Here is a 178815-nt window from a genome sequence, read left to right on the forward strand (position 1 = left end):
ATCTGGGGGCGACCACCACCCCAGCCCCGCACCCTCCGCCGCACGTTCGTCTACCGGCTATGAGGAACGCGGCACTAGCGTTGCCGCGTCCGACTGATTTCTACCCGACTGGAAGGAAAAGCTGATGACGCGACAGCTGGCCGAACGTCCCGAGGACGTACCCGCCGTCTTCGCCGAGCGGTTCAACCGCGGTGACGCGGAGGCCGTGGCGGAGGTCTACGAGAGCGAGGCCGTGTTCGTCCCCGAGCCGGGCACGCCGCTGACCGGGCAGCGGCTCAACGCCGCCAACGGCCGCTTCCTGGACCTGGGACTGCCGATCACCGTCCGGCCACGGTACGTCTACACCACGGGCGACCTCGCCTTGCTGATCGTCGACTGGTCCATCGACGGCACGGACCGCGACGGCCGGCCCGTGCGCATCGAGGGCACCGCCACCGACGTCGCCCGGCGCGGGCAGGACGGGTACTGGAGGTACGCCATCGACAACCCCTTCGGCGTACGGGCGGAAACCGGCGATCAGGAAAATCCCTGATGGTCGCCGTCGCTTGTTCACCCCGCCAAACGCCGTGCGAGATCGACCAGTTCCGGCAGGCGCAGCACCCGCTCGCCGGAGCCCGGGAGGGGGACGTGCAGTAGCCCTTTCCAGCGTGCGGGGATCGCGTCGACTCCGTAGACCGCACCGGCGAGGCCACCGGTGACCGCGGCGACGGTGTCGGTGTCGCCGCCCAGGTCGATCGCGACGCGTATCGCGTCCTCGTAACGGGAAGTCGTACGCAACGCCCAGACTGCCGAGCCGAGGCAGGGCCAGACGGCACCGTTGAACTCCGTGGCGTCGCCGGGATGCCACTGCGGCGCGAGAACCGTGGAGTACCGCTCGCGGTGGTCGGGATCGACGAGGGCGAGACTGCCCGGGAGAGCCGCGACGGGATCGGCACCCTCCAGTGCCACGCGCAGCAGGTCGTGGAAGACGGCCGTTCCCTCCCAGGCCGCGGGGTCTCCGTGGGTGAGCGCGGCGATGCGACGGGCGGCGTCCATGGTGGCGGCCTGTCCATGGCCGGCGAAGTAAACCGCGGAGGTGGTGGCCCGCATCAGTGAACCGTTCCCGGCGGCCCGGTGATTGATCTGGAAGTGAGTGGTGGCCGCTCGGTCCCAGGGCATGCCGTTGGTCAGGACGTCCTCGGTCTGCAGCCCGATGTCCTTGGGATCACAGGACGCCCACCGCTGAAAGCGGGCGAAGATGTCCGGCAGGTCCAGTCCCCCGCGTTCCAGCAGCGACTCCGCCAGATGCACGGCCATCTGCGTGTCATCGGTGGCCTCACCGGCTTCCCAGCCGCCGCCCCCGCACATCTCGTTGTCCTGGGCGGGAACGGGAAACCGGGTGGAGAACACCCCTGCGAGGCCGAACTCGAAAGGGGCACCCAGCGCGTCGCCCACCGCCGAACCCACGACAGCGCCGACGGCCCGCTGAGTACGGTTCATCCCGGCAGCTTACTGACCGCTCTTGACGCTCAAACTGCCACCGGGGCCGCGGCACCACTTTCTCGGATGCGTGCGCTCGGCAGAGCAACCCGATACGGCCCCGGCGAAGGCGTTGCCCTCCCGACGGCGCCACCTCGGAGCAGGGGCCCGCGACCGTCCTGAACCCCACCCTGCCCGTTCTCTTCCAGTCAGCGCCGCCCCATTCGGTTACGCGTTCTCCGACGGACTGTACTGGGAGCGGTTCACCGTGAAGGCTTAAATCGTCCGGTATGCGAAATCACATGAGGTGAGCTATGTGGCGCAAGATCGCATTGGCCGTCGCCATCCTGTTGACGGCGGCCGGCGTCGCGGTCGGAGCCCAATCCGTGAAACCTCCGGCGCGAGAGCCAGCCGACATAACTGACTATTCAGACCAGGAACCCGATAAATCCGCAGGCAGTAAGAAGTGGCCACGATCCGCGCGGACAGAGGTCGCGGTCCGGTTCCTTCCCGGCAACAGGGTGGAAGTACGAGTCGAGCACGTTGCGGCGCTCAAGGCCGCGGATCCGATCTTCATTGATGCTCGAACATTCGACAGCGTGGGAATCAGTCCGGCTGACCTGTTCTCCAGTGTGGCCACCGTGACCGTACATGTGTGGAACAGCACGGTCACGATCGGGACCACCGCCGACTACAAAGCTCCCGAGGTGACCATCCCCGCCGGCGGCACCGAAGGCAGCATCCGCCTGATCGGTTATTTCGAGCTCGAACGCTCGTCGGCACTCCTCGACCAGATCTCGGTGACCCTCGGCCCTGGCCGGCAGCCGGAATGGGAGGAGAGGCCGCTGCTCCAGGAACTGGACTCGCATGCCGTCCGGTTCAGTGTCACCGACGGTGCCGTCCTCGGCTCCTACGAGGAAAGCCTGCCGACCGCTCAGGATCGGCAACATGCCGTCTACGATCCGGCACCCGACGGCGATTTCGCCATCACCATGCTCCGGGACGGAGCGGAGCAGATCAGCGGTTCGGCTCCCCGCCCGCGGCGAGGACTGTATCCGGTCGTCTTCATCGCCACATGGCTGGTCCTGCTGGTGGCCCTGTGGCGAACCATGCGACCCGCGGTCAGAGGGGTCGCCATTGCGGCGATGCTTCTCACGCTGACATCCGGAGTGCTGCTCGACGGACATGACAGCGTAGAGAGAGCGCTGGGAGCGGCTTTCCTCCTCGGGGTTCTGCCGATCGGAGCGGTCGTCGCGGCCCGGTTGTCCCAAGGCGTGCGACCGTGGTCCCCCCGCGATACGGCCTTCTCACTGGCGGGCGCCGTGGCCCTGCTCGGAGTCACACAGATTTGGATGGACGGGCACATCGTCTGGTGGCGGGCCCTCGCGGCCTTGGCCGTCCTGATCACCGTCGCGATCGTCACCTCGCGTCGCTGGGGCATCCTGGCGGCATCGGCCTGCGCGCTCCTGCTGGCAACCGAGATCTACGCCTGGATCTGGAGCTTCGAATACGAATACACCATGCGCCTTGAAAGTGCTGAATTCTTCCAAACGTTCGTCACGCTCGTGATTTTCGGAATTCTCTGGGCCCCGGTCTCCTTCGCCGTCGTGAGGCTCACGGGGACGGCAGCTCCTTATTTCTCCGCCAGAAGGCTTGCACTGCTGAGCGGTGTGGCCTTCCTGTCCCTGGCGAATTTCGTGGAACCCGATTTGAGGGGGAGCGATGGTCCTCTCAGTATCCCGGGGACCAACTACTTCACCGAGGGCTTCGGCTCGCTTTCCCTGGTGCTCCTGCTGTACGGGGCCGCCGCCTTCCTGTGGTCTCGGGGCGGCAGCGGCACGAACCTCACCGAGCGCTCGGTGCAGGCGGCCGGGCTGACCTACTGCGTCATGATCCTCACTCCACTCGTCTACTCCGAGGTCGCCGTAGTCGGTGTGGCGGTCGCGATCCCGGTCTGTGCCTGGCTTCAGTGGCCCGCGCGCACGCGGCGAGCCGCTCGGCTCGCGGTGGTGTCCACGCGGGTGTACGCACGGGTGATGCGGTTGGAATCACAGCGGCGCATGCTCGCCGCCGCCGCCCGGATCCTGAGCCGGGAGGCCCCCGGCAAACTGGCCGCGGGGGAGATCACGCCCGCGGAAGTCGCGGAGCGGATGCGCGGGCTCGAACCACACCGGCCGCGCGGGGGCCCTGCCCACATCTCGGTCGGGTCGGCCGCGGAAGGTTCGTCCGCGGGCTTCACCCCTCGACAGAACGCGGCGTCCGCGCTCGGGCTCGGCCTGCTGATCAATCTGCCGCTGGCGGGTTACTACCTGTATTCGCTCGGGCCAGGCTGGATGAACGAGTTCCCGATCATCCAACTGGTACGCGAAATCCTCTGGGTCCTGCAACCGGCGTTGATGGCCTTCGTGTTCGGCTATTTTTATCCGGCACTGCGCGGTCGCGGGCCGTTCGAGAAAGCGGCGGCCCTGTTCCTCACGACCATTCCCATATATCTGGTGGAACTCTGGGGAAGCCTCATCACCTCGAACATCCCGGGAGCCCTGCCCTGGTTCGCCATCCGGACGGGCAACTTGGCGGTCACCTGCCTGACCCTCGGCCTGTACTGGGAGCACAGAATGCTCCAGGCAGCCGGGCTCACCCGGAGCGAGGCCCGCCAAGATCTGTGGCGCCAGTCCTTGGCCCCCGCGGCGACCGCCATCCTGATCGCGGCGATCACCACTGCGGTCACCGTGACGACCAGTGCGTCACTGGCCATTTGGCTGCCCCGGCCTCGCTAGACCACGTCCTCGCAACGGACGAACATCGATCACCGTGGCCATCACCGGCGGGGACACACAACGGCCCGCTTCGACCGCGTGTTCGGCTCCTCTGCGACAAAGGTCTCGGTTCAGGCGGCGGGAACCCGAGGTGTCAAACGGACCTCGACGTCCGCGTCCAACGCACGTGCCAGGCGCTCCAGAACCGGCAGGGTGGGAACGGTTCCCCCCGCCTCGAACCGCGCCACCGCCGACTGGGTCATACCGGCCACGCGCCCCAGGTCGTTCTGGCTCCATCCGCACCCCTCACGCATGGCCCGGACCGTCTTGCCCAGCTCATAGGCGAGGCGCGTGGCCTCGTAGGCCTCGGCCGCACCGGGCTCGGCCATCCGGCGATCTCTGAGCTCCTGCCAGCTCTCCTGCTCGCTCATATCGCTTCTTCTTCCTCGTCGACGGTGTGCGCCTGTTCGACACAGCGACGCATTGCCCGGCGAGCCCGCTCAACCTCACGATCATCACGTGTCCGCGTCTTGTGGAACACGGTCAAGAGCACGATCCGGCGGTAAGGCGCGATCCAGTAGGTGATGCGCATGGCAAACTCGTCGAGATGAAACCGGAGCTCGCGAAGTTTCCCGTCAAGCTGCTTCGTGTACGGCTCCCCCAGGAGGGGCCCTTCCTCAGCCAATAGCTCGACGTAGAAGGCCACCCTCGCGAACGACGCCGCAGAGAGATCTTCAAGCCACTTCCGAACCTCTGGTTCCAGCTCTACGGTACCCAGCTCATAGCGTTGATGCTATGAGCCACGCGTCTGTCACGCTCTGCTTTCGCTCGAACACGATGATGCGCAAGGGTTTTGATCTCGCAATTCGAACGTCAGCGGCTCGCGTCAGCGGACACACGCTGAAATTTCCGAAGTGTTCCGGGTCCATCGCGAGGAAGCTTTGGCCGCCTTCCTACCCGCTTTCTTGTCCGCCTTTGCGTTCGCGGCGGGGCCGGTTCGGGCCAAGGCGACGGTGTGAAGGATCTGCGGTTCCTTCGCCCCTCATCCGGCGAGGTTCAGCTCGACCGGGCGTGCGCGTACGCGGTCATGGCGTCGCGCATGTACGCGGCCAGGCCCTCGGCGATCCGCCCGTAGTTCGCCCTGAACCCCTCGTCGTCGACCCGCATCTGGCCCAGCTTGTCGACACGCGTCTGGAACAGGTGCGCGACGCGGCCGACGGCGTCGTCCAGGTCACCCGGTTCGACCTGGGCCGTCCAGATGATGACGAGCTCCCCGCCGGGACCGGTCTCGTCCTGTTCGGCCCACCGTGCACGGCTCTGAAATATGACAAAAAGAGGATCAAGGGTATTCAAGGCCACCGCAAGGCACCTGTAAGGCCCTCGGCTTATCACTGAAGGACATCGACGCCGAGGAGCCCCCATGAGCAGCCTCTTACAGCTCTCCAGCGAGCAGCAGCGACTCGTGCCCGACAGCCCCGCGTCACACCGCCGGCAGGCCGCCGCCACCGTGACCGGCGCCCTCCTGTTGAGCCTGACCTGCGCCGTCTCGCTGGCACCGCCGGCAGCCGCCGCGGCCCCACCGTTGAAGGGCGCTGGAACCTGCGCGAACATCGACATCGTCTACCGGCCCCAATCCGCGTTCCCCGACACCAGCCAGGGACGTTTCGCCTTCAGGGCGCAGGCGACCACCATCGAGAAAGCGGTTCTGTGTCTCGTCAACGCCGAGCGGACCAACCTGAAACCACTGAAGAGATACCTCTCGCTGGGCAAGAAGGGAGCCCCCACACTCGGCGCCGCCGCGGCCGGGCACGCCGCGGATGCCGTCAAGCTGCGCTGGTGGGGAAAGGCGGAGCCGGGTAAGAACTGCCGTCCCGTGAAGGGCGACCCCGGCCAGTGCGACCCGCACATCAACCCGCAGACCGGCTCGACCCCGCTCAGCCGCGCCCAGGCGGTGGGCTACGGTCGCCGCTGCGCCTCCTTCTCCATCGGCGAGAACACCTACGCGGGATGGGGAACCTCCTCCGTCACGCCGCGGGCCGCTGTCACGTGGTGGATGAACAGCAAGCCACACCGCGACGCCATCCTCAACCCGGCTTTCAGCGAGATGTACACCACGGCAGCCTGGGGAAGCGCGGACCCGGCCGCCGGATCCATCACCCCGGCCGCGACCTACGTGCAGGTGTTCGGGCACTGCGGCTGACGTCTCCATCATTCCGAGCCACCCGGCGAGGACTTTAAGGGGGCGGAGCACGGCGGAAAGATATCTGGTGTTGTTCGCAAGAGTTGACCGCAGTTGCTCACCAGGTGTGACTGCGGTTATCGACATGGGCATGCCGGGTCGCGCCGCCGGTTCCGTCCACAGCGCCATGCCCGCTCAGCGCCGCACATGACCGGCGGGCCGTCCATGAGCCGCCATGACGGTGACACTACGACGCGGTTCAAGCTATGAGCAGGCGGAGGCCGAGATCTGCCGCGTCGAGGTCGGCGAGGTCGCTGTTTCGCTCGGCCCACCGGCCGGAGTCGAGGTCGTCGCCGAGGCTTCGCACCGCCCGCTGCTCGGCCTCCGGCCCGACCCTCGTCCACACCGACATCGCACGGCGCACGTGATCCTCCAGATACGCCGCCGGTCGGCGCCAGTACGCCTCGAACAGGCCATCGGCACAGTTCCACGGGATGGGCACCGGCTCAGCGCGGGCGCCGATCGCGTCGGCCATCCCAGCAAGCGAGGGAAATCCCGCGAGGACAACGGCGAACTCGGGCAGGTAGTCGCGGGTGAGCCAGAACCGGTCCTGCCATCCGGGCTCGTCGGTGTCGAACGTGAGCACCACCACGCGGTGGGCCACGCGCCGCATCTCGCGCAGCCCCGCTATCGGGTCCCCCCAGTGGTGAACGGTGGAGACGGCCATCGCGACATCGAAGGACCGGTCCTCGAACGGCAGGCTCTCCGCGGTGGCGGCCACGCACGGCGCCGAGCCGGCAGGCCGCTGCCCCCGCATGACCGCCGATGGCTCCACCGCGGTCACGTCGCGATCAGCAGGCTCGTAGGAGCCGGTGCCGGCCCCGACGTTCAGCACCGTCTGCGCGTCCCCGAGCGCGTCCCAGATCTGCGCGGCGATCCGCAGCTCGGTACGCCGTGTCGCGGTGTAAGCGCTGCCGATCGCGTCGTACAGCCGTGCACCGAGCATCTCCAGTTGCTCCTCCGGCGTTACCTTCAGGCCCTTCGCCCGTGCCTCGAGTTCCCTGTCGATGGCCGCCACCATGGCGTCAGCGCGATCACGCCGCTCCAGCAGCAGGCCGCGCAGTCGGCGCAGGTGCGCGACCGCGTCGGTGGACGGGTCTCCGACCAGTTCCGCGACCTCCCGCAGCCCGAAGCCCAACCGCCGATAGGCCAGCACCTCCCGCAGCCGCTCCACGTCGCCCGCCGAATAGGCCCGGTACCCGGCCGCGGTCCGCGCCGACGGCCGAACGAGCCCGATCTCGTCATAGTGATGCAGCGTGCGGACGCTCACGCCGGCCAGCTCGGCCACGTGTCCCACGGTCCAGTGATCCTCCACGGCACCGACTATGCAGTCTGACGCCACGTGAGGGTCAAGAGCCTCACTCACGGCAGCGAGAGCCGAACGCGAAGCAGCGGTCCGAGGCGACTCCTGCAAGCCAGAGCGATGGTCTGGTTCAGAGAAGCTCGCATCCGCTGCCCGATGCTCTGACCCGACCCCGCCCACGACTGGGAAACTCAGACGGGCAGGTCCCAGCTCGGCCCGCCGGGGTCACCCAGCCAGACATGCTGACGCTCCCCGCTCACGGTGAGCCCGTACGCCGGGCCGCGCAGACATCCGGTTCGGGTGAGCCGGTCGGCGAGGTCACGACGGAGCCGTGCGGCCAGGCCGGGCGTGCCATGGGTAGTCACGGTCGTCTCTCCCGAAGCAGGTCGGCGATCGTCAGGCCTGTGCTGTCTTCAATTGATGTGGTCAGCTCGGTCAGGTGGAGCGGTGGTGCACCCATGCTCGCCCTGCCTCAGCGGCTCGCGCACGAAAATCGTGCCCTTCCTCCGGGCCGAACCGGGCCTTGTAGAGACGGAACATCGTCCACAGCGCGGCCAGGGCGGTTACGGCATCCGCGGGTGCGGACCGCCAGGCGGGCACCCGGGCGAGAAGCGCCTCGGTCTGCTCCGGGGTATGGCCCGCCTCGACGAAGCGGGGGGCGAGCATGACAGCGTCTATCCAGGCCGCACCGCGCGCCGCGAACGCCCAGTCGATGACGTACGGCCGACCGTCATCGATCCGGAAGTTGCCGGAGTGCAGGTCGTAGTGGAGAAGAGTGTCGCCGCCCAGCGCATCGGGATCGAACTTGCCGAGCGCCGTTTCATACATGGCCCGGTGCGGCAGTTCCTCAGCGGAAAGAGCGAGCAGCCGCGCAGCCTTGGCCTGGAGCATCGTGACGTTCGCGGCGACGTCCGGAACGTCGTCCTGGCCGGGGCACGGGGTGAGCGCCTCGTTCAGAAAGGTCAGGGTGTCCAGGACGAGCGGCACGTCCGGTGAACCGGGCGACAGATCGGCGTCGCGACCGTCGACGTACTCGTGCAGCAGCGCGATCCACCCCTCGACCTCGCCGCTCCACAGCAGAGGAGGCGCGGGCAGGCCAGGCGGAAGTACGGCGCCCGCCCTCCGCTCCCGCGCGTACAGCGACGCGGCCGGACTGGTGATGGAGATGGCCTTGAGGAAAACACTCCCATGGTCATCGGTGTGCAGGCGCGCGGCGAGCCCCGGCATGAGCCCCTTGGTCACCGGTTCGGCCTTGAGGACCTGGCCGATCTGCTTCTCGACGGTGCCGCGTACGTTGCCGGGAAGGTCGTCCCACTGTGGTTTCACGGTCAGCTCTCCCTCGGGTCGTCGGCGCAGCCCGCGTAGCACTGGCTGCATTCACTGGCGGGTATCCACAGCTTGGGGACAACCGGCAGGCCAGCGGCTCGCATGGCCTCGACGGTAGCCCCGATCGCGGCCACGGGGTCGTGAATCGCGTCCTCTGGGGTGTCGACGGGAGCGTGATGGATGAACCGGCCGGCGACCTTGGCGCAGAACTCCTGGTACTGGCGGGTGTACGCCAGGAAGGCGTGCCATCCGATGTCCACCTGCTTGGAAGGGGACAGACGCGCGTCCGGGTTGAGCGCGCACGCGACCAGGAAGGCCAAGGCCTGCTCCATGACGCACACGGCGTCCTCCGCAGGGATGTCCTCCTCGCGGGCGATGCGGTCGATCAGAAACCCGAACAGTTCCTCGGGGATGAGGGTACGAGGGTTGGCCAATTCGTCGTCGGTGAGCTGAGCCGTTGTAGCAGCAGCCATTGCAGCCTCCGTTACACGGGCGATTCTTGAGGGAATCTCGCGCGATGATGCGGCCCCCACAGGAGATGAGCGATAGACGAGTGAGCTCGACACGTCTGAAGTGAGTGGGAAGGAGCGCATGCCTTGACGCTAAGGAGGGTGCCTACCTGCGGACCAAGGAGTTTGAGTCCCTTTGCGGAACAGCTCGCGCTGTGGGCAATGCCCCTGCCACGCCGTGCAAACTCGCGCAAAGTCCTTGAGGTGCTATCGCGCTACGCCCACGCTCAGTGGCGTGGTCATCCGTTTTCTGGTCGGAGGAGAAGCCCCGTGACGCTGCGTTTCCTCGGTAAGGACACCATCGACGGCGGTTCGCCGACGCTGTTCGACGACGGCGACAGATACGTGCTCCAAGGCTGGATTGTCGCCGATCCGACCGTGCTCAGCTGGTTCGGTCTCGCTGACCACGAAACCGTCGCCGAAGTGCCGAAGGAGCTCATGACGTTCCTGCCGGAAGGCGTGACCGTCCCCACCGGATCGCCCCTGGTGCTCGATCGTGGCGAAACGTACGTGTTCCAGGGCCCGCTCATCACCGACCCGATGGTGCTCGCTCAGCTGGACCTGCCCGACCATGAGACAGTGATCGAGATCCCGAAGACCGTGCTGGAGGTGACCGGTGACCTGGAACCCCGAGGCGCTGACGTTTGACCAGTGGACCGCGATGTTCCGCTCATGCGAGCGTTCAGCGGTCCATCTGGAGATGCGTGACCTGTACGCCGTATCCGCCGAGGACCCCATGTTCTCGGCATGGAAGGCGGGCCACCGCGACGACCCGGCCGATGAGGCATCGTGGTGGCGGCCGTGGCTGAGCTTGATGCGCGAAACGACTAGCAGAGGCGTGGAGGTCAAGCGGGCCCGGATCGTGTCGGAGCCGGTGACCGAGTACATCCGCTTCGAGTACGACGTGTCCTTCACCAACCTCTTAGCAGGTGAGCAGGTGCGGTGGCTTCCCCGGCGCCTGGCATCCGGGATCGCACTGCCCGGCAACGACTTCTGGCTACTGGACGGAGAGCGGGTGCAGTTCAACCACTTCACCGGAGACGGTGACTGGGCCGGAGTGGAATGGCGCGAAGAACCCGACGTGGTGAAATTGTGCGCGGCGGCGTTCGACGCGGTGTGGGCGGCGGGAACCGACCACGGCGACTACACGCTCGCCTGATCACACACCTCTATCCACACGACCGGTGAGCAGCACCATGTCATCGCCGTCACACGCCGTCACTCAGGCCAAGCAGGCTCTGGGCGCCCGCCTGCGGGAGATCCGCATCGCCGCGCGACTCACCGGACGTGACCTTAGCGACCTGGCGGGATGGCACTCCTCGAAAGTGTCGAGGATCGAGCACGGTCGGCAGACGCCATCCGAGAACGACATCGGCGCTTGGTGCCGTCACTGCGGAGCCGATGACCAGGCCGGTGACCTGGTCGCGTCGCTACGTACCATCGACGAGATGTACGTCGAATGGCGTCGAATGCAGCGCACTGGCTTGCAAAGACTCCAGCAGGCCGCGGTCCCGCTATACGAGCGAACCCGCTGCTTCCGCGTCTACGAGCCGTCGCTGATCCCCGGCCTGTTCCAGACGGCTGAGTACGCCCTGGCTCTCATGCGTGCCGTCGTCGCGTTCCGACAGATCCCCGACGACAGTGCCCAAGCAGTCGAGGCCCGCATACAACGGCAGAAGGTCCTCGACTCCGGTGGCCGCCGCTGCGCGGTCATCCTGGAGGAAGCGGCACTGCGAACCCGAATCGGCGACGCCGAAGTGATGGCCGCCCAACTTGGCCACCTGCTCAGCGTGGCCTCACGCCCCAATGTCAGCCTCGGGATCATCCCGATCCGCGACCGCGTCATGTGGCCCCCCAACGGGTTTTGGATCTTCGATGAGGAACGGGTCTTGGTGGAGACCCTGTCCGCTGAACTGACCGTGACCCAACCACGGGAGATCGCACTGTACGCCAAGGCGTTCGCCGAGCTCGCTGAGCTGGCAGTGTACGGCGCGCCAGCCCGGACGTTGATCACCTCGGCCATCACTTTCTTGGACGCATGACAGCCTGCTCCATAGATAGCTGCTCAGTCAGTTGGGCGAAGCTCGCTCAGGGGTCCGGTAGGGAGCGCGATCCATCCTTCAGAGCGCGCCGAATGAGCTTGGTGCGGCGCCGGAGCAGTCGCCAGACCTTGAGATGCAGCGCGAGCGATGAGAGCAGAGATGACGGCATCTGCCGCGTCATCGGACGTCCGACAAGTCTGTTCATGGACCCCCAGATCCAGCCATGGCGCCGCTTCCTGGAGTTCATCAACCAACTGCGCGAGTCCTCCACGATTCGCCGAGCGTTTGTAACCCTTGTGGGGCAGACCCCAGCATTTGAGCGATGCCGCGGGATAAACCTCCACCACAACACCGGTGCCGCTACGGTCAACCGGCTGGCCTTGCCGGGCAAGCTCGGCGAGGAGGGCCGCACAGCGCATGGCGGTGTGGCCGATGTAATCGGCGGAGACACTCAGGGGTCTGCGGGCCAGCTCCCAAGTCACCTGGTCAGTGACGCGGAGGACAAGCTCTCTGCGCCAGTTAATGCCTGCGATACCGCTGGGCACCTCGACGTGCCCAGCACGGTGAGCCGCGATGAAATCGATGAACTTGTCCGGCCAACCGAGCGGACAGTCGATACCGGCCTTGTCCGCGATCTTGATCGCCTCGACGATCAGATCATCATCCGCCTGAATCCTGAGATCGCGGACCCGGGCACCGTTGGCAGACCAATCAAGCCATGCCACCGCTGTCCGGTCTGCTTCCGCCGCGAGGTCGACTCCTATCGTCAGCACCCTCCCACGATAAGAGCCTGGTCAATCGCCAATGCGTCGCCGCTACTCAAGTAGTCGTGAGACTGGCCTGGTGAAAGATGTCTGCGGGAAGGGTGAATGCCAGTTGCCAGAGGATCTGCATTGGCCGGTCACCTTCGGACGACACGTAGGTCATGGGTCCGGCGTAAAAGAACGGCGGAGCGCCGAGGGAGCCGTCCTCCTCTTTGGACTCACGGAGGAAGAGGTGCACGGTCGAACCGCCGTTGACATAGCGCTGACCGGTCGGCGACGAGGTCCGCGTGGTGCTCTGCGACTCCCAGTGGAAGAGCGTCGGACTGATTGCCCGATCGTTGTACATAGTGGTTGGTGAGAAGCCCTCGGTCTTGCGCAAGGTCACGAAGAAGGCATCGGCTCCGGCCTCAGGAATCCACTTCACCCCCTCGCGGACGTTGCCAGGGCGGTCGACACCAAAAGCTGCCAGTGCCTCGTTCTTGGAGTATCGAGCGTGCAAGCGCAGCGGCAGACCAGCGATCTCGCGAGTGACCCGATGCATGCGCCCTTCCAGGATCGACGACACAGCGCGTATTTCCTCGGCGCGATGAGGATGAGCGGCCAGTAGTTTCAGGACGGCGTTCCCTCCATCGAAGGACACGTTTCCACCGAGCAGAGCTACGTGCAGCATTGCGAGCAGACGGGGATCGACAGCGGCATCATCACCGCGGAGCTGAGCCAACCGCAAGGGATCGTCCACATGGAGGAGACGGCCAATGGCCCGGCCGAGCCTACGGTCGGTCTCCTCGTCGGCCACTGGACGGTTCTCGGCGCGGCGCCGCAGTTCAGACCAACCTCCCCTACCGGAACGATAAAGGTCTTCGAGCTCGTGACCTGTCTCTGCCAAGAATTCAGCGAGGGAGATCTCAGGCATCGAGCGGAGCTCAGCGATCAAGTCGTTCCACGAGAGACGGAGCGCGCGGCGTATGTTATCGAGGACCATCTCGGTTACTACGTTGTCGAGCTGGAGGTGACATCCAGCAGGAAGCGTGGGGTTGGCCAACGCTCCGGGAAGCTTACGCCGAGACACTCCCGTAAGGGCAGATAGCCGCAGGTCAAAGCGGAATTCGGCACGCTGATGTCCAACAAAATCCAGGGCAGTGAGACATGTCTTGTCCGGATCACGCCGTAGACCGCGACCGAGCTGCTGCAGAAAGACTGTGGCACTCTCTGTAGGGCGCAGGAAGAGAACGGTGTCCACCTCTGGGATGTCCACACCTTCGTTGAACAGGTCCACGGTGAACAGTACGTTGACCTCACGTTTCCTCAAACACTGCACGGCATGGCGGCGCTCATCGCGTGACGTTTCGCCAGTCACAGCCAAAGAGGGGATGCCGTGCTTGGTGAATTGATTAGCCATGAATTTGGCATGCTGCACGCTCACGCAGAAACCAAGGGCACGCATCTCGCCCGGGTGGGCAATCTTGTCTTGTACCGCTTGCAAAATGAGATGAACTCGGGCGTGGTTCCCGGTGTAGAGCTCATTGAGCGCCTTCTCGTCATAGTGTCCACGGCGCCAAGCCACATCAGCCAGTGATACGTCGTCGTGAATGCCGAAGTAGTGGAACGGGGCAAGAAGCTGCTGCTCAAGCGCCTGCCAGAGGCGCAACTCGTAGGCGATCCGCCCGTCAAAGAACGCTCCAACATTGATGCCGTCGGTTCGCTCAGGAGTAGCAGTCAAACCGAGGAGGTAACGCGGCTGAAGATGCTCTAGCAGCCGTCGATACGTAGGAGCCTCCGCATGGTGGAACTCATCCACAATCACCATGTCAAATCGGGCGGGATCTAGCTCATCGAGGTTGATGTTAGCCAACGACTGAATCGAAGCGAAGACATGCCGCCATTTCTTCGGCTGATTCCCGGCGACGAGCTTCTCTCCGAAATCCCCATCCCGGAGCGTCTGCCGGAAAGTGGCCTGGCTCTGGCTCAGGATGCTTTCGCGGTGAGCAACGAACAGCACACTGTCAACCTTCCCAGCAGCGACCAGTCGTCGATAGTCGAGCGCAGCAACCACGGTCTTGCCAGTGCCGGTCGCCATGACAACCAAGTTGTGCGTACGGCCATGCACCTCACGTTCGGCTTCCAGCTCTTCCAGCGCCTCGGCCTGATACCAGCGCGGGAGCACATCCAGCGTGGCAATCTCCAAAGGCAGTTCAGCTGGGGTTGACCCGCCTTCGCGCTTGAGCGCCTCAGTTAGCCGAGCTCCATCGCGAGCCGGATCGTAGCCTTCGAACGCCGGATCAGCCCAGTACTGCTCGAAGGTGGCGGTGAACGTCGAAAGCAGATGAGCCTGTTCGACCTGAGAGAGCCGCACGTTCCACTCCAGGCCGTCCAACTGCGCGGCCTTCGACAGGTTGGACGAGCCGACATAGGCAGTCGAGAATCCGGTGTTCCGGTGAAACATCCATGCCTTGGCGTGGAGCCTGGTGCTGAGCGTCTCGTAGGAGATTTTGACGGTGGCACCGAGGGCCACCAGGCGATCCAACGCGGTCCTGTCTGTGGCCCCGATGTATGTCGTGGTGATCACTCTGAGCTCACCACCCCTGGCGATGAACTCCTTGATCGGTCCTTCGATGAGACGCAGGCCGTACCACTTGATGAAGGCGCAGATCAGATCCACCCGGTCGGCGGTCGCGAACTCCCGCATGACTTCGGTACCGATACTCGGCTGGCCCCGCCCGTTCACAAGGAGAGCACTGGCAGATAGCGGGGTCTCGGGTCTGATCAACGGCTCTGGCCGCCCAGGAGCTCCCGACGGCTGCCGCACCTCGGTGAGCAGCTGCCCCGGCTGCGATACCCGTTCCCCTTCGTCATCAGTGTCGAGGAACGCTCTGATGATCACCTCGGCGACGTGATTCGCTCGGTCGATCTGCTGCTCGGGGGACTTGGCTGCACGTAATGCATGGCGAGTCAGGCCGGCAATATGCCGGACGAGATAGTCCTCTGCCTCCACGCCATCAACAGGCACAAGCTTCGTCAGCTCACCTGGAACCGCTTGCAACCGTCGGCTAAGAGCTTGGGTGACGAGTTGCTCGTAGACACCAGGCGTGAGATCACTCATAGCCCGGAACCCTAAGCCATAATCGCGATGTTTGTCCCATCGATGCATCTATCGTCCATCTAATGACACATACGCCGCTTTTCCGTTGGCCAATCAAACGGAACGCCTACACATCGCATGAGATCTCCGAACGCGGAAGGCCAACAGCAAAAAGCTAAGGACCGCATAGACAAACCTGCTGGTCAAAGGCGGCAAGCGAGGCCAGTGTCAGCCGCCGTGTCCAGCGTAACGAATCAGGCATACCTCCACTTCGGGACAACTGTGCGGATATCGTATGATCTTAGTGGGATCTGACGCGAGGTGTCTTTTCTTATTCATCATACGCAAGGACTATTTCAACACTTTCTTTATTCAGAAAAGAGGAGATAGCATGACCGCCAATACCATCCGCATAGGAATGAACGGCGAAGAAGCGGGAAAAGAACTGCAGTCTTTTTATAACTGGCTACGGAGTGACGAAGACATTCGGCAGCATGCACGAGTGTCTTTGCAATGGAGACCACCCCAAGAAAGCGAGATGGGCACCGCACTAGAAGCTATCGAACTAGTTCTAAACAATAGCTTCGAGGTAGCCAACCTCACATTAGCTTATCTTGCCTGGCGGTATACGCGCAGAGAAAAGCCCAAGGTGACATTCAAGCGTGGCGACCTTGAAATTACCGTCGAGAGAGACGATGAGGAGACCATGAAGAAAATAATTCAGTCCTTCAAAGAGGACTCCGAGTGAAGCTTCCCGACCCTCGCCTGTCACGCGCAGTCCTCATCGGAACAAGCAAATACAGCCTTGAGAATATGCCAGATTTACCGGCTGTAGCCAACAATCTAGCAGCATTAAAAGAGTCTCTCTGCGACCACAGAACCTGGGGGCTTCCACCGCAAAATTGCAAAGTTATTCCCGAGCCAACTAAGCACTCCGAGATGATCGATCCGATCGTAACAGCGGCAGAGGAAGCGACTGATACATTATTCGTTTATTTCGCAGGGCACGGGTTGGCCGACTCAGAAGCTGGAGAATTATATTTAACGCTCACTGACTCGGATAGCGATTTAAGGCGTGTTGCTTTCACGGCTGTTGCCTATGACCATATCCGGCGAGCAATAGTACATAGTAATGCGAAGCGGCGGGTAGTTATACTGGATTGCTGTTACAGCGGGTATGCCCTTGGCACTATGTCTGGCCATGAGAACAACATATCGGACCAGGCGAATATTGAAGGCACATGCGTAATAACTTCAGCCTCGAAAACAAAAAAATCCCTAGCACCTCCTGGAGAACTGTACACGAGCTTCACAGCCGAGCTTGTCGAGGTTTTCAAAAACGGGATCGAGGGTCACCCAAGGCGCCTATCACTAGACAAGATATTTAACCATATTCACCGAGCCCTGCAATCCAAAGCACGGCCATTACCGCAAATACTCAATCGCAACACAGCCGGACATTTAGAGCTCATCAATAATCGAGCCGTTATCCCTTCAGGATCGAATCCTCCCGGCTACGGGCCTGTCCCCGGCATTGAGATAGGAACAGAATTCCCCGATCGGAAAGCACTGCATGACGCGAAGGTTCACCGCCCTCTGCAAGCCGGGATTTGCGGAACTCAGCGTGCAGGAGGTGCAGAATCAATCTGCATATCAGGTGGCTACAAGGACGATCAAGACCACGGTGACCTCATCATCTACACAGGTCACGGCGGCAGGGACCCTGATACTAAGAAACAGATATCTAGCCAGCAAGCAAACGATCCAGGAAATGCCGCCTTGATCGCCAGCCAAATGAGCCGCTTGCCCGTCCGAGTAATTCGTGGGGCAGACGCAGGAACTGAATATTCTCCATCTAGCGGATACAGCTATGATGGCCTGTTTACCGTCGCCGACCACTGGTCCACGATAGGTTTAGATGGCTTTAGAATTTTACAGTTTCGCCTAGAAGCCCTGAACGACGAATCAGATGCAGAATATCCAAATGCAGAGAATCAACACTCCCAGCCGCACATTTCCCCCGATCGGTGGGAGCTAATTTCTCGCGGCATTTATCAAGATCGACAACTATCTGAGCGAATTAAAAAGATGTATAACAATGAGTGCCAGATCTGCGGTATAGCACTCGAAACGATTGGGGGACTAAGATATGCTGAGACTACCCATATTCGCGGCTTAGGCATCCCTCATAACGGCCCAGACACACTGAACAATATTCTATGCCTATGCCCAAATCACCGCACACTATTTGATCTTGGGGCAGTCACGATCGACGATAACTTCCAAGTCGTTGACGAGATAACCGGGGAGCTCATCGACGACCTCCGAGTAGCTCCGAAGCATCGTGTCGACCTCAATTTCATTAGGTATCATCGGGAATTACACAAAACGACACTCCCCCAGAGTGATCATCGCAAATCTCTCTAGCCGCTACCCAAGTCCCTCGCTTGTCGGCCAATTGACTTCGCGCCGCGAAGAGCTTAAATGTCTTTCGATTAATGACTTAGGTCTTCAAATAGTCCGCTCTTGACGCTGCTAAGAAATTTATGCCAATCATCGTTGGTAAAACTTAGCACCGGCCCATTCGGATCCTTACTGTCTCGTACAGCACAGCCTCCGCCGGGAAGGACCGCCGTCTCTACGCAGTTGTCCTGCTGAGCACTCTGGCTACTCTTGCGCCAGATGAGTCCTGAGGGGATTCGATCCACAGTCGTCGCCTCTATTCCTGCTGTAGCTGATCAGCCAGGGCAGCCACATAACGTACGGACTCCTCGACAGTCAGGGCTGCCGCCACTACGCGGTTAAAAGTGAGCGTATACGCCTGAATCTCCTCCGGTCGCTCCAGGAAGAGATTGTCTGTCGGTGTCTCCAAATAGACGATCGACGGATCCAGATCGCCCATGAAGTCCAAGATGACGAACCCGCTCCCCATCGCCGCATGTGCACCGATTGAGTCAGGCAGCACTTGGACAGCGATGTTCGATCGCATCGCCATGTCAGCAAGATGGCCGAGCTGTTCCGCCATGACCTTGGGACCACCGACCATCTTTCTCAGCGCGGCCTCGTCGATGACGGCCCAGATCTGCGGCGGGTTGTCACGGTTGAGGATTGCTTGCCGGGCCAGACGCGCCTCAACACGCCGCTGGACCGCGGTTTGATCGAGGACCTGTCCGGCCTGGAAGATCGCAGTGGCGTAATCAGCCGTTTGCAGCAGGCCGGGGATGGTCACGAGCTCGATGGTGCGGATCTGGGTCGCCTCTGCCTCGAAGCCGGGGAGGCTGCCACCAAACACGTCCTTGTACTTGGCCCACCAGCCCCTTTCCCGAGACTGTCGGGCAAGATCGAGTATCGCCTCATGCATGGCGGGGTCAACAACGTTGTAGAGGTCGAGCAGAAGCCGAATGTTACCGATATCAGGCAGAACCCACTTATTTTGCTCCATGTGGGTGAGGCGGCCACGCGACCATTCCAAGCGCCTGGCAACCTCATCGTGGGTGAGACCGGCTTGCTCACGTAGCCGGATGAGCTCGGCGCTCAGACGCCGCCGTTTGACGGTCGGACTACCGGTCATCTGCCCTCTTCTCACACGTTAAGTAAGCGAATCACGTAATCTGCCCGCCGAAACTAGACAATACCGGCGATGAAATTTTGGCCTTGAAAATTCTGTGGTCGGCCGCCACTATGTGAAGAGTATCCATCACGCAGAGTGATCTAGGTGTGACTCTCACCTAACGCACCTTTTGAAACTCTGAGAGAGCAGTCCCTCGGAGATGGCAGCCCAATGCGGGCCGGGAGAGCTCGGTTCGTCTGGTGCCATCACCAGGCTGAGGACGCTCCAGAAAACGGTTCTGCCAGACGAATGGCGTCGTCTGGCAGAACCTCGACCGCACACTGGAGGTGCGACCTGTGTCCAACCCTAATAGAACCCCCAAGATCATCCGGGTCCGCTGGCATGCCGAGCAGCCGCCCTCGCCCCTGGGCTGCCGCTGGTGTGGCCATCCCCCGTACGCGCACGACGCCGCCAGCCTGCCGCATCGGCCCGGGCATCTGTGGGAGCAGCCCACTGCAGCCCAGGTTCGCACCCGCATGACGGCCCGGCGTCGCCTCGGGCTCTGTGGTCGGCTGCCTTCGGCCGTGCCCCCAATGCCACCCGCGCACACCGTACCCACCACAGCGAACCCATTCACCACCGTGACCGCGCGCCCGACGAGTCGTCCCTTCGCGGGTTCTCCCGCGAGCAGGGGACGCCACGCGCGACCGGCCGCGATGGCCGCGCCGCCGTACGGACAGTCGCCGTACGGACGGGAGTCGCCGGGTGTACGGCCCTGGCCGGGCAGGCGCGAGTCGCACCGGAAAGGGGTCACGGCATGAGCCCGCCACCCGTCGGAGCGGCCGTCACAACAACGGCCGTCGCAACAACGGAAGACCTCTCCGACGAGCCCGAGAAGGACGACCTCGGCACGCTGGCGCTCCGGTTCGCGGACTGGTGTCTCTGGTACGGCAAGGCCACCGAACGCTGGTGGGCGCTCTCCCCCGCCTGGTGCCGGGAGCGCGTCGGCCTGGTCGAGGCCGACGCGCTCGCCGAACTGGCCGCGCGGATGCGACACATCGAGGACTTCCGTCCCCATCCCGTCCCCGACCAGCACGAATGGCCACGGCGTCCCCTCTCCGGGGCGGAGCGCCCGGCGACGACTCCGGAGCCGCGACCCGAAGGTCTCGGCGGGAGCATCGGGGACGCCGGAAGCGACGAGAGCACCGTGAGCGTCACGGGCAGGGGAGGTGACCGGAATGACCGCACGGCTTCTGTCCATACTCGTCGGCGTGTTCGCTGACCGCTTCCGTACGACGGCCGACGACCCCACGGGATCGGCCGCCACCATGTGGTCGCCGCACCTGGGCAGAATCCCCGGCTGGTCGACCATTCCGAGTCACACGCCCGTGATCTCCCAGCGCTTCCCGGCCACACGCGACCAGGTCAGGAACGCGCGGAACTTCGTCGCCGAGATCCTCGGTGACGACCACCCGCTCCGCGACAACGCCATGCTCCTCACCAGCGAACTCGCCACTAACGCCGTCGAACACTCCGGCAGGTCGATCGCCAAAGAAGCGATCGACGCCGAGCCCACCGACACGAAGCCGGCCGACGCTGAGCTGAGCGACATCGAAGCGGACGACATCGGCACGGCCGACACCGAACCGGACGACATCGAAGCGACCAACGTCGAAGCGAGCGGCGTCGGAGCGGCCGACATCAGAACGGACGACGGTGAGCCGATCGGCACCGAACCGGGTGACCGGCCCGGAGAGTTCGTCGTCACGGTGGCCTTCCTTCCCCATGGCGTGATCATCACTGTCCAGGACTCCGGTTTCACCCGGATCCCCTGCACCGGGAACCCCTCGCCGTACGCCTCCGGTGGCCGGGGACTCCTGCTCGTCAACGACCTCGCCAGCCGATGGGGCTTCCATCGCGACCCCACCGGAACCGTCATCTGGTTCGAGCTCACCTGACAGACCGGCGCGAGCACTCCCGGCCAACGCACTGATCTTGGGCGCAGACTCGGAGTCTGCCCCAAGGTCAGGCCCTTTCGGCAGAAGCGGTCGCCTGGACTTGGACAACGGTCCATGATGCTCACGCGCTGTTCACTCAGAGTGCTGATCCCCTATCGCTGAGGAGCCGACGATGACGCGGCGCGAGCGACGGCCTCGGTTGATGGTCCTGCCGCATCGGTCCCGTTACGGTGAGGCCATGAGTGCCAATGCGTTGGAGATTCGCCTCCGCGAGGGCGGGAGAACGGATTGATCTCGCGCGGTACACCGATACTCTCACCCAGGTCCAGCGTGCGCTGAACGAGATCGATCATGTCTTCGCCCAGCGGAAAACGGTCAGGCCCGCATGGATCGTGCACGATCTCGGCCATGACGACCAGGAGCTCGTCGTACGCCTGAGCGCCAGGGAGACTCCGCGCCGCGACCACGCTTCTCTGCTCGCCTCCATCGACGCGCTGGTCTCCAGGGTATCGATATCGAACACCTGGAGCCTCTCCCCAAAGACCAGGAAAGACTCGCACCGGTTGCGGAGCTGCTGGGGACCGCACCGGACTGGCTGGGCGGTCAAAACGTCGACGACCACATCCGGGGAGGTGAGGGGTGCCTAGCCTCCCCCGCGTGTATCCCGACGCCAACGTGTATCTCGACTTGATCACCCGTAGTGAGGACATCAACAAGGGCACGGGCGAGGAGCGGTGGCGCAGCGCCGCCGCGGTGTTCGAGGGAATCTTCGCCCGAGAGGTCGAGATGGTTGCCTCTCCTCTTGTCGAAGTCGAGGTCCTGTGCAACGGCAACGCACGCCTACGCCGGGAACGCTCCGAGAAGGTCCGCGAGCTGCTTCGAACGCGCCTCCCGACAGGGTAGGAAAAACCAGTGGATCCGGTTACGCCTGAGATGATCGAACACTACACGCGCTTCTTGAAAGATCTTGACGACCTGTCCACGGTGCAAGGCCTGATGAACACCGATTCGATGTTCTGGATGGTCGTACGGGGTCGTGACACGCCGCTGACGGTCACCGAGGTCGCGTGCCGGTTGGGCGCCGACCCCAGCACGATCGTTCCGCGCCTTCCGGTGGATTTGCCGGACACCGGCTATGTGGCGCTGGAGCAAAGCGAGCATGGCGTGATTCTCATAGCCAGCGTCGGCTTTTCGCCCACCACCCCGGAAGCGTGGGCCAGGCTGACCGAAAACGCTCAAGCGTGGGGTTTTTGGTGGTTGATCAACAATGCCAATGAGTTGTGCTACGGCGCCGACGGCGCTCTTGTCACCAGGCTGGACATCCTGCACCCCCAGCTGTCGGGATGCACCGGCCAGAACCCGCAGGGATTGGAGGCCTACCTGGGCGCACTCCGGACACTCGCCAAACGGAAGATGACCGACGACGAAACGGGCGTGCCGTACACCGATCAATATCGCGACTGGGAGACAGCCCTGGCGACCGTGGAAGCGATGAGCGGCGTACGCCTGGACCTCGACCGGCTCGTCCGGGAGCAGCAGTCGGTCTACGCCCCGGCGCTGGACTCATAGCTCAAGGGTGTTCGTCTCCGCCGAGCGGGGCGACGCCTCCGCTCCTTGACCGTCGCCGCCTGGCCGGTGTCACGTGATTTCAGCGTCTTCAGGCTCGTCCGGCGCCGTTGGCAGGCCGCGCCGGCCTCAACAGGTGCTGCCCCCTCGTGGTAAGGCCGGGGTCAGCCGTCGCCCCGGTCCAGCGCGTGGCGCAGGTAGAACTCGGGCTTGGCCAGGTAGCGGCGCCAGTGGTCGACCAGTTGGAGCTTGTCCCACTCGGTGGTGTGGATCCCGTGGTCGTCGAGTTCGAGGATCTGGGCGCCGGGCAGGCTGGCGAGGATCGGCGAGTGGGTGGCACAGATGATCTGACCGCCCTCGCCACGTACCCGGTCCATCAGGCTGAGCAGCCGCAGGCACGAGGTGAACGACAGGGCCGCCTCCGGCTCGTCCATCAGGTACAGGCCGGGGCCGGCCACCATCCGTTCGAGAACCGTGAAGAATCCCTCACCGTGTGACTGCTCGGTGAGATCCTCCGCCCAGTAGCCGTACAGGCCGGACACGTTGCGCCCCAGGTTGAACAGGGTTTCCGCGCGAAGGAAGAACCCGCGCCTCTTGAGCCGGGGACCGTGGATGAGCCGCAGCCCGAGTGAGGTCAGCTCGACGTCCAGGACCTCGCCGAGCGGGGTGGTCGCGGGTCCCCTGCTGGCGTACTTCGTCCCGGCCTTCCCTCCCTCGGAGTTGATCCGGCACACGTCGGCGACAGCCTCGACGATCGTGGACTTTCCCGAGCCGTTCTCTCCCACCAGGAACGTCACCGGGGCGGTCAGCTCGACGCCGTCGACCAGGTGCGCGACCGGGGACAAGATGAACGGCCACTCGCCAGGGTGGGGAGTGGGAATGCGCAGGTTTGTAATCAGCATCGCGGCCATTATCGCCGACCGCGCCGGAGTAGCCGCTTGGTGCGGGCGCGAACGGGATCGGGTACAGGCGCGGACGGAATCGGCGCCGGCCAGGACGAACGGCTCCCCAGGGATCAGCCGGTCGAGGGTGTGCGTGGTTTTGTCGGACGCTTGCGGCAGGCTACCCGCGACCGGCCGGAGTTGGATCTATCGAGGGACGCACATGGCGCGCATGCTCCGCAGCATCGACGACGAGGTCTACGTGGAGTACGGGATGTTCACCCTGGCGGGCACCGACGTCGGGGAGTGGAGCAGCCCGGAGGGCTACCACTTCATGGCGGATGTCCGGATGGAGGCGTGGGACGGTGAGCCGCCGAGTCCCGAAGGTCCCTGGACACCGGTCGACCAGGTGACCTTCGTGGCGGACAGCGGTGTCGTTCACCTGGCCCTGATGATGGACGGTCGTGGCCACGACTTCCTCATCGGGCCGCCGTGTTTCGAGTACGGCATGACGATGCACTTCGAGCCGCTCACCACGGGTGAAGACACGGACGACGAGACGGACGAGGATACGGACGGCCCCGAGGAGCGGTGGCTGCTGCGTTTCTGGCCGATCCGTGACGCGTTCGATCCGCTGGTGCACTCGCCGGCCATGTCGTACATCGTGCCGATGCCGAAAGAGTACGTCCCCTTGCCGCTTCCGCCCGAGATGCTGCCTCCGCCGCTCAGGCCCCGGTCGGTGCCCGTGCCCCTGACGGTCGCCCAGGACTGGGTCTCGATGCGGGTCGATCCTTCCCGGCCGACCTTCGAGGAGTGGCTGAGCCGGACGGAGGAGCGGCTCCGCGGGAAGGGCGTGACGATCCACGAGTGGCTGCGGGCGCGGGGCGTCGAGATCGAGGACGGGGCCGAGGTCACGCCGAAGAGCGTCATCCGTCCCGAGGATCGCCCTGGCCGGTTCGCCGATCCCCTCGTCGACCGTTACTACGCGCGGCAGGAGGCCATGGGATCCCTGCCGCACCGTTTCCCCGACTGGGAGCCGCATGAGCAGGAAGAGCGGCTGCGGGAGATGTCCGACGAGGAGCGCATCGCCGAGGAGTTGAATCCGGGGAACTCCCGGAGTTTCACCATGCCCTACGAAGGCAGGGGATTCCTGTCGCCGGGGACCAGCTGTCGCCTCTGGCGGTGGGAGGACGACATCATCGGCGGACAGCCGTTCGACGGCAGCCTCACCGTCGAGCGGCAGGTGCACGTCCGCTATCCGCACCGTCGCCAGATCTTCGTCTCGGGCATCGTGACCGTGCTCCGCCCTGAGCGCTACAACGGACGCGCCGACCACTACGTGGTCAGGGACGCCGAACCACACGAGGCGGCCCGCGTCCTGTGCTCCGAGGCCACCTGGCAGGACCGGCCGGAAGAAGAGCCCGGCCGGTAGTACGACCTGGCCGCCACCGGTGCCGCCCTGGACGTCGGCGAGTGTCGTACGAGCTCAGAGAGCAGGTTGGCGCTAACAGTCAAGGGGCGAGCGCTCACAGGCAATGACTCGTGCCTTCACCTCCCACAAACTGAGGCCGACACGAGGTAACACCGGCGGACCGCTCAACGGGGCCTCACCACCGATGTGCCCGGTGCCTTCCCGAAGGAGGGGCCGGTCGCATCGTCGGTGACTGCGGGACGGGGGATGCGTCGAACTCTCGCATCGGACTCTCGCATCGGATTCGTATGGCGCGGTCGCGGAGAACCCAGGAAAAGGGAAAATCATGAAAAAGCCGAGCTCTCGAACAGTCCGCTACCTGATGCTCACGGTCGCCCTTGTCGTATCGGTGTTCGCGCCGAATTCCGTGGCCTACGCCGACGACAAGCCGACCACCCCGCCCCTGGTCGCCCCGGTGAACCCCCCGTCCACCGCCTCCGCCGAGTCCGGCGGCGCGGCCGTGGCCGCCGTCGAATGCTGTGGCCTGGTGATCCGGTACAACAGCATCCAGAACCTGATCATCGCCAAGGACATCCGCAACTACAACGCGGGATACGGCGGCAACTGCGACATCTGGAACTGGAACGGCGGCAGCCAGACCTCCTGGGTGACGGCCGACAGCAACTGCCGCACGACAAGCATGAACGGGCACACGTACAGCTACAACGCCGGGTACAGCGACACCGACGCGTTCACCATCCAGTCCGAGCCGTACTGGCTGAGCATGCACGGCACCTGGCACCGGCTCGCCGCCAACGTCTACACCAAGATCAACGGGCTGGAGACGGCCAAGTGCTACCGCGAGTCCGACGGCGTGAACTGCTACGTCGTCTACTAGTGAACCGCTACGTCGTGCACTGACCTTGTGAGACGTTCCAGGTGCCCCCGGCCCGCCATGCGCGCCGGGGGCACCTGGCCGTTGAGGTGACCTCGCCGGAATCGTCATCCGGTTCGAACCCGTCCAACGCGCGACGCCTCAGAGAAGGACTCCCGTGAGCTTCTCGCTGAGCTCCCACAGCCGGGTCGCGGAGCGCGGGTCGATCGAGTAGGGCATGACGCCGAAGGCGAGGGACTTCCGGGTTCGCACCCGTTCCTCGGCCATGGCCACCGGGTCGTCGCCCTCGGGGACGAACGGGGCGATGTCGGAGTTCTCGCAGTAGACGCCGCCGTGCCCGTCGAGCCGCGGGCTGGTCGCGCACCACACGCTCGTCGCGGCGCCCTGCTGGGGGTTCTTCATGTTCCGCGACGGGTCGATGAGCGGCTCGCCATCCTCTCCGATCATGCCCATCCGCCGGAGGACGTCCGTGCCGGTGTGCCGTACGAGCGGGGTGAGGATCCTGCCCGGGTGCAGGGAGAACGCCCGGACGCCGTGGTCGCGTCCGCGTCGGTCGAGCTCCACGGCGAAGAGGTTGTTGGCCGTCTTCGACTGCCCGTACGCGCTCATCGGATCGTAGGGGCGGCGCTCGAAGTGCACGTCGTCCCAGATGATGTCGGACTGGCGGTGTCCCCACGACGAGACCGCGACGACCCTGGCGCCTCCGGCCCGCAGCAGCGCGGGCCAGAGCCGGAGCGTCAGCTGGAAGTGGCCGAGGTGGTTGGTCGCGAAGTGCGACTCGTAGCCCCGCGCGTCGTGCGAGAGCGGGACGGCCATGATCCCAGCACTGTTGATCAGCATGTGCAGCGGCCGGTCACCGTCGAGGAAGCGGTCGGCGAACGCGTCGACCGACGCGGGATCCTGGAGGTCCATCGGTTCGAGCCGGACGCCGTCGATGCCGGCGAGGGTCTCGGCCGCCTTCTCCCGGTTCCGTACGGGAACGACGACCGACGCTCCCGCCGCGCGCAGCGCGCGGACCGTCTCGACGCCGAGGCCGGAGTAGCCGCCCGTGACGATCGCGGTCCTGCCGGTGAGGTCGACGCCGGCGAGGATCTCGCCCGCGGTCGTCGCGGGGCCGTACCCCGTGCCGAGCGGGACCTGGGGTGTGGGTGTGGTCATGCGATCCCCTCCGAGACGTCGAGGTCCGTACGACCGAGCTTGATGTGGCGCATGGGTTCTCCTACGATGACCCAACGAAACGGAGAACTCTCCGCTTTGATGGGATCGACGTTATCGGAGGACCCTCCGCTTAGCAAACGCGCCGTGTCCCCCGGAGGCACCTTGGCCGGTCCGGCTACGTGCTTGAGCCGCACGCGGTCGGCTCAAGCACGGTCCGGCGAGGCGTCGAACACGGCCGCCGTACGGGATTCCGTGAACGAGACCTACGCCCCGATCCGGCCGCGGTCGGCGTGCTGCCGCGGGGGGCGTGAGGGAGCGGACGCCGACGCCGGTCAGGTTTTCGGCCTCAGCAGGTGATAGCGCAGCCGTGCGTAGCCGTATCCGTCGGGGAGAGCGAGCTGCGCCACTTTCGGCGAGACCCAGGAGACCACACCGTCGTCATCGCTCTCCTGGAAATTGATCTTCACCCAGGCGTGGGTGTCGCCCAGCGCGACCACCGTCCCCTCCCCGAAGTGGAGCCGGGCATTGATGGCCCCCATGTCCACCACCCAATGCTCGGTGTCGAGGTCGGCGACGGCGTAGACGGTCTGCTCCGAGATGGCGAGTCCCTTCGGATACTCCTCGAACAGCTCACCATCTCCGGTGGTGGCCTCGGACCACACGACGACGGTGCCGACCTTCAGCCCCGCACCGACCACCGCGGGAGGCCAGGACCCGGCGGACTTCTTCGCCAGGGCGTACTCCTCATAGCTCGCGGCGGTGAAAACCGGAGCGATTTCGCCCTTTTTTGGTGATTTTCGTCCTTCCGGTGGCCAAGAGCCCTCTGATCGACGCGCGTGACGAGCCGTCGCGGAGAAGACTCCGGGTGAGCTCCGCGTCCGCGGATCACCTGGCGGGCGCTCTCCAGGTCCACAACCACGGCCGATTTCCGCCAGCCACACCACATCGGCGGGGCCGAGCATGAATCCATGAGCACTCTCAGCACTCTCCGCACGTTCGCCATCGAGGCCGAGGTCGCCGCCGAGCTGCGCGTCCGCGACGACGCCGGGCGTCCTCCCCGCATGGTCACCGACACCGAGGGGGGCTCCCCGCTGCGGTGCTGCCTGCGCCGCGGCCTCCCGGGAGAGCGACTCGCCCTGCTCTCGTACGCGCCGCTGCGCCGGTGGGGGGCACGGACCGGGGGCGATCCCGGCCCGTACGAGGAACTGGGCCCGGTGTTCGTGCACGCCGACCCCTGCGAGGGGCCCGACGGGACGGGCTTCCCCGTCGACATGTGCGGCGAGCGGCGGGTCTTCCGCGCCTACGACGCCGACGGCAACATCCTCGGCGGACGGCTGGTGGACGAGTACGTCAGCCGCGACGCCACCGCGGCGGAAGCCATCCTGGCGGAGCAGTTCGCGGACCCCGACGTGGCGCTGGTACACGTGCGGGCGGTGGAGTTCGGCTGCTTCCTGTTCGAGGTGCGCCGAGCCTAGGGGGTCCTGGCCGGGCCGATGCCGTTCAGGACGGTGGTGAGCAGGTCGTCGACGAAACCGGGGGGAATCTCCAGCGCGGTCGCCGCGCCACCGCGGAGCAGATGGGGCAGGACCAGCTCGTGGCAGGCACCGATGATCATGGTGGCGGCGGCCTCGGTGCCGGCGTCCGGGGCCAGGCGGCCGAGGTCCCGCTCGGCGCGCAGGTATGTGGCCAGCTCCTCGCGTAGTCCTTGGCCACCCGCCATGGGGTTGGGCAGGTTCGCGAACCGGATGAGGACCTCGGGCTGGGCGAGCAGGCCCGCGAAGGAGGGCAGGATCGCGGCGTGCAACGCCAGCCCCCGGGTGATGTAGACGCGCAGGTTGTCCTCGACCGTACTGCTTCCGGCACGGTTGGGCAGCTCGCCCAGCTCGCGCTCGACGGTCTGGACGTGGGCGTGCAGGGCGAGCGCGAGTAGCTCTTCCTTCCCCGCGAAGTGGTTGTACAGCACGCCGTCGGCGACCTGAGCCTCGCGGGCGATGTCTCGTACGGTGAGCCCGGCGGTGCCGCGCCGGGCCATGAGGCGTTCGGCGGCGGCGATCAGGTGCTCGCGCAGGCTCCGATTGCCCTCGCCGTCACGCAGGGCGGCTGCTTTTCTCGGTGACATCACATCGCATGGTAGTGAACACCGAGGTCCGGTGACCGCCGCCATCGCCGCCATCGCCGCGAGGGTCGCGAGGGTCGCCGGACGGCGGGCGTCCGGACTTCGGAGGCGGATCGGGCCGGCGTCCGGCGTCCGGGGGGACGGGGGGACGGAAGCGGGTGGTGGAGACGGCCAAGTGGGGGGCGAGTGTCAGTGACGGATGTCAGGGGCGGGTGGCGGTGATCAGCCAGGCGGCGCCGCGCAGCCGTACGGCGTCGGGCTCCTCGTAGGGCCGAAGCGCCACCGTGAGCGCGTCAAGGGCTCGGGCCGCTGTGGCCCTGTCGACCTGGTCGAGGATGAAGCGGACGGGACCCCATGCCCCGAGGAAACCGGCCGCGTCGGCGGCGTCCCGGCCCCACACCTGGGGCGCCTCGACCGGCGTGGAGGTCACCTTCTCGAAGCCCGCGCCGGTGAGTACCTCTCGAATGCGAGCCGGGTCGGCCAGCGACTCCGGACCGGGGGCACCGGGCCCGGCCGGGGCGGGGCTCGGCGGGAGGTGCTCAGCCATCGCCGCGAAGACGGCGCCCAGGTCGTTGTCGGCCATTCTCCGCAGGGACAGGACCGCCAGGCGCCCGCCCGGTCGCAGCGCGCGGCCGATGTTGGCGAACGCGGCGACCGGATCGGCGAAGAACATGATCCCGAACCGGCTCACGGCCACGTCGAAGCCCGAGGCGGGGAAGGGGTGGATCTGGGCGTCGCCCTCCTCGAAGGTCACGTTGGCGACCCCCTCGTCGGCCGCACTGGCACGCGCCCGCCGCAGCATCGGCGCCGACAGGTCGATCCCGGTGGCGCCTCCGAGTCGCGCCCGCCGGGCGGCCAGCCGCGTCACCTGCCCGTTGCCGCATCCGACGTCGAGCACGCGCTCCCGGTCACCGATGGAGGCCGCCGCGAGCAGGTGGTCGTTGAACCCGCTGTTCACGGCGTCATACCGGGCTTGGTGATCGGCCCAGTGGCTCCCTTCGTAGCCGTTCCACGCTTCCGCCTGCTCGGTGTTGACGATGGAAAGCATCGAGTTCCTCCCGTGGGTCCCGGAACGCCCCGAACGACTCCACCGGCTCCGCCCTCGGTGCGCCCGCGACATCCCTCTTATGAACACTCGTTCATGAATACTCGTTCATAATGAGGACGTCGGACGGGAGATGTCAACCGTCACTTGAGCGAGCCGGAAGCGGAGAGCAGGGTGACGCACACGGTCACGCGGTCACGCGGCGGACGTCGTTCGCGGGAACCGGCGTCCGCCCCCTCGTTCAGCCGAGCCGGATGTGTCTGGCACCCGTCCACGCGCGCCGCAGGAGTCCTCGTAGCGCGCCGTCCGTGTTCGGGGCGAGCGTCAGCCCGGACGAGGCGGCGATGTGGTCGGCGACCCTCGGGATCGTGAGGCGGTCGGTCCACACGTGCTCGGCGAACTCCGCGTCGCGCAACCGCTCCAGGCACAGGTCGAGTTTGGACACGGCGAAACTCTCCCCGCGCAGCGCGGCGCTCTTACCGGCCACGAACTGCACGGCGTGCCCGAAGCCGCGCTCGCGCAGGCGGCGCAGAACCGTCTCCCGGCCGGCCAGGAGCGCGAAGTGCCTGACGTCGTGGCCGCGCTCTCGCAGCCTGCCGACGGTCTCGCGGAAGTACGCGGGCTCCACGACGGTCATCGGTGCGATCACCGTGCCGTCGTGCTTGGTGAGGGCCAGGTCCAGCACCTCGTACACGCCCTGCCGCCATGCCGGGAGGTCCTGGAAATCCCCGCGCAGCGGCGGCGGCGTCATCCGGTGCAGGCCGAAGCCGACGTGCTCGGGGTCGCAGACGACGCTTCCGGGAAGCCGCCGCCGGAGCTCGTACGCGGTCTGGGTCTTGCCTCCGCCGAAGGGGCCGTTGATCCACAGAAGCATGCGCCGAGCCTACGAGACCAGGGCGACGGCACGGCGGGCGATCCCGCGCCCCGCCGTGTCCCTGGAGGGGTCCTAGCCGCCGCTGCCGTACGGGCGGGTGAGGATCTCCAGGAGGTGGCCGTCGGGGTCCGGGAAGTAGACGCCGCGCCCGCCGTCGCGGCGGTTGATCTCTCCCGGCTGCTCGCGGGCCGGGTCCGCGTAGTAGGTGAGCCCGGCCCGCTGGATCCGCTGGAAGATCGCGTCGAAGTCGTCCTCGGAGACCAGGAACGCGTAGTGCTGGGAGACGATCTCGTCCCGGTCGCTGTCCGCGAAGTCCAGGGTGACCCCGTTGGCGGTGGCGACGGGCAGGAACGGGCCGAAGGGCGCCCCGACGTCCAGGCCGAGGATCCCGGCCGTGAACGCGGCGGAGACCCGCTTGTCGCGGGCCATGACGATGGTGTGGTTCAGTTCGACGGACACGATCGGACTCCCCCGGCCTTCGTGGGCTTCTCATGAGCGAGGTCCTCGCACGCCTCACCCGGGCGGTGACGACGTTCGACACCGGTTCGCGATGATAGGCGCCGCCCGCCGCCGCCGCCACGGCGAACGCGGCGTCGAGCCGGAACCTCGGGACCTTCCCGGGGAGATCGTTGGTCGCGCTTTACCGGATCGGCCGGCGCCCCGAGATCATCCGTGGGCACCCGGACGGCGGCGACGGGGTCACCGCGAGGAGGGGGCGGGCCGCACGGGTGTCCACCAGACGGTCCCCGGCATCAGCACTTCGTTCCCGCCGCGGGCAGTACGCGGTCGGTGAAGTAGCGGTCGATGTGGTCGCGGGCGCAGGCGTTGAAACCGTAGAGCGTGTGGCCGGGCCCCTCGTGCCGGACGGTGACGCTGCCCGGGACCTGCTTGAGCACCCGCTGCACGGCGTCGGACTCGCCCCAGGCGCCCGCGCCGAGCATGGGCGGCAGGCCCTTCGGCAGCGGGGCGGGCGGGTTGGTCACCCCCACCGGCCAGCCGACGCAGCCGAGGGTCCCGGTCGCCAGCGTGTTCGCGGTGCCCGCGTTGGGCGCGATCTCGCGCAGCCGGGCGATCGTCGACTCCAGCTCGGCACGGTTGGCGGGACGGGGCCAGTCGACGCATTCGGTGACGCCGGTCGACTGGTCGGGATAGCGGGCGCCGCGCTCGGGCAGGAAGCCGGAGGCATCACCGTCGACGGCCGCCCGGATGTCCCGCGCCAGCTTCGGCCACGCCTCGACGCCGTCCCTGGCGGAGCTCACTGCGAAGGCCTGCAGGTCGCGTCCGTCGTACGCGATGCCCGCCCGCTTGGCGGGGATCGGCGTGCGGTCGGCCCTGGCGACCAGCTTGCGCCACTTCGCGGGCACGTCGCGGCACTCTCCCGCGGCGCACCAGTCGAAGAAGCGGCCGATGGCCTCCTCGTTGCTTCTTGCCATCTTCTCCAGCTCGCCGGTCCAGTCGGCGGTGCTGTGGTTCCACGTGCCGTCGAGCACCATCGTGCGCACCTGGCCGGGGAAGAGCCTGGCGTACGCCTGCCCGTAGAACCCGGCGTAGGAGGCGCCGTAGAAGTTGAGCTTGGCGCCGCCGAGCGCCTTCCTGATCGCCTCCATGTCCCTGGCGTTGTCGGCCGAGCTCATGTTGGCGAAGAACTCGGGATCCTTGTTACGGCAGGCCTCGGCGTAGCCGCGGTTGGTGTCGGAGAGCCGTCCGAAGTCCGCGTCGTCCTTGGGGAACTCGGGCAGCGGGACGCGTGTCCAGGTGCACGGCAGGCCCGTGCTCAGGCCGCCGAACTGCTCCCCGTAGCCCCGCGTGTCCCACGTGACGATGTCCATGCGCTCGCGGAGCTTGGTCCACCAGTTCGCGGACCGGGTGATGGCGATCCCCGGGCCGCCCGGCCCGCCGTAGGCGATCAGGACGGAGCCCTCGGAGGTGCCGGTGGCCTTCAGGCGGCCCAGTTTCAGCGTGATCTCGCGCCCGCCGGCCTGCTGCCAGTTGACGGGGACCCGCAGGTCGGCGCACTCCATGCCGATCTTGTCACCCGGGCAGGTGCTCCAGTCGAGGGGATCGGCCTGTGGCGCCTGCGCGCCCGAGCCGAGGAGGGTCAGGGCGATGGCGATTGACGTCAGCATGACGGCCACGATCTCCGAACGACCACCCCGGGCACATCGGATCCCGGTCTGATTCCCGGGACGGCGAATCAGACCGGGGGATGTCATCCTCCGACGATCACGCCCGCCGTGCGAGCGGCCGAGGTCATCGGGACCTCCAAGGTCAGGGACCTGTCCGTCGAGCCGTGAGGCGGAGGCGGGCAGGCTCCTTCGAAGCCGGTTCCCGTCGCACTCTCACCTCCGGTGTGGGCCTCCCGTATCGACAATTTAGCGAAGAAGGTATTAAAGTACTGCTTCATTATGAAGGACGTACATAAATTGCCGGTCGAGTTCGCCCGTGATCCCGGTGGCTCCCTCTTCGATCCCGGGGCAAGGGCGGCCATGGCCCGGTTCACCGCCGGCGACGACACACTCGCCCTCGAAGCCGCGACCGCCGTCCGCACCGCCTTCCACTCCGTCGAGCGCATCCGCGCTCACGGCGCTCAGGGGCGCGGGCTGAGCTCGGGGGCGCTTGACATCCTGATGCGCCTGAGCGCCTCGACCGACGACGGGGTCAGCATCGGCGACCTGGCCCAGTCGGCCGGAGTGAGCTCCCGCAACGTCACCGGGCTGGTCGACACCCTCGAACGCGACGGGCTGGTGCGGCGGGTCCCCGATCGTCATGACCGGCGCTCCGTCCTGGCCCAGATCACCCCCGCGGGACAGACGTGGATCGAATCCTTCCGCCGGCCGACCCAGGCCGCCATGGCGGCGATCTTCCACGACTTCACGCCCGACGAGCTGACCCAGTTGCGGCACCTGTGCCTTCGCCTCGCGGAAAACCAGCACCGGCTCTCCCGGCACCTGGACCAGGCCGACGGCACGGACAACGCCCGGCAGTGAGCCGAACACGCCGTCCGGCAGGCCACCGAGTGTCAGATCCGGCGAACTCCGGAGGATGCCCGCCTGCCGGCAGCGTGTCGCACGTACCCATGGGTGAGCATCCTCCGAGGCCGGAGCCCGAGTGGTGTCCGCGCGGAGGGAATACGCCGACCGGGAATCACCCAGACAGGAGATCGGGAAATGGCTTCCATCCGCACAGAAGTTGTGATCAATTCCAGCCAGGAGAAGGTCTGGGCGGCGATACGCGACGTGGGCGCGGTGCACCGGCGCCTCCTGCCGGACCGCGTCGCCGACACCCACATCGAGGGTGACGTCAGGACTCTCGTCTTTCCCAATGGCAAGGTCATCCGCGAGCTGATCGTCGATGTCGACGACACGACGCGCAGGCTCGCCTACGCGGTGGTCGAAGGCGCGCAACCGGCCCTCACGCACCACCACGCCTCGTTCCAGGTCCTGCCCGAAGAGTCCGGTCGCACTCGGCTCGTCTGGATAACCGACGTGCTGCCGGACGCGCACGCGGCGGAGATCCGCGTGCGCGTCGAGCGGGGGGCAGCGGACATGAAGCGGACGCTGGAAGAGGCGGAGGAAGCGGAGGAGGCGGTCGCGGATTAGGTCACGCCGAACGCACGCCGAACGCACGTCGAGGTCGAGGTCGAGGGATCTTCCCCCACAGCCGGAGGCCGGGCGTCTCGGGGGACGGCCACGGGATCTTCCGTGGCGATCATGACAGGCGGACGGTTTTTCGATGAGAGGCCGTGACCGGAATCGAACCGGCGTACACCGCTTTGCAGGCGGTTCCCTGAGCCACTCGGGCACACGGCCGTGCGGGTGAAGAAAGGGGTCAGACTCCGGCACGCCGGCCCAGGCGCGCCTCCAGCTCTCCCAGACCGGGCAGGAACCAGACGTGATCACCCTGGTTCGTCTCGTGCACGAAGTCCCGTAGAGCAGAACTTGCCGCGACATGCCGGGATATGTCGCCCACGATCACCAGAAGCAGCCGGTACGTCACGAACTTCTGCACGATTTCACCGGCGACGCGCGTGCGGAGCCGGAAGAAGTCGTCGCCGAGCCGTTCCGCGGGAATGACGACCGCCTCCGCGTCCCGCCCGAGAGCCTCGCCTATCAAATCGAGGGCGGCGCTCTCATTCTGAATTGTCTCCCATTCTGCGGGGAATACGAGAACACGAAATCCGGGCATGGGTAAAAGCGTTTCAGGCATAATTGTTCATCCCTTTTCTGGGTACGAGGGAGAAAAAGGCTCGCGCCACGCCGTCCGATGACGTCGTCAGGGCTTTGAGCTGGGGAAAGTGCGCGTCAGGCGCGACAACAGGACGAGGTGCCCAGAGCATGGGTGGAGCGGATCATCGTGACCGCCGCCTTCCTGCTCATCATCTGGCTCCTGCCGTCTCGTCCTCGGGCGGGCCGTCAACGTCAAGCTCCGCCGTCCTTTGTGAAAGCGATACTAATGGCGAATATCCGCGACGTCAATCGCCGAAGGAAATCCATGGATTTTCGCTCGGGGCTCGTGACGGGATCAATCGCGGGACGGATGGAAAAGGCTCGGGGCAACATATCGACCGATCCGGCCGGGCGCCCACCGGAGCGGGGCTCGGTGGACGCCCGGGTAGGCGCATGGATGGACACGTAGGTGGACGCCCGGGCGGGCGCATGGATGGACCTGTGGAGGACGCACGACTGGAGGCACGGAGGACGCACGGACGGAAGCGCGAAGGAGGCGCGGAGGACGCGCGGGTTGACGCAACCAGTTGATTGCCATAAGTTGAGTGGCAACCAAGCAGTTGCAATAAGGAGACGGACATGGCATTCCCCGACCAGATCGAGCGCACGATCCAGCTGGCCCACCCCCCGGAGCGGGTCTGGGCGGCGCTGACCACCGCCGAGGGCCTGGGTACCTGGTTCGGGAACCGCGCCGAGATCGACCCGCGCGTCGGTGGCCAGGCCAAACTCGTCTGGAACAGTGGCGACACCGCCACCCTCACCATCGAGCGCTTCGAGCCGCCGCGCGTCTTCGCATACACCTGGCCGATCTACGGCCTTCCCGACACCGATCCGCGACGCACCTATGTGGAGTTCACGCTGGAGCCCACCGGCACCGGCACCACCCTGACCATGGTCGAAAGCGGGTTCGCGCAAATGCCCGATGCCGAAGACCACAAGGTGGCCTACGCGGGCAACAGCAAGGGCTGGACGAACGAGCTGGACGAGCTGGTTGCGTACCTCGATGGACAGGCCTGATCCGGAGGCGGTGGCGCAGGAGGTCTTCGCCGCTCTGGCCGATCCGAGCCGGCGAGGGATCCTCGCCACGCTCGCGGCCGGGGGGCCGGCCACCGCGACGGATCTGGCCGCCCAGCTACCGATCACCCGGCAGGCCATCGCCAAGCATCTCGCCCTGCTGGCCGAGGCGGGGCTGGTGGTGGCCGAGCCGGGAGAGCGGCGCCGGGTCCGCTACCGGTTGAACTCCGCGCCCATGAAGGTGGCACAGCAGTTTCTCGGCGCGCTCGCCCGCGACTGGGACGGTCCGCTGGCCGCCCTGCGGGACCGCTTGAAGTGAGGACCACCCCCAACCGTTGGGAGAGATCAAGATGACGACGACGGGAAACCTGCCCGAAGTGGTGTCGCGCGAGGAGTGGCTCGCCGCCCGCAAGGAGCTGCTGGCCAAGGAGAAGGAGCTCACCCGGGCCCGTGACCGGGTCAACGCCGACCGCCGCCGGTTGCCGATGGCCCGCATGGACAAGCCGTACACGTTCGACGGCCCGGACGGGGCGGTGGGCCTGCTCGATCTGTTCGAGGGCCGGTCGCAGCTGGTAATGCACCACTTCATGTTCGACCCGGAATGGGACCAGGCCTGCTCAAGCTGCTCCTCCGCCGCCGACGGGATCAGCGGGCTGCGGCAGCTGCACGTGCGCGACACCACGCTCGTCGCGGTGTCGCGAGCGCCGTACGAGAAGATCGCCGCGTTCCGCGAGCGGATGGGCTGGACGTTCCCGTGGTACTCCTCGTACGGCGGCGACTTCAACTACGACTTCCACACCGCCCTCGACGACCGGGTCGTGCCGGTGCTGCTCCACTTCCGCACCGAAGCCGAACTCGCCGAGGACGGAACACCGTGGACGGGTGGACCGTGGACGGAGAGCATGCGCGGCACGGAACTGCCGGGCATCAGCGCGTTCCTGCGGGTCGGCGAGGAGGTCTTCCACACCTACTCCACGTACGGGCGCGGCATCGAGGAGTTTCACAACGGCTACCGGTATCTCGACCTCACCGCCCTCGGCCGTCAGGAGGCGTGGGAGGAACCGAAGGGACGCGCGGTCCCGCTCGGCCTGCAGGCCGGCGGCCCCAACATGCGCCTGCCCGACGAGTACGGCACCTGACATGTCGCCGTCCGGAAAGCCGTGGCCGCACCGCTCTGGGCTCGGCCGGAAAGCCGGGGCCGCACCCTCCGGGCTCAGCCGGCAGGCCGGGGGCGCCACTCCCGCGTGGTTCAGGGCGGGGCGAGCATGGTCGCGGGTCTACGTCGCCGGGTCGGCCAGGGTGAGACCACGCTCGGCGAGTGCCTCGCGCAGGAGGCGAACGCCCTTGGGCCCCATGCCGTGCAGCCGCAGGAGCTCCCGCTCGGTCGCGGTGGCCACCTGAGCGAGCGTCGTGTAACCGGCAGCGGCCAGGGCCCCGCGCGCGGGGCGGCCGATGTTGGTGGGAATGTCGCCGGGAGCATCGGCCGGGACGTCGCCCTGGTCGCGGGTCGTCATGGTGCCTCCTTGCGGAACGGGGAGCCGGTCGCCCGTCGTCACGGGGAACCTCGCGTCACGGGAACACCGCGCCGCGGGGACCCGGGGTCGCGGGGACGGCGCGACGCGGTGGTGCGAGTCTCGCATTCCCCTACGACAAAACCGGCTGCCCCTGGATATCGGATGACCTCGGGAGAGCCGATCCTCGCCGGAGCCGGGTGTGTCAGATCTCCTTGAGGAGCCCGGCGTCGACGGCGAAGTCCGCGCCGGTGGTGCTCGCCGAGCGCGGCGAGACGAGCAGGGCGATCACATCCGCGACCTCCTGCGGCTCGGCGAGGCGGCCGGTGGTCAGCCTCATCATCTCCGCCGCGACACCGTCCAGCACACTGTCACGGTCGGTTCCCGCCTGCGCGGCGATGATGTCGGCCGCACCGCCCTCCTCGGTCCACCACGGCGTCCGCACCGGTCCCGGTGACACGGTGTTCACCCGGATGCCCTGCGGGGCGAACTCCTCCGACAGCGCCTTGGTCAGGTTGTTCAGACCCGCCTTGGCGGCGCTGTAGTCGACGTTCACCGGGCCAGGCAGCCGGGCACTGGTCGAGGACACGTTGACGATCGAGCCCCCGCCCCGCTGGAGCATCACCGGAACGGCGGCACGGACGGCCCGTACGACCGAGAACAGGTTGAACTCGAACATCGCCCGCCAGTCGTCGTCGGTGGGGGCCAGGAACGAGAAGCGCGGCAGGGCCACACCGGGCGGCGGGCCACCGGCGTTGTTCACCAGGATGTCCAGCCCGCCGAACACCTCCACGGCCCGCGCCACGACCTGGCCGGGCGCCTCGGGGTCGGTCAGGTCTGCCGGTACGTGGAGCAGGTCGGCGCCACCGAGCGCCTCCAGCTCCGGGGTGCTCTTGCGTGAGGCGGCCACGACGCGGGCCCCCTCGTCGAGGAGGGTACGGGTGACGGCCAGGCCGATCCCCTTGGAGGCGCCGGTGACGACCGCGACACGGCCGGAAAGCTGCAGGTCCATGGATTGCCCTTTCGTCGTCGGGCCCCGCACGGCGGGAGGGGCCCTTCACGTGAGCAAAGCTATGGCGGGTGCGCGGCCCCGGGCTGGCGAGATTCAGACCGGCAATTCCGGCCGGATTCGGACCTCTCATCCGGCGCGAACGCCCCGGCGGCCGGGCGGGAACTCACGCCCGGCTGACACGGCGTCGCCCGACGGATACCACATCGCCTGACAGACACCGCATCAACCGACGGACAGGACACCACATCGCTTGACGAACACCGCATCGCCCGATGGGCGCCACTTGTCTGACGGACACGGCGCCGCGGCGGGGATTCCCGCCGCGGCGCGTGCCGGTTCGGCTGGACGGACGTCCTGAACAAACGCCCTAAGCAGACATTCTGAACAGACGCCCTAAGCAGGCGCCCTGGGCAGACGCCCTGGGCAGACGCTCTGAACAGACGTTCTGGACCGGCTGGGAGAGGCGTCAGCTGGAATAGGCCTCCAGTTCGAAGATGCGGGCCGCGGTATCGCTGTCGCTGGTCGGGGCCAGCACGTTGAGCCGGACGTACCGGGCGGTGACGGGTGTGATGGTGTGGGTGGTGACGTTGGCGGTGTTGCCCCGGGCGCTCACGACGTTCGTCCAGGTGGTGCCGTTGGTACTGACCTGGAGGTCGAAGTCGCGGGTGTTCCAGCTCGTCTTCTCACCGCCCGCGCCGGAGTGGCGCACCACGAAGCGCCCCACCTGCGTGTTCGACTGCAGGTCGACCTGGAGCCACTTGTTGGCGCCCAGCGCGCACCACTTGTCGGAGTTGCCGCCCGTCCAGCTGCCGTTGACGGCCTTGGCGGGGGCCTCGCTGGCCGCGCACTGGTTGCTGGCGGTGGCCGGCTTGTTCAGCGCGAGGTTGGTGACCGGCTGCGTCGTCTCGGGGACGTAGAGGCGGATGTCCGTCAGGCTCGCGCTGCCCTCGTAGACGTTGGTGTAGAGGTCGCCGATCACGAAGTAGTCGGGATACTGGGAGCCGGCCGGCCACTGGTTCGGCCAGGACGCGCTGCCGTTCACGTCGTTCTGGACGAGGGTGGCGTTGTAGCGGCCGTCGTACTCGCCGGGTTTGACGTTGTAGTGCCAGATCGGCGCGTTGTTGACGATGAAGGGGCGGTGGAAGCGGATCGTCTTCTGCCCGACACGGGCGAAGTTGCCGCTGGCCTCAAGGACGTAGCCGGTGGCGTCGCGCTCGATGGCGAAGGTGTAGGACTGGTTGGGCATCAGCTCGGGCTGGAGCTCGGCCGCCGACGACAGCTGCTGCTCGGCCACGCCGCCGGAGCAGCTCGTCATGAACCACTGGGAGTTGCCCGCGAGGCCGCCGGGTCCCGGCGTCCAGTTGGGCAGGCCGCTGATCCACATGTTGACCGTGTTGAAGTTGCCGTCGCGGTAGTTGTAGTACTGGTTGGTGTTGGAGTCGCAGACCCGGCCGCCGGTGCCGCTGCCGACCCGGTCGGGGTGCTGGGAGAAGGAGTCCATCAGCACCTTGCGGCGGTAGTGCCAGAAGTGGTTGTTCCTCGGGGCGGGGTTGGCGAAGTCCACGATCGACATGAAGTGGAAGCCGTTGTAGCCGTACGGGCCGGACCGCACGTCCTGCCACTCGCAGTAGGGCGCGGCGGCGTTACCGCTCCAGCCGGGGCTCCGGGAGCCCTCGCCCCAGGGGTGCTGCGTCTTGCATCCCTGGGTGCTGTAGCCGTTGACCTTGCCGTTGTACTCGATCGAGCCGTTCCGCTTGCCGCCGAAGTCGATGGTCTTGAGCTTGTACTCGACGCGATACTCGTCGGGCAGCTTGCCGGTGGGCCGGAAGATCGCTCCGCCGGTGTGGTCGGGCACGTTCAGCATCGCCGCGGGCCCGCCGCCCACCGACGCGTTGGTGATCGACGGCGGCGACTCGATGACGCCGTCCTTGTTCCAGTCTCGGGCGGAGAGCGAAGCCGTCAGCCAGCCGCCCTGGCCGACCGGAAACTCCTTGCGGTAGGTGGCGAAGGAGTTGAACGCGGTGGTCCAGGCCGGCCCGTAGTCGTTGCGGTACCACTGGCCCGCGTCGTCCATGATCGTGTCGAACGGGGTGGTGTAGTTCTCCCTGACCCACGGCGCGTTACCCGGGTTGAGGGGGGCCGAGAAGTTCTCGGAGTGCAGCAGGGTCCAGGCGGCGGCGCTCGCCTTGGCCTTCGCGCCCGCCTTGCCGTCTTCGGCCTGCGCGCTCGGCGTACTCGGTGTGCCCGACGTGCCCGGCTTACCAGGCGTACTCGGGCTGCTCGAACTGCTCGGGCTGGGGGTACGGGCGCCGGCCGGCGTGGCGCTGTCACCTGTCGCGGGGGTGCTGACCCCGAACGAGGTGAGTGCCACGACGGTCGTGGTGACCGTGGCGAGGGCCGCCTTGCGCGCGGCCCCTCTGACGTTTCTTCGCATGCTTGAGTGCCCTTCACTCGACGAGTAAGGCGTTGCTCGTGCCTGAACGCGACCCGCGTCCTCGCGGGTGTGCACCTCCGTTCCGATGCCGGGCGATCACGGGTGGCGTCGCCGACCGCCACCCGTCCGCCGTTCAAAACCGGCCGTGCTCCACGGGCCGTTCCCCCGAACGGTCGCGCAGCCGTTCCCCCGAACGGCCGCGGATCAGAAAGGGTCAGAAGCCGCCGTTGGGGTCGAAGTACTCGGCCGCGTTCTCCTTGGTGACCCTCGGGGAGGGCACCACGGTGTCCTTCTCGACCTTGGCACCGCCCAGGATCTCGACCGCCCGGTCCAGGCCCATGGCGCCGATGATGTCCGCGTCGTTCAGGCCGGTCACCAGGTAGTTGGTGCCGTCGAGGATCGCCTTGAGCGCCTCGGCCTGGCCGTCGACGCCCGCGATGACGATCTGCTTGGACTTGCCCGCGTCCGCGATGGCGCGCTGCGCGCCCAGGCACATCGCGTCGTTCTCGCAGAACACCGCGACGAGGTCGGGGTTGGTCGCCAGCAGGCTCTCCATCACGGTCAGGCCGCCGTCGGACCCCCAGTTGCCGAAGTCGGGGGCCTCGACGAGCGTGATGCCCGCGGTGCTGCCGAGCACCGACTTCACGCCCTCGGTACGGGCCAGGCCGATGCTGTTGTCGGCGGGGCCGCCCTTGATGATCGCCACCTTGCCGCCCTTGGGCAGCTTCTCGGCGAGGAACTGGCCGTTCTGCACGCCGATCGCCTTGTTGTCCGGGCCGATCCAGCTGGTGTACTCGCCGCTCTGGAACTTGCGGTCCACCAGGACCACGGGCTTGTTCGCCGTCTTGGCCGCGTTGAGCGCCGCGGGCGCCGACTCCAGCGGGCCGCCGGAGATGATGATGGCGTCGACGTTCTTGCTCAGCAGGTCCTCGACGTTGGAGGCGAGCTTGGCCGCGTCGCCGTTGGCGTCGGTGCTGATGACCTCGATCTTGCCCTTCTTCTTGGCCTGGGCGGCGATCGCCTTGTCCATGCCGCTGAAGTAGGGGCCGCTCAGCATGAAGTTGGCGACGCCGATCGTGTAGGAGCCGTCACCGGAGGCGGCGGCGGTGGAGGGCTGGCCCTCACTGGAGGAGCATGAGGCCAGGCTGAGAGCGAGAAGGCCGGTGACCAGCAGGCTGCTGAATTTTTTCGCGTTCATTTCGGTATACCTCGGGGGGTGTTGTGGAGCCGGTACGTCAGGTGCGCACCTGGTTGGCGCGCTGGACGAGGATGACGGCGATGATGATCAGTCCCTTGAGCACCTGCTGCCAGAAGCTCTGCACGCCGTACAGGTTGAGGAGGTTGTTGATCAGTACGAGGACCAGGACGCCGCCGAAGGTGGCCTTCGCGGACCCGCGCCCGCCCGCCAGGCTCGCCCCGCCGATCACGCACGCGGCGATCGCGTCGAGCTCGAAGGCAACCCCGACGCTCGGCTGGGCGATGCCCACCCGGCTGGCCAGGATGACGCCGGCCAGCCCGGCGCACGCGCCGCTGATGGTGTAGGCGAGGATCACGTGCCTGCGCACGTTGATGCCCGCGAGCCGTACGGCCTCGGCGTTGCCGCCGATCGCGACGATGGAGCGACCGGCGGGGAAACGGGTCAGGAACAGGCCGCCCGCGAGGAAGACGGCCAGCATGATCACGGTGCTCAGCGGGACGGGGCCGAGCATCGCCGAGCCGAGCGTGAGGAACGCCGGGTCCTCGGGGGTGATCGGCACCTCGGAGTAGACGAACGCCAGGCCCCTGATGGTGGTCAGCGCCGCCAGGGTCACCACGAAGGGCGCCAGCCCGAACCGGGCGACCAGCATGCCGTTGACCAGCCCGAACCCGATCCCGCAGGCGATGCCCACGACCGTCGCCATCGGGATGGGAAGGCTGGAGACGAGACCGGCGGTGATGATGCCGGAGAAGGCCACCACCGACCCGACCGACAGGTCGATGCCTCCGGTGAGGATCACCACGAGCATGCCGTACGCCAGCAGGCCGGTGGTGACCATCTGCTTGAGCAGGTTGGTGAGGTTGGTCGGGGTCAGGAACGTGTCGGAGGTGAGCGCCGCCACCGCGACGAGCGCCACGATGAGCGTGACGAACGCGGCCTGCGCGGTGACGTCCCGGCCGGCCAGGACCAGCCGGGGGAACCTCCCGGGGATCGAGGCCGCCGGACCTGCGGGCACCCGGGCGGGAGAGGAGCCTTTGGGGCCCTGGGCGGCGGGGGCCGGATCGGTGGAGGCCCGCGCGGACCCCGCCGGTTGCCCGGTCACGCGACGTCCCCGGACTCGGCGGGCCGCCGGGTCGTCCGGGCTCTCGGGGCCGGCCGGGTCGTCCCTTCTCTCCGGGCCGGCCAGGTCATACGGTCACTCCGGGCCGGCCGGGTCGTCCCATCTTTCCGGGCCCGCCAGGTCATACGGTCACTCCGGGCTGGCCGGGTCATTCTGTCCCTCCGGGCTGGGCGGGTCATGCGGTCCGCCCGATCGAGTGGGCGAGGATCTCGTCCTCCGTGGTCTGGTCCGAGCGCAGATCGCCGGTGATGCGCCCCTGGTTCATCACGAGCACCCGGTCGGTGGCGCCGAGCACCTCCGTCAGGTCCGAGGAGATGAGCAGGACGGCGAGGCCCTGCCGGGCGAGGTCGTCGATCATGCGGTAGATGTCGACCCTGGCCGCCATGTCCACACCGCGGGTCGGCTCGTCGAGGATGAGCACGCGCGGCTCGGCCAGCAGCCACTTGGCGAGTACGGCCTTCTGCTGGTTGCCGCCGCTGAGGTTGACCACCGGCATCGAGGCGCAGCCCGAGGGCTGGATGCCCAGCCGGTCGATCATCTCGGCGACGTTCCCGCGCCTGCGGCCCATGTCGATCAGCGGGCCCCGGGTGGCCGAGTACAGGGTCGTGAGCGTGATGTTGTCGAGCACGCTCATGCCGAGCACCAGGCCGGTGCGCTTGCGGTCCTCGGTGACGAGGGCGAGCCCGGCCGCGATGGCCTCGGCCGGCGTACGGAAGCCGACGGCCCCGGACCGGCCGCGTGCCCGGCCCGCAGGCTCGGCGCCCGTCCCCGAACCCGAACCCGCGCCCGACCCGGCACGCGTCCGGCCCCCGGACGAGGACGAGCGTGAAGATGGGGACGAGGCCGAGGACGGGGACGGAGACAGGGACAGGGACGGGGATTCGGCGCCGGGTCCGACGCGCACCTGGCCCGCGGACGCGGGCTCGGCGCCGAAGACGCACCGGGCCAGCTCGCTGCGGCCGGAGCCGACCAGGCCGAACAGTCCGACGATCTCCCCCGAGCGCACGGAGAACGAGACGTCCTCGAACTCACCCCCGCGAGTGAGCCCGGAGACGCTGAGCCGCACCTCGCCGTGCCCCGCGCGGCGGTCGGGGTAGATCTGTTCGAGGCGGCGGCCCGCCATGAGGCGGATCAGCTCGTTCTCGTCCGTACGGGCGGGTTCGGTCGTCTCGACGATCCTGCCGTCCTTGATCACCACGATCGAGGTGGCCAGTTCCAGGACCTCCGCGAGCCGGTGGGAGACGTAGACGACCAGCACACCGCGTTCCTGCAACCGTCTGATCAGCGCGAACAGCGACTCAAGGTCGCTTCCGGCCAGCACCGCCGAGGGCTCGTCGAGCACCAGCACGCGCGGCTCGTCCACCAGCGCCTTGGCGATCTCCACCATCTGCTGCCTGGCCACCGTCAGGCGGCCCGCGACGGTGCGCGGGTCGATCGCGCCGAAGCCGATGCTCTCCAGCAGCTCCCCGGCGCGCGCGTGCGCCGCCGCCCAGTCGATGAGCCCGCCGCGCCTTTTGGGGAAGTGCCCCATCAGCAGGTTCTCGGTGACCGACAGCTGGGGTACCAGGGTCAGCTCCTGGTAGACGGTACGGATGCCCCGGGCGTGCGCGTCGTGCGGCGAGCGCAGCTCGACCCGCTCGCCGTCCATCCACATCTCGCCCGCGCTCATGGGCTGGGCTCCGGCGAGAATCCTGATCAGGGTCGACTTGCCGGCTCCGTTCGCGCCGACCACGGCGAGGACCTCGCCGGGGTGGCCCACGAGGTCCACCCCGTGCAGCACCTCGACGCCGCCGTAGTCCTTGCGGACGCCCCGGAGCTCCAGGCTCATCCGAACGCCTCCATGACGACGACCGTCTTCTGCCGGGTGAAGTCGAGGACCGTCTCGTGCAGGCCCTCGCGGTAGCCCCCGGTGTCCTTGGTACCGCCGAACGGCAGGTTCTCGGCGCGCAGCGCGGTCGAGCCGTTGATGACGACCCCGCCGACGTCGAGGCGCCGCGCGATGGCGAACGCCCGCGAGACGTCCCGGGTGAAGACCGCGGCGTGCAGGCCGTACGGGGACTCGTTGGCCATCCGCACCGCGTCGAGGGGGTCGGAGAAGCGGGCGACGGGCGCCACCGGGCCGAAGATCTCCTCGGCGAGGGTGGGACTGGTGGCGGGCACGTCGACCAGCACGACCGGGTCGACGAACGCGCCGCGCCTGCCGCCCCCGGCTGCGAGCCTGGCGCCGTCCCCGACGAGCCTGCCGACGGCGGCCTCGACCCGCTCGGCGGCCTCCTCGGCGATGAGGGGGCCGACGTCGGTCTCCTCAAGCAGCTGGTCGCCGACGGACAGCTTGGCCGTCTGGCCGAGCAGCGACTCGACGAAGGCGTCGTGGATGCCGTCCTGGACGTAGACGCGCTTGACCGCGCAGCAGATCTGCCCGTTTCCCCTGGCCAGGCGGCCGAGTACGACGGCGCGGGCGGCCTCCTCTGCGTCGGCGTCGTCGCAGACGATGAGCGCGTCGTTCCCGCCGAGTTCCAGGAAGACCTTCTTCAGGGTCGCGGCCCCGAGGCGGGCGATCTCGCGGCCCGCCGCGGTGCTGCCGGTGAGGGTCACCGCCGCGATCCCGGGGAGCTGCGCCAGTGCCTGGGACACCTGGACGCCTCCGGCGACCAGCTGGTGGGCGTGGGCGGGCGCGCCGGCCCGCTCGACGAGCTCGGCCACCCTGACCAGGGCCAGCGGGCAGCGGGCGGGCGGCTGGACGACGACGGCGTTGCCCGCGGCGAGGGCCGCGGCGGCCTTGTGCGCGTACAGCTCGACCGGGTAGTTGAACGGGACCAGCGCAGCGACGACGCCGAGGGGCTCGCGCATCGTCACCGCGAGGTGCCGCTCCAGGCCGGGCACGGCGTCGAGCGGGATCTGGCGGCCGAAGAGCCTGGTGGCCTCGCCCGCGTACCCGCGGAAGATCCGGATCGCGGCGTCGACCTCGCCCCGGGTCTGCTGCACGGGCTTGCCGTTCTCGGCGGCGAGCAGCGTGGCGAGGCTGTCGCGCTCGGCCTCGATCAGGTCGGCCACCCGGCGCAGGAGGTCCGCGCGCTCGTGGGCGGGCATGGCGGCCATCGCCCGCTGGCCCTCCAGCGCGGCCTCGACCACCGCGGCCACCCGCTCCGCGCTCGCCGCCTCCACCTCCCCGAGCCGCTCGCCGGTGCCGGGGTTTCTGACGGTGATGACGGAGGCGTCCGGCGAGGTGAGAGCGGACATTCGTTGCACTTCCTTCCATGCAAGCCTTGCGTTACGAGCTTCACGACCCTTTGGAAAGGGGAAGATCAGGCGGGTTTGCGGGTTCTGGGGGCGGCGTAGCCGATGCGGCGGCCGATGTCCGCGGCCATCCCGAGCGCGACCGGCGCCAGGCGGTGGCAGTCGCCGAGGCTGAACCGTCCGGCCGGCGCGGACACGCTGAACGCCCCCACCGGGCGGGCCGAGGCGTTCATGATCGGCAGGCCGATGCAGCGCACCCCCTCCTCGTTCTCCTCGTCGTCGATCGCGAAGCCCTGGTCGCGTACGGTGTCGAGCTCGGCGAGCAGCGCGTCGCCGCTGAGGCTTCTGGGGGTGCGGGGCTCCGTCTGCGCGGCCAGGATCTCGGCGCGGCGCGGCTCGTCCAGGAAGGCGAGGACCGCCTTGCCCATCGCGGTGCAGTGCAGCGGCACGCGGCTGCCGATCCGCGAGACCAGGCGCACCGACTTGGCGCTCTCCACCTTGTCGACGTAGACGATGTGGTGGCCCACCGGGACCCCGAGGTGAACGGTCTCACCGCTGATCTCGACCAGTTCGGCCAGGTACGGCTGGGCCGCGGCGCGGAGCCCGTCCTCCTCCAGATAGCGCCCGGCCAGGGTGATGAGGGTGACGCCGAGCCGGAAGGCACCGGTGGCGTCCCGCTCCAGGACACCCAGTTCCAGCAGCGAGATGGCATAGCGATGGGCGGTGCTGAGGGCGACGCCGGTGTGCGCCGCGAGTTCGCCCAGGGTCATTCCGGACTGACCGCTCCCGGAAACGGCACTGATCAACTCAAATGCCTTGTCGACGCTTGATGATTTCCTACCGCTCTTCATTCGAGTTACTCGAATCTATTTTCAGATATTTGTAAGATTTTTGCGATAGTTACATCGGCGATAACGGCTGTCAACCCTCACGCACAAATACCCCCGGTGCGGAGTGAGGCAGGTGTGGTCGGACTTGTAGGTATGAACGACCACAAAGCACTACGATCAGGCACATGTCCCACCAGAGCCTGTGCAACTGTTTGCTGTGCGTCGAGCAGGAGGTGGAACTCGACGAGGCCGGCCTCCGGACGATGCGGAGCGTCCGGGACCGCGGGTGGGCGGTCGTCATGGTCCCGGGGGACGAGTACGGGCCGGGCTGGGCGTTCACCGTCGGGCTGTGGCACACGCTCCGCTCCCCCGAGGTGGCCATGTTCGGTCTTCACGTGGACGTGATGGGCAACTGCCTCGACACCCTGGCCGACGAGATCGCCGCCGGGCGTCACCTGGTTGAGGACCGGGAGCGGGACGACGTGATCAGGAACTATCCGGTCGTCGTGAAAACGGTGGACACGAGCTGGTACCGGTCGCTGTTCGGCACGGCGCTGCACTTCTACCAGCGGCCCCCGCTGCCCTTCATGGAGGTCGTCTGGCCGGACGCCGCGAGCCGCTTCCCCTGGAACGACGGCTGCGCCCCGCGGCTCCGCGAGCTTCAGCCCGCGCTGTGGATCCCGAAGGACGACCACGCCCCGGGCCCCTGGACCAAACTCCCCTGACCCCGCCCCTCACCCCGGCCCCGCTCCCGCCCCACCCCGCCCTGGCCGCACCTCGCCCGTTCCCGTTCCCGCCCCGTCCCAGCCGCGCCCCGCCCCCGCCCCGTCCTGACCGCACCCCGCCCGTTCCCGGCCCGTGAAGCGGCGCCAGGGCGACCATCCGACCGGCCCCGGGGGCCCGACGACACCTCGGGACGGGCCGCGGCCGAACGCCCCCTCACCCGCTCCGGACCCACCGGCCCGGGAGCCGGCGAAAAGGACCGAGCACCCTCTCCCCGGCGCCGGAATCTCCGAAAAAGGACCGGACTCACTCCCGCCGGTGTCGGTGCCGGATTTCACCAAAAGAAATGGCCGCCACCGACGCTGACCAGGATGACGACTTTTGGTCAAACATGTCCGGAAATAACCGTTTTTTCGTGATTGTCCGCCCGCCGGTCACGCGGGCCGCCCGGCCGACCGCCCCCGCGATGACCTGTAATTTTTGTACAATCGTCGACTGTGCTTTACCGACGGGGGAGGAATTCTATGCCAGGGGCGACGTTCCGAGAACGCCTGCGTTACTGGTTCGACAACACCATGTCCCGGGGGACGACCGCGCTGATCGGGTGGCTCGCCCTCATATCCCTCGGCCTGATCTTGCTGGTCACGGCGCTCGGCCTGTGGCTGACTCCCGACGAGGCCGCGAAGCACAACGGTGCGCCCGGCATGCTGTGGATGACGCTGATGCGCGCGCTGAGCCCGGGGAAGGTGGCCAGCGACACCGGCAGCGCGCCGTTCATCGCCCTGATGTTCGCCGCGTCACTGGGCGGGATCTTCATCGTCAGCGCCCTGGTCGGCGTCCTCTCCAACGATCTCAAGAGCAGGTTCGAGGAGCTGCGCAAGGGCAGGTCCCGGATCATCGAGACCGGCCACATCGTGGTCCTGGGCTGGTCGGAGCAGGTCTTCACGATCGTCAGCGAGCTGGTCCAGGCGCACGCGAGCGGCCGCAGGTCGGTCATCGCGATCCTCGCCGACAAGGACAAGCTCGCCATGGAGGACGAGATCCGGCAGTTCGCGGGCGACACCGGCAGGACCAGGCTGGTCTGCCGGACCGGACGGCCCGCGGAGCCGACCGACCTCGACCTGATGAACCTGGCCGGGGCCCGCTCGGTGGTCGTCCTCTCCCCGCAGGGTGAGGACCCCGACGCGCACGTCATCAAGACGCTGCTCGCCCTGGCCAAACGGCCCGGCGGTCACCCGCCGGTGGTGGCCGCCATCGCCGAGAGCTCCAACATGGCCGCCGCGCGTCTCGCGGGCGGTCCCGACGTCCACCTCGTCGACTCCGACGACACCGCCTCCCGGCTCATCGTGCAGTCGTCGCGGCAGTCGGGCATGTCCGTGGTCTGCATGGACCTGCTCAACTTCAGCGACGGGGAGATCTATCTGCGCTCCGACCCCGACTTCACCGGCATGACGTACGGCGAGGTGCTCCCGGCGTACCAGACCGCCACGGTGATCGGGCTGCGCCGGGCCGACGCAGTCATGCTGAACCCGCCCATGAGCACCGTGATCTCCGCCTCGGACGAGATCATCGTGATCGCCCACGACGACTCGATGATCCACCTGTCCGCCGGCATGCCCTCGGCCCGTGAGGAGTCGATCGTCTCGGTCGAGCACACCAGGCCGGGTCCCGAGCGCACCCTGGTCCTCAACTGGAACGGCCGGGGCCGCCAGATCATCCGCTATCTCAACGCCTACGTCGCGCCGGGCTCGGTCCTGGACATCGCCTCCGACCACCCCGACGCGACGGCCGACTTCGAGCGGCTGTCCAACCTCACGGTCAATGTCAAGGAGTGCGACACCTCCGACCGCTACGCGCTGGAGTCGCTCGGCCTGGGCGTCTACCAGCACGTGATCGTGCTCTCCGACGACCGCTACAGCCCCGGCCACGCCGACACGCGCACCCTCATGATCCTGCTCCAGCTGCGCGACATGCAGTCCTCACTCGGCGAGCGATACTCCATCGTCAGCGAGATGCACGACGAGAACAACCGGAGCCTGGCCGAGGTCACCAAGGCCGACGACATCGTGATCAGCGACACGGTGATCGGCCTGCTGCTGGCCCAGATCGCCGAGAACCGGCACCTGGCCGAGCTGTTCGGCCAGCTCTTCGACTCGCGGGGGTCGGAGATCTACCCTCGCCCCGCGGAGCGGTACGTCCGCCCGGGGGCGCCGGTCGACTTCGCCTCGGTGATCGAGTCGGCCCGGCGCCGCGGCGAGACCGCGATCGGCTACCGCCTGGCGGACCGCGTGAACGAGGCGCCTCACTTCGGCGTCGTCCTCAATCCGGACAAGTCGCGACCGCTGCGCCTCGGCCCCGGCGACTCGGTGATCGTCCTGGCCGAGCGCTGATCCAGGTCAGGCAGTGATCATGAAAGCGAGCCCGAGCAGCACGGCGACGGGGATGATCCAGACCACGGCCTCGATCGCGAACTCCTTGTACACGGTGAGCTTCTCCCTCTGGATGGGCACTGCCTGACACATGAAAACGACGATGCGCAGCATATGCGTATCGGAAGGCGTTCTCCTACCCGGGGCCGGGGTCTTTCTCCGGCCCCGGGCCCGCCGGTTCCTATCGGCTCAGATAGTGGAAGCTCGGTTTCGGGTGCATCAGGAAGTCGTGGTGGGAGATGTTCCAGGCGTAGGCGCCCGCCATCGTGAACTCCACCAGGTCGCCGGGCTTGAGAGCGATGGGGACCCGGCGGGCCAGGACGTCCTTGGGGGTGCAGAGCTGGCCGACGATCGTGATCGGCTCACCGGCCTCCGTCATGATCAGGGGCTGGTCGTGCCCCTTGGTGGCGGGGGTGCGGATGTGGTGGGTCCCGCCCGCCACCACCGCGAACAGCTCGCCGTGGACGCGTTTGACGTCGATGACGCGCGTCACGTACCTCCCGCAGTAGACGGTCAGCGAGCGTCCCGGTTCGACGCGGAGCGTCTCGCCGGGACGGCGTAGCCCGGCCAGGCCCCTGCCGTAGGCCGTCCAGTCGAACCGGTCGCCGGGATCGGCGTAGGAGACGGCCATGCCGCCGCCGAGGTTGATCTCGCTCATCCCCAGCGTCCGCGCGTAGTCCAGGACGGCCGCCGCCAGCTCCAGCATCCGGGGCGCGTCGAGCCCGCTGGCCAGGTGGGCGTGGATCCCGTGCAGCCGTACGGCACTCTGGGGCTCCAGCAGGGCGACGCATTCGGCGATCCCCGCCGGGTCCATCCCGAACGGCGTGGCTCCGCCGCCCATCGCCAGCGAGGCCCCCTCGATCGGGATGTCCAGGTTGACCCGCAGCAACACGTCCGCCGGGTGGCCGGACGCGAGCAGGCGGCGCAGCTCGCCGGGGCTCTCGACGTGCAGGCGGGTCACGTCGCCGAACAGCTCGGCGTCCGTCTTGCCCGGCCCGCCCAGCGCGACCGGCGTCCCCGGGAAGTGCTCCCGCACGTGCGCGAGCTCGCCTCCCGAGGAGACCTCGAAGCCGTCCACGTACGGGGCGATCGTCCGCATCAGCTCCGGGTCGGGGTTGGCCTTCACGGCGTAGTACAGCTCGACGTCCCCCAGCGCGGCGCGGACGTCCCTGACGTGGGCGCCGAGTTCGACCAGGTCGTAGACGTACGCGGGCAGCGGCCCGGCCAGGAACGACTCCGAGGTCTGCGGCTGCGCCGCGACTGTGGCTGTCACTGCGTTCTCTCCGATCTTGGCGGTGCTGGACGTCAGACGAGCGAGAACCAGGTCTCGACGATCGGCCGGTACGCGGGCGTGACCTCGGCCACCTCCTCGTCCGCGAACTGATCGCTGTGATGAACATCCAACACGCTTCGTCCTGGCGGTTCACCGATACGGGACCATGTCGAGGGAAAGTCGACGGCGCGGCGGGCCGGGAATGCCGGAGAGGGCTCAGAGTCCGGAGCCGCCGGTGGCGTCGAGGGTGGTTCCGGTGACCCAGCGGGCGTCGTCGGAGACCACGAAGGCGACGACGTCGGCGACGTCCTCCGGGGCACCGACCCTGGCGAGGGCGGACTGCCCGGCCGCGTACGCCCGGGCCTCCGGGTCGCCGCGCAGCCAGCCCGCGTTCATGTCGGTGTCGGTGACGCCCGGCGAGACCGAGTTCACCGTGATCCCGCGCGGACCGAGTTCCTTGGCCAGCGTCCGGTTCAGCACCTCCATCGCCCCCTTGGTCGCGGCGTAGGCGGGACTCTGGGGGAAGGCGATCCTGGTCACGCCGGAGCCGATGGTGACGACGCGCCCGCCGTCGCGCAGGAGCGGCAGCGCCCGCTGGATGATGAAGAACGGCGCCCTGACGTTGACGGCGAACATCCTGTCGTAGGCCTCCGGCGTGACCTCCGAGATGCCGCCGGGGACGATGATCCCCGCGTTGTTGACGAGGATGTCGAGCCCGTCCACCTCCTTCTCCAGGGCGGTGAAGAGCGTCTCCACGTCCCCCTCCACACCGAGTTCCGCCCGGACGGGGAACGCCTCTCCCCCGGCCTCGGTGATCGCCGTGACGACCTCCCCGGCCGCCGCCTCGTCCCTGGCGTAGTGGACGGCCACCCGGACCTCCTCGCGCCCGAGCCGCAGGGCGATCGCCCTGCCGATCCCTCTGCTCGCACCCGTCACCAGCGCGGTTCTCACATCGCCTCCAATATTTTATAGCGATCACTACAAAATCGAACCGTAGCAGGATTTTTTAGCGATCGCTATACAATGGTCCGGTGAGCAGGAAGCGAGCCTTCGACCGCGACACCGTGCTGGAGATAGCGCTGCTGGAGTTCTGGCGGCACGGCTACGAGGCCACCTCCATCGCCTCCCTCACCGCCGCCATGGGCATCCGCCCGCCCAGCCTGTACGCCGCCTTCGGCGACAAGCGGCACCTGTTCGAGGAGGTCGTCGAGCGCTACAGGAAGCAGGACTTCTCCGCGCGGGCGCTGGCCGAGGAGCCGACCGCGCGGGCGGCGATCGCCAGGATGCTGCGCGAGGCGGCGGTCAACTACACCGACCCCGGGCACCCGCCGGGCTGCCTGATCTTCAGTGCGGCGGTCAACGGCGGCCCGGAGTCGGCCGACGTGCGGGAGGCGATGCGCGGGATCAGGGAGGCCGCCAAGGCCGCGATCGCGGCGCACATCGCCTCGGACGTGGCGGCGGGCCTGCTCCCCGAGGGCACCGACGCCGGAGCCCTCGCCCTGTTCTACGCGGCCACGGTCCAGGGCATGTCCACCCAGGCCCGCGACGGCGCGACCCGGCGGGATCTGGAACGGATCACGGAGTTCGCGATGCTCGCCTGGCCGGGGGAACGGGAGGGCACGCCGGACGGGCACCCCGGACGCGGTCCGGGGTGATCTCCGGGTCGGGTCATCCGCTCTTGGCCGAGGTCTCCTCCGGTGCCGCGTCGGGGACGGAGGCGCGGAGCCAGCGGGTGCCGTACGGCTCCAGCGTGAACTTCACCCGGCCGTCGGAGGGCAGGTCGAGGGTGCCGTCCACCAGCAGGTCGACCAGCGTCTCGCAGCCGCCGAGACCTTCGAGCACGAGATCCACCTTCGCCTCGCGGTCGGCGAAGTTGTGGACGGCGACCATGGTGCCGCCCTCGGCGTCGGCCCGGTGGGCCAGCACGGCCACGTCACCGGCGTCCAGGATCTCGTACGCGCCCCAGGCCAGCTCGGGCGACTCCCGGTAGCGCTCGACCAGGAGCATGATCCACCGGAGCAGCGAGTCGGGGTCGCGGCGCTGGTCCTCGACGTTGACGTTGCGGGGGCCGAACTTGCCGGTGGGTGAGGAGACGTTGGTCTTCGGATTGGGCGAGAAGCCGCCCTTGGCCGACCACTGCATCGGGACCCGGACCGCCATCCGGCCCTCGGCCTTCAGGTTCTCGCCGAGGCCGATCTCCTCGCCGTAGAAGAGCACCGGGGTGCCCGGCATGGAGAACAGCACGCTGTAGGCCAGCTTGAGGCGCCGCATGTCGCCGCCGAGCATCGGGGGAAGGCGGCGGCGCAGGCCCCGGTCGTACACCTGCATGTTCTTGTCGGGGCCGAAGGCGTCGAAGACCTCGTGCTTCTGCGACTCGGTGAGCTTGTCCAGGGTCAGCTCGTCGTGGTTGCGGACGAACATCGCCCACTGGGAGTCGTCGGGCGGCTCCGGACGATCGCGCAGGGCGTCGGCGAGGATCTCCGGGTTCTGGCGGGCCATCGACAGGTGGAACCGCTGCATGGCGATGAAGTCGAAGCACATGGTGACCTCGTCGCCGTTCCCGGCGTCACCGAAGAACTTCATCAGGTCCGGGTAGGGCAGGTTGACCTCGCCCAGCAGGATCGAGGTACCGTCGCGGCGGTTCATGAAGGCGCGCAGGTCGGCGAGGAACTCGTGCGGGTCGCCGCCGATGCCCTCGATCAGGAACGGCACCGCGTCCACCCGGAAGCCGGACAGGCCGAGCTCCATCCAGAAGCCGAGAATGCGCGCGATCTCGTCGCGGACCTGCGGGTTCGCCGTGTTCAGGTCCGGCTGGAACTTGTAGAAGCTGTGGTAGTAGTACTGGCCGGTCTTCTTGTCCAGCTCCCAGAGGCTGTCCTCCTTGTCGGGGAAAACGATCGCCTTGGGGTCGACGGGTCCCGGCTCGTCCTGCCAGACGTACCAGTCACGCTTGGGAGAGTCGCGGCTGGAGCGGGCCTCCTTGAACCAGGGGTGCTCGTCGGAGGTGTGGTTGACCACCAGGTCGGCGATCACCCGCATGCCCCGGTCCCTGGCGGTGCGCATGAACTCCACGAAGTCGCCGAGGGTGCCCAGGCGGGGGTCGACCGAGTAGAAGTCGCTGATGTCGTAGCCGTCGTCGCGGCTGGGGCTGGGAAAGAACGGCATCAGCCAGATGCAGGTCACCCCGAGCCGGTCCAGGTGGTCGATCTGCTGGGTGAGGCCCCGGAAATCACCGATGCCGTCACCGTTCCCGTCCTTGTAGGTCTCCACGTCCAGGCAGTAGACAACGGCGTTCTTCCACCACAGATCAGCTGTATAGGTGAGTCGCATGCGTCCGCACTACCCTCCCTTGGTGTGTTTATGAGATAACGCTGACATTGGGTCGGCGCCCGCGAGATCGCGAAGCCTCCGGCACGTTACGGTGGACGGGACGGCCAGGAGGAGATCATGCGACAGCTGAGGCGCGGTGTGCCCTTCGGCTGGCTGCTCACCCTGCTGCTGCCGCTGCTCGTCTCCGGAGGGTTGAGCGGGGGCGGCGCCGCCGTCCTCCTGCGGCACGCCACCGTCGCCCAGGCCTCCGGTGAGCATCAGCGGCTGGCCCGCCCCGTCTCCGACGGCGGGCACAGGAACGCCTTCGTCACCGGCCTCTCCGCCACCGGCATCGGCCTGGGGGGCGGGGGCGGCCACCCGCTCGCGACCCCGCCGGCGGACCTCCGGCACCTGTCCCTCACCGTCGGCTCGGGCTCGCGCCCGGTCCGCGACGACGACACCCGCCCGCTCGCGGCCCTGCTCGTCAGGCCGGGGCGCGCACCGCCCGCCTCCACGACCGGCTGAACCACCCCGGAGTCACTCCGGGCCTTCGCCGTACCCGGAAAACGCCTTTCCCATGCCTGAAAGACGTCGTGCCCGAAAGCTCGCCGTGCCTGAAAGGTCCTTTTCGGCATATCCGAGGACAATTCCCCAGCCTGTGGAGGCTTCCATGTCGCGTGCCCCGGTGGTACGCGCGGTGGCGGCACTCGCCGTCATCGCCACCTCGCTGTTCATCGCCCTGACCATGTCCCCGCGCCTCGGTCTCGACCTGCGCGGCGGCACCCAGCTCGTACTGGAGACCAGAGACTCACCGACCGTCAAGGCCGACGCCGCGGCCACCGACCGCACCCTTGAGGTCCTCCGCCGCCGGGCCGACGCCCTGGGCGTGGCGGACGCGCCGCTGGCCCGCTCGGGCGAGCGGCGCATCATCGTGGAACTGCCGGGCGTGCAGGATCCGACCAAGGCCGCCGAGGTCATCGGCAAGACCGCGCAGCTCACCTTCCATTCCGTCCTCGGCGTCCCCGACCCGGCGGCCGGGACCAAGCCGGGGAAGGGCGAGCAGATCCTGCCCGACGAGAGCGGCGCCCCGCTGCACATCGGGCCGGCCGCCCTCACCGGTGACGGCGTCAGCGGCGCCGAGGCGGGGATCGACGCCCAGCAGGGCAGCGGCTGGTTCGTCACCGTCGACTTCCGCGACGCGGGACGCGCGGAGTGGGCCAAGCTGACCGGCCAGGCCGCCTGCAACCAGGCGGGCGATCCCAAACGCAGGATCGCCATCGTGCTCGACTCCAAGGTGATCGTCTCACCCCAGGTGAACGAGAGCGTGGCCTGCGGCGTCGGCCTGCCCGGCGGCTCCACCCAGATCACCGGCACCTTCACCTCCGAGGAGGCCGCGGACCTGGCCCTGCTGATCAAGGGCGGCTCGCTGCCGGTGCCCGTCGAGATCATCGAGCAGCGGACCGTCGGCCCGACGCTCGGCGCCGCCGCGATCACGGCCAGCGCCCAGGCTGCGGTCATCGGCATCGCGCTCACCGCGCTGTTCATCATCGTGACCTACCGGCTGGTCGGCCTCATCGCCGCCGTCGCCCTGACCTGCTACGCGTTGATCTCGTACGCGGCGATGGTCGGGCTCGGCGCCACGCTCACCCTGCCGGGACTGGCGGGCTTCGTACTGGCGATCGGCATGGCGGTCGACGCCAACGTGCTGGTCTTCGAACGGGCGCGGGAGGAGTACGCGGCGGAGCCGGGGTTCAGGGGCGCGCTGGAGAAGGGCTTCCGCAACGCGTGGAGCGCGGTGGCCGACTCCAACATCACCACGCTGCTCGCCGCCGGGCTGCTGTTCTTCCTGGCGTCCGGGCCGGTACGCGGTTTCGGCGTCACGCTGAGCATCGGTGTGATCGCCTCGCTGATCACCGCGATGGTCATCACGCGCGTCCTGGCCCAGTGGGCGGTGAGCCTCCAGGCCGTGTCCTCGCGGCCCAGGCTGACCGGCCTGTCCGACATCGGCCGCGTCCGCACCTGGCTGAACGCGCACGGGCCGGACCTGATGGGCCGCCGCGCGGTGTACTTCTGGGTCACCTGCGTACTGGTGGCCGTGTCCGTGGCGGGGGTGGCGGTCCGGGGGCTCAACTTCGGCGTGGAGTTCACCGGGGGCAGGCTCGTGGAGTACTCCACGAGCACCCCGATGACCGCCGACGCCGCCCGCGAACTCGTCAGCGGGGCCGGGTTCCCCAACGCGGTGGTGCAGTCCTCCGGCGAGGACATCTCCGTACGGACCGGTCAGATCAGTCCCGCCGACGTCGTGCGGATCGAGGGCGCGCTGGAGAGCGGGGGCGGGCAGGTCACCAAGGAGCGTGACGAGCTCGTCGGGCCGAGCCTCGGCGACGAGCTGCGCCGCAACGCGCTGATCGCGCTGGGCGTCGCGCTCGCCGCGCAGCTCGCCTATCTCGCCTTCCGGTTCCGCTGGACGTTCGGGGTGGCCGCGGTGCTGGCCCTGGTGGCCGACGCGGCGATCGTGGTCGGCGCGTTCGCGTGGCTGGACAAGCCGGTGGACGGGGTGTTCCTGGCCGCGATGCTCACCGTGATCGGCTACTCGGTCAACGACAAGGTCGTGGTCTTCGACCGGGTCCGCGAACTGTGGGGAGCGCGACCGAAAACCTCGTTCGCCGAGGTGACGAACACCGCGATCCTGCAGACCGTCCCCCGCACGGTCAACACCGGCCTGGGCGCGCTGTTCATCCTGGCCGCGCTGGCGGTGCTCGGCGGCGACTCGCTGACCGACTTCGCGGTGGCGCTGCTGATCGGGATCGTCGTCGGCACGCTCTCCTCCGCGCTGGTCGCGGGGCCGCTGGCGATCGAGCTGGAGAAGCGCAGGCCCGGCGCGCCGCCACGGCCCAAGCGGAAGGGACCGGCTCCGGCCCGCGAGGGTTCGGGCGCGGTGGTCTGACGACGGTGATGGCCTGGAGGTGGTCTGATCGCCGTGGTTTGACCACGGCGATCAGACCACCTCCCCTTTTCCCCACTAATCCTACAAATCATATGGGAATTTATGCATAAAACTATTGCCATTCGCGACTAAAGGCAGAACTCCCCGGTGGGCATCGGCATTCGACAGGGGCACAACACTGTTGCGAGATCTTCGGCCGCTGAAGCGGCGCGGTCACGAAAACGGGGAGAAAGCATGAGCCACGCGGTAAAGATGAGCCCTCAGATGCGGAAGTGCATCGATGCGTGCATGGAAAGCCACAGCCATTGCGAGCAGACCATGACCTACTGCCTTACGCAGGGGGGCCAGCACGCCGACATGGCGATGATGGGCCCGCTCATGGACTGCGCCGACATGACCCGCATGTGCGCGGACATGATGATGCGCCAGTCGCCGATGGCGATGGAGATGGCCGCGATATGTGCGAAGGCCGCGAACAAGTGCGCCGAGGCGTGCCAGACCATGGGCAGCGACACGATGATGAAGGAGTGCGCCACCGCGTGCCGGACGTGCGCCGAGGCGTGCCAGGCCATGGCCGGTGCGCGAGCCTGAACCGTCCGGCCGGTCCTCCGGTCCTCGCCGTGCCGTCCACGTCGGCAGCTGGTTGACGTGACGGAACGCGGGGCGAGGCCAGGGGACACGAGGCCGAAGGGGGCGCCGCCGATCGAATCGGCGGCGCCCCTGCCTTGGCAGGGTCCGTGGCGTGCGGAAACCTGACCGGGGGCGGGGGCGTCCGGCAACCTGACGACCGGAGGCCGGGGGCATCCGGCCACCCGACCGGAGGCCAGGGGCATCCGGCAACCTGACCGGAGGCCGGGACGGCTGAAAATCCGTCGGCATCCAGGACCGATGGAAACCCGGTCGGGTCCGAGACGGCTGGAAACCTCCGCTTTCAGCCGGAGGAAGCGCCCCGAATCCCGCTAGTGTGCTTGGCGTCTGATTTCCCTGCTGCCGAAGGCGGATGCAATCGTGGCGGACGACTACGCGACGACTTTTAAGATCGTTGATGTTGACGGTGACGGCCTCATCTCGATCCCCGAGCTGACGAGGCTCATGGAGGTGCTCGGCGAGCCGATCACCCCGGAGGCGGCCGCAGCGGCCGTCGCCAGGATCGACCAGGACAGTGACGGCCTCATCTCCCTGGAGGAGTTCGCCGGCTATCTCGCCCAGACCCGGGCGGGCTGACCCGCAGGCCCCGATCCGGGCACACCGGCCCCGGAAACGCCCGGACCCGCAGGCCCCGGTCCGGACACACCGGGACCGGGGCCGGTGACGGAGCGGACCCGATCCGGACACCCAAGATCCAGGCCGGTCGACGAACCGGAGCCGATCGAGGCACCCCGCCCCCAAGGCCGGGCGCCCCGACCGGCTCCGGCCCCGCCGCCCCCGGGCCCGGCCGCCCCGGGCCCGGCCGGCCTCCATGGAAAACCTCAGAAAACCTCCGCCGCCCTCACAGGAAACCTCCGCCGGAAACCTGATCCGGAAACCCCGGCCGGAAAATCCGACGGAAAATCCTCGCCGAAAAAGCGGACGTACACCGCCGATCTCCCCCTCGCACGGCCTGATCGCCTCCCCGGCACGCCCCCGCCACCGACCTGGCGGCATGTTGACTCACCATTGACCGAGCAATAACTTTGGGTAGTCATACCAGCGCGCAGCGTAGCGAGGGCTCGGGGTGACGTGTGACCGCCGACGTCCCCGAACGGGCGTCGCACGCCGATCCCCCTCCAGCAGGTGGCCTCGCGTCTCAGGCATGAGGTCGGCCGGTCGCCGCGATCCGCGCTTCCGCTCGCTTCCCGTCACATCCCGCCCACAAGGCGATCCGGCGGCTTTCGCCTGACCGTCTCCGGAGCCGACCTCCTCGGGAAACGCGGGAAGCGTCCCACAGAGGAAGAAGGCAGAAGCAGTTGATGAGGAGCGCATCCAGCGGCCGCGCCGGGAGCGCGCCGCGTGACTCGCGTGGGGCCCGGCATCCGGTGACCGTCATGGCCGAGCAGATAACCGATGTCTTCCTCGACCTCGGCTACCGCGTCGCCGAGGGGCCCGAGGTCGAGGCCGAGTGGTTCGCCTTCGACGCCCTCAACATGGACGACCGCGACCCCGCCCGTGCTCCCGGGCGTGCCTTCTACGTCGAGAACCCCTCGGCCCCCGGCCGGAGGTCGGGTCTCGTGCTGCGCCCGCACACCTCACCGGTGCAGGTGCGGGCGATGCTCGGCACGCCTCCTCCCCTCCGCATGGTCTGTACGGGCCGCGCCTTCCGTCCCGACGCGGCCGACGCCACCCACAGCCCGGTGTTCAACCAGGTCGAGGGCCTCGCCGTCGACCTGGGCCTCACCATGGTCGACCTGAAGAAGACCCTCGACCACCTCGCCGTCTCCATGTTCGGCAGGGGCACGGCGACCCGGCTCCGCGCCCACCGGTTCGCCTACACCGACCCTTCGGCGGAGGTGGACGTGGAGTGCACGGTCTGCCGTGGCGCCTCGGAGGAAGACCTCGCCGCGGTTCCTTGGGAAGGCGCCCCCACGGATCCGTGCGGGACGTGCGGCGGCGAGGGATGGATCGAATGGGGCGGGTGCGGCATGGTCCATCCCCGGGTGCTGGCCGCCTGCGGTGTCGATCCGCACAGATACGGCGCCTTCGCCTTCGGCATGGGCATCGAGCGCACGCTGATGCTCCGGCACGGGCTGAAGGACATGCGCGACGTCATCGACGGCGACATCCGATTCCCCCTTGGAATGGACGAGTTCGCCCCCGGCAGGTCACGGCCCCGGCCTCTTCCCCCGCCCAGGACAACGGCCACGACGCGGGCCGTGCCGGCCGCGCGGGCCGTACCCGACATGGAAACCATCCCGCTGGCGCGCGGCGGCCACGGTGCCCGGAACGCGCGAAGACGGGAGGCCGGTGGAGGGCTGGGCCGGTCACAGAGCCTGCGGCGGCGGATCGGGCACGCGCTGGCGGGGGCGGGATACGTCGAGACGCCGGGTTTCCCCTTCGTCCCGGACACCGCGTGGGACGCCTTCGGCCTGGCACCCGACGACCCGCGCCGCGCCACGCTGACGCTCACGAACCCGACCGGCCCGCGCGAGCTCTCGCTGCGCACCACGCTTCTCCCCGGCCTGCTGGCCGCGCTGGGGCTCAACCTCACCCGGGGAAACCGCGCCCCGGCGCTCTTCGAGCAGGGGGCGGTCTTCACACCCCTCACGGGCTCCGGCCCCCCGGCCCTTCTCCGGGCGGACCACCGCCCCACCGACGACCAGCTCGACGCGCTGAACGCCGCCATCCCCGCCCAGCCCCGCCACCTCGCCGCAGCCCTGACCGGCGAGTCGTCGTGGGCCCGCGCGGTCGACGCCGCGCGTACGGCGGCGCACGTCATGGGGGCCGGGCTGGTCACGCGCCCCACCGAGTACGCCCCCTGGCTGCCCGGACGCTGCCTGGAACTACTGGTCGGCCAGACCGTGCTCGGTCATGCGGGCGAGCTGCGCGCCGGTACGGTTCAGGCGCTGGGCCTGCCCCTGGGAACGAGCGCCATGGAGATCGACCTCACCGCGATGGAGCACCTCACCGACCTCGGGAGCACGTGACTCCCGAGGTGGCCGCGACATGTCAGGCGGTCGTGAGATAGATCTGGCCGAAGACCTCGGAGAGCTTCTTGATGTCGGTGGTCATGTCCGTCTCGGGGTTGGCCGGGTTGTAGACGGCGGCCAGGCGACGCTGGATCGGGAGGAGCTTCTTCAGCTGGTCCCAGGCGGTCAGCCGGTTCACGGCGCCCTGGGCGTCCTGGACGCTGGTCCACACGTTCACCTGCTGGGCGGCGCCGTCCTTGACGGGCACCGACAGCCGGGACGCGACCTTGTTGGCGGTCACCTGGCCGACGAGCCCGGTCTCCTCGGCGGCGACCTGGGTCAGGACGTCCCACGACCGGGCGCGGACCTGGATCCACTGGTTGAGGTGGGCCTGCCCGGCCTTGATCTTCCAGGCGTCGTAGCCGCCGTACAGCAGGCCGGTGTCCAGGGAGAGCTGGTCGACGCGGCCCGCGATCAGGGGAGACTCGATCTTCTCGGGAGCGAGCAGCGGGTACCGCTTGCGCATCTCGGCCTTGCACGTGGTGTTCGCGCCGCAGGCGAGCTCGGGCACCACCGTGTGGATGCCCAGCCTCTTGCCGGGCGCGGCCTGGCGGAGGGCGTCGGAGGCCGCGGTGACGAACGCGGTGATCTCCTCGTCCGTCTTGAACGTGGTGTTGTAGCCCAGCTGGGAGGTGAACCGGATGCCCGCGACCTCCGGGCGCGCGGCCAGTGCGCCGATGCGCTTGACGGCGGCGGTGAAGGTCTCCGTGCCGGCCTTCCAGTCGTCGGCCAGCTCGGTGTCGATCCAGACCCTCAGCTGCACGGCCTTCGCCGCGGTGATCGCCTGACCGGTGGGAGTCTGCGCCGCGGCCGCGATCGCGGGGTCCTGGACACCTGTCGGGGTCGGGGTCGGGGTGGAGGTGCCGGTCTGCTCGGATCCGGCGACCGTGCCGTCGCCGCCCTCACCGTGCCCGTCGACCGAGCACGGCTGGCCCGCCTCGCACTCGGGCGCGCCGCCGTCTCCGGCCCCCTCGGGGAAGGGCGAGTTCTCGTCGCCCTCGGAACCGCCACCGGGTGCCTCCGGGCAGACCGATCCGGCGGCCGAGCAGTCGATGAACTTGCCGTCGACCGGGCTGGCCTCCTTGAGGTTGGCGTTGTCGTCGGCCCCCCAGAACAGCGCGACCCCGAGGGCCTCGTCCGGCTTGGCCAGCCAGTGGCACACGATGAAGGCCGGGGCGTCGGCTCCCATCAGGTCGTCACAGCTGCGGGGATCGTCCTGCGAGTACGCGGCCCCGGGTGTCATGACACCGACGAGCGCGAGCGTGGCGCCCACGGCGAGAGCCCGGCGCAGAGTAAGTCGCATGTCCTGAACTCCCAAAAGCTGGTCAAAAACGATCGATCAGCACTTTACCCAGATCACGATGGGCTCGACAGCCCCAGTCAAGGAATCATCAGCATTCCGATATGTCCCACCAAACCCATATCGGCCATCACGCTGGACACCACAACCTCACCCGGTGGACCGGTCCCGGGCGGCGGATCTTGTTCGGAGGAGAACCACGGGGCATTGCAGCTAGCAGGAATGCCCGGAACCCAGCTGGCATGAAGTGCCATACGGGGGCTGCCAGCGCAGACGGCGGGGGGTGGGAGCGGCATCATGATGCGATGGGCAACTACTTAGGGCGGGAGGGCTCCGCCTGGCCATCGAGCCGCAGGTGAGCGATTCCACCGCCGTCGACGAAAGCGCCCTCATCGACGCATACCGAAACGGACCCTCATGTCGCCGCGTGCCAAGGATCTGAGCCATGGGTTCCACGGTCTCCCAAGGGCAGACGAGATCATGCATCTCGCCCTCGCCACCGGCAATCTGCTGAACCGGATGGAGAGTGCCAGGAGCCGGATCGATCAGTCGCTGACCCAGCAGCGGCGATTCGTGTCCGACGCCTCGCACGAGCTGTTCACCCCGATCGCCGGGCTCAGAACGCTCCTGGAAGAGGCACGGCTACACCCCGACGAGACGGATCTCGACGAGCTTCTGGGAGACGCGCTGGAGAGCGTCGGGCGGCTCCAGACGATCGTCACCGACCTGCTGGTGCTGGCGAAGGTGGGGGCGAACACTCCGGACGCGCTCGTCAACGTGGATCTGGGGGAAATGGTCCGGGCCGCGGTCTCGCGCCACGAAAAAGGCGTCCCCGTACGGCTGCGGCTCGCCTTCGGGGTGAGGGTGGACGTCATCGACTCGGAGATCGCCCGCCTCCTCGCCAATCTCCTGGACAACGCCCAGCGCCACGCCAGGCACGTGGTGCTGGTCGAGGTGTGCCGGAGCGGCCAATACGGCGAGCTGACCGTCACCGACGACGGCGACGGCATCGCCGCGATCGACCGGGAAAGGGTCTTCGAACGGTTCACCCGGCTGGACACGGCCCGCTGCCGCAACCGGGGAGGCACCGGGCTCGGCCTCACGATCGCCCGTGACATCGCCGAAGCCCATCGAGGAACCATCGACGTGGAGGACTCCGCCATGGGCGGCGCGCGGTTCGTCCTCCGCCTCCCGCTCGCCGATCACCAGACGTCCGGACACCCCTGAACGTCGACTGACATCGACTGTCATCGACGCCGATCGGCGGCACCGTCACGGGGACGGTACCGTCACGATCGGTACCGTCACGGAGAGCGACGTCCCCTCCTCCGCGGAGCTCACGACCGTCAGCCTGCCGCCGAGCGTCTCGACGCGGTCCTTGAGCCCGATGAGCCCCGACCCCTTGCCGTAGTCGGCTCCCCCGCCCCCGTCGTCGCGGACCGAGAGCCGGATGACCGCTCCGGCCGCCCTCAGGGTGACGTACACCACGGAGGCGTTCGCGTGTTTCACCACGTTGGTCAGGGCTTCCGCCGCCGTGTAGTAGATGGCCACCTCAACGCGCTCCGGCAGGCGCGGGACGGGGTCCAGGTCGAGTTCGACGGGAACGGCGGAGCGGCGCGCGAGCGTCTTCAGCGCGGGCACGAGGCCGCCCTTCGAGAGAAGCGCCGGGTGGATACCCCGCGAGAGCTCCTGCAGGTCGTTCACGACCCCGGTCAGCCCCTGGACCACGTGGGACAGCTTTCCCCTGAGCTCGGCCATCGGCGGCGGCACGCCGGCCTCCGCGGCGCGCAGTTCGAGCCCGAGCGAGACCAGACGCTGCTGGGCCCCGTCGTGCAGGTCGCGCTCGATGCGCCGGCGGGTCTCGTCGGACGCGGCGACGACCCTGGCTCGGGAGGCGGCGAGCTCGGCACGGGCCTGGGCGTTCGAGATGGCGGTCGCGACCAGCCCGGTGAACTCCATCATGCGCTTCTCCACGCCTTCGAACCTCGGCTCCCGAGCACTGGAGAAGACGAGCATCACGCCCCATAAGCATCCGTCGACGATGATGGGAGAGCCGACGGCCGAGGTGACCCCCATTTTCCTGGCCCACGTCGCGACCTTCCCGACGCTCCCCTCGTAACCCGCCCGTCGCGTCGGACGCCCCGTCTTCAGCACGGTGGCCGAGACGCTCACCTCGCTGAGCGGCCACCGGGAGCCGAGGGGCAGAACCCTCTCGGCGCCGTCCCGCACGCTCCACGAGCCCACCACCGTCACGTGGCCGGGATCGTAGCGGCTGACCCCGACGTGGTCCGCCTTCATGAGGGAGCCCATCTCGAAGGCGACCGCGTTGAACAGCTCCGCCGAGGAGATGCCCCGCGCCACGAGTGTCGCGACGCGCCGCAGCGCCGCCTGCTCCTGGGCGATCCGGCGGATCTCGTCACGGCTCGACGCCAGAACGATCTCGATGTTCTCGCGATCACGGGCGGCCCGCAGCAGCGCCTCCAGGGAGGGCACCATCCGCTCGCGCAGACGCTTCCGCACGGCCATGGGCACCCGGGCGGGCAGGAGCAGCGTGCCGATCCTGGCCTCGTTCTCCATGAGCGGGAGCGCCTCTCCGCGCTCTTCCGCGGGGACCTCCTCAAGCCGGATCTCCAGGTTCGGCGCCCCCAGAGCCCGCGCCAGGAGACGCGACGCCGGTGGCAGCGCCGCCCTCAGGTCCTCCGTACGCAACAGGATGTGGGCCAGTTGCGCGGTGAGATCCGCCTCGCGACGACGTTTGTCCGCCCGGATGCCCAGTGAGCGCGCCAGCACCGCGATCGAGCCGGTCACCAGCCCGACGATGACGAGGATCGGGAGCGAGGTCCAGAGCCGGTGCATCCCGTACGAGAGGCTCCACACGGGCGAAAGGTCGAGGTGGTGGAGGGCGACGGCGCCGGCCGCCAGGGTCACCACTCCCAGCCCCCACTTGATCGAGATCAGCGGAACAGCGAACAGATGGATCCTTTCCAGGAAATCGCCCGACGTCACGCGCTCCGGGAAGAGGGCCGGCAGGATTCCCGCCGCGATACACAGGGCGCCACAGATGACCCCCACCACGAGGGGCGAACGCTTCGTGCGCAGCAATGACAACAAAAGCCGCTCACGCATGGGTACTAAGATACCCGCATGTCAAAGAGGGAATTGGCGCCTCCTCTCCGATCGTGTTCCGGCCGGGAGGCGCGTGTAGGGCCACCCGGAGCAGCCGAGATGCAATTCTTTTAATCTCGCATGACCATTCCTGTACCAAAATCCGACGGTAAATACGTGACGAAGGGGGGGAGCCGTGGACAGGGACCGGATACGAATAGCACTGGCGGACGACGACGTGCTTTTCCGCGAGGGGCTGGCCGGCCTCATGTCACGGTCGGGCTTCGAGGTCGTCGGCCAGGCCGGAGACGCGGCGGGGATCCTCGCCCTCGTCCGGCTGCACCGGCCCGATCTCGTCGTTCTCGACATCCGGATGCCTCCGGCCCACGCCAACGAGGGCCTCGACGCGGCGCGGGTGATCCGCGAGGAGTTCCCGGAGACGGGCATCCTCCTGCTGTCGGCGCACATCGAGGTGGAGGAGGCGATGGAGCTGCTCGCCACGGGGCACCGGGTCGGCTACCTGCTCAAGAGCCGGGTGACCGGTGTGGACGACTTCATGGAGACGCTCGAGCGCATCGTCCACGGCGGCCCGGTCGTCGATCCGAGTCTCGTACGGGAGCTCATCAGGACCCACCGCAGGGACGACCCACTGAAACTCCTCACGGCGCGTGAGCACGAGGTTCTGGCCTTGATGGCCGAGGGACGCTCCAACTCCGGCATAGCGCACAAACTCTGGATCACCGAGGGCACGGTCGAGAAGCACGTGCACAGCATCCTGGCGAGAATGCGGATACCGGGGACGGAAGACGACCATCGCCGCGTTCTCGCCGTGCTGACCTTCCTCGAAGCCCGCTGAGGGGCTCGCTGGAGACTTCTGGAGACTTACGGGAGACCCGCGGGAGGACCCGCCGAGGGCCGGAGAGACCCGCGAGAGACCCCGCCGACGGGGGCTTCCGCCAGGGGCGCGGGCCCCGATGGGACCTGGGTGCCGGTCCGGCGTCACGGAACGCGCACGGGCCCGTCGCGCTCCCCTTCCCTCTCGGCCCCCCGGAGGATCTCCTGGATGGCCGCTCCGGAAAGGGCTGATTTCGAGAGGAAGGCGGTGGCGGGACTGGCCGCGATCATCTCCGAGAAGTCCTTTTCCGCGTACGTCGAGATCAGGATGACGCGCGGAGGACCGAGTCGCACGGCCACGAGCCGCCCGGCCACCTCGAAACCGTTCTCCTCACCGAGGTCGATGTCGACGAGCACGACGTCCGGCCGTACGTCGTCGACCTGCCGGAGGGCGTCGTCACTCGCGGAGGCCGTGCCGACTACGGTGATCCCCTCCCCTTCGAGTAACGCGCGAGCGGCACTGCGGAAGTGATCGTTGTCGTCGAGGATGAGGCAGCGTATGGCCACGTGTCGAGGATTCCAGGAAAACGGCCCCGGGGCATTGCAGCTAGCGGGAAAGACGAGAGGCGCCCGTTCGTACCGAAGCGGCGGCGATCGAAGCGGGCCCCCGGACACCGGGCGATAATCGGAACATGCCTCCAGCCCAGCGGGCGTCCTAGATGCCGGCCGAATCCTCGCAGACCCTGGAGCGCGGTCTGCGGCTGCTGCGCCTGCTCGCCGACGGGCGGCGGGGCCGTACCCCCACGGAGCTGGCGGCGGAGCTGGAGCTGAGCCGCCCGGCGGTGTACCGGCTGCTCACCACCCTCCAGAGCGAGGGCTTCGTCCGCCGGGACGGCGGCGGGCGGGTCCACCTGGGCTTCGGGGTCCTCGTCCTGGCCCGTGCGGTGCAACCGCTGCTGCGGGAGGGCGCCCTTCCCACCCTGCGCAGGCTGGCGGAGGAGGTCGGGGCGACCGCGCACCTGACGGTGGCCGAGGGCGACGACGGCCTGGCCGTGGCGGTGGTCGAGCCCTCCTGGACGAACATGCACGTCGCCTACCGCGAGGGCTCCCGCCACTCGCTGGACCGGGGGGCCGCCGGGCTGGCCATCCTCGCCCTGCGCGAGGGCCGCACCGGCTATCTGGTGTCCGAGGGCCAGCTCCAGGAGGGTGCCAGGGGCGTCGCCGCCCCCGTACCCGGCCTCCCCTGGCTGGAGGCGTCGGTGGGCGTGGTCGCCTTCAGCCCGCTCGACCCGGGCACCGTGGGCCCCCGGGTCGCCGCCGCCGCCGCGGAGCTGTCCGGCTCGCTGACCTGACGGCTCCCTCCTCATCAGAGAAGATCACGCCGTGAAAGGACGCCCCCGTATGGGAGTTCCGGTGACCCCGCCGGTAGGGTGAACGCTGGTGCGCCGGGAAGTCTGGTCGGCAGTGACTGACCCGACCCCCGAAGTGGAGCACTCATGAGCGGCACCCCACCCGGCACGCCTCGCCTGTTCAGCCGGGGTTCGTGGGACGAGGCCCGCCGCGTCGCGGACATCCTGCGCGGGGAGACCGTCGGCGGAGCGCTGCTGCTGGCCGGTGCGGTGGCGGCGATGATCTGGGCGAACTCCCCGTGGTCAGGAGCCTACGAGGCGCTGCGCGCCGTCAAGGTCGGCCCCGCGGCCCTGCACCTGGATCTGAGCCTCGCGACCTGGGCCTCCGACGGGCTGCTGGCGATCTTCTTCTTCGTGGCCGGGCTGGAGCTCAAACGCGAGTTCGTCGCCGGTGACCTGCGCCAGGCGCGGCGGGCCGCGGTGCCGGTCGCGGCCGCGTTCGGCGGCGTGATCGTCCCGGCCGTGCTGTACCTGCTCGTCACCCTGGCCACCGGCGTCGGCGGCGGCGCGACGAGGGGCTGGGCGATCCCGACGGCCACCGACATCGCGTTCGCGCTGGCCGTGCTCGCGGTCATCGGCCGCTACCTGCCCGCGGCGCTGCGCACCTTCCTGCTCACCCTGGCCGTGGTCGACGACCTGCTGGCCATCGTCATCATCGCGGTCTTCTACACCGAGCACCTGTCGATACCGCCGCTGCTGGGCACGCTGGTACCGCTGGCGATCTTCGCCGTACTGGTGCGACGCCGGGTGCGCGCCTGGTGGCTGCTGCTGCCGCTGGCCGCCGCGACCTGGGCGCTGATGCACGCCTCGGGCGTGCACGCCACCGTCGCCGGGGTGCTGCTGGCCTTCACGGTGCCGGTCGTCCGCGGCGAGCGGGCCGGTGGCCCGGACGCCGGGCCCGGCCTGGCCGAGCACTTCGAGCATCGCCTGCGGCCGCTCTCGGCCGGGGTGGCCGTGCCGGTGTTCGCGTTCCTGGCGGCGGGGGTGAGCGTCGGCGGCCTGAGCGGCCTGGCCGCCGCCCTCACCGACCCGATCGCGGTGGGCGTCGTCATCGGGCTCGTGGTCGGCAAGCCCATCGGGATCATGACCGCGACCTGGCTGGTGGCCCGCTTCACCCGCGCCGACCTGGACGAGAACCTGGCCTGGGTGGACGTGGGCGGGCTGTCGGTACTGGCCGGTATCGGGTTCACCGTCTCCCTGCTCGTCGGGGAACTGGCCTTCGGGGCCGGCAGCGAGCGCGACGCCCACGTCAAGGTGGCGGTCCTGACGGGCTCCCTGATCGCGGCACTGGCGGCGGCGCTGATCCTCCGTCTGCGCAACCGTGTCTACCGGCGCATCCACGAGGCCGAAACCGCCGACCGCGACCACGACGGCATCCCCGACGTCTACCAGCGGCGTCCCTGAGCGCGCCGGGGAACGCGGTTCCCGGGACCCGAGACGGGCCGCCGTGGGGATCCTCGCCGCGAAAGCCCCGGACAGCCGGCCTCGCCCGGCCCCGGGCCCGTTCGCCGATGTCGAGGACCGGGAGATGTTTGACATCTCCCCGCCCCTGGCGGATCGTTGTTCGTATAAAGGACGTGTGCGTCCGATAAGCGGACAGAGCTGAGGGGAAACGGATGCCGTACTACCGGGTCGTGGGGGAGATACCCCGCAAGCGGCACGTGCAGTTCCGGCGGCCCGACGGCGGGCTGTACGCCGAGGAGCTGATGGGCGAGGAGGGGTTCTCCAGCGACTCGTCGCTGCTCTACCACCGCCACCTCCCCACCGCGATCATCAAGGCCGAGGCCGTCGAGCCCGACGGGTCGAGAGGGCTCAGCCCCAACGTGCCCCTCTCCCCCCGCCACCTGCGCACCCAGGACCTGCCCGCCGGGGGCGACCTGGTCACCGGGCGCGGGCTGCTCGCCGGAAACGCCGACGTCCGCATGTCGTACGCCGCGAGCGAGGAACCCAGCGGGCTCTACCGCAACTCCATGGGCGACGAGTGCGTCTACATCGCGAGCGGGCGGGTCAGGTTCGAGTCGACGTACGGGGTGATCGAGGCCGGGGAGGGCGACTACGTCGTCGTCCCCACCGGGACGATCCACCGGTGGGTGCCGCGGGGCCGCGTCACGGCGTTCACCATCGAGGCGTCGGGCCACATCCGGCCGCCCAAGCGCTACCTGTCCAAATACGGCCAGTTCCTGGAGCACGCCCCCTACTCCGAGCGCGACCTGCGCACCCCGCAGGAGCCCCTGCTCGCCGAGGGTGAGGAGGTGCCGGTGCTGGTCCGCACGCGTGGCGGGCTGACCCGGCTGGTCTACCGCGACCACCCGTTCGACGTGGTCGGCTGGGACGGCTGCCTCTACCCGTACGCGTTCAACATCAACGACTTCGAGCCGATCGTGAAGCGCACCCACGCCCCGCCGCCGGTGCACCAGACGTTCGAGGGCCCCAACTTCGTGATCTGCTCGTTCTGTCCCCGGCCGCTCGACTTCCACCCGGACGCGATCCCGATCCCCTACAACCACCACAACGTCGACTCCGACGAGCTGATGTTCTACGCGGGCGGCGACTACACCGCGCGCAGGGGCTCGGGCATCGACGTCGGCTCGGTCTCGCTGCACCCGGCGGGGTTCACGCACGGCCCGCAGCCTGGCGCCGTCGAAGCCGTCATCGAGGCGGTACGGCAGGGCCACACGCAGACGAGCGAGCTGGCCGTGATGGTCGACACCTTCCGTCCCCTCGACCTGGGCCCGGCCGGGCTGTCGGTGGAGGATCCCGCGTACGCGTGGACGTGGGCCCGTTGACGGACGCGGACCCGTTGGCGGCGCGAGCACGATCGCGGGCCCGCCACGGGGTAGGGACAGGGCCATGAGCGCACACACGAGCACGGGGACGGGCGCGATTGTGAACGGCGTGGGAATGGGAACGGCGGTGCTCTTCCGGGCGCTCGTCGACGACGCGGGGCTGTTCCCGCCGACCGGGCTGCCGATGGCCGAGTCCCTGGAGCGGCACAGGAACGACCTGGCGGGCAACGACCCGGTGCTCACCCACCGGTTCCTCTGCCCGGCCGGACGCCTGGCGGAGCTCCGCGACCACCTGACCTTTCCGATCCGGCTCGGCCTGATCCTGGACACCCCCGACGTCCCGCCCCTTGAGGACGTCACCGTCGAGCTGGTCGAGGTGCGGCAGGCGCCGGGCGAGACCGCCGGGGCCGTGTCGGAGCGGCTGGCGGGACGGCTGCCCGGCGGTGCCCGGCTTTTCGTCGAGGTGTCTCCCGGCGACCGCGCCTCCCTGCCGCGCGACGGCACGGGCCCCGGCCTGAAGTTCCGCTGCGGCGGGCTGACCGCCGGAGCCTTTCCCAGCGCCGCGGACCTGGGCGCCCTCATCGCGCACTGCGCGGAGCACGGCGTACCGTTCAAGGCGACCGCGGGGCTGCACAACGCGGTCCGCCACTTCGATCCCGCGCTCGGCGTGGACCGGCACGGCTTCCTCAACCTGGTCCTCGCGGTCTGCGCGGCCGTGGAGGGCCGCGATCCGGTGCCGGTGCTGAAGCTGACCGACGTCGGCGAGCTGGTACGGCTGGCGCAGGCCGTGCCCGACGACACCGCGTCGCGCGCCAGGGAACTGCTGGTGTCGTACGGGTCGTGCGACACGCACACCCCGATCGAGGATCTGGTGGCCCTGGGCCTGATCACACGGCGCCCGCCCGCGAGCGCCGACGCGGTGACCCTCGACCCGGCACCTCCCGGCACAGTGCCCCCCGATACGGCGACCCCCGGTACAGCAGAGGAGAACGTGTGATGTCTTGGGGCCTGGAGAACCTGCCCTACGGAGTCTTCTCCCGTCACGAGGGGGAGACCCCTCGCGTCGGCGTCCGGTACGGCGACCACGTGGTCGACCTGGCCGGGGCCCTGCACGACGAGGTGTTCGCCACCGGCTCGCTCAACGCCTTCCTGTCCAGGGGCCCGGCCGCGTGGCGGGACACCCGGACCCTGATCCAGAACAAGCTGAGCACCGACCGGGCGGTGGTGAGGCCGCACCTCGTCCCGCTCGACCGGGTCACGCTGCACCTGCCGGTCGAGGTGGCCGACTACGTCGACTTCTACTGCTCGCTGGAGCACGCCTCCAACCTGGGCCGGATGTTCCGCCCCGACGAGGAGCCGCTCAAGCCGAACTGGCGGCACCTGCCGGTCGGCTACCACGGCAGGGCCGGGACGGTCGTCGCGTCCGGCACCCCGGTCACCCGGCCCCGCGGGCAGCGCGGCGCGGGGGTCTTCGGCCCGTCCGCCAAGCTGGACATCGAGGCGGAGCTGGGATTCGTCGTCGGCACGCCGACGGCCCTCGGGGAGCGGGCCGGGCGGTTCGAGGACCACGTGTTCGGCGTGACCCTGGTCAACGACTGGAGCGCCCGCGACATCCAGGCGTGGGAGTACGTGCCGCTGGGCCCGTTCCTCGGCAAGTCCTTCGCCACCTCGATATCGCCGTGGATCACCCCGCTCGCGGCCCTGTCCGAGGCGCGCGTCGAGGGCAGGCGGCAGGATCCGGAGCCGCTCGGCTACCTGCGGCGCGAGGAGCCGTGGGGGCTCGACCTGCGGCTGGAGGTCTCCGTGAACGGCGAGGTCGTCTCCCGTCCCCCGTACCGGGACATGTACTGGACGCCCGACCAGATGCTCGCCCACATGACCGTCAACGGCGCCGCCCTGCGCACCGGCGACCTCTACGCCAGCGGTACGGTCTCCGGCTCCGAGCCGGGCGAGCGCGGCTCGCTGATCGAGCTGACCTGGAACGGGACCGAGCCGCTGAAGCTGCCCGACGGCTCGGCCAGGACCTTCCTGGAGGACGGGGACACCGTCACGATCACCGCGACCGCTCCGGGGCCCGGTGGAACCACGATCACTCTGGGTGAGGTGTCGGGAAGGATCGAGCCCGCCCGGTAGCCCGGCGATCAATGCGAGAGCAGGGCCTGTCGGCGATCCGGCCAAGGACATACGGTGGAGAAAGGAACCTCCCTGACGTCCGGAGCGTTGTACAGCTAGGAGGGCCGGAGCATGGAGTATTGGGTCATCTGGTTGATCTTGGCGGTAGCGCTGGGAGTCGCCGAGATACTTACCCTGACCACCGCTCTCGGCCTGCTCGGGGGCGCCGCCCTCATCACCTCCATCGCCGCCGGACTCGGGCTGCCGGTCCCGCTCCAGTTCGTGGTGTTCATCGCCTCCCTGGCCGCCGGGGTGGTCGTGGTCCGCCCCATCGCCAAGCGCCAGCTCACCATGCGGCAGCCCCGGAACCAGCGGTTCGGGATCCAGGCGCTCGTGGGCAAGCCCGCCTACGTCCTGCGCGAGGTGACCGGCATGGACGGCCGGGTGCGGATCGGCGGCGAGGAGTGGTCCGCCAGGGCCTACGACGAGACCCTGGTGATACCCGCGGGGGCGGTCGTCGACGTCATCGAGATCGAGGGCGCGACCGCGCTCGTGTATCCACGGGAGTAGGCACCATGGACGCTCTGCTCGTAGCCGGACTGCTCATCGTCCTGTTGGCGGTGTTCACCGTGATCCGTTCGGTGCGCATCGTTCCCCAGGCGCGGGCCCGAAACGTGGAACGGCTCGGCCGCTACCACAGCACGCTGAAGCCCGGCCTGAACTTCGTGATCCCGTACATCGACCGGGTCTATCCGATGATCGACCTGCGCGAGCAGGTCGTCTCCTTCAAGCCCCAGCCGGTGATCACCGAGGACAACCTGGTCGTCGAGATCGACACGGTCCTGTACTTCCAGGTCACCGACCCCCGGGCCGCGGCGTACGAGATCGCCAACTACATCCAGGCCGTGGAGCAGCTCACGGTCACCACGCTGCGTAACGTCGTCGGCTCGCTCGACCTGGAGATGACGCTGACCTCGCGCGACACGATCAACAGCCAGCTGCGCGGGGTGCTCGACGAGGCGACCGGCAAGTGGGGCATCCGGGTCAACCGGGTGGAGATCAAGGCCATCGACCCGCCGAAGAGCATCAAGGAGGCGATGGAGAAGCAGATGCGCGCCGAGCGTGACAAGCGCGCCGCGATCCTCAACGCCGAGGGCCAGCGGCAGTCGCAGATCCTGACCGCCGAGGGCGACAAGCAGAGCGCGATCCTGCGGGCCGAGGGTGACAGGAGCGCCGCGATCCTCAAGGCCGAGGGCCAGTCACAGGCCATCGACGAGGTCTTCCAGGCCGTGCACCGCAACGACCCCGACCCCAAGCTGCTGGCGTACCAGTATCTGCAGGTGCTGCCCGAGCTGGCCAAGGGCCCCAACAACACGTTCTGGGTGATCCCCAGCGAGGTCACCTCCGCGATCCAGGGCGTCTCCAGGGCGTTCACCGAGGCCCTGCCGCAGTCGGCGGCCATCCGCGAGGCCCCCAGGGTCAACGAGGCGGCGGCCGAGGAGCGGAAGATGGCCGAGCAGGCCGCCGCCGAGGCGGTCGCCGAGGCCGCCGAGGCGGACCTGGGCCCCCGCCAGCTCAACGCGCCCCCCGCGCACCTTCCCGGCGACGGCCTCCTCGGCACGGAAACGGCGACGGGAACGCAGGAGGAGCACCGCCGCACCATCCCCTGACCCTCCGCCACCGCCCGCGCGGGCCCGGCGCCGGACGACGGCGCCGGGCCCCGGCCGGTTCCGCCCCCGCGGAGTCGTCGCCCACCTCAGCCGTGACCGGCCTCGATCTTCGACAGCCACTGCCCGCAGTTCTTGCAGGCGCCGCGCGCCTGCCACTTCCCGCTCTTCTCGTTCCAGGTCTCGGCGTGGAAGTAAAGGGTGCCCGGCTCGATCTGGGCCTTGCGCGTGATGGCCCTCGCGATGAGGAACTGGTTCATCGCGTCGACCTCCGCGCACCCGGTCACCGGCCACGACTCCACCATGGCCACTCCGGTCAGCAGCTCCTTCATGACCGGGTGCTGCACCTTCGCGTAGGCGTAGGCACCGCTGGTGCCGACGTAGACCGTGTCCGAGACCGTGTCGGCGAGCCCCGAGATCACCATGCCGACCGCGCTGTTGTTTCCCGAGGAGTATCGGCTGCGCGCCTTGACGGCCTCGCTCCTGGCCTTCCCGATGATCTCCTGGCGCCGGGCCTCCCGTGCCTCCCGCGCCAGCCGCAGATCCTCCGCGGCCTTCACCTGCACGTAGTAGGACCAACCACCCTCGTCCTCGTCCCTGACCCACTCGACGAACGTCGTGCGGGCGACCGTCTCGGCCGTGCCCCCGATGATCGCGCTCTCCAGGCGCGACAGCTTGGTCATGAGGAGTTCGACGTACGGCTTCTCCTTGTTCGCGATCGTCATCTTGTCGTAGAACCCCTTCAGCAGCGTCCGGGCCCCGAAGGCCCAGGTCTTGACACCTGCCGGAGGAACCAGATCGTCCGCCGTGGGCAGGGCGACGTGCGTCTGCTCGCTCATGGTGCGCCTTTCCGTGTGCGTGTGGTTCGCCCAAGCATGCGCACGGACGATGTACGGCCGATTACAGAGCGATATACGCCTTTTGCAACCGCCGCCCGGCTTCGCCGATTTGAGAAGACATGTCTGGGTACCCCCTAGGTCTCGGGGTCCGGGCGTGAAGCAACGCTGTGGGTGGGGTTAAGAAAACCGCGATGGACACCCCCGAAGGCGACCGGGCACAGTGCGTAGGGTCGGAACTGAGGGGGAATCCGCTATGAAGGCGCTGGTCAAGGAGAGGGCCGAACCGGGTCTGTGGCTGGCCGACGTACCGGAACCGTCCGTCGGCCCCGGGGAGGTGCTGATCAGGGTGCTGCGTACCGGGATCTGTGGCACGGACCTGCACATCCGGAGTTTCGACGCGTGGGCCCGGCAGACGCTGCGGACGCCGCTCGTCATCGGCCACGAGTTCTGCGGCGAGGTCGTCGAGGTGGCGCCGGGCGTGGAGGACATCGCCCCCGGCGATCTGGTCAGCGGCGAGGGACACCTGGTCTGCGGCAAGTGCCGCAACTGCATGGCCGGACGGCGGCACCTGTGCCGCAGCACGATCGGGCTGGGGGTCAACCGCGACGGCGCCTTCGCCGAGTACCTGACGCTCCCGGCCTCCAACGTCTGGGTGCACCGGGTCCCGGTCGACCTCGACGTGGCCGCGATCTTCGACCCGTTCGGCAACGCGGTGCACACCGCCCTGACGTTCCCGATGGTCGGCGAGGACGTGCTGATCTCCGGCGCCGGGCCGATCGGGCTGATGGCCGCCGCGGTGGCCACCCACGTGGGCGCCCGCAACGTGGTCGTCACCGACGTCAGCCCCGAGCGGCTGGAGCTGGCCCGCAAGCTCGGGGTCACGCTGGCCCTGAACGTCGCCGAGACGTCCGTCCAGGAGGGCATGGACGGGCTGGGCATGCGCGAGGGCTTCGACGTGGGCCTGGAGATGTCCGGAAACCCGAAGGCGCTCCGCGACATGATCGCCTCCATGTCGCACGGCGGGAAGATCGCCATGCTCGGCCTGCCCGCCGAGGAGTTCGCCGTCGACTTCGCGACGGTCGTGACCTCGATGATCACCATCAAGGGCATCTACGGCCGGGAGATGTACGAGACCTGGTACGCCATGTCCGTGCTCCTGGAGAAGGGGCTCGACCTCTCCCCGGTGATCACCGACCGCTTCTCCTACCGCGACTTCGACGCGGCCTTCGACACCGCCGCCGGGGGCAAGACCGGCAAGATCATCCTGGATTGGACGACCTGATGTTCGACAACCTCCGCGACGACTTCCGTACGACCCTGGGCGAGATCGCCGAGGCCGGGCTGCTCAAGCCCGAACGGGTCATCACCACCCCGCAGCGCGCCGGGATCGCGGTCGCCGGCGGCGGCGAGGTTCTCAACTTCTGCGCCAACAACTACCTCGGCCTGGCCGACCACCCCGAGGTGGTCGCCGCCGCCAAGGAGGCCCTCGACCGCTGGGGCTTCGGCATGGCGTCGGTCCGCTTCATCTGCGGCACCCAGGAGGTCCACAAGGAGCTGGAGGCGCGGCTGTCGGACTTCCTCGGCCAGGAGGACACCGTCCTGTACAGCTCGTGCTTCGACGCCAACGGCGGCGTGTTCGAGACGCTGCTCGACGACCGCGACGCGGTGATCTCCGACGCCCTCAACCACGCGAGCGTCATCGACGGCATCCGCCTGTCCAAGGCGCGGCGCCTGCGCTACGCCAACCGTGACATGGCCGAGCTGGAGGCGCGTCTCAAGGAGTCCGCCGACGCCAGGCGCAGGCTGATAGTCACCGACGGCGTCTTCTCCATGGACGGCTACGTCGCGCCGCTGGAGGAGATCTGCGACTTGGCGGAGCGGTACGGGGCCATGGTGATGGTCGACGACTCGCACGCCGTCGGCTTCGTCGGCGAGCACGGCGGGGGCACCCCCGAGCTGCACGGCGTACGGGACCGGGTCGACATCCTCACCGGCACGCTCGGCAAGGCGCTCGGCGGGGCCAGCGGCGGCTACGTGGCGGCGCGCAAGGAGATCTGCGAGCTGCTCCGCCAGCGCTCGCGCCCCTACCTGTTCTCCAACTCCCTCGCCCCGGTGATCGCCGCCGCGTCGCTGCGCGTCCTCGACCTGATCAGCGGCTCGGACGAGGCCCGGACGCGGCTGCGCGCCAACACCGAGCGGTTCCGCACCGGCATGACCGAGGCCGGGTTCGACATCCTGCCCGGCGACCACCCCATCGTCCCGGTGATGATCGGCGACGCCGCCGAGGCCGCCGCGATGGCCGAACGCCTGCTGGAGCTGGGCGTCTACGTGATCGGCTTCTCCTACCCCGTGGTCCCGCACGGCCAGGCCCGCATCCGGGTCCAGCTGTCGGCGGCCCACTCGGCCGAGGACGTCGACCGCGCGCTGGAGGCCTTCGTCGCCGCCCGCGGCTGAGCACCGGCCGGCCCACGCACGAGCACCGGCGACCGCTCTCCATGGATAGGCGCCCGTAAAGACCAACAAAAGGTCATTTGTCAAAGTTCGCGGGTGACCTCGGCGAGAATACAGAGGTGATAGACACGCGGCGGCTCAGGACCCTGCGTGCGGTGGCCGACCACCGCACGGTCACCGCGGCCGCCGCCGCGCTGCACCTGACTCCCTCGGCGGTCTCCCAGCAGCTCGTCGCCCTGGAACACGAGGTGGGCCACCGGCTGCTCGACCGCGACGGCCGGGGCGTGCGGCTCACCGCCGTCGGGCGCATCCTTCTCGAGCACGCCAACGAGATCCTCGCCCAGCTGGAGCGGGCGGGGGCCGACATCGCCGCCTACACGGCCGGCACCGCGGGCGAGGTGAAGGTGGCCTCCTTCGCCACCGCGATCGGGCTGGTCGTGGCTCCCGCGGTCGGCGCCCTGCGGGACAAGGAGCCCGGCATCCGGGTGCGCGTCCTGGACGCCGAGGGTGACCAGAGCCTCACCATGGTCCTGGACGGCGCGGTGGACGCGGCGGTGGCCGTGGAGTATCGCGGGGCCCCGGCCGAGGACGACCGGCGGCTGTCACGCATCCCGCTCTATTCGGAACCGTTCGACGTCGTGCTCCCCCGGGACCATCACCTCTCCGGGAGCGAGGTGACGATCGCGGACCTGTCGGGCGAGACCTGGATCGGCCCCTACCCGGGCAATCCCTGCCACGACGTGATCGCCCTGGCCTGCGAGCACGCGGGCTTCACTCCCGAGTTCGCCCACTCCTCCGACGACTTCAGCGCGGTGGTCGCGCTGGCCGCCGCCGGAGCCGGGGTGGCGATGGTGCCGCGCCTGGCCCTGCGCGGCACCGACCCGTCCGGCGTGGTGATCCGCCCGGTGCCCGGCCCCGAGCGCCGCGTCTTCACCGCCGTACGCCGGGGCGCGGAACGGCATCCCCTGCTCATCCCGCTGCTGAACGCCCTCCAGGACACCGCGACGACCCTGCGCCGGCCTTCGTCCTCATGACACGTTGACACTCGATGAGACCGGGGACATCTCCGGTCCGTACGTGCCGATCGGCCTCGTACTCAGGACCCGGCCTCGGTCGGGGCTCTCGCCGTCGTCCGTCCAGGGCTTCGGCGAAACAGACCATCGGCGCCGGCGACGGTACCAGTGGCGACCCACGACCGCCGCTATCAGAGCGATCGCGATGCCCATTCCGGTGATCATCGCCTGAAGTACCAGACCCATATCAGCCACCTTGTCCAAAAAGTTACCTATGCGGCTTTTCGTGGACCGAAGGGTTCTCGGATGCGTCATGACCTGCCCATTTTTGGAGAGCACCTTCCAGATCCGCACCCGACGGGCAGGGTGGATCTCTCCAATCGGTTGAGGCGCCCGTCCCTCAGGCCGGATCAGAAACGATCGAGCCGCATCAGGGAAGTGATGCCGGCCGCTCCCACTTGCCACTGCCGGTGCCTGCCGTGACCTGGGGCCGGTCCGTGATCGACGTTCTGCGTGGAGAGGCCCTCCTGACCGACGGCACGCTGAGGTTCAGGCGGCTCGCCGATCAGGAGGGCGGGGCCGTGACCGTCACGGTGAGGGCGTGGGATGACGGTCACGAGGGAGATCAGTCCTTCGGACGCTCGCCGAGCCTGTCGGTGAAGCCCATGTCGGCCAGCGCCACGCGCAGTAGCGGCACGCCCTTCTCCACCACGTCGTACTCGAGCAGTTCGGCCGTCTGCGGGTCGATGATCAGACGGAAGGTGAGCGCGTCGGCCGTCGACGAGGAAAGGGCGACCCCTGTACGCCCCAACACGTCCTTCGCCTCACCCTGCGAGGTGATGCCCGGCTGGTCGGCGAGCACTTTGAACAGGGCGGACCGGGTGCCCGGCGTGATCGGCGCGGTCATCAGGTCCACGCCCGTCTGCCACAGGTAAACGGCCTTGCCGGAGCCCGCGGAGTTGGGGCTGCGCTTCCAGAGGTCGTCCAGGTGGCGCTTGAGCCCGTCCTTGCCGGTGGGCAGCTTGGTGACATTCCGCAGGGTCAGGCTCGGGTTGTCGATCGACAGGATCGGCTCGAAGGCGTCGTCGGCGGTCCGGGGCTTGTCGTCCGCCAGTTCGGGCGACCCCGCCGCCTTCCAGGCAGCCTCGTCCTGTGGGGAGCCGAACGTGACCGCCACGTCCTGGTTGCTCGCCCTCCGGCCGGTCTCGCCCGCCTTCATCGCGCGCCAGGTCTCGCGGGTGTCAGCCAGGTAGGCCGCGTACGGCAACTCGGCAGACTTCGCCTTGATCTCGGCCGTGTGCTCGCTGGGGGCGTTGTACACCTTCTGCATGGTGCGCTCGTTGACGTACCAGTAGCGGCCGGAGTCCGCCGGTTCCCGCCGCGCGGTCGAGGCCGCGGCCAGCAGGAACATGCGCGCGTCCGCTACGCGTTCGGGCGCCCCCTGCGTCGTGGAGGCCACCACGGCGCCACCCGGGTCCGGACCAGGGCCGCCGCCGGTCGTGACGACGACGACGGCCGCGGCCGCGAGCCCGGCGGCCAGTGTGCCGGCCATGAGGAAGTACGGCCGCCGCGAGCGCGGTCGGGCCAGGCGGGCGGGCCGGGCCGGTTCGGTGGGCCGGGCCGGTTCGGCATGTGGGGTGGCGAAGGCGCGGGCCAGGTCGTCCGCCCGGCGGCGCCGGTAGCCGTCTTCGGTCAGCTCGTCCAGCTCACTGGGCCTGAGCCGGGCGAACATGCGATCATCCATGAAAGGGGCCTCCAAAGGGGTGCGGATCAGGATTCGAGACTGCGAACGCGGCGTGGGCCGCCGACGTGCATCGCCTGGGTCAGGCGCTTGCGCGCCCGGTGCAGCCGGACGTTGTACGTGCGGACCGAACAACCCATGACGGTCGCGGCCTGCTCCGGCGGCAGGCCGTACCAGGTGGCGAACACCATCGCCTCCACGTCCTGCTCGGGCAGGGCCGACAGCGCGGCCAGGGCGCTCTCCCTGTCGATGACGTGCTCGGCCACATCCCACGCCACGTGGTCGCGTGAGGTGGTGAGGGCGGCTATCCGGTCGGCCAGGGCCTGGCGGCGGATGCGCGAGTCGCGCTGCTTGGCCAGCAGGTTGCGGGCGACACCGAGCAGCCAGGGCAGCGGCGGCTCGGGCAGTTCCGCGAGCCGTCTCCACGCCACGAGGAACGTCTCACTGCAGACGTCCTCGGCCGCGTCGCGCTCGGCTCGCAGCAGGGCGTAGCCGAGCACGCTGCGGTAGTGCCGGTCATACAGGTCGGTGAATCGTTCTTCGGGATCGTCCACACCCAGTAGTCCCTCTGAACGCGTCCGGATTACCACGTCCCGTCGATTCATTCCTCATGCTCGCCCACACTCCAGGTAGGACGCTGCCCTCATTGTGCCTACCACCAGGCGGGTGAGAGGTCGAGCACGTTCGTCGTGGGCTTCGTGCCGCTCGATGGAAGCAGCCCCACGGCAGCGCGGCACAGCCCCTGCTGTGCGGGTCGGCCCGTCCCGCTTCGCGGTGCCGAAGGACTGGGGCGTCGGGTTTCGTACGTCAGACGGTGAAGTCGCGGAGCAGGCCCGTGTATCTCTTGGGGCCGGGAGGGGCGAACTCGCCCCGGGTGCTCGTCCGCAGGCCGAGGGAGACCAGCGACTCGACGAGCTTGGTCGCCACGGCCACGCCGTCGATCACGGGGACGCCGACGGTACGGGAGATGTCCGCGCAGAACGGGGCCATGCCCGCGCAGCCGAGCACGATCGAGTCGCATCCGTCCCGCTCCACGGTCTCGGCGCAGAGGGCGGTCACCACTTTCCGCGCGTCCGAGGACGGGTCGTCCAGCTCCAGTACGGGGATGTCGCAGGCGCGCACCCCCCGGCACGCGCCCGCGAAGCCGTACCGGGCGGCGAGGTCCCACGCCCGGCCCGTGGTCCTGGCGAGGGTCGTCACGACGCTGAAGCTCCGGCCTACCAGGGTGGCGGCGTGCATGGCCGCCTCGGCGATCCCGACCACCGGTCCCGAGGCCAGCTCGCGGGCGGCGTCGAGGCCGGGGTCGCCGAAGCAGGCGATGACGTACCCGTCCGCCCCCGCCGCCTCGCCCGCCGCGATCTCCGCCAGCAGGCCCGGCACGGCCAGGGCCTCGTCGTAGTGGCTCTCGATCGACTCGGGGCCCATGGCCGGGTTGACGGCCGTGACGACGGTGGACGGCGCCGCGACCGCCCGGGCGCACCGGCCGATGTTCTCGGTCATGGCCCGGGCGGTGTTGGGATTGATCACCCGGATTCCGATGTGGGTCATCAACCGGCCAGGGCCGTGCCGTCCGACACCCGCTCGGCGTCGCGGTCGAGGCCGCCGATCCTCGGCGACATCCGCTCCAGCACGGTGAACGCCACGAACCCGAGCCCGCAGCCGACGAACCAGCTGTAGTCGGCGATCCAGGTCGCGTCGGCCGTGGTGAGCCCCAGGTCCAGCAGCATCTTCGGCACCAGCACCGACGCGATCGCGGGGACCCCGCTGAGCACCGTCGCCCAGACCGCGTTGGGGTTGTAGCCGCCCCGGAAGAAGTAGCGGCCGGTCGGTTCGAGCGTGAACATGTCGTCCACCCACACCCGCTGGCGGCTCACGATGTAGTAGCCGGAGATCAGGATTCCGAACAGCGGCCCGATCAGGGCACCGAGGATGCCGAGCGTGTAGTGGATGGCGTCCGGGTTGCTGTACCAGTTCCACGGCGTGAGCAGCACGGAGCCGACCGCCGCGATCATGCCGCCGGTCCGCCAGCTGATCTTCTGCGGGTTCACGTTGGAGAAGTCGAACGCCGGGGAGATGAAGTTCGCGACGATGTTGATGCCGATGGTCGCGATGACGAAGGTGAGCCCGCCCAGCAGGATCGCGAACGGCGTGTCGATGCGCTCGACCGTGTGGATGGGGTCGGTGATGAGCTCGCCGAACACGGGCACGGTCGCCGACGCGGTGATCACCGTGAGCAGCGAGAAGAACAGGAAGTTGACCGGCAGCCCGAGGAGGTTGCCCTTCTTCACCGACGCGAACGACCTCCCGTACCGGGAGAAGTCACCGAAGTTCAGCATCGGCCCCGAGAAGTACGAGACGACGAGGGCGATCGCGCCGAGCATGACCGGGATGGACGCGCCGAAGTCGAGGTTCTCACCCCCGGAGAGGTCGAGGCTGATGTTCTCCCAGCCCGCCTGGCCGACCAGATAGACGGCGAGCACGACCATGACGACGTACACGGCGGGCCCGGCCCAGTCGATGAACCGCCTGATCGCCTCCATGCCCTTCCAGAACACGGCGGCCTGGGCCACCCAGAGGATGGCGTAGCAGATGTAGCCGAGCGCGGACAGGCCGAGGAAGCCGCCCTCGTTCAGCGACGCCGACGCGGGCCAGAACTTGAGGAAGATGATGATGAGCGACTGGGAGGCGAGGTAGGTCTGCACCCCGTACCAGGCGATCGCGATGAGCCCGCGGATGATGGCGGGGATGTTCGCACCGCGCACCCCGAAGATCGCCCGGTTGATGACCGGGTACGGCACGCCGGTGACCTGGCTCGGCTTGGCGACCAGGTTGCAGAACACGTTCACGATGACGATGCCCACGAGCAGGGCGAACAGGACCTGCCAGCTCGCCAGCCCGAGGGCGAACAGGCTGCCCGCGGTGACGTAGCCGCCGACGCTGTGCACGTCGGACATCCAGAAGGCGAAGATGTTGTACGAGGACCACGTCTGCTCGCGGAGCGGGGCCAGGTCCTCGTTCGCGAGCCGGGGGTCGTAGCCGGGCTTGATGAGACCGGCGCCGACGGGCATGCCTGCCGCCTCGACGACGTCGTGTAGTTTCGGCTGGGACGGTGCGCTGTGTTCGGTCATTGTCAGCTTCCGTGGGGGGTACGGTGCGGGAACCGGTGTGTCCCGCGCGGGTGTGCCGAGGCGGAAGGTGCCAGGAAATCGGCCCGGCGGTCGGCTCAGGGATCGGCTCGAAGAATCGGCTTCGGAGGATCGGCGAGAATGGCGTGTCGGCGGAGCCGCGGCAACCGCTCAGGACTGCGTGACGAGCTGTGGCCAAGGTCGTCACAAGGGCTGTGGCGTGGGCTGTTAAGTGGTCACTTAACAGCTGCCGTCAATGTATGCCTTGACACCCGAGCCCTAATTTCGCCCGCGTAAAGGCCTTGTGACAATTGGTGTGGAGGCCGCGACAGCCATGACCCCGGAACCCGGCACGGAGATCAAGGCGATCACGAACGAGCACCTCGGCCGGAGGCTCCGCGAGCTGCGGCTCCGGTCGGGGATGTCGCTGCGTGCCCTGGCGCGCGAGCTCGGCATCTCGGCCAGCGCGGTCTCCCAGATCGAGCTCGGCACGATGCGGCCGTCCGTCAGCAGGCTCATCGCCTTCGTGTCCGCGATCGGCGTGCCGCTCGCGGCCGTGTTCGACACCGCGGAGGTGGCCGACGCCGACCCGGCGGGGCCGGACACACCCGCCGGCCGGTTCGCCATCCGGCGCTCGTGGGAGGTCGCCCCCATCCAGCTGAGCGGCGGCATCACCTTCCGCAGGCTCTCGCCCACGCCCTCACCCGACGTCGAGTTCTTCGAGTCGACCTATCCGCCGAGCTCGATCTCCAACGCCCACGGCCACTTCCTCAAGCACGAGGGCTACGAGGTCGGGACCGTGACCCGGGGCGAGCTGACCATCGACTTCGAGTCGGAGGTCGTCACCCTCGCCGAGGGCGACTCCATCACCTTCCCGTGCAGCCGCCCCCACATCATCGGCAACCGCTCGGAGACCGTCACCGCCGTCGCGACGTGGCTCATCGTTCACCACTGACCGTCGGAGACTCCTTGCGGCGGTAGGAGAGGATCACGCCCGTCGCGTAGAGGGCCACCCCCAGCAGGACCATGAACACGATCGTGGGCCACTGCAGCCACGACGGCAGATAGAGGGCCAGGAACCACGCGCGCGTCGGGCTCTCCGACACCTTGAGATAGCCGGCCAGCAGTCCCTGTGGGAACAGCGGGATCGCGCCGACCGTGAAGCAGATCCCGATGATGATCTGCTTGTGGCGCGGCAGGGACTCGAAGGGGAGCCGTCCGCCCGCGCCCGGCTTCGCGGCCGGCCGGCGGCCGGTACGCATTATGTCGAGCAGTTCGGGCCCCTTCGCGAGCAGCCGCCGCTCGGCGAGCAGCCCGAACCACCAGTAGCAGAGAACCCCCGTCAGGGCGCCGACGGCCACGCCCGCCCAGCCGAACAGCCCGGTCACGATCGCCGCGGGGGCCGCGGTGAGGGCCGCCAGCGCCAGCACCGCGTACACCATGCCGGTGACCGCGCCGTCCTCCTCCGTGGAGCGCAGCGGGTTGCCGCCGCGCCGGTGCGGGTCGGTGCCGGGGATGAGCCCGTACACCGAGACCAGGGGGACCAGCCCGGCGCCGCCGCCCAGCAGGGCGAGGAGGACGGCGAGCAGCATGGGCCACGGTCCGCCGGTGACCGCGGCGAGGGAGACCGTCACCACGAGGGCGACGGGCGCGACGGTCAGCAGCCACGCGTGCTGCCGCCCGCGGACGTCGCTCGCGCCGGGCGTCATGAGCGTGAGCCACAGTACGGTGCCGTCGGTGCCGTAGAGGTTGGCCGACATGGCCGCGGCCATCACGACGAAGACCGGTCCCGCCCAGGGCAGCATCCCCGTCCAGCCCAGCAGCAGCGGGGCCACGGCGAAGGACACGCCGTAGGCGAGGGCGAAGGTCAGCTGGTGCGTGCGCACCAGGTCACGCGACCAGGTACGCAGTTCCTTGGCGAGTACGGCGCCGGAGGCGGTGGTGGCCCGGATCGGCCGGCGTCCCCTCGTGGCCGCCCTGGACGCCCCGGCCCGCCGGGTGAGCAGTGCCGCCCACGCGGCCAGCAACAGGACGACCAGCAGTGCCATCCCGCCGAGGGCCCCCAGGGCCCGCGGCCAGTCGGCGGACGCGGCGGCCTCGACCGCGACCGTCCCCCAGCCGGAGGGCAGGTAGCGGGTCGCCGTCGTCACCACCGGCGGGACGCCGGCCGTCTGACCGAGCGCCATGAAGACGACCCAGATCTGGCCCAGGAAGGCCAGGATCAGGCCGTTGGTCAGGCCGGCGCCGACCGCGCCCACGCGGGAGCGCAGGGCCAGGCCGAGCAGGGCGACCGCGACCCGGGAGAGCAGGACGAACATCGCGAGCTGGAGCAGCAGCGCGGGGACCGAGACGAGCGCGGCCGCGACACCCTGCCGTACGCCGAAGACCGCGAGCCCGGTCAGGGCGAGCAGGCTGATCACGGGTGCCACCCCGACGAAGGCCGCCACGAGCAGTCCCGAGGCCAGGCGGCGCGGTCGCAGGCCGAGCAGCGTGAAGTACTCCGGGCGGAGCGTCTCGTCGCCGCCACCGGCGAAGACGGGACCGAAGATCCAGCCCAGCATCCAGACGGCGTAGACGGCCGGGAGCAGGTCCGCCCAGGAGAAGGCCACGAAGATCGTGCCGGCCGCGAGGACCAGGCCGACCAGCGCGCCCATGACGACGAAGCCGGCCCGCTGCCCGGTCATCGAATGACGGAGCACGGCCACCTTCATGTTGACCATGGTCAGCGCGACAGCCACGTCAGCTCCTTCACTCCGCCGTCGGAGGTGCCGACCAGGCCGACGAAGGTGTCCTCGAGGGAGCCGTTACCGCGGACCTCGTCCAGGGGCCCCGCGGCGGCCACCCTGCCCTTGTCGATCACCGCGACGTGGTCGCAGAGCTGCTCCACGAGGGCCATGACGTGGCTGGAGAGCACGATGGACCCGCCACCGGCCACGAAACCGCGCAGGATCGTCTTGATCGTCGCCGCGGACACCGGGTCCACGGCCTCGAAGGGCTCGTCGAGCACGAGCAACCTCGGCGCGTGCAGCAGGGCGGTGGCCAGACCGATCTTCTTGCGCATCCCGGTGGAGTACTCGATGACGAGCGTCTTCTCCGCCTCGTCGAGCTCCAGCACCGACAGCAGCTCCTCGGCGCGCTGGTCGACGGTCTCGCGCGGCAGCCCGCGGAGCAGCCCGAGGTAGGTCAGCACCTCCCGGCCGGTGAGCCGTTCGGGCATGGCCATCCCGTCGGGCAGCACGCCGACCAGCGTCTTGGCCGTGGCCGGGTCGGACCAGACGTCGGCGCCGAAGATCCGCGCGTGGCCCTCGTCGGGACGCAGCAGGCCGACGGCCATGGACAGGGTGGTGGTCTTGCCGGCGCCGTTCTGGCCGACGAGCCCGTAGAAGGAGCCCTGGGGGATGTTCAGATCCACGTGGTCGACGGCGACCTTCTCACCGAAGGTCTTGCACAGGCCGTGGATCTCAAGTGCTGCGGGCATGGATTACTCCGGAGTGCGGGATGGAGAAGTGCCGGTTCGCTCGCGATGACCGAGATCAAGAAATATGAGCATCCGAGAACTTACAGCGGCGACAGCGGCGCGTACCAGGCCCGTCTCACGCCCGCCCGGAGGTGGCGGACGCGAGGCGGCCGGGACCGGCCGGGGATCAGGGGATCAGGGCGCGCAGCTCTGCGGCCGCCTGCCCGGCTGGGCGCACCGGAAGAGGGACGGGTTGATCACCGACGGCGGGCGCCACTCCCGCGAGGCCTGCTCATAGGCGTACGCGTAGCCCAGGAGCCTGGCCTCGGTGAAGGCGGTGCCGAGGAACGTCATGCCGAACGGGCGCCCGTTGGCCGGGTCGTACCCGATGGGCACGGCGACCGAGGGATACTGCGCCCGCGCGCCGATACCCGCCGATCCGTTGCCCGCGAACACGAGCGCGTCCAGGCCACCGGCCTGCAGCACCGAGTCAAGACGCCGGCGGGCCGTGGAGATGCCGTTGTCGCGGTCGGCCTCGTAGGCGGCCTTGGTGGCGGGGTCGTCCAGGTCGATGTCGTCCGAGGCCTCCAGCAGGGTCTGGCCGAACTTGATCGCTCCCTCTCCGGTGTGGGCGAGGTTGAAGCGGACGACGTCGTTCAGCGTCTTCATGGGGGCGCGCGCGGGCAGCCGGGCGAGATAGGCGTTCAGGTCACGCTTGAACTCGTAGTTCAGGATGCTCGCCGGAAGCCCGCTCGTGTCCACCGTCACGGTGCTGACCGTGGCGCCCTGGGCGCGCAGCACGTCGACCGCCCGGGTGAAGGCGATCCCCTGGTTCCCGGTCGGGGCACCGACGACGCCGATCCTCACGTTCTTGAGCGCGTCCTTCGACAACGCCGCCGTGTAGTCGGTACCGACGACGTCCCTGCTGGCCGCGGTCGCCGGGTCCTGGGGGTCGATGCCGGTGAGCGCGGTCAGCAGCGCCGCGGCGTCGTAAACGGAGCGTGTCATCGGCCCGGCCGTGTCCTGGCTCGCGGCGATCGGGACGATCCCGGTCCGGCTGATCAGTCCCACGGTCGGCTTCACGCCGACGAGCGAGTTCGCCACCGACGGGCTGAGGATCGAGCCCGAGGTCTCGGTGCCGACGGTCACCGCCGCGAGCGCGGAGGCCGCCGCCGACCCCGACCCCGAGCTCGATCCGCTCGGGGTCTGGCTGACGTCGTACGGGTTGAGGACCTGTCCTGCCAGCCCGCTGTATCCGGACGGCATTCCCGACGTGGTGAAGTTGGCGAACTCGGTCAGGTTGGTCTTGCCGAGGATGATCGCTCCCCCCGCCCGGAGCCGCTTCGTGAGGAAGGCGTCGTCCGAGGGATAGGAGTTGGCCAGGGCCAGCGCGCCCGCCGTCGTCGGCAGCCGGTTGACGTCGATGTTGTCCTTCACCAGGACGGGGATGCCGTGCATCGGGCCACGGACCCTGCCCCTGCTGCGATCCCTGTCAGCCTGCCTGGCCTCGTCCATGGCGCTGCCGTTGAGCACCCGGACGGCGTTCAGTCCCGGCCCGTCGCCGTTGAGCGCGCGAATGCGTTCGATGTAGGCGTTGACGAGCCACTCGGAGGTGATTTTCCTCGCTCCCAAGGCCTGCTGGAGCTGACTCACGGTCACCGTCTCCAGATCGATGGAGAACGGCGGCCTGCCGGTGGACACGGCCTGGGTCGGGGTGGTCAGCGCCACCGTGCCGAGGGCCGCGACGGTGGCGAACGAGATGACGTAAAGGCCGGTACGGGACGCCGTACGGCGCGGTCCGGATCGGAGACCAGAACGGTTCATGGGGAGCAGCACGTCCTTCGGTGAAGGTCTCGCCTCGGTCGAATCATCCGAGGAAGCGGTGATCACCCGCAAAGCGTGCGTTATATGCGTTATCACGAAATTTCGGGTGAGTTACCATTCGCCCCAGGCTCGAAGTGAGGGGCTCCCCCGGTCCACCGGCCGCCGTCAAGCCACACCGGACGACACCGGACGACACCGAACGACACCGCGTGGCGCCGGACGACACCGACCCGTCCTGTACGAGCGGACGCGATCCGGCCGACCTATCCTGGGAGGGGTGGAAGAGAACCGGGCACGACGGATCGTTGACGCGCTGCGCGATCGCGGCATAGACGGCCACCTGGCGAGGGTCGGCGTGTATCAGTTCGGGATACGCGTGTCACTGCCCGACGGGCGCGAGGCGGAATGGGACACCGACGGCACCGCGGGCCTCGAAGCCCAGGTGATGCGCAACGGGATGCTGGTCGGTTTCGTCCCCGTGATCGAGGGGTCCGAGGACTTCGACGAGCAGCAGGTCCTCGACGCCATCGCGCGGACCGACTACGACCGGCCCATCGCCAGGCAGCGCGCGCAGGCGCCGCCACCGGCCGAGCCCCTGCCCCGCATCGGCGGCGTCTTCCGCCGCTTCTTCGACGGCTTCCGCTACCGGTGACGGTGACCCGGGCGGTTTCCGTCCAGGTCCGGCGCTCGTCGACCGTGTGCACGCCCACCGCCCGCCGTCCTTCGGGGGAAGGGCGACGGGCGGTGGGCCGCGACAGCCCAGGCGGATGTCTCCACCGTCTTACGGCCGGGTGACTCAGGCGTAGACGGACGCGAGCCACGCGCCCCAGGTCCGCTCGGCGTCGGCCTGGTCGACGTCGGCGAAGATGTGGTGGCCGGTCATGATGACACCGCCGCCCCCGACGAACCGCAGCAGCGCGTCGTCGGTCCGCACGCCCAGGAATCCGGGGGCGAGCACCGTGTCGACCACGCCGTCGACCGTCTGGCCTGCGACCGTGAAGTGCACCTTGTCGCCCTCGCTGACCTGCTCGGACAGGCCCACGGCACGGGTGAGGCCGGCCCAGACCAGGTCCTGGTCGGGCTGCTGCGGGCCGAACGCGGCGACCGGCACGGCGGTGCGGCCCGGGAAGTGCTCCAGATACCGCGCGAGGGTCTGCAGGTAGAGCGGGTTGCCCTTGCGGAGCGCGTCGTACTCCGCCTCCCAGTCGCCGGTCAGGATGCCGCTGTGCACGAACCGCAGCACGGCGCCGCCGCCGTCACGGCCCTCGACGAGATACTCGAACGCCATGAACGCGCCGTCCTCATCGGGCGTCGAGCGGTAGCCGAACCGGTGCGGCGGCTCCCAGGCGGTGACCGTGGACTCGCCGGTGAAGCCGGGCATCGCCATGGACGCCTTGCCGCCCTCGCGAGGCTCGATCTCGTTCCTACCCATGAACCACGAGTCGATGCCGGGACCGGTCGCGATCGCCTCCCAGACCTGCTCAGGGGTGGCCTGGAGGTCGATGTCGTGCGTAAGGCGGAATTCGTGCGACATTTCAGGACTCCTTGGTGTCGTGCCGCCCGCGTCGATCCGCGGTGCGGTGTCCGAGCGCCCGGGGTGGCCCGGTGGTCGCCGCCAGGCTCGTCACCGAGCGCGGCTCCACCGGCGGCGTGAGCGGCCGTGCCCGGATCGGGGCGAGTCCCGCCCCGGCGGCACCGGCTTCTTCGATCACCCCGACTTCGAACATGCCTCGACGATATCTACCGATGATTTGCTCTGTCAATACAAGAAAAATTGTCGGTGCCGGACGAACGCCAGGGCGTTCCGCTCCATTTCATGCGTGAACCCGGCGTCGGGCCCGGCCCCACGCCGCCCATCCTCACGCACGGCGGTCTCCCCGCCGTCGTGCGCGACGCGCGGACACGCCGAGAGTCCGGTTCCGACTCGCGCCGGTCGGCGCTGATCGGTTCCGGACTCCTCGTCGGTCCTCACGGCTTGTAAGGGTGAGAATCCTCCTCATGTGGCGCGATGGTCGGAGACCCGCGTCGGTCGTACTCGTAGACGGGCCTCTCGGCCCGCGTCACGTGGGGTTCAGGCCCTGCTGCCCTTCTTGCCCCGCATGTTGGAAACAACGCCCACGCAGATGACGGCCATGACGAGCTGCACCACGAGAGTCAGCCACGTCTTGTCCGCGAAGCCCAGCAGATGAGCGATGGCGGTGCCGGCGAGGGCGGCCACGATGCCCGCGAAAATGGTGGCAACCCACCCGATGTCCTGACGGCCCGGAAGCAGCAGCCGGCCGAGGCCGCCGGTGATCGCACCGACGATGATGGCGCTAACAATAAATGTGATCACGATGATCTCCCTGTTCAGCAGGTCTTGACTGTCGACGGTGAACGTAGGGCGCCCCGGTTGACACGATCTTGACATCGCATATACGCCGATGACCTGCCCCACCGCGCCGAGCCGCCACCGACGCCCTCCCGGCTCGGCCGGAGCGCTAGGCGGTCCCGTCACCGGATTCGTCGTGGCGAGGTGGATTCGCGGGGAGCTCGCACCACACGATCCGGCCCGGTCCCCGCCCCCGGGAACGGTGGCCCCAGTTCCCTCCCGACAGCGCGCTGACGATCGCCAGGCCCCGGCCACCCTCCGCCAGGAAGAAGGCCGGGTTCGAGGGGACGTGAGGGTCCCCGGCGGTCAGGCCCGCGTCCGCGACCTCGATGCGCAGCAGGCCCCCGTACGTCACCAGCCGCAGGACCAGCGGGCCGGCGCCCGGCTCCGCGACCCCGTGCCTGGCGTGCCGGACCGCGTTGGTCACGAGCTCCGACACGGCCAGCCGCGCGTTCTCGTAGGCGGGGTGATCCTCCCCCAGCCATTTACGGACCTCGTCACGCGCCCGCGAGGCCGATTCGGGATTGCCGGGCAGATATATCTCGCCAAAGGTCTCCGGGGTCATTGGTCCGCCTCCCCCAGTCGAATTCGACCGGTTCTCCGTCCTGCTCGGTCCATTGGCCGAGGCGCCGCCTTGTATTGACGTTGCCCTCACACGGTCGCAAACAACCGGGAAGCGGAGCGGAGAATCGTGTTCGCGATGTGTTCACAATCACCGGAACCCTCTCGCGTAACCAGGAGAACACCCAGGACAATGGGCCGAGCACGACGAGAGGAGCCCGGAAATGCACGTCCCCCCGGAACCGGATCCATACGTGTCCCCGCGCATTCAGTTCGGTACAGAACTACGCAAATTCCGACTTTTGGCGGGATTCACTCAGCAAAAACTCTGCACCTCGCTTCACATCTCGATCAGCCATCTGAGCATGATCGAGAATGGCCACCGCTCGCCGACCTGGAGCTGGCACGCGGGGCCGACCACCTCCTCGGCGCGGGAACGGCGCTCACAGACCTGCTCGACCGCCTGAACCGCGCCGCCGCCCAGCTCCCCCGCTGGTTCCGCCCCTGGCTGGAGTTCGAACGCGAGACGGAGGCGCTGCGTATATGGGGACCGCTGATAGTTCCCGGTCTACTCCAGACCGAAAACTACGCGCGAGCCATCCTGAGCCGTAATCCCGGCATCACCGCCGAGCAGGTCGAAGAACGCGTCTCGACCAGAATGGATCGGCAGAACATTCTGAAGCGGTCGATGCCCCCCATGCTCTGGGTCGCCCTGGACGAGGGAATCCTTCACCGCCCCATCGCCGAACCAGAGGTGATGAAAGGCCAGTTCGAGCACCTTCTTGGGGTTGGGGAAAATCCCCGCATCTCTCTCCAGATACTTCCTTACAAGGTGTGCAGCGTGGTTGGCCTGCTAGGCGGTTTCGTCATCGCGGAGATGCCGAGAGGCGCGACCCCCGTGGCTTACATCGACTCCCAGAGCACCGGGGATCGAGTAACCGATCGGCCTGAGGAGGTGAAAGGGCTAGCATTCAGATACGACATAATCCGGACAGACGCTCTGTCCCGACACGAGTCGCTCGACATGATCAAGGAGACGATACGGAGATGGACGACCTGACCCAGGAACTTCGCAATGTCTCGTGGCGCAAGTCCACCCTGTCCGGTGACGACGGGAGCGACTGTGTCGAGGTCGCGAACCTGTCCAACGGACGCCGAGGCATCCGCGACAGCAAAGACCGAAACGGCCCCGCCCTCATCCTCACCCCACACCAGTGGACCACCTTCCTCAACAGCGTGAAGAACGGCGACCTCGCCTAGGCTCCACCCGATCGACCTGATGCGAGCCTGAAAACGGCCACGACGGGGACGGCGACGGCGACGACCACACCTCGCGACCGTACCCCTCACGCGAGTTCTCCTCGGCGCGCCCGGCGATGTCGTCCCGCTCGACGGTGACGGATCCGAACCGAGCGGGCGGCCGTTCCCGCTCAGACTCTCCTTGACCAGGCTCAGATTCCCCCTGACCAGAGCGAACGAGCGCGCGCACCTCGTGAAGCCGGTCCGGCGTCGGCCGATCAGCCGATCGATGGAAATGAAAACGATTCTTTACATGGCCTTGGAGGTGACTGTATGTTGTCAATCAATCACTCTACGAACTCAACGAATGTAGGTGAGTCACATGCCGGAGAACGGCACTGAACGACCTCCTGACCCCCGGGTGGCGTTCGCGGGCGCGGCGTCGGCCGACACGGGCGAGACGAACGAGCGACCGGGGGCGGCCGACCGGGCCGCCGTCGTCGCGAAGACCGACGACCACCTGCCTCCCCTGGCCGATGAGCCGATCGACGACAGGCCCCTCGCCACGCGATTCACGGAAGCGGAGGAGTAGAGATGCAGCTGCACTTCCGCAACCGCTACAGCTCCAAGGTGTGGGTCGCGATCATGTTCTACAGCCCCGACGGCTGCCGCGACTACGGCCAGTGGGGCACCCGGGGCTGGTGGCCCATCGACCCGGGTGGTGAGGCGTTCGTCCTCAACACCAACAACCGCTACGCCGCCTTCTACGCCGAAGCGGCCGACGGAGCCGTCTGGACCGGCCCCTACGGCCCGATGTACGTCTACCAGAACGCCTTCGACTCCTGCATCAACATCGGCAGCACCGCCGCCAGGCTCGTCGGCACCCGACTGGTCGATCTGAACGGCTATTCGCGCTACTACGTGAATCTCACCTCCTGACGCGCTCCCCTCACCTGACGCGCCGACCGGCCCCGACCGGCCCCGCGCGGCAGTGAGAGCGGACGCGGATGAGCGCCTCCTGAGAGACGGACGCCATGATCCCTTCTCAGCGTCCGTCTCCCTTCGCCCGGGAGGCGCTCGATCTCAGCCGAACGGCCCGACGAGATACGGGCTCAAGTGTTCAGAATCCCGGCTCCAACGATCTAGCGGCGCGGAGTGAGCAGGAAACGGTCCTTCGCGTTGAGCTCCACGGCGGCGCGGCTGTAGAGCAGCGGGAAATACTCTCCCCGCTGCCAGGGCCCCGCCAGGTCGCGATAGTGCGGGCTCCGCGGGTCGCCCGACTGGCCGGGGGCGTTGATCGCCTGCGACCTGTCCCAGTTGCCGACGTCGAGCACCATCTTGAACGTGGGGCCTGACAGGGGGGCGTAACTGACCGGCAGATAGTTCGACGCCTCCACGGTGTTCCAGGAGCCCCCGCGTGGGAAGGGCCCCACGTCCTCACCGGTCGGGTGCGTGAACGTGAGCCGCTGGATGTCGCCCCACTTCCAGGCGGCGGGATCGGGACCGAGCCGGCCGATCAGCTCGTCGTAGGCCGCGGCGAGCGAGGTCTTGAGGATGCGGTCCCGCACCGCCGTCCCGTCGTCACCGAACCACCGGTCCGGGTTGTCCATGGCGTCGAAGAGCAGAAGCGGGTCATGGATGAAGATCTGCCGCGCCACGTTCTCCGGCAGGACCTCGCGGGCGAACGCCGGTTCCAGGTGGCTGGTGAACCACGTCTCGAACAGAGCGGCCCGCGCCGAGTCCGCGCTCGTGACCCCGTCGTAGGTGCGGAGCAGTTCGAGCGCCCGCGCCGTCGACGGCTCGTCGCTCTCGATTTCGGCGAGCAGCCGTACCAGCTTGCGGGCCGGGATGGAGACCTTGTCGCTCTGCAGCGCCGCCGAGTCCGCGGGCGAGGTGCGCGGCCGGGAGGAGAGCGCCTCGACGATGCGCTCGTGCCGGTAGGGGAAGGCCCACGAGTCGAACCCGACCTTCAGCGGGTGGTTCTCCGGCATGTTGAACTCGTTGGCGGAGGCGACGATTCCCTCGGCCGGGTTGTAGGAGCGGGGCAGCCGGGCGCCGTCGTGGAAGCCGTCCCAGTCGTAGCGGCCGTCCCCGGGGACGGGCAGCAGGCCGTCGTAGCCGATCCTCCTGGGTGCCAGACCTCCCGGAACCCAGCCGACGTTGCCCGCGACGTCGGCGTAGATCTGGTTCTCCGGCGGCCCGCCCCAGGTGCGCATGGCCGCGGTGAACTCGTTCCAGTTACGCGCGCGCATGTACTTCATGCTGCCGAAGTAGGGCGTCGTGCCCGGCTGCAGCCAGGTCGTACGCAGGGCGTAGGCGAGGTTCCGCTCCCGGTCGACCTTGATCACCGGACCGTGGCGGGTGAACGACAGCTCGGTGGGCTGTGCCCCCTGACCTTCGACCGGCACGTTCTCCGTGACGGTCCTGAAGCGCTCCCATCCCTGGCCGTACCGGTAGCGTCCCGGGTCGTCGGGGTCGAGCCGGTAGACGTAGAGATCCTCCTGGTCGACGCCGAAGATGGTCAGCCCGAACGCCACGGTCCCGTTGTGCCCGATGGAGATGCCGGGCAGCGCGGGCTCCCCCGCCCCGATCACGTCGAGGCCGGGTGCCGACAGGTGGGTGATGTAGCGCAGCGCGGGGGCCTTCATCACCCGGTGCGGGTCGCTGGCCAGGATCGGGCGGCCCGTCGTGCTGCGCGCCGGCGCGACGGCCCAGGCGTTGCTGCCCTCCGCGAGGGCGGGGGCCGGCGGTTCGGGCACCGTGCGGACCTTGCCGTTCTGGAAGACGACGCTCTGGGTGGCGAGCTGGTAGGTGCCGAGCACGTCCGGGGGCAGCGCGCACGGGTCGAGCCCGTCGGGCACGACGGTCTTCCACTCGGGCTGGAGTTTACGCATGAGCGGGTCGACGCCGATGCCGCCCGCGCAGACGGCGCGGGCGCGGTCGACCTCGGAGGTCAGGTTCACCGCCAGGCTGTGGCTGCGGATCCGGACGACGTCCTCGGGAGACCAGCGCGCGGGAGCGTATCCCAGCTCGCGAAACTCCTGCGGCATCGCCTCCGGGTCGCGCTTCAGCCGGTCGACGTAGGCGTTGATCCCCTCGGCGAACCGGGTGGCCGCCTTCTTCGCGTCGGGGCCGTAGCTCTCCCACTCCTTCGCCATGTCCCCGCGGTAGAGGAACAGCCTGGCCGCCTGGTCCTGCTTGAGGTAGGCGGGACCGAGCACCTCGGACAGGAGCCCGAGTCCGCGTCGGCGCCACAGGTCGATCTGGAACAGGCGGTCGCGGGCGGCGTTGAACCCCTGCGCGAGATACAGGTCGGCGGTGTTCTCCGCGTAGATGTGCGGCACGCCCCACCGGTCCACCAGCATCCGCACCGGCCGCTCCAGCCCGGCGACCGGGAAGACCGAGCCCGCCGTCCCCACGTCCCCCGCCCTCTCCGCGCCCGCCGCCTGCGGTAGCAGGCCGGTGCCGAGGGCACCGCAGACGGCCAGCAGTGAGGCCGTCCTCCTCCATCGCCGCATGTCGCTCCTCCCGTCGGCCGGCAGCACGCGGCATGCCGGCGATGTGGGGCTCACCGGCCTGCGCACCGGGCGCGGACACGCGTCCTCGCGTCCGATCGACCTCCCGTACAGGATCACGGTGCCGTCAGGCACCGTCACCGCGACCGTGGCGCGGCCCCAGGCCCCGTCACCGCAACTGTGGCGTGGCCCCCAGGGCCCGTCAGCCCTTGTTCACCCCCTAGGAGCCCCCTCCACCGCCGTACGAGACGGGCGGCACCGGAACCGTCCGCCTATCCGCGGGCTCCGTCACCGGCCACCGCGACCGCCTCGGTGAAGTGGTGATACCGGGTCAGCTCCTCCTCCATGGGGTCCAGCACCAGCTCGCGGCCGACGCTGTCGACGCTCGATCGCAGCGCCTTCGCCGCCTTGCGGGCCCGGCGCCGTCCGCCGAGCCAGGCGGCCACCCGGGAGAGCAGCGCGATCAGCAGGCCGAGCAGGACGCCTCCGATCAGCAGCGTGGTGGGCCAGGGCAGCTCTCCCGCGGTCGGCATGTAGAGCTGCGGAAGCCGGAGATAGTCGAGGGCGACCAGGGCGAGCAGCCAGATCCCTCCGGCGACCGTCGTCGCGAGGGCCAGCCACTGCGCCAGCCCGGCCAGCCGCCACCACAGGGGCCGCCTGGAGACCCCGAGCGAGGTGGTGGCCACCGCCCGGTCCAGGCCGTCCTCCAGCTCGTCCCCGCGCAACCTCGCCGCCTGCCGCACGGCGGCGGCCCACGGCGCGGGAAGCCCGGCGGAGGCGGCCCCGGCGGCCTCGCGGATGGCGGTGTCCATCCGGGAACGCTGGACGACGGTCGCGACGGGGATCGACGTCCTTCCGACGACGCTCCCCGGCTCTCCCGGCTTCGCCGGTATCACCGGTTCCCCGGCGGATCGGCTCGTGGCGTCCAGGCGGAGGCGGCGGAGCGGGTCGGGCCGCAGGCGGCGGATCCAGCGGGTGGGCGGCCACCCGGTGGCGGCGACCGAGCGGTGCCGGTGGGACTTGGCCACGGCCTCGACGACGACCGGCACCCCGGCGGCCTGTGACAGCGCGTCTCTCAGCGGCCTCGCCAGGCCGTCCGGCCCGCTCGCGGCCTTGGGAGGGGTCTCGCCGGGGGCGATGCCGGACGCCTGGAGGAGCGCGTCGGCGGCCATGCCCGCGTCGGCGGCGAGGCGGGCCGACCAGGACCGCCGGTCGGCGACCCGGGAGGTGAGCAGCGAGCGCAGCTCGGGGATGCCCGCGCCGGTGCGGGTGGACACCCCGACCACCGGGACACCGGTCAGGCCGTCCTCGTCGAGGAGCCGCCGGAGGTCCTTCAGGCACCGCTCGGCGGCGGCCGGGGAGAGCCGGTCGATCTGGTTGAGGACGACGACCATGACGCCCCGGTGCCGGGCCAGCGGCCTGAGGTAGCGGTCGTGGACGGCCGCGTCGGCGTACTTCTGCGGGTCGAGCACCCACACCAGCAGGTCGACCAGCTCGACGAGCCTGTCGACCTCCAGCCGGTGCGACGGCTCGATCGAGTCGTGGTCGGGCAGGTCCAGCAGGATCAGCCCGGCGGCCTCCCCGTCCATCCCGGACGCCTGCCCAAGGCCACCCGACGGCTGGACGGCGGAGGGCGACGGAGTGCCGGGGGCGAACGGGACTCCCGCCTCGGCGATCTTCCCGCCCCCTCCGGACGCCGTCGCGTCGGCCCTCCCGCTCATCTCGGCCCCGCTCGCTCCGTCCGGTCGCCCGACGCCTCCGTTCCCCTGCCAGGGGCTCTGAACGGCCTGGCCGGAGGCGTCGAGGAGCTCGTGGCGGCGGGGGATCTCCAGCCAGTCGAGCAGCGGCCCCGCCCCTGCGCCCTCCCAGAGGGCGGCCTGGGCGGTCGAGGTGGTCGGCCGGGTGACGCCGACCGTGGCGAGCGAGGTGCCCGACAGCAGGTTGAACAGCGAGGACTTGCCGCTGCCGGTGGCTCCCGCCAGCGCGACCGCGGTGTGGTCGACCGACAGGCTCGCCCGTACCCCGGCGCGGGAGATCACCGAACGCGCCGCGGCGACCGCCTCGGCGTCCAGCCTCCCGTCGGCCAGGTCGGCGGCGCGCGCCAGCGCGGCCAGCCGGTCGTCCAGCGAGACCGTCTTCTCTCGTCGCAGCAGCTTCACGCCTGGCCCGCCTCTCCCGTACCGGTGGCGCGCGGGAGGCCGTCAGCGCGGGGAAGGCCGTCGGGCGGTCTCCTGGACTCTCCCACGGCTATCGGGACGGAACCCGCGGGAAGGGCGGTCCCGCGGTTCGCGACGGGGAGTTCGCGCAGGTGCTCGCGTACGGCGTCGGCGGTGGCGCGGAGGGCGGGGGCGGTGCCCTCGGGGGACCGTACGGCGTCCAGCAGGTCGGTGAAGCGGTCGGCGTCCTCGCCGAGGAGGATCGCCACGCGGGCCCGCAGGTCGGAACGGGCCTTGACGGTGAGGGTGCGGACGGCCTGGTCGCCGAAGACGGCCTCCAGGACCTTCTGGCTGAGCACGCTGGTGCCTCCGGCGATGCCGACCTCGATGCCGGTCAGGCCGCCGGTCGAGGCGAACACCGCGAGCATCAGCAGCAGCCCGGCCCCGTTGAGGCCGAACGAGGTGACGCGGGCCGTGGTCCGCTTGTCCGCCCCCTCCTGGCGGACCAGGTCGAGCACGTACGACTGCCAGCCCCTGACGGCCTCCTCGGCCCTGGCGGGCAGGTCGGCGGAGGCGCGGCCGAGACGTCCGGCGACGGCGACCCCCTCGCGTTCAAGGAGGGCCCGTCCCGAGGGGTGCGACGACCAGGACTCCAGAAGGCGCTCGGCGGCGCCGTCGGCCGAGGCCCTGATCAACGCCTCCACCCCGCTCTCCAGCGCGGTCCGCAGCTCGCTCTCGGGCGCGGGCCGCCCGGTGACGAAGGCCACGACCCGGTCCCTGAACCGGCCGACCCGGCTCTCCAGGGAGCGCATCAGGTCGCCGGTCCCGATGAAGTCCTGCCAGCGGGCCAGGACCTCGCCGCGCAGCAGCGACCCGTCCCGCATGCCCTCGTCGAAGGTGGCGAGGCCCACGGCGTAGGCGGCGTCCGCCATCGAGCGGAGCTCCTCGGCCCCGGCGTGCTGGCGGTCGACCGCGGCCGCGAGCGCGGGTACGCGGGTGGAGAGGCTCTCCAGCGCGCCGGACAGGGTCTGGCGTACCACCTCGGCGCGGGAACGGGAGTCGGCGGCGATGGCGATGAGCCAGTCGGCGATCGGCTGGACCGCCTGGCGCGGCAGGCGGGCATTCTCGTCGGGCAGCACCAGCTCGGGCACCTCGAACAGGTGCGTCCCGCCCAGGCCGTTGGCCTCCAGCAGCCGGTTCAGGTCCTTGCGCACCACGCCCATGGCCTCGGGAGGGACCCTGGACAGGACGACGGCCAGGGCCGTGCTCCGCTCCCTGGCCGAGCGCAGGAAGCTCCAGGGGACCTCGTCCGCGTACCGGGCGGCGGTGGTGGTGAACAGCCACAGGTCGGCGGCGGCGAGCAGCTGGGCGGCCAGCTCGCGGTTGGCGGTGACGATCGAGTCGATGTCGGGGGCGTCGAGCAGGGCCAGGCCCGGCGGAACGGTCGCGGCGGTGACGACCCGGAGCGTGCCGGGCTCACCCCTGCCGCTCCCGGTGACGCGCGGCAGGCCGGGCAGGACGTTCTGGGCGGTGAACCACTCGCGGTCGACGGGGCTGGTGACCAGGGTGGGGACCATCGTCGTGGGCCGCAGCACGCCCGGCTCGGAGACGTCCTCGGCGACCAGGGAGTTCACCAGCGTGGACTTGCCCGCCCCGGTGGAGCCGCCGACGACGGCGAGCAGCGGAGCGTCGATCGCGCTCAGCCGGGGGATCAGGTAGTCGTCGAGCTGGCCGGTCAGCTCGCGCAGCGCCCGGCGGTCGGCCGTCACGTCGCCGATCGCTAGAGGGAACAGCTCGCGGTCGAGGTGCCGCCGCAGCTCCCGCAGCGTCTCCAGAAGACCGTCGTTGTCACCCATACGGTCGATCCTGCCCTGGCAGCGCCCCTCTAGACGCGTTTGGCCCCACCGCTCGACCGGGTTACGGGGGCGAACTCGGTAAAAGCGGTGGGGCCCAGCCCTCGGACCTCATCCGCGGGCCATGCCGAGCTCGTCTCCCCCGCAGCTGGAGGCGAGCCCGAGCCCATCGGATGCTTCCGAGGTGATCGGGGGTCGTGCATTGTCTATTTGAACACATAAAGCTTGGAAACGGGTCAGCTAAAGCTGAATATCAGCTGAAAGTTCAATCACTGTGGGGCGGTCGCAGAACATAGCCCACCCCGCGGAGGGTGTGGATGAGCCGGGGCTCGGCCGTGTCGACCTTCCGGCGCAGGTAGGAGACATAGGACTCGACCACCCCGGCGTCGCCGCCGAAGTCGTAGTTCCAGACGTGGTCGAGGATCTGCGCCTTGGACAGCACCCTGCCGGTGTTGACCATGAAGTAGTGCAGGAGCTTGAACTCGGTCGGCGACAGCCGCACCGGGACGCCGGAGCGCCAGACCTGGTGCGCCTCCTCGTCCAGCTCGAGATCGCCGACCTGCAGGCGTACGGGCAGGTCGAGGTCTCCCCTGGTACGGCGGAGGACGGCCCGGATGCGGGCGAGGACCTCCTCCAGGCTGAACGGCTTGGTCACGTAGTCGTCGGCCAGCCGCAGCCCGGCCACCTTGTCGTCGGTGCCGTCCCGCGCGGTCAGGAAGAGCACGGGCATCTGCCCGCCCATCTCCCGCAGCCGCCCCGCCACGGCGAAACCGTCCATGTCGGGCAACATCACGTCCAGCACGACCAGGTCGGGACGGACGCGCTCGGCGAAGTGCACGGCCTCCCGGCCGTCCACCGCGGTCACCACCTCGAACCCGGACAGGCGCAAGCTGGCCGAGAGTAACTCCCTGATATTCGGTTCGTCGTCCACGACCAGCAATCGGGCTTCCACTCTGTCCAGCACACCCCGAGGCTCGCTCACCTCGCTGGAACGCAGCTCAGCCAGGGCTGAACGTTTCCTGAGAACCGTCTCAGCTCCACTCCTCCCGGAAACCGGCGCGCCGGCCCCCTTCCTGGCCCCGGTTCACCGCCGCTTCCGGGAAACGGGCCGCCGCGCCGATCGTCGTTCCCGGAAACCTGACATCCCCGCCCCTGGCGGCCGGTTCGCCGCCGCTCCCGGGAAACGGGCCGCCGCGCCGGGCGCCACGGCCGGTTCACCGGCGTCCGGCGCCCTCGTTGATGGCGGTCGCGGTCACCGAGCCGTCGTCGGCCGTGGCTCCCCGCACGACCACCGCGCCTCCGGGCTTGAGGTCGGTGACCTTGCCCTCCTTCGCGACGCGTACGGACGTCTCGTCCGTGGTGTTCACGGTCACGACCGAGCCGTCCGCCGTCTGGACGTAGACCTTGCCGCCCTCGACGCGCCGCACGGTGCCGACGGTCATGCCACCCCGGCCGCCACCGCCCTGACCGGCCTCCTGGCCGCCCCGGCCCTCCTGAGGGCCCTGGCCGCCCTGCTGACCACCGCCGAAGCCACCGAAGCCGCCGGGGCCCGCGCCGCCCTGCCGCATCGCCGCCGCGGGGACGCCGGACGGGCCGCCCATCGCCTTCTGCGCCTGGATGCCCACGATCACCCCCGCCACGAGCATCACCCCGGCGCCCAGCACGAGGGTGAGCGTCGACAGGCGGCGCGGCGGCCGGGCCGCCAGCTCGCTGTCCAGGTCCCCCTGAAACGGGGAACTCTCCAGGGGTCTCCCCGCCGGGACCGTCTCGTCGGCGTTGCCGCCCATGTGTCTCTCCTTGCCTAAGCCGCGTAAGCCGTACGGGTCACTCGTGACGCAGGGCCTCGATGGGCCGGAGCCTGGCCGCCCGGTTGGCCGGGTAGCCACCGAAGAACAGCCCGATGCCCACGGAGACGCCGAGGGCCAGCGCGATCGAGGACGGTACGAGCACCGGTGAGATCCCGGCGATCGTGAAGCGGGTGCCGGCGAACGCGATCGCGACGCCCGACAGGCCGCCCACCAGGCTCAGTACCGTCGCCTCCAGCAGGAACTGGCCGAGAATGGCGCTCCTGGGCGCGCCGATGGCCTTCCTGATGCCGATCTCCCTGGTCCGTTCGGTGACGGTGACGAGCATGATGTTGGTGATGCCGATGCCGCCGACCAACAGGGAGATGGCCGCGACCGCGCCGAGCAGGGCGGTGAAGATCCCGATGGTCGAGCTGACGGTCTCCTGCAGGGTGGCCTGGTTCAGGATCCGGTAGTCCGCGACGCCCGCCGGGGTGATGCCGTGCCGCTGGTCGAGTACGGCGGTCACCTCGGCCTGCGCGGAGTCGGTCGTGTCGGCGCCGGTCGCCTGCACGATGATCGAGCCGAGCGCGCCGAACCCGGTCAGGCTCTGCTGCACGGCCGGCAGCGGCACGACGGCCACGTCGTCGGCGTCCTGCATGCCCGAGGAACCCGACTCCTTGAGCACCCCGATCACCGTGAACGGCACCCCGGAAACGCTGATCTGCCCGCCGACCGGGTCGGCCGTGCCGAACAGCTCCTCGGCCACGGTCCGCCCGATGACCATGACCTTCCTGGCGGCGAGCACGTCGTCGTTGACGAAGTAGGTGCCGCTCCCGACGGGCTTGTTCGTCGCCTCGAAGTAACTGGGGTAGGTGCCCACGAGCTGCGCGATCGTGTGGCTGGCGCCCTCGTGGACGGCGGGGGCCGCGTTCGCGGTCACCACGGGCGACACGCTCCGCACCGACGGAACCTGCTCGCGGTCGGTCAGCGCCCTGGCGTCCTCCAGGGTGAGCGGCCTGGCCTGGGTGCGCGGGCCCTCGTTCTGGCCCCCGGCCGCCCGGCCACCGCCGCCCCCTCCGAAACCGCCGCCACCGCCACCGCCTCCGGCGAAGGACGCCGAGACGGTGAGGGTGTTGGCGCCGAGCCGCTGGATGGACTGCTGGATGCTCTGCGAGGCCCCCTCGCCGAAGGCGACCAGCAGGATCACGGCCGCCACCCCGATGAGGATGCCGAGGGTGGTCAGGAAGCTGCGCAGCTTGTTGGCAGCCAGCCCCCGGAGCGCGAACCTCAGGATTTCGAGCCGGCTCACGCGGTGACCTCCGGCATGCGGGGCGGGAGGCCGTCGGCGGGGGCCTGACGGCGGTCCTCGACGATCCGGCCGTCCACCAGGCGGATGACCCTCTTGGCGTGGGCGGCCACGTCGTCCTCGTGGGTGATGATCACGATCGTCCTGCCCGCGACGCTCAGCCGGTCGAGGATGCCCAGCACGTCCCCGGTGGAGGCGGTGTCGAGGTTGCCGGTCGGCTCGTCGGCGAGCAGGAGGGCGGGCGCGGTGACCAGCGCCCTGGCCACGGCCACCCGCTGCTGCTGGCCGCCGGAGAGCTCGTTCGGCTCGTGGCGCACCCGGTCGGACAGGCCGACCTGGTCCAGGGCCGCCAGGGCGCGGGCCCGCCGGTCGGCGGCGCCGACCCCGCCGTACGCCATGGGCAGTTCGACGTTGGCGAGCGCGCTCATCCGGGGGATGAGGTTGAACGACTGGAAGACGAAGCCGATCTTCCGGTTGCGGAGTACGGCGAGCCTGCGCTCGTCCAGCGAGCCGACATCGGTGCCGTCGATGCGGTAGTCGCCGGAGGTGGGCACGTCCAGGCAGCCCAGGATGTTCATGAGCGTGGACTTGCCGGAGCCCGAGGCGCCCATGATGGCGACGTAGTCGCCCTGGTCGACGCTGAGCGACACCCCGCGCAGCGCCCGGACCTCGGCGTCTCCCCGGCCGTACACCTTGGTGATGTCCGTGAGGGACAGGACGGGGACGGTCACTGGCCGTTCCCTCCCCCGACGGGACGGGGGCCGCCGTTGCCGCCGCCGCCGTTGCGCCCGCCGCCTCCGCCGCCGAAGCCGGGGAAGCCGCCCTGCTGGGTGGTCTCCGTGGCCGCCGGGCGGACCACCTGGTCGCCCTCGGCGAGCCCGGACCTGATCTCGGTGAGCGCGTCCCCCTTGATCCCGGCCTCCACCTGTACGGGCGTCTGGCGGCCGTCTCGCAGCACGGTCACCGTGCTCCGCCCGCCCGCCGTGGAGATCACCGTGGAGGAGACGGCGAGCACGTCCTCGGCGCGTTCGACGACGACCCCGACCGTGGCCGTCTGGCCGAGCCTGACCTCCTTCGGCACCTCGGTGAAGGAGATCGTCACCGGGTACTGGACCACGTTGTTGCTGGTGGTGGCGGTCGGCTGGATCTGGGTGACCTTCCCGGAGGCGGTGACGCCGGTGAGCGCGTCGAACCCGATGGAGGCCGTCTGGCCGATCTTGAGCTTGGTGACGTCGGTCTCGGTGAAGGTGCCGACGAGTTGGAGCCTGCGGGTGTCGGCGAGGTCGATGAAACCGCCCGAGGCGTTCGCCGCGCCGCCCGAGTTCGCGGAGGCCCCAGAACCGGCCGAGCTGGTCGCGCCGTTCGCGCCGGTGCCGGTCGCGGCCTTGGAGGTGGCGCCCGAGGATCCTCCGACCGTGCCGTTGACGGCGGTGACCGTACCGGCGAACGGCGCCTTGATGACGGTGCCGTCCGCCGCGCGCTTCGCGGACCGGTAGGTGTTCCTGGCCGTGACGTACTGGGCGTAGGCCGCGGCGGTCGAGGTGTCGTCGTCCGCGGTGTCGAGGGCGGCGGCGGCCGCGTCCAGGCTCTCCTGCGCCGAGTCGTCGTCCAGCCGGGCGAGGATCTGCCCCGCGGTGACCTTGTCCCCGGCCTTGACGTAGATCTTCTCGACGGTGCCGTTCGATCCGAAGGCGAGCGACCGCGAGCGGGCGCTGGCCACGGTCCCCGAGGCGGAGACGGAGGCGGAGACCGTGGCCCGGGTCACCGGCACGGTCCGCACCGCGGCGTTGGCGGATGAGGCCTCGCCGCCGAGGGAGGAGTAGGCGATCACCACTCCGCCCAGCAACAGGACCCCCAGGGTCCCGTTCACGATCAGCGCTCCGCGCTTGGTCGACAGCTTCACAGCGCCTGACCCTGGCGCATCAGGCTTGGGCTCACCCCGGCGAAGGCTGAAGATTTCCTGCAGACGTTGTCGTACCGCTCGTGATGCACAGCAAACCTTCAGGGGCCTGTGAGCATGCTGTGAATCAGGCGGTCCAGGATGTCCGCCATGAGACCGACCCATCTCCCGAAGAAGCTGCGCGCGGGAGGACTCGCCCTGGCCGCCCTCGTCCTGGTGGGCGCGGGGGCGATCGTCGCGCTCGACGGCGGCTCCGACCAGGCCCCCCGGGTGGAACTGGCGTCCGCCAGGCGCGGGACGGTGACCGCCGCGGTGTCGGCCGCGGGCAGCACCGTGGACTACGCCACCCGCGACCTGGCCTTCGGCGGATCGGGGACGGTCACGAAGGTCTACGTCAAGGCCGGGGACAGGGTCGACAGGGGAGACGTACTCGCCAGGATCGGTTCCGCCCCCGCGCGCGAGCGCCACGACGCGGCGAAGGCGCAGCTCGCGGCGGCCGAGGAGGCGCTGGAGACGGCGGGAAGCACGCCGGAGAGTACGGGGACGACCGGGGTCGGGCAGCAGAGCGGGGAGCAGGCCGGCGACCAGACGGGGAGCAGTGGCGAGGACCGGACGACGGACCGGACAGGAGGTCAGACGGGCTCCGACCAAACGGGGGACCAGGCGACCGACCGGACGGGCTCCGACCGGACAGAGGACCAGGCGGGTGATCGGACGGGGTCCGACCAGACGGGGGACCAGGCGGGTGACCGGGCAGGGTCCGATCGGTCGGGCTCCGCCAGGCAGACCGGCTGCGAGCCCGCGGCGACGCGGCCTCCGGGGGCGGGCGCCACCCCCACGCCCGCCCCGACCGGGACGGGTGCCCCCACCCAGGGGCCCGCGCACACGCTCTCGCCACCCCCGGCGCCCGCGCCGACCGGACCGATGCGGACGGTGCGGGCCGTTCCCGCGGGCGGGATCGTCCCCGCCGGGTACCGCTCCGTGGCGGCACCCGCCCTCACCCCTACTCCCACCCCCGTTCCGGTACGGGACTCGGCTCCGGCGTCCGTACCGGCGCGGCCCTCGGCCTCGGCGTCCGCGCTCGCCCGGACCTCGACCGCGACGCCCGCGGCCACACCGACACCGACCGTGACACCGACGGCGACGCGGCCGGGCGGCTCTCCCCGGCCCGCGCCGACGGTCACCGTCACCGTGACGGCCGCTCCGACGGTGACGGTGACGGCCACCGCGACGGTCACCGTGACCGCGAGGCCGGACGGGAGCGGGCCGATCCCGTCCACCCCGCCCTCGGGCCCCTCCACCGGCCCCGGTGAGCATCCCGGGCCGACGGCGAGCCCCACCCGACCCACCGGCACGGCCGTGCCGACCGCGACCCCCAAGCCCACCACCGGCCGATGCCCCACCCCGAAGCCGAGCGCGAGCACGGGAACGGACAGGGGCACCTCCTCGAACAGGAACACCGGGCAGAACACCCAGCAGGGTCCTCAGCAGGGCGGCGGGACCGGGCGGGCGCTCACCGTTGAGCAGGCCGAGGCCCGCGTGAAGCAGGCCCGTGCCGAGCTGACCGACGCCGCGGAGGAACTCGCGGGCGTGCGGATCGTCGCCCCCGCCGACGGCACCGTCATGTCCGTGGCCGGGGCGGTCGGCGACAACGCGGGCACCGGCGCCTTCCTCACCCTCGGGAACCTGGACGGGCTCCAGGTGGAGGCGCTGTTCACCGAGTCGGACATCGGCAGCCTGAAGCTGGGACAGCAGGCGGCGATCACCCTGGCCACGCGACAAGGGGAGAAGTACACGGGCACCGTGACGGGGATCGCGCCCACCGCGACCACCGGCGACCGGCTGGTGAGGTACGGCGTCACGATCGCGTTCGACGAGCCCCCGGCGAACCTCCTGGTGGGCCAGACCGCCTCGGTCACCGTGACCGTCGCCGAGTCCGCGGAGACGCTCTACGTCCCGGCGCAGGCCGTACGGACCAGGGGCGGGGTCTCCAGGGTCACCGTGCAGGGCGGTGCCGAGCGGGTCGTGGAGACGGGGGTCCGCGGCGACCGGTACGTCGAGATCACCTCCGGGCTGTCCGAGAACGACCGGGTGGTACTGCCGGGGGGCGGGGCCGGAGGTGAGTTCCCCGACAGCAGCTGGCCGGAACCCGGTACGGGCGCCCCCTGAACCGGGCGACGACCGGCTCAATTAGCGGGATTTAGTGGGATTCAGTTGGGTTCGGGGGCGAGTTTCAGCCGGAGCCGGCCGGGTTCAATCGGAGCCGGCCGGGTTCGAGAGGCCGGCTTCAGTCGGATTCCGGGGCGAGGGGGAGGATCACCCGGAACGTCGAGCCCTTGCCCGGATCCGACTCCACCGCGACGCGTCCGCCGTGGGCCTCGACCATCGCGGCCACGATGGCCAGGCCGAGACCGCTCCCGCCGTCCTCGGGAGCGCGCCGCCCCCGGGCGGAGTCGGCGCGGTAGAACCGCTCGAAGACACGCTCGCGCTGCTCGGGGGTGAGGCCCGGCCCCTCGTCGGCGACCTCGATGACGGCCATGCCGTCGGCGCCGGAGAGGATCATCCGTACGGGGGTGCGCTCGGGGGTGTGGGTGAGCGCGTTGGTCATGAGGTTGCCCACGACCTGGCGAAGACGCACCTCGTCGCCGGAGACGATGAGCGCGGAGCCGTCCACCGAGAGCGTGACATCGCGGTCCGGGGCCAGGATGCGGGCGTCGTGGACGGCGTCGGCGGCGATGGCCAGCAGGTCGACCGGGCGCATGGCCAGCGGCCGCTGCCGGTCGAGCCGGGCCAGCATCAGCAGGTCGTCGACGAGCAGGCCCATCCTGACCGCCTCGGACTCGACCCGGCGCATCAGCGGCACGGCGTCGATGCCGGGCGCCTGCCGGTAGAACTCGGCGAAGCCCCGGATCGAGGTCAGCGGCGTGCGGAGCTCGTGCGAGGCGTCCGCGACGAACCGGCGCATGCGCTCCTCCGAGCTGCGGGCCGAGGACTCGGACTCCGAACGGGCCCGGAAGGCCGCCTCGATCTGGGCGAGCATGCCGTTCAGCGACCGGCCGAGACGACCCACCTCGGTACGCGGGTCGGCGTCGGGGATTCGGCGGCCGAGATCGCCCGCGGCGATGGCCTCGGCGGTGCGCTCGATCTCCTCCAGCGGGCGCAGGCTCCTGCGGATGATCACCACACCGGCCCCGGCGAGCATCAGCACCAGGCCGCTCCCGCCGAGCAGTTCCACCAGCGCGAGCTGGCCGACGATCTGCCGTACCTCGCCCATGTCCACGGCCACGATGAGGCTTCCACCGGTGTCCAGCGAGGTCACCCGGACCCGCCAGTCACCGCTCTCGAACGAGTGGACGCCCTGGAGCGGGGGGACGTCCGGCCCCGGTTTGCCCTCCACGTCGATACCGCTGAGCAGGACGGCGGTCTTGCCGTTCCTGCCGCGGAGTTCCAGCCTGGCGTCGGACGGCATCGACTTGCCCATCAGCCCGACGGAGCCCCTGTTGTTCATGCGGCGCAGCGCGGAGTCGACGGTCAGGTCGATCTGGTTGTCGACGCGGTCGATCAGGTAACCGCGCATGATCGAGACGCTGCCGATGCCGATGAGGGCGAGCGCGATCGTCAGCAGGACCAGGATGACGCCGATCAGCTTCACCCGCAGGGGAGTCGCGCTGAGCATCACGAGGCCGGCGGTAAGCGCAGCACGTATCCGACGCCGCGCAGGGTGTGGATCAGCCTCGGGTCGACATTGTCGATCTTGCGACGGAGCACGGAGACGTAGGACTCCACGATCCCGACGTCGCCCCTGAAGTCGTAGTCCCACACGTGGTCGAGGATCTGGGCCTTGGACAGCACCCGTCCCGCGTTCGCCATGAAGTAGCGCAGCAGCTTGAACTCCGTCGGCGACAGCGCCACCGCCTTGCCCTTGCGCCACACCTCGTGGCTCTCGTCGTCGAGCTCGACGTCGGCGAAGGTGAGCCGGGGCGGCCGGGGCGCGAGGTCTCCGGAGCCGGTACGGCGCAGCACGGCCCGGATGCGGGCCACGACCTCCTCCAGGCTGAACGGCTTGGTCACGTAGTCGTCACCGCCCACGGTCAGCCCACGGATCTTGTCCTCGGTGGCGTCGCGCGCGGTGAGGAAGACCACGGGCGTGTCACTGCCGCCGCCGCGCAGGCGCCGTACGACGTCGAAGCCGTCCATGTCGGGCAGCATCACGTCGAGCACGATGAGGTCGGGCCGGTGCCGCTGGACGGCGGCGACGGCGTCCGTGCCGTTACCCGCCGTGTTGACACCGAACCCGGCGAACCTCAGGCTCGCGGCCAGAAGCTCGAGGATGTTGGGTTCGTCCTCGACGATCAGCAGGCGGGCCTCGGGTGAGTCGGTCACTGGTCTATTTTCACCGGCCCACATGAGAAAGCAGTTAACTGGTCAAGACAGAGGCTAACCCCACAATATGCCTGGCAATGGCCAAACTTGATGTGGCCGCCGGTGAGGGGGCGTTGCGCACGAGGGCGACACGGCCGTGCACGTCGATCGCGAAGTCGTCCAGCATGCCGCCCCGCCCGTCCACAGCCTGTGCGCGGACGCCTCCGGCGGTCCTGACCAGGTCGGCGCCGGTCAGGGCCGGGACGTAGCGGCGCGCGGCCCTCAGGAACGATCCTTTGCCCAGCGAGCCGGCCACCTCCCTGATCCCGGTCCGCCAGTGCCTGGCGGCCAGCCGCCGGGTGCCTCGCCAGGCCAGGATCCGGCCCAGGTCGGCGAGGTCGACGTCCCGCCAGGAGTAACCCTCCAGCGCCAGCGCCATGACCGCGTTGGGGCCGACCAGCACCTCGCCGTCGATCCTGCGGGTCAGGTGCACGCCGAGGAACGGGTAGCGGGGGTCGGGGACCGGGTAGATGAGCCCGCGGACCAGGTCCTTCGCCTCCCCGGCCAGCGCGTAGTACTCGCCGCGGAAGGGGATGATCCGCACGTCACCGGGGATCCCGGCCATCCGTGCGACGGTGTCGGTGCCGAGCCCGGCACAGACGATCACCCGGTCGAAATCCAGCGTCCGTTCCCCCGCCAGGACGCTCACCCCGCTCGCGGTCTCCCGTACGGCGCGCACCGGGTGGGACAGCAGCACCGAGCCCCCGCTCTCCTCCACGTCCCTGGCCAGGCGCCGGGCGACGGCGGGGAAGTCGGCGATCGCGGTGTGCGGGGAGTGCACGGCGCCCACGCCGACGGCGTGCGGCTCGATCTCGCGCAGGGCCAGCGCGTCGAGCTCGGCGATGTCGGGAACCCCGTTCGCGCGGGCCCGCTCGGCGATCTTGCGCAGCTCGGGCCGCTCGGACCCGGTGGAGGCGACGACGAGCTTGCCGACCTCGTCGTACGGGATGCGGTGCTCGGCGCAGTACTGCCTGAGCATCGCCACGCCCTCCCGGCAGAGCCTGGCCTTGAGCGAGCCCGGACGGTAGTAGATCCCGGCGTGGACGACGCCGCTGTTGTGCCCGGTCTGGTGGGCTCCGACGCGGTCCTCCTTGTCGAGGACGGTCACGGTGGCCCCGCGGGTCAGCGCCGTCTCCCTGGCCACGGCCAGCCCGACGATTCCCGCACCGACGATCCCGACCCTCATCGCCGGCTCCTCCCTGGTCGTTCCCCTGCTTTCCCCGTGGGCTTCCCCATGAGGTGATCACGGGGTGATCACGGGGTGATCGCCTCCGTCAGGGCGGGAAGCGCGTCACCGCGTGACACTACCCGCCAGCCTCCCGACCTTGTCGGTGGCGAGATGTCCTTCCTGGGCCAGCCAGCGCAGCGCGTCGGCGACGGTCTCCTGGACCGGCCGCAGGCTCACGCCGAGTGCCTCCAGGGTCGGGGTGTCGTACGTGCGGACCATCGTGACCATCATCTCGACGGCGTCCCTGGTCAGCGGGTAGTCGATCTCCTTGATCAGCTTCATCACGTCGCCCACGGCCGCCGCGCCGCGCAGCACCGACCGGTGGATCCTGAACCTCCGGCAGCGGTTCCCCGTCACCTCGTCGCAGACGTCGGCGAGCTGCGCCCAGGTGAGGTAGTGCCCGCCCAGCATGAAGCGGCGCGGACCCCGCCCCGGTTCGAGGCAGCGGGCGAGCACGACGGCCAGATCCCGTACGTCGACGATGTTGGCGCCGCCCGCGGTGATCGGCCAGCCCTGTTCCAGCCCGGCGCGCAGCCCTTCCACCATCGCGTCCAGCGAGGGCTGGTACGGCCCGGTGACCCCGGCCGGGTAGACGATCGTGATCGGCATTCCCTGATCCTGGAGCCGCCTGGCATAGCGTTCCGCTGAGATCTTGCTCCTGCCGTACTCGTTCCTCGGTGTGGCGAGCGGGCTCTCGGTCGTGATGACCGGCCCGGCGGGGGGCACGAAGACACTAACGGTGGAAATATGCACGATCGGGTCGAGACCGAGTTCTACGGCCTGCCCCAGGACGTTCTTGGCCCCGGTGACATTCGTACCGTCCGGGTCTCCGGTCCGGCCGATGACCCCGATTTCCGCGGCGGCGTGAATGACCGCGTCACACTGTTCGAGCCCCTCCCGAACGGCCGCCGCGTCGCGGATATCGGCCTTGTGCAGGGCGACCGCTCCCGTCACTCCGACGGTGGCCAGCACCTCGCGCGTTTTCTCTGGATCGCGTATGAGAAGAACCGGCTCATGCCCGTCGGCGAGGAGTGCGACGACCGCATGCGAGCCGACGAAACCCGATGCTCCGGTTATCAAAACGCGCATGCTCGAAAGTTAGCGGCAATCCTCACCGTAAGAGAAGGGATAAGCGGCCTGCTTCTTAACCGTCATTGCCAATGTGGGAAAAAGGTCCAGGCCGGTCAAGGAATACGTGAATATGTCGGGGCAATAAATAGCGATGCGGTCATTCGTTTTTGGTATGGGATCATGCTTCACACCGGCCCCGGGCCGGGCGGGGACCGAAGGGCACTCACAGCCGTTACGCACATGTCTCCCGTCCGTCGCCCACCCCGGTGGCGTGGAGGGGTATACCTTGATCAGGCCGGATGGCGGCCTGAACCGACAGCGTCACCGGGTGGGGATACGAGGCGATGAGCAGAGAGCTCTCCATCGACGTCGATCACCACGGGCGCACGGACTGCACCGTGATCACTGTTGCGGGTGACATCGACCGTAATTCCAGCGAGCTGCTCAGGGAGACCATCGAGCAGCTGATCTCCGACTACCGCCCGCGCATCGTCATCGACGCCGAGGGCATCACCTTCTGCGACTCCACCGGGCTGCGGGTGCTTCTCAGCGGCGCGAAGGCGACCTCGGAGGCAGGCGGCTGGCTGCGCCTCGCCGGAATATCGGACGTCCTCAAACGCCTCCTGCAGATGACCGGTCTCTCCGCCTGGTTCCCCGTCGACCCCGACGTGGCGGCCTCTCTCAGCCACGCCTCCCGCCGCGGCCTGCAGTCCCCCGGCTGAGCCCCGGACGACCTTCGGAACGGGCCCGCGCCTTCTAGCCTCCGGGAGTCCTCGGAAGTCTTCAGGAGCCCTCCGGGAGTTCTTCGGCGGCCCTCCGACGGCCTTCGGTAGCCCTTCAGCAGCCCTTTCGAGAGTTCGGGACGAGCGTCCCCGCGAGTCCAGGACGGGCGCGTGCGGGTGTCTCTCAGCGGGTGTTGCGGGCGATCAGGGTGATGACGCCGATGGCGCCCGCGGCGATGGCCAGCCAGAGGAGTACGGCCGAGACCGGCACCCCCGCGTCCGAGGCGGCCTCACCGTCCCTCGCCGCGGCCACCGGTGTGGGCGCCGGATCGCCCGCGGCGCCGGGCGTCGGAGTGGGGGCCGCCTGGCGCCGGGCGTACGTGGGTTCGGGAGCCGCCGTGCCGAGGGCCTCCTGGGGCAGCGGCACCCGGTAGACCGGGCTGCGGCTCCCCTCGCTGCCGGTCAGCAGGTACTTGCCGTCGCGCGTGTAGGCGATCGACTCGGCCTGCTGCAACTCCGGCATCGTCACCCGGGCGATCTGCTCTCCCGGGGCGCGGTAGACCGTGGCGGAGAAGTAGGTGCGGATCACGAAGCTCGACCCGTCGGGGGCGTAGGCGGCGTCGGTGGCCATGATGGGCGCGGAGCCGACCTTGCGGAGCACGTTGACCCTGTCGGTGCGCAGCCGCTTCGGAGCCTGGTAGACGGAACCGGCGAACTGCTTGGTCACGACGTAGAGGCGCCCGGTGCGCGGGTGGACCATGATGCCCTCGGCGTTGCGCCCGCCGTCCTCGTAGCGGAACCGGTAGCGCACGGCGGGGACGACGGCGTCGCTCATCGTGGCGGGCTCTACCACCCTGTATACGGAAATATCAGGCCATGCCCCCTCCAAGTTATCGCCGATGTCGGCGAACCAGAGGACCCCCTGACCGGTCCGCGGGTCGGTGGAGGCCGCCATGCCCTCCCAGTCACGGGACGCCGCCCCCCTCAGGGTGAAGGTCGCGCGGGTCCGCCCGTCGGGGCCGACCGCGAAGAAGACCGGCCCCGCGGAGCTGTCGTTGTGGGTGTAGTAGACGTCCTTGCGGGTCGGCGAGACAGCCAGCCCGCTCGACTCGGTGATCCGGCCGTCCTTGAAGCGGAAGAGGATCCGCTCCCCGTCGTCCGCCCGCGCGCCCTGTCCCGCGAGGACGGTGACCGCGGTCATGCCGGCCACCGCGAACACGCGAACGAGGACTCCCCCCGGCTTACTCAGCATCCAGCCATCATGCCCCGGCGGTACGCGTGGGCGTCACAGACGCGGCGGGTCCCGCCGACGCGGATTTTCCCGGTGAAGCCGCTCGCCTTGAGTGCACTCCAGGTACCTAGTGTGAGCCTATGGACTATACGCAGCTTGGCCGTACCGGCCTGAAGGTCAGCCGCCTCTGCCTGGGCACGATGAACTTCGGCCCCGTGACCACGGAGGACGACTCCTTCGCGATCATGGACCACGCCCACGAGCTGGGGATCAACTTCTTTGACACAGCCAATGTCTACGGCTGGAAGAAGGGCGAGGGCATCACCGAGCAGATCATCGGCCGCTGGTTCGCCAAGGGAGGCGGGCGCCGCGAGAAGACGGTGATCGCCACGAAGCTCTACGGCTCGATGGGAGACTGGCCCAACGAGGGCCAGTTGTCCGCGCTCAACATCCGCCGCGCCGCCGACGCGTCGCTGAAGCGGATGCAGACCGACCACATCGACCTCTACCAGGCGCACCACGTCGACCGGAACACCCCGTTCGACGAGTTCTGGGAGGCCATGGACATCCTCAAGCAGCAGGGCAAGATCCTGTACGTGGGGTCGTCCAACTTCGCGGGCTGGCACATCGCCAAGGCCCAGGAGAGCGCGCGGCGGCGCAACAGCCTCGGCCTGGTCTCCGAGCAGTCCCACTACAACCTGGTCGTCCGCGCGCCGGAGCTTGAGGTGATCCCGGCGGCCGAGGACTACGGCGTGGGCCTCATCCCGTGGAGCCCGCTCGCGGGCGGCCTGCTCGGCGGCATCCTGCGGAAGATCGACAAGGGACGTTCGGCCTCGGAGCAGATCACCAAGCAGCTGGAGAAGCACCGCGACAAGATCGAGCGCTACGAGGCGTTCTGCGACGAGCTGGGCGAGGACCCGGCGAACGTCGGGCTGGCGTGGCTGCTCCACCAGAAGGTCGTCACCGCGCCGATCATCGGGCCGCGCACGCTCGACCAGCTCGACGGCACCACCAGGGCACTGGAGATCGTTCTGGACGAGAAGGCCCTGGCCCGCCTGGACGAGATCTTCCCCGGTTTCAAGTCCGCGCCCGAGCACTACGCCTGGTAGCCGATGTCGGGACGGCACAGGGGCCGGGACCGCCGCCGCGAGGCGGCCGGGACACGGCCGCCGGGCGGCTAGGACACGAGGGCGCCGATCACCACGAGGAGCACGAGCAGTGCGAGCACCGTGGGCAGCAGCCAGCGACGGGGACGATCCACGCCCTGGAGCCTAGCTCTGCCCACGGGGTGTCCGCGCCGTCAGGGGCCATTCGTCGACCGTCTCGTAGCGGGCCTCGGCCCCGCCGCGGGTCCCGCCCCCGAAGTTGCTGCGTATCAGGTGCATCGTCCCGGCCTCCCACGCGGTGCCGGAGAACGGGCCGAACGCCTCGACCAGGGGGCTCAGGTCCGTGTCCGCGCGGCACCTGGCCAGGCTCAGGTGCGGGATGAACCGCCGGTGATCCGTCTGCCCGGCTCCGGCGGCCAGCGCCTCGGCCCCCACGTGGTCGGCCAGGTCGGCGAGCCCGGGAAGGTCGCCCTCCAGCCCGGTCAGGAAGACCCGCGCCCTGTCGGCCGAGGGAAACGCCCCGGCTCCGGCGAGCGACAGCGTCATCGGCGCGTGGTGCGCGGCGGCGTCGGCGAGCCGCGCCCGCAGCTCGGGGAGTGCCGGGTCGGGCACCTCCCCGAGGAACGACAGCGTCACGTGCCAGTTCGCCGGGTCCAGCCAGCGAAGCCCCGGCCATCGCGGCCGGTGGGCCTCGAGGGCGAGAACGAGTTCATCGCACGCCGGTGGCGGCGGTAGCAACCCCACGAACAGCCGCATGCGACCTCCTGCTGATCATCTTTGTCAGCATTATGGCCACACCGGAGCCGATCAGGGTGAGCGCTCCGCCCACCATGACCCCCGCGCGCGGGCCGCCCAGCTCGGAGATCCAGCCGAGCAGCAGCGCACCGAAGGGCGCTCCCCCGGTGAACACGAGCACGTAGATCCCCATGACCCGGCCGCGCATCTCCGGCGAGGTGGCGAGCTGCACGCTGGCGTTGGCGGCGGTGTTGACCGAGATCAGCGCGATGCCGGCGGGCACGAGAGAGACCAGGTACAGGGGGTACCACGGGGCCAGGCCGCTGACGATCTGGAACAGGCCGAACGCGACCGCGCCACCGACCAGCAGCCTCCGGCTGGGCCGTACCCGCCGAGCCGCCATGAGCGCGCCCGCCAGCGCGCCGACCGCGAACATGCTGGAGGCCAGCCCGAACGAGGCCGCGCCCGCCCCGAAGACCTGGCGCGCCATGAGGGCGATCGACATCGAGAACGACTGCGTGAACAGCGAGACGAAGGCGATCAGCAGTATCGGCATGAGCAGCTCTGGCCGCGCCATCACGTAGCGCAGGCCCTCGCGGAGCTGCCCCTTGGCCCTCGGCACCGGTTCCGGGGTGGTCAGCTCGGAGGTGCGCATGAGCACCAGACCGGCGAGCACGCCCGCGAAGGACAGCGCGTTGATCAGGAAGATCGGGCCGGTGCCGCCGAGCGCGTAGATCAGGACACCCGCGACGGCCGGGCCGACCACGCGGGCCAGGTTGAAGCTCGACGCGTTCAGCGCGATCGCGTTGGACAGGTCCTTGCGGCCGACCATCTCCACGACGAACGACTGCCGGGTCGGCACCTCGACACAGGCGATGAGGCCGAGCATGAACGCCATCACGAACACCTGCCAGACCCGGGCCGAGCCTGTCACGGCGAGCACGCCCATGGTGAGCGCCAGCAGGCCCATGAGCGACTGGGCGACGATCAGCAATTGCCGCTTGGGATAGCGGTCGGCGAGCATGCCGCCCCAGAGGCCGAAGAGCAGCAACGGTAGGAACTGCAGCATGACGGTCACGCCCAGCGCGAAGGCGCTGCCGTTCGTCAGGTCCAGAACCAGCAGGTCCTGCGCGGTGCGCTGCATCCACGAGCCGACGTTGGAGACCACGCCTCCGGCCGCGAACAGCCGGTAGTTGTAGATCCGCAGGGAGCGGAACATCCCGCCCCGCGCCTCGGGCACGGCCTGGGCCGTCCCGCTCTCGATGGCCTGGAACTCGTTCGCGGTGGCGGCGGCCCTAGCGGCCCGCCGCCGCCGTACCCTCGCCCTCAACCCGGTCTTCTTACGGGTCTTCCGGCCCGAGTTGGCCCCCGGTTCCCCGTCCGGCCTCCCCTCGGGCTCCAGGTCCGGTTCCCCGTCCCGGGCCGTACCCGGCTCTCCGTCCGGCGCGGTGGACGCCTCGGCCTCGCGCGAAGCCGCCGGGGCCCCGGGTTCCTCGGGGTCGGCTAGATCCGGCTGAGCTTCTCCAGTATTGGAGCCGCCTGCCGGAGTGTCGCCCTCTCCTCGGGTGTCAGCTCCTTCAGCCGCTGCGTCAGCCACGCCTCCTTGAGGCGGCGCTCCTCCCTCAGCAGCGTTGAGCCCTGCTCGGTCACGCCCACGGTCACCTGGCGCCGATCGGTCGGGTGCGGTGTACGTGACACCAGCTCCCGCTCGGCCAGCACGGCGATCACGCGTGTCATCGAGGGTGGCTGGACCTTCTCCAGCTCGGCCAATTCGCCGGGGGTTATCCCGGAATGCCGTTCTACGGCGGCGAGCGTCGCGAGCTGGGTGGGCGTCAGCGAGTGCACCGCGGCCTGCCTGCGCAGGCGTCTGTTCAGTCGTGCCAGTGACACGCGCAGAGCCGAAGCCAGACCGGCGTCGCTGCGCAGGTTCGCGACGTGGTCCTTCCTGGGGTGATTCATTAGCGTAGGTCATTACCTTTGCTAACTATATACGAATACACGTGATTCCCTCCAACGGGTTTCCTTCTCGATGCGGGCCGTACAGCGTGCCAGACGGAGGGGGGATCGCCAACCCCACCTGGAACACCCGCGCCGGCCGCCGGATTTCCGGGCCCGGCCGCCCCGTACCCGGCCCTGAACAGGGTTTCACGGCGGGGTCCCCCGTGCGGCTCTCCGGCGACGGTGATCCACGACCGGCCGGACGAGGTGTGCCGGATCTCACCGGATTCTCAGCCTGGGATGAGGAGGGTCTCATCTGGTCGCCCGAGCATCTGTCCGGTAAGTGCTCCATATCAGACAGGGAGTTACATGAACCGCACCAAGCGCATGATCATCATCGCCGGCGTCGGCACCGCTCTGGCCGGTGGGCTGGCCGTCCCCGTGGCGGCCTGGGCGACCAGCCCCACCCCCGCGCCGTCGTCCTCGGCGACCCCCGGCACCGCCCCCGACGGCACGGAACGCGGCCCGCACGGTGGCCACGGCGGCCGTGGCGGCCACGGGGAGATCGCCGCCAAGCTCGCCGAGCTCCTCGGGCTCGACGAGGACAAGGTCACCACGGCCCTGGAGGAGGTCCGCGGGGCAGGCGGGCCGGGCCGACCTCCCAGGGGCGCCGGGCAGGCCGCCCCGCGGGACGAGGCCAGGAAGGCCGCCCTCCAGGAACACGCCGAAGCCCTGGCCGCCAAGCTCGGCATCACAGCGGACAAGGTCACCGCCGCGCTGGAGACGCTCCGTCAGCAGCGCGGCGCCGAGGCCGAGGCGGTCCTGGCCGAACGGCTGAAGGCGGCCGTCACCGGCGGCACGCTCACCCAGGCCGAGTCCGATGCCGTCCTCAAGGCATACCGCGCGGGGCTGCTGCCCGGTGGCCCCAGAGGGCGTTGAGCACGACGGCACGGTGAGACACGCGCGGCCGTCACGGGGGTCGTTTCCCAGGACCCCCGTGACGGCCGTGTCCCGCACGCAGAGGCCGAGCAACGCCCCAGGGTGAAGGAGACGACGAACAGCCACCTCAGCGGGTATGCCTCACGCGCCCCGCCCTCGATGACCTTGATCAGCATGAAGGTGACCGGACCCGTACCGGTGGCGATCGATGTCGCCGCCAGATCGGATGGCCGACCGGGCACGTACGAGCCATTGACCCTTCCAGAGGGCAAATGTACGCTAGTCCGGAATTTCGGAATTACCTCTCGATGGCGATCTGAGGGCGAGAATGGACACGATGGAGCAGCGGCTCGCCGCGCTGGAGGAGCGGGTGGAACGGCTGGAGACGGCGCCGGCCACCCCGCAGAAAGAGCGGGCGGCCGAAGGATCGACCGGCAGCGTGCCCCTGCGGTTGCTCGACCGGCTACGCGAGCACATCGGCAGTGCCGACGACGACGAACAGGTCCCCGGGCCGCCGGAGGCGACCGGCGCGATCGCGTACGCGGGAGCCGTCGGCCGCGATGGCCGCGAGTACCTGTGGGCCAAACAGCGACCCGTCCGCGATCTCACCGGCGCGGAGCGATCGGGTACCGCCACCATGCTGGAGTGCCTCGGAAGTCCGGCACGCCTGGCGTTGCTCACCGCGCTGATCGGAACGTCACGCACCCGAGCACAGCTTCAGGAGGCCCTCGGCGAGACGACCTCCACCGGACACCTCTACCACCACCTGCGCGGGCTGCAGGCGGCGGGCCTGCTCATCCAGCCTCGGCGAGGCGAGTACGAACTCGCCGCCCACGCGCTGGTCCCGCTGCTCACCATCATCGCGGCCGCCCTGGATCTGAGCGCCGGAGACGGTCAGGCGGCAGGGGAGGCCGGGGAATGAGCTGGGTCTCCCGCCGGTGGCACACCCGAGGAACGCCCGCCCGCGCCGCGTGGCGGGCCTGGACGCGCGGGGACATCGACGAAGCCGAACGTCTGGCCGCGCATGCCGATCGGCGGCGACAGGCGTACCTCCTGTTCCTGACCGGCTACGTGCGCGGAAACTACGAGCGGGCGCTGACCCACTACGAGGCCGTTCGCCACCTGTATCCGGCCTGCACGGAGCTGGACGAACCCGCCGCGCACGCCCTGCTGCACCTGGACAGGCCGGCCGAGGCCTACGCGCACGTACAGCGGCGCCGGGGGAAACGGCCGGTGCCTCCCGACCTCGTGTCGCGGATGGATCACCCGCTGGGAGTCGAGCTCGACCACGCGGCCGTCCTTCCCTTCGCCGATCACGCGCTGGCGCCCTACCTGCCCGCGGTGGACGCCACGCTCGACGGCCACCCCGTACGCGCCCACATCGACACCGGCGGCACGTTCCTCGTCATGGGAACCAGGCGCGCCGACGCGCTGGGCATCCAGTTGGTCCCCGGCGGAAAGAATCATCACGGTACGACCCGCACCGACCTCCACACCGGGATGGCCAGGGAGCTGACGCTCGGCGACGTCGTCCTGACCAATGTGCCGGTGAAGGCCATGCCGACGCTGCGCGACGACCAGGACCTCGTCATCATCGGCACCAATGTGCTGCAGCGATTCCTCGCCACCATCGACTATCCCCGCGGGCGCCTGCTCCTGTCACGACGCCGCGACCCACGGCAGGCGGCCGACCATCTCGCGCTTCTCGACGGCCGGCCGGAGCTCGCCCGGATCCCCTTCTACCTGTGGGCGGACCACTACATGTTCGCCCGCGGCGGCTTCGGCACCCGGCAGGACCTCAACTTCTTCGTCGACTCCGGACTCGTCTACGTCGGCCAGGAGGACGGCTCGCCACCCCGCCAGGCCTGCCTCTACACGACCACGCGGCGATACCGCTCCTGGGGGGTGCAACGGGCTCGCGCGGCCCGCCCGCACTTCGGCGTCGACGAGCCGATCCATCTCGGGCCGCTTCGTCAGGACGACCAGTTCGTGGCCACGACCCCGACCCGGCGCGCGCCCTGGGCGTCGTTCGGCGGCGTGCGCATCGACGGCCTGCTGTCCCACTCCTTCCTCGACAAGTACGCCTGGACCCTCGACTTCGACCGGCATGAGTACACATTCCGATGACCCGCGTGACCGGCGGCAGGTTCGGAACCATCATCGACCTTGATCCGTCTGACACCAGGTGAAACCTCAGCGTGGCATGAGACGGTTCATACTGGCGGCGGCACTGCTTGCCGGGGCGGGAACCGCCTGCACGTCACACCAACCCCCCGAACCGCTTCCCACAGTGTCGGCGCTCGCCCCCATCAGCGATGTGTGGCCGGAAGCGCTCCTCACGGTGCCCTCCAAGCTCAAGGACGGCCGTACCGTATGGCCTGTCGCGATGTTGAGCGCCGATGAGCTTCTCGTGATGGCCGGGGGTCACGTACGGCGTTCCTGAGCCTCGACGTCCGCACGGGACGCCAGCGCGTCCTGGCCACGACACCGAAGTGGGCATCCTGCGACGGGTGTTTCGATGTCCACCTCTCGCCCATGACCATCAACTCCACGCACGTGATCTTGCTGATCAATCGCTACGAACCAGGCTCGCGATACGCGGAAAAACCTCGCACGGAACTTTGGACCATCCCCCGGTCAGGCGGTCCGATGAAGATGACGACCCGGCTGGCGACCACCGGGCAGGGCCATGTCCGCAACTTCGAGATCACCGACGATCTCGTGGTCTGGCAGGACTCTGACGGCATCTGGAGTGCTCCGCTCACCGGAGACGAACGCGGGCAGATCCTTCCCGACCGGGATCTCGACATCACTTCCTGGCCCTGGGCCTACGGCGGGCGGCGGCAGACCGTCGTCAATCTGGTCACTCGCCAGGAGAGGAGGGCGCGGCATGCGGACGACGTCGAGTTTCTGGCCTGCGGGCCCGTGTGGTGCGTGGGGCAGGTCACTTTTTGGCCCAACGAGCCGAGGAAGGCCGCCATACAGCGAGTGGACGGCTCCGGACGTACGACCGTCTTCGGGCATCCTCTGTCCCTCGTGCCCCCGATCCGAGACAGGCTCGTCCTCCTTCGGCCTCCCGCCCTCCCCAGCGACGGCAGGTGGGAAGGCGGTCACCTCGGGACCTCGGCCCAACTGTACGACCGGTGCAGTCGGCGGGCCGCGCTGCTCGGGTTCCCCGACCGGACCAAGGCTCCGGAGGACTGGAACGAGATCCGTTTCGGCGCGATGGCAACGGACGGGCCGATCGTGTTCTGGAAGAGCGGCGGCGGACGCTACACGGTCGTGGATCTCTCCCGCATCACCGATCCCCCCTGCACGGACTGAGATCACCCGCGAGAACGGCCCGCGCGTGACCTCACGAACCTGATGCGAACCCACCCGTCATGGTCGGTTCCACCATCACGTACCCAGAGGTTGAGCAGGACCCTGATCAGCGCGAAGGTGACGAGACCCGCACCGATACCACTGGCCATCGAATACGTGAAGACGCTCACCGGCAAGGCCGGTCCAGCGAATCCATATGCGATCACTACCTGAACTGTATGCTTGAGAACCTACAATTCAGGAGACGCCGGTGTCCAAACCATCTCGTTTGCTTGCCCGCGACTCGGAGTGGTCCATGCTCACCGAGTTCGTCACGCATCCCGACCCCCATCTACGGCTGGGGGTCCTGTCCGGACGGCGGCGTGTCGGCAAGAGCTATCTCCTCCGCGCGCTGGCCGACGCGATGGACGGCCTTTATGTCTCCGCAGTCGCCGAAGAGGGCACGGTGACCGCGCGGCGTCGATTCGCCGACGACCTCGCGCGATACGCGGGGGTGAGCTCCGGCCTCTTCCGCGACGACGCCGGCTGGGAGTCTCTTCTCGATTCGGCGATCAGCCTGACCGTGCGACGACGCGGCGCCTCCGGACTGCTGGTCATCGACGAGTTGCCCTACTGGATGACGCACTCTCCGGAAATGCCCGGCCTGCTCCAGCTGCTCTACGACCGTTCACAGACCGGTCACGGCCACGAGGGTGGACGAGTGATCGTCTGCGGATCGGCCATGTCCGTGATGAACGATCTCCTGTCCGGTACGAAGGCACTGCGCGGGCGGGCGGCCGTCGACATGCGTCTCCAGCCGTTCGATCTGAGCACCACCGCGCGGCACTGGGGCGTCGACGATCCGGCCACCGCCCTGCGACTGCACGCCACGCTCGGCGGATCTCCCGGATACCGCAGCCTGACCTCGTCACCTTCGCCTCAGACCCCACAGGAGTTCGACACCTGGATCCCGGCGACGGTTCTCAATCCCGGTCAGGCGCTCTTCTCCCGTAGCGAGGCGGAGTATCTGCTGCGGGAGGACCCTCGGTTCACCGGGAGCTCACTCCATTACGCGATCATCAACGCGGTCGCCACCGGCGCCACCAGCCCGACGAAGATCGGCGGACTGGTCGAACGCGATCGCACATCCCTGACCCGCCCGCTTGAGATGCTGACGAGTTCGGGATACCTCGACTACTCGACCGACCCGCTCTGGGAGCGCCGCCCGGTGGTCACCGTCGCGGATCCCATCATCCGCTTCCACAACCTGATCACCATTCCGAAACGGGACCTGATCGAGACGGGCGCCTCCGCCCAGGCATGGCGCGATTCTCGGCCCACCTTCATCTCTCGCATCCTGGGCCCTCATTTCGAGGAGTGCTCACGTGAGTGGCTCCGCCGCCACACCGACCCCTCCCTCCGCGCGGGAACGAGCACGATCGCCTCGACAGTGATCAACGATCAGGGCGGACGGGCCAAACACGAGATCGACGTCATCGCCCTGGACCGCAGGTCCGGCCGCGCCACGGTGGGGCTCATCGGGGAGGCGAAGGCCACCCTCGTAGGGCGAGGCCCCGCGGACCTGGAACGGCTCGACCGGCTGAAGGAGATCCTCCGAGACCAGGGACACGACGTCACCTCCACCCGGCTGGCGGTCTTCTCCCTGGAAGGCTTCCACCCCGACCTCGTGACGATCGCACGCCGCCGTGGCGACGTCCTCCTCGTGGACCTGCCATCCCTCTTCGGAAAAACGGAACCGACCGTCCTGCCGACATGATCTGGAACCGGGAAATCACGGACCTCGGGTAGCAGACGGAATTCCCGGCCCGCCGGCGACCGCGATCCGCCCGTCAAGTCCGCCCTCCGGCACGCCGGACGAGAACGAGGGAGGGCCGTCATGGCGATCGGTTCCACCATCACCATGACGGCCTCGTACTCAAAGGTTGAGCAGAGCCTTGATCGGGCCGAGCGCGAAGTAGATCACGAACAGCCCCGCGACCGGACCTCCCCGGCCTTTCCCTTGACGGCCTGATCAGCGCGAAGGTGACGAAACCCGCACCGATACCGCTGGCGATCGACGTGTCCGGCGGCAAGTTCGGAACCATCATCGACCTTGACCCGTCTGACACCAGGTGAAGACTTGGCGTGGTGCGGGACGGTTCCTCCTGGCTCTGACACTGCTCGCCGGTGCGGGAACCGCCTGCACATCACACCAACCGCCTGACCGGGCCGCCCCGCTTTCCGAGATACCAGCGCTCACGCCAGTCCGTGACGTGTGGCCTGGGGCTCTCCTCGTCGTACCCCGCAGACTCAAGGACGGCCGCCCCGTGATGCCCATCGCGATGCTGGGAAAGGACGCGGTCCTTCTGACGACCCTTGAACGCCGTCCGGCGTTCCTGAGCTTCGATGCCAAGACAGGGCATTCACGGGTCCTGGCCACCGCACCGAGGCGGACGTCATGCGAGAAGTGTTTCGAGGTCAAGCGTGCGGCTCTCAACTCCAAGCAGGTGGCCTGGCTGATCCAGCGCGGCGAAAGACCCGATGCGCGACATGACGAGCGCCACCTGGAACTGTGGACCATGCCCCGGACAGGCGGTTCCTTGAGGATGGTGACCCGCCTGCCGGCCGGTGCCGGCGACTACACCAAGGGCTTCCAGGTCACCGGCGACCTCGCCGTCTGGTGGGGATTCAACGGCGCCTGGTCCGTCCCCCTCGCCGGCGGTGAACCCAGGCGGATCCTCCCCGAAGGCGCCCTCCGCGTGACCTCTTGGCCCTGGGGCTACGACAGGTCGCGGCGGAGTGTCGTCAATCTGCTCACGCGTCAGGAGAACAAGGCTCGGCACCTGGACGACACCGAGGGTCTGTACTGCGGACCCGCGTGGTGTGTCGGACGGGTGACCGGTCGGCCCCATGAGGCTGTGCAGGTCGTCATGCAACACGTGGACGGCTCCGGGCGCACGACCGTCCCTGGATTTCCTCTGGCGCTGATGCCGCCGATCCGGGACCGATTCGCACTCCTGCACCCTCTCGCCGTCTCCCGTGACGGTTCCGGGACCCCTGTCGTAAAAAAGCAGGCTTTTCCAGCTGTATGACCGCTGCGCCGGGCGGATCGCGTTGCTCGGACCCGGCCGTGCTGGAGCCGAAGTTACCTCAGGCACGATCAAGTACGGCGCGGCCACGCCCGACACATCAATGCTGATCTGGGAGGACTCCACCACGCATTACACGATCCTGGACTTCTCCCGTATCTCCGATGCGCCGTGCGCGGGCTGAGGAACCACGAGGACACAGGTCATTCACTTCGTGCGGCCGATCGGCACGAATCCACCGATCGAAGGCCGTCGTGGTGATCGATCTCCCGGCGGCCACCACGACGGCTTCCGGTGCTCAGCCGAGGCCCAGCAGAGCCTTGATCGGGCCGAGCGCGAAGTAGATCACGAACAGACCGGCAACGGTCCACATCAGCGGGTGGACCTCCCCGGCCTTCCCCTTGACGGCCTTGATCAGTACGAAGGTGACGAAGCCCGCACCGATACCGGTGGCGATCGAGTACGTGAACGGCATCAGGACGATCGTGAGGAACGCCGGGATGGAGATCTCGTAGTCGGTGAAGTCGATCTCGCGGATGGCGGTCATCATCAGGAAGCCGACCACGACCAGGGCGGGAGCGGCGGCCTCGTAGGGGACGACGGCGACGAGCGGCGAGACGAAGATGGCCAGCAGGAACAGCACGCCGGTGACGACGCTGGCGAGGCCGGTGCGGGCGCCCTCGCCGACACCCGCGGCCGACTCGATGTAGGTCGTGTTGGAGGAGACGGAACCCGCGCCTCCGGCCGCCGCGCCGATCGAGTCGACGAGGAGGATCTCGCGGGTCCTGGGCAGGGTGCCGTCCTCCTTGATCAGCCCGGCCTGGCCACCGACGCCCACGATCGTGCCCATGGTGTCGAAGAAGTCGGTGATCAGCAGGGTGAAGATGAGCAGCAGGGCCAGGATGACCGAGACGGAGCCGAAGGCGCCGAACGGGTCGAACTCCCTGAACAGCACCAGCGGGTTGTTGAAGCCGAAGATCTGCTCGGGCAACCGGGGAACGACGAGCTGCCAGGCCGCGGGGTTCGGCGGCTGGCCCGGCGTCACCGAGGCGCCCACCTTTGCGACTGCCTCGACGATGACCGCGAGGACGGTGGTGGCGACGATGCCGATCAGGATGGCACCCTTGGTCCGGCGCGCCACCAGCAGCACCATCAGCAGCAGGCCGACCACGAAGACGAGGATCGGCCAGCTGGTCAGCGAGCCCGCGATGCCGAGTTCCAGCGGCGGCCCGGCCGCCACCCGGCGGACGAAGCCCGCGTCCACGAAACCGATCAGGGCGATGAACAGGCCGATGCCGACGCTGATCGCCGTCTTGAGCTGGGGTGGGATGGCGTTGAACACGGCGGTGCGGAACCCGGTCAGCACCAGGAGCGCGATGATCACGCCCTCCAGGAACACCAGGCCCATCGCCGACTCCCAGGACATCTGCGAGGCGATGCCGTAGGTGACGAAGGCGTTCAGGCCGAGGCCCGCCGCCATCGCGAAGGGAACCTTGCCGATGACACCCATCAGGATGCTGAGCAGTCCGGCCACGAAGGCGGTGCCGGCCGCGACGAGCGGGATGTTGGGCGTGCTCCCGTCGCCGATGAACTGACCCTCGGCGTCCTTGACGGTGGCGATGATCAAGGGGTTGAGCACGACGATGTAGGCCATCGTGAAGAAGGTGGCGAACCCGCCGCGCACCTCCCGGCCCACGGACGAGCCGCGGTCAGAGATGACGAAGAAACGGTCAATTCTACTTATTTTGGGAGTTTTAACATCATTCACTGACGCAGAGTGACAGCGAGTTTCCCTCCCCGGAAGACCCGGCTGCCGATGGTGATGCTTTCGAGACGGATTCGCGCCTTGACGTAATCCGTTTTGCGAACAGTGAGACGCCGTCACCTAGTCTGGAGCGCGTGAACCAGCCACGACGTCCGGATCTGCAACCGTTGAAGACCAACGACACGCTCACGATCCTCACGGGTACGGGTCTGTGGGCCATCGCCCTGGTCGTCCTCCTGGTCGCACAGCCGGATCCCGAGTACCGCTGGTGGATCTGGACCTGCGTGTCGGGCATCTGCGGCGGCCTTTTCGGCCTCTGGTACGTACGCCGCCGCAACCGCCGCCCACCGCCCCCGTCCGAGGGGCCGATCGAGCCGACCACGGCGATCCTGTAGCCCCCCGCGCGGGTGATCCCTCAGGTCGAGGCGGTCCAGCTGTCCAGGTCGGCCTCGGCGAGCAGCAGCGGCACCGCCGCCGGATCGCGCAGCAGCGCCGCCACCGCGAGCCGGTCGCCCCACTGGCCGGACGCCCAGGCGAGCCCGCGCGCCAGCCCCTCCACGCCCGAGGCGTGCACCGTGCCCTCGAAGAACCGCCAGGCGGCGGGGACGCCGTCCACCAGCAGCCTCTCGTGCTCCACGTAGGTCAAGGGCGCGGTCGGCAGCAGCGACCGTACGGCGGGCGGGACGTCGCGCGTCCGGCCCGAGGACGTCACCTCACCCGCGGCCTCCTCACCGGCCAGCGGCAGGTCGAGCAGCTCCGACAGCGCCTCGGCCAGGTCGAACGGGGCCAGGACCAGCGGCCGGCCCGCGACGAGCGGCAGCAGGTCCGGCGCCTCGACCACGACCGGCTCGCCCGCGGCCTCACCCTCGAAACCGGCGCCGGTGGACAGCGTGCGGCCGTCCTCGGCGTCGACGGCGACGATCGCGTCACCGAGGACGGCTCGTACGGCGCGCGGGGGCCCGACGCGGGCGGGATCGACACCGGCGAGGGCCACCCACAGGGAGCGGAGCTGGGCGCGGTCGACCTCCGTGGAGGGGTCGCCCAGCAGGTCGAGCAGCTCGTCGGGGCCGCCATGAGAGGCGAGCAGGTCGACCAGCGTGCTCCGGACGCCGATCATCGCCAGCGCGGCCTCGTCGACGACGGCCGGGGCGTCGCCGTACAGGCCGAACAGCAGCGGATCGCCGGCCGGGAGCCTCAGCTCCGTGGGACGCCTGCCGGCGAGCACCGGGTGCGTGGAGAGCCACCAGGCGGTGTAGGACGGCACCTCCACGACCTCCCCGGCCACCAGGATCCGCAGCGGGTGCAGGACCGAGCGGAGCGGCGGGCGCGACAGCAGGGCGAGGGCGGCGGGCCAGTCGGCGACGTACTCCAGGTCGCGTACAGCGGAGAACTCCCGGGCGACCGGCGGCACGTCCATCTCGGGCAGCAGGTCGAGAACGATCTCCAGCCACTCGTCCTCGCGATCCAGGTCATGGTCGCACTCGTCCGGATCGATCATGACGTCGGAGTCGTTGACCACGGCGAAGCCGTCGAGCACCCCCACCGCGGCGAGGACCCGGGGGCCGTACCGCTCCACCAGCTCGGGCGCGGCCGTGCCGAAGTGCGTCTCCCTGTCGAGCAGCCCGGCCAGCGCCCCGTCGGCGAGGAGCAGCTCGCCCGCCGGGTACAGCTCGCCGTCGGCGCCGCGCAGCGCCAGCTCGGACAGCCACGGGGCGTCGCCCGCGGTCAGCCCCGCGGCGTCGACCAGCGCGAGCACCGCCTGGGCCACCGGTTCCGAGTCGGGGCTGTCCAGCGACTCCGAGACGGCGGAGCGGGTCAGCGGGTCCTCCAGGACGGTGCGCGGCGTGGCCTCGCCCGCGCCGAGCCTGAGCAGGAGGGGATGGGCCGCGTCCGGGTGCACCACGCGCAGCCCGAGCGGGGCGAGGACGGCCGGGTCCAGCGCGGAGCCGTTGGTCAGCAACAGCGTGCCGCGCGGCCCCCTGACCAGGCGGCCGTCGGCCAGCGGCACCGGCAGCGCGCCGAGGGCCTCGGGGTCGTCGGCGGGCAGCACCTCGTACAGCGACCGCCACCAGGCCGGGTCCCTGTCCTTGACGGCGTCGCCGGAGAGCATGTCCACGATGTCGGAGAGCTGCACCCGGCTGACACCGAGCGCGTTGATCGCCGGATGCCTGGACGGCCACCCCGCGGGCAGCAGCCCGGGGATCATGGGGGCGACCCTCTCCAGCAGCTCGGCCGGGGCCGCGACCACGGAGGCCTGCCGCCCGGAGACGACCAGCTCCTCACCGTCGGGAAGCGGGGCCGGGGGGGCGCCTCCGCCCGCGGCGAAGCCGTCGGAGGGGTCGGGAAGCAGGAGCGAGGTGCCGGAACCGCCCCTGCCCGACGAGGCCGGGTCGGCGGGCGGGGAGAGCGCGGGGAGCAGCGGGACGTCGGGGAGCCTGCGCAGGATCGCCCGGCGGATGCGGGCGTCCAGCTCGCCCTTGCCCATCATGCCGGGGACGAGGTCGAGGAGCCGGGGAGTGCGGGGCAGCCCGGCGAGTAGTTCCAGATAGGTGTCGGCGGCGCGCTCGACCAGGAAGTCGGCCAGCGGGCCCGGGGCGACGTGCCGCCGGTCGGTGGCCATCGGGAACGAGGCGATCAGCAGCGCGGGCAGGTCCAGCGGCTCGTCGCTCGGCGTGGGCGCGTGCACCACGGGCGGTACCAGCGCGGGCAGCGGCCGGGGCTCCCCGACCGGCGCCGTCTCCCGCGAGTCCGGAGCCCCGCCCGGGGCACCGGACGCGAAACCGGAACCGGACGCGGAAGCAGACGCGGGACCGGTGACGGACCCGGGACCAGTGACGGACCCGGGACCAGTGACGGGCACGGCCCAGCGGACCAGCCAGTGCGGCCGGGAGCGCTCCTCGGTCGGGCGGTCGGCGAAGAGCGCGGCCACCTGCTCGGGGGTGAACCGCCCGGAGGCCGAGACGACCTTCCAGCCCTCGGAGGTGACGGTCCGCGTCTCGCCGTCCACGTCGACCTCGATCGACTCCAGGGCGGGCAGGCCGAGCAGCAGGGCGGGGCTGGTCTCCCTGAGCATCGCCCGTACGGCCTCCTCGGCCGCGTCGTCGCGGAGCGGCAGCCGCACGAGCGTGTCGAACCCGGCGGGGATCTCGACCGGACCCGCGGGGAAGGGCAGGCGCAGCAGCGGGACGTGCCCGCCGCGCTCGGCGAGCTCCTTGGCCAGCTCGGGTTCGGCCGCCACCAGGGCGGCGGTCTGGTCACGGGACCAGCGGACGACCCCGGAGCCGAGCGAGCCGATCACCGGCTCGTCGCAGACCGACACCACGGCCGCGAACCCGACACCGAACCGGCCGGCCGCGTGGGCGTCGTCGCGCTTGGCGGAGACGCGCAGCGTGGACAGGCCCTCGATCCCGGCCCTGTCGACGGGGGCACCGGTGTTGGCGGCCGACAGCACGCCCTCGCGCAGCGAGAGGCGGAGCCGCCCGGGTACCCCGGCGCGGAGCGCGGCGTCGGCGGCGTTCTGGGCGAGCTCGACGATCAGCCGGTCGCGGTAGCCGCCGAGCGCGAAGTCCTCCTCCGCGTTGGAGTCCTCGCGGAAACGGGCGGGCGAGGCCGTCCAGGCCGCCAGGACGGCGGAGCGCAGTCGTTCGGTGCCGAAGATGTCAGTCAAGGCGATGCTTCCAAAGGTCGATGCCCCGCACGGCCAGGCGTCCTGGCCGGGACGGCAGGGACACCACGGGAGCGGCGCCCGGCCTCGACGGCCGGGCGTGCCGCTGGGACGGCGGCGGGGCGGGATGGACCCGGTGCCCCGGGTTGGGAGCGGCCCGGCGGCGCCGGGTCAGGAGTGACCGAGCGGCTCGGAGGCGGTGTCGTCCACCGATCCGGCCAGGTCCGGTTCCGAGGCGTTCTCGGCGGTGTCGTAGGAGAGATCGTCGAGGATCGGCGAGGTCGGCTCGACCTGGTGCGGCAGCACGGCGGCCTCGGAGTGCGCACCGCAGCCGTGGTCGGCGGCGACGACCCGCCCGTCGTCGGGGGCGTACTCGTTCGCGCAGACCCCGAAGCCGGTGCGCAGCGCGCCCGCGAGCGGCCAGTAGAAGCCGCAGGTGGAGCACTGGGCGGGCGCGGCGTGCGCGAGCGGGGTGTGCGGCCCCGACTCACCGGAGTGCCAGCGCCGCACGGCGCGGTCGCGGCCGATCGGGGAGAGCACCCGGGCCCGGCCGAGGCCGTACTCGAAGATCATCTGATGGTCGGAGTCGTCGTCGGTCTCGGTGAAACCGGGCGCGAGCCTGTCGTCGTCGTCGGAGGTGGGCAGCAGATCGCCCACGCCGAGGTCGCCGGGCAGGAGCCGCTCGCTCCACGGCACCCACTGCGGCGGCATCAGGGCCCCCGCGCCGGGCAGGAGCACGACCTCGCTGACCGTCACGTTGCGTGCCCGCGAGGCCCGGGCGACCGTCACGGCCCAGCGCCAGCCCCGGTAGGCGCGGTCGAGACAGGCGAAGTAATGGGTGACGACGCGGTCGCCCTCGCCCTCGACCCCGAGGTGGTCGCCCACCTCTCCCGGCCTGACGTTCTCCTCGACCGCGGCTCTCGCCAGGTCGACGGCCGCGACGCATGCCTGGTCAAGGACCACGGCACGGGATCGAGTCCGGCTCACGAGTCGTCTCCCGTCAGCCTCGCAGCACGACGGCTGCTGTCCTTACTGGCTCGCTCGCTCACTGCGCTCACAGTTCATTCTCGCCCATGAGCGGAGCGAACGGCACCGCGGACATCCGGTGGACATCCAATCGCCCAGGGAGTGACCTGGCGCACCGGACAACTCACCCGCCCTTCGGGTATGACTGGATACGTGGCAGCTGGGTGGGAACGGGCGCGGAAGACGGTGGGCGATGCCTCCCGGCGGGTCGGCGGGGCCGCTGTCGCCGCGGGCCGGGCCGCCGGCCGGGCGGGCCGTGGCACGGGCCGGGCGACGGCGCGGGCGGGCCGGGGCGCGGTCAGCGGCACCCAGCGAGCGGGCAGGGCCGCTCGGCGGCTGACCCACGCCCAGGGCGCGGGCCGCACCGGGCTGGGCCAGCTGATCGAGCTGACCGCCGCGCACAGCGCGGGCGACGCCCTGGTCACCGCGGCCCTGGCCGGGACGCTCTTCAAGCTCCCGGTGAACGAGGCGCGCGGCCAGGTCGCCCTCTACCTGCTGATCACGATGATCCCGTTCGTGGTGGTCGCGCCGTTCGTCGGACCGGTCCTCGACCGGTTCCGCTCCGGCCGGCGTTTCGTGATGGCCGGAACCCTCTTCGGCCGCGGGCTGCTCTGTTTCGCGATGGCGGCCGCCATCGCCCCCGGCGACGTGTTCACGATCTTCCCGGCGGCGCTGGCCGTGCTGGTGCTGTCGAAGGCCTACAACGTCTCCCGCGCGGCGATCATGCCGAACGTGCTGCCCGCCGACATCGCGCTGGTCACGGCCAACGCGCGGGTCGCCCTGTTCGCGCTGATCGCGGCGGGTGTCGCGGTGCCGATCGGCGCGGGCACCAGCGCCTGGCTGGGCGCCGAATGGGTGCTGCGCGGGGCGACGGTGCTCTTCCTGCTCCAGGGCGTGCTGGCCGTACGGCTCCCGCGCCACGTCGACTCCCCCGACCTGGAGGAGCTGGACGACGAGGGCGAGAAACGGCCACCCCGCTGGCGCACGATGCTGAACGTGGGCCCGGTGGTGGCCGAGGCGATGCACGCCAACGTGGCCATCCGCCTCTACTCCGGATTCCTGCTCTTCTACCTGCTCTTCCTCGTCCAGGACAAGAACCTGCCCGGTCTGCCGCCGATGGTCGCCATCGGCGTGCTGGCGGTGGCCGCCGGGGTCGGGGGGCTGGCGGGCACGGCCGTGGCCTCGTGGGTGCGCAACCACTCCCCGCAGGTCATCGTGCTGGGCACGCTCGCCCTGACGACCGCGATCACGATTCTGGCGGCCGTCGTCTTCCAGCTGTGGAGCGCGGTGGCGGTCGCGCTGGTGGCCGCGTTCGCCCAGGGCCTGGGCAAGCTCGCGCTGGACGCGATCGTGCAGCGGGAGATCGGCGAGGAGGTGCGCTCGTCCACGTTCGGGGTGGTGGAGGCCTTCCTGCAGATCGCGTGGGTGCTGGGCGGCCTGATCGGGCTGCTGCTGTCGCTGTTCGCGAGCGGATCGGCGGGGCTGGCCGTGATGGCCGCGGTGCTGGCGGGCTCGCTCGGCTGGTTGCTGGTACGCCGCCGCAGGCGGGTCAGGGAGGTGGACGCCAGGGTCGAGGCCTCCAGGGGCCCGCGTCCCTCCCCGTCCGGGCCGCACCCCACGACGAACGGGGAGCGGCCCTCGCGGGACGAGGCGCCGGAGGAGCGGGCCAGGCCGAGACCCGCCGGGACGACCACCGCGGTCGTACGCCACGAGGATCCTCCGACGGAGAAGCGGACCAGACCGCTCACCAACCCCCACGGCTGAGCCGCAGGGCCCCGGACGTTCGAGGAGAACCCGAACCCGCGGCCGAGCCGCGGGACGGGCTGATCGGCGGGTGTGAGGCCGGATCGACCGGCGGACCGCGGGCATGGGGTTGTGGGCCGACGGCCGGTCGGCGGGGGGTCAGTCGTCCAGGTCGTCGGCGACGGCCCGGAGCACGGCAGCGATCTTCTTCGCGTGCGTGGCCTCGGGCTGCTTGCCCTTCTGGTACGACGTGGAGACCGTGTCGAGGAGCTTGATCAGATCCTCCACGATGACGACCATCTCGTCGGGCTTCTTGCGCTTGCCCTTGGGCTTGGCGGTCTTGGCGAGCGTGGGGGGCTGGTCGATCACTCGGACCGAGAGCGCCTGCTGGCCGCGGCGCCCTTCGGCCACGCCGAATTCGACCTTCTGGCCCGGCTTGAGGGAATCCACGCCGGAGGGTAGCGCGGAAGAATGCACGAAGACCTCACCGCCGTCGTCGCGGGTGAGGAAGCCGAATCCCTTGTCGGCGTCGTACCACTTGACCTTGCCACTCGGCACAGGGGTGACCTCGTTCAGACTGTCGTGAAAAGGAATGGATGTAGGTTATGCCCAGCGGGCGCTGAGAGCGACCGTGTATTGGGGCCCGAATTACACGAGAGCGGCGGGGGTTCGCCAGCCGTCAAACCATTCGACGAACTCAGTCAGATCGCCCAGGATCACATCGGCTCCGTGATCACGCAGTTCTCCCGCCGGATAGACACCTGTCGCCACCGCCACGCTGACGACTCCCCCCGCTCGTGCCGCGTCGATGTCCGCGACATGATCTCCAACATAGGCGGCGGCGCCGAAAGCCGCGAGGGCCGGACCCTTGGCGGCTCCGAAAACCGACCCGGCGACCTCGTCCACTTCCAGGCCGAGGAACTCGACCGTGCTCGCCGCGTCGCGGGCGTTCTTCCCCGTCACCACGGCGACCCTGCCCCCCGCCCGCCGTACGGCCTCGACGGCCTCGCGCGCGCCGGGCATGAGGGTGGTGACCGGGATGGCGATCGACGGGTACAGCTCCCGGTAGACGTCGGCGGCCGCGGGGACCTCCGCGGCGGGCATCCAGTTGGCCAGCTCCCACTCCAGCGGCGGTCCCAGCCTGGCCACCACGGCGACACTGTCGATGAAGACGCCGGTACGCAGCGCCACCTCGTCGTAAACGGCGGCGATGCCCGCGCGCGTGTCGGCAAGCGTCAGATCGAGGTCGAATCCCACGGAGTTCATCAGGTCACTCACCGCTCCTTGTCGGCTTCGCGAAGAGGATTCTCCGTGAAGCCCTCAAAGAATGCCAAATCCCCCTAAACATGGCTAATCAGATCGTTGTCCGTGAGATCTTCCACTGTGGAAGCCTTCCCGAAAAGATTCGCTTATCCGGAAGGCGGCTTGATACCTCCCCGCCCGTTCTCCAGGTGGCCGGTCTCCGGGCGGTCGGCGCCCCCCTCGGCGGGCCATCTCGCGTGCCGCTCCGCGAGTCACCCGGGGCCCGGCCGGTGAGCCCGGCCTCGCGGACGGGCCCGCCGCCCCTCGGCCCGGAAGGGGGACGGGCACGGTGCGGTGCGGTGCGATGCGACGCGGGCGGCACTGGATAAGGTCACGGAGGAGGTATCGGCAGAGAATGACCAGATCGACGCGCGAGCGGATCATCGACGAGGCCCTGCGCCTGTTCGCCGAACGCGGCTACGCGGCAACCTCGGTGGCCGAGATCGAGGCCGCCTCCGGGCTGTCACCGGGCGCCGGTGGCCTCTACCGGCACTTCAAGTCCAAGTACGAGGTGCTGGCCGCGGCGATGAACGAGCACGCCGCCAGGACGCGGGTACAGATCGCCGAGACCCTGGCCGAATTCGACGTCGTCGACACCTCGACCGGCATCGAGGAGCGGCTGGCCCGCCTGTGCGGGGCGGGGCTGGCCAAGGTCCGCGAGGAGAGGGAGCTGACACGCGTCTTCTTCCGTGACCTGGGCCAGTTTCCCGAGCTGGTGGCGACCGTGCGCGAAGGTCTGTTGCAGCCCATGTTCGACGCGATCACCACGTGGTTCCGCGCCCAGCCCGAGTATGCCGGGACCACCGCCGACTGGCCCGCCATCGGCGCCGTGCTCGGCGGGGCGGTGGTGCAGTACCAGTTGTTCGAGGAGACCGTGGGCGAGCCCCCGGGCCGCGTGGAACGTGACCGCTTCGTCACCTCCTGGGTGCACCTCGCCCTCGGCCTGCTGCCCCGGCCCGCGGTCCAGGCCATCGGCTGACAGATCCGGCGGACGACGGGCCCCCGGGAGGACTCCACCGACGTCACCCGGGCCGACGAATTCCCCTTCCCACCGGGACCGGGGGGTTGAGCAGGCGGTAGGCCAGCCAGAAGACGGCCCACGCCGTCCCCAGCATGAACATGAGCCCGCTGATAGTGAAGAACTCGTCCACCACCGTGCCGAGGTCGTTCCTGGCCCGTACGAGGGCGACCAGGCCGCCGCCGAGGCTGTAGCTCACGATCGGGGCGGCCAGCCCGAGCGCCTTGTCGGAGGTGTGCCAGTTCTCGCAGGCGATCACGACGAGCACCGCGACGGCCCAGACCAGCACCGGGATCCTGAAGATCGCGATCGGGGCGAGCGGGAAGGGGATCAGCAGACCGGCCAGGGCGAGCAGGACCATGCCGACCGTCTCGCGCCGGTGGCCCAGCAGGATCGTCCGGGCGTCCGGGGTACCGGGGACGACGTCGTCCCTCGACCGGGCCGGGCGTCGCCGGCGCAACCAGTCGGGCCGACGACGCGCCTGCTTCCTGGCCAGCCGCTCCTCGGCCTCCCGCATGCCCCTGGCCATCCCGGGCGGAAGCGCCGGACGCCTCTCGGCGTCTCCCGGCTGCCCACGCGGCGCCTCCGGGCGGTCTCCCTCGGGGGTTTCCACCCGCTTCTCCCCCGCCTCCTGTGCCTCCCGCGGCTTTTCCGGTGTTTCCGGTGTTTCCGGTGTTTCCGGTGTTTCCGGTCGTTCCACCGGCGGCGGGAGAGGGTCCTGTACGGGTGGGATCTCCTCGGTCGGCGGGTCGCTCTCCACCGCGTCCTCCCACTCGTCCGCGGTGTCCTCCTCGCTCCTCGGGCGGCTAACGCCTGAGATGTCGGGCTCGTCGTCTTCCGGGGCGGCCGACGACGACCGCGGGCGAGCCGGGAACATCCGCTCCGCCCATCCGGACACGCGCGAGGCGGAGGACTCGCGCGCACCCGCCCCCGGACGGTCCGGCTCGGAACGCTCCGACTCAGGGTGGTCCGGCTCAGAACGGTCCGGCGGCTCAGGCTGGTCCGGCGCGGAGCGATCCGGCGCGGATTCGCCGGCCTCGGGATGAGCGCCCGTCGAGGCGTACGGATGCCCCCGCACCGGTCGGCGGGGAGGCGGGGACCAGGGATTCTCGCGGGCGGCCGACGAGCCGCGGCCGGTCGTTCCCGCCTCGCCCGGCATGGACGAGGACCTGGGGGAAGGGGTGGGCGCCCCGGGATCGGGCGTGGCCCGGGCCTTGGGAGCACCCGACGCGTGGCCGGGTCCTTCCGTGCCGGAGGCCGCGCCTTCCGGGGTGGAGGCGGGGTCCTCGGGAACGGCGTCCTCCGATGTGGGGGCGGCACCCTCCGGAGCCGGAGTGGCGTCCTCGGGGACGGGAGGGACGGGACCTTCCGGGGTGGGGGCGGCGAGGGGCACGGCGACCAGGGGAGGGCCTGCGGCGCCCGCGGGGTGGTCCGCGCCCCCGGGAATCCCCGCGGAATCCTCCCGGGGCCTGGGAACCGTGCCGGAACCCCCACGCGAACCCCGCGACCCCAAAAAGCCCCGCGAACCCAGGGAGCCCAGAAAACTCCGCGAACTCTCGGAGGTCTCCTCAAAGACCCGCGGCTCGGGCCGCCCCGGTGGAGTCTCCGGAGACCGGGAGGGCGCCTCCCTGCCCAGGCGGCGCAACTCGCGGTCGACCAGCGCGGCGGGGTCGCCGAACCTGGCCAGGACTCTCGCCACGGCGGCCGGGTCGTCCGTCCCCGCGCGCTCGGCGTCGATCCGCCTGCGCAGCACCGCGACGAAGTCGATTCGCTGCCTCGGCTGCAGCACGCCGTGGGCCGCGTCGGCCGCCTTGCTGACGTAGTCCAGGACGAGCTGGTCCGCACGCTCGATCACACTGGCCATCCTCTCTCGACATCGCCTCGCTCGTGAGCTTCTTCCCCCATTCACCGCCCCTCACATGATCGATTGCCCCTCTTCCCGCGATCACGGAATTCCCCCAGGCCGCGCGATGTCGGTTAAGCCTCCTACCATTGGCGGAATGAGCACGGAGTTCACCGAGTGGCTGCGCGGCCGGAGCGATGACCGGTTGCGGGCCCTCGTCTCCGTGCGCCCCGAGCTCATCACCCCCGTTCCGGCGCATCTGGAGGGGCTGGCCGGGCGGGCGAGCAGCCCGTCGGCGGTGGGCAGGGCGCTCGACCGCCTCGACAGGTTCGCGCTCGCGGTCGTGGAGACGCTGGTCGTGCTCCCCGGCCCGGTCGCCTACCGGTCGCTGCGCGCCCAGATGGCCCGCGCCCTTCCGGGAACGGCCGATCCGGAGTTTCCCGGTGCCCTCAAGGAGACGGTCGAGCGGCTGCGCACCATGGCCCTGATCTACGGGCCCGACCGCGCCCTGGCCACCGCGCCGGGGGTGCGGGAGGTGCTCGACGCTCCCGCCGGGCTCGGCCCGCCCGCCGTGGAGGCGTTCAGGCACCACCCCGCCGAGCGGCTGGCCGAGCTGGTCCAGGACGTCGCGGGAGAGGGTTCCGAGACCGAGGGCGCCACCAAGGAGACCCTCGCCGCGCTGCTCGGCGACGGGGAAATCGTCGGACGGCTGATCGAGGAGGTCTCGCCGCAGGCGCGGTCGGCCCTCAACGAGCTGGTCTGGGGTCCGGCCAGCGGCCGGGTGCCCAACGCCCGCCGCGAGGTGCGGGCCGCCACCGCCCAGTCGCCGATCGATCAGCTCCTCTCCCGGGCCCTGCTCGCCGCCACCGGCGAGGAGACCGTGGTGCTGCCCCGCGAGGTCGCCCTGTTCCTGCGCGGGGGCCGCGTTCACCGGGACCTGTCCCCCTTCCCGCCCGCGACCGAGGGCACCGAGCGCGACCGGAGGCTCGCCGACCGCACGGCGGCCGGGCAGGCGTTCACGTTCACCCGCGCGGTGGAGGAGCTGTGCGAGCGCTGGAGCGCCGACCCGCCCGGCGTGCTCCGCAGCGGCGGCCTGGCCGTGCGCGACCTCAAGCGGACCGCGGGCCTGCTCGACCTGCCCGAGTGGGTGACGGGCCTGATCATCGAGGTGTCGTACGCGGCGGGGCTGATCGCGGCGAGCGGCACGGTCGACGGCGACTGGATGCCCACCCCCGCCTACGACGGCTGGCGGGTGAAGGCCACGGAAGACCGCTGGGTGGTGCTGGCCACGGCCTGGCTCACCATGGACCGGGTGCCGGGGGTCATCGGTGAGCGCGACGAGCGCGACCGGCTCCTCAACGCCCTCCACCCCGACCTGCGCCGCTCTGCCGCCGCAGAGGTTCGCGCCACGACCCTGGGCATGCTCGCCTCGACCCCGGGGGTGGCGCCCACCCTCGACGCGGTACGCGAGCGCCTGGCCTGGGAGCAGCCCCGCCGTCGCGGAGGCCACCGCGACCAGCTGGTGGAGTTCACGTTGCGCGAGGCCGAGCAGGTCGGCGTCACCGGGCTCGGGGCGCTCGCGGGCCACGGTCGCGCCCTGCTCCCCGATCCCTCCGGCGGCTCCGGAGCCCCGGCCGGTCCTGGCGGCCCCGGTGGTTCCGGGGGCGGCCGTGCGGTGTCCGCCGCCCACCTGCTGCTCCCGCTGCTGCCCGAGCCGCTCGACCACGTGCTCCTCCAGGCCGACCTGACCGCGGTCGCCCCCGGGCCGCTCACCGGCGACCTGAGGCGGTGGCTGGCGGTGGCGGCCGAGGTGGAGTCGACCGGCGGCGCGACGGTCTACCGCTTCGACGAGCGGTCGATCCGGCGGGCCCTGGACGCCGGGCAGGGCGCCGACGAGATGCTGGCCATTCTGGAGCGCCACTCGACCACACCCGTGCCGCAGCCGCTCAGTTACCTGGTCACCGACGTGGCCAGGCGCCACGGCCGGATGCGCGTCGGCACGGCGAGCGCGTACGTGCGGTGCGACGACTCCTCCCTGCTCGACGAGGTGATGGCCGACAGGCGGGCGACCCCGCTGCGGCTGCGGCGGCTCGCCCCCACGGTGATCGCCTCCCAGTCCTCCCGGCCGGCGCTGGTCGACTCGCTGCGCGCGATGGGTTACGCCCCGGCGGCGGAGTCGCTCGACGGTGACGTGATCATCACCCAGCTCGACGTCCGCCGGACCGAGGGCACGTCGGCGGGGCGTTCCCCCGTCACGTTCAGCGGCCACGAGGCCGACGTGGTGGCGGCCGCCGTGCGCGCCGTGCGCGCGGGTGACGCCGCTTACCAGGCCCGTCGCGCCCCGGTGGCCGCCCCGGGCGGCGAGGTGCCGCGCTCCCCCGCCACCTCCACGATCACCGCCCTGCGCGAGGCCATCCGGCAGGGGTCGCAGGTCTGGATCGGCTACCTCGACTCCCAGGGCAACGCCACCAGCCGGATCCTCGAACCCGCCCGGATGGAGGGCGGCTATCTCACCGCCTACGACGAGACGCGGGCGGCGGTGCACCGCTTCGCTCTGCACCGCATCACCGGCATAGCCGACATCGCCTGAGATGCCCCCTGCGGGTCACTCGGGGATCGGGAAGGCCCGTACCGACCACGGTGTGCCGGGAGAGGCCACGGGGTACTCTCGGTTCCGGGACGGGCCCGCCGCGGGCTCGGCCGACGGCCCGGCGGCGGCGCGCCGTTCGTCACCTCGCCCGCCGGGACGCGAGGGTCCCCCTCCGGGCTTCCAGCCGCCGGGATGCGACCGAGTCCATTCGCCCATGGCACACGGCTCACGACCCATATCGTGATATCAGTTGACGTTCTGAGCTCCACAGAAGCGAGAGATCCCCAGTGAGCAGCGGTCACTCCGAAGGCCCCAGCACCAACCCGGACGACTGGAAGAGCCCCTACACCACGGGGCCCGGCCAGACTCCGGGTCACGAACGGCAGCCGTACGGCTACGAGCAGACCCAGCAGGGTCACCAGCCCGACTACGGTCAGGCCCCGGCCTACGGCCAGCCCCCCGGCCAGCACGGCCACCCCGGCCAGGACTACGGGCAGGACTACGGGCAGGGCTACGGACAGGGCTACGGGCAGGGCTACGGCGAGCAGTCCTACGCGCAGGGATACGGCACCCCGCCGCCCCACAACGTCGAAGGTGTCAGGACGCACGCGATCGTCGCCCTGGTCATCAGCATCGTGTGCGCGCTGAGCTGCTTCCTGAGCCTCGGCGGCCTCGTCGGCACCATCCTGTCGGGCCTCGCGCTGGGCAGGGTCGACACCGACCCGCGAAACGCGAGAAACCTGCTCAAGTGGACCTGGATCAGCATCGGCGTCAACTTCGTGCTGCTCGTCCTGGGCGTGACCTTCTTCATCGTCGCCGGCCTCAACGGCGCCTTCGGCCCCGCCTGACCGTGCCGGGGACCGCCCGCCGGGGCTGTACGCGCGACGGACGGGCAGGCGACGACCGGGCACGCGGCGGGTGTGCGGACGACGGGCGCGGGAGATCGGGTGGGCCGGGCGGGACTGCCCGGGCGCTTTCGTCTGTTGCACACAGGGAGCACGGGACGCGGGACGATCCGGCGGGCGTCCGCGAGTGCGACCATGAGCTGATCTGCCGTAACCTGCGGTAACCAAGGGAGAAGTCTGTGACTGACGGACCATTGATCGTCCAATCGGACAAAACCCTGCTTCTTGAAGTCGATCACGAGAGGGCCGGGGAGTGCCGCAAGGCGATCGCCCCGTTCGCTGAGCTGGAACGCGCCCCCGAGCACGTGCACACCTACCGGATCACCCCCCTGGCGCTGTGGAACGCGCGGGCCGCCGGGCACGACGCCGAGCAGGTGATCGACGCGCTGATCGCCCACAGCCGCTATCCCGTGCCGCACGCGCTGCTGGTCGACGTCGCCGAGACGATGTCGCGCTACGGCAGGCTCCGCCTGGAGAAGCACCCCGTCCACGGGCTCGCCCTGACCAGCACCGACAAGGCCGTGCTGGAAGAGGTGCTGCGCACCAAGAAGATCCAGCCGTTGCTGGGCGAGCGCCTGGGCGACGACGGCGTGGCGGTGCATCCGAGCGAGCGCGGCAACATCAAGCAGCACCTGCTCAAGCTGGGCTGGCCCGCCGAGGACCTCGCCGGATACGTCGACGGCGAGCACCACCCGATCGCGCTCAACGAGGACGGCTGGAAGCTGCGCACCTACCAGCGGGAGGCCGCCGAGGCGTTCTGGCACGGCGGCTCCGGCGTGGTCGTGCTCCCCTGCGGGGCGGGCAAAACCATCGTGGGCGCGGCGGCGATGGCGCAGGCCAAGGCGACGACGCTGATCCTGGTGACCAACACGGTCTCCGCGCACCAGTGGAAGCAGGAGCTGCTCAAGCGGACCTCGCTGACCGAGGACGAGATCGGCGAGTACAGCGGCACGAAGAAGGAGATCCGGCCCGTCACCATCGCCACGTACCAGGTGATGACGACCCGCAGGCAGGGCGTCTACCGGCACCTGGAGCTGTTCGACGCCCGCGACTGGGGTCTGGTCGTCTACGACGAGGTGCACCTGCTGCCCGCGCCGATCTTCAGGATGACCGCCGACCTGCAGGCCAGGCGGCGGGTGGGCCTGACCGCGACGCTCGTGCGCGAGGACGGCAGGGAGGGCGACGTGTTCTCCCTGATCGGCCCCAAGCGGTACGACGCGCCGTGGAAGGAGATGGAGAACCAGGGCTGGATCGCCCCGGCCGACTGCGTCGAGGTGCGGGTGACGCTGACCGACGAGGAGCGGCTGGCCTACGCGATGGCCGAGTCCGAGGAGCGCTACCGGTTCTGCGCGACCACGCCGTCCAAGACGCGGGTGACCGAGGCGCTGGTCCGGCGGCACCTGGACGAGCAGGTGCTGGTCATCGGGCAGTACATCGACCAGCTCGACGAGCTCGGCGAGCACCTGAACGCACCGGTGATCAAGGGCGAGACGAAGATCAAGGAGCGGGAGCGGCTCTTCCAGGCGTTCCGCGACAAGGAGATCCAGGTCCTGGTCGTCTCCAAGGTCGCCAACTTCTCCATCGACCTGCCCGAGGCGGCGGTGGCCATCCAGGTGTCGGGCACCTTCGGGTCGCGGCAGGAGGAGGCGCAGCGGCTGGGACGGGTGTTGCGGCCGAAGGCCGACGGAGGCGGGGCCCGCTTCTACTCGGTGGTCAGCCGTGACACGGTGGACCAGGATTTCGCCGCCCACCGGCAGCGGTTCCTGGCCGAGCAGGGGTACGCGTATCAGATCATCGACGCGGACGACGTGCTCGCCGGAGAATGACCCCACATGGCGAACACGTCGTCAATTTGTGTCAGGTCCACGAAATCCCGCGGGCTTTCGACAAACAAACCACCCCCTCGCTAGGCCTCAAGGCCACTGGCGACATACCCCCATGATCTGTGGGAGTCACCATGTTCGCCTCGCTTTTTCGCCATTTCAGCGGAGAATTACGGAGGGTGTCAGGGTGATTACCGAATGATCAGGCCGCCGGCGAAGAGAATGCCCTCGGCGATCACCCAGGCGGTCACCGCGGCGGCCATCAGAACGGTAAAACGTTTTTTATCGCTCCGCGTCCTGGGTGCCAGCAGGGCACCCACCGTGCAGCAGGCCGCGACCACCGCGAACAGGGACGACAGCCTGACCACCCCGCCCAGCCTCTCCGCGCAGCCGCGGTCGGAACAGAAGGCCTCGAACCCCCAGCCCGCGAACACAGAAAACCCCCAGAGCGCGGCCAGGAGAAGAGTGGCGACGACCGGGATGACAGGCGAGATCCGCACGATCGTTGGGGTACCCGCGGCCACCGCCTCCCAGTCCGCCGTTAATCCTTTTGAGACGCGGGGGGACCGCCGCTAGGCTGGTCGATTCGCTGCCCGATGACCACCACCTCCGTTTACCGAATGGGAGGCGCTTCAGCGTGCCCGCACATCAATTGGCCCCCGACATAACCGACGACCCCGCCCGGATCCTCGCCGCCGAGCGCGAGCACCTCGCCACCTCCAGGGCGGCGCTTCGCGCGATGCGCGAGCACGCCCGCTCCCTCTCCTCCGACGCCGCCGGAGACTGGGTCTCCCAGCAGATCCTGCAGGCGCTGCTGGACCAGCGCGTCGAGGCGCTCGCCGACCACTCCGGCACGCCCCTGTTCTTCGGCCGCCTCGACCGCCAGGCGGGAGACGACCTTCCCGGTACGGTCTACGTCGGGCGCAGGCACGTCCACGACGACAGCAGCCGCCCCCTGGTCATCGACTGGCGGGCCCCGGTCTCGCGGGCCTTCTACCAGGCCAGCCCGTCCGACCCGATGCGCGTCGCCCTGCGCCGCAGGTTCGGCTACCGGGGCGGCGACCTGACCGCCTACGAGGACGAGCGCCTCGACCAGGGCGGTGCCGCCCTGGCCCAGAGCAGGATCCTCACCGAGGAGATCGAGCGCCCGCGCTCGGGCCCGATGCGCGACATCGTCGCGACGATCCAGCCCGACCAGGACGAGATCGTCCGCTCCGACCTGGGGCAGACGGTGTGCGTCCAGGGCGCCCCCGGCACCGGGAAGACCGCCGTCGGCCTGCACCGGGCGGCCTACCTGCTCTTCACCCACCGCGAGCGGCTCGCCAGGTCGGGGGTGATGATCGTCGGCCCGAACCGGGCGTTCCTCTCCTATATCTCCTCCGTGCTCCCCGCCCTGGGCGAGGTCAAGGTCGACCAGACCACGGCCGCCGGAATCCTCGGTGACCACTCCACCCCCGAGGACCCCGCCACGAGCACGATCAAGGGCGACGCCAGGATCGTCCCCGTGCTCGGGCGCGCCCTGTGGATGCACGTCGTCAAGCCCATCGAGGGCGTGCTGTTCACCAAGGGGATCAACCGCTACCGGGTGGCCGACCACGAGGTCCGCGAGATCGTCGCCGCGCTGCGCGGCACCACCCGTTACGGCCCGGGGCGCGCCACGCTCGCCCAGCGCCTCGCCCACCTGGTGCTCGTCCGGATGGAGCAGCGCGGCGAGTCGCCCGACGACCGGGTGCAGGACGCGGTGGCCAGGTCCAAGCCGGTCAAGCAGCTCGTGGACCTGGTCTGGCCCAAGCTGACCCCGCAGCAGGTGCTCCACCGGCTGTTCAGCGACCCCGCCTTCCTCGCCGCCGCCGCCAAGGACGACCTCACGGCCGAGGAGCAGTCGCTGCTGCTGTGGGCGAAGCCCGCCAAGTCCTTCCGCTCGGCCAAGTGGTCGGCGGCCGACGGCGCGCTGATGGACGAGCTGGCCGACATGATCGAGCGGACCACCCCGCTGGGCCACCTGGTCGTGGACGAGGCCCAGGACCTGTCGGCCATGCAGCTGCGGGCCCTGGGGCGGCGCTGCCGCACCGGCTCGGCCACCGTGCTCGGCGACCTCGCGCAGGGCACCACGCCCTGGTCCGCCCGCTCCTGGACCGAGGTCCTGACCCATCTCGGCTTCGAGGGCGGCGCGGTCACCGAGCTGACCCTCGGCTTCCGCGTGCCCCGCGAGGTCCTCGACTACGCGGCCAGGCTGCTGCCCTCCGTCGCCCCCGACCTGGCCGCCCCCCGGTCACTGCGGCCCGGCGCGGGCTCCCTGTCGGTGCGCCGGGCGCCCGACCTGGCCGCGTCGCTGGCCCGCGCCGCCGAGGAGGCGCTCGCCCGCGAGGGGTCGATCGGCGTCATCGTCCCCGACGCCTCGGTGGGCGCCGCGTCCGGGGCCCTGGCCCACCTGGAGCACCGGGTACTGAGCCCCGACACTGTCGAGGACCACCGTCTCCTGGTCATCCCGGCCTCCCTGGCCAAGGGCCTGGAGTACGACCACGTGATCGTGGCCGAACCCGCCGACATCGTCGACGCGGAACCCCGGGGCCTGGCCCGCCTCTACGTGGTCCTGACCCGCGCGGTCACCTCCCTGACCGTCCTGCACTCCCGGCCGCTGCCCGCGCAGCTCGGCTAGCCTCGGGCCCGCGCACCGGCCGTCGCGCGGCGACGGGAGCGGGGGCCGGGCGGGGAGCCCGGTGACGGACACGGGGAGACGCAGGGAGACACGGGGAGACACGACAAAAAGAGGCGGCCCCAGCACTTCGGGGTCGCCTCTTTTTCGAAAGCGCGTGGACTTAGAAGTCCATGTCGCCGCCGCCGGGCATGGCGGGGGCGGCTCCGGCCTTCTCGGGCTTCTCGGCGATGACGGCCTCGGTGGTGAGGAACAGCGCCGCGATGGACGCCGCGTTCTGCAGAGCGGAACGCGTCACCTTGGCCGGGTCGATGATGCCCGTCTCGAACAGGTTGACGTACTCGCCGGTGGCGGCGTTGAGGCCCTCACCCGGGGGAAGGTTGCGCACCTTCTCCACGACGACGCCGCCCTCAAGGCCGGCGTTGACGGCGATCTGCTTGAGCGGCTCCTCCAGAGCCTTCTTGACGATCGCGGCACCGGTGGCCTCGTCGCCGAAGAGCTCCAGCTTGTCGAACGCCTTGGCGCCGGCCTGCAGCAGCGCCACGCCGCCGCCGGGGACGATGCCCTCCTCGACGGCCGCCTTCGCGTTGCGAACGGCGTCCTCGATGCGGTGCTTGCGCTCCTTGAGCTCGACCTCGGTCGCCGCACCGGCCTTGATGACGGCCACGCCGCCGGCCAGCTTGGCGAGACGCTCCTGGAGCTTCTCGCGGTCGTAGTCGGAGTCGGTGTTCTCGATCTCGGCGCGGATCTGGTTGACCCGGCCGGCGATCTGCTCGGGGTCGCCGGCACCGTCGACGATGGTGGTCTCGTCCTTGGTGACGATGACCTGACGGGCACGACCGAGCTGGTCCAGGGTGGTGGACTCCAGCTTGAGACCGAGGTCCTCGCTGATGACCTGGGCACCGGTCAGGATGCCGATGTCGCCCAGCATGGCCTTGCGACGGTCACCGAAGCCCGGCGCCTTGACGGCGACCGAGCGGAACAGGCCGCGGATCTTGTTGACGACCAGGGTGGCCAGGGCCTCGCCCTCGACGTCCTCGGCGATGATCAGCAGCGGCTTGCCGGCCTGCACGACCTTGTCGAGAACCGGGAGCAGGTCCTTGTTGGCGGAGACCTTCGAGTTGACGACCAGGATGTAGGGGTCGTCGAGGACGGCCTCCATACGCTCCGGGTCGGTGACGAAGTACATCGAGGTGAGGCCCTTGTCGAAGCGCATGCCCTCGGTGAGCTCAAGCTCGAGGCCGAAGGTGTTGCTCTCCTCGACGGTGATGACGCCTTCCTTGCCGACCTTGTCCATCGCCTCGGCGATCATCTCGCCGATCTGCGGGTCGCCCGCGGAGATGGATGCGGTGGAGGCGATCTGCGCCTTCGTCTCCACGTCCTTGGCAAGCTTGGACAGCTCCTCCGACACGCGCTCGACGGCGGCCTCGATGCCCTTCTTCAGGGACATCGGGTTGGCGCCGGCGGCGACGTTGCGGAGACCCTCACGTACGAGAGCCTGAGCGAGCACGGTGGCGGTGGTGGTGCCGTCACCGGCGACATCGTCGGTCTTCTTGGCGACCTCCTTGACGAGCTCGGCCCCGATCTTCTCCCACGGGTCTTCGAGCTCGATCTCCTTGGCAATGGAGACACCATCGTTGGTGATGGTGGGGGCGCCCCACTTCTTCTCCAGAACGACGTTACGGCCCTTGGGGCCGAGGGTCACCTTAACGGCGTCCGCGAGCTGGTTCATACCGCGCTCGAGACCGCGCCTGGCGTCCTCGTTAAACGCGATCATCTTGGCTGCCATACGGCTAGACCTCCCAGAGACAGGGTGGCTTACACCGGACCGAGCCGACGCCCGCGACGGCATGTGGGCCCACGACTCCGTTCGGCGGGCCCCATCGCCTCGATCCAGGATTGGCACTCTCTATGCGTGAGTGCCAACAATGTGTTTAGCACTCTACCCCGACGAGTGCAAGCCACGATCCGTTGACCTGGGCCGCGTGGTGAGGGACGTCGGCTCCGCGTCATGCCTGCGTAGATACCGCGTCACGTCGGCGTACGCGACACGTCACCATCGGCGCGGCCCGCGTCACGCCGGTGGGTTCCGTGTCACACCGGCGCGTTTCGCACCTTTTCTCACATCCCGTACGACCTCTGCGCGAAGCTGTACGACCTTCGTGCGCGCGTACGACTCCGCCGCGCACGACTCCGCGGCCCGTGCGACACGAAGGCCCGGCTCGCCGATGGGGGGGGCGAGCCGGGCCTAGGCGGTGAGGATCCAGCGGACTGCGATACCGCGGGATCAACCGGCTCTTCCCTGCGAATTCACGAAACGGCTACGTCAGACCGCCCGCACGGACTCCGCCTGGGGACCCTTCTGGCCCTGGGTGATCTCGAACTCGACCCGCTGGCCCTGTTCGAGGGCACGGTAGCCATCCATCATGATCGCGGAGTAATGGACGAACACATCCTTACCACCGTCTACCGCGATGAAGCCGTAGCCCTTGTCCGCGTTGAACCATTTGACGGTGCCCTGCGCCACTTGCGACTCCTCTTACTGGTCTTAAGGACGACGCCCATTCCTCTCGCGAAGTCCTCAATCTCCGGGACGGACTTCGCCCCGTCGATCGTTCCGACCATACCTGTGGGAAGCGGTAGGGCAACAGAGTCAAGCACCAAACTACCTCTTTACAAGAGCTTTTAGTACGAGAGCAAAGTTTCGCCATCACTATTAGTTAGACAAGGGTTACATTATCCATCCTCGCCTCAAATGTGAGGTTGCGTCATAAAAGACGGCACCCGCCCGGCCGGAGCCGGGCGGGTGCCGTGGGGTGACGGGCGCCCCTGAGGCGCTGCGGATGCGGTCAGGGCCGCGCAGGGGCGGGAGAATCAGCCTCCGGCCACCGCCGGGATGATGGAGACCTGAACACCGGAGGGCGTGGCCGTGTCGAGGTTGTCGACAAAACGGACGTCCTCATCCCCCACATAGACGTTGACAAAACGTCGGATCTTTCCCGCCTCGTCAAGAATCCGGGCGCCGATCCCCGGGAAGTCCGCGTCGAGCTTCTGAAGAACATCGCGCAGGGTCTCCCCCTCTCCGTTCACCTCGGCGGCACCACCGGTGTAAGTCCGGAGAATCGTCGGAATCCGCACAGAAACGCTCATAATTCAGTACCTTTCACGATTTCTAGGCGATAGCCGCACGGAATGCGTCAAGAGAAGGCCGAATCACCGCGGTCGGTCGCGCCTCCGCGGCCACCGCGTCGAGGGTCTTGAGACCGTCGCCGGTGTTGAGGACCACGGTCTCGGCGTCGGGGTCGAGCCTGCCCGAGGCGACCAGCTTGCGCAGCACCCCGACGACGACGCCTCCGGCGGTCTCGGCGAAGATGCCCTCGGTCCTGGCCAGCAGCCGGATCGCGTCGACGATCTCGGCGTCGGTGACGTCCTCGACCGCGCCGCCGGTGCGGCGGGCGATGTCCAGGACGTACGGGCCGTCGGCCGGGTTGCCGATCGCCAGCGACTTGGCGATCGTGTTCGGCTTGACCGGGCGGATCACGTCGTGGCCCGCCTTGTAGGCGGCGGAGACCGGGGAGCATCCCTCAGCCTGGGCCGCGAAGATCTTGTAGGGCCTGTCCTCGACCAGACCGAGCGCGATCAGCTCCTTGAAGCCCTTGTCGATCTTCGTGAGCTGCGAGCCCGACGCGACCGGGATGACGATCTGGTCGGGGATGCGCCAGCCGAGCTGCTCGGCGATCTCGTAGGCCAGCGTCTTGGAGCCCTCCGCGTAGTACGGCCGGAGGTTGACGTTGACGAAGCCCCACTGGTCGCCCATCTCGTCACCGATGAGCTCGGAGCAGAAACGGTTCACGTCGTCGTACGTGCCCTCGATGCCGATGAGCCTGCCGCCGTACACGGAGGCCATGACGATCTTGGCCTGCTCGAGGTCGGAGGGGATGAAGACGCAGGCGTCCAGCCCGGCCCGCGCGGCGGCGGCGGTCACGGCGCCGGCCAGGTTTCCGGTCGAGGAGCAGGAGAGGGTGTGGAACCCGAAGTTGCGGGCCGCCTCGACGGCGATGGCCACCACGCGGTCCTTGAAGGAGTGCGTGGGATTGCCGGAGTCGTCCTTCACGTGCAGGGAGCGGATGCCCAGTTCCCGGGCCAGGTTTCCGGCGTTGACGAGCTTGGTCCAGCCCGGTGCCATGTTGGGCTTGGAGGCCACGTCCGCCGGGACGGGCAGCAGCGAACGGTAGCGCCAGATGTTGGTCGGCCCCTCGGCGATCTGCTCCCGGGTCACACGCCCGAAGTCGTACGCGATCTCAAGGGGCCCGAAACACTCGGTACAGGCGAAGCTGGGACCGAGGTCGTAGCGGGCACCACATTCCCTGCAGGACAGGGCCACAGCGGGGCCGAAGCGCCGGTCGCGCGCGTCGTCGGCACGCTCGGAGGAGGTGGTAGTGGTGTTCTCAGTGGTTGCGAGCGCCATGAAGCGAGGCCTTTCCCTCATCTTCGTCTGCGGACCACCCTGGTCACAGACCGGAATTGGCACCTGTCCCGGCCGACCTCGTTCAGATCACGAGTCTTGAACCGGGATGGTTGCCGGGGCTTCGCAGGGCCGGTCCCTCCACCCCTCTGGATGAGCAAATATTCAGTTGGAAACCTGACGCGCAGGTCCTAAGCACTCTACCCCGCCACACCGCACTCCTGACCTCATGTCTCACTGAGCGAGACATGGCGTGTTATCCAGCGGACAACCGGAGCCGGGCCGCAGGCCGCGAGGCACGCGGCGGACGGCCGGTCAGAAGCCGTAGGCGTCGCCCAGGGCGCCCTGGACGTACTTGCGCGCCTGGTGGATGCGCGACTTGGCGGTGCCCAGCGGGATGCCGAGCTGCTCGGCCACCTCGTTGTAGTCGAGCTGGCAGATGTCGCGCAGCACCAGCGCCTGGGCCAGGTCCGGCTTCTCGGCCTCCAGCGCCTCCATCGCGTCGAGCAGGTCCAGCCGGGACCCGGCGATCACGCTCACCCGGGCGACGTCCGGCTTCTGCAGCGGCAGCTCGTCGGAACTCTGCTCGGCGGCGCGGCGCTTCAGCGAGCGGTAGGTGGTCCTGGCGCAGTTGGCGGTCACGATGTGCAGCCAGGTGCTGAACCGGGCACGCCCCTCGAAGCGGCCGATGTTGCGTGCCACCGCGAGCAGGGTGTCCTGGGAGGCCTCCTCGGCGTCCTGCCGGAAGGGAAGGATCCGGCCGCAGTGCCTGAGCACGGCGGGCTCGATCCGCTTCAGCAGCTCACCGAGCGCTCGGTGGTCACCCTGGGCTGCCGATCGGGCCAGGTCCTCGGTCGTCTCGTCCAGCGCCATCACGGGCCCCCATCAGCGGTCACGGTCGCTGGACATCCTACGGTCGGGGGTCGCGGATGGTGACCCTCCCTCCCCGCCACAAAAAGGCTGATACAGCGGGGCTCGTCACTTCACCTGCTGATAAGAGCTGACACAATTCGATGGACGCCATTCTTTCGTCGACCTGAAGAGCGAGGACAGCCCGGCGAAGTGCCGGTTAACCTTCAGGACAGGCGTGTCCCTAGCCAGTGAAGGGATCTCATGAGCGCGATCCTGGTGGCCTCCAACCGCGGCCCCGTCTCCTTCACCCTCTCCGAGGACGGCTCGCTCTCCATGCGCAGGGGAGGTGGCGGCCTGGTCTCCGGCCTGTCCGAGGTCGCGAAGGACCTCAACGTCCTGTGGGTCTGCGCGGCGCTGTCCGACGGCGACCGCAGCGCGGTGCGGCTGGCGCCCGGCGGCCGGCTCGACCAGGCGGGTTACGACACCGGGGCGCTGCGGATGCTCGACATCCCCCCGGCGACCTTCCACCGCGCGTACAACGCGGTCGCCAACTCCACCCTCTGGTTCGTCCACCACCTCCTCTACGACACCCCCAACAGGCCGTACTTCGACGCCAGGTTCCGCCGGGAGTGGGAGTCGTACCAGGCCTACAACGAGGCGTTCGCGATGGCGCTGGCCGAGGAGGGCTCGCACGGGGCGCGGGTGATGGTGCAGGACTACCACCTGAGCCTGGTCCCGGCCATGCTCAGGGGAGAGCGCCCCGACCTGCGGGTGGCGCACTTCTCGCACACGCCGTGGGCCCCGCCCGAATACTTCAGCCTGCTCCCCGACGACGTCGCGACCGAGCTCCTCGAAGGCATCCTGGGCGCCGACCACGCGGGCTTCCTGACCGACCGCTGGGGCGGGGCGTTCATGGACTGCTGCGAGACGGTGCTCGGCGCACGGGTCGACCGCGGAGAGCGTACGGTCACGCACGCGGGCAGGACCACCCGGATCGGCACCCACAGCCTCGGGGTGGACGGCAAGGCGCTCTGGACCAGGGCGTCCGAGCCCGACGTGGAGTCGCACATGGCCGCGCTCCGCGCCCAGGTGGGCGACCGCAGGCTGATCGTGCGGATCGACAGGACGGAGCTGTCGAAGAACATCGTGCGTGGCCTGGTCGCCTACAAGCAGTTCCTCTCGGCCCACCCGGAGTGGCACGGCCGGGTCACGCACCTCGCCTTCGCCTACCCGTCCCGGCACGACCTGCCCGAGTACCGCGAGTACACCGCGGCGGTGCAGCGCTGCGCCGAGGAGATCGAGGACGAGTACGCCACCGAGGACTGGGACCCGCTGATCCTCAACGTCGACGACGACTACCCGCGCTCGCTGGCCGCCTACCGGCTGGCCGACGTGCTGCTGGTCAACCCGATCCGCGACGGCATGAACCTGGTGGCCAAGGAGGGCCCGATCCTGTCGCCGCACAGCGCGCTGGTGCTGTCACGGGAGGCGGGTGCCGCCGCCGAGCTGGGCGAGCACGCGCTGACGGTCAACCCCTACGACGTCTCGGCCACGGCCGCCGCGCTGTACGAGGGCCTGGCGATGCCCTCGGACGAGCGCGCCAGGAGGGGCGTCCTGCTGGCCGCGGCGGCGACCGCCCTCCCCCCGCACCGGTGGTTCGCCGAGCAGCTCGACGCCCTCGAATAACAGCCCACGTGGCGACTTGGGGGCACTAAGCAGCTTTAGCCCGGTATGAGATAGTTTTTGCGGTTATTTCAGTTTTTTGGTGCACAGGGGGACCGAGTTGACCGCGATCGCGCCCGTCCGGCTGATCCGCGACCGCGCGACCTTGCTGATCTATCTTCAGCTCGGCGTCTTCGCCACCTACCTGTACGGCCTCAGCTCCGCGCTCCCGCTGCTCCGCCTCGACCAGGGCGTGTCCCAGGCGGTCGCCGGGCTGCACGGGACCGCGATGGCCGTCGGCGGCATCATCACCGGCCTCGCCCTGCCCTGGCTGACCGGGAGGATCGGCCGCCGGGCCGTCATCTGGACCGGGATGGCCGGGATGAGCGCCGGCACGCTCCTGGTCGCGGCGGCCCCCACCACGCTCTCGGTCACCCTGCTCGGGTACGGCGTCGCCAGCGGGATGTCCTCGATCACCCTGTACTCGGGCATGGCCGCGCTCGACGACCGGCACGGCCCCGCGGGCCCGGCGGCGATCAGCGAGGCCAACGCCGTCTGCGTGATCGTCGGCATCGGGGTCCCGTTCGTGGTCAGCGCCGCCGCGCAGAGCGCTTTCGGCTGGCGGGCCGCCCTGCTGGTGACCCCCGTGCTGGCCGTGCTGCTCGCGCTGACCATGGGACGCGTACGGATCCCCGAGCCCGGGGAGACCGTCGGCGGTGCCGCCGCGGAGGGCGAGTCCCGCTTCGGCTGGCGGTTCTACCTGGCCTCGGCCGTGCTGTTCTGCTGCGTCGCGATGGAGTTCTGCTTCAACCTGTGGGCGGCCAAGCTCTTCTCCGACCAGACCGGGCTGCCCGCGGCGGTGGCCGCGACCGCGGTCGCGGCGTTCACCGGGGGGATGGCGGCCGGACGGCTGGCCGGGGCGTGGCTGGCCCTGCGGGTGCCCCCGACCGTGCTGTTCCTCGGCGCCCTCCTGGTCGCGGCCGGCGGGTGGGCGATCTTCTGGGTGAGCACGAACCCGGTGTTCTCCTACGCGGGCCTGGCCGTGTCGGGGCTGGGGGTGGCACTGCACTTCCCGATGGCGCTGTCGCGGGTGCTGGCCGCCTCCGGCGGGCGGCGGGACCGGGCCTCGGCCATGGCCTCGATCTTCGCCGGGCTGGCGGTGGGGATCGGGCCGTTCCTGCTGGGCGCGCTGGCCGACGGGTTCGGCACCCAGCAGGCGTTCCTCATGGTCCCCGCTCTCATCGGGCTGGCCGTCGGAGGACTGCTGATCACCATGAGCGGACGTTCCCGAGCGGGCGTCGGCGAGCCCGCCTGAGCGGGACGGGAGGCTCGCGCCCCCGCGATACGCGACCGCCGCTCAACGAGGCGTCCCCCTCGACCCAGAACGCACAGCCCCCGATCCCTTGACAAGGCGTACGACCACCCGGCCGCTCGACCGAGGCGCTCGATCATCCGATCAAGAGCCGTCTTCACCCCGTGTCTCGCTCTCGACGGCGTCGGCGATCGAGGTGAGGAGCTCCAGGACCCCCGGGGGCCCGTCCACCACGATGTCGGCCTCCACCTCGATCTCGGGCGATCCGCTGAACACCGTCACGCCCGGCAGCCCGGAGGCCCGCACGGCCGCGAACGCCGCCAGATCTCCCAGGTCGTCCCCGGCGAACAGCACCGACCTGGCGGCCCGCTCGCGCAGGAAGGCACTCAGCGCCACTCCCTTGTCCATCCCCGGCGGGCGCAGCTCCAGCACGAACTTGCCCGGCTCCACCGCCAGCCCCGCCCCCGCCGCCAGCGCGGCGACCGGCTCGCGCAGCGCGTCGAGCGTCGCCCACGGGTCGGCGGCCTGCCGGGTGTGCACGGCCACCGACCGCTCCTTGTCCTCGATCCTGACCCCGTCGATCCCCGCGACCAGCGAGGCGAGCCCGGTTCGGGCGAGGTCGAGGCCCGGGTGGACGGGCGGGGCCGCGAGCGCGCCCGCCTCCCAGCGTTCGAGGCCGTAGTGCCCGAGCACGACCAGCCCCGGCACACCGGCCAGGGAGCCGTACTCGACGGCCGTGGCGGCCGGGCGGCCGGTCACGATCACCACGGCGCCGACCAGACGGCCGAGCCTGGCCAGCGCCTCGGCCCCGCCGGGCTGGATCCTGGCCGCCGCGGGATCGGGGACGATCGGGGACAGCGTGCCGTCGAAGTCGAGCCCGATCACCGCCCCCGCCGGATCGGCGACGATCGCCTTCAGCCCCTCGGACGTGTTCGTCGTCATGCCCGCCTCAGCCTGTCGAGTGTGTTCGTCGTCATCCCCGCCCCAGCCCGTCGAGCCTGGAACCGCCGAGTGTGTTCACCGTCATGCCCGCCCGGCCCTCTCCGTCTCCGTCGTCTCGCCGCCGTCTCGCCCGTCATGCCGGCACCGCTCTCGCGATCGCCCGCCCGACCGGTCGTACCCGCAGATCAGGGGCGCAAGCCCATTTTCCGGGCGGCGCGGTCGCGGCGGCGGGTCTCGCGGAGTCGGCGCAGGCGCTTGACCAGCATCGGATCGTGGGCGAGCGCCGCCGGCAGGTCGATGAGCTCGCTGAGCAACTGGTAGTAGCGCGTCGCGGAGATGTCGAAGGCCTCGCGGACCGCCTGTTCCTTGGCGCCCGCGTAGCGCCACCACTGACGCTCGAAGGCGAGCAGCTCGCGCTCCCTGTCGGTGAGAACCCTCTGCGCGGGCTCCGGAGCAGCGCTGTCACCGGAACTCGGCGCGGTGTCCATTGCTTCCTCCTCCGTGGGGGCGCGCGGCGATCACACCGCGCACGCGCGGTCCGAAGTCAGGATAGTCCGGAATTTCGCGCTGTTCATGACGGATGCGGAGACGTACAGTCACCTGTTGTGACCTCTGTCATCAGCCTTCTCAGCGACTACGGACTGGAAGACGGCTACATCGCCGCATGTCACGGCGTGATCGTCGGAATCTCTCCGGAGTCGCGAATCATTGACGTGTGCCATCTCGTCCCCTCGGGGGACGTGCGGCGCGGTGCGGCGATCCTTGCCCAGACGATCGCCTATCTTCCCTCCGGCGTGCACGTCGCCGTGGTGGATCCCGGTTTCGGCGGCTCGCGCAGGGCCGTGGCGGTCGAGGCCGGCGATCACATGTTCCTGGGCCCGGACAACGGGCTGCTGTCGTGGGCGATCCACGCCAGCGGGGGCGCGCGTGCCGCCTACGAGGTGTCCAACGAGGACTTCTTCCTGAACCCGGTCTCGCCGACCTTCCACGGGCGCGACCTCTTCGCCCCCGTGGCGGCGCACCTGGCGATCGGGCGCCACCCGTCCGAGCTGGGGCAGGAGATCCCGCTGGAGCGGCTGGTCGCGCTGCCCGCGCCCACCTCCGTGCTGCAGGAGGGCTACGTCGAGGGGGAGGTGCTGTCGATCGACCGCCACGGCAACGCGCAGCTGTCGATCGGCTCCGGCGACATGATGACGCTGGGCGTCGTGCCGGGAGACACGCTGGTGGTCTGGCTGGGCAGGCGACGGCTCTCGGTGCCGTTCAGGGAGACCTTCGCCGCGGTCCCGCCCGGGGAGATCGTGGCCTTCACCGACTCGGCCGGGCTGGTCGCGCTGGCGGTCAACTCCGGCGACGCCTCCCAGAGGCTGGGCCTGCCGCCCGGAGCCCACGTGCGGCTCTGCCCCTCACCCTGACATGCGCAACAAAAGCGACCTGAGAAGAAATCGCCCCATACATCGGCTCGTTTAGTGAAGTGTCGTTTTAACTGAAAGATCATTCCAGCTGGAAATACGCATGCCGGAATTCCGGTGACGTATCACCATTCCCGCTGAACAATGCCACGCGTCGTTCTCCCCATCGTCCCGGATGTGCCTCCACCACGACGGTTCCGCCTCGCCGTCCCCGAGAGGGCCGCTCCCGGCCGGATATACCACCTGACCTGGCAGTTAAGGAATCCGGCGGGGGCGCGGCAGGTCGGGCGTGCCCGGATCGGCCAATGTTTGTTCGGTCACGCCCCCGCGATCATTGCCACAAGCTGACCATTCTTGACCCTCCAGAAAGCATGTCGCTGGATAGTCTCACTCCCGTTACTTTGAGTAGCCGCGCGCAGACGGTCCGTTCCAGAGGCCCCAAACACTGCCGCGACGATTTCCTTCCAGGGGGAACCACAATGATTCGTCGTCTTCTCATCACTTCTGCGTGCGTCGGCATCGCCGTCCTCGCACCGGCCGCGGCGGCGTCCGCGTCCACGTCCTCCACCAGCTCCGCGACCAAGGTCACCGCCAAGTCGGTCATCAAGGCCGCCGCGAAGGCCAAGGCCGCCAAGAAGGCCGCCGACTGCTGCGGCGTCGGCGTCGTCAGCGCCGCTCCGGCCTTCGTCCCGACGAGCACCGTCACGTACGGCACCACCGTCATCCCCACGGCCGTCACCAGCGGCGTCGGCTGCGGCGGCGTCCTCGCCGGCGGCGTCTACGGGGGCGGCGTCTACGGCGGCGGCCTCTACAACGCCGGCTGCTACGGCGGCGGCGTCTTCGGCGGCGGCGTGTACGGGGGCGGCATCTACGGCGGCGGCGTGTACGGGGGCGGCTTCGGCGGCGGCGTCTTCGGCGGCGGTGGCGGCCTCTTCGGCCGTGGCGGCAACACCATCGGCGGCGGCGGCAACATCATCAGCAGCGGCAGCGGAGTCGGCCACGGCGTCGGCATCGGTGGCCTTGTCGGCATCGGCGGCGTCGGCGTCGACATCCTCTAGCAGGACAGACATCCTGCGGTGAAGTGGTAGAGCAGGCAGGGCGCGGCTTCCACAATCCATGTGGGGGCCGCGCCCTCCGCCGTTCCGGGCCTCTGCCCGCCGAACGGCGCCCCGCGGGGCTTCTCCGCTCCCGCCTGCCTCCGCTTCCCTCTTCGCCTTCCCGGCCCTCCTGCGCTCTCCTACACGTGGATCACGTCGTGCGTCTCGGCGAAGTGGCAGGCGCTCGCGTGCGCGGTACCGGGCCGGATCTGCAGCAGCGGCTCCTCGTCGGCGCAGATCTCCTGGGCCTTCCAGCACCGCGTACGGAACCGGCAGCCCGACGGCGGGTTGGCGGGAGACGGCGGGTCACCCTGGAGGATGATCCTCTCGCGTCGCTCGCGCCCTTCGGGGTCGGGCACCGGGACGGCCGACAGCAGCGCCTGGGTGTAGGGGTGCGCGGGCCGGTCGTAGATCTCGGTGTCCTTTCCGATCTCCACCATCTTGCCCAGGTACATCACTCCGACCCGGTCGGAGATGTGCCGGACCACCGACAGGTCGTGGGCGATGAAGACGTACGCGAGACCGAACTCGTCCTGCAGCCGCTCCAGCAGGTTGACGACCTGCGCCTGGATCGACACGTCCAGCGCGGAGACCGGCTCGTCGCAGACGATGATCTCCGGCTGGAGCGCCAGCCCGCGGGCGATCCCGATGCGCTGGCGCTGGCCGCCGGAGAACTGGTGCGGGTAGCGGTTGATGTGGTCGGGGTTGAGGCCCACCACTTCGAGAAGCTCCTGCACCTTGCGGCGCCGGTCGCCCTTGGGGGCGACCTCCTTGTGGATCTCGAACGGCTCGCCGATGACGTCGCCCACGGTCATCCGGGGGTTCAGCGAGGTGTACGGGTCCTGCATGACCATCTGGATGTTGCGGCGGGCCCGCTTGAGGTCGCCGCGTTTGGCGTCGGCGATCTCCCGGCCGTTGATCTTCACCGAGCCCGAGGTCGGCCGCTCCAGCGCCATCAGGAGCTTGGCCAGCGTGGACTTGCCGCAACCGGACTCGCCCACGATGCCGAGCGTCTCGCCCCGGTGCAGGTCGAAGGAGACCCCGTCGACGGCCTTGATCGCGCCGACCTGCCTGCGCAGGACGACGCCCTGGGTCAGCGGGAAGTGCTTGACCAGGTCGCGGACCTCAAGGATCGGCTCACCCGTGGCTGCCATCGAGGACCTCCCTCCAGTAGTGACACGCGCTGCCGCGTGTCGGGCCGATCTCGTACAGCGGGGGCGCGTCGACGACGCAGTTGTCCTGACGGTACGGACACCGGGGGTGGAAGGCGCAGCCCGAGGGCATGTCGAGCAGGTTCGGCGGCATGCCCTTGATGGCGTACAGCTCCTGCCCCTTCTGGTCGACCCGGGGAATCGAGTCGAGCAGGCCCTTGGCGTACGGGTGGGCGGGCCTGCGGTAGATGTCGTGCACGAGGGCGTTCTCCACGATGCGCCCGCCGTACATGACCGCGATCTTGTCGGCGACGTCGGCCACCACGCCGAGATCGTGGGTGATCAGGATCAGGCCCATGTTGCTCTCGCGCCGCAGCTCGCCCAGGAGCTCCATGATCTGGGCCTGCACCGTCACGTCGAGGGCGGTGGTCGGCTCGTCGGCGATCAGCACCTCGGGGTCGAGCGCGATCGACATGGCGATCATGATGCGCTGGCGCATTCCCCCGGAGAACTGGTGGGGGTAGTCGTGCACCCGCTGCCTGGCGGCGGGGATGCGGACCCGGTCCATCAGCTCGATCGCCTTCTTCTCGGCGTCGCGCTTGGAGTCGCCCCGGTGCACCCGGAACATCTCCCCGATCTGGGCGCCGACGGTGAACACCGGGTTCAGCGCGGAGAGCGCGTCCTGGAAGATCATCGCGATCCGCCGGCCGCGCACCTGGGTGCGGGCCTCCTCGGACAGGTCGAGCAGGTTCGTGCCCCGGAAGCGGATCTCGCCCTTGGGGACGCGGGCCGGCGGGGAGTCGAGGATGCCCATGATGGCCTGCGCGGTCACCGACTTGCCCGAGCCGGACTCGCCGAGCACCGCGAGCGTCTCCCCGGCGTTCAGCGAGTAGCTGACCCCGTTGACCGCCTTGACCACGCCCTGCCTGGTCACGAACTCCACGTGCAGGTCGTCGACGGCGAGCAGCGGCTCGTCGCCAGGCTCCTCCCTGGACGGCACCACCGATGTTGAGGTCTTCTTCACGGATCCCCCTACCGCAGCTTCGGGTCGAGGGCGTCGCGGACGGCGTCGCCCAGCATGATGAAGGCCAGCACCGTCAGGCTCAGGAACAGCGCGGGGAACAGCAGCGCCCACGGAGCCTCCAGGAAGCGTTCCCTGGCGTCGGAGATCATGAGCCCCCAGGAGATGTCCGGCGAGCGCAGGCCCACGCCGAGGAAGGACAGGCCGGCCTCGGCGGCGATGAAGTAGCCCAGGTTGATCGTGGCGACCACGATCACCGAGGCGATCGCGTTCGGCAGGATGTGCCGGAACATGATCCTCGACGCGGAGGCGCCGAGCGCCCTCGCCGCGAGCACGTAGTCCTGGCTCTTGGCGGTGATCACCGCCGCCCTCATGATCCGGTACGTCATCGGCCAGGTCAGCACGGCCAGCGCGAGCATGACGGTCCACACGTTGCCCGTGCGGAAGACCGCCAGGATGAGCAGGGCGCCGAGGATCGACGGGATCGCGAAGAAGATCTCCGTGATCCGGGAGAGCAGCGTGTCCAGCGTGCCGCCCCTGAACCCCGCGAAGAGGCCGAGCAGGCCGCCCACGATCGCGGTGACGACGGTGGTGGCCAGGCCGACCACGATCGAGTTGCGGGCACCGTAGATGGTGCGGGCGTAGATGTCGCAGCCGAGGTTGTCGGTGCCGAACCAGTGGGCCTCGCCCATGCCCAGCCGGGCGTCGGCCAGGTTGCAGCTCTTGGCGTCGAACGGGTTCACCGAGGTGAACAGCGAGGGGAGCACCGCCATGGTGACCAGGACGGCGATGAGGACGGACGCCCCGATGAAGAGCGGGCGGCGGCGCAGGTCGTACCAGGCGTCGCCCCAGAGGCTGGCGGCCTTGGGCGCCTTGGCGCCCTTGGCGCCTCTTCTCGGCCTGCCGTGCTTGGGGTTCCCGGTCTGCCCTCCGGCCGGGACAAGAGTGTCACTCATAACGGATCCTCGGGTCGAGCACGGCGTAGAGCAGGTCGACGACCAGGTTGGCAAGGATGTAGATCAGCACCAGCACGGTCACGATGCCGACGACCACGGGCTGCTCGCGCAGGTACACGGAGCTGAACAGCTGCTGGCCGATTCCCGGCAGGTTGAAGATCGTCTCGGTGATCACCGCGCCGCCCATCAACGTGCCGAGGTCGGCGCCCAGGTAGGTGACCAGCGGGATCATCGCGTTGCGCAGCGCGTGCCGCCCGACGATCCGGTTCCTGGGCAGACCCTTGGCCACCGCGGTGCGGATGTAGTCGGCGCGCAGGATCTCCACCAGGCTGTTCCTGGCGAGCCGGGTGAGGTAGGCGATCGACGTCCCCGCGAGCACGAAGCCGGGCAGCAGGTAGCTGCGCCAGCCCTCCGTCACGCCCGCGACGGGGAAGAGGTCGATCCCGGCCTGCTTGAGCTTCACACCCAGCAGCAGCTGGAGCACGAAGCCGGTGACCAGGGTGGGAATGGAGATCAGCACCAGGGTGGAGGCGAGGATCATCGAGTCGCTGGCCCTGCCGTGGCGCAGCGCCGCGTACAGGCCGAGCCCCACGCCGATGACGGCCTCCATCACCAGGGCGGTCGCCGCCAGGTTGATGGTCACCTGGAACTTCCCGGCCATGATCTCCCCGACTCCGACACCGGCGAAGGTGGTGCCGAAATCACCGCTGAACAGTCCTACGACGTAGTACCAGTACTGCACCAGGAACGGATCGTTCAGGTGATACTGCTCGCGCAGGATGTTGACGATGTTGGGGTCTATGCGCTTCTCGCCCGCCAGCGCCGCGATGGGGTCACCGGGCAGCGCGAAGACGATGGCGTAGATGAGCAGGGTGGCGCCCACCAGGACTGGTATCGCCTGGATCAGACGCCTGAGGATGTAACGGCCCATTCGTGTCTCCCGTACATGCCCGGGGGTGATCTCGCGGACCGGCGGGTCGCGCGGCGCCGCGAGATCGTTCCGGGCGGCCAGTGGGGCCGGGCTCCCGCCCGGCCCTCAACCGGTCGTCAGCTGGCCTTCTCGATCTCGGTCCACTCGATCTGGTTGAGAAGGTTGATCTTGACGCCCTTGACGTGCTGGGAGAACGCGGCGTTGGTCCGGTAGAAGTACACCGGAATGTACGGCAGTTCCTTGATCAGGATGTCGTCGGCCTGCTGGTAGAACTTCAGGCCCTCCTCCTGCGTCGGGGCGGTGTCGCCCTTGGACAGGAGCTCGTCGAACTCCTTGTTCGACCAGCCGGCGTAGTTGGAGCCGGTCTTGATCGCGACGGTGGAGAAGATCGGGGTCAGGTAGTTCTCCGCCGACGGGTAGTCGATCGCCCAGCCCATGCGGAACATGCCGCCGTAGGTCTTCTTGTCGAGCTCGTCGAGAATCGAGGCGAACTTCTCGAAGGGCTTGACCGTCACCTCGACACCCAGGTTGGCGCGGAGGCTGTTCGCGACGGCCTCGATCCACTCCTTGTGCGGGCCGTCGGTGTTGTAGCCCAGCTCCAGCGTCTTGGGGCCGTCGTTCTCGGTGTACTGCGCCTTGGCCTTGGCGGGGTCGTAGCTGCAGACCGCGCAGGCGCCGGGGCGGTGACCGTCGAGGAGGGGGTTGATGAAGTCGTCCGCGGGGGCGCGCGTTCCGGAGAAGACCTTGTCGGCGATGGTCGCGCGGTCGATGGCCATGGAGATGGCCTCGCGGACCTTCACGTTCGCGTACGTCTTGTTGTACTGCATCGGGAAGCCGATGTAGCCGACGCCGGCGTCCGCCTCGTCCAGGTAACGCTCGCCGAACTCCGACTTGGCACGGGCGATCGCCGAGGGGGGCAGCGAGTCGTGCACGTCGAGGTTGCCCGCGGCCAGGTCGTTGAACGCGGTCTCCGGGCTCGTGTAGAGCTTGAACTGGAGCTTGGTGAACTTCGGCTTCGTCCCGGCGAACTTGTCGTACCGGGTGAGGTCGATCGTCTGGTCGGTGCCCTTGTTGTAGGGCTTGTCGATCTGGAAGTAGCCCTGGCCGATCGGCTGCTTGGCGTACGTCTCGGTGACCTTGCCGTCGGGGCCGAAGGCCGCCTTGGGCAGCGGGTAGAACGCCGTGTAGCCCAGCATCGTCTTGAACTGCGAGAACGGCTTGGCCAGGGTGACGCTGAAGGTGCTCTCGTCGACGACCTTGAGACCCTTCATCTCCTTGGTGGAGACGGTCTGGCCCTCGCCCGGGTTCAGGTCGGCCCAGCCGTCGACCCGGCTGAAGAAGCCGTTGGCGCCCTGGACGTTGTCCTGGTTGGCGGCGTAGTTCCACGCGTCGACGTAGTTCTGCGCGATCAGCTTCTCGCCGTTGTGCCAGGTGTAGCCGGGCTTGAGCTTGATCGTCCACACCGTGTTGTCGGTCGACTCGATCGACTCGGCGACCTCGTTCACGACCTGCTTGTTCTCGTCGTAGCCGACCAGGGGCGCGAAGATCGCGGCCAGGACCTCGGAGCCCTCGGACTCGGTGGTGTCACCGGGGTAGAAGAGCTTCTGCGGCTCGCCGAGCTCCATGCGCACGGGCTGGTCGGCGGCGGCCGTCCCGCCGTCCGAAGACGTCGAGCCGCCACACGCGGTCAGCGCGAGAGCGAGCAGCGCGGTGCCGGCGGTGAACCGCGCACCCTTAGAAACACGCATTGCGGTAAATCCTCCCTTTGCAGGCTTGCGTCGACACTGAATCCGTGGCCTGAGCACCGCGAAGGAGGATCTTGTGGTCCCTGCTTCCCGCTGTTCCGGTCCGGGTGCTGACGCCACACCGATCGATCGCGACTATTCCCTACCGCTCCACACCGACTTATATCTGTGATGTTGCAGTTCGGTCACGCATGAACCGATTCGACGTCACATACCTGCCAACTCGACGAGGCCAAGATCCCGGATGTGCATGAAAACGACATCCAGGCACACGTAGGACAAGAACGGTCACGCCAAAATACCCCCGCACCGCGACTGCTCGCATCCGTTACCCTCCGATGACCCTGACCTGGGCCTGCGCTGACCCGACCGCGAAGAGCCCGGTCTCCCGCTGGAGAACCGCGCAATTGCCCTGGAACCTGATCCCCGGAGATCCCGTCCAATGTGTGCGGCGGAACCCCGCCGCAGGCACTTCATCCACTCGCATCCAATAGAGTCCTTGCCATGAGCCAGCCGGAATCCGCGATCGCGGACGCCCAGGCGGGCGGCCCGAGTAACGGCACCCCCGTGCAGGGGCAAGAGCCGCTGGCCAAGCTCGCCGCGCGCCACGGACTTCGGCGTGCCATCGCACGCCCGAGTCTGCCCGTCTACCTGCGCCAGTTGTGGGAACGACGGCACTTCGTCATGACGTACGCCACATCGCGAAACGTCTCGAAGTACAGCAACTCGGCCCTGGGTCAGCTGTGGCAGGTCATCACGCCACTGCTCAACGCCGCCATCTACTTCCTGATGTTCGGCCTGATCCTCGGCGCGAGCAAGGGCATCGAAAACTACCCGGCCTTCCTCATCACCGGGATGTTCGTCTTCACCTACACCCAGCGCTCGGTGAGCGGCGGCGCCAGGGCGATCTCCGGCAACCTGTCGCTCATCCGCGCCCTGCACTTCCCCCGGGCGGCGCTCCCGCTCGCCTACACGATCCAGGAGTTCCAGCAGCTGCTCATCTCCATGGGCGTGCTGTTCGGGCTGGTGCTGATCACGGGCGAGAAGCTCACCCTGCTGTGGCTGCTGATCCCGGTCGCCCTGTTGCTGCAGACCATGTTCAACATCGGCGCGAGCCTGGTGCTCGCCCGGTTCGGCTCCACCGCCCGCGACCTGAACCAGTTACTCCCCTTCATCATGCGCACCTGGCTCTACGCCTCCGGCGTCTTCTTCTCCATCGAGGACAAGGTCGTGGGCCCCGGCGGCGCCGGTCTCCCCCAGTGGGTCGCCGACATCATGTACTTCAACCCCGCCGCCGCGTACATCGAGCTCATGCGGGACCTGCTCATGGATAGCCACCCGCCCCGGCCCTACATCTGGGCGGTCTGCGTATTCTGGGCGGTGTTCGCTCTGCTCGGCGGGTTCTGGTACTTCTGGCGAGCCGAGGAGAAGTACGGCCGTGGCTGAGTTGACCGAGGAGCTGTCCCGAGTGAAGGCCGAGGAGCCCGCCGTGCCGAGCACGGACGTCAGGGTGCACCCCAACCCGGAACCCGCCCCCGCGGGCGACCGCGAGGGCACCCCCACGGTCATCGTGGACGACCTGCACATCATCTACCGGGTGTACGGCGCGGCCAGCGACGTGGAGAAGGGCAACGCCGTCAACGCCCTCATGCGCCTCGTCAAGCGCCAGGGACGGCCGCAGATGAAGGAGGTCCACGCCGTGCGCGGCGTGTCCTTCGTGGCCCGTCACGGCGACGCCATCGGCATCGTCGGCCGCAACGGCTCCGGCAAGTCCACGCTGCTGCGCGCCATCGCCGGCCTCCTGCCCCCGCACTCCGGCGCCGTGTACACCGACGGCCAGCCCTCCCTGCTCGGCGTCAACGCCGCGCTGATGCGCGAGCTCACCGGTGAGCGCAACATCGTGCTCGGCTGCTACGCGATGGGCATGAACCCCGCGCAGGTCAAGGAGAAGTACGACGACATCGTCGACTTCTCCGGCATCGGGGAGTTCGTGCAGTTCCCCATGTCGACCTACTCCTCGGGCATGGGCGCCAGGCTCCGCTTCGCCATCGCCTCGGCCAAGTCCCACGACGTGCTGCTCATCGACGAGGCCCTGGCCACCGGCGACCGCGAGTTCCGGCGCAAGAGCCAGGACCGCATCAAGAAGATGCGCGACGAGGCCGGCACCGTCTTCCTGGTCGCCCACAACCTCGACGTGATCGAGGAGACCTGCAACCGGGTCATCTGGCTGCACAAGGGCAAGATCAAGATGGACGGCGACCCGCAGACGGTCCTCGCCGCCTACAACAAGGTCTGATCCCGCCGCCTCCGATCTCACGGCGCGCCCGATCTCGCCGCGTCCGATCGGTACGCGGTCCGGCGGCAGGGCAGGATGAGGAGCGACCGACAAGACGCTTCCATCGGAGGTGAATCGTGTCCACGCGGCCACCGATTCCGTATGACTTCCTGCCCCAGGTTCCCTGGCTGACCGTCGAGAGCGACGACGTCCGCGACGGCGAGCGCATGGCGGAGATCCACGTGTTCAACGACTGGGGCTCCACCGGCCAGAACGTCTCTCCCCACCTGCGCTGGTCCGGCGCTCCCGAGGGCACCCTCAGCTACGCCGTGACGTGCTTCGACCCCGACGCCCCCACCGGCAGCGGGTTCTGGCACTGGCTGCTGTTCGACATCCCGGCCGACGTGACCGAACTGCCCGCCGGCGCGGGCGCCGGTGACGGCGGGGTGGGCGTGCACGGCCGCAACGACTACAGCCACAACGCCTACGGCGGCGCCGCACCGCCGCCCGGAGACCCGCACCGCTACATCTTCGCCGTCCACGCCCTCGACGTGGAGAAGCTCGGCCTCGACGCCGACACCCCGCCCGCCGTGGTGGGCTTCAACATCACCGCCCACACCGTGGCCCGCGGATACGTGACGCCCGAATACCAGAACTAGAGGTACGGCACGTCCCCGGGTGGGACACGGGAGGCAATGGACTGACAGCGTGTTCGGTGTTCCGGTATGATTCGAACGTTGTTTCGATCCAAGGATGCCGTCATGGAGTGGGGGCGCGCGATGCGAGAGCTGTCCACCGCGATCGACCACCTGTCCGTCGAGGACCCATCAGAGATTCCGCGTCTCCAGCTGACCGAGCAGCTCATCGAGCTGCACTGGCAGATGGCCAGGCTCCAGGCCGAGATCGCCCGCCGCACCTCCGTGCGGGGCCCCGGACGCTGAGGCGGCGGAGACCGGCCGGTGCGCGCCGGCCGGTCTCCCCGTCGTCTCATGAGCCTTCACCGGCGCCGTCCGCGCTCCACGGCCGCCGGAGGGTCCGCCGGGGGGCGGGTCAGGCAGACAGCCGCTGGGGGGCGGCGGCGGGCTCGAAGGGGAAGCGGTCGGCGAAGGCCGGGCGCAGGTCGGTGAGCCACACGGCCTTCGGGTCATACCTGGCGAAGAAGGGGCGTCCGACCAGCTCCGGATCGCGCGCCTGGATGAGGTGGAGCACGAAGACCTTCTGCCCCGCGACCTCCGCGACACCGTCCAGGCAGACCTTGCCGGGCGTGGCCGACATCGACGGGCCCCGCACGGTGCGGCACAGCCCGGAAACGCTCGCGTAGGCGTCCCTGAAGATCTCATAGGCCCTGGCGAGCGGCACCGCGAAATAGTCCTGCGGGCCGGTGTCGCGCTCGACGAACATGTAGTACGGGATCATGCCCATGGTGAGCTGCCTGCGCCACATGGACGACCAGGTCTCGGGGTCGTCGTTGATCGACCGGATCAGCGGCGCCTGCGTCCTGACGACCGCGCCGGTGGCCGTGATGCCCGCGACGGCGGCCTCGACGATCGGGAGGTCCAGCTCCCGGGGGTGCGAGAAGTGCGCCATGAAGGCCAGGTTCTTGCCCGCGTCGACCACGGAGGCGAACAGGCGGAGCGTGTCGTCGCTGTCGGGGTCGGAGACGAACCGCTGCGGCCAGTAGGCCAGCGACTTCGTGCCGATACGGATGGATTCGAGCTGTTCGACGTCGAGCAGCGGCTCCAGATAGCGGCGGAGCACGGACTCACCCATGATCATGGGATCGCCGCCGGTGAACAGCACGCTGGTCACCTCGGGGTGGTCCTTGAGATAGCGGACGAGGCCGTCGACGTCGTCGGAGGCGAACTTCAGGTCCGGTGCCCCGATGAACTGGGCCCACCGGAAGCAGTAGGTGCAGTAGGCGTGACACGTCTGCCCCTGCTTGGGGAAGAAGAGCACCGTCTCAGGGTATTTGTGCTGCATGCCGGGTACCGGCTCCGTGCCGACGCGCGGGACGTTGAGGTCCAGCTGCCCGGCGGGGTGCGGGTTGAGCCTCATCCTGATCTTGTTCGCGGCCGCCTGGATCTCCGCGTTCCCCGCACCGGCCTCCAGGAGACCTGCCAGTCTGGTGACGTCCGCCTCGGGCAGCATGTCCTCCTGGGGGAAGACCAGCCGATAGATGGGGTCCTCGGGGACGGCCGACCAGTCGATGAGCTGATCCACCACGTAGGTGTTGGTACGGAAGGGCAGCACCGTCGCCACCGCTCTGATCCGGAGCCGCTCGTCGTCACCCAGGCCGCCTCTGCACAGCAGGTCGTCGAGGTGTTTCGCGGTGTAGGCCCGGAACCCACGCTTGGAGCCTTCGTTCAAGATCACCAGTCCTCTGTCGAGATTTTTTGTCCTTGTTGACGTAAACCTCACTAGTCCTTCGCGCGTCTAGGACACTTACATACAGGACGTAAACCGACCTACGGTCGGTTCCATATCCCGGCGATTTCTCTCCGAGGAGATATCGCGATATATCTTGAATGGCCGTACACTCTCAGTCATGACGTCCTATGACCCCGTGCTGCGCGCCTCAGACGCCGATCGCGACCATGTGGCCGCGGTGCTGAGTGAGGCGCTCGCCACCGGCCGCCTGACCAGCGTCGAGCACGCCGACCGGCTGGAGGCCGCCTACACCGCCGTCACGATCGACGACCTCGTCCCCCTCACCCGCGACCTGCCCGACATCACCGCTCCCGCCCACGGAGTCGCCTCCGAGCGGCAGCAGGTCTCCGCCGTCTTCAGCAAGGTCGTGCGCGGCGGACGCTGGATCGCCGGGCGGCACACCGCACTGAGCGTCACCTTCGGCGCGCTGATCGTCGACCTGTCCGACGCGGTTCTCCCGGGTCGCGAGATCACCCTTGAGGTCAACTCCTACTGCGGCAAGCTGATCGTCAGGGTCCCCCACAACGCCCACGTCATCGACGAGGTCGGCGCGCTGTTCGCCAAGCGCGACATCTCCGGCGGCACGGGTGACGGGGACGGCCCGGTCATCAGGGTCGTCGGCCGGGCCACCTTCGGCAAGATCATCGTCTCGCGGGAGAGAAGCGACTGGAATCTCCCCGGCACTCCCTGATCGGCCCGACGAACCGATCAGGTCCCAAGCCCGCCTACGATGCGGACAAACCATCCCGCACGAGGTGACCGCTTGCCTGAGACCGACGCTCCCGGCGTCATGCCGATCGCCCTGGACGCGATGGGCGGCGACCACGCCCCCGACGAGATCGTGGCCGGAGCCGTGCAGGCGGTACGAGAGCACGGCATCTCCATCGTGCTCGTCGGCGCCCCCCGCCTCCTGTCCGAGGCGCTCTCCCGGTACGACGCGACCACCGAGATCCCCATCGTCCGGGCCGAGGAGGCGCTGGCCATGGACGAGGGCGCCCTCGCCAGCCTCCGCCGCCCGCGTTCCAGCATCGCCATCGCCTGCCACCTCGTACGACGAGGCGACGCCGCCGCCGTGGTCTCCGCCGGGTCCACCGCCGGGATCGTGGCCACCGGAAAGCTCCGGCTCCGGGGGCAGCCCGGGGTGCTCAGACCCGCCATCGCCGTCGCCCTGCCGACCAGGCCCACCCCGACCGTCCTGCTGGACGCCGGGGCGAACGCCGAGGTCAAGCCGGAGATGCTGGTGCAGTTCGCCCACCTCGGCGCCGCCTACGCGGAAACCGCCCTGGGGATCGAGAGCCCCAGGGTCGGCCTGCTGACCATCGGCAGCGAACCGGAGAAGGGCAACAAGCTCGTCAAGCGAGCCCACGAGCTGCTGTCCGCCGCCCCGGGCCTCGACTTCGCGGGCAACATCGAGGGCCACGATTTGCTCTCCCGCACCGTGGACGTCATCGTCGCCGACGGCTTCACCGGCAACGTGGCGCTCAAGACCATGGAGGGCAGCGTCCGCTACGCCTTCGCCGAGCTCCGCGACACGATCAACGAGAGCCGGACGGCCAGGGTGGGCGGCCTGCTGCAGAAGAGGCGCATCAGGGAGCTCCACCGGCGGCTCGACCCCGAGGTCCACGGCGGGGCCGTGCTGCTCGGCCTGAACGGCACCGTGGTCATCGCGCACGGCGCCTCGCACGCCAAGGGGATCAGCGCCGCCTGCGTGCTCGCGACCACGCTGGCCAGGGAGGGCGTGGTGAACCGCATCGGCGAGCGCCTCGCCTCCGCCCCCCGCACGCACCGCCTCTGGTGACCGCCCGCGGCGGCCCCCCTGGCGAGCTGACGACACTCCTTCGGTGACACGCCCCCGATGACGTGACACGCCCCGGATGACACTGACACACCCGGTACGGGCCGCCGCCCCCTGGTGACACCCGCCGATGACAGGCCGCGCACAGGCCACCCACCTGCGGTGATATTTCCTGTGTATGGGGTGACACCTCCCACCTCACACCGCGGCCCCGCGTACCCTGAATCCCAGTCGATCAACGGGGGACCGCGTGGAGCAGGTGGCGGAACGTGGGCTGACCTCGGCCGAGGTCGCCGAGCGCGTGGCCGCGGGACAAATCAACGACGTCAGGCGCCGGTCCAGCAGATCGGTCTCGGCGATCGTCAGGGCCAACGTCCTCACCCTGTTCAACGGGGTGATCGGCGCGCTCTGGGTGCTGATCATGATCTTCGGGGAGTGGCAGGACGGGCTCTTCGGACTGGTGATCGTGGCCAACGCGGGCATCGGCATCGTCCAGGAGCTCCGCGCCAAACGCACCCTCGACCGGCTCGCCATCGTCAACGAGTCCCCGGTCAAGGTCCGCAGGGACGGCTCCGACACCGAGATCCCGCCCCGGCAGGTCGTGCTCGGCGACCTCGTCCTGCTCTCCCCCGGCGACCAGCTGCTGGTCGACGGCGAGGCGGTGGACGCCGACGGGCTGGAGGTGGACGAGTCGCTGCTGACCGGCGAGGCCGACCCCGTGTACAAGCGCCCCGGCGACGAGGTCCTGTCCGGCAGCTTCGCGGTCGCCGGGAGGGGCTCCTACGTCGCGACCAGGGTCGGCCGCGACGCCTACGCGGCCAGGCTCGCCGAGGAGGCCAGCGCGTTCAGCCTGTCCCACTCGGAGCTGCGCGAAGGCGTCACGCGATTCATCAAGTACGTGACCTGGCTGGTCATCCCCATCGGCGCCCTGCTCACCTGGAGCCAGGTCAGCAGGCAGACGAGTGTCGGCGAGGCCGTCACCGGCACGGTCGCGGGCATCGTCACCATGATCCCCGAGGGCCTGGTCCTGATGACCAGCATCGCCTTCGCCGTCGGCGTGATCCGGCTGGGCAGGCGCCGCTGCCTGGTCCAGGAGCTGCCCGCGATCGAGATCCTGGCCCGGGTCGACACGCTCTGCCTCGACAAGACCGGCACCCTCACCTCGGGCGGCATGGAACTGGGCGAGGTCCGTTCGCTCCGCGACGACCTGCCCGTGCACGAGGCACTGGCCGCGCTGGCCAACCTCGACCCCGACCCCAACCCCACCGCTCGCGCCGTCCAGGCCCGCTACCCCGACTCCCCCGGCTGGACCGCCACCGCCAAGGTCCCCTTCTCCTCGGCCCGCAAATGGAGCGGCGCCGAGTTCGAAGATCACGGCGGCTGGGTCCTGGGCGCCCCCGACGTCCTCCTGCCGCCCGGCAGCCCGGCGTACGACGAGGCCGGGGCGCTCGCCGCCACCGGCCTGCGGGTGCTCGCCCTGTGCGAGGTCGCCTCGCTGCGCGACCCCGACGACCTCGGCACCGTCGAGGCCGCGGCCGTCGTCGTTCTCAAGCAGCGGATCCGCCCGGACGCGGCCGAGACCCTCGCCTACTTCGCCGAGCAGCGCGTCACCGTCAAGGTCATCTCCGGCGACAACCCCGAGTCGGTGTCGGCCATCGCCACCTCCCTTGGCATCCCCGGCGGGGATCGCGCGGTGGACGCCCGCACCCTGCCGGAGGACGACCCGGAGAAGCTCGCCGAGATCATGGAGTCCAACACCGTCTTCGGCCGGGTCAGCCCGCACCAGAAGCGGCTGTTCGTCGGCGCGCTCCAGTCGCGCGGGCACACGGTCGCGATGACCGGCGACGGCGTGAACGACGTGCTCGCGCTCAAGGACGCCGACCTCGGCGTGGCGATGGGCTCCGGCAGCGGCGCCACCCGGGCGGTCGCCCAGATCGTGCTGATGGACGACGGCTTCGCCAGTCTCCCCTCCGTGGTGGGCGAGGGCCGCCGGGTGCTGGCCAACATCGAGCGGGTCGCCGGGCTCTTCCTGACCAAGACCTTCTACGCGATCGTGCTCTCCCTGCTCACCGGGGTCATCGGGCTCGCGTTCCCGTTCGCGCCCCGGCACTCCACGCTGGTCAACGCGCTGACGATCGGCATCCCCGCGTTCTTCCTCGCGCTCGCACCGAGCAACGAGCGCGCCAGGAGCGGCTTCGTGCCCCGGGTGCTCCGCCTGGCGGTCCCCGCCGGGATCGTCTGCGCCACCGCCGTCTACCTGTCGTACTGGATCGCCCAGAGCGGGTCCTCCACCCTGGAGGAGAGCCGCACCTCAGCGGTGATCACGCTGTTCGTCGCCGCCTGGTGGGTGCTGGTCCTGGTCGCCCGCCCGTACGTCTGGTGGCGGGTCGCGCTCGTGGCCTCCATGGCCGGGCTGTTCGCGCTGGCCCTCGCGGTCCCGTTCGCCCGCGAGTTCTTCGCCCTCACCCTCGGCGGCCCCGCGGCCGGTCTCACCGCGGCCGGACTCGGCGTCGCCGCCGGGGTCGTGCTGACGGGCGTCTTCATGATCGTGCGATCCCGCCGTACGAGGCCGATCCAGGGTGATATCCAATCGGTTCAGGACCGGCCAGCCGATACCCTTGGAGCATGACCGACCCGCAGCTCGCACTGACCGAGCGCGTCCAGCAGGCGCTGGCCGCCGCCTTCGGTGCGGAATACTCCGACGCAGACCCGCTGATCCGTCCCTCGCAGTTCGCCGACTACCAGGCGAACGTGGCGATGAGCCTGAGCAAGCGACTGCCGGGAACCCCGCGGGAGGTCGCCCAGAAGATCGCCGAGCACCTCACCGGCCGGGCCGGAGACGCCCAGGACGACCCGTTCCCCGGCACCGTCGAGGTCAGCGGCCCCGGCTTCCTCAACCTGACCCTCTCCGACGAGTGGATCGCGGCGGGCGCCTCCGAGATCCTGGCCGACCCGCGCACCGGCGTGAGCCTGCCCACCTCGCCGCAGACCGTCGTGATCGACTACTCGGCGCCCAACGCGGCCAAGGAGATGCACGTCGGCCACCTGCGTACGACGATCGTGGGTGACGCTCTCGCCAGGGTCCACGAGCACCTCGGCCACAAGGTCATCCGGCAGAACCACCTCGGCGACTGGGGCACGCCGTTCGGCATGCTCATCGAGCACCTGCTCGACATCGGCGAGGAGGCCGCCGTCTCCCAGCTGGAGGCCGGCGAGGGCAACGCCTACTACCAGGCGGCCCGCCTGAAGTTCGACACCGACCCCGAGTTCAACGGGCGCGCCCGGGCCCGCGTCGTCACCCTCCAGGCCGAAGAGCCCGAGACGATGCGCCTGTGGCACATCTTCATGGACGCCACGGTCCGCTACTTCAACAAGGTCTACGTCCAGCTCGGCGTGACGCTGACCGACGCCGACCTCGCCGGCGAGAGCATGTACAACCACGTGCTCGCCCAGGTCTGTGACGAGCTGCAAGAACGCGGCATCGCCGTCCTCAGCGACGGCGCGCTCTGCGTCTTCCCGCCCGGCTACATCGGCCGCGAGGGCCAGCCGCTGCCCCTGATGATCCGCAAGAGCGACGGCGGCTACGGCTACGGCACCACCGACATGGCCACGATCCGCTACCGGGTCCAGGACCTCAAGGTCGACCGCATCCTCTACGTGATCGGCGCGACCCAGTCGCTGCACATGTCGATGGTGTTCGACTCGGCCAGGCTGGCGGGCTGGCTGCCCGACCACGTCAGGGCCGAGCACGTCCAGATCGGCAGCGTGCTGGGCTCCGACGGCAAGATGTTCAAGACCAGGAGCGGGAAGTCCATCAAGCTCGTGGAGCTGCTCGACGAGGCCGAGACCAGGGCCGCCGAGGTGCTCAGAGACAGCGACTACACCGACGCCGAGCGCACGGAGATCGCGCACGCCGTCGGCATGGGCGCGGTCAAGTACGCCGACCTGTCGGTCAGCCACGACAGCGAGTACGTCTTCGACTTCGACCGCATGCTCGCCCTGACCGGCAACACCGGCCCCTACCTGCAGTACGCCCAGGCCCGCATCCGCTCCATCTTCCGCAGGGGCGGGGTGGTCCCGGCCGAGGCGACCGGCCCGATCGTGCTCGGTCACCCGGCCGAGCGCGCCCTGGCACTGCAGCTCCTCGGGTTCGGCTCGGTCGTCACGGAGATGGCCGAAAACTCGGCGCCGCACAAGCTCGCCTCCTACCTCTTCGACACCGCGAGCGCCTTCACCACGTTCTTCGAGAACTGCCCGGTGCTGAGGGACGACGTCGACGAGGCCACCCGCGCCTCGCGGCTCGCCCTGTGCGCGCTGACCCTGAAGGTTCTGGAGACCGGCCTGAGCCTTCTCGGCGTCCCGGTGCCCGAGCGCATGTAACCTGTCCACCAGATGATCGTCTTTATTCGGAAAATGAAGGCGATCGTCTGGCAAAGTCATGTTCGGCGCGCCTCCCTGCGGGGATGTCCGAAGCGCAATACGCTGGCGCGGTCATCGGTCACAACTTCGGGGAGCTCTCTGCCTTGAGCACGGACCTGACCGCGAACTTGAGCACGGACACCGCGAACCCGAGCACCGGCCTGGCCGCGACGTTGGACACGGAGCTGACCGCGATCGTGGAAACGGGCCTGACCGCGAATGCGCACGCCGAGACCTCGCGGACCGACATATCGAACACCGAGACCTCGAACGCTGAGACCTCGCGGACCGAGACCTCTCACACCGAGAGCTCAAATCCCAAGACCTCGAACGCGGAGACAGAGCTGCGGCGCCGCGCCGACACTCTCCTCACCGAGCTGGCCGCCGGCACCGTCCCCACCGGGATGCCGGCGGGCTTCGAAGACGTGTCCGATCACTGGCTGGCTCCGGCCGTCGAGGCGCTCGTGCTGCTCATGCGGGGCGAGGAGTCACTCGAACCCCTCGCCCGCGCCGCGCAGCGTGACGAGCAGCGGACCGCGCTCTTCCTCTGCCTCGCCCTCGCCGTGGCCGGCCAGGGCGACCGCATCCACGCCTCATGGCTCGGTACCGCCTTCGGAGAGTTGTCCCTGGACCGCCCGGTGACCCACGGCCAGCGGGCGCTCTGGCTCGCCGCCGCCCGCGGGGCGTACGGCCCGGCGGGCAAGATCTTCGTTCTCCGCAAGCTCGACGCGGTGGCCGCCTCTCCCGCCTCCGAGCCCGACCGGTGGCTGCGCGCGCTGATCCCCGACGAGCCCTCCACGGCCGTGTCACCGGCCCTGGCCGGGTTCGGCGAGCTCGCCAAGCTCCCCGAGCTGGCCGCCCCCGTACACGCCGCCGCCCGGCTGGCCCACCTGCTCGACCGCTGCGCCGAGATCACCTCGGCCCGCGAGAGCAGGGCAGGCGACGGTGCCGCCGCCGAGAAGACCGATTCCGTGAGCGACTCCGTGGCTCGGGCAGACCGTGACGCGGCCGGTGAGGCAGGTGGCCGTACGGAGGAAGCGGCCGGGGAACTGGGCGATCTCGCGATCCTGGCCGCGGCGCGGGCGGACCGTTCGGGCGAGGCGAACGTCGTGTGGAGCGAGGACGAGCCGCTGACCGTGCTCCGCCAGCTGACGGGTTCCGGCACCCCTGAGCGGCCGACGAGACCGCTCACCGGCCACCTGCTCGGTGACCTGCGCCCGGGCTCCCACCCCTACCTGGCCGCGATCGCGCTGCACGTGGCCGCGCCCATCGTGCGGTCGGCGGGCGAGAGTCTCGCCGAGGCCACCCGCGCGGAGGCCCCCGAGTCGGTCACCATACCGATCCTCGGCCACCGCGTGACGCTCAGACCCGAAGGTCCGGACCCCGAGTCGCTGGGGGCCGCCGAGGAGCGGATCGCCACCGAGGGAGCGCCGGTGCGCGGCCGCCCCTGGGCCGCCTACGCGCTGCTCGCCCTGGTCCCGGTGATCCTCGTGGTCGCGCTCGTTCTCCCCCTCCTGCCGCTCGCGCTGCTCGCGCCCCTGCCGGCCGCGGGAGGCGCATACAGGCTGTGGCGCAGGCGGCAGCGTGAGCGAGCGGACGCCGAGTATGTCGTCACGCAGCTCGCCGAGCTCAGGGAGCTCGCCCAGGGCGCGGTGTGGGCACTGCACGAGTACGCCCACGAGTCGGAGGGCCGGATCAAGACAGCGACCTCCGACCTGACCGAACTCACCCGATTGCTCCGCCGAGGTCCCCGAGCGGGCTGACCGGCCACCACCGGCGTACTTCCCGGCTCACGCCGCCGATGCCTCTCGCAAGAACGGCCTCGCCATCCGTGTATATCGCCGGAGACGCCACGAACCTGCGAGGCGAGGTGGCATGTCTCCCGCGTGAGCAACCTCACCATCGGCACGTATCACCGGAAACGCCTCGAATCTATTGAGAGGCCTCGCGCTTCTCGCGCCGGCGGCCTCGCCATCGACACGATCCGCCGGGGGGTAGCGGACCTGCGAGACGAGGCCGGCACGCTTACCGCCACGCGGCTTCGCCACCGGCGCGTGCTCCCTCGCCGAGGCCGGCCTCGCACCCGTCCGGGCCCGATCGCTTCCGATCATTCAGGACCCGTACCGGCAAGGCCGCCCCGGTGTCAGCCGTTGGTGATCTCCACTTCGGCGGGGGCCAGCAGGAAGACCTTCTCCGCGATCCTCTCGATGCGTCCCTCGCAGCCGTACGCCAGTCCCGCGACGAAGTCGACCATGCGGGTGGCCTCGGCGGTGCTCATCCCGCTGACATCCATGATGACGGTCTGCCCGTCGCGGAAGTGCTGCCCGATGACCGGTGCGTCGTTGTACTTCATCGGCGTCAGCATCACGATCCGCGAAGGTTCGTTCATCGCGCGCCAGCGCTTGGCCGCACGCTCCGAGGCAGACTGCCAGTCTTCCTCCTCGCCCTCGACCTCGTCCTCGTAGTCGTAGGACTCGTCATAGTTCTCGGCCCCGCCCAGGCCAAGGTAGCTCGCCACCTTGCGCACTGCCCCCATCGGCTCGTCCTTTCGTCAGGATCACGCCGTACCCGGCCTGTCCCTACACCTTGGACGGTAACCGACGACAAGAAGTTCGCCACGCGACACGCCCAGCGCTTATTTCCACTTTGTACGGCTACCGCACTGGTTTGCCTGATCCCCGACTTTGCCCGATCCCCTGACCCAACTTCAACCGATATCTCCGGCGCCGCTAGCATCGCGTCATGCTCGTCTACACGGTCGATTCGTTTACCGATGAATTTTTCAAGGGTAACCCCGCCGGGGTCTGTGTACTCGGCAATCCAGTCCCTGACACCTGGATGCAGTCCGTAGCGGCGGAGATGAGGCACTCCGAGACAGCCTTCCTGCTCGGGGCGGAGGACGGCGGACCGTACCCGCTCCGTTGGTTCACGCCGGTGACCGAGGTGACCCTGTGTGGTCATGCGACCCTGGCCGCGGCGCATGTGCTGTATTCCACAGGAACGGTCCCAGAAACCCTCGAATTCTCAACGAAGAGCGGAATCCTGTCCGTGACCAGGGATAAATACGGTTTAATCAGCATGGATTTCCCGGCAAAAGTACTCCAAGCGATGAGCCCTCCAGAGGGCTTGATCGATGCGCTGGGAGTTAAACCTGTTTGGATCGGAAAAAATGTTTGGGATTATCTCGTGGAGGTCGAGTCGGAGGACGCCGTGCTCGCCGCCGCCCCTGACTTCCGGGCACTGGAGGCCGTGGACGCGCGGGGAGTCATCGTGACGGCTCGGGCCTCGCGCCCCGGCGCCGACTACGTGTCCCGATTCTTCGCTCCCCGAGTCGGAGTCCCGGAGGACCCCGTGACGGGCTCCGCTCACTGCGCGCTCGCGCCGTACTGGTCGGCCAAGCTCGGCTCCGACAGGTTGGTGGGTGCCCAGCTGTCGGAACGTGGGGGCGTGGTCCGCACGGCAGTACGGGGCGACCGGGTCGAACTCGCGGGAAACGCGGTGACCGTCCTTTCCGGCGAGCTCCACGTATAGGGTTTCATGTCCAGGATTCCGTCACCCCGGCTCGTTTCCAGGGTTCCTCTTCCCCGGACCTGCTGTGAACTTTTCCGGGACCTGCTGTGAACTCAAGAAGGCCCGTGAGCCCGGGAAAGGTCCCGCTGAGCGGGCCGTCAGTGGGTCAGCGGGAGGACCCCTGCGGAAGGGCCACGAGCGGGAAAGACCTGTGAAAATACGAAGGGCCCCCACCACTGGTGGGGGCCCTTCGAAAAGATTGTCCGGCGGTGACCTACTCTCCCACACCGTCCCCGGTGCAGTACCATCGGCGCTGAAGAGCTTAACTTCCGGGTTCGGAATGTAACCGGGTGTTTCCCCTTCGCCATAACCGCCGTAACCCTATGAAACACACAAACACCGTTTGTTGTCTCAGAATTGCGTAGTGGACGCGAGCAAAACAAGCAAGCTTGTTGCTTTGTGGTCAAGTCCTCGGCCTATTAGTACTGGTCAGCTCCACACATTACTGCGCTTCCACTTCC

General features: G+C 69.3%; 165 protein-coding genes, 1 tRNA gene, 1 rRNA gene and 1 riboswitch. Of the genes, 80 read left to right on the forward strand and 87 right to left on the reverse strand.

The window, feature by feature from the left end; genetic code table 11:
* Positions 1-124 precede the first annotated feature (124 nt).
* Positions 125-532, forward strand: a complete 408-nt coding sequence (locus tag ACSDR0_RS16085; RefSeq protein ID WP_435289604.1) for a YybH family protein — start codon at positions 125-127, stop codon at positions 530-532.
* 17 nt (positions 533-549) lie between these two features.
* Here ACSDR0_RS16085 and ACSDR0_RS16090 read toward each other — a convergent pair whose 3' ends face one another.
* Entirely contained in the window at positions 550-1479 is a 930-nt protein-coding gene (locus ACSDR0_RS16090; protein ID WP_435289605.1) for an ADP-ribosylglycohydrolase family protein, read from the reverse strand.
* Positions 1480-1772: 293 nt separating this feature from the next.
* Here ACSDR0_RS16090 and ACSDR0_RS16095 point away from each other — a divergent pair, with 293 nt between their 5' ends.
* Positions 1773-4235 (forward strand): hypothetical protein, encoded by a 2463-nt coding sequence (locus tag ACSDR0_RS16095; RefSeq protein WP_435289606.1) that lies wholly within the window; start codon positions 1773-1775, stop codon positions 4233-4235.
* A gap of 110 nt (positions 4236-4345) precedes the next feature.
* Here the strand turns inward: ACSDR0_RS16095 and ACSDR0_RS16100 are convergent, their stop codons facing one another.
* The 3 genes from ACSDR0_RS16100 to ACSDR0_RS16110 all read right to left on the reverse strand — a co-directional run bounded on the left by ACSDR0_RS16100 (position 4346) and on the right by ACSDR0_RS16110 (position 5573).
* Complete coding sequence (locus tag ACSDR0_RS16100) at positions 4346-4645, reverse strand: helix-turn-helix domain-containing protein (RefSeq protein WP_435289607.1); 300 nt, start codon at positions 4643-4645, stop codon at positions 4346-4348.
* Entirely contained in the window at positions 4642-4992 is a 351-nt protein-coding gene (locus tag ACSDR0_RS16105; RefSeq protein ID WP_435289760.1) for a type II toxin-antitoxin system RelE/ParE family toxin, read from the reverse strand. Before ACSDR0_RS16105 ends, ACSDR0_RS16100 begins: the two co-directional genes overlap by 4 nt.
* Positions 4993-5270: 278 nt before the next feature.
* On the reverse strand, positions 5271-5573 hold the full coding sequence (locus ACSDR0_RS16110; RefSeq protein ID WP_435289608.1) for a TipAS antibiotic-recognition domain-containing protein: 303 nt from the start codon (positions 5571-5573) through the stop codon (positions 5271-5273).
* Positions 5574-5634: 61 nt separating this feature from the next.
* Here ACSDR0_RS16110 and ACSDR0_RS16115 point away from each other — a divergent pair, with 61 nt between their 5' ends.
* Positions 5635-6414, forward strand: coding sequence for a hypothetical protein (locus ACSDR0_RS16115; RefSeq protein WP_435289609.1), 780 nt, complete (start codon positions 5635-5637; stop codon positions 6412-6414).
* Between the two features lie 238 nt (positions 6415-6652).
* On the opposite strand, the gene ACSDR0_RS16120 is transcribed toward ACSDR0_RS16115, so the two are convergent.
* The 4 genes from ACSDR0_RS16120 to ACSDR0_RS16135 form a co-directional block, all read right to left on the reverse strand.
* Positions 6653-7768: a MerR family transcriptional regulator gene (locus ACSDR0_RS16120; protein ID WP_435289610.1), complete on the reverse strand. Its 1116-nt coding sequence runs from the start codon at positions 7766-7768 to the stop codon at positions 6653-6655.
* A gap of 179 nt (positions 7769-7947) precedes the next feature.
* A complete protein-coding gene (locus ACSDR0_RS16125) occupies positions 7948-8121 on the reverse strand; it encodes a hypothetical protein (protein ID WP_435289611.1) in 174 nt (57 codons plus the stop codon).
* Between the two features lie 70 nt (positions 8122-8191).
* On the reverse strand, positions 8192-9082 hold the full coding sequence (locus ACSDR0_RS16130) for a phosphotransferase family protein (RefSeq protein ID WP_435289612.1): 891 nt from the start codon (positions 9080-9082) through the stop codon (positions 8192-8194).
* A gap of 2 nt (positions 9083-9084) precedes the next feature.
* Positions 9085-9555, reverse strand: a complete 471-nt coding sequence (locus ACSDR0_RS16135; protein WP_435289613.1) for a glycine-rich domain-containing protein — start codon at positions 9553-9555, stop codon at positions 9085-9087.
* Positions 9556-9861: 306 nt separating this feature from the next.
* Between ACSDR0_RS16135 and ACSDR0_RS16140 the strand changes: the two genes are divergently transcribed.
* The 3 genes from ACSDR0_RS16140 to ACSDR0_RS16150 are packed head-to-tail and all read left to right on the forward strand — an operon-like array spanning position 9862 to position 11633.
* Positions 9862-10239, forward strand: coding sequence for a hypothetical protein (locus ACSDR0_RS16140; protein WP_435289614.1), 378 nt, complete (start codon positions 9862-9864; stop codon positions 10237-10239).
* Positions 10208-10750 carry a DUF6879 family protein gene (locus tag ACSDR0_RS16145; RefSeq protein ID WP_435289615.1) on the forward strand — a complete coding sequence of 181 codons (543 nt, stop codon included), beginning with the start codon at positions 10208-10210 and terminating at the stop codon, positions 10748-10750. Before ACSDR0_RS16140 ends, ACSDR0_RS16145 begins: the two co-directional genes overlap by 32 nt.
* 25 nt (positions 10751-10775) lie before the next feature.
* Positions 10776-11633 (forward strand): helix-turn-helix domain-containing protein, encoded by an 858-nt coding sequence (locus tag ACSDR0_RS16150; RefSeq protein ID WP_435289616.1) that lies wholly within the window; start codon positions 10776-10778, stop codon positions 11631-11633.
* A gap of 23 nt (positions 11634-11656) precedes the next feature.
* On the opposite strand, the gene ACSDR0_RS16155 is transcribed toward ACSDR0_RS16150, so the two are convergent.
* Both ACSDR0_RS16155 and ACSDR0_RS16160 read right to left on the reverse strand, forming a co-directional pair.
* Positions 11657-12406, reverse strand: a complete 750-nt coding sequence (locus ACSDR0_RS16155; protein WP_435289617.1) for a DUF429 domain-containing protein — start codon at positions 12404-12406, stop codon at positions 11657-11659.
* A 46-nt stretch (positions 12407-12452) separates the two neighbouring features.
* Positions 12453-15497: a DUF3427 domain-containing protein gene (locus ACSDR0_RS16160; protein WP_435289618.1), complete on the reverse strand. Its 3045-nt coding sequence runs from the start codon at positions 15495-15497 to the stop codon at positions 12453-12455.
* 370 nt (positions 15498-15867) lie between these two features.
* Between ACSDR0_RS16160 and ACSDR0_RS16165 the strand changes: the two genes are divergently transcribed.
* Positions 15868-16224, forward strand: coding sequence for an effector-associated constant component EACC1 (locus tag ACSDR0_RS16165; protein WP_435289619.1), 357 nt, complete (start codon positions 15868-15870; stop codon positions 16222-16224).
* Positions 16221-17903, forward strand: coding sequence for a caspase, EACC1-associated type (locus tag ACSDR0_RS16170; RefSeq protein WP_435289620.1), 1683 nt, complete (start codon positions 16221-16223; stop codon positions 17901-17903). The genes ACSDR0_RS16165 and ACSDR0_RS16170 overlap by 4 nt, the downstream gene beginning before the upstream one ends.
* A gap of 68 nt (positions 17904-17971) precedes the next feature.
* Here the strand turns inward: ACSDR0_RS16170 and ACSDR0_RS16175 are convergent, their stop codons facing one another.
* Together ACSDR0_RS16175 and ACSDR0_RS16180 are read right to left on the reverse strand one after the other, a co-directional pair.
* The gene (locus tag ACSDR0_RS16175; RefSeq protein ID WP_435289621.1) at positions 17972-18184 is read right to left on the reverse strand and encodes a DUF397 domain-containing protein; all 213 of its coding nucleotides are present in this window, start codon (positions 18182-18184) and stop codon (positions 17972-17974) included.
* A gap of 11 nt (positions 18185-18195) precedes the next feature.
* Positions 18196-19047, reverse strand: coding sequence for a helix-turn-helix domain-containing protein (locus tag ACSDR0_RS16180; RefSeq protein ID WP_435289622.1), 852 nt, complete (start codon positions 19045-19047; stop codon positions 18196-18198).
* A 796-nt stretch (positions 19048-19843) separates the two neighbouring features.
* Between ACSDR0_RS16180 and ACSDR0_RS16185 the strand changes: the two genes are divergently transcribed.
* The 5 genes from ACSDR0_RS16185 (at position 19844) to ACSDR0_RS16205 (ending at position 22553) form a co-directional block, all read left to right on the forward strand.
* On the forward strand, positions 19844-20308 hold the full coding sequence (locus ACSDR0_RS16185) for a hypothetical protein (RefSeq protein WP_435289623.1): 465 nt from the start codon (positions 19844-19846) through the stop codon (positions 20306-20308).
* Positions 20265-20984 carry an ATP-binding protein gene (locus ACSDR0_RS16190; protein WP_435289624.1) on the forward strand — a complete coding sequence of 240 codons (720 nt, stop codon included), beginning with the start codon at positions 20265-20267 and terminating at the stop codon, positions 20982-20984. The genes ACSDR0_RS16185 and ACSDR0_RS16190 overlap by 44 nt, the downstream gene beginning before the upstream one ends.
* 248 nt (positions 20985-21232) lie before the next feature.
* Positions 21233-21631, forward strand: a complete 399-nt coding sequence (locus tag ACSDR0_RS16195; protein ID WP_435289625.1) for a hypothetical protein — start codon at positions 21233-21235, stop codon at positions 21629-21631.
* 10 nt (positions 21632-21641) lie between these two features.
* A complete protein-coding gene (locus ACSDR0_RS16200) occupies positions 21642-21887 on the forward strand; it encodes a hypothetical protein (protein ID WP_435289626.1) in 246 nt (81 codons plus the stop codon).
* A 9-nt stretch (positions 21888-21896) separates the two neighbouring features.
* Positions 21897-22553, forward strand: coding sequence for a hypothetical protein (locus ACSDR0_RS16205; protein WP_435289627.1), 657 nt, complete (start codon positions 21897-21899; stop codon positions 22551-22553).
* Positions 22554-22714: 161 nt separating this feature from the next.
* Here ACSDR0_RS16205 and ACSDR0_RS16210 read toward each other — a convergent pair whose 3' ends face one another.
* Positions 22715-23452 (reverse strand): AAA family ATPase, encoded by a 738-nt coding sequence (locus tag ACSDR0_RS16210; protein ID WP_435289628.1) that lies wholly within the window; start codon positions 23450-23452, stop codon positions 22715-22717.
* 202 nt (positions 23453-23654) lie between these two features.
* Between ACSDR0_RS16210 and ACSDR0_RS16215 the strand changes: the two genes are divergently transcribed.
* The gene (locus tag ACSDR0_RS16215; RefSeq protein ID WP_435289629.1) at positions 23655-24863 is read left to right on the forward strand and encodes a hypothetical protein; all 1209 of its coding nucleotides are present in this window, start codon (positions 23655-23657) and stop codon (positions 24861-24863) included.
* Positions 24864-25188: 325 nt separating this feature from the next.
* On the forward strand, positions 25189-25740 hold the full coding sequence (locus tag ACSDR0_RS16220) for a hypothetical protein (RefSeq protein WP_435289630.1): 552 nt from the start codon (positions 25189-25191) through the stop codon (positions 25738-25740).
* A 138-nt stretch (positions 25741-25878) separates the two neighbouring features.
* On the opposite strand, the gene ACSDR0_RS16225 is transcribed toward ACSDR0_RS16220, so the two are convergent.
* Positions 25879-26895 carry an oxidoreductase gene (locus tag ACSDR0_RS16225; protein ID WP_435289631.1) on the reverse strand — a complete coding sequence of 339 codons (1017 nt, stop codon included), beginning with the start codon at positions 26893-26895 and terminating at the stop codon, positions 25879-25881.
* A gap of 332 nt (positions 26896-27227) precedes the next feature.
* Complete coding sequence (locus ACSDR0_RS16230) at positions 27228-27593, reverse strand: hypothetical protein (protein ID WP_435289632.1); 366 nt, start codon at positions 27591-27593, stop codon at positions 27228-27230.
* A 270-nt stretch (positions 27594-27863) separates the two neighbouring features.
* On the opposite strand from ACSDR0_RS16230, the gene ACSDR0_RS16235 reads away from it, so the two are divergent.
* On the forward strand, positions 27864-28370 hold the full coding sequence (locus tag ACSDR0_RS16235) for a DUF1203 domain-containing protein (RefSeq protein ID WP_435289633.1): 507 nt from the start codon (positions 27864-27866) through the stop codon (positions 28368-28370).
* On the opposite strand, the gene ACSDR0_RS16240 is transcribed toward ACSDR0_RS16235, so the two are convergent.
* From ACSDR0_RS16240 to ACSDR0_RS16260, 5 genes are all read right to left on the reverse strand, one after another.
* A complete protein-coding gene (locus tag ACSDR0_RS16240) occupies positions 28367-29014 on the reverse strand; it encodes a TetR/AcrR family transcriptional regulator (RefSeq protein ID WP_435289634.1) in 648 nt (215 codons plus the stop codon). The genes ACSDR0_RS16235 and ACSDR0_RS16240 overlap by 4 nt on opposite strands.
* A 199-nt stretch (positions 29015-29213) precedes the next feature.
* On the reverse strand, positions 29214-30059 hold the full coding sequence (locus ACSDR0_RS16245) for a class I SAM-dependent methyltransferase (protein WP_435289635.1): 846 nt from the start codon (positions 30057-30059) through the stop codon (positions 29214-29216).
* Between the two features lie 238 nt (positions 30060-30297).
* Positions 30298-30930, reverse strand: a complete 633-nt coding sequence (locus tag ACSDR0_RS16250; protein ID WP_435289636.1) for an AAA family ATPase — start codon at positions 30928-30930, stop codon at positions 30298-30300.
* Positions 30931-31002: 72 nt separating this feature from the next.
* Positions 31003-31389, reverse strand: a complete 387-nt coding sequence (locus ACSDR0_RS16255) for a VOC family protein (protein ID WP_435289637.1) — start codon at positions 31387-31389, stop codon at positions 31003-31005.
* 293 nt (positions 31390-31682) lie between these two features.
* Positions 31683-33056: an alpha/beta fold hydrolase gene (locus ACSDR0_RS16260; protein WP_435289638.1), complete on the reverse strand. Its 1374-nt coding sequence runs from the start codon at positions 33054-33056 to the stop codon at positions 31683-31685.
* A gap of 279 nt (positions 33057-33335) precedes the next feature.
* Between ACSDR0_RS16260 and ACSDR0_RS16265 the strand changes: the two genes are divergently transcribed.
* Together ACSDR0_RS16265 and ACSDR0_RS16270 are read left to right on the forward strand one after the other, a co-directional pair.
* Positions 33336-33917: a MarR family winged helix-turn-helix transcriptional regulator gene (locus ACSDR0_RS16265; RefSeq protein WP_435289639.1), complete on the forward strand. Its 582-nt coding sequence runs from the start codon at positions 33336-33338 to the stop codon at positions 33915-33917.
* A gap of 180 nt (positions 33918-34097) precedes the next feature.
* Positions 34098-34529, forward strand: a complete 432-nt coding sequence (locus ACSDR0_RS16270; RefSeq protein ID WP_435289640.1) for an SRPBCC family protein — start codon at positions 34098-34100, stop codon at positions 34527-34529.
* 138 nt (positions 34530-34667) lie between these two features.
* Here the strand turns inward: ACSDR0_RS16270 and ACSDR0_RS16275 are convergent.
* Positions 34668-34739, reverse strand: a tRNA-Cys gene (locus tag ACSDR0_RS16275).
* A 19-nt stretch (positions 34740-34758) separates the two neighbouring features.
* Positions 34759-35136, reverse strand: coding sequence for a DUF4180 domain-containing protein (locus ACSDR0_RS16280; RefSeq protein WP_435289641.1), 378 nt, complete (start codon positions 35134-35136; stop codon positions 34759-34761).
* Between the two features lie 132 nt (positions 35137-35268).
* Between ACSDR0_RS16280 and ACSDR0_RS16285 the strand changes: the two genes are divergently transcribed.
* From ACSDR0_RS16285 to ACSDR0_RS16300, 4 genes are all read left to right on the forward strand, one after another.
* Complete coding sequence (locus ACSDR0_RS16285; RefSeq protein ID WP_435289642.1) at positions 35269-35565, forward strand: hypothetical protein; 297 nt, start codon at positions 35269-35271, stop codon at positions 35563-35565.
* 170 nt (positions 35566-35735) lie between these two features.
* Positions 35736-36173 (forward strand): SRPBCC family protein, encoded by a 438-nt coding sequence (locus ACSDR0_RS16290; RefSeq protein WP_435289643.1) that lies wholly within the window; start codon positions 35736-35738, stop codon positions 36171-36173.
* Positions 36160-36489 carry an ArsR/SmtB family transcription factor gene (locus ACSDR0_RS16295; RefSeq protein WP_435289644.1) on the forward strand — a complete coding sequence of 110 codons (330 nt, stop codon included), beginning with the start codon at positions 36160-36162 and terminating at the stop codon, positions 36487-36489. The genes ACSDR0_RS16290 and ACSDR0_RS16295 overlap by 14 nt, the downstream gene beginning before the upstream one ends.
* Positions 36490-36520: 31 nt before the next feature.
* A complete protein-coding gene (locus tag ACSDR0_RS16300; RefSeq protein ID WP_435289645.1) occupies positions 36521-37309 on the forward strand; it encodes a DUF899 domain-containing protein in 789 nt (262 codons plus the stop codon).
* Between the two features lie 138 nt (positions 37310-37447).
* Here ACSDR0_RS16300 and ACSDR0_RS16305 read toward each other — a convergent pair whose 3' ends face one another.
* The 8 genes from ACSDR0_RS16305 to ACSDR0_RS16340 form a co-directional block, all read right to left on the reverse strand.
* On the reverse strand, positions 37448-37684 hold the full coding sequence (locus ACSDR0_RS16305) for a helix-hairpin-helix domain-containing protein (RefSeq protein WP_435289646.1): 237 nt from the start codon (positions 37682-37684) through the stop codon (positions 37448-37450).
* 202 nt (positions 37685-37886) lie between these two features.
* Positions 37887-38693, reverse strand: coding sequence for an SDR family NAD(P)-dependent oxidoreductase (locus tag ACSDR0_RS16310; protein ID WP_435289647.1), 807 nt, complete (start codon positions 38691-38693; stop codon positions 37887-37889).
* Positions 38694-39159: 466 nt separating this feature from the next.
* Positions 39160-41127 (reverse strand): discoidin domain-containing protein, encoded by a 1968-nt coding sequence (locus ACSDR0_RS16315; RefSeq protein ID WP_435289648.1) that lies wholly within the window; start codon positions 41125-41127, stop codon positions 39160-39162.
* Positions 41128-41341: 214 nt separating this feature from the next.
* The gene (locus ACSDR0_RS16320; RefSeq protein WP_435289649.1) at positions 41342-42325 is read right to left on the reverse strand and encodes a substrate-binding domain-containing protein; all 984 of its coding nucleotides are present in this window, start codon (positions 42323-42325) and stop codon (positions 41342-41344) included.
* Positions 42326-42362: 37 nt separating this feature from the next.
* Positions 42363-43427: an ABC transporter permease gene (locus ACSDR0_RS16325; protein ID WP_435289650.1), complete on the reverse strand. Its 1065-nt coding sequence runs from the start codon at positions 43425-43427 to the stop codon at positions 42363-42365.
* A gap of 193 nt (positions 43428-43620) precedes the next feature.
* Positions 43621-45273 carry a sugar ABC transporter ATP-binding protein gene (locus ACSDR0_RS16330; protein ID WP_435289651.1) on the reverse strand — a complete coding sequence of 551 codons (1653 nt, stop codon included), beginning with the start codon at positions 45271-45273 and terminating at the stop codon, positions 43621-43623.
* Positions 45270-46685 (reverse strand): aldehyde dehydrogenase family protein, encoded by a 1416-nt coding sequence (locus ACSDR0_RS16335; RefSeq protein ID WP_435289652.1) that lies wholly within the window; start codon positions 46683-46685, stop codon positions 45270-45272. Before ACSDR0_RS16335 ends, ACSDR0_RS16330 begins: the two co-directional genes overlap by 4 nt.
* 65 nt (positions 46686-46750) lie before the next feature.
* Complete coding sequence (locus ACSDR0_RS16340) at positions 46751-47533, reverse strand: IclR family transcriptional regulator (RefSeq protein ID WP_435289653.1); 783 nt, start codon at positions 47531-47533, stop codon at positions 46751-46753.
* 164 nt (positions 47534-47697) lie between these two features.
* Between ACSDR0_RS16340 and ACSDR0_RS16345 the strand changes: the two genes are divergently transcribed.
* Positions 47698-48237 (forward strand): DUF4262 domain-containing protein, encoded by a 540-nt coding sequence (locus ACSDR0_RS16345; protein WP_435289654.1) that lies wholly within the window; start codon positions 47698-47700, stop codon positions 48235-48237.
* A 522-nt stretch (positions 48238-48759) separates the two neighbouring features.
* Complete coding sequence (locus tag ACSDR0_RS16350; protein WP_435289655.1) at positions 48760-50625, forward strand: CASTOR/POLLUX-related putative ion channel; 1866 nt, start codon at positions 48760-48762, stop codon at positions 50623-50625.
* Between the two features lie 6 nt (positions 50626-50631).
* Here ACSDR0_RS16350 and ACSDR0_RS16355 read toward each other — a convergent pair whose 3' ends face one another.
* The 3 genes from ACSDR0_RS16355 to ACSDR0_RS16365 all read right to left on the reverse strand — a co-directional run bounded on the left by ACSDR0_RS16355 (position 50632) and on the right by ACSDR0_RS16365 (position 52888).
* Entirely contained in the window at positions 50632-50778 is a 147-nt protein-coding gene (locus tag ACSDR0_RS16355; protein ID WP_435289656.1) for a hypothetical protein, read from the reverse strand.
* A gap of 67 nt (positions 50779-50845) precedes the next feature.
* A complete protein-coding gene (locus ACSDR0_RS16360; protein ID WP_435289657.1) occupies positions 50846-51937 on the reverse strand; it encodes an alanine racemase in 1092 nt (363 codons plus the stop codon).
* Positions 51938-52153: 216 nt separating this feature from the next.
* Positions 52154-52888, reverse strand: coding sequence for an SDR family oxidoreductase (locus ACSDR0_RS16365; RefSeq protein ID WP_435289658.1), 735 nt, complete (start codon positions 52886-52888; stop codon positions 52154-52156).
* Between the two features lie 80 nt (positions 52889-52968).
* Between ACSDR0_RS16365 and ACSDR0_RS16370 the strand changes: the two genes are divergently transcribed.
* The gene (locus tag ACSDR0_RS16370) at positions 52969-53592 is read left to right on the forward strand and encodes a TetR/AcrR family transcriptional regulator (protein ID WP_435289659.1); all 624 of its coding nucleotides are present in this window, start codon (positions 52969-52971) and stop codon (positions 53590-53592) included.
* A 13-nt stretch (positions 53593-53605) separates the two neighbouring features.
* Here ACSDR0_RS16370 and ACSDR0_RS16375 read toward each other — a convergent pair whose 3' ends face one another.
* Positions 53606-55267, reverse strand: coding sequence for an alpha-amylase family protein (locus tag ACSDR0_RS16375; protein WP_435289660.1), 1662 nt, complete (start codon positions 55265-55267; stop codon positions 53606-53608).
* Between the two features lie 117 nt (positions 55268-55384).
* Between ACSDR0_RS16375 and ACSDR0_RS16380 the strand changes: the two genes are divergently transcribed.
* The 5 genes from ACSDR0_RS16380 to ACSDR0_RS16400 all read left to right on the forward strand — a co-directional run bounded on the left by ACSDR0_RS16380 (position 55385) and on the right by ACSDR0_RS16400 (position 61813).
* Complete coding sequence (locus ACSDR0_RS16380; RefSeq protein ID WP_435289661.1) at positions 55385-55771, forward strand: hypothetical protein; 387 nt, start codon at positions 55385-55387, stop codon at positions 55769-55771.
* A 145-nt stretch (positions 55772-55916) separates the two neighbouring features.
* Positions 55917-58193 carry a protein translocase subunit SecD gene (gene secD, locus ACSDR0_RS16385; RefSeq protein WP_435289662.1) on the forward strand — a complete coding sequence of 759 codons (2277 nt, stop codon included), beginning with the start codon at positions 55917-55919 and terminating at the stop codon, positions 58191-58193.
* Positions 58194-58427: 234 nt separating this feature from the next.
* The gene (locus tag ACSDR0_RS16390) at positions 58428-58784 is read left to right on the forward strand and encodes a four-helix bundle copper-binding protein (RefSeq protein ID WP_435289663.1); all 357 of its coding nucleotides are present in this window, start codon (positions 58428-58430) and stop codon (positions 58782-58784) included.
* 417 nt (positions 58785-59201) lie between these two features.
* Positions 59202-59417, forward strand: coding sequence for an EF-hand domain-containing protein (locus tag ACSDR0_RS16395; RefSeq protein WP_435289664.1), 216 nt, complete (start codon positions 59202-59204; stop codon positions 59415-59417).
* A gap of 800 nt (positions 59418-60217) precedes the next feature.
* Positions 60218-61813 (forward strand): hypothetical protein, encoded by a 1596-nt coding sequence (locus tag ACSDR0_RS16400; RefSeq protein WP_435289665.1) that lies wholly within the window; start codon positions 60218-60220, stop codon positions 61811-61813.
* Between the two features lie 22 nt (positions 61814-61835).
* Here the strand turns inward: ACSDR0_RS16400 and ACSDR0_RS16405 are convergent, their stop codons facing one another.
* Positions 61836-63158 carry a hypothetical protein gene (locus ACSDR0_RS16405; RefSeq protein WP_435289666.1) on the reverse strand — a complete coding sequence of 441 codons (1323 nt, stop codon included), beginning with the start codon at positions 63156-63158 and terminating at the stop codon, positions 61836-61838.
* Between the two features lie 477 nt (positions 63159-63635).
* On the opposite strand from ACSDR0_RS16405, the gene ACSDR0_RS16410 reads away from it, so the two are divergent.
* Positions 63636-64382, forward strand: a complete 747-nt coding sequence (locus ACSDR0_RS16410) for a sensor histidine kinase (protein ID WP_435289667.1) — start codon at positions 63636-63638, stop codon at positions 64380-64382.
* Positions 64383-64427: 45 nt separating this feature from the next.
* On the opposite strand, the gene ACSDR0_RS16415 is transcribed toward ACSDR0_RS16410, so the two are convergent.
* On the reverse strand, positions 64428-66161 hold the full coding sequence (locus ACSDR0_RS16415; RefSeq protein WP_435289668.1) for a GAF domain-containing sensor histidine kinase: 1734 nt from the start codon (positions 66159-66161) through the stop codon (positions 64428-64430).
* 295 nt (positions 66162-66456) lie between these two features.
* On the opposite strand from ACSDR0_RS16415, the gene ACSDR0_RS16420 reads away from it, so the two are divergent.
* Complete coding sequence (locus ACSDR0_RS16420; protein WP_435289669.1) at positions 66457-67116, forward strand: response regulator; 660 nt, start codon at positions 66457-66459, stop codon at positions 67114-67116.
* A gap of 143 nt (positions 67117-67259) precedes the next feature.
* On the opposite strand, the gene ACSDR0_RS16425 is transcribed toward ACSDR0_RS16420, so the two are convergent.
* On the reverse strand, positions 67260-67661 hold the full coding sequence (locus ACSDR0_RS16425; RefSeq protein WP_435289670.1) for a response regulator: 402 nt from the start codon (positions 67659-67661) through the stop codon (positions 67260-67262).
* A 152-nt stretch (positions 67662-67813) separates the two neighbouring features.
* Between ACSDR0_RS16425 and ACSDR0_RS16430 the strand changes: the two genes are divergently transcribed.
* The 7 genes from ACSDR0_RS16430 (at position 67814) to ACSDR0_RS16460 (ending at position 75071) form a co-directional block, all read left to right on the forward strand.
* Entirely contained in the window at positions 67814-68446 is a 633-nt protein-coding gene (locus tag ACSDR0_RS16430) for an IclR family transcriptional regulator (protein WP_435289671.1), read from the forward strand.
* Between the two features lie 144 nt (positions 68447-68590).
* Positions 68591-69907, forward strand: coding sequence for a Na+/H+ antiporter NhaA (nhaA, locus tag ACSDR0_RS16435; RefSeq protein WP_435289672.1), 1317 nt, complete (start codon positions 68591-68593; stop codon positions 69905-69907).
* Between the two features lie 212 nt (positions 69908-70119).
* Positions 70120-71289 carry a homogentisate 1,2-dioxygenase gene (locus tag ACSDR0_RS16440; RefSeq protein WP_435289673.1) on the forward strand — a complete coding sequence of 390 codons (1170 nt, stop codon included), beginning with the start codon at positions 70120-70122 and terminating at the stop codon, positions 71287-71289.
* Between the two features lie 64 nt (positions 71290-71353).
* Complete coding sequence (locus tag ACSDR0_RS16445; RefSeq protein ID WP_435289674.1) at positions 71354-72286, forward strand: hypothetical protein; 933 nt, start codon at positions 71354-71356, stop codon at positions 72284-72286.
* The gene (gene fahA, locus ACSDR0_RS16450) at positions 72286-73422 is read left to right on the forward strand and encodes a fumarylacetoacetase (RefSeq protein WP_435289675.1); all 1137 of its coding nucleotides are present in this window, start codon (positions 72286-72288) and stop codon (positions 73420-73422) included. Before ACSDR0_RS16445 ends, fahA begins: the two co-directional genes overlap by 1 nt.
* Before the next feature lie 111 nt (positions 73423-73533).
* Entirely contained in the window at positions 73534-73971 is a 438-nt protein-coding gene (locus ACSDR0_RS16455; RefSeq protein ID WP_435289676.1) for an NfeD family protein, read from the forward strand.
* A gap of 5 nt (positions 73972-73976) precedes the next feature.
* Positions 73977-75071: an SPFH domain-containing protein gene (locus ACSDR0_RS16460; protein WP_435289677.1), complete on the forward strand. Its 1095-nt coding sequence runs from the start codon at positions 73977-73979 to the stop codon at positions 75069-75071.
* A gap of 86 nt (positions 75072-75157) precedes the next feature.
* Here the strand turns inward: ACSDR0_RS16460 and ACSDR0_RS16465 are convergent, their stop codons facing one another.
* Positions 75158-75907, reverse strand: coding sequence for a hypothetical protein (locus ACSDR0_RS16465; protein WP_435289678.1), 750 nt, complete (start codon positions 75905-75907; stop codon positions 75158-75160).
* Positions 75908-76160: 253 nt separating this feature from the next.
* On the opposite strand from ACSDR0_RS16465, the gene tdh reads away from it, so the two are divergent.
* From tdh to ACSDR0_RS16480, 3 genes are all read left to right on the forward strand, one after another.
* Positions 76161-77189 carry an L-threonine 3-dehydrogenase gene (gene tdh / locus ACSDR0_RS16470; protein ID WP_435289679.1) on the forward strand — a complete coding sequence of 343 codons (1029 nt, stop codon included), beginning with the start codon at positions 76161-76163 and terminating at the stop codon, positions 77187-77189.
* Complete coding sequence (locus ACSDR0_RS16475; RefSeq protein WP_435289761.1) at positions 77189-78361, forward strand: glycine C-acetyltransferase; 1173 nt, start codon at positions 77189-77191, stop codon at positions 78359-78361. The genes tdh and ACSDR0_RS16475 overlap by 1 nt, the downstream gene beginning before the upstream one ends.
* A 116-nt stretch (positions 78362-78477) precedes the next feature.
* Positions 78478-79392: a LysR family transcriptional regulator gene (locus ACSDR0_RS16480; protein WP_435289680.1), complete on the forward strand. Its 915-nt coding sequence runs from the start codon at positions 78478-78480 to the stop codon at positions 79390-79392.
* 604 nt (positions 79393-79996) lie between these two features.
* On the opposite strand, the gene ACSDR0_RS16485 is transcribed toward ACSDR0_RS16480, so the two are convergent.
* The 4 genes from ACSDR0_RS16485 to ACSDR0_RS16500 form a co-directional block, all read right to left on the reverse strand.
* A complete protein-coding gene (locus ACSDR0_RS16485; RefSeq protein ID WP_435289681.1) occupies positions 79997-81115 on the reverse strand; it encodes a CU044_5270 family protein in 1119 nt (372 codons plus the stop codon).
* A gap of 26 nt (positions 81116-81141) precedes the next feature.
* Positions 81142-81666 carry an RNA polymerase sigma factor gene (locus ACSDR0_RS16490; protein WP_435289682.1) on the reverse strand — a complete coding sequence of 175 codons (525 nt, stop codon included), beginning with the start codon at positions 81664-81666 and terminating at the stop codon, positions 81142-81144.
* 253 nt (positions 81667-81919) lie between these two features.
* On the reverse strand, positions 81920-82660 hold the full coding sequence (locus ACSDR0_RS16495; protein WP_435289683.1) for an aspartate/glutamate racemase family protein: 741 nt from the start codon (positions 82658-82660) through the stop codon (positions 81920-81922).
* Entirely contained in the window at positions 82660-84240 is a 1581-nt protein-coding gene (locus ACSDR0_RS16500) for an NCS1 family nucleobase:cation symporter-1 (protein WP_435289684.1), read from the reverse strand. The genes ACSDR0_RS16495 and ACSDR0_RS16500 overlap by 1 nt, the downstream gene beginning before the upstream one ends.
* Before the next feature lie 331 nt (positions 84241-84571).
* On the opposite strand from ACSDR0_RS16500, the gene ACSDR0_RS16505 reads away from it, so the two are divergent.
* Positions 84572-85192, forward strand: a complete 621-nt coding sequence (locus tag ACSDR0_RS16505; RefSeq protein WP_435289685.1) for a helix-turn-helix domain-containing protein — start codon at positions 84572-84574, stop codon at positions 85190-85192.
* Here the strand turns inward: ACSDR0_RS16505 and ACSDR0_RS16510 are convergent.
* From ACSDR0_RS16510 to ACSDR0_RS16520, 3 genes are all read right to left on the reverse strand, one after another.
* Positions 85176-86975, reverse strand: coding sequence for a hypothetical protein (locus ACSDR0_RS16510; RefSeq protein WP_435289686.1), 1800 nt, complete (start codon positions 86973-86975; stop codon positions 85176-85178). The two genes, ACSDR0_RS16505 and ACSDR0_RS16510, sit on opposite strands and share 17 nt — an antisense overlap.
* Entirely contained in the window at positions 86960-87715 is a 756-nt protein-coding gene (locus tag ACSDR0_RS16515; RefSeq protein ID WP_435289687.1) for an ABC transporter ATP-binding protein, read from the reverse strand. The genes ACSDR0_RS16510 and ACSDR0_RS16515 overlap by 16 nt, the downstream gene beginning before the upstream one ends.
* 174 nt (positions 87716-87889) lie before the next feature.
* The gene (locus ACSDR0_RS16520) at positions 87890-89518 is read right to left on the reverse strand and encodes an amidase family protein (RefSeq protein ID WP_435289688.1); all 1629 of its coding nucleotides are present in this window, start codon (positions 89516-89518) and stop codon (positions 87890-87892) included.
* A 277-nt stretch (positions 89519-89795) separates the two neighbouring features.
* Here ACSDR0_RS16520 and ACSDR0_RS16525 point away from each other — a divergent pair, with 277 nt between their 5' ends.
* Positions 89796-90170 carry a hypothetical protein gene (locus ACSDR0_RS16525; RefSeq protein WP_362696157.1) on the forward strand — a complete coding sequence of 125 codons (375 nt, stop codon included), beginning with the start codon at positions 89796-89798 and terminating at the stop codon, positions 90168-90170.
* Positions 90171-90314: 144 nt separating this feature from the next.
* Here ACSDR0_RS16525 and ACSDR0_RS16530 read toward each other — a convergent pair whose 3' ends face one another.
* The 4 genes from ACSDR0_RS16530 to ACSDR0_RS16545 all read right to left on the reverse strand — a co-directional run bounded on the left by ACSDR0_RS16530 (position 90315) and on the right by ACSDR0_RS16545 (position 92454).
* On the reverse strand, positions 90315-91052 hold the full coding sequence (locus tag ACSDR0_RS16530) for an SRPBCC family protein (protein WP_435289689.1): 738 nt from the start codon (positions 91050-91052) through the stop codon (positions 90315-90317).
* 1 nt (position 91053) lies between these two features.
* Positions 91054-91245, reverse strand: coding sequence for a hypothetical protein (locus ACSDR0_RS16535; RefSeq protein WP_435289690.1), 192 nt, complete (start codon positions 91243-91245; stop codon positions 91054-91056).
* 344 nt (positions 91246-91589) lie between these two features.
* A complete protein-coding gene (locus tag ACSDR0_RS16540) occupies positions 91590-91853 on the reverse strand; it encodes a GlsB/YeaQ/YmgE family stress response membrane protein (protein WP_435289691.1) in 264 nt (87 codons plus the stop codon).
* 145 nt (positions 91854-91998) lie between these two features.
* Complete coding sequence (locus ACSDR0_RS16545; protein WP_435289692.1) at positions 91999-92454, reverse strand: ATP-binding protein; 456 nt, start codon at positions 92452-92454, stop codon at positions 91999-92001.
* A 220-nt stretch (positions 92455-92674) separates the two neighbouring features.
* On the opposite strand from ACSDR0_RS16545, the gene ACSDR0_RS16550 reads away from it, so the two are divergent.
* The 5 genes from ACSDR0_RS16550 (at position 92675) to ACSDR0_RS16570 (ending at position 94628) form a co-directional block, all read left to right on the forward strand.
* A complete protein-coding gene (locus ACSDR0_RS16550) occupies positions 92675-92917 on the forward strand; it encodes a helix-turn-helix domain-containing protein (RefSeq protein ID WP_435289762.1) in 243 nt (80 codons plus the stop codon).
* A gap of 41 nt (positions 92918-92958) precedes the next feature.
* Positions 92959-93510, forward strand: coding sequence for a DUF5753 domain-containing protein (locus ACSDR0_RS16555; RefSeq protein WP_435289763.1), 552 nt, complete (start codon positions 92959-92961; stop codon positions 93508-93510).
* Positions 93498-93710: a DUF397 domain-containing protein gene (locus ACSDR0_RS16560; protein ID WP_435289693.1), complete on the forward strand. Its 213-nt coding sequence runs from the start codon at positions 93498-93500 to the stop codon at positions 93708-93710. Before ACSDR0_RS16555 ends, ACSDR0_RS16560 begins: the two co-directional genes overlap by 13 nt.
* 361 nt (positions 93711-94071) lie before the next feature.
* The gene (locus ACSDR0_RS16565) at positions 94072-94281 is read left to right on the forward strand and encodes a hypothetical protein (RefSeq protein WP_435289694.1); all 210 of its coding nucleotides are present in this window, start codon (positions 94072-94074) and stop codon (positions 94279-94281) included.
* A 2-nt stretch (positions 94282-94283) separates the two neighbouring features.
* On the forward strand, positions 94284-94628 hold the full coding sequence (locus ACSDR0_RS16570) for a DUF1036 domain-containing protein (RefSeq protein WP_435289695.1): 345 nt from the start codon (positions 94284-94286) through the stop codon (positions 94626-94628).
* Positions 94629-94831: 203 nt separating this feature from the next.
* Here the strand turns inward: ACSDR0_RS16570 and ACSDR0_RS16575 are convergent, their stop codons facing one another.
* The 8 genes from ACSDR0_RS16575 to ACSDR0_RS16610 form a co-directional block, all read right to left on the reverse strand.
* Positions 94832-97207, reverse strand: coding sequence for a penicillin acylase family protein (locus tag ACSDR0_RS16575; protein WP_435289696.1), 2376 nt, complete (start codon positions 97205-97207; stop codon positions 94832-94834).
* A gap of 269 nt (positions 97208-97476) precedes the next feature.
* Complete coding sequence (locus ACSDR0_RS16580; protein ID WP_435289697.1) at positions 97477-99363, reverse strand: GTPase family protein; 1887 nt, start codon at positions 99361-99363, stop codon at positions 97477-97479.
* The gene (locus ACSDR0_RS16585; RefSeq protein WP_435289698.1) at positions 99360-101216 is read right to left on the reverse strand and encodes an ABC transporter; all 1857 of its coding nucleotides are present in this window, start codon (positions 101214-101216) and stop codon (positions 99360-99362) included. The genes ACSDR0_RS16580 and ACSDR0_RS16585 overlap by 4 nt, the downstream gene beginning before the upstream one ends.
* A 262-nt stretch (positions 101217-101478) precedes the next feature.
* Positions 101479-102177: a response regulator transcription factor gene (locus ACSDR0_RS16590; RefSeq protein ID WP_435289699.1), complete on the reverse strand. Its 699-nt coding sequence runs from the start codon at positions 102175-102177 to the stop codon at positions 101479-101481.
* A 250-nt stretch (positions 102178-102427) separates the two neighbouring features.
* Positions 102428-103000: a hypothetical protein gene (locus ACSDR0_RS16595; RefSeq protein WP_435289700.1), complete on the reverse strand. Its 573-nt coding sequence runs from the start codon at positions 102998-103000 to the stop codon at positions 102428-102430.
* A 37-nt stretch (positions 103001-103037) separates the two neighbouring features.
* Positions 103038-104309 carry an ABC transporter permease gene (locus ACSDR0_RS16600; RefSeq protein ID WP_435289701.1) on the reverse strand — a complete coding sequence of 424 codons (1272 nt, stop codon included), beginning with the start codon at positions 104307-104309 and terminating at the stop codon, positions 103038-103040.
* Positions 104306-105037, reverse strand: a complete 732-nt coding sequence (locus ACSDR0_RS16605) for an ABC transporter ATP-binding protein (RefSeq protein WP_435289702.1) — start codon at positions 105035-105037, stop codon at positions 104306-104308. The genes ACSDR0_RS16600 and ACSDR0_RS16605 overlap by 4 nt, the downstream gene beginning before the upstream one ends.
* Positions 105034-106209, reverse strand: coding sequence for an efflux RND transporter periplasmic adaptor subunit (locus tag ACSDR0_RS16610; RefSeq protein ID WP_435289703.1), 1176 nt, complete (start codon positions 106207-106209; stop codon positions 105034-105036). The genes ACSDR0_RS16605 and ACSDR0_RS16610 overlap by 4 nt, the downstream gene beginning before the upstream one ends.
* 147 nt (positions 106210-106356) lie before the next feature.
* On the opposite strand from ACSDR0_RS16610, the gene ACSDR0_RS16615 reads away from it, so the two are divergent.
* On the forward strand, positions 106357-108375 hold the full coding sequence (locus ACSDR0_RS16615; RefSeq protein ID WP_435289704.1) for an efflux RND transporter periplasmic adaptor subunit: 2019 nt from the start codon (positions 106357-106359) through the stop codon (positions 108373-108375).
* 118 nt (positions 108376-108493) lie between these two features.
* Here the strand turns inward: ACSDR0_RS16615 and ACSDR0_RS16620 are convergent, their stop codons facing one another.
* The 4 genes from ACSDR0_RS16620 to ACSDR0_RS16635 all read right to left on the reverse strand — a co-directional run bounded on the left by ACSDR0_RS16620 (position 108494) and on the right by ACSDR0_RS16635 (position 112945).
* Complete coding sequence (locus ACSDR0_RS16620; RefSeq protein WP_435289764.1) at positions 108494-109882, reverse strand: HAMP domain-containing sensor histidine kinase; 1389 nt, start codon at positions 109880-109882, stop codon at positions 108494-108496.
* A complete protein-coding gene (locus ACSDR0_RS16625; protein WP_435289705.1) occupies positions 109882-110589 on the reverse strand; it encodes a response regulator transcription factor in 708 nt (235 codons plus the stop codon). Before ACSDR0_RS16625 ends, ACSDR0_RS16620 begins: the two co-directional genes overlap by 1 nt.
* 34 nt (positions 110590-110623) lie before the next feature.
* Positions 110624-111814, reverse strand: coding sequence for an L-2-hydroxyglutarate oxidase (gene lhgO, locus ACSDR0_RS16630; protein WP_435289706.1), 1191 nt, complete (start codon positions 111812-111814; stop codon positions 110624-110626).
* A gap of 105 nt (positions 111815-111919) precedes the next feature.
* The gene (locus ACSDR0_RS16635; protein ID WP_435289707.1) at positions 111920-112945 is read right to left on the reverse strand and encodes an NAD-dependent epimerase/dehydratase family protein; all 1026 of its coding nucleotides are present in this window, start codon (positions 112943-112945) and stop codon (positions 111920-111922) included.
* Positions 112946-113271: 326 nt separating this feature from the next.
* On the opposite strand from ACSDR0_RS16635, the gene ACSDR0_RS16640 reads away from it, so the two are divergent.
* Entirely contained in the window at positions 113272-113649 is a 378-nt protein-coding gene (locus tag ACSDR0_RS16640; RefSeq protein ID WP_435289708.1) for an STAS domain-containing protein, read from the forward strand.
* 184 nt (positions 113650-113833) lie between these two features.
* Here the strand turns inward: ACSDR0_RS16640 and ACSDR0_RS16645 are convergent, their stop codons facing one another.
* On the reverse strand, positions 113834-114901 hold the full coding sequence (locus ACSDR0_RS16645; RefSeq protein WP_435289709.1) for a hypothetical protein: 1068 nt from the start codon (positions 114899-114901) through the stop codon (positions 113834-113836).
* 119 nt (positions 114902-115020) lie between these two features.
* Between ACSDR0_RS16645 and ACSDR0_RS16650 the strand changes: the two genes are divergently transcribed.
* Complete coding sequence (locus tag ACSDR0_RS16650; protein ID WP_435289710.1) at positions 115021-115989, forward strand: aldo/keto reductase; 969 nt, start codon at positions 115021-115023, stop codon at positions 115987-115989.
* A gap of 162 nt (positions 115990-116151) precedes the next feature.
* On the opposite strand, the gene thpR is transcribed toward ACSDR0_RS16650, so the two are convergent.
* The 3 genes from thpR to ACSDR0_RS16665 all read right to left on the reverse strand — a co-directional run bounded on the left by thpR (position 116152) and on the right by ACSDR0_RS16665 (position 118680).
* A complete protein-coding gene (thpR, locus tag ACSDR0_RS16655; RefSeq protein WP_435289711.1) occupies positions 116152-116742 on the reverse strand; it encodes an RNA 2',3'-cyclic phosphodiesterase in 591 nt (196 codons plus the stop codon).
* A complete protein-coding gene (locus tag ACSDR0_RS16660; RefSeq protein WP_435289712.1) occupies positions 116696-118051 on the reverse strand; it encodes an MFS transporter in 1356 nt (451 codons plus the stop codon). Before ACSDR0_RS16660 ends, thpR begins: the two co-directional genes overlap by 47 nt.
* A 173-nt stretch (positions 118052-118224) precedes the next feature.
* Entirely contained in the window at positions 118225-118680 is a 456-nt protein-coding gene (locus tag ACSDR0_RS16665; RefSeq protein WP_435289713.1) for a MarR family winged helix-turn-helix transcriptional regulator, read from the reverse strand.
* Positions 118681-119028: 348 nt separating this feature from the next.
* Here ACSDR0_RS16665 and ACSDR0_RS16670 point away from each other — a divergent pair, with 348 nt between their 5' ends.
* The 7 genes from ACSDR0_RS16670 (at position 119029) to ACSDR0_RS16700 (ending at position 125993) form a co-directional block, all read left to right on the forward strand.
* Positions 119029-119598: a hypothetical protein gene (locus ACSDR0_RS16670; protein ID WP_435289714.1), complete on the forward strand. Its 570-nt coding sequence runs from the start codon at positions 119029-119031 to the stop codon at positions 119596-119598.
* A gap of 337 nt (positions 119599-119935) precedes the next feature.
* Positions 119936-120520, forward strand: coding sequence for an ArsR/SmtB family transcription factor (locus tag ACSDR0_RS16675; RefSeq protein ID WP_435289715.1), 585 nt, complete (start codon positions 119936-119938; stop codon positions 120518-120520).
* A complete protein-coding gene (locus ACSDR0_RS16680) occupies positions 120517-121725 on the forward strand; it encodes an aspartyl protease family protein (protein WP_435289716.1) in 1209 nt (402 codons plus the stop codon). The genes ACSDR0_RS16675 and ACSDR0_RS16680 overlap by 4 nt, the downstream gene beginning before the upstream one ends.
* Positions 121726-122133: 408 nt before the next feature.
* Positions 122134-122922, forward strand: coding sequence for a hypothetical protein (locus tag ACSDR0_RS16685; protein ID WP_435289717.1), 789 nt, complete (start codon positions 122134-122136; stop codon positions 122920-122922).
* 250 nt (positions 122923-123172) lie between these two features.
* A complete protein-coding gene (locus ACSDR0_RS16690) occupies positions 123173-124678 on the forward strand; it encodes an ATP-binding protein (protein ID WP_435289718.1) in 1506 nt (501 codons plus the stop codon).
* Between the two features lie 120 nt (positions 124679-124798).
* Positions 124799-124933: a hypothetical protein gene (locus tag ACSDR0_RS16695; RefSeq protein WP_435289719.1), complete on the forward strand. Its 135-nt coding sequence runs from the start codon at positions 124799-124801 to the stop codon at positions 124931-124933.
* A gap of 475 nt (positions 124934-125408) precedes the next feature.
* A complete protein-coding gene (locus tag ACSDR0_RS16700; RefSeq protein WP_435289720.1) occupies positions 125409-125993 on the forward strand; it encodes a hypothetical protein in 585 nt (194 codons plus the stop codon).
* A 295-nt stretch (positions 125994-126288) separates the two neighbouring features.
* Here the strand turns inward: ACSDR0_RS16700 and ACSDR0_RS16705 are convergent, their stop codons facing one another.
* Positions 126289-127758, reverse strand: coding sequence for an NCS2 family permease (locus ACSDR0_RS16705; RefSeq protein WP_435289721.1), 1470 nt, complete (start codon positions 127756-127758; stop codon positions 126289-126291).
* A gap of 131 nt (positions 127759-127889) precedes the next feature.
* Here ACSDR0_RS16705 and ACSDR0_RS16710 point away from each other — a divergent pair, with 131 nt between their 5' ends.
* Entirely contained in the window at positions 127890-128150 is a 261-nt protein-coding gene (locus ACSDR0_RS16710; protein WP_435289722.1) for a DUF2530 domain-containing protein, read from the forward strand.
* A 20-nt stretch (positions 128151-128170) separates the two neighbouring features.
* On the opposite strand, the gene ACSDR0_RS16715 is transcribed toward ACSDR0_RS16710, so the two are convergent.
* Both ACSDR0_RS16715 and ACSDR0_RS16720 read right to left on the reverse strand, forming a co-directional pair.
* Complete coding sequence (locus ACSDR0_RS16715; RefSeq protein WP_435289723.1) at positions 128171-131422, reverse strand: sacsin N-terminal ATP-binding-like domain-containing protein; 3252 nt, start codon at positions 131420-131422, stop codon at positions 128171-128173.
* Between the two features lie 168 nt (positions 131423-131590).
* Positions 131591-132406: a DUF3027 domain-containing protein gene (locus ACSDR0_RS16720; RefSeq protein WP_435289724.1), complete on the reverse strand. Its 816-nt coding sequence runs from the start codon at positions 132404-132406 to the stop codon at positions 131591-131593.
* A 192-nt stretch (positions 132407-132598) separates the two neighbouring features.
* On the opposite strand from ACSDR0_RS16720, the gene ACSDR0_RS16725 reads away from it, so the two are divergent.
* Positions 132599-134209, forward strand: a complete 1611-nt coding sequence (locus ACSDR0_RS16725; RefSeq protein WP_435289725.1) for an MFS transporter — start codon at positions 132599-132601, stop codon at positions 134207-134209.
* A 138-nt stretch (positions 134210-134347) separates the two neighbouring features.
* Here the strand turns inward: ACSDR0_RS16725 and ACSDR0_RS16730 are convergent, their stop codons facing one another.
* Together ACSDR0_RS16730 and ACSDR0_RS16735 are read right to left on the reverse strand one after the other, a co-directional pair.
* Positions 134348-134746 carry a cold-shock protein gene (locus ACSDR0_RS16730; protein WP_435289726.1) on the reverse strand — a complete coding sequence of 133 codons (399 nt, stop codon included), beginning with the start codon at positions 134744-134746 and terminating at the stop codon, positions 134348-134350.
* A 90-nt stretch (positions 134747-134836) separates the two neighbouring features.
* Positions 134837-135466, reverse strand: a complete 630-nt coding sequence (locus ACSDR0_RS16735; RefSeq protein WP_435289727.1) for an HAD family hydrolase — start codon at positions 135464-135466, stop codon at positions 134837-134839.
* A 379-nt stretch (positions 135467-135845) separates the two neighbouring features.
* On the opposite strand from ACSDR0_RS16735, the gene ACSDR0_RS16740 reads away from it, so the two are divergent.
* Positions 135846-136469, forward strand: a complete 624-nt coding sequence (locus ACSDR0_RS16740; protein WP_435289728.1) for a TetR/AcrR family transcriptional regulator — start codon at positions 135846-135848, stop codon at positions 136467-136469.
* 43 nt (positions 136470-136512) lie between these two features.
* On the opposite strand, the gene ACSDR0_RS16745 is transcribed toward ACSDR0_RS16740, so the two are convergent.
* Complete coding sequence (locus tag ACSDR0_RS16745) at positions 136513-138363, reverse strand: hypothetical protein (protein WP_435289729.1); 1851 nt, start codon at positions 138361-138363, stop codon at positions 136513-136515.
* 145 nt (positions 138364-138508) lie between these two features.
* Here ACSDR0_RS16745 and ACSDR0_RS16750 point away from each other — a divergent pair, with 145 nt between their 5' ends.
* The 3 genes from ACSDR0_RS16750 (at position 138509) to ACSDR0_RS16760 (ending at position 143672) form a co-directional block, all read left to right on the forward strand.
* Positions 138509-140941, forward strand: a complete 2433-nt coding sequence (locus ACSDR0_RS16750; RefSeq protein ID WP_435289730.1) for a helicase-associated domain-containing protein — start codon at positions 138509-138511, stop codon at positions 140939-140941.
* Between the two features lie 287 nt (positions 140942-141228).
* Positions 141229-141789, forward strand: coding sequence for a DUF4190 domain-containing protein (locus ACSDR0_RS16755; RefSeq protein WP_435289731.1), 561 nt, complete (start codon positions 141229-141231; stop codon positions 141787-141789).
* A gap of 236 nt (positions 141790-142025) precedes the next feature.
* Entirely contained in the window at positions 142026-143672 is a 1647-nt protein-coding gene (locus tag ACSDR0_RS16760) for a DNA repair helicase XPB (RefSeq protein WP_435289732.1), read from the forward strand.
* Positions 143673-143860: 188 nt separating this feature from the next.
* On the opposite strand, the gene ACSDR0_RS16765 is transcribed toward ACSDR0_RS16760, so the two are convergent.
* The gene (locus ACSDR0_RS16765; protein WP_435289733.1) at positions 143861-144169 is read right to left on the reverse strand and encodes a hypothetical protein; all 309 of its coding nucleotides are present in this window, start codon (positions 144167-144169) and stop codon (positions 143861-143863) included.
* Between the two features lie 137 nt (positions 144170-144306).
* Between ACSDR0_RS16765 and ACSDR0_RS16770 the strand changes: the two genes are divergently transcribed.
* Positions 144307-146328 (forward strand): HelD family protein, encoded by a 2022-nt coding sequence (locus ACSDR0_RS16770; protein WP_435289734.1) that lies wholly within the window; start codon positions 144307-144309, stop codon positions 146326-146328.
* Between the two features lie 160 nt (positions 146329-146488).
* Here the strand turns inward: ACSDR0_RS16770 and groL are convergent, their stop codons facing one another.
* The 5 genes from groL to ACSDR0_RS16795 form a co-directional block, all read right to left on the reverse strand.
* Positions 146489-148114, reverse strand: a complete 1626-nt coding sequence (gene groL / locus ACSDR0_RS16775; RefSeq protein WP_435289735.1) for a chaperonin GroEL — start codon at positions 148112-148114, stop codon at positions 146489-146491.
* A 537-nt stretch (positions 148115-148651) separates the two neighbouring features.
* Positions 148652-148852, reverse strand: coding sequence for a cold-shock protein (locus tag ACSDR0_RS16780; protein ID WP_012895270.1), 201 nt, complete (start codon positions 148850-148852; stop codon positions 148652-148654).
* A gap of 347 nt (positions 148853-149199) precedes the next feature.
* The gene (locus ACSDR0_RS16785) at positions 149200-149475 is read right to left on the reverse strand and encodes a MoaD/ThiS family protein (protein ID WP_435289736.1); all 276 of its coding nucleotides are present in this window, start codon (positions 149473-149475) and stop codon (positions 149200-149202) included.
* 22 nt (positions 149476-149497) lie between these two features.
* Entirely contained in the window at positions 149498-150793 is a 1296-nt protein-coding gene (gene thrC, locus ACSDR0_RS16790) for a threonine synthase (protein WP_435289737.1), read from the reverse strand.
* A 14-nt stretch (positions 150794-150807) separates the two neighbouring features.
* Positions 150808-150950, reverse strand: a riboswitch (SAM riboswitch).
* Between the two features lie 155 nt (positions 150951-151105).
* Positions 151106-151663 carry an RNA polymerase sigma factor gene (locus tag ACSDR0_RS16795; protein WP_435289738.1) on the reverse strand — a complete coding sequence of 186 codons (558 nt, stop codon included), beginning with the start codon at positions 151661-151663 and terminating at the stop codon, positions 151106-151108.
* A gap of 240 nt (positions 151664-151903) precedes the next feature.
* On the opposite strand from ACSDR0_RS16795, the gene ACSDR0_RS16800 reads away from it, so the two are divergent.
* Together ACSDR0_RS16800 and ACSDR0_RS16805 are read left to right on the forward strand one after the other, a co-directional pair.
* On the forward strand, positions 151904-153328 hold the full coding sequence (locus ACSDR0_RS16800; protein ID WP_435289739.1) for an alpha,alpha-trehalose-phosphate synthase (UDP-forming): 1425 nt from the start codon (positions 151904-151906) through the stop codon (positions 153326-153328).
* Positions 153329-153407: 79 nt separating this feature from the next.
* The gene (locus ACSDR0_RS16805; RefSeq protein WP_435289740.1) at positions 153408-154619 is read left to right on the forward strand and encodes an MFS transporter; all 1212 of its coding nucleotides are present in this window, start codon (positions 153408-153410) and stop codon (positions 154617-154619) included.
* Positions 154620-154760: 141 nt separating this feature from the next.
* Here the strand turns inward: ACSDR0_RS16805 and otsB are convergent, their stop codons facing one another.
* Together otsB and ACSDR0_RS16815 are read right to left on the reverse strand one after the other, a co-directional pair.
* Positions 154761-155558, reverse strand: a complete 798-nt coding sequence (gene otsB, locus ACSDR0_RS16810; RefSeq protein WP_435289741.1) for a trehalose-phosphatase — start codon at positions 155556-155558, stop codon at positions 154761-154763.
* A 185-nt stretch (positions 155559-155743) separates the two neighbouring features.
* On the reverse strand, positions 155744-156046 hold the full coding sequence (locus ACSDR0_RS16815) for a DUF3263 domain-containing protein (RefSeq protein ID WP_435289742.1): 303 nt from the start codon (positions 156044-156046) through the stop codon (positions 155744-155746).
* A 117-nt stretch (positions 156047-156163) separates the two neighbouring features.
* On the opposite strand from ACSDR0_RS16815, the gene ACSDR0_RS16820 reads away from it, so the two are divergent.
* The gene (locus ACSDR0_RS16820) at positions 156164-156970 is read left to right on the forward strand and encodes an SAM hydrolase/SAM-dependent halogenase family protein (protein WP_435289743.1); all 807 of its coding nucleotides are present in this window, start codon (positions 156164-156166) and stop codon (positions 156968-156970) included.
* A gap of 476 nt (positions 156971-157446) precedes the next feature.
* A complete protein-coding gene (locus tag ACSDR0_RS16825; RefSeq protein WP_435289744.1) occupies positions 157447-158025 on the forward strand; it encodes a hypothetical protein in 579 nt (192 codons plus the stop codon).
* Positions 158026-158204: 179 nt separating this feature from the next.
* Here the strand turns inward: ACSDR0_RS16825 and ACSDR0_RS16830 are convergent, their stop codons facing one another.
* The 5 genes from ACSDR0_RS16830 to ACSDR0_RS16850 form a co-directional block, all read right to left on the reverse strand.
* Positions 158205-159218, reverse strand: coding sequence for an ABC transporter ATP-binding protein (locus tag ACSDR0_RS16830; protein ID WP_435289745.1), 1014 nt, complete (start codon positions 159216-159218; stop codon positions 158205-158207).
* A complete protein-coding gene (locus ACSDR0_RS16835; protein WP_435289746.1) occupies positions 159202-160239 on the reverse strand; it encodes an ABC transporter ATP-binding protein in 1038 nt (345 codons plus the stop codon). The genes ACSDR0_RS16830 and ACSDR0_RS16835 overlap by 17 nt, the downstream gene beginning before the upstream one ends.
* A gap of 8 nt (positions 160240-160247) precedes the next feature.
* Entirely contained in the window at positions 160248-161192 is a 945-nt protein-coding gene (locus ACSDR0_RS16840; RefSeq protein ID WP_435289747.1) for an ABC transporter permease, read from the reverse strand.
* Positions 161185-162123, reverse strand: a complete 939-nt coding sequence (locus tag ACSDR0_RS16845) for an ABC transporter permease (protein ID WP_435289748.1) — start codon at positions 162121-162123, stop codon at positions 161185-161187. The genes ACSDR0_RS16840 and ACSDR0_RS16845 overlap by 8 nt, the downstream gene beginning before the upstream one ends.
* Before the next feature lie 116 nt (positions 162124-162239).
* On the reverse strand, positions 162240-163871 hold the full coding sequence (locus ACSDR0_RS16850; protein WP_435289749.1) for a peptide ABC transporter substrate-binding protein: 1632 nt from the start codon (positions 163869-163871) through the stop codon (positions 162240-162242).
* Positions 163872-164372: 501 nt separating this feature from the next.
* On the opposite strand from ACSDR0_RS16850, the gene ACSDR0_RS16855 reads away from it, so the two are divergent.
* The 4 genes from ACSDR0_RS16855 (at position 164373) to ACSDR0_RS16870 (ending at position 167084) form a co-directional block, all read left to right on the forward strand.
* On the forward strand, positions 164373-165314 hold the full coding sequence (locus ACSDR0_RS16855; RefSeq protein ID WP_435289750.1) for an ABC transporter permease: 942 nt from the start codon (positions 164373-164375) through the stop codon (positions 165312-165314).
* Positions 165307-166164, forward strand: coding sequence for an ABC transporter ATP-binding protein (locus ACSDR0_RS16860; protein WP_435289751.1), 858 nt, complete (start codon positions 165307-165309; stop codon positions 166162-166164). Before ACSDR0_RS16855 ends, ACSDR0_RS16860 begins: the two co-directional genes overlap by 8 nt.
* 116 nt (positions 166165-166280) lie before the next feature.
* Complete coding sequence (locus ACSDR0_RS16865; protein ID WP_435289752.1) at positions 166281-166802, forward strand: YbhB/YbcL family Raf kinase inhibitor-like protein; 522 nt, start codon at positions 166281-166283, stop codon at positions 166800-166802.
* Between the two features lie 102 nt (positions 166803-166904).
* Positions 166905-167084 carry a hypothetical protein gene (locus ACSDR0_RS16870; RefSeq protein ID WP_329086969.1) on the forward strand — a complete coding sequence of 60 codons (180 nt, stop codon included), beginning with the start codon at positions 166905-166907 and terminating at the stop codon, positions 167082-167084.
* 109 nt (positions 167085-167193) lie between these two features.
* On the opposite strand, the gene ACSDR0_RS16875 is transcribed toward ACSDR0_RS16870, so the two are convergent.
* Positions 167194-168516, reverse strand: a complete 1323-nt coding sequence (locus tag ACSDR0_RS16875) for a KamA family radical SAM protein (protein ID WP_435289753.1) — start codon at positions 168514-168516, stop codon at positions 167194-167196.
* Between the two features lie 172 nt (positions 168517-168688).
* On the opposite strand from ACSDR0_RS16875, the gene ACSDR0_RS16880 reads away from it, so the two are divergent.
* The 5 genes from ACSDR0_RS16880 to ACSDR0_RS16900 all read left to right on the forward strand — a co-directional run bounded on the left by ACSDR0_RS16880 (position 168689) and on the right by ACSDR0_RS16900 (position 176547).
* The gene (locus ACSDR0_RS16880; RefSeq protein ID WP_435289754.1) at positions 168689-169261 is read left to right on the forward strand and encodes a DUF1707 SHOCT-like domain-containing protein; all 573 of its coding nucleotides are present in this window, start codon (positions 168689-168691) and stop codon (positions 169259-169261) included.
* Between the two features lie 99 nt (positions 169262-169360).
* Positions 169361-170368 carry a phosphate acyltransferase PlsX gene (gene plsX / locus ACSDR0_RS16885; protein ID WP_435289765.1) on the forward strand — a complete coding sequence of 336 codons (1008 nt, stop codon included), beginning with the start codon at positions 169361-169363 and terminating at the stop codon, positions 170366-170368.
* Between the two features lie 247 nt (positions 170369-170615).
* Entirely contained in the window at positions 170616-172994 is a 2379-nt protein-coding gene (locus tag ACSDR0_RS16890) for an HAD-IC family P-type ATPase (protein WP_435289755.1), read from the forward strand.
* A complete protein-coding gene (gene argS, locus ACSDR0_RS16895; RefSeq protein WP_435289756.1) occupies positions 172991-174745 on the forward strand; it encodes an arginine--tRNA ligase in 1755 nt (584 codons plus the stop codon). The genes ACSDR0_RS16890 and argS overlap by 4 nt, the downstream gene beginning before the upstream one ends.
* Before the next feature lie 143 nt (positions 174746-174888).
* On the forward strand, positions 174889-176547 hold the full coding sequence (locus tag ACSDR0_RS16900) for a hypothetical protein (protein ID WP_435289757.1): 1659 nt from the start codon (positions 174889-174891) through the stop codon (positions 176545-176547).
* A 380-nt stretch (positions 176548-176927) separates the two neighbouring features.
* Here the strand turns inward: ACSDR0_RS16900 and ACSDR0_RS16905 are convergent, their stop codons facing one another.
* Positions 176928-177320: a cell division protein SepF gene (locus ACSDR0_RS16905; RefSeq protein WP_435289758.1), complete on the reverse strand. Its 393-nt coding sequence runs from the start codon at positions 177318-177320 to the stop codon at positions 176928-176930.
* A 206-nt stretch (positions 177321-177526) separates the two neighbouring features.
* Here ACSDR0_RS16905 and ACSDR0_RS16910 point away from each other — a divergent pair, with 206 nt between their 5' ends.
* Positions 177527-178315 carry a PhzF family phenazine biosynthesis protein gene (locus ACSDR0_RS16910; protein ID WP_435289759.1) on the forward strand — a complete coding sequence of 263 codons (789 nt, stop codon included), beginning with the start codon at positions 177527-177529 and terminating at the stop codon, positions 178313-178315.
* Positions 178316-178555: 240 nt separating this feature from the next.
* Here the strand turns inward: ACSDR0_RS16910 and rrf are convergent.
* Positions 178556-178672: ribosomal RNA gene (gene rrf, locus ACSDR0_RS16915) — 5S ribosomal RNA — on the reverse strand.
* Positions 178673-178815: the final 143 nt, after the last annotated feature.

The organism is Streptosporangium sp. G11, assembly GCF_051192615.1.
GTDB lineage: Bacteria > Actinomycetota > Actinomycetes > Streptosporangiales > Streptosporangiaceae > Streptosporangium.

What these genes read in the sequence shown, in the direction of transcription:
- ACSDR0_RS16085 (WP_435289604.1), top strand. Translation starts at nt 125, where the DNA reads ATGACGCGACAGCTGGCCGAACGTCCCGAGGACGTACCCGCCGTCTTC.
- ACSDR0_RS16090 (WP_435289605.1), bottom strand. Translation starts at nt 1,479, where the DNA reads ATGAACCGTACTCAGCGGGCCGTCGGCGCTGTCGTGGGTTCGGCGGTG.
- ACSDR0_RS16095 (WP_435289606.1), top strand. Translation starts at nt 1,773, where the DNA reads ATGTGGCGCAAGATCGCATTGGCCGTCGCCATCCTGTTGACGGCGGCC.
- ACSDR0_RS16100 (WP_435289607.1), bottom strand. Translation starts at nt 4,645, where the DNA reads ATGAGCGAGCAGGAGAGCTGGCAGGAGCTCAGAGATCGCCGGATGGCC.
- ACSDR0_RS16115 (WP_435289609.1), top strand. Translation starts at nt 5,635, where the DNA reads ATGAGCAGCCTCTTACAGCTCTCCAGCGAGCAGCAGCGACTCGTGCCC.
- ACSDR0_RS16135 (WP_435289613.1), bottom strand. Translation starts at nt 9,555, where the DNA reads ATGGCTGCTGCTACAACGGCTCAGCTCACCGACGACGAATTGGCCAAC.
- ACSDR0_RS16160 (WP_435289618.1), bottom strand. Translation starts at nt 15,497, where the DNA reads ATGAGTGATCTCACGCCTGGTGTCTACGAGCAACTCGTCACCCAAGCT.
- ACSDR0_RS16165 (WP_435289619.1), top strand. Translation starts at nt 15,868, where the DNA reads ATGACCGCCAATACCATCCGCATAGGAATGAACGGCGAAGAAGCGGGA.
- ACSDR0_RS16180 (WP_435289622.1), bottom strand. Translation starts at nt 19,047, where the DNA reads ATGACCGGTAGTCCGACCGTCAAACGGCGGCGTCTGAGCGCCGAGCTC.
- ACSDR0_RS16185 (WP_435289623.1), top strand. Translation starts at nt 19,844, where the DNA reads ATGAGCCCGCCACCCGTCGGAGCGGCCGTCACAACAACGGCCGTCGCA.
- ACSDR0_RS16190 (WP_435289624.1), top strand. Translation starts at nt 20,265, where the DNA reads ATGACCGCACGGCTTCTGTCCATACTCGTCGGCGTGTTCGCTGACCGC.
- ACSDR0_RS16195 (WP_435289625.1), top strand. Translation starts at nt 21,233, where the DNA reads ATGCGTTGGAGATTCGCCTCCGCGAGGGCGGGAGAACGGATTGATCTC.
- ACSDR0_RS16210 (WP_435289628.1), bottom strand. Translation starts at nt 23,452, where the DNA reads ATGCTGATTACAAACCTGCGCATTCCCACTCCCCACCCTGGCGAGTGG.
- ACSDR0_RS16215 (WP_435289629.1), top strand. Translation starts at nt 23,655, where the DNA reads ATGGCGCGCATGCTCCGCAGCATCGACGACGAGGTCTACGTGGAGTAC.
- ACSDR0_RS16220 (WP_435289630.1), top strand. Translation starts at nt 25,189, where the DNA reads ATGAAAAAGCCGAGCTCTCGAACAGTCCGCTACCTGATGCTCACGGTC.
- ACSDR0_RS16225 (WP_435289631.1), bottom strand. Translation starts at nt 26,895, where the DNA reads ATGACCACACCCACACCCCAGGTCCCGCTCGGCACGGGGTACGGCCCC.
- ACSDR0_RS16235 (WP_435289633.1), top strand. Translation starts at nt 27,864, where the DNA reads ATGAGCACTCTCAGCACTCTCCGCACGTTCGCCATCGAGGCCGAGGTC.
- ACSDR0_RS16240 (WP_435289634.1), bottom strand. Translation starts at nt 29,014, where the DNA reads ATGTCACCGAGAAAAGCAGCCGCCCTGCGTGACGGCGAGGGCAATCGG.
- ACSDR0_RS16245 (WP_435289635.1), bottom strand. Translation starts at nt 30,059, where the DNA reads ATGCTTTCCATCGTCAACACCGAGCAGGCGGAAGCGTGGAACGGCTAC.
- ACSDR0_RS16250 (WP_435289636.1), bottom strand. Translation starts at nt 30,930, where the DNA reads ATGCTTCTGTGGATCAACGGCCCCTTCGGCGGAGGCAAGACCCAGACC.
- ACSDR0_RS16260 (WP_435289638.1), bottom strand. Translation starts at nt 33,056, where the DNA reads ATGCTGACGTCAATCGCCATCGCCCTGACCCTCCTCGGCTCGGGCGCG.
- ACSDR0_RS16265 (WP_435289639.1), top strand. Translation starts at nt 33,336, where the DNA reads ATGAAGGACGTACATAAATTGCCGGTCGAGTTCGCCCGTGATCCCGGT.
- ACSDR0_RS16270 (WP_435289640.1), top strand. Translation starts at nt 34,098, where the DNA reads ATGGCTTCCATCCGCACAGAAGTTGTGATCAATTCCAGCCAGGAGAAG.
- ACSDR0_RS16280 (WP_435289641.1), bottom strand. Translation starts at nt 35,136, where the DNA reads ATGCCTGAAACGCTTTTACCCATGCCCGGATTTCGTGTTCTCGTATTC.
- ACSDR0_RS16290 (WP_435289643.1), top strand. Translation starts at nt 35,736, where the DNA reads ATGGCATTCCCCGACCAGATCGAGCGCACGATCCAGCTGGCCCACCCC.
- ACSDR0_RS16295 (WP_435289644.1), top strand. Translation starts at nt 36,160, where the DNA reads ATGGACAGGCCTGATCCGGAGGCGGTGGCGCAGGAGGTCTTCGCCGCT.
- ACSDR0_RS16300 (WP_435289645.1), top strand. Translation starts at nt 36,521, where the DNA reads ATGACGACGACGGGAAACCTGCCCGAAGTGGTGTCGCGCGAGGAGTGG.
- ACSDR0_RS16305 (WP_435289646.1), bottom strand. Translation starts at nt 37,684, where the DNA reads ATGACGACCCGCGACCAGGGCGACGTCCCGGCCGATGCTCCCGGCGAC.
- ACSDR0_RS16310 (WP_435289647.1), bottom strand. Translation starts at nt 38,693, where the DNA reads ATGGACCTGCAGCTTTCCGGCCGTGTCGCGGTCGTCACCGGCGCCTCC.
- ACSDR0_RS16315 (WP_435289648.1), bottom strand. Translation starts at nt 41,127, where the DNA reads ATGCGAAGAAACGTCAGAGGGGCCGCGCGCAAGGCGGCCCTCGCCACG.
- ACSDR0_RS16320 (WP_435289649.1), bottom strand. Translation starts at nt 42,325, where the DNA reads ATGAACGCGAAAAAATTCAGCAGCCTGCTGGTCACCGGCCTTCTCGCT.
- ACSDR0_RS16330 (WP_435289651.1), bottom strand. Translation starts at nt 45,273, where the DNA reads ATGAGCCTGGAGCTCCGGGGCGTCCGCAAGGACTACGGCGGCGTCGAG.
- ACSDR0_RS16335 (WP_435289652.1), bottom strand. Translation starts at nt 46,685, where the DNA reads ATGTCCGCTCTCACCTCGCCGGACGCCTCCGTCATCACCGTCAGAAAC.
- ACSDR0_RS16340 (WP_435289653.1), bottom strand. Translation starts at nt 47,533, where the DNA reads ATGAAGAGCGGTAGGAAATCATCAAGCGTCGACAAGGCATTTGAGTTG.
- ACSDR0_RS16345 (WP_435289654.1), top strand. Translation starts at nt 47,698, where the DNA reads ATGTCCCACCAGAGCCTGTGCAACTGTTTGCTGTGCGTCGAGCAGGAG.
- ACSDR0_RS16350 (WP_435289655.1), top strand. Translation starts at nt 48,760, where the DNA reads ATGCCAGGGGCGACGTTCCGAGAACGCCTGCGTTACTGGTTCGACAAC.
- ACSDR0_RS16355 (WP_435289656.1), bottom strand. Translation starts at nt 50,778, where the DNA reads ATGCTGCGCATCGTCGTTTTCATGTGTCAGGCAGTGCCCATCCAGAGG.
- ACSDR0_RS16375 (WP_435289660.1), bottom strand. Translation starts at nt 55,267, where the DNA reads ATGCGACTCACCTATACAGCTGATCTGTGGTGGAAGAACGCCGTTGTC.
- ACSDR0_RS16380 (WP_435289661.1), top strand. Translation starts at nt 55,385, where the DNA reads ATGCGACAGCTGAGGCGCGGTGTGCCCTTCGGCTGGCTGCTCACCCTG.
- secD (WP_435289662.1), top strand. Translation starts at nt 55,917, where the DNA reads ATGTCGCGTGCCCCGGTGGTACGCGCGGTGGCGGCACTCGCCGTCATC.
- ACSDR0_RS16390 (WP_435289663.1), top strand. Translation starts at nt 58,428, where the DNA reads ATGAGCCACGCGGTAAAGATGAGCCCTCAGATGCGGAAGTGCATCGAT.
- ACSDR0_RS16400 (WP_435289665.1), top strand. Translation starts at nt 60,218, where the DNA reads ATGGCCGAGCAGATAACCGATGTCTTCCTCGACCTCGGCTACCGCGTC.
- ACSDR0_RS16405 (WP_435289666.1), bottom strand. Translation starts at nt 63,158, where the DNA reads ATGCGACTTACTCTGCGCCGGGCTCTCGCCGTGGGCGCCACGCTCGCG.
- ACSDR0_RS16410 (WP_435289667.1), top strand. Translation starts at nt 63,636, where the DNA reads ATGCATCTCGCCCTCGCCACCGGCAATCTGCTGAACCGGATGGAGAGT.
- ACSDR0_RS16430 (WP_435289671.1), top strand. Translation starts at nt 67,814, where the DNA reads ATGCCGGCCGAATCCTCGCAGACCCTGGAGCGCGGTCTGCGGCTGCTG.
- nhaA (WP_435289672.1), top strand. Translation starts at nt 68,591, where the DNA reads ATGAGCGGCACCCCACCCGGCACGCCTCGCCTGTTCAGCCGGGGTTCG.
- ACSDR0_RS16440 (WP_435289673.1), top strand. Translation starts at nt 70,120, where the DNA reads ATGCCGTACTACCGGGTCGTGGGGGAGATACCCCGCAAGCGGCACGTG.
- ACSDR0_RS16445 (WP_435289674.1), top strand. Translation starts at nt 71,354, where the DNA reads ATGAGCGCACACACGAGCACGGGGACGGGCGCGATTGTGAACGGCGTG.
- fahA (WP_435289675.1), top strand. Translation starts at nt 72,286, where the DNA reads ATGTCTTGGGGCCTGGAGAACCTGCCCTACGGAGTCTTCTCCCGTCAC.
- ACSDR0_RS16455 (WP_435289676.1), top strand. Translation starts at nt 73,534, where the DNA reads ATGGAGTATTGGGTCATCTGGTTGATCTTGGCGGTAGCGCTGGGAGTC.
- ACSDR0_RS16460 (WP_435289677.1), top strand. Translation starts at nt 73,977, where the DNA reads ATGGACGCTCTGCTCGTAGCCGGACTGCTCATCGTCCTGTTGGCGGTG.
- ACSDR0_RS16465 (WP_435289678.1), bottom strand. Translation starts at nt 75,907, where the DNA reads ATGAGCGAGCAGACGCACGTCGCCCTGCCCACGGCGGACGATCTGGTT.
- tdh (WP_435289679.1), top strand. Translation starts at nt 76,161, where the DNA reads ATGAAGGCGCTGGTCAAGGAGAGGGCCGAACCGGGTCTGTGGCTGGCC.
- ACSDR0_RS16475 (WP_435289761.1), top strand. Translation starts at nt 77,189, where the DNA reads ATGTTCGACAACCTCCGCGACGACTTCCGTACGACCCTGGGCGAGATC.
- ACSDR0_RS16485 (WP_435289681.1), bottom strand. Translation starts at nt 81,115, where the DNA reads ATGGATGATCGCATGTTCGCCCGGCTCAGGCCCAGTGAGCTGGACGAG.
- ACSDR0_RS16495 (WP_435289683.1), bottom strand. Translation starts at nt 82,660, where the DNA reads ATGACCCACATCGGAATCCGGGTGATCAATCCCAACACCGCCCGGGCC.
- ACSDR0_RS16500 (WP_435289684.1), bottom strand. Translation starts at nt 84,240, where the DNA reads ATGACCGAACACAGCGCACCGTCCCAGCCGAAACTACACGACGTCGTC.
- ACSDR0_RS16505 (WP_435289685.1), top strand. Translation starts at nt 84,572, where the DNA reads ATGACCCCGGAACCCGGCACGGAGATCAAGGCGATCACGAACGAGCAC.
- ACSDR0_RS16515 (WP_435289687.1), bottom strand. Translation starts at nt 87,715, where the DNA reads ATGCCCGCAGCACTTGAGATCCACGGCCTGTGCAAGACCTTCGGTGAG.
- ACSDR0_RS16520 (WP_435289688.1), bottom strand. Translation starts at nt 89,518, where the DNA reads ATGAACCGTTCTGGTCTCCGATCCGGACCGCGCCGTACGGCGTCCCGT.
- ACSDR0_RS16530 (WP_435289689.1), bottom strand. Translation starts at nt 91,052, where the DNA reads ATGTCGCACGAATTCCGCCTTACGCACGACATCGACCTCCAGGCCACC.
- ACSDR0_RS16535 (WP_435289690.1), bottom strand. Translation starts at nt 91,245, where the DNA reads ATGTTCGAAGTCGGGGTGATCGAAGAAGCCGGTGCCGCCGGGGCGGGA.
- ACSDR0_RS16545 (WP_435289692.1), bottom strand. Translation starts at nt 92,454, where the DNA reads ATGACCCCGGAGACCTTTGGCGAGATATATCTGCCCGGCAATCCCGAA.
- ACSDR0_RS16550 (WP_435289762.1), top strand. Translation starts at nt 92,675, where the DNA reads ATGCACGTCCCCCCGGAACCGGATCCATACGTGTCCCCGCGCATTCAG.
- ACSDR0_RS16560 (WP_435289693.1), top strand. Translation starts at nt 93,498, where the DNA reads ATGGACGACCTGACCCAGGAACTTCGCAATGTCTCGTGGCGCAAGTCC.
- ACSDR0_RS16565 (WP_435289694.1), top strand. Translation starts at nt 94,072, where the DNA reads ATGCCGGAGAACGGCACTGAACGACCTCCTGACCCCCGGGTGGCGTTC.
- ACSDR0_RS16570 (WP_435289695.1), top strand. Translation starts at nt 94,284, where the DNA reads ATGCAGCTGCACTTCCGCAACCGCTACAGCTCCAAGGTGTGGGTCGCG.
- ACSDR0_RS16575 (WP_435289696.1), bottom strand. Translation starts at nt 97,207, where the DNA reads ATGCGGCGATGGAGGAGGACGGCCTCACTGCTGGCCGTCTGCGGTGCC.
- ACSDR0_RS16585 (WP_435289698.1), bottom strand. Translation starts at nt 101,216, where the DNA reads ATGGGTGACAACGACGGTCTTCTGGAGACGCTGCGGGAGCTGCGGCGG.
- ACSDR0_RS16595 (WP_435289700.1), bottom strand. Translation starts at nt 103,000, where the DNA reads ATGGGCGGCAACGCCGACGAGACGGTCCCGGCGGGGAGACCCCTGGAG.
- ACSDR0_RS16615 (WP_435289704.1), top strand. Translation starts at nt 106,357, where the DNA reads ATGAGACCGACCCATCTCCCGAAGAAGCTGCGCGCGGGAGGACTCGCC.
- ACSDR0_RS16620 (WP_435289764.1), bottom strand. Translation starts at nt 109,882, where the DNA reads ATGCTCAGCGCGACTCCCCTGCGGGTGAAGCTGATCGGCGTCATCCTG.
- lhgO (WP_435289706.1), bottom strand. Translation starts at nt 111,814, where the DNA reads ATGAGGGTCGGGATCGTCGGTGCGGGAATCGTCGGGCTGGCCGTGGCC.
- ACSDR0_RS16635 (WP_435289707.1), bottom strand. Translation starts at nt 112,945, where the DNA reads ATGCGCGTTTTGATAACCGGAGCATCGGGTTTCGTCGGCTCGCATGCG.
- ACSDR0_RS16640 (WP_435289708.1), top strand. Translation starts at nt 113,272, where the DNA reads ATGAGCAGAGAGCTCTCCATCGACGTCGATCACCACGGGCGCACGGAC.
- ACSDR0_RS16645 (WP_435289709.1), bottom strand. Translation starts at nt 114,901, where the DNA reads ATGCTGAGTAAGCCGGGGGGAGTCCTCGTTCGCGTGTTCGCGGTGGCC.
- ACSDR0_RS16650 (WP_435289710.1), top strand. Translation starts at nt 115,021, where the DNA reads ATGGACTATACGCAGCTTGGCCGTACCGGCCTGAAGGTCAGCCGCCTC.
- thpR (WP_435289711.1), bottom strand. Translation starts at nt 116,742, where the DNA reads ATGCGGCTGTTCGTGGGGTTGCTACCGCCGCCACCGGCGTGCGATGAA.
- ACSDR0_RS16665 (WP_435289713.1), bottom strand. Translation starts at nt 118,680, where the DNA reads ATGAATCACCCCAGGAAGGACCACGTCGCGAACCTGCGCAGCGACGCC.
- ACSDR0_RS16670 (WP_435289714.1), top strand. Translation starts at nt 119,029, where the DNA reads ATGAACCGCACCAAGCGCATGATCATCATCGCCGGCGTCGGCACCGCT.
- ACSDR0_RS16675 (WP_435289715.1), top strand. Translation starts at nt 119,936, where the DNA reads ATGGAGCAGCGGCTCGCCGCGCTGGAGGAGCGGGTGGAACGGCTGGAG.
- ACSDR0_RS16680 (WP_435289716.1), top strand. Translation starts at nt 120,517, where the DNA reads ATGAGCTGGGTCTCCCGCCGGTGGCACACCCGAGGAACGCCCGCCCGC.
- ACSDR0_RS16685 (WP_435289717.1), top strand. Translation starts at nt 122,134, where the DNA reads ATGACCATCAACTCCACGCACGTGATCTTGCTGATCAATCGCTACGAA.
- ACSDR0_RS16695 (WP_435289719.1), top strand. Translation starts at nt 124,799, where the DNA reads ATGGCGATCGGTTCCACCATCACCATGACGGCCTCGTACTCAAAGGTT.
- ACSDR0_RS16740 (WP_435289728.1), top strand. Translation starts at nt 135,846, where the DNA reads ATGACCAGATCGACGCGCGAGCGGATCATCGACGAGGCCCTGCGCCTG.
- ACSDR0_RS16750 (WP_435289730.1), top strand. Translation starts at nt 138,509, where the DNA reads ATGAGCACGGAGTTCACCGAGTGGCTGCGCGGCCGGAGCGATGACCGG.
- groL (WP_435289735.1), bottom strand. Translation starts at nt 148,114, where the DNA reads ATGGCAGCCAAGATGATCGCGTTTAACGAGGACGCCAGGCGCGGTCTC.
- ACSDR0_RS16785 (WP_435289736.1), bottom strand. Translation starts at nt 149,475, where the DNA reads ATGAGCGTTTCTGTGCGGATTCCGACGATTCTCCGGACTTACACCGGT.
- thrC (WP_435289737.1), bottom strand. Translation starts at nt 150,793, where the DNA reads ATGGCGCTCGCAACCACTGAGAACACCACTACCACCTCCTCCGAGCGT.
- ACSDR0_RS16795 (WP_435289738.1), bottom strand. Translation starts at nt 151,663, where the DNA reads ATGGCGCTGGACGAGACGACCGAGGACCTGGCCCGATCGGCAGCCCAG.
- ACSDR0_RS16800 (WP_435289739.1), top strand. Translation starts at nt 151,904, where the DNA reads ATGAGCGCGATCCTGGTGGCCTCCAACCGCGGCCCCGTCTCCTTCACC.
- otsB (WP_435289741.1), bottom strand. Translation starts at nt 155,558, where the DNA reads ATGACGACGAACACGTCCGAGGGGCTGAAGGCGATCGTCGCCGATCCG.
- ACSDR0_RS16815 (WP_435289742.1), bottom strand. Translation starts at nt 156,046, where the DNA reads ATGGACACCGCGCCGAGTTCCGGTGACAGCGCTGCTCCGGAGCCCGCG.
- ACSDR0_RS16825 (WP_435289744.1), top strand. Translation starts at nt 157,447, where the DNA reads ATGATTCGTCGTCTTCTCATCACTTCTGCGTGCGTCGGCATCGCCGTC.
- ACSDR0_RS16830 (WP_435289745.1), bottom strand. Translation starts at nt 159,218, where the DNA reads ATGGCAGCCACGGGTGAGCCGATCCTTGAGGTCCGCGACCTGGTCAAG.
- ACSDR0_RS16840 (WP_435289747.1), bottom strand. Translation starts at nt 161,192, where the DNA reads ATGAGTGACACTCTTGTCCCGGCCGGAGGGCAGACCGGGAACCCCAAG.
- ACSDR0_RS16845 (WP_435289748.1), bottom strand. Translation starts at nt 162,123, where the DNA reads ATGGGCCGTTACATCCTCAGGCGTCTGATCCAGGCGATACCAGTCCTG.
- ACSDR0_RS16850 (WP_435289749.1), bottom strand. Translation starts at nt 163,871, where the DNA reads ATGCGTGTTTCTAAGGGTGCGCGGTTCACCGCCGGCACCGCGCTGCTC.
- ACSDR0_RS16855 (WP_435289750.1), top strand. Translation starts at nt 164,373, where the DNA reads ATGAGCCAGCCGGAATCCGCGATCGCGGACGCCCAGGCGGGCGGCCCG.
- ACSDR0_RS16870 (WP_329086969.1), top strand. Translation starts at nt 166,905, where the DNA reads ATGGAGTGGGGGCGCGCGATGCGAGAGCTGTCCACCGCGATCGACCAC.
- ACSDR0_RS16880 (WP_435289754.1), top strand. Translation starts at nt 168,689, where the DNA reads ATGACGTCCTATGACCCCGTGCTGCGCGCCTCAGACGCCGATCGCGAC.
- plsX (WP_435289765.1), top strand. Translation starts at nt 169,361, where the DNA reads ATGCCGATCGCCCTGGACGCGATGGGCGGCGACCACGCCCCCGACGAG.
- argS (WP_435289756.1), top strand. Translation starts at nt 172,991, where the DNA reads ATGACCGACCCGCAGCTCGCACTGACCGAGCGCGTCCAGCAGGCGCTG.
- ACSDR0_RS16905 (WP_435289758.1), bottom strand. Translation starts at nt 177,320, where the DNA reads ATGGGGGCAGTGCGCAAGGTGGCGAGCTACCTTGGCCTGGGCGGGGCC.
- ACSDR0_RS16910 (WP_435289759.1), top strand. Translation starts at nt 177,527, where the DNA reads ATGCTCGTCTACACGGTCGATTCGTTTACCGATGAATTTTTCAAGGGT.